The sequence below is a fragment of the Microbacterium sp. P26 genome, from assembly GCF_023712585.1.
Taxonomy (GTDB): Bacteria; Actinomycetota; Actinomycetes; order Actinomycetales; family Microbacteriaceae; genus Microbacterium; species Microbacterium algihabitans_A.
In genome coordinates this window covers 1-225,112 of record NZ_JAMAXZ010000003.1, presented here as the reverse complement: position 1 = coordinate 225,112, position 225,112 = coordinate 1, and the positions used below count along the sequence as shown (strand labels likewise).

The 225,112-nt window shown below is 70.0% G+C and carries 220 protein-coding genes, 9 tRNA genes and 1 other RNA gene (1 of these 230 cut by a window edge); 79 read left to right on the top strand and 151 right to left on the bottom strand.

Going from position 1 to position 225,112, the window contains the following annotated elements:
- From M3667_RS07595 to M3667_RS07580, 4 genes are all read left to right on the top strand, one after another.
- Positions 1–1,021, top strand: the 3' portion of a protein-coding gene (locus M3667_RS07595; protein ID WP_251506976.1) for an App1 family protein. The gene continues 11 nt to the left of window position 1, outside the view; 1,021 of the gene's 1,032 nt are visible here — the last part of the coding sequence; its start codon lies beyond the left edge, outside the window; its stop codon occupies positions 1,019–1,021.
- Between the two features lie 851 nt (positions 1,022–1,872).
- Positions 1,873–2,583: an SOS response-associated peptidase gene (locus M3667_RS07590; protein WP_144833725.1), complete on the top strand. Its 711-nt coding sequence runs from the start codon at positions 1,873–1,875 to the stop codon at positions 2,581–2,583.
- Complete coding sequence (locus tag M3667_RS07585; RefSeq protein ID WP_251506974.1) at positions 2,580–3,488, top strand: 3-methyladenine DNA glycosylase; 909 nt, start codon at positions 2,580–2,582, stop codon at positions 3,486–3,488. Before M3667_RS07590 ends, M3667_RS07585 begins: the two co-directional genes overlap by 4 nt.
- A gap of 40 nt (positions 3,489–3,528) precedes the next feature.
- Positions 3,529–3,601 (top strand) — tRNA-Ala (locus tag M3667_RS07580).
- 799 nt (positions 3,602–4,400) lie between these two features.
- Here the strand turns inward: M3667_RS07580 and M3667_RS07575 are convergent.
- Positions 4,401–5,765, bottom strand: coding sequence for an MFS transporter (locus M3667_RS07575; RefSeq protein ID WP_251506970.1), 1,365 nt, complete (start codon positions 5,763–5,765; stop codon positions 4,401–4,403).
- Between the two features lie 187 nt (positions 5,766–5,952).
- On the opposite strand from M3667_RS07575, the gene M3667_RS07570 reads away from it, so the two are divergent.
- Genes M3667_RS07570 through M3667_RS07560 form a run of 3 tightly spaced genes read left to right on the top strand, consistent with a single transcriptional unit; the run spans position 5,953 to position 8,929 of the window.
- Complete coding sequence (locus tag M3667_RS07570; protein ID WP_251506967.1) at positions 5,953–6,609, top strand: response regulator transcription factor; 657 nt, start codon at positions 5,953–5,955, stop codon at positions 6,607–6,609.
- Positions 6,606–7,994, top strand: a complete 1,389-nt coding sequence (locus tag M3667_RS07565; protein ID WP_251506965.1) for a HAMP domain-containing sensor histidine kinase — start codon at positions 6,606–6,608, stop codon at positions 7,992–7,994. The genes M3667_RS07570 and M3667_RS07565 overlap by 4 nt, the downstream gene beginning before the upstream one ends.
- Positions 7,991–8,929, top strand: a complete 939-nt coding sequence (locus M3667_RS07560) for a TAXI family TRAP transporter solute-binding subunit (RefSeq protein ID WP_251506962.1) — start codon at positions 7,991–7,993, stop codon at positions 8,927–8,929. Before M3667_RS07565 ends, M3667_RS07560 begins: the two co-directional genes overlap by 4 nt.
- 62 nt (positions 8,930–8,991) lie before the next feature.
- Here the strand turns inward: M3667_RS07560 and rsfS are convergent, their stop codons facing one another.
- The 9 genes from rsfS to rplU form a co-directional block, all read right to left on the bottom strand.
- On the bottom strand, positions 8,992–9,372 hold the full coding sequence (rsfS, locus tag M3667_RS07555; protein ID WP_251506959.1) for a ribosome silencing factor: 381 nt from the start codon (positions 9,370–9,372) through the stop codon (positions 8,992–8,994).
- Positions 9,369–10,532: a hypothetical protein gene (locus tag M3667_RS07550; RefSeq protein WP_251506957.1), complete on the bottom strand. Its 1,164-nt coding sequence runs from the start codon at positions 10,530–10,532 to the stop codon at positions 9,369–9,371. The genes rsfS and M3667_RS07550 overlap by 4 nt, the downstream gene beginning before the upstream one ends.
- Positions 10,529–11,125 carry a nicotinate-nucleotide adenylyltransferase gene (nadD, locus tag M3667_RS07545; RefSeq protein WP_251506953.1) on the bottom strand — a complete coding sequence of 199 codons (597 nt, stop codon included), beginning with the start codon at positions 11,123–11,125 and terminating at the stop codon, positions 10,529–10,531. The genes M3667_RS07550 and nadD overlap by 4 nt, the downstream gene beginning before the upstream one ends.
- 10 nt (positions 11,126–11,135) lie before the next feature.
- Complete coding sequence (locus M3667_RS07540; RefSeq protein ID WP_251506950.1) at positions 11,136–11,363, bottom strand: hypothetical protein; 228 nt, start codon at positions 11,361–11,363, stop codon at positions 11,136–11,138.
- Positions 11,364–11,413: 50 nt separating this feature from the next.
- Complete coding sequence (locus M3667_RS07535) at positions 11,414–12,673, bottom strand: glutamate-5-semialdehyde dehydrogenase (RefSeq protein ID WP_251506946.1); 1,260 nt, start codon at positions 12,671–12,673, stop codon at positions 11,414–11,416.
- Positions 12,674–12,677: 4 nt separating this feature from the next.
- Positions 12,678–13,514, bottom strand: a complete 837-nt coding sequence (gene proB, locus M3667_RS07530) for a glutamate 5-kinase (protein ID WP_251506942.1) — start codon at positions 13,512–13,514, stop codon at positions 12,678–12,680.
- Positions 13,511–15,070: a GTPase ObgE gene (obgE, locus tag M3667_RS07525; RefSeq protein ID WP_230704704.1), complete on the bottom strand. Its 1,560-nt coding sequence runs from the start codon at positions 15,068–15,070 to the stop codon at positions 13,511–13,513. Before obgE ends, proB begins: the two co-directional genes overlap by 4 nt.
- Positions 15,071–15,169: 99 nt before the next feature.
- A complete protein-coding gene (rpmA, locus tag M3667_RS07520) occupies positions 15,170–15,430 on the bottom strand; it encodes a 50S ribosomal protein L27 (protein ID WP_055836932.1) in 261 nt (86 codons plus the stop codon).
- A gap of 18 nt (positions 15,431–15,448) precedes the next feature.
- On the bottom strand, positions 15,449–15,757 hold the full coding sequence (gene rplU / locus M3667_RS07515) for a 50S ribosomal protein L21 (RefSeq protein ID WP_138172328.1): 309 nt from the start codon (positions 15,755–15,757) through the stop codon (positions 15,449–15,451).
- 212 nt (positions 15,758–15,969) lie between these two features.
- Here rplU and M3667_RS07510 point away from each other — a divergent pair, with 212 nt between their 5' ends.
- On the top strand, positions 15,970–16,245 hold the full coding sequence (locus M3667_RS07510) for a DUF4031 domain-containing protein (protein WP_144833747.1): 276 nt from the start codon (positions 15,970–15,972) through the stop codon (positions 16,243–16,245).
- Between the two features lie 132 nt (positions 16,246–16,377).
- Here the strand turns inward: M3667_RS07510 and M3667_RS07505 are convergent, their stop codons facing one another.
- Complete coding sequence (locus M3667_RS07505; protein WP_251506939.1) at positions 16,378–19,059, bottom strand: Rne/Rng family ribonuclease; 2,682 nt, start codon at positions 19,057–19,059, stop codon at positions 16,378–16,380.
- A gap of 307 nt (positions 19,060–19,366) precedes the next feature.
- Between M3667_RS07505 and M3667_RS07500 the strand changes: the two genes are divergently transcribed.
- Positions 19,367–19,963: a vitamin K epoxide reductase family protein gene (locus M3667_RS07500; RefSeq protein WP_251506936.1), complete on the top strand. Its 597-nt coding sequence runs from the start codon at positions 19,367–19,369 to the stop codon at positions 19,961–19,963.
- A gap of 345 nt (positions 19,964–20,308) precedes the next feature.
- On the opposite strand, the gene ndk is transcribed toward M3667_RS07500, so the two are convergent.
- The 9 genes from ndk to M3667_RS07455 form a co-directional block, all read right to left on the bottom strand.
- Positions 20,309–20,725 carry a nucleoside-diphosphate kinase gene (gene ndk, locus M3667_RS07495; RefSeq protein ID WP_144785245.1) on the bottom strand — a complete coding sequence of 139 codons (417 nt, stop codon included), beginning with the start codon at positions 20,723–20,725 and terminating at the stop codon, positions 20,309–20,311.
- Between the two features lie 3 nt (positions 20,726–20,728).
- Positions 20,729–21,151 carry a DUF4233 domain-containing protein gene (locus M3667_RS07490; RefSeq protein WP_251506933.1) on the bottom strand — a complete coding sequence of 141 codons (423 nt, stop codon included), beginning with the start codon at positions 21,149–21,151 and terminating at the stop codon, positions 20,729–20,731.
- A complete protein-coding gene (locus tag M3667_RS07485) occupies positions 21,139–22,491 on the bottom strand; it encodes a folylpolyglutamate synthase/dihydrofolate synthase family protein (RefSeq protein WP_251506931.1) in 1,353 nt (450 codons plus the stop codon). Before M3667_RS07485 ends, M3667_RS07490 begins: the two co-directional genes overlap by 13 nt.
- Positions 22,488–25,886 (bottom strand): isoleucine--tRNA ligase, encoded by a 3,399-nt coding sequence (gene ileS / locus M3667_RS07480; RefSeq protein WP_251506929.1) that lies wholly within the window; start codon positions 25,884–25,886, stop codon positions 22,488–22,490. The genes M3667_RS07485 and ileS overlap by 4 nt, the downstream gene beginning before the upstream one ends.
- Before the next feature lie 291 nt (positions 25,887–26,177).
- On the bottom strand, positions 26,178–27,725 hold the full coding sequence (locus tag M3667_RS07475) for an ABC transporter ATP-binding protein (protein WP_251506927.1): 1,548 nt from the start codon (positions 27,723–27,725) through the stop codon (positions 26,178–26,180).
- On the bottom strand, positions 27,722–28,537 hold the full coding sequence (locus tag M3667_RS07470; RefSeq protein WP_251506924.1) for an ABC transporter permease: 816 nt from the start codon (positions 28,535–28,537) through the stop codon (positions 27,722–27,724). The genes M3667_RS07475 and M3667_RS07470 overlap by 4 nt, the downstream gene beginning before the upstream one ends.
- Positions 28,534–29,511 carry an ABC transporter permease gene (locus M3667_RS07465; RefSeq protein WP_251506922.1) on the bottom strand — a complete coding sequence of 326 codons (978 nt, stop codon included), beginning with the start codon at positions 29,509–29,511 and terminating at the stop codon, positions 28,534–28,536. The genes M3667_RS07470 and M3667_RS07465 overlap by 4 nt, the downstream gene beginning before the upstream one ends.
- 28 nt (positions 29,512–29,539) lie before the next feature.
- Complete coding sequence (locus tag M3667_RS07460) at positions 29,540–31,153, bottom strand: ABC transporter substrate-binding protein (RefSeq protein WP_251506920.1); 1,614 nt, start codon at positions 31,151–31,153, stop codon at positions 29,540–29,542.
- A 1,072-nt stretch (positions 31,154–32,225) separates the two neighbouring features.
- The gene (locus M3667_RS07455) at positions 32,226–33,191 is read right to left on the bottom strand and encodes an endonuclease domain-containing protein (protein WP_251506919.1); all 966 of its coding nucleotides are present in this window, start codon (positions 33,189–33,191) and stop codon (positions 32,226–32,228) included.
- Positions 33,192–33,850: 659 nt separating this feature from the next.
- Between M3667_RS07455 and valS the strand changes: the two genes are divergently transcribed.
- A complete protein-coding gene (valS, locus tag M3667_RS07450) occupies positions 33,851–36,418 on the top strand; it encodes a valine--tRNA ligase (RefSeq protein WP_251506917.1) in 2,568 nt (855 codons plus the stop codon).
- Positions 36,418–36,666, top strand: coding sequence for a hypothetical protein (locus M3667_RS07445; RefSeq protein ID WP_251506915.1), 249 nt, complete (start codon positions 36,418–36,420; stop codon positions 36,664–36,666). Before valS ends, M3667_RS07445 begins: the two co-directional genes overlap by 1 nt.
- A gap of 241 nt (positions 36,667–36,907) precedes the next feature.
- Here the strand turns inward: M3667_RS07445 and M3667_RS07440 are convergent, their stop codons facing one another.
- Entirely contained in the window at positions 36,908–37,120 is a 213-nt protein-coding gene (locus M3667_RS07440; RefSeq protein ID WP_251506913.1) for a hypothetical protein, read from the bottom strand.
- On the bottom strand, positions 37,117–37,713 hold the full coding sequence (locus M3667_RS07435) for a helix-turn-helix domain-containing protein (protein WP_251506911.1): 597 nt from the start codon (positions 37,711–37,713) through the stop codon (positions 37,117–37,119). The genes M3667_RS07440 and M3667_RS07435 overlap by 4 nt, the downstream gene beginning before the upstream one ends.
- Positions 37,714–37,793: 80 nt before the next feature.
- Between M3667_RS07435 and M3667_RS07430 the strand changes: the two genes are divergently transcribed.
- Positions 37,794–39,845 (top strand): M3 family metallopeptidase, encoded by a 2,052-nt coding sequence (locus M3667_RS07430; protein ID WP_251506908.1) that lies wholly within the window; start codon positions 37,794–37,796, stop codon positions 39,843–39,845.
- Positions 39,846–39,896: 51 nt separating this feature from the next.
- Here the strand turns inward: M3667_RS07430 and M3667_RS07425 are convergent, their stop codons facing one another.
- From M3667_RS07425 to M3667_RS07395, 7 genes are all read right to left on the bottom strand, one after another.
- Complete coding sequence (locus M3667_RS07425) at positions 39,897–40,406, bottom strand: GNAT family N-acetyltransferase (protein WP_251506906.1); 510 nt, start codon at positions 40,404–40,406, stop codon at positions 39,897–39,899.
- 298 nt (positions 40,407–40,704) lie between these two features.
- Positions 40,705–41,973, bottom strand: a complete 1,269-nt coding sequence (clpX, locus tag M3667_RS07420) for an ATP-dependent Clp protease ATP-binding subunit ClpX (protein ID WP_251506904.1) — start codon at positions 41,971–41,973, stop codon at positions 40,705–40,707.
- Between the two features lie 533 nt (positions 41,974–42,506).
- A complete protein-coding gene (locus M3667_RS07415; RefSeq protein ID WP_056231073.1) occupies positions 42,507–43,169 on the bottom strand; it encodes an ATP-dependent Clp protease proteolytic subunit in 663 nt (220 codons plus the stop codon).
- A gap of 23 nt (positions 43,170–43,192) precedes the next feature.
- Positions 43,193–43,780, bottom strand: coding sequence for an ATP-dependent Clp protease proteolytic subunit (locus M3667_RS07410; protein ID WP_174799692.1), 588 nt, complete (start codon positions 43,778–43,780; stop codon positions 43,193–43,195).
- Positions 43,781–43,857: 77 nt separating this feature from the next.
- Positions 43,858–44,346, bottom strand: a complete 489-nt coding sequence (locus tag M3667_RS07405; protein WP_251506903.1) for a tetratricopeptide repeat protein — start codon at positions 44,344–44,346, stop codon at positions 43,858–43,860.
- A 205-nt stretch (positions 44,347–44,551) separates the two neighbouring features.
- On the bottom strand, positions 44,552–46,063 hold the full coding sequence (gene tig, locus M3667_RS07400; RefSeq protein ID WP_251506901.1) for a trigger factor: 1,512 nt from the start codon (positions 46,061–46,063) through the stop codon (positions 44,552–44,554).
- Positions 46,064–46,135: 72 nt separating this feature from the next.
- A tRNA-Pro gene (locus M3667_RS07395) sits at positions 46,136–46,209 on the bottom strand.
- A gap of 194 nt (positions 46,210–46,403) precedes the next feature.
- Here M3667_RS07395 and M3667_RS07390 point away from each other — a divergent pair.
- A tRNA-Gly gene (locus M3667_RS07390) sits at positions 46,404–46,477 on the top strand.
- A 7-nt stretch (positions 46,478–46,484) separates the two neighbouring features.
- Here the strand turns inward: M3667_RS07390 and M3667_RS07385 are convergent.
- Both M3667_RS07385 and M3667_RS07380 read right to left on the bottom strand, forming a co-directional pair.
- Positions 46,485–46,853 carry a hypothetical protein gene (locus tag M3667_RS07385; RefSeq protein ID WP_251506899.1) on the bottom strand — a complete coding sequence of 123 codons (369 nt, stop codon included), beginning with the start codon at positions 46,851–46,853 and terminating at the stop codon, positions 46,485–46,487.
- 10 nt (positions 46,854–46,863) lie between these two features.
- Entirely contained in the window at positions 46,864–47,442 is a 579-nt protein-coding gene (locus M3667_RS07380; RefSeq protein WP_251506896.1) for a gamma carbonic anhydrase family protein, read from the bottom strand.
- 166 nt (positions 47,443–47,608) lie between these two features.
- Here M3667_RS07380 and M3667_RS07375 point away from each other — a divergent pair, with 166 nt between their 5' ends.
- The 5 genes from M3667_RS07375 to M3667_RS07355 all read left to right on the top strand — a co-directional run bounded on the left by M3667_RS07375 (position 47,609) and on the right by M3667_RS07355 (position 51,036).
- A complete protein-coding gene (locus M3667_RS07375) occupies positions 47,609–48,205 on the top strand; it encodes an alternate-type signal peptide domain-containing protein (RefSeq protein WP_251506893.1) in 597 nt (198 codons plus the stop codon).
- Positions 48,206–48,217: 12 nt separating this feature from the next.
- On the top strand, positions 48,218–48,730 hold the full coding sequence (locus M3667_RS07370; RefSeq protein ID WP_251506891.1) for a hypothetical protein: 513 nt from the start codon (positions 48,218–48,220) through the stop codon (positions 48,728–48,730).
- Positions 48,727–49,236: a hypothetical protein gene (locus M3667_RS07365; RefSeq protein ID WP_251506889.1), complete on the top strand. Its 510-nt coding sequence runs from the start codon at positions 48,727–48,729 to the stop codon at positions 49,234–49,236. Before M3667_RS07370 ends, M3667_RS07365 begins: the two co-directional genes overlap by 4 nt.
- Positions 49,233–50,441: a signal peptidase I gene (locus M3667_RS07360; RefSeq protein ID WP_251506887.1), complete on the top strand. Its 1,209-nt coding sequence runs from the start codon at positions 49,233–49,235 to the stop codon at positions 50,439–50,441. The genes M3667_RS07365 and M3667_RS07360 overlap by 4 nt, the downstream gene beginning before the upstream one ends.
- 109 nt (positions 50,442–50,550) lie before the next feature.
- Positions 50,551–51,036, top strand: a complete 486-nt coding sequence (locus tag M3667_RS07355; RefSeq protein ID WP_154096551.1) for a Dps family protein — start codon at positions 50,551–50,553, stop codon at positions 51,034–51,036.
- A gap of 166 nt (positions 51,037–51,202) precedes the next feature.
- On the opposite strand, the gene M3667_RS07350 is transcribed toward M3667_RS07355, so the two are convergent.
- From M3667_RS07350 to M3667_RS07330, 5 genes are all read right to left on the bottom strand, one after another.
- Positions 51,203–52,699, bottom strand: coding sequence for an amidohydrolase family protein (locus M3667_RS07350; protein ID WP_251506884.1), 1,497 nt, complete (start codon positions 52,697–52,699; stop codon positions 51,203–51,205).
- The gene (locus M3667_RS07345; RefSeq protein ID WP_251506883.1) at positions 52,696–53,328 is read right to left on the bottom strand and encodes an FMN-binding negative transcriptional regulator; all 633 of its coding nucleotides are present in this window, start codon (positions 53,326–53,328) and stop codon (positions 52,696–52,698) included. Before M3667_RS07345 ends, M3667_RS07350 begins: the two co-directional genes overlap by 4 nt.
- 102 nt (positions 53,329–53,430) lie before the next feature.
- Positions 53,431–54,423, bottom strand: coding sequence for an Fpg/Nei family DNA glycosylase (locus M3667_RS07340; protein WP_251506882.1), 993 nt, complete (start codon positions 54,421–54,423; stop codon positions 53,431–53,433).
- Entirely contained in the window at positions 54,423–54,965 is a 543-nt protein-coding gene (locus M3667_RS07335) for a ribose-5-phosphate isomerase (protein WP_144835029.1), read from the bottom strand. Before M3667_RS07335 ends, M3667_RS07340 begins: the two co-directional genes overlap by 1 nt.
- A gap of 89 nt (positions 54,966–55,054) precedes the next feature.
- Positions 55,055–56,242 (bottom strand): ferrochelatase, encoded by a 1,188-nt coding sequence (locus M3667_RS07330; protein WP_154096546.1) that lies wholly within the window; start codon positions 56,240–56,242, stop codon positions 55,055–55,057.
- A 147-nt stretch (positions 56,243–56,389) separates the two neighbouring features.
- Between M3667_RS07330 and pepN the strand changes: the two genes are divergently transcribed.
- The 5 genes from pepN to M3667_RS07305 all read left to right on the top strand — a co-directional run bounded on the left by pepN (position 56,390) and on the right by M3667_RS07305 (position 62,530).
- A complete protein-coding gene (pepN, locus tag M3667_RS07325) occupies positions 56,390–58,957 on the top strand; it encodes an aminopeptidase N (protein ID WP_251506881.1) in 2,568 nt (855 codons plus the stop codon).
- Between the two features lie 131 nt (positions 58,958–59,088).
- Positions 59,089–60,000, top strand: coding sequence for an ABC transporter ATP-binding protein (locus M3667_RS07320; RefSeq protein ID WP_251506880.1), 912 nt, complete (start codon positions 59,089–59,091; stop codon positions 59,998–60,000).
- The gene (locus M3667_RS07315; RefSeq protein WP_251506879.1) at positions 59,997–60,794 is read left to right on the top strand and encodes an ABC transporter permease subunit; all 798 of its coding nucleotides are present in this window, start codon (positions 59,997–59,999) and stop codon (positions 60,792–60,794) included. The genes M3667_RS07320 and M3667_RS07315 overlap by 4 nt, the downstream gene beginning before the upstream one ends.
- 63 nt (positions 60,795–60,857) lie before the next feature.
- On the top strand, positions 60,858–62,084 hold the full coding sequence (locus tag M3667_RS07310) for a mechanosensitive ion channel family protein (RefSeq protein ID WP_251506878.1): 1,227 nt from the start codon (positions 60,858–60,860) through the stop codon (positions 62,082–62,084).
- Entirely contained in the window at positions 62,081–62,530 is a 450-nt protein-coding gene (locus M3667_RS07305; protein WP_308196440.1) for a globin, read from the top strand. Before M3667_RS07310 ends, M3667_RS07305 begins: the two co-directional genes overlap by 4 nt.
- Here the strand turns inward: M3667_RS07305 and M3667_RS07300 are convergent, their stop codons facing one another.
- A complete protein-coding gene (locus M3667_RS07300) occupies positions 62,531–63,358 on the bottom strand; it encodes a DUF3106 domain-containing protein (RefSeq protein ID WP_251506877.1) in 828 nt (275 codons plus the stop codon).
- 191 nt (positions 63,359–63,549) lie between these two features.
- A complete protein-coding gene (locus M3667_RS07295; RefSeq protein WP_251506876.1) occupies positions 63,550–64,218 on the bottom strand; it encodes a hypothetical protein in 669 nt (222 codons plus the stop codon).
- Between the two features lie 54 nt (positions 64,219–64,272).
- On the opposite strand from M3667_RS07295, the gene M3667_RS07290 reads away from it, so the two are divergent.
- Positions 64,273–65,142 (top strand): acyl-CoA thioesterase II, encoded by an 870-nt coding sequence (locus M3667_RS07290; RefSeq protein ID WP_251506874.1) that lies wholly within the window; start codon positions 64,273–64,275, stop codon positions 65,140–65,142.
- 116 nt (positions 65,143–65,258) lie between these two features.
- Here M3667_RS07290 and M3667_RS07285 read toward each other — a convergent pair whose 3' ends face one another.
- The 4 genes from M3667_RS07285 to M3667_RS07270 all read right to left on the bottom strand — a co-directional run bounded on the left by M3667_RS07285 (position 65,259) and on the right by M3667_RS07270 (position 68,644).
- The gene (locus M3667_RS07285) at positions 65,259–65,795 is read right to left on the bottom strand and encodes a thioesterase family protein (protein ID WP_251506871.1); all 537 of its coding nucleotides are present in this window, start codon (positions 65,793–65,795) and stop codon (positions 65,259–65,261) included.
- Positions 65,788–67,467 (bottom strand): energy-dependent translational throttle protein EttA, encoded by a 1,680-nt coding sequence (gene ettA, locus M3667_RS07280; RefSeq protein WP_144835008.1) that lies wholly within the window; start codon positions 67,465–67,467, stop codon positions 65,788–65,790. The genes M3667_RS07285 and ettA overlap by 8 nt, the downstream gene beginning before the upstream one ends.
- Before the next feature lie 58 nt (positions 67,468–67,525).
- On the bottom strand, positions 67,526–68,032 hold the full coding sequence (locus tag M3667_RS07275; RefSeq protein WP_251506869.1) for a hypothetical protein: 507 nt from the start codon (positions 68,030–68,032) through the stop codon (positions 67,526–67,528).
- An 87-nt stretch (positions 68,033–68,119) separates the two neighbouring features.
- Positions 68,120–68,644 carry a single-stranded DNA-binding protein gene (locus M3667_RS07270; RefSeq protein WP_251506868.1) on the bottom strand — a complete coding sequence of 175 codons (525 nt, stop codon included), beginning with the start codon at positions 68,642–68,644 and terminating at the stop codon, positions 68,120–68,122.
- 205 nt (positions 68,645–68,849) lie between these two features.
- On the opposite strand from M3667_RS07270, the gene M3667_RS07265 reads away from it, so the two are divergent.
- The gene (locus M3667_RS07265; RefSeq protein ID WP_251506865.1) at positions 68,850–69,107 is read left to right on the top strand and encodes a hypothetical protein; all 258 of its coding nucleotides are present in this window, start codon (positions 68,850–68,852) and stop codon (positions 69,105–69,107) included.
- A 5-nt stretch (positions 69,108–69,112) separates the two neighbouring features.
- Here M3667_RS07265 and M3667_RS07260 read toward each other — a convergent pair whose 3' ends face one another.
- Positions 69,113–70,531, bottom strand: coding sequence for a PLP-dependent aminotransferase family protein (locus M3667_RS07260; RefSeq protein ID WP_251506863.1), 1,419 nt, complete (start codon positions 70,529–70,531; stop codon positions 69,113–69,115).
- A gap of 61 nt (positions 70,532–70,592) precedes the next feature.
- Here M3667_RS07260 and M3667_RS07255 point away from each other — a divergent pair, with 61 nt between their 5' ends.
- The gene (locus M3667_RS07255) at positions 70,593–71,201 is read left to right on the top strand and encodes a YitT family protein (protein ID WP_251506861.1); all 609 of its coding nucleotides are present in this window, start codon (positions 70,593–70,595) and stop codon (positions 71,199–71,201) included.
- 158 nt (positions 71,202–71,359) lie between these two features.
- Here the strand turns inward: M3667_RS07255 and M3667_RS07250 are convergent, their stop codons facing one another.
- Positions 71,360–71,569, bottom strand: a complete 210-nt coding sequence (locus tag M3667_RS07250) for a methyltransferase (protein ID WP_154096540.1) — start codon at positions 71,567–71,569, stop codon at positions 71,360–71,362.
- Positions 71,570–71,673: 104 nt separating this feature from the next.
- On the opposite strand from M3667_RS07250, the gene M3667_RS07245 reads away from it, so the two are divergent.
- Positions 71,674–71,746: transfer RNA gene (locus M3667_RS07245), tRNA-Arg, on the top strand.
- Between the two features lie 335 nt (positions 71,747–72,081).
- Here the strand turns inward: M3667_RS07245 and M3667_RS07240 are convergent.
- A complete protein-coding gene (locus M3667_RS07240; protein ID WP_251506860.1) occupies positions 72,082–72,393 on the bottom strand; it encodes a hypothetical protein in 312 nt (103 codons plus the stop codon).
- A 291-nt stretch (positions 72,394–72,684) separates the two neighbouring features.
- Here M3667_RS07240 and M3667_RS07235 point away from each other — a divergent pair, with 291 nt between their 5' ends.
- Positions 72,685–72,924, top strand: a complete 240-nt coding sequence (locus M3667_RS07235) for a hypothetical protein (protein WP_251506859.1) — start codon at positions 72,685–72,687, stop codon at positions 72,922–72,924.
- Here the strand turns inward: M3667_RS07235 and M3667_RS07230 are convergent.
- Positions 72,921–73,907 carry an IS481 family transposase gene (locus M3667_RS07230; protein ID WP_251506858.1) on the bottom strand — a complete coding sequence of 329 codons (987 nt, stop codon included), beginning with the start codon at positions 73,905–73,907 and terminating at the stop codon, positions 72,921–72,923. The genes M3667_RS07235 and M3667_RS07230 overlap by 4 nt on opposite strands.
- Before the next feature lie 67 nt (positions 73,908–73,974).
- Positions 73,975–74,703 carry an alpha/beta fold hydrolase gene (locus M3667_RS07225; protein WP_251506857.1) on the bottom strand — a complete coding sequence of 243 codons (729 nt, stop codon included), beginning with the start codon at positions 74,701–74,703 and terminating at the stop codon, positions 73,975–73,977.
- 73 nt (positions 74,704–74,776) lie between these two features.
- On the opposite strand from M3667_RS07225, the gene M3667_RS07220 reads away from it, so the two are divergent.
- From M3667_RS07220 to M3667_RS07195, 6 genes are all read left to right on the top strand, one after another.
- Positions 74,777–75,475, top strand: a complete 699-nt coding sequence (locus tag M3667_RS07220; protein ID WP_251506856.1) for a YafY family protein — start codon at positions 74,777–74,779, stop codon at positions 75,473–75,475.
- A gap of 125 nt (positions 75,476–75,600) precedes the next feature.
- Positions 75,601–76,227 (top strand): oligoribonuclease, encoded by a 627-nt coding sequence (gene orn / locus M3667_RS07215; RefSeq protein ID WP_251506855.1) that lies wholly within the window; start codon positions 75,601–75,603, stop codon positions 76,225–76,227.
- Between the two features lie 36 nt (positions 76,228–76,263).
- Positions 76,264–76,339: transfer RNA gene (locus M3667_RS07210), tRNA-His, on the top strand.
- A 171-nt stretch (positions 76,340–76,510) separates the two neighbouring features.
- Entirely contained in the window at positions 76,511–76,858 is a 348-nt protein-coding gene (locus tag M3667_RS07205) for a metallopeptidase family protein (protein WP_251507520.1), read from the top strand.
- Complete coding sequence (clpS, locus tag M3667_RS07200) at positions 76,858–77,157, top strand: ATP-dependent Clp protease adapter ClpS (RefSeq protein ID WP_251506854.1); 300 nt, start codon at positions 76,858–76,860, stop codon at positions 77,155–77,157. Before M3667_RS07205 ends, clpS begins: the two co-directional genes overlap by 1 nt.
- The gene (locus tag M3667_RS07195) at positions 77,154–77,636 is read left to right on the top strand and encodes a DUF2017 family protein (RefSeq protein WP_251506853.1); all 483 of its coding nucleotides are present in this window, start codon (positions 77,154–77,156) and stop codon (positions 77,634–77,636) included. The genes clpS and M3667_RS07195 overlap by 4 nt, the downstream gene beginning before the upstream one ends.
- A gap of 19 nt (positions 77,637–77,655) precedes the next feature.
- Here M3667_RS07195 and M3667_RS07190 read toward each other — a convergent pair whose 3' ends face one another.
- From M3667_RS07190 to gatC, 6 genes are all read right to left on the bottom strand, one after another.
- Positions 77,656–78,249, bottom strand: coding sequence for a hypothetical protein (locus tag M3667_RS07190; protein ID WP_251506851.1), 594 nt, complete (start codon positions 78,247–78,249; stop codon positions 77,656–77,658).
- Positions 78,224–78,544 carry a hypothetical protein gene (locus M3667_RS07185; RefSeq protein WP_076675934.1) on the bottom strand — a complete coding sequence of 107 codons (321 nt, stop codon included), beginning with the start codon at positions 78,542–78,544 and terminating at the stop codon, positions 78,224–78,226. Before M3667_RS07185 ends, M3667_RS07190 begins: the two co-directional genes overlap by 26 nt.
- Positions 78,545–78,607: 63 nt before the next feature.
- On the bottom strand, positions 78,608–79,864 hold the full coding sequence (locus M3667_RS07180) for a DNA polymerase IV (protein WP_251506849.1): 1,257 nt from the start codon (positions 79,862–79,864) through the stop codon (positions 78,608–78,610).
- A 203-nt stretch (positions 79,865–80,067) separates the two neighbouring features.
- Positions 80,068–81,585: an Asp-tRNA(Asn)/Glu-tRNA(Gln) amidotransferase subunit GatB gene (gatB, locus tag M3667_RS07175; protein WP_251506847.1), complete on the bottom strand. Its 1,518-nt coding sequence runs from the start codon at positions 81,583–81,585 to the stop codon at positions 80,068–80,070.
- Complete coding sequence (gene gatA / locus M3667_RS07170; protein WP_251506846.1) at positions 81,585–83,117, bottom strand: Asp-tRNA(Asn)/Glu-tRNA(Gln) amidotransferase subunit GatA; 1,533 nt, start codon at positions 83,115–83,117, stop codon at positions 81,585–81,587. Before gatA ends, gatB begins: the two co-directional genes overlap by 1 nt.
- Before the next feature lie 64 nt (positions 83,118–83,181).
- Positions 83,182–83,481, bottom strand: coding sequence for an Asp-tRNA(Asn)/Glu-tRNA(Gln) amidotransferase subunit GatC (gene gatC / locus M3667_RS07165; protein ID WP_058231460.1), 300 nt, complete (start codon positions 83,479–83,481; stop codon positions 83,182–83,184).
- A gap of 62 nt (positions 83,482–83,543) precedes the next feature.
- Between gatC and M3667_RS07160 the strand changes: the two genes are divergently transcribed.
- Both M3667_RS07160 and M3667_RS07155 read left to right on the top strand, forming a co-directional pair.
- Positions 83,544–85,223, top strand: a complete 1,680-nt coding sequence (locus M3667_RS07160) for a long-chain-fatty-acid--CoA ligase (RefSeq protein ID WP_251506844.1) — start codon at positions 83,544–83,546, stop codon at positions 85,221–85,223.
- Between the two features lie 131 nt (positions 85,224–85,354).
- The gene (locus M3667_RS07155; RefSeq protein WP_251506842.1) at positions 85,355–85,852 is read left to right on the top strand and encodes a hypothetical protein; all 498 of its coding nucleotides are present in this window, start codon (positions 85,355–85,357) and stop codon (positions 85,850–85,852) included.
- A gap of 224 nt (positions 85,853–86,076) precedes the next feature.
- Here M3667_RS07155 and ligA read toward each other — a convergent pair whose 3' ends face one another.
- The 3 genes from ligA to M3667_RS07140 all read right to left on the bottom strand — a co-directional run bounded on the left by ligA (position 86,077) and on the right by M3667_RS07140 (position 90,970).
- On the bottom strand, positions 86,077–88,584 hold the full coding sequence (gene ligA, locus M3667_RS07150; protein ID WP_251506840.1) for an NAD-dependent DNA ligase LigA: 2,508 nt from the start codon (positions 88,582–88,584) through the stop codon (positions 86,077–86,079).
- A gap of 70 nt (positions 88,585–88,654) precedes the next feature.
- Positions 88,655–89,752, bottom strand: a complete 1,098-nt coding sequence (mnmA, locus tag M3667_RS07145; RefSeq protein WP_251506838.1) for a tRNA 2-thiouridine(34) synthase MnmA — start codon at positions 89,750–89,752, stop codon at positions 88,655–88,657.
- A gap of 9 nt (positions 89,753–89,761) precedes the next feature.
- Positions 89,762–90,970, bottom strand: a complete 1,209-nt coding sequence (locus tag M3667_RS07140) for a cysteine desulfurase family protein (RefSeq protein ID WP_251506835.1) — start codon at positions 90,968–90,970, stop codon at positions 89,762–89,764.
- A 46-nt stretch (positions 90,971–91,016) separates the two neighbouring features.
- Here M3667_RS07140 and glgX point away from each other — a divergent pair, with 46 nt between their 5' ends.
- From glgX to glgB, 3 genes are all read left to right on the top strand, one after another.
- Complete coding sequence (gene glgX, locus M3667_RS07135; protein WP_251506832.1) at positions 91,017–93,107, top strand: glycogen debranching protein GlgX; 2,091 nt, start codon at positions 91,017–91,019, stop codon at positions 93,105–93,107.
- Positions 93,108–93,292: 185 nt separating this feature from the next.
- The gene (locus M3667_RS07130) at positions 93,293–95,260 is read left to right on the top strand and encodes a maltotransferase domain-containing protein (protein ID WP_251507519.1); all 1,968 of its coding nucleotides are present in this window, start codon (positions 93,293–93,295) and stop codon (positions 95,258–95,260) included.
- A complete protein-coding gene (gene glgB, locus M3667_RS07125; RefSeq protein WP_251506830.1) occupies positions 95,257–97,395 on the top strand; it encodes a 1,4-alpha-glucan branching protein GlgB in 2,139 nt (712 codons plus the stop codon). The genes M3667_RS07130 and glgB overlap by 4 nt, the downstream gene beginning before the upstream one ends.
- Positions 97,396–97,592: 197 nt before the next feature.
- Here glgB and M3667_RS07120 read toward each other — a convergent pair whose 3' ends face one another.
- The gene (locus M3667_RS07120) at positions 97,593–98,540 is read right to left on the bottom strand and encodes a tetratricopeptide repeat protein (protein ID WP_251506828.1); all 948 of its coding nucleotides are present in this window, start codon (positions 98,538–98,540) and stop codon (positions 97,593–97,595) included.
- Positions 98,537–100,315: a glycosyl transferase gene (locus M3667_RS07115; protein ID WP_251506825.1), complete on the bottom strand. Its 1,779-nt coding sequence runs from the start codon at positions 100,313–100,315 to the stop codon at positions 98,537–98,539. Before M3667_RS07115 ends, M3667_RS07120 begins: the two co-directional genes overlap by 4 nt.
- 171 nt (positions 100,316–100,486) lie before the next feature.
- On the opposite strand from M3667_RS07115, the gene M3667_RS07110 reads away from it, so the two are divergent.
- Entirely contained in the window at positions 100,487–101,560 is a 1,074-nt protein-coding gene (locus M3667_RS07110) for an AI-2E family transporter (protein ID WP_251506822.1), read from the top strand.
- A 9-nt stretch (positions 101,561–101,569) separates the two neighbouring features.
- Here M3667_RS07110 and M3667_RS07105 read toward each other — a convergent pair whose 3' ends face one another.
- From M3667_RS07105 to rpsB, 9 genes are all read right to left on the bottom strand, one after another.
- Entirely contained in the window at positions 101,570–102,292 is a 723-nt protein-coding gene (locus M3667_RS07105; protein ID WP_251506819.1) for an alpha/beta hydrolase, read from the bottom strand.
- Positions 102,292–102,579: a hypothetical protein gene (locus tag M3667_RS07100; protein WP_251506817.1), complete on the bottom strand. Its 288-nt coding sequence runs from the start codon at positions 102,577–102,579 to the stop codon at positions 102,292–102,294. Before M3667_RS07100 ends, M3667_RS07105 begins: the two co-directional genes overlap by 1 nt.
- 9 nt (positions 102,580–102,588) lie before the next feature.
- The gene (locus M3667_RS07095) at positions 102,589–103,311 is read right to left on the bottom strand and encodes a transglycosylase SLT domain-containing protein (RefSeq protein ID WP_308196439.1); all 723 of its coding nucleotides are present in this window, start codon (positions 103,309–103,311) and stop codon (positions 102,589–102,591) included.
- A gap of 49 nt (positions 103,312–103,360) precedes the next feature.
- Positions 103,361–103,936 (bottom strand): DivIVA domain-containing protein, encoded by a 576-nt coding sequence (locus M3667_RS07090; RefSeq protein WP_251506784.1) that lies wholly within the window; start codon positions 103,934–103,936, stop codon positions 103,361–103,363.
- Positions 103,933–104,982: a phosphatidate cytidylyltransferase gene (locus M3667_RS07085; protein WP_251506781.1), complete on the bottom strand. Its 1,050-nt coding sequence runs from the start codon at positions 104,980–104,982 to the stop codon at positions 103,933–103,935. The genes M3667_RS07090 and M3667_RS07085 overlap by 4 nt, the downstream gene beginning before the upstream one ends.
- Positions 104,983–104,987: 5 nt before the next feature.
- Positions 104,988–105,542 (bottom strand): ribosome recycling factor, encoded by a 555-nt coding sequence (frr, locus tag M3667_RS07080; protein WP_144834956.1) that lies wholly within the window; start codon positions 105,540–105,542, stop codon positions 104,988–104,990.
- 77 nt (positions 105,543–105,619) lie between these two features.
- Positions 105,620–106,336, bottom strand: coding sequence for a UMP kinase (pyrH, locus tag M3667_RS07075; RefSeq protein WP_186325582.1), 717 nt, complete (start codon positions 106,334–106,336; stop codon positions 105,620–105,622).
- 148 nt (positions 106,337–106,484) lie between these two features.
- Positions 106,485–107,312: a translation elongation factor Ts gene (gene tsf / locus M3667_RS07070; RefSeq protein WP_251506778.1), complete on the bottom strand. Its 828-nt coding sequence runs from the start codon at positions 107,310–107,312 to the stop codon at positions 106,485–106,487.
- Between the two features lie 153 nt (positions 107,313–107,465).
- Positions 107,466–108,362, bottom strand: coding sequence for a 30S ribosomal protein S2 (gene rpsB, locus M3667_RS07065; RefSeq protein WP_251506775.1), 897 nt, complete (start codon positions 108,360–108,362; stop codon positions 107,466–107,468).
- A gap of 314 nt (positions 108,363–108,676) precedes the next feature.
- On the opposite strand from rpsB, the gene M3667_RS07060 reads away from it, so the two are divergent.
- Entirely contained in the window at positions 108,677–109,174 is a 498-nt protein-coding gene (locus M3667_RS07060; protein ID WP_251506772.1) for a murein hydrolase activator EnvC, read from the top strand.
- A 22-nt stretch (positions 109,175–109,196) separates the two neighbouring features.
- Here the strand turns inward: M3667_RS07060 and M3667_RS07055 are convergent, their stop codons facing one another.
- From M3667_RS07055 to M3667_RS07010, 10 genes are all read right to left on the bottom strand, one after another.
- Complete coding sequence (locus M3667_RS07055) at positions 109,197–109,826, bottom strand: hypothetical protein (protein WP_251506769.1); 630 nt, start codon at positions 109,824–109,826, stop codon at positions 109,197–109,199.
- A 55-nt stretch (positions 109,827–109,881) separates the two neighbouring features.
- A complete protein-coding gene (locus M3667_RS07050) occupies positions 109,882–110,838 on the bottom strand; it encodes a tyrosine recombinase XerC (protein WP_251506766.1) in 957 nt (318 codons plus the stop codon).
- Positions 110,839–110,913: 75 nt separating this feature from the next.
- Positions 110,914–112,071, bottom strand: coding sequence for a DNA-processing protein DprA (gene dprA / locus M3667_RS07045; protein ID WP_251506762.1), 1,158 nt, complete (start codon positions 112,069–112,071; stop codon positions 110,914–110,916).
- Positions 112,068–113,591, bottom strand: a complete 1,524-nt coding sequence (locus M3667_RS07040) for a YifB family Mg chelatase-like AAA ATPase (protein WP_251506760.1) — start codon at positions 113,589–113,591, stop codon at positions 112,068–112,070. The genes dprA and M3667_RS07040 overlap by 4 nt, the downstream gene beginning before the upstream one ends.
- Complete coding sequence (locus M3667_RS07035; RefSeq protein WP_251506757.1) at positions 113,588–113,950, bottom strand: YraN family protein; 363 nt, start codon at positions 113,948–113,950, stop codon at positions 113,588–113,590. The genes M3667_RS07040 and M3667_RS07035 overlap by 4 nt, the downstream gene beginning before the upstream one ends.
- A 93-nt stretch (positions 113,951–114,043) precedes the next feature.
- Positions 114,044–114,367 (bottom strand): DUF2469 family protein, encoded by a 324-nt coding sequence (locus tag M3667_RS07030; protein WP_055836674.1) that lies wholly within the window; start codon positions 114,365–114,367, stop codon positions 114,044–114,046.
- Between the two features lie 89 nt (positions 114,368–114,456).
- Positions 114,457–115,110, bottom strand: coding sequence for a ribonuclease HII (locus M3667_RS07025; protein WP_251506754.1), 654 nt, complete (start codon positions 115,108–115,110; stop codon positions 114,457–114,459).
- Positions 115,107–115,856, bottom strand: coding sequence for a signal peptidase I (lepB, locus tag M3667_RS07020; protein WP_251506751.1), 750 nt, complete (start codon positions 115,854–115,856; stop codon positions 115,107–115,109). The genes M3667_RS07025 and lepB overlap by 4 nt, the downstream gene beginning before the upstream one ends.
- A gap of 142 nt (positions 115,857–115,998) precedes the next feature.
- A complete protein-coding gene (gene rplS, locus M3667_RS07015; RefSeq protein ID WP_144835051.1) occupies positions 115,999–116,346 on the bottom strand; it encodes a 50S ribosomal protein L19 in 348 nt (115 codons plus the stop codon).
- 161 nt (positions 116,347–116,507) lie between these two features.
- A complete protein-coding gene (locus M3667_RS07010) occupies positions 116,508–116,999 on the bottom strand; it encodes an MFS transporter permease (RefSeq protein WP_251506748.1) in 492 nt (163 codons plus the stop codon).
- 112 nt (positions 117,000–117,111) lie between these two features.
- Between M3667_RS07010 and map the strand changes: the two genes are divergently transcribed.
- Positions 117,112–117,894 (top strand): type I methionyl aminopeptidase, encoded by a 783-nt coding sequence (gene map / locus M3667_RS07005; RefSeq protein WP_251506744.1) that lies wholly within the window; start codon positions 117,112–117,114, stop codon positions 117,892–117,894.
- A gap of 166 nt (positions 117,895–118,060) precedes the next feature.
- On the opposite strand, the gene trmD is transcribed toward map, so the two are convergent.
- From trmD to rpsP, 4 genes are read right to left on the bottom strand one after another with little or no spacing between them, the layout of a single operon-like run.
- On the bottom strand, positions 118,061–118,750 hold the full coding sequence (trmD, locus tag M3667_RS07000) for a tRNA (guanosine(37)-N1)-methyltransferase TrmD (protein WP_251506740.1): 690 nt from the start codon (positions 118,748–118,750) through the stop codon (positions 118,061–118,063).
- 1 nt (position 118,751) lies between these two features.
- A complete protein-coding gene (gene rimM, locus M3667_RS06995) occupies positions 118,752–119,396 on the bottom strand; it encodes a ribosome maturation factor RimM (RefSeq protein WP_251506738.1) in 645 nt (214 codons plus the stop codon).
- Entirely contained in the window at positions 119,396–119,626 is a 231-nt protein-coding gene (locus tag M3667_RS06990; protein WP_144834927.1) for an RNA-binding protein, read from the bottom strand. The genes rimM and M3667_RS06990 overlap by 1 nt, the downstream gene beginning before the upstream one ends.
- A gap of 5 nt (positions 119,627–119,631) precedes the next feature.
- A complete protein-coding gene (rpsP, locus tag M3667_RS06985) occupies positions 119,632–120,045 on the bottom strand; it encodes a 30S ribosomal protein S16 (protein WP_251506735.1) in 414 nt (137 codons plus the stop codon).
- Positions 120,046–120,278: 233 nt separating this feature from the next.
- Between rpsP and M3667_RS06980 the strand changes: the two genes are divergently transcribed.
- Complete coding sequence (locus M3667_RS06980; protein ID WP_251506733.1) at positions 120,279–121,442, top strand: glutamate--cysteine ligase; 1,164 nt, start codon at positions 120,279–120,281, stop codon at positions 121,440–121,442.
- Between the two features lie 48 nt (positions 121,443–121,490).
- Positions 121,491–122,225: an SGNH/GDSL hydrolase family protein gene (locus tag M3667_RS06975; RefSeq protein ID WP_251506730.1), complete on the top strand. Its 735-nt coding sequence runs from the start codon at positions 121,491–121,493 to the stop codon at positions 122,223–122,225.
- 12 nt (positions 122,226–122,237) lie between these two features.
- Here the strand turns inward: M3667_RS06975 and ffh are convergent, their stop codons facing one another.
- A complete protein-coding gene (gene ffh, locus M3667_RS06970) occupies positions 122,238–123,782 on the bottom strand; it encodes a signal recognition particle protein (protein WP_251506728.1) in 1,545 nt (514 codons plus the stop codon).
- Between the two features lie 50 nt (positions 123,783–123,832).
- Complete coding sequence (locus M3667_RS06965; RefSeq protein ID WP_251506725.1) at positions 123,833–124,381, bottom strand: TetR/AcrR family transcriptional regulator; 549 nt, start codon at positions 124,379–124,381, stop codon at positions 123,833–123,835.
- A 25-nt stretch (positions 124,382–124,406) separates the two neighbouring features.
- Here M3667_RS06965 and lipB point away from each other — a divergent pair, with 25 nt between their 5' ends.
- From lipB to M3667_RS06945, 4 genes are all read left to right on the top strand, one after another.
- Positions 124,407–125,087 (top strand): lipoyl(octanoyl) transferase LipB, encoded by a 681-nt coding sequence (lipB, locus tag M3667_RS06960; protein WP_285837545.1) that lies wholly within the window; start codon positions 124,407–124,409, stop codon positions 125,085–125,087.
- Positions 125,084–126,118: a lipoyl synthase gene (lipA, locus tag M3667_RS06955; RefSeq protein ID WP_251506718.1), complete on the top strand. Its 1,035-nt coding sequence runs from the start codon at positions 125,084–125,086 to the stop codon at positions 126,116–126,118. Before lipB ends, lipA begins: the two co-directional genes overlap by 4 nt.
- A gap of 127 nt (positions 126,119–126,245) precedes the next feature.
- A complete protein-coding gene (locus tag M3667_RS06950) occupies positions 126,246–127,415 on the top strand; it encodes an inorganic phosphate transporter (protein WP_251506716.1) in 1,170 nt (389 codons plus the stop codon).
- Positions 127,412–127,708 carry a hypothetical protein gene (locus M3667_RS06945; RefSeq protein ID WP_251506714.1) on the top strand — a complete coding sequence of 99 codons (297 nt, stop codon included), beginning with the start codon at positions 127,412–127,414 and terminating at the stop codon, positions 127,706–127,708. The genes M3667_RS06950 and M3667_RS06945 overlap by 4 nt, the downstream gene beginning before the upstream one ends.
- A gap of 1 nt (position 127,709) precedes the next feature.
- Here M3667_RS06945 and M3667_RS06940 read toward each other — a convergent pair whose 3' ends face one another.
- The 4 genes from M3667_RS06940 to smc form a co-directional block, all read right to left on the bottom strand.
- Complete coding sequence (locus tag M3667_RS06940; RefSeq protein ID WP_251506711.1) at positions 127,710–128,138, bottom strand: MSMEG_6728 family protein; 429 nt, start codon at positions 128,136–128,138, stop codon at positions 127,710–127,712.
- Positions 128,139–128,142: 4 nt separating this feature from the next.
- Positions 128,143–128,643, bottom strand: a complete 501-nt coding sequence (locus tag M3667_RS06935) for a DUF2004 domain-containing protein (RefSeq protein ID WP_144834913.1) — start codon at positions 128,641–128,643, stop codon at positions 128,143–128,145.
- Positions 128,644–128,727: 84 nt separating this feature from the next.
- Complete coding sequence (gene ftsY / locus M3667_RS06930; protein ID WP_251506708.1) at positions 128,728–129,600, bottom strand: signal recognition particle-docking protein FtsY; 873 nt, start codon at positions 129,598–129,600, stop codon at positions 128,728–128,730.
- A gap of 4 nt (positions 129,601–129,604) precedes the next feature.
- Positions 129,605–133,111, bottom strand: a complete 3,507-nt coding sequence (smc, locus tag M3667_RS06925) for a chromosome segregation protein SMC (protein WP_251506706.1) — start codon at positions 133,109–133,111, stop codon at positions 129,605–129,607.
- Positions 133,112–133,546: 435 nt separating this feature from the next.
- Between smc and M3667_RS06920 the strand changes: the two genes are divergently transcribed.
- Entirely contained in the window at positions 133,547–133,834 is a 288-nt protein-coding gene (locus M3667_RS06920) for a hypothetical protein (RefSeq protein WP_251506703.1), read from the top strand.
- Between the two features lie 68 nt (positions 133,835–133,902).
- Complete coding sequence (locus tag M3667_RS06915; RefSeq protein WP_251506700.1) at positions 133,903–134,985, top strand: GNAT family N-acetyltransferase; 1,083 nt, start codon at positions 133,903–133,905, stop codon at positions 134,983–134,985.
- Positions 134,986–135,099: 114 nt separating this feature from the next.
- On the opposite strand, the gene M3667_RS06910 is transcribed toward M3667_RS06915, so the two are convergent.
- From M3667_RS06910 to M3667_RS06860, 11 genes are all read right to left on the bottom strand, one after another.
- The gene (locus M3667_RS06910; RefSeq protein WP_251506698.1) at positions 135,100–135,390 is read right to left on the bottom strand and encodes a WXG100 family type VII secretion target; all 291 of its coding nucleotides are present in this window, start codon (positions 135,388–135,390) and stop codon (positions 135,100–135,102) included.
- A gap of 10 nt (positions 135,391–135,400) precedes the next feature.
- Positions 135,401–135,805 carry a YbaB/EbfC family nucleoid-associated protein gene (locus M3667_RS06905; protein WP_251506695.1) on the bottom strand — a complete coding sequence of 135 codons (405 nt, stop codon included), beginning with the start codon at positions 135,803–135,805 and terminating at the stop codon, positions 135,401–135,403.
- Between the two features lie 14 nt (positions 135,806–135,819).
- Entirely contained in the window at positions 135,820–136,371 is a 552-nt protein-coding gene (locus tag M3667_RS06900; protein ID WP_251506692.1) for a hypothetical protein, read from the bottom strand.
- Positions 136,358–137,674 (bottom strand): hypothetical protein, encoded by a 1,317-nt coding sequence (locus tag M3667_RS06895; protein WP_251506691.1) that lies wholly within the window; start codon positions 137,672–137,674, stop codon positions 136,358–136,360. Before M3667_RS06895 ends, M3667_RS06900 begins: the two co-directional genes overlap by 14 nt.
- On the bottom strand, positions 137,674–137,982 hold the full coding sequence (locus M3667_RS06890; RefSeq protein WP_251506688.1) for a hypothetical protein: 309 nt from the start codon (positions 137,980–137,982) through the stop codon (positions 137,674–137,676). The genes M3667_RS06895 and M3667_RS06890 overlap by 1 nt, the downstream gene beginning before the upstream one ends.
- Before the next feature lie 63 nt (positions 137,983–138,045).
- Positions 138,046–138,936, bottom strand: a complete 891-nt coding sequence (mutM, locus tag M3667_RS06885) for a bifunctional DNA-formamidopyrimidine glycosylase/DNA-(apurinic or apyrimidinic site) lyase (protein WP_251506686.1) — start codon at positions 138,934–138,936, stop codon at positions 138,046–138,048.
- Complete coding sequence (gene rnc, locus M3667_RS06880; RefSeq protein ID WP_251506683.1) at positions 138,929–139,621, bottom strand: ribonuclease III; 693 nt, start codon at positions 139,619–139,621, stop codon at positions 138,929–138,931. The genes mutM and rnc overlap by 8 nt, the downstream gene beginning before the upstream one ends.
- Before the next feature lie 10 nt (positions 139,622–139,631).
- Complete coding sequence (gene rpmF / locus M3667_RS06875; protein ID WP_013586329.1) at positions 139,632–139,841, bottom strand: 50S ribosomal protein L32; 210 nt, start codon at positions 139,839–139,841, stop codon at positions 139,632–139,634.
- Positions 139,842–139,843: 2 nt separating this feature from the next.
- Positions 139,844–140,338 carry a DUF177 domain-containing protein gene (locus tag M3667_RS06870; RefSeq protein WP_251507517.1) on the bottom strand — a complete coding sequence of 165 codons (495 nt, stop codon included), beginning with the start codon at positions 140,336–140,338 and terminating at the stop codon, positions 139,844–139,846.
- A gap of 157 nt (positions 140,339–140,495) precedes the next feature.
- A complete protein-coding gene (coaD, locus tag M3667_RS06865) occupies positions 140,496–140,993 on the bottom strand; it encodes a pantetheine-phosphate adenylyltransferase (protein WP_251506681.1) in 498 nt (165 codons plus the stop codon).
- Between the two features lie 41 nt (positions 140,994–141,034).
- Positions 141,035–143,218, bottom strand: coding sequence for an ATP-dependent DNA helicase RecG (locus M3667_RS06860; RefSeq protein ID WP_251506678.1), 2,184 nt, complete (start codon positions 143,216–143,218; stop codon positions 141,035–141,037).
- Positions 143,219–143,295: 77 nt separating this feature from the next.
- On the opposite strand from M3667_RS06860, the gene rsmD reads away from it, so the two are divergent.
- Positions 143,296–143,856, top strand: coding sequence for a 16S rRNA (guanine(966)-N(2))-methyltransferase RsmD (gene rsmD / locus M3667_RS06855; protein WP_251506676.1), 561 nt, complete (start codon positions 143,296–143,298; stop codon positions 143,854–143,856).
- A gap of 1 nt (position 143,857) precedes the next feature.
- Here the strand turns inward: rsmD and thiL are convergent, their stop codons facing one another.
- Complete coding sequence (thiL, locus tag M3667_RS06850; RefSeq protein WP_251506674.1) at positions 143,858–144,853, bottom strand: thiamine-phosphate kinase; 996 nt, start codon at positions 144,851–144,853, stop codon at positions 143,858–143,860.
- Between the two features lie 25 nt (positions 144,854–144,878).
- On the opposite strand from thiL, the gene M3667_RS06845 reads away from it, so the two are divergent.
- A complete protein-coding gene (locus tag M3667_RS06845; RefSeq protein WP_251506672.1) occupies positions 144,879–145,382 on the top strand; it encodes a DUF3515 family protein in 504 nt (167 codons plus the stop codon).
- A gap of 6 nt (positions 145,383–145,388) precedes the next feature.
- On the opposite strand, the gene M3667_RS06840 is transcribed toward M3667_RS06845, so the two are convergent.
- The 6 genes from M3667_RS06840 to leuC form a co-directional block, all read right to left on the bottom strand.
- Positions 145,389–146,474: a D-alanine--D-alanine ligase family protein gene (locus M3667_RS06840; RefSeq protein ID WP_251506671.1), complete on the bottom strand. Its 1,086-nt coding sequence runs from the start codon at positions 146,472–146,474 to the stop codon at positions 145,389–145,391.
- Positions 146,374–147,516, bottom strand: a complete 1,143-nt coding sequence (locus tag M3667_RS06835; RefSeq protein ID WP_251506668.1) for an NAD(P)H-dependent glycerol-3-phosphate dehydrogenase — start codon at positions 147,514–147,516, stop codon at positions 146,374–146,376. Before M3667_RS06835 ends, M3667_RS06840 begins: the two co-directional genes overlap by 101 nt.
- Entirely contained in the window at positions 147,506–148,246 is a 741-nt protein-coding gene (locus M3667_RS06830) for a lysophospholipid acyltransferase family protein (protein WP_251506666.1), read from the bottom strand. The genes M3667_RS06835 and M3667_RS06830 overlap by 11 nt, the downstream gene beginning before the upstream one ends.
- A gap of 3 nt (positions 148,247–148,249) precedes the next feature.
- Entirely contained in the window at positions 148,250–149,623 is a 1,374-nt protein-coding gene (gene murA / locus M3667_RS06825) for a UDP-N-acetylglucosamine 1-carboxyvinyltransferase (RefSeq protein ID WP_251506664.1), read from the bottom strand.
- A 62-nt stretch (positions 149,624–149,685) separates the two neighbouring features.
- Positions 149,686–150,282 (bottom strand): 3-isopropylmalate dehydratase small subunit, encoded by a 597-nt coding sequence (leuD, locus tag M3667_RS06820; RefSeq protein ID WP_251506662.1) that lies wholly within the window; start codon positions 150,280–150,282, stop codon positions 149,686–149,688.
- 1 nt (position 150,283) lies between these two features.
- Positions 150,284–151,762, bottom strand: coding sequence for a 3-isopropylmalate dehydratase large subunit (gene leuC, locus M3667_RS06815; RefSeq protein WP_251506660.1), 1,479 nt, complete (start codon positions 151,760–151,762; stop codon positions 150,284–150,286).
- Between the two features lie 260 nt (positions 151,763–152,022).
- Here leuC and M3667_RS06810 point away from each other — a divergent pair, with 260 nt between their 5' ends.
- The gene (locus M3667_RS06810; protein ID WP_251506659.1) at positions 152,023–153,333 is read left to right on the top strand and encodes an O-acetylhomoserine aminocarboxypropyltransferase/cysteine synthase family protein; all 1,311 of its coding nucleotides are present in this window, start codon (positions 152,023–152,025) and stop codon (positions 153,331–153,333) included.
- Positions 153,330–154,643: an LLM class flavin-dependent oxidoreductase gene (locus tag M3667_RS06805; RefSeq protein WP_251506657.1), complete on the top strand. Its 1,314-nt coding sequence runs from the start codon at positions 153,330–153,332 to the stop codon at positions 154,641–154,643. The genes M3667_RS06810 and M3667_RS06805 overlap by 4 nt, the downstream gene beginning before the upstream one ends.
- A gap of 233 nt (positions 154,644–154,876) precedes the next feature.
- On the opposite strand, the gene M3667_RS06800 is transcribed toward M3667_RS06805, so the two are convergent.
- Positions 154,877–155,941 carry a TerC family protein gene (locus tag M3667_RS06800; RefSeq protein WP_251506655.1) on the bottom strand — a complete coding sequence of 355 codons (1,065 nt, stop codon included), beginning with the start codon at positions 155,939–155,941 and terminating at the stop codon, positions 154,877–154,879.
- A gap of 177 nt (positions 155,942–156,118) precedes the next feature.
- Here M3667_RS06800 and M3667_RS06795 point away from each other — a divergent pair, with 177 nt between their 5' ends.
- Both M3667_RS06795 and M3667_RS06790 read left to right on the top strand, forming a co-directional pair.
- Positions 156,119–156,673 carry an RNA polymerase sigma factor gene (locus M3667_RS06795; protein WP_251506653.1) on the top strand — a complete coding sequence of 185 codons (555 nt, stop codon included), beginning with the start codon at positions 156,119–156,121 and terminating at the stop codon, positions 156,671–156,673.
- Positions 156,670–157,761 (top strand): DUF4349 domain-containing protein, encoded by a 1,092-nt coding sequence (locus M3667_RS06790; RefSeq protein ID WP_251506651.1) that lies wholly within the window; start codon positions 156,670–156,672, stop codon positions 157,759–157,761. The genes M3667_RS06795 and M3667_RS06790 overlap by 4 nt, the downstream gene beginning before the upstream one ends.
- 117 nt (positions 157,762–157,878) lie before the next feature.
- Here the strand turns inward: M3667_RS06790 and M3667_RS06785 are convergent.
- A tRNA-Glu gene (locus M3667_RS06785) sits at positions 157,879–157,954 on the bottom strand.
- 186 nt (positions 157,955–158,140) lie between these two features.
- Here M3667_RS06785 and M3667_RS06780 point away from each other — a divergent pair.
- Positions 158,141–158,779 (top strand): MBL fold metallo-hydrolase, encoded by a 639-nt coding sequence (locus M3667_RS06780; protein ID WP_251506649.1) that lies wholly within the window; start codon positions 158,141–158,143, stop codon positions 158,777–158,779.
- An 80-nt stretch (positions 158,780–158,859) separates the two neighbouring features.
- Here M3667_RS06780 and M3667_RS06775 read toward each other — a convergent pair whose 3' ends face one another.
- The 7 genes from M3667_RS06775 to M3667_RS06745 form a co-directional block, all read right to left on the bottom strand.
- Positions 158,860–159,129 (bottom strand): HPr family phosphocarrier protein, encoded by a 270-nt coding sequence (locus M3667_RS06775; RefSeq protein WP_144834863.1) that lies wholly within the window; start codon positions 159,127–159,129, stop codon positions 158,860–158,862.
- 29 nt (positions 159,130–159,158) lie between these two features.
- Positions 159,159–161,207 (bottom strand): fructose-specific PTS transporter subunit EIIC, encoded by a 2,049-nt coding sequence (locus tag M3667_RS06770; protein ID WP_251506647.1) that lies wholly within the window; start codon positions 161,205–161,207, stop codon positions 159,159–159,161.
- Between the two features lie 17 nt (positions 161,208–161,224).
- The gene (pfkB, locus tag M3667_RS06765; protein ID WP_251506646.1) at positions 161,225–162,190 is read right to left on the bottom strand and encodes a 1-phosphofructokinase; all 966 of its coding nucleotides are present in this window, start codon (positions 162,188–162,190) and stop codon (positions 161,225–161,227) included.
- Positions 162,187–162,972, bottom strand: a complete 786-nt coding sequence (locus M3667_RS06760) for a DeoR/GlpR family DNA-binding transcription regulator (RefSeq protein WP_251506643.1) — start codon at positions 162,970–162,972, stop codon at positions 162,187–162,189. The genes pfkB and M3667_RS06760 overlap by 4 nt, the downstream gene beginning before the upstream one ends.
- 127 nt (positions 162,973–163,099) lie before the next feature.
- Positions 163,100–164,275 (bottom strand): ABC transporter substrate-binding protein, encoded by a 1,176-nt coding sequence (locus M3667_RS06755; protein WP_251506641.1) that lies wholly within the window; start codon positions 164,273–164,275, stop codon positions 163,100–163,102.
- 28 nt (positions 164,276–164,303) lie between these two features.
- Entirely contained in the window at positions 164,304–164,951 is a 648-nt protein-coding gene (locus tag M3667_RS06750; RefSeq protein ID WP_251506639.1) for a flavin reductase family protein, read from the bottom strand.
- Complete coding sequence (locus M3667_RS06745; protein ID WP_251506638.1) at positions 164,944–166,032, bottom strand: urea carboxylase-associated family protein; 1,089 nt, start codon at positions 166,030–166,032, stop codon at positions 164,944–164,946. Before M3667_RS06745 ends, M3667_RS06750 begins: the two co-directional genes overlap by 8 nt.
- Before the next feature lie 130 nt (positions 166,033–166,162).
- Between M3667_RS06745 and M3667_RS06740 the strand changes: the two genes are divergently transcribed.
- On the top strand, positions 166,163–166,864 hold the full coding sequence (locus M3667_RS06740) for a GntR family transcriptional regulator (RefSeq protein WP_251506637.1): 702 nt from the start codon (positions 166,163–166,165) through the stop codon (positions 166,862–166,864).
- Between the two features lie 13 nt (positions 166,865–166,877).
- Here the strand turns inward: M3667_RS06740 and M3667_RS06735 are convergent, their stop codons facing one another.
- From M3667_RS06735 to M3667_RS06715, 5 genes are all read right to left on the bottom strand, one after another.
- Complete coding sequence (locus M3667_RS06735) at positions 166,878–167,306, bottom strand: hypothetical protein (protein ID WP_251506636.1); 429 nt, start codon at positions 167,304–167,306, stop codon at positions 166,878–166,880.
- A complete protein-coding gene (locus M3667_RS06730) occupies positions 167,303–167,497 on the bottom strand; it encodes a hypothetical protein (RefSeq protein WP_251506635.1) in 195 nt (64 codons plus the stop codon). Before M3667_RS06730 ends, M3667_RS06735 begins: the two co-directional genes overlap by 4 nt.
- A gap of 133 nt (positions 167,498–167,630) precedes the next feature.
- Positions 167,631–167,702, bottom strand: a tRNA-Gln gene (locus M3667_RS06725).
- 240 nt (positions 167,703–167,942) lie between these two features.
- Positions 167,943–169,457 carry a glutamate--tRNA ligase gene (gene gltX / locus M3667_RS06720; protein ID WP_251506634.1) on the bottom strand — a complete coding sequence of 505 codons (1,515 nt, stop codon included), beginning with the start codon at positions 169,455–169,457 and terminating at the stop codon, positions 167,943–167,945.
- Positions 169,458–169,467: 10 nt separating this feature from the next.
- Positions 169,468–170,430: a LysR family transcriptional regulator gene (locus M3667_RS06715; protein WP_230704770.1), complete on the bottom strand. Its 963-nt coding sequence runs from the start codon at positions 170,428–170,430 to the stop codon at positions 169,468–169,470.
- Between the two features lie 80 nt (positions 170,431–170,510).
- Between M3667_RS06715 and M3667_RS06710 the strand changes: the two genes are divergently transcribed.
- The gene (locus M3667_RS06710) at positions 170,511–171,599 is read left to right on the top strand and encodes an aminotransferase class V-fold PLP-dependent enzyme (protein WP_251506633.1); all 1,089 of its coding nucleotides are present in this window, start codon (positions 170,511–170,513) and stop codon (positions 171,597–171,599) included.
- Positions 171,600–171,619: 20 nt separating this feature from the next.
- Here the strand turns inward: M3667_RS06710 and M3667_RS06705 are convergent, their stop codons facing one another.
- The 5 genes from M3667_RS06705 to M3667_RS06685 form a co-directional block, all read right to left on the bottom strand.
- The gene (locus M3667_RS06705; RefSeq protein ID WP_251506632.1) at positions 171,620–172,876 is read right to left on the bottom strand and encodes an MFS transporter; all 1,257 of its coding nucleotides are present in this window, start codon (positions 172,874–172,876) and stop codon (positions 171,620–171,622) included.
- The gene (locus tag M3667_RS06700; protein ID WP_251506631.1) at positions 172,869–173,636 is read right to left on the bottom strand and encodes a fumarylacetoacetate hydrolase family protein; all 768 of its coding nucleotides are present in this window, start codon (positions 173,634–173,636) and stop codon (positions 172,869–172,871) included. The genes M3667_RS06705 and M3667_RS06700 overlap by 8 nt, the downstream gene beginning before the upstream one ends.
- A 196-nt stretch (positions 173,637–173,832) precedes the next feature.
- A complete protein-coding gene (locus M3667_RS06695) occupies positions 173,833–174,939 on the bottom strand; it encodes a branched-chain amino acid aminotransferase (protein WP_251506630.1) in 1,107 nt (368 codons plus the stop codon).
- A gap of 54 nt (positions 174,940–174,993) precedes the next feature.
- A complete protein-coding gene (locus tag M3667_RS06690; protein WP_251506629.1) occupies positions 174,994–176,043 on the bottom strand; it encodes a 3-isopropylmalate dehydrogenase in 1,050 nt (349 codons plus the stop codon).
- Between the two features lie 24 nt (positions 176,044–176,067).
- Positions 176,068–177,606, bottom strand: a complete 1,539-nt coding sequence (locus M3667_RS06685; protein ID WP_251506628.1) for an MFS transporter — start codon at positions 177,604–177,606, stop codon at positions 176,068–176,070.
- Between the two features lie 81 nt (positions 177,607–177,687).
- On the opposite strand from M3667_RS06685, the gene M3667_RS06680 reads away from it, so the two are divergent.
- Positions 177,688–178,230 carry a TetR/AcrR family transcriptional regulator gene (locus tag M3667_RS06680; RefSeq protein ID WP_144834830.1) on the top strand — a complete coding sequence of 181 codons (543 nt, stop codon included), beginning with the start codon at positions 177,688–177,690 and terminating at the stop codon, positions 178,228–178,230.
- A 119-nt stretch (positions 178,231–178,349) separates the two neighbouring features.
- On the opposite strand, the gene serA is transcribed toward M3667_RS06680, so the two are convergent.
- The 9 genes from serA to otsA all read right to left on the bottom strand — a co-directional run bounded on the left by serA (position 178,350) and on the right by otsA (position 188,982).
- The gene (serA, locus tag M3667_RS06675; protein ID WP_251506627.1) at positions 178,350–179,954 is read right to left on the bottom strand and encodes a phosphoglycerate dehydrogenase; all 1,605 of its coding nucleotides are present in this window, start codon (positions 179,952–179,954) and stop codon (positions 178,350–178,352) included.
- Positions 179,955–180,316: 362 nt separating this feature from the next.
- On the bottom strand, positions 180,317–180,655 hold the full coding sequence (locus M3667_RS06670) for a bacitracin resistance protein (RefSeq protein ID WP_251506625.1): 339 nt from the start codon (positions 180,653–180,655) through the stop codon (positions 180,317–180,319).
- Positions 180,652–181,227, bottom strand: a complete 576-nt coding sequence (locus tag M3667_RS06665; protein WP_251506624.1) for a DNA polymerase III subunit gamma/tau — start codon at positions 181,225–181,227, stop codon at positions 180,652–180,654. Before M3667_RS06665 ends, M3667_RS06670 begins: the two co-directional genes overlap by 4 nt.
- Positions 181,228–181,370: 143 nt before the next feature.
- A complete protein-coding gene (ilvC, locus tag M3667_RS06660; RefSeq protein WP_144834822.1) occupies positions 181,371–182,396 on the bottom strand; it encodes a ketol-acid reductoisomerase in 1,026 nt (341 codons plus the stop codon).
- Between the two features lie 111 nt (positions 182,397–182,507).
- Positions 182,508–183,017, bottom strand: a complete 510-nt coding sequence (gene ilvN, locus M3667_RS06655; RefSeq protein ID WP_251506623.1) for an acetolactate synthase small subunit — start codon at positions 183,015–183,017, stop codon at positions 182,508–182,510.
- 1 nt (position 183,018) lies between these two features.
- Positions 183,019–184,827 (bottom strand): acetolactate synthase large subunit, encoded by a 1,809-nt coding sequence (locus tag M3667_RS06650; protein WP_251506620.1) that lies wholly within the window; start codon positions 184,825–184,827, stop codon positions 183,019–183,021.
- 46 nt (positions 184,828–184,873) lie between these two features.
- Positions 184,874–186,592 (bottom strand): dihydroxy-acid dehydratase, encoded by a 1,719-nt coding sequence (gene ilvD / locus M3667_RS06645; protein WP_056230630.1) that lies wholly within the window; start codon positions 186,590–186,592, stop codon positions 184,874–184,876.
- A gap of 73 nt (positions 186,593–186,665) precedes the next feature.
- The gene (gene otsB / locus M3667_RS06640; RefSeq protein ID WP_251506619.1) at positions 186,666–187,445 is read right to left on the bottom strand and encodes a trehalose-phosphatase; all 780 of its coding nucleotides are present in this window, start codon (positions 187,443–187,445) and stop codon (positions 186,666–186,668) included.
- A 49-nt stretch (positions 187,446–187,494) separates the two neighbouring features.
- On the bottom strand, positions 187,495–188,982 hold the full coding sequence (gene otsA / locus M3667_RS06635; RefSeq protein ID WP_251506612.1) for an alpha,alpha-trehalose-phosphate synthase (UDP-forming): 1,488 nt from the start codon (positions 188,980–188,982) through the stop codon (positions 187,495–187,497).
- Positions 188,983–189,136: 154 nt separating this feature from the next.
- Here otsA and M3667_RS06630 point away from each other — a divergent pair, with 154 nt between their 5' ends.
- Positions 189,137–189,391: a hypothetical protein gene (locus M3667_RS06630; protein WP_251506610.1), complete on the top strand. Its 255-nt coding sequence runs from the start codon at positions 189,137–189,139 to the stop codon at positions 189,389–189,391.
- A 70-nt stretch (positions 189,392–189,461) separates the two neighbouring features.
- Here the strand turns inward: M3667_RS06630 and M3667_RS06625 are convergent, their stop codons facing one another.
- The 3 genes from M3667_RS06625 to M3667_RS06615 all read right to left on the bottom strand — a co-directional run bounded on the left by M3667_RS06625 (position 189,462) and on the right by M3667_RS06615 (position 192,160).
- Complete coding sequence (locus M3667_RS06625; RefSeq protein WP_251506607.1) at positions 189,462–190,649, bottom strand: acetyl-CoA C-acetyltransferase; 1,188 nt, start codon at positions 190,647–190,649, stop codon at positions 189,462–189,464.
- The gene (locus M3667_RS06620; RefSeq protein ID WP_251506605.1) at positions 190,646–191,299 is read right to left on the bottom strand and encodes a CoA transferase subunit B; all 654 of its coding nucleotides are present in this window, start codon (positions 191,297–191,299) and stop codon (positions 190,646–190,648) included. The genes M3667_RS06625 and M3667_RS06620 overlap by 4 nt, the downstream gene beginning before the upstream one ends.
- Before the next feature lie 87 nt (positions 191,300–191,386).
- Complete coding sequence (locus M3667_RS06615) at positions 191,387–192,160, bottom strand: CoA transferase subunit A (RefSeq protein WP_251506604.1); 774 nt, start codon at positions 192,158–192,160, stop codon at positions 191,387–191,389.
- Between the two features lie 208 nt (positions 192,161–192,368).
- On the opposite strand from M3667_RS06615, the gene M3667_RS06610 reads away from it, so the two are divergent.
- The 3 genes from M3667_RS06610 to M3667_RS06600 all read left to right on the top strand — a co-directional run bounded on the left by M3667_RS06610 (position 192,369) and on the right by M3667_RS06600 (position 194,956).
- A complete protein-coding gene (locus M3667_RS06610) occupies positions 192,369–193,112 on the top strand; it encodes an IclR family transcriptional regulator (protein WP_251507516.1) in 744 nt (247 codons plus the stop codon).
- Positions 193,113–193,193: 81 nt separating this feature from the next.
- Complete coding sequence (locus M3667_RS06605) at positions 193,194–193,712, top strand: MarR family winged helix-turn-helix transcriptional regulator (protein ID WP_251506602.1); 519 nt, start codon at positions 193,194–193,196, stop codon at positions 193,710–193,712.
- Complete coding sequence (locus tag M3667_RS06600; protein ID WP_251506601.1) at positions 193,709–194,956, top strand: MFS transporter; 1,248 nt, start codon at positions 193,709–193,711, stop codon at positions 194,954–194,956. Before M3667_RS06605 ends, M3667_RS06600 begins: the two co-directional genes overlap by 4 nt.
- A gap of 5 nt (positions 194,957–194,961) precedes the next feature.
- On the opposite strand, the gene M3667_RS06595 is transcribed toward M3667_RS06600, so the two are convergent.
- The 3 genes from M3667_RS06595 to M3667_RS06585 form a co-directional block, all read right to left on the bottom strand.
- The gene (locus M3667_RS06595) at positions 194,962–195,852 is read right to left on the bottom strand and encodes an alpha/beta fold hydrolase (RefSeq protein WP_251506599.1); all 891 of its coding nucleotides are present in this window, start codon (positions 195,850–195,852) and stop codon (positions 194,962–194,964) included.
- Positions 195,853–195,904: 52 nt separating this feature from the next.
- A complete protein-coding gene (locus tag M3667_RS06590; protein WP_251506597.1) occupies positions 195,905–196,441 on the bottom strand; it encodes an NUDIX domain-containing protein in 537 nt (178 codons plus the stop codon).
- Positions 196,442–196,632: 191 nt separating this feature from the next.
- On the bottom strand, positions 196,633–198,540 hold the full coding sequence (locus M3667_RS06585) for a carboxypeptidase-like regulatory domain-containing protein (RefSeq protein ID WP_251506595.1): 1,908 nt from the start codon (positions 198,538–198,540) through the stop codon (positions 196,633–196,635).
- Positions 198,541–198,829: 289 nt separating this feature from the next.
- On the opposite strand from M3667_RS06585, the gene M3667_RS06580 reads away from it, so the two are divergent.
- Entirely contained in the window at positions 198,830–199,114 is a 285-nt protein-coding gene (locus M3667_RS06580) for an ATP-dependent DNA ligase (protein ID WP_251506593.1), read from the top strand.
- 246 nt (positions 199,115–199,360) lie between these two features.
- Here the strand turns inward: M3667_RS06580 and M3667_RS06575 are convergent.
- Positions 199,361–199,436, bottom strand: a tRNA-Lys gene (locus tag M3667_RS06575).
- Between the two features lie 178 nt (positions 199,437–199,614).
- Here M3667_RS06575 and M3667_RS06570 point away from each other — a divergent pair.
- Positions 199,615–200,382 (top strand): inositol monophosphatase family protein, encoded by a 768-nt coding sequence (locus tag M3667_RS06570; RefSeq protein ID WP_251507515.1) that lies wholly within the window; start codon positions 199,615–199,617, stop codon positions 200,380–200,382.
- Positions 200,379–200,969 (top strand): hypothetical protein, encoded by a 591-nt coding sequence (locus M3667_RS06565; protein ID WP_251506591.1) that lies wholly within the window; start codon positions 200,379–200,381, stop codon positions 200,967–200,969. Before M3667_RS06570 ends, M3667_RS06565 begins: the two co-directional genes overlap by 4 nt.
- Positions 200,970–201,033: 64 nt before the next feature.
- On the opposite strand, the gene M3667_RS06560 is transcribed toward M3667_RS06565, so the two are convergent.
- On the bottom strand, positions 201,034–201,300 hold the full coding sequence (locus tag M3667_RS06560; RefSeq protein WP_251506589.1) for a hypothetical protein: 267 nt from the start codon (positions 201,298–201,300) through the stop codon (positions 201,034–201,036).
- Between the two features lie 63 nt (positions 201,301–201,363).
- On the opposite strand from M3667_RS06560, the gene M3667_RS06555 reads away from it, so the two are divergent.
- Positions 201,364–201,903: a YaeQ family protein gene (locus M3667_RS06555; protein ID WP_251506586.1), complete on the top strand. Its 540-nt coding sequence runs from the start codon at positions 201,364–201,366 to the stop codon at positions 201,901–201,903.
- A gap of 76 nt (positions 201,904–201,979) precedes the next feature.
- Here the strand turns inward: M3667_RS06555 and ssrA are convergent.
- Positions 201,980–202,349: a transfer-messenger RNA gene (ssrA, locus tag M3667_RS06550) on the bottom strand.
- A gap of 241 nt (positions 202,350–202,590) precedes the next feature.
- Between ssrA and M3667_RS06545 the strand changes: the two genes are divergently transcribed.
- Positions 202,591–203,247, top strand: coding sequence for an SIMPL domain-containing protein (locus M3667_RS06545; protein WP_251506585.1), 657 nt, complete (start codon positions 202,591–202,593; stop codon positions 203,245–203,247).
- Positions 203,248–203,268: 21 nt separating this feature from the next.
- On the opposite strand, the gene smpB is transcribed toward M3667_RS06545, so the two are convergent.
- The 4 genes from smpB to prfB form a co-directional block, all read right to left on the bottom strand.
- Entirely contained in the window at positions 203,269–203,745 is a 477-nt protein-coding gene (gene smpB, locus M3667_RS06540) for an SsrA-binding protein SmpB (RefSeq protein WP_144834778.1), read from the bottom strand.
- A gap of 76 nt (positions 203,746–203,821) precedes the next feature.
- Complete coding sequence (ftsX, locus tag M3667_RS06535; RefSeq protein ID WP_154096439.1) at positions 203,822–204,739, bottom strand: permease-like cell division protein FtsX; 918 nt, start codon at positions 204,737–204,739, stop codon at positions 203,822–203,824.
- Positions 204,736–205,812 carry a cell division ATP-binding protein FtsE gene (ftsE, locus tag M3667_RS06530; protein ID WP_251506583.1) on the bottom strand — a complete coding sequence of 359 codons (1,077 nt, stop codon included), beginning with the start codon at positions 205,810–205,812 and terminating at the stop codon, positions 204,736–204,738. The genes ftsX and ftsE overlap by 4 nt, the downstream gene beginning before the upstream one ends.
- A gap of 128 nt (positions 205,813–205,940) precedes the next feature.
- Positions 205,941–207,053: a peptide chain release factor 2 gene (prfB, locus tag M3667_RS06525; protein ID WP_251506581.1), complete on the bottom strand. Its 1,113-nt coding sequence runs from the start codon at positions 207,051–207,053 to the stop codon at positions 205,941–205,943.
- 71 nt (positions 207,054–207,124) lie between these two features.
- Here prfB and M3667_RS06520 point away from each other — a divergent pair, with 71 nt between their 5' ends.
- Positions 207,125–208,363, top strand: a complete 1,239-nt coding sequence (locus M3667_RS06520; RefSeq protein WP_251507513.1) for an MFS transporter — start codon at positions 207,125–207,127, stop codon at positions 208,361–208,363.
- Between the two features lie 264 nt (positions 208,364–208,627).
- Entirely contained in the window at positions 208,628–210,433 is a 1,806-nt protein-coding gene (locus tag M3667_RS06515; RefSeq protein WP_251506578.1) for a M20/M25/M40 family metallo-hydrolase, read from the top strand.
- A gap of 61 nt (positions 210,434–210,494) precedes the next feature.
- Here M3667_RS06515 and M3667_RS06510 read toward each other — a convergent pair whose 3' ends face one another.
- Positions 210,495–211,514 carry an NADPH:quinone reductase gene (locus M3667_RS06510; RefSeq protein ID WP_251507512.1) on the bottom strand — a complete coding sequence of 340 codons (1,020 nt, stop codon included), beginning with the start codon at positions 211,512–211,514 and terminating at the stop codon, positions 210,495–210,497.
- 127 nt (positions 211,515–211,641) lie between these two features.
- On the opposite strand from M3667_RS06510, the gene M3667_RS06505 reads away from it, so the two are divergent.
- Together M3667_RS06505 and M3667_RS06500 are read left to right on the top strand one after the other, a co-directional pair.
- Positions 211,642–211,723: transfer RNA gene (locus M3667_RS06505), tRNA-Leu, on the top strand.
- 45 nt (positions 211,724–211,768) lie between these two features.
- Entirely contained in the window at positions 211,769–212,518 is a 750-nt protein-coding gene (locus tag M3667_RS06500; protein ID WP_144834768.1) for a DedA family protein, read from the top strand.
- On the opposite strand, the gene M3667_RS06495 is transcribed toward M3667_RS06500, so the two are convergent.
- Positions 212,515–213,372: a Ku protein gene (locus M3667_RS06495; RefSeq protein WP_251506576.1), complete on the bottom strand. Its 858-nt coding sequence runs from the start codon at positions 213,370–213,372 to the stop codon at positions 212,515–212,517. The two genes, M3667_RS06500 and M3667_RS06495, sit on opposite strands and share 4 nt — an antisense overlap.
- Before the next feature lie 324 nt (positions 213,373–213,696).
- Between M3667_RS06495 and M3667_RS06490 the strand changes: the two genes are divergently transcribed.
- Positions 213,697–216,192 (top strand): ATP-dependent DNA ligase, encoded by a 2,496-nt coding sequence (locus M3667_RS06490; protein WP_251506574.1) that lies wholly within the window; start codon positions 213,697–213,699, stop codon positions 216,190–216,192.
- A gap of 254 nt (positions 216,193–216,446) precedes the next feature.
- Positions 216,447–218,603 (top strand): hypothetical protein, encoded by a 2,157-nt coding sequence (locus M3667_RS06485; protein ID WP_251506572.1) that lies wholly within the window; start codon positions 216,447–216,449, stop codon positions 218,601–218,603.
- A 739-nt stretch (positions 218,604–219,342) separates the two neighbouring features.
- Here the strand turns inward: M3667_RS06485 and M3667_RS06480 are convergent.
- A complete protein-coding gene (locus M3667_RS06480) occupies positions 219,343–219,696 on the bottom strand; it encodes a hypothetical protein (RefSeq protein WP_251506570.1) in 354 nt (117 codons plus the stop codon).
- Here M3667_RS06480 and M3667_RS16995 point away from each other — a divergent pair.
- Both M3667_RS16995 and M3667_RS06470 read left to right on the top strand, forming a co-directional pair.
- A complete protein-coding gene (locus M3667_RS16995; RefSeq protein ID WP_308196448.1) occupies positions 219,577–219,876 on the top strand; it encodes a hypothetical protein in 300 nt (99 codons plus the stop codon). The two genes, M3667_RS06480 and M3667_RS16995, sit on opposite strands and share 120 nt — an antisense overlap.
- A 340-nt stretch (positions 219,877–220,216) precedes the next feature.
- A complete protein-coding gene (locus M3667_RS06470) occupies positions 220,217–221,494 on the top strand; it encodes a hypothetical protein (RefSeq protein ID WP_251506566.1) in 1,278 nt (425 codons plus the stop codon).
- A gap of 140 nt (positions 221,495–221,634) precedes the next feature.
- On the opposite strand, the gene M3667_RS06465 is transcribed toward M3667_RS06470, so the two are convergent.
- Both M3667_RS06465 and M3667_RS06460 read right to left on the bottom strand, forming a co-directional pair.
- Positions 221,635–222,336: a GNAT family N-acetyltransferase gene (locus M3667_RS06465; RefSeq protein ID WP_251506563.1), complete on the bottom strand. Its 702-nt coding sequence runs from the start codon at positions 222,334–222,336 to the stop codon at positions 221,635–221,637.
- Between the two features lie 83 nt (positions 222,337–222,419).
- Positions 222,420–223,337, bottom strand: a complete 918-nt coding sequence (locus M3667_RS06460; protein ID WP_251506560.1) for a cation diffusion facilitator family transporter — start codon at positions 223,335–223,337, stop codon at positions 222,420–222,422.
- 383 nt (positions 223,338–223,720) lie between these two features.
- Between M3667_RS06460 and M3667_RS06455 the strand changes: the two genes are divergently transcribed.
- Positions 223,721–224,026, top strand: coding sequence for a hypothetical protein (locus M3667_RS06455; RefSeq protein ID WP_251506558.1), 306 nt, complete (start codon positions 223,721–223,723; stop codon positions 224,024–224,026).
- 287 nt (positions 224,027–224,313) lie between these two features.
- Positions 224,314–225,112 (top strand): hypothetical protein (locus M3667_RS06450; RefSeq protein WP_251506556.1); only part of this gene is annotated, 799 nt, incomplete at its 3' end.

Here is a 225,112-nt window from a genome sequence, read left to right as displayed (position 1 = left end):
TCCTCGCGCCAAAGTGCTCTGGTTCGCCCGACTCGAGCGCCGGTTCCACCGGTGGCGCGAACGCCGCGCCCGCGCGCGGGGCCTGCGCCCCGGCGTCACCGGCTTCCCGGGGTACGGCACCGAGGAATGGGTGCGCGTTCTCGGCCGCGTGCTGATCGCCCCGCCGGCCCGCCGCACCTCGAGCGGCGACGTCGAGAGCCTGCGCGGATGGCGCAGCTTCGCCGCCGTTCCGGTCGGCTTCGCGCACGTGACCGTGACGATCGACGGCGTCGAGCACAACGTGCCCGCCGATCGCGGCGGGGTCATCGACGCCAAGCTCCCCGCGAAGCTCAAGCCCGGGTGGCAGAGCATCACGATGTCGGTCGAGGGCAGCGAGCCCACCGAGACGCGCGTGTTCATCGTCGGCTCCGACGTGCGCTTCGGCGTGGTCAGCGACATCGACGACACCGTCATGGTCACGCTGCTCCCCCGCCCGCTGCTCGCCGCGTGGAACTCCTTCGTGGTCGACGAGCACGCGCGCCAGCCCGTTCCCGGCATGGCCGTGCTGCTCGAGCGACTGACGCGGGAGCATCCCGGGACCCCGATCATCTACCTGTCGACCGGTGCGTGGAACGTCGCCCCGACCCTCACGCGCTTCATGCGCCGCCACCTTTTCCCGGCTGGGTCGTTCCTGCTGACCGACTGGGGCCCCACGCACGACCGGTGGTTCCGCAGCGGACGCGACCACAAGGAGCAGAACCTGCGCCGCCTGGCGTCGGAGTTCCCGCAGGTGAAGTGGCTGCTGGTGGGCGACGACGGTCAGCACGACGACGCCATCTACACCGGCTTCGCGATCGAGCACCCCGACAACGTCGCGGCCGTCGCGATCCGCAAGCTCCTGCCGGCCGAGGCCGTGCTGGCCGGTGGCCGCACCGTCGTCGACGATCACTCCGCGGCCGAGGTGCCGTGGGTGAGCGAGTCCGACGGCGCGGGCCTGCTGGACCGCCTGCAGAACACGGGCGTCATCTCGCGCGACGCGTGATCCCGGATGCTGCGGGCCCGGCGCCCTGCGTATCCTCAGCGATTCGCGCAATGTCGGTGGCATCCGGTGCCCTGCGACTGAGGATGTGCGAATCACTGAGGCTGCGCGACGCGTGATTCCGGATGCCGCGGCCGTTCGCGGATCTTCCGCGATTCGCGCAATGTCAGTGGCATCCGGTGCCCTGCGACTGAGGATGTGCGGATCACTGAGGCTGCGCGACGCGTGATTCCGGATGCCGCGACCCCGGCGCCCTGCGTATCCTCAGCGATCCGCGCGAAGTCGGTGGCATCCGGCGTCCTGCGACTGAGGATCTGCGGATCGCTGAGGCTGCGCGACGCCTGATCCCGGATGCCGCGACCCCGGCGCCCTGCGTATCTTCAGCGATTCGCGCAATGTCAGCGGCTTCCGGTGCCCAGCGACTGAGGTTGTGCGGATCGCTGAGGCTGCGTGACGTCTGATTCCGGATGCCGCGGGCCCGGCGCCCCGCGTATCTTCAGCGATTCGCGCGCAGTCGGTGGCATCCGGTGCCTTGCGACTGAGGTTGTGCAGATCACTGAGGCTGCGCGACGCGTGTGCGGATGCCGCGGGCCCGGCGCCCTACGTATCTTCAGCGATTCGCGCGAAGTCGGTGGCATCCGGCGTCTTGCGACTGAGGTTGTGCGGATCGCTGAGGCTGCGCGACGCCTGATCCCGGATGCCGCGACCCCGGCGCCCTGCGTATCTTCAGCGATCCGCGCGAAGTCGGTGGCATCCGGCGTCTTGCGACTGAGGATGTGCGGATCGCTGAGGCTGCGCGACCGCCCGACGTGCGCGCGCGGCCCGATGTCGGAGGTGGCGCGTACGGTGGAGGCATGTGCGGTCGATTCGTCGTAGCCAATGTGGCCAGCGAGCTCGTGGGGGTGCTCCGCGTAGACGTCGAGGCCGATGAGCTGCCCCAGCCCTCCTACAACATCGCCCCGACCTCCCAGGTCGGCATCGTGCTCGACTCGATCAAGAGCGAGCCCCCGGTGCGGCGCCTCGAGGTCGCGCGCTGGGGCCTCGTCCCCGGGTGGGCCAAAGACGTCAAGATCGGCGCGCGCGCGTTCAATGCGCGCAGCGAAGAGGTCGAAGACAAGCCCATGTTCCGCAACGCGCTGATCAAGCGACGGGCCATCATCCCGGCATCCGGGTACTACGAGTGGAAGACGACAGAGGCGGGCAAGACGCCGCACTACATCCACCCCGCCGACGGGTCGCCGATGTTCTTCGCCGGCCTGTACGAGTGGTGGAAAGACCCCGCGCGCGCCGACGACGACCCCGCCCGTTGGGTGCTCAGCTGCACGATCCTCACGCGTGACGCGATCGGGCGTCTGGGGTCGATCCACGACCGCATGCCGCTGTTCATGGACCCCGACTTCGCCGACTTCTGGCTCGACCCGACCACCGAGAACGTCGGCGACATCCTCGATGCCGCGATCGACGCCGCTCCCGACGTCGCCGAGACGCTCGACGACCACGTCGTGTCGGCAGCGGTCGGCAACGTGCGCAACGACTCCCCCGAGCTGATCGAGCCCGTGGAGTGACGCTGCTGCTCGAGGCTCCGACGCTGTCGCGCGCGGAGTGGACCACCGCCGCGGCCGCGCACGCCGAGCGCGCCGATCTGCTCACCGCCGAGCACCGCGCCCGCGCGAGCCGCGCCGAGAAGCACCCTGTCGAGGACTTCCTCTTCACGTACTACTCGTACAAGCCCGCGGTCCTGCGGCGGTGGCATCCGGGCGCCGACGTCGTGCTCGAGCAGGCTCCCGAGCGCGCCGAGTGGCGCTGGTACCGCGCCGAGGGCGCGGACGTGCGGGTGGATGCCGCGCGCTTCCGCGACGAGAAGGGGTCGATGTACCGCGGCATCGTCAACCTGCTAAGGGCCACACGTGAGCGCCCGGGCCAGTTCGGCTGCTTCGGCCTGCACGAATGGGCGATGGCCTATCGCGCCGACGAGGTGCGGCACGCGGTGCCCCTGCGGCTGGGGCGCGCGGGCACCGACGCCGTGGTGGAGGCGCACGATCTGCGCTGCACGCACTTCGACGCGTTCCGGTTCTTCACGCCCGAGGCCGTGCCGTTGAACCGATTGCCCTTGACGCGCGACGATCAACCGCAGCGCGAGCAGCCCGGGTGCCTGCACGCCGGCATGGACCTCTACAAGTGGGCGGTGAAGCTCGGGCCGCTGGTTCCCGGCGATGCGCTGCTCGATGCGTTCGAGCTGGCCCGCGACATCCGCACCCTCGATATGCAGGCCTCGCCCTACGACCTGACCGCCTGGGGCTACGAGCCGGTCGCGATCGAGACACCCGAGGGCAAGGCGCAGTACGTCTCCCGACAGCGGACCCTGAGCGAGCGAGGGCAGCACCTGCGCGGCCGCATCCTGACGGTCGTCACGGGGGTCGACGACACGCCCGGCGGCGCGGATTTCCTGCCGTCGCGAACTCTGTTGTAAGCTCATGGAGTTGCCTCAAACGGGGCGGAAAACAAAACACGGGCCTGTGGCGCAGCTGGTAGCGCACCTGCATGGCATGCAGGGGGTCAGGGGTTCGAGTCCCCTCAGGTCCACCCAGAGAGAGAAAGCCTCCGCTTCGGCGGGGGCTTTCTCGTTCCCCGGCACGGTGCGTTCCCGGTTGGCCGAGATCCGGCAGTCCTCCCCGACCGCACAACCTCGGCGATCCGCACAACCTCAGCCCGAGGGGGCCGGATGCCACCGATGTTGCGCGGATCGCTGAGGTTGCGCCGTGCGCGGGCGCCGCGGCATCCCTCCCCTTCCTCACAACCTCGGCAATCTGCACAACCTCAGCCCGAGGGGGCCGGATGCCACCGATGTTGCGCGGATCGCTGAGGTTGCGCCGTGCGCGGGCGCCGCGGCATCCCTCCCCTTCCTCACAACCTCGGCAATCTGCACAACCTCAGCCCGAGGGGGCCGGATGCCACCGACATTGCGCGGATCGCTGAGGTTGCGCCGTGCGCGGGCGCCGCGGCATCCCTCCCCTTCCTCACAACCTCGGCAATCTGCACAACCTCAGCCCGAAGGCGCCGGAGGCCACCGACCTTGCGCGAATCGCTGAGGTTGCGCCGCGCGCGGGTCATCGCGGCGAGGGGGCCGGATGCCACCGACCTTGCGCGAATCGCTGAGGTTGCGCCGTGCGCGGGGCACCGCGCATCTGTCTCCCCGGCCGCACAACTTCAGCGGTTCGCACAACCTCAGCCCGAAGGCGCGGGAGGCCACGGACATCGCGCGAATCGCTGAGGTTGCGCAGTGCGCGGGCACCGCGGCATCCCGCGACAACGGCCTCGCGCCGGGATCGCGCACAGCGAGGGGCGCCTCCCCTCGAAGGAGAAGGCGCCCCTCGGAGACGTGTCAGCGGGACGACACCGTCTCGCGCGACCTCGCTGCCTGCGTCTCGCGCATGAGCAGCTCGTCGTCGAGCCAGTTCGGCGCCTTGTTGCGCAGGGCGAAGATGTACACCAGCAGCGAGGCGGCGATGATCGCCGTGACGTAGACGATGAACAGCGGCACCTGCGAGGTGCTCTGCGCTCCGGCGTACAGCAGCGGGGCGGTGCCGCCGAAGAGCGAGTTGGCCAGCGCGTAGCCGAGGCCGACGCCCAGAGCCCGCACGTGGGTCGGGAACAGCTGCGCTTTCACGAGCGCGTTGATCGAGGTGTATCCGGTGAGGATGACGAAGCCGCCGAGCAGGATCGCGAACGCCGCGAACTCGTTCGTCTGCTGCGGCAGCATCGTGATGAGGAACCACGTGTAGATCACGCCGCCGACGCCGAAGAACACCAGCAGCGTCTTGCGCCCGACCTTGTCGGACAGCCATCCGCCGAGGGGCTGCATGAGCATGAGGGCCGTCAGCGCGATCAGGTTGATCACGGTTCCGGTGACGACGTCGCCACCCGAGAAGGCCGTCTTGACGATGTTGGGCCCGGTCACCGAGTAGGTGTAGAAGGCGACCGTGCCACCGGCGGTCACGGCGAAGCACAGCAGCAGCGGACGCCAGTTGTTGACGAACAGGTCGCGCATCGAGCCCGGCTGCTGCGTCCTGCCTGCCTTGGTGTCGGCGATGACGCTCTTCTCGAGCGACTCGTCCATGGTGCGTCGCATCCAGAAGACGGCCACGGCCGCGACGCCGCCGATCGCGAAGGCGATGCGCCAGCCCCACTCGGTGATGGCCTGATCGTCGAGGGTGAGCACCATCACGAGGAGCGTGGTCTGGGCGAGCACGTGACCGCCCACGAGGGTGACGTAGTGGAACGACGAGAGGAAGCCGCGGCGACCGGGCATCGCGGCCTCCGACATGTACGTCGCGCTCGTGCCGTACTCGCCGCCGGTGGCGAAGCCCTGCACGAGACGCGCGAAGACGAGGATGACGACGGCGCCGGCGCCGATCGCCTGAGCCGTCGGTGCGAGGGCGATCACGAGCGAGCAGAACGCCATCAGCGACACCGACACCGTCAGCGACAGGCGGCGGCCGTGGCGGTCGGCGAAGCGTCCGAAGAACCACGATCCGATCGGACGCATGAGGAAGGTGACGGCGAAGATCGCCCACACGTAGATGGTCGAGTTCTTGTCGTCGGCGCTGAAGAACTGCGACTCGAAGTAGACCGCGAACACGGAGTAGACGTAGACGTCGTACCACTCCACGAGGTTGCCCGCGGAGCCTTTGAGCGTGTTCGAGATCGACCGCCGCATGCTCGTGGGGATCGTTGTCGTCGTTGACATCGTGGTTCCGATCTGTCGAAGGGTTCTGGAACCCCGCGTCGCCGCCTCGCGATCCCGGCGGCGTCGCGGGGTGTCTTCGCCATCGTGGTCGACCGGAGACGCGGCATCCGGAATCCTTACATCCGCCTTACATTCCGCCCGGCCCGCCCGACCGCAGCCCGCGGGCGCGTCTGCCTACGATGGTGCGATGCACGTACTCGTGGCCGAGGACGACGGCTCCGTCGCCGCAGCGCTGGTCTCAGCGCTCACGCGCGCCGGTCACACGTGTACCCGCGTCGCCCGCGGCAGCGACGTGCTGCTGCGCCACCGCGACGCCCACGTCGTGCTGCTCGACCTCGGGCTCGAAGACATGGACGGCCTCGACGCGCTTCGTCAGCTGCGCGAGGTGACCGCGATCCCCGTGATCGTGGTGACGGCCCGCGGAGACGAGCGCTCGACGGTGCGGGCGCTGTCGCTCGGCGCCGACGACTACCTCGTCAAGCCGGTTCGCCTGCACGAGCTGCTCGCGCGGCTCATCGCCGTCACACGGCGCTACAGCCCTCCCGACGAGCCCACGCGCGTGCACGCCGGTCCCGTCGACATCGACGTGGACGCGCACCGCGTGCAGGTCGGCGGGCGCGAGGTGGCGCTGACGCCCAACGAGTTCGGCATCCTGCTCGCGCTCGCCCGTCGCGCAGGACAGGCGGTGAGCCGCCGGCTCATCCTCGACAAGGTCTGGGGCGATGCCTACGCGGCGTCGTCGCGCTCGTTCGACGTGCATCTGGGTCAGGTGCGGCAGAAGGTGCCCGAGGTCACGATCACGACCATCCGCGGCTTCGGCTATCGTCTCGAGGACGCCGGATGAGACTGCGCGTGCTCCTGCCGCTGCTGGTGTTCGGCCTCATCGCCGTGATCGCGGTGCTCATCCCGGTGGCGCAGTCCATCGCCGACTCGCGCACGCAGCAGGTGTCGCTGCAACGCAGCGCCGCGCTCGACCAGGTCGTGCAGCGGGCGCGCACGGCGCTCGTGCAGAACGAGAGCGCGTCGCTGCAGACCTACCTGGATCGCTTCCACGCGGTGTACGGCGAGTCGGTGATGGTGCTCGACGACCGGGGCGTGCCGGTCGCTGCGGCAGGGACGCTCGTGCCCGACGACCGCGTGTCGGGCATCGTCGGCGCCGCCGCGCGCGCGATCCCCCAGCTCGATCTGCCGCGGGTCACGCCGTGGGCGCCGTCGTCTGCCCTTGTGGCCGTGCCGGTGATCGCGGCGGGAGACCTGTCGACGGGCGTGGTCGTTCTCGAGGTCGACCTGACCGCCGCCAAGGCCGAGGTGACGTGGGCCTGGGCGATCGTCGGCGTGGTCGGTCTGCTGTTGCTGGCCGCTCTCATGGGCGCCTCGCTGTTGTGGACCCGGTGGATTCTGCGTCCCGTGCGCGCGCTGGATTCCGCCGTCGCCGCGCTCACCGCGCACCGCGACCCCACTCCCCTGCCGCCGATGGGTCCGCCCGAGCTGCGCCGGCTGAGCCGGGCGTTCGACGCCATGACGGCCGAGGTCGAGAGCAGCCTCGAACAGCAGCGCGGGTTCGTCGCCGACGCCTCGCACCAGCTGCGCACGCCGCTCGCCGCGATCCGCCTGCGCGTCGACGGTCTTCCGCGCGAGGGCGACGCCGCCGATGACCTCTCCGCAGTCGACGACGACCTCGACCGGCTCGAGCACACGGTCGAGCGCATGCTGACCCTCGCGAACGCCGAGCACCGCGCCTCGGCGCGCAGTCATGGTTTCGACGCCGCACGCGACGACGGCGTCGTGCGCGAGTGCACGGTGTCGGCCGCGGGTCTCGCCGACCGGCACAGCCGGCGTCTCACCGACGCGGGCCTGACCCTTCACGCGGACGACGACGCGCTCGTGACCGTCCCGTGCGGGCAGGCGGATCTCGAGGAGATGGTCGACGTGCTGCTCGACAACGCCGCGAAGTACGCCGGGGTCGGGGCCGAGGTGTGGGTGAGCTTCGTTCCGGATGCCGAGCGGGTCGCGCTCGTCGTGGAGGATTCGGGCACGCGCCTGACCGACGCCGACCTCGAGCGCATGGGCACGCGTTTCTGGAGGAGCACCGCGCAGCCCTCGCGCTCGGGTACCGGCCTGGGACTGGCGATCGTGGCGCAGCTCATGCGCGCCGCCGGCGGCCGGCTCGACCTCTCACGGGCCGCTGCGGGCGGTCTTGCGGCGCGTCTCGTCTGGGAGCACCGATGACGGCCCTGACGCGCCGTGAGGCGCTGGCGTGGGCTGTGCTCGCCGGGTCGACGGCCGTGCTCTCGGGATGCATTCCCGCCGCCGCTCCTCCCCTGATGCTGGGCTGCGGCGAAGCGGGCGGGAGCTACCTGCAGTTCGGCGAATTGCTGGCGGATGCCACGAGGTCCTCGACCCGCCTGCGCATCTCGCCGGTGCCCACCGAGGGCAGCGTCGACAACCTCGCTCTGCTCGCCGCGCGACGCGTCGACCTCGCCCTGTCGCTCGTGGATTCCGCGGCGGCCGCGGATTCCGCCGCCGACGTCGTGGCCATCGGGCGCGTCTACCAGAACTACCTGCAGTGCGTGGTGCGCACGGACGGCGGCATCCGGAACCTCGACGACCTCGCGGGGCGGACGGTGTCTCTCGGGGCCCCGGGATCGGGGGCGGCGGCCACTGCGCGCCGCGTGCTCGAGGTGTCGGGGCTGGCCGGTTCCGCGACACCGCCGCGCGTCGTCGAGCGCACGTTCCGCGAGGCGGTGGACGACCTCGCGGCCGGCACGATCGACGCGCTGTTCTGGTCGGGCGGTGTTCCCACCCCGCAGATCGCCGACCTCGCGACCCGCGTGCCGATCTCGGTGATCGACACCACACCTGCCCTCGACGGTCTCGCCCGCGCGTACCCCGAGGTGTACGCGGCGACGACGATTCCGGCGGGTGTGTACAACGCCCCGCGCGCGGTCCCCACGATCGGCGTCGCCAACCTGCTGCTCGCGCGCAGCGACCTCGCCGACGACCTCGTGCGCGCGCTCGTCGACGCGCTCATCGACGACGCCCCGGCGCTCGTGCCGGCCGATGCCCTCGGCATCCAATACCTGACGCCGGCGAGCCTGATCGACACCGCGCCCCTCGCCCTGCACCCGGCGGCGGAGCGGCGCTATCGCGAACGGTACGGCTGACCCCGGGCGCACGCCAGAACGCCCCCTGCCCGAGCGGGCAGAGGGCGTCGAAGACGCGCAGCTCAGTCGGCGGCGCCTGCCGGCGTGGGCAGCTCGATCGGAACGACCGGGCAGTCCTTCCAGAGGCGCTCGAGGCCGTAGTAGACGCGCTCCTCCTCGTGGAAGACGTGCACGACGAGGTCGCCGAAGTCGAGGAGCACCCAACGGGACTCCTGTCGGCCCTCGCGGCGCAGGCGCTTGTGGCCCGCCTCGAGGAGTTTCTCTTCGATCTCGTCGGCGATCGCGGCGACGTTGCGCTCGTTGCGACCGGTGATGAGAAGGAAGATGTCGACGAGGGGAAGGGGCTCCGACACGTCGAGCGCGACGATGTCGTCGCCGCCCTTCGCGTCGGCGGCGATGGCGGCGATCTGCGCCATCTCGCGGCCGTTGTCGGTGGCTGTCATCGGAAGACTCCTGTCGTGATGGCGAGGCCGAGGGCCACGACCACTCCCAGCGCGAGGATGCCCGTCGTGACGACGAGCACGAGGAGGAGCTTGCTCCCCTTCTCGGGCGCCGGGGGGCGAATGATCTCGCCGGGTTGCTTGACGGTGCTGATGGCCGCACTCGCGGCGATCGGCGTGGGCGACGAGGCGGGCGGAAGCTCGCCGTCGAGGAGCACGGCGTCGGCGTCATGGCCGTCGGTCGTGCCGGGGGCGTGCCCGACCGAGCCGAGGCCCGCGGGAAGGTCGAACGAACCGGTGATCATGATCTCGCCGGTGCCGGTCATCGGGCCGACCAGCGGCACGCCGGTCGGGGTTTGCGAGAGGATCAGCGCGTTGGGCGTTGAGACGGCGCCCGTGCCTCCTGGTCCGCGCGTGATCAACTGATCGAACGACGCGGGCAGGGTGACGTCGGGCGTGACGCCCTCGAGCAGGTCGGAACCCAGCGCCGGGTTGACGACGGAGGCGGCGCCCTGCGGCTCGGAGACGGCGGTCTCGTCGGTCTCGGGAGCGGAGGGGCGGAAGATCGCGGGGAGCACCGGCGCGTCGTCGGCGCGGGGAGCCGGGGCCGGAGGCGCGGGCTGCGACCGCTCGAGGTCGGAGCTGATGATCGGCACGGCGGCCGTGCGGATCTTCTCCTGCTCGCGCACCTGACGGCGGGTCAGACCCGAGACGCCGAACTCGGCGCTCTCGTCGGAGAAGGGCGAGCCGAAGGCCGGGGGGAACGCCGCAGCGGCCGGACGCTCGTCGAGGGCGGCCACGGCGGGCGCGGGCTCGTCGGCGGCGTCGGGCGAGGCATTGTCGGAGGCAGCCTCGACGGAGGGTGCTTCCTCGGACGGAGCTTCATCGGTCGAAGGCTCGTCGGACGGCGCCTCGTCGACGGGCGCCTCCTCCGCGGAAGCGGGCGCGGCCGGCTGGTCGCCCTCGGGCACGGCGTCGATGACCTCGTGCGGCGACGACGCCTCGTCGATGGGGGTCGTCGGGGCCGCGGGCTCGGCGGCCGCGGCATCCGGGGACTCGCCCTCGGACTGCGGGACGATGATGGGCGTCGCGCCGGTCTGGCGGAGCTCACGCAGCTGACGACGGGTCAGGGGCGGAGTCTCGGGGTTCTCGGACGTGCTCATGGCTTGCTCCGGTAGAGGTGGTGCTTCGCGATGTACTGCACGACGCCGTCGGGCACGAGGTACCACACGGGGTGTCCTCGGCGCACACGGGCGCGGCAGTCGGTGGACGAGATCGACAGCGCCGGGATCTCCAGCTGGCTCACATTCTGCGACGGGAGGCCCTCGGTGGTCAGGACGTGACCGGGGCGCGAGACGGCGACGAAGTGCGCGAGGTCCCACAGCTCCTGGTGGTTGCGCCAGCTCAGGATCTGGGCCACCGCGTCGGCGCCGGTGATGAAGAACAACTCGGCACCGGGCCGCTGGTCTTGCAGGTCGCGCAGCGTGTCGATCGTGTACGTCGGGCCCGCGCGGTCGATGTCGACGCGGCTCACGGTGAACTGCGGGTTGGACGCCGTCGCGATCACCGTCATGAGGTACCGGTGCTCGCTCTCGGTGACGTCGTCTTTCTGCCACGGGCGACCTGTGGGGACGAAGACGACTTCATCGAGATCGAACGACTGGGCGACCTCGCTGGCGGCGACCAGGTGACCGTGATGGATGGGATCGAACGTCCCACCCATGACCCCGATCCGAGGGGTGCGCGTCACCGACATACAGCGGGCCTCAGTGGCCGTGCGCCTCGGGGGTGGGCGTGCCGTGCTTCTTCGTGTACGCCTCGGCCTTGTGAGCGTGACGGTTCGACACGTTGCGGTACGACAGGGTGACCAGGCTCAGGCAGACGAAGATCACGAAGGCCAGGGCGCCGTACCAGAAGGTCGTGGCCTGCACGTTGCCGCCCTCGTGGTGTCCGGCCTGTTCGGCGACCTGGGCGAGAAGTGACACGAAAGTCATCAGTGCTCCGTTCGAAGTGTCTGCGCAGAGCGCATTGTCATTTTAGGCGGTCAGGCGCGGACCTGGCCGCCGCCGCGCCCGAGCCACTTGGTGCTCGTCAGTTCGGCGAGCCCCATGGGGCCGCGGGCATGGAGTTTCTGGGTCGAGATGCCGACCTCGGCACCGAAGCCGAACTCCCCGCCGTCGGTGAAACGCGTCGAGGCGTTCACCAGCACGACGGCCGAGTCGACCTCGGCGAGGAAGCGATCGGCGGCGCTCTGGTCGTCGGTGATGATCGATTCGGTGTGCTGGGTCGAGTAGCGGCGGATGTGGGCCAGGGCCTCGTCGAGGTCGTCGACGACGCGCACGGCGAGGTCGAGCGTTCCGTATTCGCGCGCCCAGTCGTCGTCGGTGGCCGGCACGACGCGCGAGTCGGTCGCGCGAGCGGCCTCGTCGCCGTGCACGGTGACACCGGCGTCGATCACGGATGCCAGCAGCTCGGGCAGCAGACGGTCGGCCGCGTCGCGGTGCACGAGCACCGTCTCGACGGCGTTGCACACGCTCGGGCGCTGCGTCTTGGCGTTCAGCACGATGTCGCGCGCCCAGTCGGCGCGCGCGGAGGCGTCGACGACGATGTGCACGACACCGGCTCCGGTCTCGATCACCGGCACCGTCGACTCGGTCACCACGGTCTCGATGAGACCCGCGCTCCCGCGGGGCACGAGCACGTCGACGAGCCCGCGGGCGTTCATCAGCGCGCGGGCGCCGTCGCGGCCGAAGTCGTCGACGCTCTGGATCGTCTCGGGGTCGACCCCCTGGGCGCTCAGCGCATCACGCATGACGCGCACGAGGGTGGCGTTGCTGCTCTGGGCTGCCGAGCCCCCGCGCAGCACCACGGCGTTGCCGGAGCGCAGGGCGAGGGAGGCGATGTCGACCGTGACGTTGGGACGCGCCTCGTAGATCGAGCCGACGACGCCGAACGGCACCGCGACCTTCTGCAACGCGAGGCCGTTGGGCAGGGTGCGGGTGTCGAGCACGCGTCCGACGGGGTCGGGCAGGTCGGCGACGTCGCGCACCGCCGCGGCGAGGGCGGCCACGCGCCCCGCGTCGAGGCGCAGGCGGTCGAGGAGGGCCTCGCCGATGGCATCCGCCCGCCCTCGCTCGAGGTCTTCGGCGTTCGCGGCGACGATCTCGTCGGTGGCCGCCTCGACGGCGTCGGCGACGGCGCGCAGCAACGCGGTCTTGCGCGCGGAGTCGAGCAGCCCGATCTCGCGCGCGGCGTCTTTGGCCAGACGCAGGCGCTCGTCGACGGAGGCGGCGATCACGGACATGCGCTCAGTGTACCGGCGCGCCCACAGCGCCCACCGGGCCCGTTGCCAGGGTCACCGGGTCGGGGTTCGGGGCGAACCAGGTGCCCACCTGATCGCCCGCGAGGGCCGAGGCGACGAGGTCGGCGCTGGTGACCAGCACTCCGACGCCGGCGGTGGAGGCCAGCTTGGCTGCGGAGGCCTTGGTGGCCGCTCCCCCGGTGCCCACGCCGTTGACGACGCCCGCACCGAACTCGAAGTCCGACAGGTCGTCGCCCCAGGCCACGTCGACGATCGGACGCGCGCCCGCTTCGCTCGGCGGACGCGTGAAGAGCGTCTCGATGTCGCTGAGCAGAACCAGGGCGTCGGCGCCGATCAGCTGGGCGACCAGCGCCGCGAGGCGGTCGTTGTCGCCGAAGCGGATCTCGTGCGTCGCGACGGTGTCGTTCTCGTTGACGATCGGCAGGATGCCGAGGCCCAGCAGGCGCTCCATCGCGCGGCGGGCGTTGGAGCGGTGGGTGGCGTTCTCGAGGTCGCCCGCGGTCAGCAGCACCTGCCCCGCGAGGAGCCCGAAGCGGTCGAGCGAGGTCTGATAGCGCCACATGAGCACGTTCTGCCCCACCGCCGCGGCGGCCTGCTGCGTAGCGAGGTCGTTCGGACGCCCTCCCAGATCGAGCAGCGGCAGAGCGGTCGCGATGGCACCCGACGACACGAGCACGACCTCGGTCCCCGCCGCATGCGCGCGGGAGAGGGCATCGACGATCGTGTCGATGCGGTGCGCACCGTCACCGCTGATCGACGACGAACCGACCTTCACCACGACGCGGGCGGCGCCGGGGATGTCGGCGCGCGTCGACGCGGTCACCGCTGGTCGTCCTCGGTACCGGATGCCGCTTCCTGCAGCTCCGCCGAGTCGCCGTCGGGCGTGATGCCCACGGCACGCGCCGCGCGGCGCTCGGCCTCGAGCTCGGCGCGGGCGTCGGCCTTGGCATCCATGCGCTCGTGGTACTGCTCGCGACGCTCCGACGAGGTGCGTCGCGGGTTCTGCACCAGACGCGGGTCGGTGCCGCGCGGAGCGGTCATCAGCTCGGCGGCCGAGGTGAGCGTGGGCTCCCAGTCGAAGACGATGCCGTCGCCGGGGCCGATGACGACGGTCGCACCCGCGACCGCGCCGGCGCGGAACAGTCCGTCTTCGACGCCGAGGCGCGCGAGACGATCGGCGAGGTAGCCGACGGCCTCTTCGTTCTGGAAGTCGGTCTGCTGCACCCACTTGACCGGCTTGTCGCCCAGGATCCGGTAGACGGGACCGTACGTGCCGCCCTCGACCTTGATCTCGAAGTCCTTCTGGGCGCCGCGCGGGCGGATGACGACGCGCTCGGCGGGGGCCTCGGCGATCGTGGCCAGGCGGTGCTGTTCGACGAGCTCGCCCAGGGCGAAGGTCAGTTCGCGCAGGCCCGAGCGGCTGACGGTCGAGATCTCGAACACGCGGAAGCCGCGGGCCTCGAGGTCGGGCCGCACGAAGTCGGCGAGCTCGTGCGCCTCGGGAACGTCGACCTTGTTGAGGGCGATGATCTGCGGGCGCTCGAGAAGGGGCACCTGCCCCTCGGGCACGGGGTAAGCGGCGAGCTCGGCGAGGATGATGTCGAGGTCGCTCAGCGGGTCGCGGCCGGGGTCGAGGGTGGCGCAGTCGAGCACGTGCACGAGGGCCGTGCAGCGCTCGACGTGGCGGAGGAACTCGAGCCCGAGGCCCTTGCCCTCGCTCGCGCCCTCGATGAGTCCGGGCACGTCGGCGATGGTGAAGCGCGCGTCGCCGGCCTGCACGACACCGAGGTTGGGGTGCAGCGTGGTGAACGGGTAGTCGGCGATCTTGGGCCGTGCAGCCGACACGGCAGCGATGAGGCTCGACTTGCCGGCCGAGGGGAACCCGACCAGGGCCACGTCGGCGACGGTCTTGAGCTCGAGGACGACGTCGCCCTCGTAGCCGGGGGTTCCGAGGAGCGCGAAACCGGGCGCTTTGCGCTTGGGCGAGGACAGGGCCGCGTTGCCGAGCCCTCCGAGTCCGCCCGGAGCGGCGACGAAGCGCATGCCGGGGGTGATCATGTCGACGAGCACGTTGCCGTCGACGTCCTTCACGACGGTGCCCAGTGGAACGGGCAGCTCCTGGTCTTCACCGAGCGCGCCCGAGCGGTGGTCGCCCATGCCGAACCCGCCGTTGCCCGCGGAGCGGTGCGGCGAGTGGTGGTACGACAGCAGCGTGGTCGTCTGCGGGTCGGCGACGAGCACGACGTCGCCGCCGCTGCCCCCGTTGCCCCCGTCGGGACCGGCCAGCGGCTTGAACTTCTCACGGCGCACCGAGACGCAGCCGTTGCCGCCCTTTCCTGCACGCAGGTGCAGGGTCACGCGGTCGACGAAGGTGACCATGGCGGGTCCTTCCGGGAAGGGTCGGGCGAAGCCGACGTGAAAAACGAGAAGAGGGGGCGGGCTGAGCCCACCCCCTCTGGAGCGCCGAAGCGCTGTGGATTACTCCGCTGCAGCGGTGACGATGTTGACGACCTTGCGGCCGCCCTTCGCGCCGAACTGGACCGCACCGGGGGCCAGAGCGAACAGCGTGTCGTCGCCACCACGGCCGACGTTGGCGCCGGGGTGGAAGTGCGTGCCGCGCTGGCGGACGATGATCTCGCCGGCGAGAACGACCTGGCCACCAAAACGCTTCACGCCGAGGCGCTGTGCGTTGGAGTCACGACCGTTACGGGTGGAGCTTGCGCCCTTTTTGTGTGCCATCTCTGCGTCTCCTGGCTCTTACTTGATGCCGGTGATCTTGACGCGCGTGAGGTCCTGACGGTGGCCCTGGCGCTTCTTGTAGCCGGTCTTGTTCTTGAACTTCTGGATCACGATCTTCGGACCGCGCTCCTCGCCGAGCACCTCGGCCGTGACCGAGACCTTCGCGAGCTTGTCGGCGTCGGTCGTGACCGCGTCGCCGTCGACGAACAGGACGGCGGGCAGCTGGATGCTCTCGCCGATCTTCGCCTTCTGGCGGTCGAGCACGACGATGGTGCCGACCTGGACCTTCTCCTGGCGGCCGCCGGCGCGCACAACTGCGTAAACCACTTCACACCTGTTTCGTTCGGGAGCCGCGGGGCTCCGGTTGTCTGATGACGTCGGGAGGGTCTGATGACCCAAGTCTCGGTGCGATCCGGCCGACGAAAGTCAGCGGGGTCTCGCTCGTACAAAGCGGACGCGACGCACCAAGGGTCGAGTTTAGCTCACCGGAGGGCATCCGGCAAAAGCACCCGCCCGCGTGTCGACCGTAGGATCGCGGGATGGCGATCCTCATCGACGACCCGCAGTGGCCCGCACACGGTCGACTGTGGGCGCACCTGGTCAGCGACAGCGATCTCGCCGAGCTGCACGCCTTCGCCTCCGCCGCCGGCATTCCCCGCCGCGCCTTCGACCTCGACCACTACGACGTTCCCGACGAGCGGCACGCCGACCTCGTCGCCGCGGGAGCCGAGCACGTGGGCGGTAAGGAGCTCGTGCGACGTCTGCGCGCCTCGGGGTTGCGGATCACGGCACGAGAGCGCCGTCCGGGCGCCTGACGGCCGGCTGTCGGCGTTCTGACGGCCCGCCCGGCCCCTCGGCATCCGCCCCCTCTCCTGCGCGTGAGGGGCCGCCTCCTCGCCTGAGCGTTGCTCGGCGACGGAAAGCGACCCCTCACGGGAGAAGCGGGCTCAGGCCTCGGTGGTCGGCTGCGCGTTGACCGGCGTACCCGTCAGCGCCGCCGTGGTCACGCGACGACGCGAGCGTCCCTGACCGGGGGCCTTGGGCTCGGGCAGCGCCTCGAGCACGGACTCCAGCAGGGCGTCCTTCTCGGTGCGGGGAGCCTTGGGCTCGCGCTTCTTGCGCGGACGCTTCTCGCGCGCCGGGGCCGGGGTCTCGGCGGCGGAGTCGCTCTTGGCCTCGAGCACGGCTTCGACGGATGCCACGACCGCCGCCTCGACCACGGCGGGGTCGTCGAGGGTGGGCTTGACCGTGGATGCCGCGATCTGCGCCAGCGCCGACTTCACGCCCTCGGTGATGGTGTGCGTGCCGCCGGCCGGGGCCGCCGCTGCACCGGTGTTCTGCGCCGGAGCGTTGCCCCCGCCGTTTCCGTTGTTGCCGTTCGAGGGACCGTTGCCGCCGCGGCCGCGACGGTTCGACGAACCGCCGTTCGCGTTGCCACCGCCGTTGGAGGACGAGCCCGCGGGACGGTGCTTGACCACGGGATCGTGGTGCACGACGACGCCACGACCGGCGCAGACCTCGCACGCCTCGCTGAAGGTCTCGAGAAGGCCGAGGCCGAGCTTCTTGCGGGTCATCTGCACGAGACCGAGCGAGGTGACCTCGGCGACCTGGTGCTTCGTACGGTCACGGCTCAGGCACTCGATGAGGCGGCGCAGCACGAGGTCGCGGTTCGACTCGAGCACCATGTCGATGAAGTCGACGACGATGATGCCGCCGATGTCGCGCAGGCGCAGCTGGCGAACGATCTCTTCGGCCGCTTCGAGGTTGTTCTTGGTGACGGTCTCTTCGAGGTTTCCACCCGAGCCGACGAACTTGCCGGTGTTGACGTCGACGACGGTCATGGCCTCGGTGCGGTCGATCACCAGCGAGCCGCCCGAGGGCAGCCAGACCTTGCGGTCGAGGGCCTTCTCGATCTGCTCGGTCACGCGGAACGCGTCGAACGGGTCCTGCTCGCCCTCGTACTTCTCGACCCGCTCGAGCAGGTCGGGGGCGACGCCCTGCAGGTACGACGAGATCGTCTGCAGCGCCTCGTCGCCCTGGATGAGCATGCGCGTGAAGTCCTCGTTGAAGACGTCGCGGACGATCTTGACCAGCAGGTCGGGCTCGGAGTGCAACAGGGCGGGGGCCTGGATGGTCTTGATCTGGCTCGAGACGTGCTCCCACTGCGCGGTGAGGCGCTGGACGTCGAGAGTCAGCTGCTCCTCGGTGGCGCCCTCGGCGGCGGTGCGCACGATCACGCCCGACGACTCGGGGAGCACCTCCTTGAGGATCTTCTTCAGGCGTGCGCGCTCAGTGTCGGGGAGCTTGCGCGAGATGCCGTTCATCGTGCCGTTGGGCACGTAGACCAGGTAGCGGCCGGGCAGCGAGATCTGGCTCGTCAGGCGGGCACCCTTGTGGCCGACGGGGTCCTTGGTGACCTGCACGAGCACACGGTCGCCCGACTTGAGGGCGAGCTCGATGCGACGCGGCTGGTTGTTGGTCTCGACGCCGTCCCAGTCGACCTCGCCGGAGTACAGCACGGCGTTGCGGCCGCGACCGATGTCGACGAACGCGGCCTCCATGCTCGGCAGCACGTTCTGCACGCGCCCGAGGTACACGTTGCCGATGAGCGAGGCGTCCTGGTTGCGCGCGACGTAGTGCTCGACGAGCACGTTGTCTTCGAGCACGGCGATCTGGATGCGACCGGCCTTCGAGCGCACGACCATGACGCGGTCGACGGCCTCGCGGCGGGCGAGGAACTCGGCCTCGGTCACGACGGGGCGACGGCGACCGGCCTCGCGACCGTCGCGGCGACGCTGCTTCTTGGCTTCGAGGCGCGTGGAGCCCTTGATGCGCTGCGGTTCGGTGATGACCTCGACCGCGCGCTGGCGCACGGGGGGCGCCGGAGCCTCTACGACCTCGTCGGAGCCGGTGCCCACTCCCCCGCGGCGGCGGTTGCGGCGACGCGCGTTGGCGGAGCCGCGCTCGGCGGGGGCGTCGTCGTCGCGGTCGTCGCGGTCCCACGGGTCGTCGCGCACGGGAAGCGGCGGCAGCTCGGGGGCGTAGAAGTGCAGGGCCGTCGAGACGGCCGAGACGAAGTTCTCGGGGAGCAGACCGAGCGAGACGGCGGTCGGGCGCGCGGGCTTCTCGGGCTCGGCGGGGGCCGTGGGCTCGGGGGCGGATGCCGGCGCCTCGGCCGTCGCGTCAGCCTCGGGTGCGGCGGGCTCGGTGGTGGCAGCCGGAGTCGCCTCGTCGGCCGCAGCCTCGGCGGGGGCTTCGACCGGAGCGTCGGCGGAGGACGCCTCGGCGGCCGCTTCCTCGGCGGGCGACTCGTCGACCGGAGCCTCGGCGGGCGACTCGTCGACCGGAGCCTCGGCGGGCGACTCGTCGACCGGAGCCTCGGCGGGCGCCTCGTTGGAGGGAGCTTCGGATGCCGCGTCGGGCGCACTCGCGTCACCCTCGGACGCCGCGGCGGCCTCGTCGAGCACCGCGGGGGCCTCGGTGTCGGTCGACGCCGCGTCTTCGGCATCCTGAACCGCGGCCTCTTCTTCGTCGACCGCAGGGGCCGCGAGATCGGGGGCGGTCACGTCGGACGCGGACGTGGCAGGCGTGTCGTCGGTGGGGTTCTGATCGTCGGTCACATCAGCCATGCGGAGGTACTCCCTGGCGGGCGACACCGCGCGTCGCCCGACGAAATCTCATGCGGCGCCGCACCCGGCGGGGCCGCGAACTCACTCGGTCTGCAGCCGGCCTGCGGCTCGTGCTGCGAAGGGCGGTCATCGCCCGAAGTCTTCTGGGTGATGTTCCTGCGGCGCGGCCGCGGTCACATCAGCCTTCATTATCGCACGAACCGCCGCGTTCGCCCACGAGAAGCGTTCCGCCGGTCTCGCGGGCGCGTCGCGACGGCCAGGCGCGTTCAAAGCAACTGCATAGCGGGGCGGTGCGAGAATCGCCCCCATGAGCGAAACCGTCACCCCTCGTCGTCCGGTCGTCGTTGCGATCTGGCTGGTCTTCGCGGGCGTCGTCGGGTGGTGGGCGGCCTTCTCGCTCACGATGGAACGCTTCGCCCAACTGCAGAACCCCGGCACCGCGGCATCCTGCGACTTCAGCGTGCTCGTGCAGTGCTCGGCGAACCTGCAGTCGGCCCAGGGCAGCGTGTTCGGCTTCCCCAACCCGATCATCGGTCTGGGCGCGTGGATCGCTCCGATCGTGGTCGGCATGGCGCTGCTGGCCGGCGCCCGCTTCGCCCGGTGGTTCTGGGTGCTGTTCTGGCTGGGCTTCGTCTTCGCGATCAGCTTCGTCATCTGGCTGATCTCGCAGAGCCTGTTCGTGCTGGCGACCCTGTGCCCGTGGTGCATGGTGACGTGGTCGGTGGTGATCCCGTCGTTCTTCGTGGTCACCCTGCACGTGCTGCGCGAGGGTGTGATCCCGCACGAGCGCGTGCGCGAGGTCGCCGACCGCCTCATGGCGTGGGTGCCGCTTATGACGATCGTGGCGTTCGCCGTCGTCGCGGTGATCGCGCAGCTGCGGCTGAACGTTCTCGCCCAGCTCTGACCCCGCGGGATCGAGGAGCGGTTCCGGATGCCGCTGAGGTTGTGCGGATCGCTGAGGCTGTGCGGATAGGCGACTGAGGGGCGCGGCCTTGCGCCTGCATATCCTCTGCGATCTGCATAATCTCAGCCCGGAAGTCCCGGATGCCGCTGACGTTGTGCGGATCGCTGCGCGGGTGAGGCCGACGCAAGGCCCGGGGGCTTCGACAGGCTCAGCTGCCTCTGTCGTGAGTCCGTCGCAGGGCCCGGGGGCTTCGACAGGCTCAGCCACCTCGCGCGGCTCAGCCACCTCCCCCGAACGACGAAGGCCGCCACCCTTGCGGGGCGGCGGCCCTCACGGCATCCGGGATCAGGAGAACCAGATCGCGAGCTCGCGCTCGGCGGACTCGACGCTGTCGGATCCGTGGACGAGGTTCTGCTGCACTTTGAGGCCCCAGTCGCGGCCGAAGTCGCCGCGGATCGTGCCGGGGGCGGCGGTGGTGGGATCGGTCGTGCCCGCGAGCGAGCGGAAACCCTCGATGACGCGGTTGCCGGCGAGGCGGATCGCGACGGAGGGTCCCGACATCATGAACTCGAGCAGCGGCTCGTAGAACGGCTTGCCCTCGTGCTCGGCGTAGTGCTGGGCGAGGGTCTCGCGGTCGGGCTCGACGAGGCGGATGTCGACGAGCGCGTAGCCCTTCGCCTCGATGCGGGCCAGGATCGCACCGGTCAGGCCGCGGGCGACGCCGTCGGGCTTGACCAGGACGAGGGTCTCTTCGGTAGCCATGGGTCATTCTCCGTTCGAGAGGTCGGGGTCAGCGGCAAGCCGGGCGTTGCGTCGGTCGAGCGCCGCTCCCTTGATCGTCGCATACGCCCACATGCCTCCGAAAATGACGGCGACCACAGCGAGGGCCGGAACCAGGAAACCGGCGAGCAGCAGCACGATCTGAAGACCCCACCCGGCGAAGAGCGCCCAGCGGTGACGCAGCAGGCCCGACACGGCGACCATCGCGATCGCCATGACGACGCCGCCGACGATCCCCCACCACGGCTCGATGCCCGCGGGGAGCACCTTGAGGCCGTAGACGACGAGACCGCCGAGGAAGACGATGATCGATTCGAAGCCGAGCACGACGGAGCCGAGCGACTCCTGCGCGCCGCGCTGGCGCCGCGGGCGAGGGGCGCGGGGCTCGCGCGGGCTCACGCCTGCCACCCCGACTTCCAGTCCTCGAGCTCCGACAGACGCAGGGCTTCTCCGGCGAGCACGACGGATCCGGCGATGACGACGGCCCGGCGGTCGGACTCCGCGGCCCACGCCCGGGCCGCGTCGGCGGCGTCTTCGAGGGTCGGGTGCACGGTGACCGGGAGGTCGGCGGCCTCGGCCACGTCGGCGATCACGTCGGGGTCGGTCGCGCGGTCGCTATCCGGCGCCGTGGCGAACACGCGCGCGACGGCGGGAACGAGGGCCGACATGATGCCGACCGCGTCCTTTCCGTCGAGGATGCCGACCACGGCGCCCCACTCGTCGATGTCGAACGCCTCGTCGAGGGCTGCGACCAGAGCGCGGGCGCCGTGCGGGTTGTGCGCGGCGTCGACCAGCACGGTGGGCGCGGTGCCGACGAGCTGCAGGCGACCGGGCGAGGTGGCGTTGCCGATGCCGTCGGCCACCACGTCGGCGGCGAGGGGCTGGGTGCCTCCCCCGATGAGCGACTCGACTGCGGCGACGGCGAGGGCCGCGTTGGCGCCCTGGTGCGCGCCGTACATCGGCAGGTAGACCTCGCGGTACGCCCCGGCGACGCCACGGATGTCGAGCTGCTGCCCGCCGACCGCGAGGGTCTGGCCCTCGAGGGCGAAGCCGTCTCCGGCCACCGCGACCGTCGCGCCCTCCTTCTCGGCGCGAGCGCGGATCGCGCGCAGGGCCTCGTCGGGCTGCTCGGCCGAGACGACAGCGGCACCCGGCTTGATGATGCCGGCCTTCACCGTCGCGATCTCGGCGATGGTCGAACCGAGACGGTCGACGTGGTCGATGTCGATCGGGGTGAACACCGCGACGTCGCCGTCGGCGGTGTTGGTGGAGTCCCACTCCCCGCCCATACCGACCTCGAGCACGAGCACGTCGATCGGCGCGTCGGCCGCGACGACGAACGCGAGCACCGTGAGCAGCTCGAAGAACGTCAGCGGCGCGTCTCCGGCGGCTTCGAGCTCGCCGTCGACCATGCCGACGAACGGCTGGATCTCATCCCACGCGTCGGCGATCGCGGCGTCGGCCACGGGCTCTCCGTCGACGAGGATCCGCTCGGTGAAGCGCTCGAGGTGCGGGCTGGTGAACAGGCCCGTACGAAGCCCCATCGCGCGCAGCAGGCTCTCGATCATGCGGCTGGTCGAGGTCTTGCCGTTCGTGCCCGTCACGTGAATGACGCGGTACGTCCGCTGCGGGTCAGCCAGCAGCTCGAGCACGCGGCGCGTGCGCTCGACGCGCGGCTGCACCCACTGCTCGCCCTGGCGTTCGAGCAGCGCCGCGTAGACGGCATCCGCCCTGGTGCGATCGGTCATGCGGGGGCTCCGATCCGCGCGACGGCCACCGTGACGGGGCCGACGTTCGCGTAGGTCTTGGCGGCGATCACCGTCTCGTACTCGGCGGGCGCCAGCTCGCCCCGCTCGATCAGGCGACCCTCGGGACCGGCGAGCACGACGGCTTCGGCGAGGGTCTCGGATGCCACGCCCGCGACGTCGAACGCCTGGGCCACGGCCTGCGCGTCGGCGTCTTCGACGAAGGTGAGCGAGAGGAAGATCCGGTCGCTCACGTCGAAGCCGGCGGCCTTGCGGGTGTCCTGGATGCCGCGGATCATGTCGCGCGCCAGGCCCTCGGCCTCGAGCTCGGGGGTGGTGACGGTGTCGAGCAGCACGAAACCGCCGCGCGCGAGCACGGCCAGCGCCTCGCCCTCGGGGCGACCCGCGGTCTCGACGACCAGGTCGTACTCGGTGGGCTCGAGGGCGATGCCGCCCGCGACGACCCGTCCGTCGACCTCGCTCCAGTCGCCCTCTCGGGCGGCCTTGATCGCCTGCTGCACCTGCTTGCCCAGGCGGGGCCCGGCGGCACGCGCGTTGACCGACAGGCGGTGCGTGATGCCGTACTCGCCGGCGGTTCCGTCTTGCAGGGCGACCTGCTCGACGCTCTTCACGTTGAGCTCCTCGCGGAGGATGTCATCGAACTGGGCCAGGCCCGCGGCATCCGGAGTCACCACCGTCAGACGCGGCAGCGGCAGGCGCACGCGCTTGCCCTCGCGCTTGCGCAGCGCGTTGGCGACGCTCGAGACCTCGCGGACGGTGTCCATCGCGGTGCGGATGTCTGCCGCCGCGGGGAACGCCGAGGCGTCGGGCCAGTCGGTCAGGTGGACGCTGCGCCCACCCGTCAGGCCCTGCCACACGCGCTCGGTGACCAGCGGCAGCAGGGGGGCGGCGACGCGGGTCAGCGTCTCGAGCACGGTGTAGAGCGTGTCGAAGGCCTCGCGGCTACGCGGGTCGTCAGTCACGCCCACCCAGAAGCGGTCGCGCGAGCGACGGATGTACCAGTTGGTGAGCACCTCGGCGAAGTCGCGCAGGCGCTCGGCGGCCGTCGTGGAGTCGAGCCCCTCGAGGTCGGCCGCGACGTTCGTCACCAGGTCGCCGGTGAGCGCCAGGATGTAGCGGTCGAGCACGTCGGTGGAGTCGGTGCGCCACTCGGCGTCGTACCCGCCGGCGCCCGACGCGTTCGCATACGTCGCGAAGAAGTACCACGCGTTCCACAACGGCAGCAGGAACTCGCGCACGCCCGAACGGATGCCCTCCTCGGTCACGACCAGGTTGCCTCCGCGCAGCACGCTCGACGACATGAGGAACCACCGCATGGCATCCGAGCCGTCGCGATCGAACACCTCGCGCACGTCGGGGTAGTTGCGCAGCGACTTCGACATCTTCTGTCCGTCGTTGCCCAGCACGATGCCGTGGCACGACACCCCGGTGAAGGCCGGGCGGTCGAAGAGGGCGGTCGAGAGCACGTGCATCACGTAGAACCAGCCGCGCGTCTGCCCGATGTACTCGACGATGAAGTCGGCGGGAGCGTGCTCGTCGAACCACTCGTGGTTCTCGAACGGGTAGTGCACCTGCGCGAACGGCATCGAGCCCGAGTCGAACCACACGTCGAGCACGTCCTCGATGCGGCGCATGGTCGACGTCCCCGTCGGGTCGTCGGGGTTCGGGCGCGTGAGGTCGTCGATGTAGGGGCGGTGCAGGTCGACCTCGCCGTCGGCGTTCACCGGCAGGCGGCCGAAGTCGGCCTCCATGTCGGCGAGCGAGCCGTACACGTCGACGCGCGGGTAGTTCGGGTCGTCGCTCTTCCACACCGGGATCGGCGAGCCCCAGTAGCGGTTGCGGCTGATCGACCAGTCGCGCGCGCCCTCGAGCCACTTGCCGAACTGGCCCTCCTTGACGTTCTCGGGCACCCAGGTGATCTGCTGGTTGTTGGCCAGCAGGTCGTCTTTGATGTCGGTCACGCGCACGAACCAGCTCGACACGGCCTTGTAGATCAGGGGGTTCCGGCAGCGCCAGCAGTGCGGGTACGAGTGCTCGTAGGAGGCTTCGCGCAGCAGTCGACCGTCCTGCTTGAGCAGGCGGATGAGGGGGCGGTTGGCCTCCATCCACAGCTCGCCGGCGACGTCGGCGACGGCGGGGAGGAAGCGGCCGCTGTCGTCGAGCGAGATGATCGTCGGCAGGCCCGCGGCATCCGCCAACCGCTTGTCGTCTTCACCGTAGGCCGGAGCCTGGTGCACGATGCCCGTGCCGTCGCTGACGGTGACGTAGTCGTCGACGAGGATCTTCCAGGCGTCCTGCGTGCCCCACACCGAGGCGTCGGCGTAGTAGTCGAAGAGGCGGTCGTACGACACGCCCTCCAGCTCGGAACCCAGGATCGTGGACTGCACGGCCTCGCGGGCGGCATCCGCGCTCTCGTACCCGAGGTCTTTGGCATATCCCGGGAGCAGGTCTTCGGCCAGCAGGTAGCGGTGGGCGACGGCCTCGAACGCCTCGTCGGGTGTGCCGTCGGGAGCGCGGTGCACGTCGGCGGCGCCGTTCGGCCCGCCCTCGATCACGGCGTAGCGGATGCCGGGACCCACGGCCAGCGCGAGGTTCGTCGGGAGCGTCCACGGCGTCGTCGTCCACGCCAGCGCGCGCACGCCCGTGAGCCCCAGCGCCTCGGCCTTGGCCCCGACGAGCGGGAAGGTCACGGTGACCGACGGGTCCTGACGCATCTTGTAGACGTCGTCGTCCATGCGCAGCTCGTGCGTCGACAGGGGCGTCTCGTCGCGCCAGCAGTACGGCAGCACGCGGTAGCCCTCGTAGGCGAGGCCCTTGTCGTGGAGCGTCTTGAACGCCCACAGCACGCTCTCCATGTAGGTCGTGTCGAGCGTCTTGTAACCGCGCTCGAAGTCGACCCAGCGGGCCTGACGCGTGACGTAGTCCTGCCAGTCGCGCGTGTACTCGAGCACCGACTCGCGGGCCTTGGCGTTGAAGGTCGCCACGCCCATCGCCTCGATCTCGTCCTTCTCGGTGATCCCGAGCTGCTTCATCGCCTCAAGTTCGGCGGGAAGACCGTGCGTGTCCCATCCGAAGACGCGGTCGACCTTCTTACCGCGCATCGTCTGGAAGCGCGGGAAGACGTCCTTCGCGTACCCCGTGAGCAGGTGGCCGTAGTGCGGCAGGCCGTTGGCGAAGGGCGGACCGTCGTAGAAGACCCACTCCTCGGCGCCCTCGCGGTTGGCGATCGACGCGCGGAAGGTGTCGTCTTTCGCCCAGAAGTCGAGCGTGTCGTTCTCGATCGACGGGAAGCGGGGGCTCGGAACGACGGATGCCGTGGCGGCGACGCTCTGCGCGTCAGCGGCCGGGCCGAAGGATGAGGGGCGTGGGTAGGTCATGTCTCTCCGCAGGTTGGGATCCACCTGCGGGGACGATCCGTGCGGACCGCGGTACCACCCCGCGTTGCGCCGCCCCCGTTCGGGATCGGCGCCACTCTCACTGCGGCTGTGACGGGCCTGCCCCGCGCGGTTCTACTGATCCGGTTTCCGAGCGAGTCGAAGGGCCGGACGTTCTTCCGCGTGCTCCCCGGTGATGGCCGGATCGGTGCGTGTGGCTCCAGTCTACGCGAGCCGGGCGCGGTGCGCTGCGGCGCGTGCGCGGCCGTCGAGCGGCCGGACGCGACCGCGGGCTCACGCCCCAGCTGAGCCCAGACCAGCCGCGGCCAGCAGTTCCCGACTGAACGGATGCCGCGGGGCGGCGAAGACGCACGACACGGTGCCCGAGTCGACGACGCGTCCGTCCTTCATCACGATCACGTCATCGGCGATGCCGGCGACCACGTCGAGGTCGTGCGTGACGAACACCATCGCGAGGTCGCGCTCGGCCTGCAGGGCGCGGAGGCGGTCGAGGATCCGTGCGCGCACCGACGCGTCGAGAGCCGACACGGGCTCGTCGAGCACGAGAAGATCCGGCGTCACCGCGAGGGCGCGGGCGATCGCGACGCGCTGGCGCTGTCCGCCCGAGAGCTGCGCGGGCCGCCGCCGGACGAACGCGGGCGAGAGGCCCACCTCCGCGAGCAGCGCGGCGACGGCGGCGCGACGCGCCGAGCGCGCGACTCCCCCGGCGGCCACGGCCTCGGTGAGCGTGCGGCCCACCGTCCAGCGGGGGTCGAGGGCGCCCCACGGGTTCTGCTGCACGAGCTGCACGCGGGTGCGCGCGGCGCCGCGGGCAACCCGCGACGACCAGGGGCGTCCCGCGAAGGTCATGTTCCCGGCATCCGGATCCGCCACCCCGACGATCAGCCGCGCGAGGGTCGTCTTACCCGAGCCCGACTCTCCCACGACCGCGAGCGTGCGACCGCGGCGCACCTCGACCGACACGTCGTCGACCGCCGCTCGGTCACCGAAGCGCTTGGTCAGGGAGTCGGCGGTGAAGATGGGGGCGTCGGTGCGCGGTGCCCGGCCGAGCGGCTCGTGCGACACCGCCTCGACCAGCGCGCGCGTGTGCGGATCACGCGGAGAGGCGAGCAGCTCGGCGGTCGGCCCGGTCTCGACGACGCGTCCCTCGTGCATCACGACGACGCGATCCGCGACGCGGGCGACCGCCCCGAGGTCGTGACTGATGAAGACCACGGCCACGCCATCGTCGGCGATGCGGCGCAACAGGTCGAGCACGCGCGCCTGCACGGTGGCATCCAACGCCGTCGTCGGCTCGTCGGCGACCAGTACGGCGGGGTTCGCGGCGAGCGCGGAGGCGATCAGCGCCCGCTGCCGCAGACCGCCCGACAACTCGTGGGGGTACTGCCGTGCCCGCGTCTCGGCCTCGGGCAGCGACACGCGCTCGAGGCTCTCGCGCACGCGCGCGGCCAAGGCCGTTCCCCGCACGTCGGGCTCGTGGATGCGCACGGGCTCCGCCACCTCGGCGCCGACGCGACGCAGGGGGTCGAGCGAGACGAGGGCATCCTGCGACACGAGGGCGATACGGTCGCCGCGCAGCCCGCGCCACTGCCGCTCACCGAACGAGCGCGCGTCGACGCCGTCGATATCGAGCTCGTCCGTGCGCGCCGTGAGGCCCGCGGGCAGGAGGCCGAGCAGGGCACGGGCGCTCACCGACTTGCCGGTGCCCGACTCCCCCACGACCGCCACGCATTCGCCCGGGGCGACGTCGAGGTCGAGTCCGCGCACGATCGCACCGGCCGGTCCGTCGATGCGCAGGCCGCGCACCCGCAACCCGCTCATGCGTCGCGCTCCTCGGCTCGAGCGCGAAGGATGCGGCCGATCACGCTGACGCTCACGACCGTCGCGGTGATCGCGAGGCCGGGGAACACGGCAACCCACGGCGCCTGCAGCAGCAGGTTGCGTCCGGCGGAGAGCATGAGGCCCCATTCGGCGGTGGGCTCCGTCGGGCCGAGGCCGAGGAAGCTCAGCCCGGCGGCGGCGAGGATCGAGGTGCCGATACCGATCGTGGCCAGCACGCTCACCGCGCCCAGCACGCCGGGGAGCACGTGCCGCACGTGCACGACGGCGGCCGGCACTCCGATGATCCGCGCGGCCTCGACGTGCTCGGCGGCGGCGAGGGTACGCGTCTGCGCCCGCGCCAGGCGGATGTACACGGGCACCGCGGCGATCGTCACGGCGACCGCGACGTTCACCGGGCCGGGACCGAGCACTGCGACGACCAGCAGGGCGACGAGGAACTCCGGGAACGCGAGCAGCACGTCGACGACGCGCATGGCCGCGGCATCCGCCCATCGCGGCGCGACGGCCGAGAGCGAACCGGCGACCACCCCGACGACCAGGGCGAGGCCGGTGGCGAGCAGGCCGATGCCGACCGACCGTCCGGCTCCGTAGACGACCCGTGAGTACATGTCGCGTCCGCTCTGGTCGGTGCCGAACCAGTGCGCCGCGCTCGGCGGCTGCAGGGTTGCGCGCACGTCGGTCAGCAGCGGGTCGTGGGTCGCGAGCAGGCCCGGGGCGACGGCGGCCAGGGCGATGAGGGCGAGCACGGCGCCGGCGATCCACAGCGCGGCGGCCTGACCGCGGCGCTTCACGAGGGCACCGCCGCTCGCGCGGCCACCGCCGGCGCTGCGGTGCGCAGGCGCGGGTCGATCAGGGGCACGACGAGGTCGACGACGGTGTTCACGACGACGAAGACGAGGGCGCTCAGCAGAATCACGCCCGTGATCACCGGCAGGTCGCGGTCGGTGATCGCCGTCAGCGTCACGCGGCCGATGCCGGGCCGGGCGAACACGGTCTCGACCAGCACCGCTCCGCCGAGCAACGACCCGACGAGGTAGGCCGCGAGCGTCACGCCCCCGACGCTCGCGTGGCGGAGCGTGTGGTGCACGCTCTCACGCAGGGGCGTCGCCCCGCGGGCACGCACGGTGGTGAGGAACGGCTCGCGCTCGGCCGCTTCGACCCCGTCGCGCAGCACCTGCGACAGCAGGGCCGCGACCGGCAGGGCTAGGGTCACCGCGGGCAGCACGATCGCGGCGGCATCCCGCGCCCCCGACACCGGGAACCACCCCAGCTGGAACGAGAAGACGCTCAGCAGCAGCAGTCCCGTCCAGAACACCGGTGACGACAGCACGACGAGTTCGATCCCGGATGCCACGGCCCGACCGGTCCGCCCGCGCACGAGCAGCGAGGAGGCAAGGGCCAGCACGACGGCGATCACCAGCGCGAGCGCGGAGAGCTGCAGGGTCGGGGCGAGCTGACGCCCGATGACCTCGACGACCGGCTGGCGCAGCTGGTACGACTCGCCGAGGTCGCCGCGCACGAGCCGGCCGAGGAAGGTCGCGTACTGCTCGAGCACGGGCCGGTCGAGACCCAGGTCGCTGCGGATGCCCGCCTTGACCGCCTCGCTCACCTGCGCCTGCGGTCCGAGCAGCACGTCGACCGGGTCACCCGGGATGATCCGGAACGCCACGAACGCCAGCGTCGCCGCTCCCCAGAGCACCAGGACGACGGATGCCACGATCCCACCGAGGCGCCTCAGCAGGGCGCGTGAGCGAGAGCGGGGCATCCGAACAGTGTGTCTGAAACCCGGCGGCTCAGCCGACCGATGCGGTCGCGAAGAGCGGACGACCGTACAGGTCGAACGTCAGGCCCGAGACATTCGGGGTCACGGCGCTGATCAGGGCCGGGCTGTACAGCGGCACGATGGCGGCCTGCTCGGCGTTCCACTCCTGCACCTGGGCGTAGATCGCAGTGCGGGCGGCCGGGTCGGTCGTCGAGGCACCCTGCTCGAGCAGCGCGTCGAGCGCGGGGTCACTCACCTGCGAGGCGTTCTGGAACCCGTCGGTGGCGAGGTGGCTGCGCAGCAGGTCGGCGTCGACGCCCGAGAAGCCCCAGTCGGTGACGTCGTAGGTCTTGGGTCCGTACTGCTCGTTGTAGGCACCCGGCTCGAGCACCTCGCGCTGCAGGTCGAAGCCGACGGCCTTCAGGTCGCTCTGCACGGCGTTGGCGAGTGCGGCGCGGTCGTCGGGAACCGGGGTCCACGCGATCCACCGGGCGGTGAGGCGCTGACCGTCTTTGGTCCGGATGCCGTCGGCATCCCGACCCGTCCATCCGGCCTCGTCGAGAAGGGCGTTGGCCTGAGCCTGGTCGAAGGGCCAGGAGTTCTCGAGACTCGCGTCGTAGCCGGGGGTCGTCGCGCCGAGGACGCTCCAGGCGCGGGGGTACTGGCCGAAGAAGATCTCGTTCACCGCGGTGTCGACGTCGATCGCGCGGGTGAAGGCCTGACGCACCTTCTGGTCGGCGAAGACGCCGTAGTTCTCGTTGAGGAACAACGAGTACGGCAGGCCCGGGTAGGCGATCGACTTCACGGTGTCGTCGGCGGGAACCTGCTGCACGAGGTTCGGCGGCAGGTTCGTCACCACGTCGGCCTGGCCGCTCGAGAGCGCGCCGACGCGCACCGACGCCTCGGGGAGGATGTCGACGCGCAGCGTCTTGAAGCTCGGCTTGCCGCCGCCGTCGGGACCCCACGTGTAGTCGTCGTTGCGGGTGTACACGATGTCCTGATCGGGCGTGTATTCGGTGAGCTCGAACGGGCCGGTGCCGACGGTCACGTCGGGGCCGCCGGCCTTCAGCTGGTCGGCCTTGGTCTCGAGCACCTTCGGCGAGTAGAAGCCGAGCAGAGCGGTGCTGGCCGCCTGCAGGAACGGCGCGTACGGCTGCGTGAACCGCACCCGCACGGTGTGCTCGTCGACGACGTCGGTGCCGGCGTACAGGTCGCCGCCGAGCATGCTGGCCGCCTGCGCCGAGGCGGTGTCGGGGTTCACGATGCGGTCGAAGTTCGCCTTGACCGCGGCCGCGTCGAAGGGCGTGCCGTCGTGGAAGTTCACGTCGGTGCGCAGACGGAAGAGGTAGCTCGCGCCGCCGTCCTCGACGTCCCACGACTCGGCGAGCCACGGCGAAAACGTGCCGTCGGTCTCTTGGAACACGAGCGAGTCGAGCACCGCGCGCTGCACCATCGCCGACACGTCGAGCTGGCTGGTCTGCGGGTCCATGTGCCCGGCCGAGAGGTTCGCTCCCTCGATCGCCCAGACGACCTCGCCGTCGCCCTGCGCGGCGGGGTCAGACCCGGCGCAGGCGGAGAGCGAGAGGGCGGAGACGGCCGCGACGGCGACCGCCGACAGCACGCGGCGCGAAAGCGAAGAAGGCATGGAGAAACCTCGGAATCTCTGGTGGGAAGGCTTTCAGCTTACCGGGGTTCCTGGACCGAGTGCGGAAAGTAGCCGGCCCGGCGCACGCCGGCAGCGAACGGGTGCGGGTCGGCCTCCTCGGTTCGGCACGGGGCCGCGGCACGCAACCTCAGTGATGTGCGCAATCTCAGTCGGCATCCGCCCGCCCGGACTGAGGATGCGCGAATCGCCGAGCTTGCGCGGCGACGCCTCGCCCCCAGGCGTCGCAACCTCAGAGATCTGCACAACCTCCGTCAGCATCCGCCCCTCCGGACTGAGTTTGCGCGAATCGCTGAGCTTGCGCGGCGACGCCTCGCGCCCAGGCCGTCACCATCGCGGCGACGCCTCGCCCGGCCGTCACCATCCGCCCCTCCGGACTGAGGTTGCGCGAATCGCTGAGCTTGCGCGGCGACCCCCGCCTGCCGCTCGCGACCTCAGCGATCTGCGCAATCTCCGGCGGCATCCGCCCCTCGGGACTGAGGTTGCGCGCATCGCGGAGCTTGCGCGGCGACGCCCCCGCCCGGCCGTCACCACCTCAGAGATCTGCACAACCTCTGTCGGCATCCGCCTCTCTGAACTGAGGTCGCGCGAATCACCGAGCTTGCGCGGCGACGCCTCGCGCCCAGGCCGTCACCATCGCGGCGACGCCTCGCCCGGCCGTCACCACCTCAAAGATCTGCATAACCTCCGTCAGCATCCGCCCCGCCGGACTGAGGTTGCGCGAATCGCCGAGCTTGCGCGGCGACGCCCCCGCCCGGCCGTCACCACCTCAGAGATCTGCACAACCTCTGTCGGCATCCGCCTCTCTGAACTGAGGTCGCGCGAATCACCGAGCTTGCGCGGCGACCCCCGCCTGCCGCTCGCAACCTCAGCGATCTGCACAACCTCCGGCGGCATCCGCCCCTCCGAACTGAGGTTGCGTGCATTGCGGAGCTTGCGCGGCGACGCCCTCGCCCGGCCGTCACCACCTCAGCGATCTGCGCAATCTCCGTCGGCATCCGCCCCTCTGGACTGAGGTTGCGCGAATCGCCGACCTTGCGCGGCGGTTGATCTCCTACGCCTTGTGCAGCCCCTGCGCCACGGCGTGCATGATCTGCTCCTGCACCTCGGGCCAGCGGTTCACGACCTGCTCGTATCCGACGCGGATGACGTGGTACCCGAGGAGCATCAGTTCGGCGTCGTGCCGAATGTCCTCTGTCCGCTGCGCCCCGACGTGGTGTCCCCCATCGACTTGGAGAACGAGTCGCTCTCCGATGAGGAAGTCGACGCGATGACCGGCGATCCAGATCTGCGTCCGGATCGGCAGGCCCAGCCACCGCAGCCGGACGATGACGAACGTCTCGAGCCCGGAATCAGCCCATGGCGACACCTCGTGTACGAGACGTCGTGCGGCACCGGTCCACGGCAGACGGCGCAGGTGCGCCAGCTCGATCACCTTCTTGTTCAGCGCCGAGTCCCAGATCGCACGAGCCGCCTCGTACGGCTGACACGCGGCGACCGTCAGCAGGACGTTCTCGATGTGATCTTCGAGCAGATCCGGATGCCGAGGGACGATCGCCCGATGCCAGTGCACGACAGCGGCAGGCCCGTCGATCCGTCCGCGGCCGGGATACGCGACGTGGGGCTTGTCCGGACGTTCGGCGACCCACAGCCCACGCCTGTCGGCGGCTGTGACGCAGGACAGCACGACCCCCGTCCGCGCCGCGGAGACCAGATGTGCATCCGCAGTCGGAACGGCGATCCAATCCCGTCTGACTCGCAGGACCAGCCCCTGTTGGAGCGCCTGAGCGATGCGGTGGCGGCTGTGCCCCTCTCGGACCAGGCGCGTCGGGCGAACAACGCCTCCGAGTTCAGCGGTTCGCGTCGCGACAGCACGGGCAGAGGTGTCATCCATGCGCGCCATCGTCGCCCGCCTGCACCAGCGAAAACGCAGGGCGGCGGCCCCTGTGGATGAGATGCGCGCTGGGGAGAACTGCTGTCGCGCCGTCGCTGGAGACGGAGCAAACTCGGCGATCTGCACAAGTTCAGTCGGCATCCGCCCCCGGGGGCCGAGGTTGCGCGAATCCCTGACGCTGAGCGGGCGCGGCTTGCGCGCCCGCCCGAACAACCTCAGTGATCCGCACAAGCTCACACGGCATCCGCCCCTCCGGGCTGAGGATGCGCGAATGACGGAGCCTGCGCCGCCGCCCACCCGCGGCCCAACTCCACCTCAGCGATCCGCACAAATTCAGCCCGCATTCGCCCCTCCGGGCTGAGGATGCGCGAATTGCGGAGCCTGCGCCGCCGCCCACCCGCGGACCAACACCACCTCAGCGATCCGCACAAGCTCACACGGCATCCGCCCCTCCCTGCTAAAGATGCGCGAATGACGGAGCCTGCGCCGCCGCCACCCGCGGCCCAACACAACCTCAGTGATCTGCACAAGCTCACACGGCATCCGCCCCTCCGGGCTGAGGATGCGCGAATGACGGAGCCTGCGCCGCCGCCCACCCACGGCCCAACACCACCTCAGCGATCCGCACAAGCTCAGCCGGCATCCGCCCCTCCGGGCTGAATCTGCGCGAATCACTGAGTCTGCGCGCCTCGACGCGCGCTAGCGCGAGACCCCCGGTATCGTGGACGCAGAACCCATCAGGCACGCTCACACAGTGCCGCCCATATCGCTCGAGGAGTACCCCTATGGCCACCATTCCCGACAAGCCCGCCCTGGAAGGCCTCGAGCAGAAATGGGACGCCGCCTGGCGTGAACGCGGCACTTACGTGTTCGACCGCCTGCGTGCTGCCGAGCTCGGCCGCCAGGGCGTGTACTCCGTCGACACCCCGCCGCCGACGGCATCCGGAAGCCTCCACATCGGCCACGTGTTCTCGTTCACGCACACCGACGTGAAGGTGCGCTTCGAGCGCATGCGCGGCAAGACGGTGTTCTACCCCATGGGCTGGGACGACAACGGCCTGCCGACCGAGCGCCGCGTGCAGAACTACTACGGCGTGCGCTGCGACCCCTCGCTCCCCTACGACGCCGACTTCACCCCGCCGTTCGCGGGCGGCGACAACAAGAGCAGCAAGGCCGCCGACCAGGTGCCCATCAGCCGCCGCAACTTCATCGAGCTGTGCGAGCAGCTGACGATCGAAGACGAGAAGCAGTTCGAAGAGCTCTTCCGCGAGCTGGGTCTCAGCGTCGACTGGACGCAGACCTACCGCACGATCTCCGACGACTCGATTCGCACGAGCCAGCTGGCGTTCCTGCGCAACATCGAGCGCGGCGAGGCGTACCAGTCGATGGCGCCGACGCTGTGGGACGTGGACTTCCGCTCCGCGATCGCCCAGGCCGAGCTCGAAGACCGCGACCAGCCCGCCGCGTACCACCGCGTGGGCTTCGCCAAGACCGACGGCTCGGGTGACGTGTTCATCGAGACGACTCGCCCCGAGCTGCTACCGGCCTGCGTCGCACTGGTGGCCAACCCCGACGACGAGCGGTACCAGCCGCTGTTCGGCACGACCGTGCGCACGCCCCTGTTCGACGTCGAGGTGCCGGTGCTCGCGCACCCCCTCGCGCAGAAGGACAAGGGATCGGGCATCGCCATGATCTGCACCTTCGGCGACGTGACCGACATCATCTGGTGGCGCGAGCTCGACCTGCCGAACCGCACCATCATCGGCAAGGACGGCCGCATCGTGGCCGAGGCCCCCGATGTGATCGTGACGGATGCCGCGAAGGCGGCCTACGGCGAGCTCGCGGGCAAGACCGTGTTCAGCGCGAAGAAGCGCATCGTCGAGCTCCTGCAGGAGTCCGGCGCCATGGAGGGGGCTCCCAAGCCGTTCACCCACCCCGTGAAGTTCTTCGAGAAGGGCGACCGCCCGCTCGAGATCGTGTCGACGCGCCAGTGGTACATCCGCAACGGCGCGCGCGACGCCGAGCTGCGCGAGCGCCTCATCTCGCTCGGTCGCGAGATGTCGTGGCATCCCGACTTCATGCGCGTGCGCTTCGAAAACTGGACCAGCGGCCTCACCGGCGACTGGCTCGTGTCGCGTCAGCGGTTCTTCGGCGTGCCGATCCCGGTCTGGTACGGACTCGACGACAGCGGTGAGCGCGACTACTCGCGCGTGCTGACGCCCGACCTCGCGTCGCTGCCGGTCGACCCGACGGTGGACGTGCCCCCGGGCTACACCGAAGACCAGCGGGGCGTTCCCGGCGGGTTCGATGCCGAGCGCGACATCCTCGACACGTGGGCGACCTCGTCGCTCACCCCGCAACTGGCCGGCGGCTGGCAGCGCGACGAAGAGCTGTGGAACCTCGTCGCCCCGTTCGACCTGCGCCCGCAGGGACAGGACATCATCCGCACGTGGCTCTTCTCGACCATGCTGCGCAGCGCCCTCGAAGACGACCGCAGTCCGTGGACGGATGCCGCGATCTCGGGCTTCATCGTCGACCCCGACCGCAAGAAGATGTCGAAGTCGAAGGGCAACGTCGTCACGCCCGCCGACATCCTCAAGCAGCACGGATCCGACGCCGTGCGCTATTGGTCGGCGTCGAGCCGCCTGGGCACCGACGCGGCGTTCGACCCGCAGAACCCGACGCAGGTGAAGATCGGTCGCCGCCTCGCCATCAAGCTGCTCAACGCGGCGAAGTTCGTGCTGTCGTTCCCCGTGCCCGAGGGCGCCGAGGTGACGCACGCGCTCGACGCGTCGATGCTCGCGACCCTCGATGCCGTGGTGCGCGACGCCACCGCCGCCTTCGAGGCGTACGACCACGCGCGGGCGCTCGAGATCACGGAGTCGTTCTTCTGGACGTTCTGCGACGACTACCTCGAGCTCGTGAAGGAGCGCGCGTACGACCAGACCGACGTGGGCCAGGCCTCGGCCGCCCTGGCGCTGCGCACGGCCCTGTCGACGCTGGTCCGTCTGTTCGCGCCTGTGCTGTCGTTCGCGTCCGAAGAGGTGTGGTCGTGGTTCGAAGAGGGCTCGGTGCACACGGCGGCCTGGCCCGAGCCGCTCGGCATCGAGGGCGACCCGGCCGTGCTCACCGCCGTGAGCGCCGCGCTCATCGGCATCCGTCGCGCCAAGACCGAGGCCAAGGCCTCGCAGAAGACGCAGGTGACCTCGCTCACCGTGTCGGGGCCGGAGGTCGAGGCCCTGCGTCTCGCCGAGGGCGACCTGCGCGCCGTGGGCCGCATCGAGACGATCTCGTTCGCCGAGGCCGACACCACCACCGTGACCGACATCGTGTTCGCACCCCAGGAGGCCTGATGCAACTCGGAACCCGCTGGACCGCCCGCGAACAGCCGCCCAAGGCTGTTCCCGAGGTCCTTCACTCCCAGATCGCCGCCGTCGAGGCCGCGCTGAACCCCGACGGGCTCAGCGCGCCCGCTCCGAAGTGGACGCTGACCTTCCTCGAGGGACGCCCCGTGGCCGAGCTCGACACCGGGGTCATCGTGAGCCAAGATGCCACGGGCGAGGTCGTCGTGCGCTACGACGACGACGCCGAGTTCGCTTGAGTTTCATCGCTCGCGATTGTTGAGCCCGTCGACGCTTTCGCGCGTCGGCGGGCTCGCTTCATTGCGGGGCGAGAGGTGGCTGAGCCTGTCGAAGCCACCGGGCGTTCGCGGGTTGCTCGGCACGGTGGCTGAGCCTGTCGAAGCCACCGGGCACACGCGGGTCCCGGGCCCTTCGACAGGCTCAGGGACCTGGGTTGCACGCGCGCTCCGATCCCTCCGACACGCTCAGGGACCTCCGGCGTCACCGCGGCAGCAGGTACCGCACGGCATCCGCCGACATCGCCTGCGACGCGGCGCGACCGGCCCGCCGTGCCGGCTCCGTCTCAACTTCCCACGCGCGACGGCGCATCCGCTCCTCGGCGACACGGGCCATCACCCGCGACAGCGCGAGCAGCGCGGCCTCGAGTCGGGTGGGACGCACCGGCAGGACGATGGTGCGGGTGACGGCGGTCATGCGGAGCCCCTCTCGGTCGGCAGCGGAAAGACGTCGTTGCGGATCGTCACGGGGCGGACGCCCTCGCCCTCCTGGTTGCGGTAGCGCTGGACGGTCTCGTCGATCAGCGCGCCGATGCGCTGCACGAGATCCCGCGACTGCTCGGCGGTCAGGCGCGCGGTCGCGGTCGAGATCACCGACGCGTCGCGCCAATCCTCGTCCTCGTCCCACCCGTGGGTGGCGAAGTGCATGAGCTGCTGGTGGCGCAGCGTCAGCGTCTCGGAGTGCACGGCCTCCATCACGGCGCGTCCCGACGGCGTGTGCTCGAGCTCGGGGTTGGTGAGCGTGACGCTGCCGGCCGGGCGCTCCCACCAGCGTTCGCGGGCGGTTCCCCGATCGGCGACCTCGCGGATGAGGTCGTGACGGGCGAGCGCCCGCAGGTGGTAGCTCGTCGCTCCGGTCGACTCCCCCGTCAGCTCCGCGAGGCTGCTCGCGGTCTGCGGGCCGTACTGGCTGAGGATGTCGTAGAGCCGCACGCGCAGCGGATGCGCCAGGGCGCGGAGCGCTCCGGCATCCAGAACACGCTCTTCGCGGGGCTTCGACTGCTCGACCATGAGTGCAAAGGTACCTTTGCACGTGTTTCTTTGCAACATTTTCTCTGCATCCCATTGAAGACTGCGCCTAGGCTGGATGAATGACGGATGCCGTGAACAATCCCCTCCTCGCGCCGCCCTCGCTCCCCTACGACCTGCCGCCCTACGGCAGCATCGACGTCGAGCACTACCTCCCCGCATTCCGCGCCGGTTTCGCCGCGCAGCGGGCGGAGGTCGACGCGATCACCGCGCAGAGTGACGAGCCCACGTTCGAGAACACCTTCGTCGCGCTGGAGCGCAGCGGGCAGGTGCTCGACCGGGTCGCGCGCACCTTCTACACCGTGGCATCCGCAGACGGCACCCTCGCGATCCAGGCCGTCGAAGAGGAGCTCGCTCCCCTCATGTCGGCGCACCGCGATGCGATCCAGCTCGACGCCGACCTGTTCGCGCGGATCGCCGCCGTGCACGCGCAGCTCGACGACCTCGACCTCGACGCCGAGAGCCGCTACCTCGTCGAGCGGTACCACCGCGAGATGTCGCTGGCCGGCGCCGGTCTCGACGACGCGCAGAAGCAGAAGCTGACGGAGCTGAACCAGCGACTGTCGGTGCTGACGACGACGTTCGAGAAGAACCTGCTCGCCGACACCAACGACCTTGCGGTGGTGTTCGACACCGCGGAAGAACTCGACGGCCTGAGCGAGGGCGAACTCTCGGCCGCGGCGCAGGCGGCCACGAGCCGCGGACTCGACGGTCGCTACGTCGTGAACCTCACGCTGTACACGGGCCACCCCCTGCTCGCCTCGCTCACGAACCGCGAGAGCCGCCGCCGCCTGCTCGAGGCCTCGCGCTCGCGCGCCACCCGCGGCAACGACAACGACAACCGCGCGGTCCTTCGCGAGATCGTGCGCCTGCGCGCCGAGCGCGCCGCGGTGCTCGGCTACCCCTCGCACGCCGCCGCGGTCCTCGCCGATCAGACGGCGGGTTCTCCGGATGCCGCGCGCGACCTGCTGCGCCGACTCGCCACCCCCGCTGCCGCCAACGCCCGCTCCGAGCAGGAGGCGCTGCAGAAGATCGCCGATGCCGACGGCATCCGGATCGAAGCCCACGACTGGGCGTTCTACACCGAGAAGGTCCGCGCTGAGCGGTACGACCTCGACCGCGCCGCGCTGCGTCCGTGGTTCGAGGCCGAGCGCGTGCTGCGCGACGGCGTGTTCTTCGCGGCCGAGAAGCTCTACGGCATCCGCATGACCGAACGTCACGACCTGCAGGGGTACCACCCCGACGTGCGCGTGTTCGAGGTGCACAACGCCGACGGCAGCGAGCTCGGCCTGTTCCTGCTCGACCTGTACACGCGCGACAGCAAGCGCGGCGGCGCGTGGATGAACTCGATCGTGACGCAGTCGGCCCTGCGCGGCACGGCCCCGGTCGTGGTCAACAACCTCAACGTGAACAAGCCCGCGCCCGGAACCCCGACGCTGCTCACGCTGGACGAGGTCACCACCCTCTTCCACGAGTTCGGTCACGCCTTGCACGGCCTCTTCGCCACCGTGACCTACCCGCATTTCGGCGGAACGGCCGTGTACCGCGACTTCGTCGAGTTCCCCAGCCAGGTGAACGAGATGTGGATCCTCTGGCCCGAGGTCCTCACGAACTACGCCCGTCACATCGACACCGACGAGCCCCTGCCCGCCGACGTCGTCGAGCGCCTGCACGCCTCCGAGGCGTTCAACCAGGGCTTCGCAACCAGCGAGTACCTCGCCGCATCGTGGATCGATCAGGCATGGCACGGCCTCTCGGTCGATGAGGCGTCGGCCGACATCGACGTCGCGGCCTTCGAGGCGCGCGCCCTCGCCGACATCGGTCTCGACAACCCGGCCGTTCCGACCCGCTACGCCTCGACGTACTTCGCCCACGTGTTCTCGGGCGGCTACAGCGCCGGGTACTACTCCTACATCTGGAGCGAGGTGCTCGACGCCGACACCGTGGAGTGGTTCCGCGCGAACGGCGGCCTCACACGCGAGAACGGCGACCGCTTCCGCCAGAGGCTCCTGGGGGTCGGTGGTTCCGGCGATCCTCTTGCCGCGTACCGCGATTTCCGGGGTCGGGATGCCGAGATCCAGCCGCTCCTCGAACGCCGCGGTCTCGCCGGCTGAGGTCGGCCGATCGTCGGGCCCGGTCGCGTCGTGCGTCCGGGCCCGACGTCGTCAAACCGCGTACTTGAAGCCGACGTGCGAGTCGACGAAGCCGAGGCGCGTGTAGAACCGGTGGGCGTCCACGCGCGCGGCGTCGGAGGTCAGCTGCACGAGGGTCGCGGCGGTCGCCGCGGCGGCGACGTGCATCACCCACTGCATGACGGCGGTGCCGATGCCCGACGATCGCTCGGTCGACGACACGCGCACGGCCTCGACGAGCAGACGGGTGGCACCGCGCCGGGCCATGCCGGGGATCACGGTGAGCTGCAGGGTGCCGACCAGACGGCCGGCCGCATCGTCGACCACCAGGAGGTCGTTCAGCGGGGCGTCCAACACCCTCCGCAGCGCTGCGGCGTAGGCCCCCTCATCGGAGTCGTCGCCCCGATCACCGCGGGCCGCACTGATCGGGTCGTCCGAGAGCAGCGCCATCAACCCGGGCAGGTCGCCGGGAACAGCGCGGCGCACCCGCACGGCCCCGGTTCGGCTCGAGAGGGTCACGGGGAGGGAGAGATCCGACAGCATCCCTCCATCCTGCCCGCCTCAGAACATCGTGCCGGCCGATGGCCCGGGCACCTGCTGCCCGGTGCCCTGCCGAAATCCGTCAGCGCCAGCCGAGCAAGCGAGCCGCGTGCCGACAACGCCTTCGACCCCCGATCGTCGCCGACGTCGAACCGCTCGGCGCGCAAAGCCTCGACGAGCGTCGCCAGCGCGGCATCCGGACGATCACGCACGATCAACCGGGCCCCGCGGGTCAGACCCCCGACGGTGAGGGGGCTCACCCGCAGCTGCTCGCCGCGCCCGTGGACCACGGGGAACGCGGTCAGGCGCTGCGGCGCTTCTGCGCCAGCACGATCGTCGGCTGCGCCCCGTCTTCGACGGCCGCGCGGGTGATGACGACCTTGGCGATGTCGTCGGCCGAAGGCACGTCGAACATGATCGGGCCAAGCACGTCTTCGAGGATCGCGCGGAGGCCACGGGCGCCGGTCTTGCGCTTGACGGCGAGATCAGCGATCGCGCGCAGGGCATCATCGTCGAACTCGAGCTGAACCCCGTCGAGCTCGAACATGCGCTGGTACTGCTTGATCAGCGCGTTGCGGGGCGTCGTCAGGATCTCCGTGAGCGCGTCCTGGTCGAGGGGCGAGACGGATGCCACGACCGGCAGGCGACCGATGAACTCCGGGATCAGACCGAACTTGTGCAGGTCTTCGGGCAGCGCCTCGCTGAAGAGGTCGGGCGCGTCTTCCTTGCGCTGGAGGGGAGCTCCGAAGCCGACGCCGTGCTTGCCGACGCGGGCCGAGATGATCTCCTCGAGACCCGCGAACGCGCCCGCCACGATGAACAGCACGTTCGTCGTGTCGATCTGGATGAACTCCTGGTGCGGGTGCTTGCGGCCGCCCTGCGGCGGAACCGAGGCGACCGTGCCCTCGAGGATCTTCAGCAGCGCCTGCTGCACGCCCTCGCCCGACACGTCGCGCGTGATCGAGGGGTTCTCGGCCTTGCGGGCGATCTTGTCGACCTCGTCGATGTAGATGATGCCGGTCTCGGCACGCTTGACGTCGAAGTCGGCGGCCTGCAGCAGCTTGAGCAGGATGTTCTCGACGTCTTCACCGACGTAGCCGGCCTCGGTGAGGGCCGTGGCGTCGGCGACGGCGAACGGCACGTTGAGGCGCTTCGCGAGCGTCTGGGCGAGGTAGGTCTTGCCGCAACCGGTGGGCCCGAGCAGCAGGATGTTGCTCTTGGCGATGTCGATCTCTTCGGCGCGCTGCTCCGCGGGCTGAAGGGTGTCGTGCGAGCGCACGCGCTTGTAGTGGTTGTAGACGGCGACGGCCAGAGCACGCTTGGCGGGCTCCTGCCCGACGACGTACTCCTCGAGGAACGAGAAGATCTCGCGCGGCTTCGGCAGGTCGAACTCGGCGACCTCGCCGGCCGACGACTCGGCCATGCGCTCTTCGATGATCTCGTTGCAGAGCTCGACGCACTCGTCGCAGATGTAGACGCCCGGACCGGCGATCAGCTGCTGCACCTGCTTCTGGCTCTTGCCGCAGAAGGAACACTTGAACAGGTCGGCGCTCTCACCGATACGTGCCATCGCGGATCCTCCCGTCACCCGGCCTGCGCCGGTGTGTTACCCGAGCCTAACCCGAGCCCGGGCGAACCGAGGGCATTCGCGCGCGCGGCGGCGTCATGATCGCCGAGGGCGGACTCCCGGCATCCGTTCGCCCGCCGGATCACCACGAACGTCGACCCGCCGCGCTCGTTGCCCCGCCATGGTGGCGCGCGGCGACGCCGAGACTGCATCTCGCTGACATCTCCGCTGCAGCCTGACGCCGGTTCGTCAGCGAGATGCAGTCTCGCGATGTGTGGGGACCGCCGCACGCGCCGCACCGCAAGAGCGCGCACAACGCAGCACTGGCCCCGCGCAGCACTGGCCCCGCCCAGCACTGCCCCGCGCAGCGCTGACGCCGCGCAGCACTGGCCCCGCGCAGCACTGGCCTGCGCGGCACCGAGCCCCGCGCAGCACTGGCCTGCGCGGCACCGAGCCCCGCGCACCGCAAAGCCCGCGCACGACGAAGCCCCGCAGACCGAAACGGGTCTGCGGGGCTTGGTCGTGTCGCGAGTGCGTCAGGCGGTGAGGGCCGCCGGGGTGCGCTTGCGGGTCGTGAGCACCTGGTCGACGATGCCGTACTCCATCGCCTCGGCGGCAGAGAGGATCTTGTCGCGGTCGATGTCCTTGTTGACCTTGGCGACGTCCTGACCGGTGTGGCGCGCCATCGTCTCTTCGAGCCAGGTGCGCATGCGGAGGATCTCCTGCGCCTGGATCTCGATGTCGGACGCCTGTCCGTGACCGGCCTCGCCCATCGCGGGCTGGTGGATCAGGATGCGGGCGTTCGGCAGGGCGAGACGCTTGCCGGGAGCGCCGGCGGCCAGCAGCACGGAGGCAGCCGAGGCCGCCTGGCCGAGCACGACCGTCTGGATCTGCGGTGAGACGTACTGCATCGTGTCGTAGATCGCCGTCATGGCCGTGAACGAGCCACCGGGCGAGTTGATGTACATGATGATGTCGCGGTCGGGGTCCTGTGACTCGAGAACGAGCAGCTGGGCCATGACGTCGTCGGCCGACGCGTCGTCGACCTGCACGCCGAGGAAGATCACGCGGTCTTCGAACAGCTTGTTGTAGGGGTCTTGACGCTTGTAGCCGTAGGCCGTGCGCTCCTCGAACTGAGGAAGGACGTAGCGGCTGGACGGCATGTGAGACGCTGCGCCGCCGAAGGTGGGGATGTTCATGTGGGTGTCCTTTTCCTCTCGCCTCAGACCGCTGCGGTTCCGCCGCCACCGGTGACGTCGGTGGCGTGCTCGCGCATGTGGTCGACGAAGCCGTACTCGAGGGCTTCCTGAGCGGTGAACCAGCGGTCGCGGTCACCGTCGGCGTTGATCTGCTCGACGCTCTTGCCGGTCTGGGCCGCGGTGATCTCGGCCAGACGACGCTTCATGTCGAGGATGAGCTGCGCCTGCGTCTGGATGTCGCTCGAGGTTCCGCCGAAGCCACCGTGCGGCTGGTGCAGCAGCACGCGGGCGTTGGGCGTGATGTAGCGCTTGCCCTTGGTGCCGCTGGTCAGCAGCAGCTGGCCCATCGACGCCGCCATGCCGATGCCGACGGTGACGATGTCGTTCGGCACGAACTGCATCGTGTCGTAGATCGCCATGCCGGCCGTGATCGAGCCACCGGGCGAGTTGATGTAGAGGTAGATGTCCTTCTGCGGGTCTTCTGCGGCAAGCAGCAGGATCTTGGCGCAGATCTCGTTGGCGTTGTCGTCGCGCACCTCGGAACCGAGCCAGATGATGCGGTCCTTGAGCAGTCTGTCGAAGACGCTCGTTGCCATAAGGGGTTCGGGCATGTGTGCTCCTCTTCCGTGATCTGCAATGAATCTACCGGGGGCCTCCGACCCCGGATGCCGTGTTCGCCGCGGGCGGATCAGTGCGGTGTTCCGGCGATTTCTCGCGCGTATCCGGTCACCGACCGGGTATAGCGGGGCAGGTGCGGTGCGAGGGCCTGAAGGGCGACGGATGCCGCCCGCTCGGGCTCGCCGCTCGACACCAGCGCCAGGGCGTAAAAGGCGGCGGCCGCGTCGTGCAGCGGACCGCGGGGTTCGCGCTCGTATTCGGCCTGCAGCATCGCGAGCGACTCCTCGGTCTTACCGAGGTTGCGGATCGTGCTCGCCAGCTGGATCGTGGCGCGCGTGCGGCGCTCGTCGTCGAGGCCGATCTCGAGCGCGCGGCGGTACAGCACCTCGGCCTCGCCCTCGACTCCGGCCGAGTCACGCGCTCCGGCGCGCTCGAACAGCGCGACGGCGTCATCGGCCGGCCGCTCGGCGGCGAGCTCGTCGATGCGTACGATCACGTCTTCGGGGCTGAGCGCGTCATCGGCCCAGACGGCATCCACTCTGTTCTGCCAGTCGTCCATGTGTCGCATCTCTCTTCATCAGGCCTGTCGAGTGTCCACGACGCGCCGCTGACCGTCGGGACGTGCGGCGTGTTTTGGACACTGGGCAGGGGTTGGTGTCCCGGGTGCCGGGCGTCCAGGACACGCCGCGCGATCGACGCGCTGGACGGCATCCGGGAACGAAGAAGGGGGCGGATGCCGTGGCATCCACCCCCTCCGTCATGGCTTACTCGCTGTCAGCGGCGTCGGCCTTCTTCTTCGCCGGGGCGCGCTTCTTGGCGGGAGCCTTCGCGGGGGCTTCCTCAGCGGCGGCCTCGTCGGCGGGAGCCTCGTCGGCAGCTGCCTTCTTCTTCGCGGGGGCGCGCTTCTTGGCGGGAGCCTTCGCGGGGGCCTCCTCGGCCGCATCCTCGTCGGCGGGAGCCTCGTCGGCGGCGTCGTCACCCTCGGCGGGCTCTTCGCCCTCGACGGCCACGAAACCGGTCAGGTCGACGGGCTTGCCGTCGGTGTCGACGACGGTGACCTTGCCGAGCGCGATGGCGAGGGCCTTGTTGCGGGCGACCTCACCGACGAGCGCGGGCAGCTGGTTGCCCTGCTGCAGCGCGTTGACGAAGTCCTGCGGCGCCATGTTGTACTGCGCAGCCGACTGGATGAGGTACTGGGTCAGCTCGTCCTGTGACACCTGCACGTTGGCGTCTTCGGCGATCTTGTCGAGCACCATCTGCGTGCGGAACTGCTTCTCGCTCGCCTCGGTGACCTCGGCGCGGTGCACGTCGTCTTCGAGGCGGTTCTCGCCCTCGAGGTGGGTGTGCACCTCGTCTTCGATGAGCTGCGGCGGCACGGGGATCTCGACGGCCTCGAGGAGGGCGTCGATGAACTTGTCGCGCGCGGCGGAACCCTGCGTGAAGACGGCCTGCTGCGACACCCGCTCGCTGAGCGACTCGCGCAGCTCGGCGATCGTGTCGAACTCCGACGCCATCTGGGCGAAGTCGTCGTCGGCGTCGGGCAGCTCGCGCTCCTTGACGGCGGTGATCTTGACGGCGACCTCGGCCTCTTCGCCCGCGTGCTCGCCACCGACGAGCTTCGAGCGGAAGGTGGTCTCTTCGTCGGCGGTGAGCGACTCGATTGCCTCGTCGATGCCCTCGAGCAGCTCGCCCGAGCCGATCTCGTACGACACGCCCTCGGCGCGGTCGATCTCGTTGCCGTCGATCGTGGCGACCAGGTCGAGCTCGACGAAGTCACCCGTCTTGGCGGGGCGGTCGACCGTCACGAGCGTGCCGAAGCGCGCGCGCAGGCGGTCGAGCTCGGCGTCGATCCCGGCCTCGTCGGCCTCGGCTGCGTCGACGGTCACCGTGATGGTGTCGTAGGCCGGCAGGTCGAACTCGGGACGCACGTCGACCTCGACGTCGACGATCAGGTCGCCGGAAAAGTCCTTGAGCTCGGGGAGCTCGACGATCTCGGCGTTCGGGCGACCGATGACACGGAGGTCATTGGCCTCGACGGCCTCGCGGTAGAACCCGTCGAGCCCCTCGTTGACGGCGTGCTCGATGACGGCGCCGCGGCCCATGCGCTGGTCGATGATCGGCGCGGGGACCTTGCCCTTGCGGAAGCCGGGGATCTGCACGTCGCGCGCGATGTGCTCGTAGGCATGCGCGATGCTCGGCTTGAGCTCGTCGGGCGAGACCGTGATGTGCAGCTTGACCCGGGTGGGGCTGAGCTTCTCGACGGTGCTGTTGACCATGCGGTTCGTTCTCCTCGTGTGGCCCGCGCGCACGCGGGGGCCGGTTGGGCCTGTGGTCTGTGGGGCCGTTCGTCGGGGCGACAGGATTTGAACCTGCGGCCTCCCGCTCCCAAAGCGGGCGCTCTACCAAGCTGAGCTACGCCCCGGGGCGGCGCGCGGCACGCGCCGACGAAACGACCGCTGAAAGTCTAGTCGATAGCCCTGGCTGCGCCCATTTGACCGGCCCCCTTGCGCGACACGACCGACGGATGCCGACTCCCCGGCGTTCGCGAGGGGCCTCAGCGTGTCGTAGAGTAGGTGTCGTCCGACTTCCCGGTTCGTCAGGGAACCGCGGAAATCCGGGGCTGTAGCTTAGTGGTAAAGCCTCTGTCTTCCAAACAGATGATGCGAGTTCGATTCTCGTCAGCCCCTCCACCTCTTCTCAGGCGCCACCGCTTTCGAGCTCGCGCGTGAACGACTCCGGCAGCACGACGTTCTCGCCCGCTCCCGCGAAGAAGCCCGCGACCTGCTCCGGCCGATAACCGGCGATGCCGCAGCCCACCTCCGTCACGAGGAAGCGGAGCTCGTCGTGCTCCGCCGCGAAGGCGACGAAGCGTCGCGCCTGCTGCTCGAAGACGTCGAGCCCCGACATGGTGTCGATCCCGTACGACTGCCCCTGCAGGCCTTCACTCTGACCCCAGATCGCGCCGAAGCGGTCCATCGCGAAGCGCGCCGCTCCCCCGCCGTGCGCGCCCGAGGCGTTCGAGCCGAAGACGAAGACCTCGTTCGGGGCGAGAGAGGTGATGTGCATGCGCGCGAGGTTACGCGCCCGAGGTCTCGCCGTCGCCCGGGGTTGCGGCATCCGGGATCTGCGTCGCGGAACGGTGACGCTCGACGTGCGTGAGATAGGTCTGCGCATTGCGGAGGATCTTGGCGCGCTCGTCGGGAGTGAGCGCACGCCGCACCTTCGCGGGGACGCCGGCGACCAGCGAGCCCTCAGGCACGACGGTGCCCTCGAGCACGACCGCTCCCCCGGCGATGAGGCATCCGGGGCCGATCTCGGCGCCCGACAGCACGACGCTGCCCATGCCGATGAGCGAGCCGTCGCCGATCGTGCACCCGTGCACGACGGCGTTGTGGCCGATCGAGACGTCGGCGCCGATCGTCACCGGGCGGCCGGCGTCCACGTGCACGGACACGTTGTCCTGCAGGTTGCTGCGCTCCCCGATCGTGATGGCGGCGCTGTCGCCGCGGAGCACGGCGTTGTACCAAACGCTCGCGCCTGCGGCGAGGTGCACCTCGCCCACCACACGGGCTCCGGATGCCGCGAACGCGCTCTCATCGATGACCGGGACGGCGCCGGGGAGGGCGAGGACGGAGGCGAGCGGATCGATCGGCATGCGCCGAGGCTAGCCCGCCGACTGCCTACTGAGGGGCTACGCACCGCGGGAGCGGACTACGCAGGCGCGGTGCCGCGGGTACCGCATTGACGCGGATCGGTAGCGGGAGACTCACACCGAACTCTTAGCTTCGGTGGCACAAGCCGCACCCGACACAGGAGTCGTCATGTCGCAGATCACCGAACCCACCCCCGTCGCCGCCGCCGAGCGCCCCGTGCGTCGCCACCGCAAGGCCAAAGCGATCCTCGCCATCGCCGCCGGCACTGCGCTGCTGCTCGGCGGCGGTGGCACGTACGCCTATTGGTCGACCGTGCAGGCGCTCACCGCCACGCCGATCAACTCCGGAAACCTCGACCTCGGTCTCGGAGCGGGCACCTGGTCGCTGAAGGGCGTCCTGGGAGCCGTAACGCCCGTGAGCAACCTCGCCAACGTCCGCATCGTCCCCGGTGACGTGCTGACCCTCACCCAGCCGCTCACCGTGACCCTGACGGGCGACACGCTGGTGGCCGACCTGCAGGCCAAGGTCGGCGCGACCCTGAGCGGCAGCACCCTGGGGCAGAACCTCACCGTCGCGCTGACCATGCCGACGAATTACGGCACCTCGACCGGGAACAACACCTTCCGTCTCACGCAGGCGAACTCCGGCACGACGACCGCGACCGTGACCATCACGTTCAAGCCGGCCACGTCGGGTCAGACGGCGGTCGCCACGAGCGTCAACCTCAACGACATCTCGTTCGCGCTCACGCAGGCCTCCAGCTGAGCGGCGCCCGCCATGTCGAAGCGCGACGAGGGCGTCACGCGACGGCTGCGCTGGGCGGGGCTGCTCGCGGCGGTCCTGGTTCTGGGAACCGGGACCGCCGCGGCACAGGCGTATTGGCAGGCGCAGAAGCCGTTGTCGGGCACCGTGGCATCCGGAGCCTTCGCGATCTCCGCGGTGTGGCAGGGAGCATGGTCGAGTGCCGTTCCCCTCTTTCCGGGTGAAACGCGTGACTCACCCGTCTTGACGGTGACCGAGACGGGGGCCGCCGGCACCACTCTGCGCTGGCGCCTGGCTCCGACCGTGTCCGCTTCGTCGAGCGTGACGACCGAGCTGTACGTGGGAGGGTGCGGAAGCTCCACCATCATCGCCGCCGGCGCGTCCTATGCTCCGCCCGGCGGATTCGCGCCGGGACAATCGGTCGACCTGTGCTTGCGCGTCACCCTGAAAGCGGACGCGCCCTCGAGCATCCAAGGCACCGCCTTGACCCCATCCGTCTCGGTGAAGGCCATTCAGGTGACGCAATGATCGCGCGGAATCATCTGCACCGTCGCCTCGGGATCGGGGTGGCTGCGGCGGTGCTCGTCCTCGCCGCGCCCGCTGTCGGACCCGCGTCGGCGGCGTGGGAGGCGGAGGCGACGGCTGCGGCGCCGGCGCTCACGGCAGGTGCTCTGACGGCGCCCGTCATCGGCTGCGCCACTGGAGGCACGGTCCTCGCACCCACCGCCACCCTGTCGTGGAACACGGTGGCCCGCGCGACGGGGTACCGCCTCACTCTCACTTATCCACCGACCGGGGCCACGAGGGTCCTCGTCGACAGACAGACGGCGACCTCGCTGAGGATCGACACCGGTCTGCTCGAGAGCGTCCTCGGCGGGCTGCTGACGACCTTTCTCGGCTCGACGCCCTCCGTCGTCACCGTTCAAGCCCTCACCGACGGCGCGTGGGTGTCGGTGCCGAGCAACGGTGCCCCGATCGCCGTGACCGGGCTGCTCCAGATCGGATTGCTCGGCGGTGTGAAGTGTCAGCCGTGAACCTCCGACGCGACCACCGCACCACCCCGCCCGACGCTCCGTCGCACCGCGGCTGGGCCCGCGCCCGCGCGATCGTCGGTACCGTCGTGCTCGCCGTGGTGTCGCTCTTCGCGCTGCTCACGGTGGTGCTGCCCCTGACCCTCGGCGCGCAGACGTACACCGTGCTGACCGGGAGCATGCAGCCCGGCATGCCTCCTGGGACCCTCATCGCGGTGCGCCCGGTTTCCATCGACGCGGTGCGGGTCGGCGACGTGGTGACCTACCAGATCCGCTCCGGCGATCCCGCGGTGGTGACCCATCGGGTCGTCGGCACGACCAGCAGCATGGGAGGCGAACGCCTGCTGATCACGCGCGGCGACGCCAACGACACCGACGATCCCCCGGTGCAGTCGGAGCAGCTGCGGGGCACGGTCGTGCTCGCCATGCCTTACCTGGGATACCCGGGTGCCATTTTCGGCGGACAGGAACGCGGGGCGGTCGTCGCCGCCGTCGGTGTCGCGGTGGTGGGCTACGGCCTGGTGCTACTCGCCTTCGACACTGTCCGTGCGCGTCGCAGCAAGGCTGCCGGTCCGGCTGCCGGCGCGTTGATCGCAGTCCTCGTCTGCGCGCCGATCTTCTCCCCCAGCCCCGCCTCGGCGGTGGAGGGGACGGATGCCGCGGCGCCCGACCGACTGCTCGTGAGCGTGGACGGAGAGCGTTTTGTGCGCGACGGCTCGGTCGAGCTGTTCGGCGGGGTCGGCGAGCTCGTTCCCGGCCAGACGGCGGACGCGACGCTCTGGGTGCGCAACGCCGGCGCCGATCCGGCCCGAGCCGCGTTGCGCGTCGACGCCGCTCCGGCCTCCGCCACCGTGCCCGATGCGGCGCTGGCATCTGCGCTCCAGCTCGTGGTCGCCGCCTCGCCCGTGCCCGACGGGGCGGAGTGGGTCAGTGACATCATCCCGGCCGGACAGACGGTGCGCCTCGAGGTGGGGCTGAGGATGGACGCCGCGGCGGGCAACGCCTCGCGCTCCGCCTCAGCCACCGTGTTCCCCGTGGTCACCCTCACGCAGGCCGTCACCAGCCCCGAGCCACCGATCGCCCGTCCGCCGTCGGGGGTGCTGCCGTGGACGGGCGTCGGCGCGCCGCTCACGTTCCTCATCTGCGTCGCCGCCCTCGCGATCGTCATCGGAGTGGCGGTGCGGTCACGACGTCCCCAGAGAAGGTAAGGATTGCCTCTTCACCAGGTATTTAGCCGAGCCTTCTCTTGCTTGCGGAATGCTCCCGTGTGAGTAGCGTTGCACTCACAGACTTCGTTCACTGCGACAAGGAGCAGACATGAGCACCGTTCAGACCCCCGCCGCCACCACCGTCGACCCGACCATGGCCTCCGGCACCGCCCAGTTCCTCTCCCCCGTCGTCATCGGCCTCGAGGCCCTCGTCGTCAACGGCAAGCAGGCCCACTGGCACGTGCGCGGCTCGAACTTCATCGGCGTGCACGAGCTGCTCGACACCGTCGTGGCGCACGCGCAGGACTGGGCCGACCTGGCCGCCGAGCGCATCGTCGCCCTGGGTCTTCCCATCGACTCGCGCCTGTCGACCGTCGCCGCCAAGGCGAAGGCCACCGAGGTGCCCGCCGGCTTCGCGCAGTCCGACGTCGTCATCCGCGCCGTGATCGCCGACATCGACGCCGTGCTGGTCGACATCGAGGCCGCCATCGAGGGCCTCGACGAGATCGACATGTCGAGCCAGGACGTCGCCATCGAGATCAAGCGCGGTCTCGACAAGGACCGCTGGTTCCTCTTCGCGCACCTCGCCGCGTAAGACGGCTTTTCGGAGGGGGTGGTGCTTTTCGGCACCGCCCCCTCCGTCGTTGCGCCCCCGCGTGAGCGGTCACTTCGTGTCGCCTCGCGTCGCGCCGGGCGACAGAAGGTGACCCCTCACGCGCGTATGCGCGCGCGGCGCCAGCCCGCGGGTCCGGCGCCGCGCGTCAGACGCCGTGCGTCACGCGGCCGGCGACGAGAGTCGCTCGCACGGGCATCGCCCGCAGTCCGCGCTCGTCGGCCGTTCGCGGGTCGGCGCCCACGATGACCAGGTCGGCCAGTGCCCCGGGTGAAATCTCCGCGGGGGCGGTGGATCCGCCCGCGGTCGACGCCGCGATGGCCGTGTCGATGTCGACCCGTTGGTGCGGCTGCCAGGCCTCACGTCCGTCGCGGGTGCGGAAGACGGCGGATGCCATGGCCGCCCAGGGATCCAGCGGTGCGACCGGCGCGTCGGAGCCGAAGCGCAGATTCGCCCCGCTGTCGGCCAGGGCGCGCAGCGGGTAGGGCTGGGCGGATTGCTCGGCCCAGATGGCATCCGTCATATCCCGATCATCGAGCGCGTGCTCGGGCTGCACGCTCGCGGCGACCCCCAGACGGGCGAAGCGCGGGATGTCGGCGTGCGCCACGAGCTGCGCGTGCTCGATCGTGCCCACCGCTCCGGTGCGGGCGTAGGCGTCGAGGGCGTGGGCGTTCGCGAGGTCGCCGATCGCGTGGATCGCGCACTCGAGACCCGCCGCGGTCGCGCGCGTCATGAGGTCGACCAGCTGCTCGGGCGGCACCGTGAGCAGGCCGTGGTTGCCGACCTCGCCCGGGTAGTGGTGGGCGCACGCGGCGGTGCGCGTGCCGAGCGAGCCATCGGTGATCGCTTTGAACGGGCCCACGCGCACGAGGTCGTTCGTGGCTCCGCGCACGGGATCTCCGGTGCGCAGCCCCTCGGCGATCGCGCGGTCGAGATCCTGCGGGTAGGTGCCGTACGACACGCGCACCGTGTCGAATCCGCGGGCAACGCGGCGCTGCCACGGTTCGTCGTTCCACGTCATGTCGAGGTCGACGAGGCCGACGATCCCCCGGGCGGCCGCGGCGCGTGCCATGCGCTCGACGGCCCGGTCGGCGGCATCCGGGGCTCCGGCGTTCACGCGGCGCGAGATCTCGAACGCGGCCTCTTCGACGACGACTCCGGATGCCGCGGGCTCGAAGCCCTCGCGACGGAAGGCCGCGCTGTTCATCCACACGCTGTGCACGTCGGCGTTGATGAGGTAGGTCGGCACCTCACCCGTGACCCCGTCGAGCATCTCGAGGGAGGGTGCGTCGGGCCACAGCCCGTCGCGGAACCCCGCGCCGATCCGGCGGCCCTCGTCGTCGGTGGGGGCGAGCGCCATGATCGCGGCCGCCTCGCGGGCGGTCGACACCTCGCCGAGGGGCACGCGGTCGGCGACGAGAGCCCACTGCAGCGCGTGCACGTGGTGATCCCACAGCCCGGGCAGCAACCAGCCGCCCTCGCCGTCGAGCACCACGCCGGTGGGGCGCAGGTTGCCCGTCGGCGCAATGTCGACGATGTGTCCGCCAGCGAGCACGAGGTCGACGGGCTCGGTCGTCGGGAGGAACTCCCGGCCGGGTCCTGCCACGCGGACGGCGCGGACGAACGCGACCTGCTCGCCGATCACGGGCGCACCCGGGCGTCGGCGGCGCGGCGCATCTCGGCGACGAGCGGTGCCCGTTCGGGGCCTTCTTCGGCGAGGCCCGCGATGATCGTCTCGACCACCTCGGGCGTTCTGTTCTGACTCAGCTTGCGCTTCGCCGTCACGCGCGTCGGGGTGAGGCGGAACCCGACGGTTCCGCGCTCGAGACGCTCGACGAATGCAGCGTCGTTGGGCAGGCGGTACAGACCCCGGGCGTCGTCGCCGTCGCCTTCGAAGCGGTCGACGAGCCGTTCGAGCACGCGGAGGTTCTCGTCGGGCGAGAGCAGTTCCGGGATGCCGGAGAGGTGCGCCGACACGAAGTTCCAGGTGGGCACGGCGGGCACGTCACCGTACCAGCGAGGCGTGATGTAGCCGTGCGGGCCCTGCACGACGACGAGCAGCTCCCGCTCGCCGAGGCCGAGGATCGCATCGTCGGGCTTACCGACATGTCCGACGATCGTGAGGTCGTCGCGGGTCTCGTCGAGCATGACCGCGTAGTGCGAGGCGACGAGGCCGTCGTCGGTCTGGCTGACGAGGGTCACCCACGGGTTGAGGTCGATCAGACGGCGGATCTCTCCGACGTCGGTCATCGCGAAGCTCGGGTTCTGACGCACCGGATCAGCCTAGAACGCAGCGACCGGCCGCTCGCGCACCCAGGTCCCTGAGCTTGTCGAAGGGACCGCAACCCACGCCGCGCCCGGTGGCAATCCCCGAGCTCACGCCTGGCACTTCGGGCACCAATAGAGCTTGCGCCCGGCGGCCTCCTCCATCACGATCGCCGTTCCGCACACGCGGCAGGGCAGCCCCTCGCGGTGGTAGACCCAGTGCCGGTCGGCGCGGCGCGCCATCGCGCGGCGGTAGGCGGCGGGATCGAGCCCGTCCATCGTCATCATCTGACCGGTCTCGACGCCGATCGGCAGCAGTGTCGCCCAGTCGCGCCAGATGCCGCGCACGACCTCCTCGGGCACGTCGCGCCCCGGGGTGTGCGGGTTCTGTCGCGCGCGGAACAGCAGCTCAGCGCGGTACACGTTGCCGATCCCGCTCACGACGGCCTGGTCCATCAGCAGCAGACCGATCGGCGTGGGCTTCTTGCGCACCGTCGCGGTGAAGCGCTCCTCGCCCTCAGTGAGGTCGTCGACGAGCGGGTCGGGCCCGAGCTTCGCGATGGTCGCCTGCACCTCGTCGGGTGTCTGCAGTACGCACGCGGTGGGCCCGCGCAGGTCGGCGCAGGTGGTGTCGGTGAGCAGACGCAGGCGCACCTGCCCGACCACCGGCGGAGGCCACTCGTTCTGCTCCTCGAGCCCCGTCGTCTGCTCCGACATGCGCACGCGGGCGCGCCGCGGGGCGCCGATCGAGGTCAGGGAGTTCTCGCCCGCGGCATCCAGGATCGGCTCGTCATCGAGCACGGTGCCGCGCTGGTTCGTCTGCCCCATGCGGCCATTGGCCGAGGCGATGGTCGCATCGACGACCACGTCGCCCGAGAAGTCCCACGCGCCGTACATGCCGAGGTGCACCCGCAACCAGACGTCGCCGTCGAAACGGAGGAACATCTGCTTCGCCACGGCACGCACCTCGACCGCCTCGCGGCCGTCGATGACCGACGCGCCTTCGGCGAAGCGCCCCTGGGGGCTGGATGCCGCGACCGTGCGCCCAACGATGTTGCGGTCGAACTGCCGCGCGATGCGGTGGACGGAATGCCCTTCGGGCATCAGCCTGCCTCGGGGTCGAACGAGTCGCTGGCGTCGGTCATCGTGTTCGGCTTCTCGCCGGCGCGCGGGTCGGGCAGCAGCACCCCGTCCTGCTCGAACGCCGCCAGCTGGCCGATGCGACGGGCGTGACGCTCCTCGCCTGAGAAGGGGGTCGCGATGAAGCGGTCGATGAACGACGCGGCCTCGTCGAACGTGTGCTGACGCGCACCGATCGAGATGACGTTGGCGTCGTTGTGCTCGCGGGCGAGCTCGGCCGTGGAGATGTTCCACACGAGCGCAGCGCGCACGCCGAGCACCTTGTTCGCGGCGATCTGCTCGCCGTTGCCCGATCCGCCGAACACCACGCCCAGGGCGTCGACGCCCGCCGCCTGGTCGCGCACGACCGCCTGGGCCGCGCGGATGCAGAAGGCCGGGTAGTCGTCGAGGGCGTCGTACTCGATCGGCCCGTGGTCGACGACCTCGTGCCCCTGCGAGGCGAGGTGGTGCTGGATCTGGGTGGAGAACTCGAGACCGGCGTGATCGGTGCCGATGTGGATGCGCATGGGCCAATCCTATTGAGAGCCGCGGACAGCGAGGGCGGACATGACGACGCCGCCCGCCCCTCGGAAGGGACGGGCGGCGTCGAGCGTGGTCAGGGGCGGATGCCCGCGGCCACGGGCTTGAACCCGGCGCGGATGTTCTCGCAGCAGCCGGGGCGGCACACGTCGTACCAGGGACCGAGGTCGGTGACGTGCGGGCGCTCAGCCTTCGGGGTGCCCTTGAGGCGCTCCTCGACGAGGTCGATCAGACCCGAGACGTACGCGGGGTCGACACCGGGGGTCGGGGTGCGCACGGCCTTGATGCCGGCCTCTTCCGCGGCCTCCATGGCCTCGGTATCGAGGTCCCAGAGCACCTCCATGTGGTCGCTGACGAAACCGAGGGGCACGATCGCGACGGCTTCCACGCCGCGGCCGGGCAGCTCGGCGATGACGTCGTTGACGTCGGGCTCGAGCCACGGCTGGGTGGGCGGGCCCGAACGCGACTGGTAGACGAGCTCCCATTCGACGGTGGCCACGGCATCCGCCACCTCGGCCATGACGACCTCGGCGACGGCCTTGTGCTGCGCCTCGTACGCACCGCCCTCGCCGAACCCACCATCACGGGGGCCCGAGCGCTCGGCATCCGCCATCGGGATCGAGTGCGTGGAGAAGAGCACGCGGATGTTATCGGGCGCGATGCCCTCGGCGACGAAGCCGGACACGGCGTCTTTCACTCCGCGGACGAACGTGTCGACGAAGCCGGGGTGGTCGAAGAACTGGCGCACCTTGTCGATGGTCACGGTCTCGCCGAGGCCCGTCGACTCGAGCACGCGGGCGTAGTCCTCGCGGTACTGGCGGCAGCTCGAGAACGAGCTGTAGGCGCTCGTGGCGATGGCCAGCAGAGTGGTGTGCCCGGACCCGGCGGCCTCGGTGACGGCCTCTTCGAGGTAGGGGCCCCAGTTGCGGTTGCCCCAGTAGACCGGGAGACCCAGTCCGCGCCGCTCGATCTCGGCTTCGAGCGCCGCCTTCAGCGCGCGGTTCTGCGCGTTGATCGGGCTGATGCCGTCGAAGTGGCGGTAGTGGTGGGCGACCTCTTCGAGGCGCTCATCGGGGATGCCGCGTCCGCGGGTGACGTTGCGCAGGAAGGGGATGACGTCGTCTTGGCCCTCGGGCCCGCCGAAGCCGGCGAGGAGGATGCCGTCGTACGCCACGGGCGTCTCGACCCACTTGGGTCCGGATGCCGCGGCGGGAGACGCATAGAGGACGGTCTCGGGGGTGGTGTCCGTGTCGGTCGTGCTCACGATCACATCCTCGCACCTGCATGAAGAGCCCGGACGCGAGGTATCTCGCTACTAGGCTTATACGGTTGTCGTCGGCGCCAACAGCGTCGACGGTCGTGACGCCCATGGCGTCGTCCGCAATCCACCCAGATCCCCGGGAGAACGCCAGTGCCAGGAGAGAACCTGACCCGCATCGAAGCGCAGGAGCGCCGCGCGATCGTCGACACGCACGAGTACCACGTGCAGCTCGACCTCACGCGTGGCGACGAGATCTTCTCCTCGCGCACCGTCGTGACCTTCGCCGCCACCGAGGGCGCGTCGACCTTCATCGACCTGATCGCCCGTACCGTGCACTCGGTGACGCTGAACGGCCGCTCGCTCGAGCCGTCCGAGGTGTTTGCCGACTCGCGCATCGCGCTCGAGGGCCTCGCCGCCGAGAACGAGCTGATCGTCCAGGCCGACTGCGAGTACACCAACACCGGCGAGGGCCTGCACCGCTTCGTCGACCCCGTCGACGGCGAGGTGTACCTCTACTCGCAGTTCGAGGTGCCCGACTCGCGCCGCATGTACACGGTGTTCGAGCAGCCCGACCTCAAGGCCGCGTTCACCTTCTCGGTGACCGCGCCCGCGCGCTGGAAGATCGTCTCCAACTCCCCCACCCCCGAGCCGCTCGCCGTCTCCGACGACACCGCCCGCTGGGACTTCCCCGCCACCCCGCGCATCTCGTCGTACATCACCGCTCTCGTCGCCGGTCCCTACGAGGCCACCTACAGCGAGCTCACGAGCGCCGACGGCCGCGTCATCCCCCTCGGCGTGTTCGCCCGCAAGAGCCTGTGGCAGTACCTCGACGCCGACTACGTCTTCGACAAGACCCGTCAGGGCTTCGCGTACTTCGAGGAGAAGTTCGGCTTCCCCTACCCGTTCGCCAAGTACGACCAGCTCTTCGTGCCGGAGTTCAACGCCGGCGCCATGGAGAACGCGGGGGCCGTCACCTTCACCGAGACCTACGTCTTCCGCAGCAAGGTGACGGATGCCGTGAAGGAACGTCGCGTCGTGACGATCCTGCACGAGCTCGCGCACATGTGGTTCGGCGACCTGGTCACCATGAAGTGGTGGAACGACCTCTGGCTGAACGAGTCGTTCGCCGAGTGGGCGTCCACGATCGCCACCGCCGAGGCCACCGAGTGGGAGGCCGCCTGGACGACCTTCAACGCGATGGAGAAGACCTGGGCGTATCGCCAGGACCAGCTCCCCTCGACCCACCCGGTCGTCGCCGAGATCAACGACCTCGAAGACGTGCAGGTGAACTTCGACGGCATCACCTACGCCAAGGGCGGGTCGGTGCTCAAGCAGCTCGCCGCCTGGGTGGGCATCGAGCAGTTCTTCGCGGGCGTCGCGGCGTACTTCCAGAAGCACCAGTGGTCGAACACCGAGGTGGGCGACCTGCTCACCGAGCTCGAGACCACGAGCGGTCGCGACCTGGGCGACTGGGCCAAGAAGTGGCTCGAGACCGCGGGCGTCAACACCCTCACCCCGCTCATCGAAGAGTCCGGCGACCCTTCGACAGGCTCAGGAACCGTCATCACGAGGTTCGCGATCGTGCAGACCGCGCCCAGCGACTACCCGACGATCCGTCCGCACCGCCTCGGCGTCGGCTTCTACTCGCTGAACGATGCGGGAGCCCTCGAGCGCGTGCACCGCGTCGAGCTCGACGTCGACGGCGATCGCACCGAGGTCGCCGAGCTCCGCGGCATCCGTCGTCCCGACCTCGTGCTGCTCAACGACGACGACCTCGCCTACGCGAAGATCCGTCTCGACGAGCGCTCGCTGGCCACCGCCATCGCGCACCTGAAGGACATCTCCGACCCGCTCGCGCGTTCGCTGGTGTGGGGTGCGGCGTGGGACCAGACGCGGGATGCCGAGGCCTCGGCCACCGACTACCTCGACCTGGTGCTGCAGAACATCGGTTCCGAGACCGAGTCGACCACGGTGCGCACGACGCTGGGCCAGCTGCAGCTCGCCGCGAACTCGTACGTGGCCCCCGCGACCCGCGACGCCGCGCGCGAGCGCGTCGCCGACGGCCTGTGGGAGCTCGCGCAGAAGGCCGAGGCCGGCAGCGACAGCCAGCTGCAGTTCGTCACCGCGTTCGCGTCGGCGGCCTCCACCCCGGCCCACGCCGAGACGGTCAAGGCCCTGCGCGACGGGTCGACCTCGCTCGACGGCCTCGAGATCGACACCGACCTGTCGTGGCAGCTGCTGGTCTCGCTCGCTTCGGCGGGCGTGGTCACCGCCGCCGACATCGACGAGGCGCGCGCAGCGGACAACACCGCCAAGGGCGGGGAGTTCGCGGCCATGGCCAAGGCGTCGCTGCCCTCGCACGAGGCGAAGCGGGAGGCCTGGTCGTCGCTGATCGACAGCGCCGACGCGCCGAACACGATCGTGCGATCGACGGCCGCCGGGTTCACCAACCCCACCACCGTCGGTGTGCTGGCCGACTTCGTCGAGCCGTACTTCGCGATGCTGCTGCCCATCTGGGAGTCGCGCAGCTACCAGATCGCGCAGTACCTGATCGTGGGCCTGTACCCCGCCGCCCTGGCGAACAAGGCGCTGCGCGACGCGACGCGTCAGTGGCTGTCGCAGAACGCCGACGCCGCCCCCGCGCTGCGTCGCCTCGTCGGCGAGAACCTCGCCGGTGTCGAGCGTGCGCTGGCCGTGCAGGAGCGCGACGCGCAGTAATGCGCCACGCCTGATCGGATGCCCCCTCCCCTCGGGAGGGGGCATCCGTCGTCTGCGGGTCATCCTCTCGTCGCGCACGATCATCCCCACGGCGGACGCGGCGACGGGGTGGTCGTTCCTAACGTGGAACCATGATCGTTGCAGACAACCTCACCAAGCGTTACGGCGACAAGACCGCCGTCGACGGCGTCTCGTTCACGGTGCCTCCGGGGCGGGTCACCGGCTTCCTCGGTCCGAACGGCGCGGGCAAGTCGACGACGATGCGCATGATCGTCGGCCTCGACCGCCCCACGTCGGGACGCGTCACGGTCGCGGGCCAGGACTACCGCAGCCTGCGCTCCCCGCTGACCGAAGTCGGTGTCCTCCTCGACGCCAAGGCGATCCACACGGGCCGCTCGGCCCGCAACCACCTGCGCGCCATGGCCGCCACGCACGGCATCGGCCGTGAGCGGGTCGACGAGGTCATCGAGCTCACGGGCATCGCCTCGGTCGCCGGCAAGCGTGCGGGCGGCTTCTCGCTCGGCATGGGCCAGCGCCTCGGCATCGCGGCCGCCCTGCTCGGCGACCCGCACACGCTGATCCTCGACGAGCCCGTCAACGGCCTCGACCCCGAGGGCGTGCGTTGGGTACGGCAGTTCGTGCGGCACCTCGCCTCCGAGGGTCGCACCGTGCTGCTGTCGAGCCACCTCATGAGCGAGATGTCGCAGACCGCCGACCACGTCATCGTGCTGGGGCGCGGGCGCGTGCTCGCCGACGCCCCGCTGCAGGAGCTCGTGCGCACCTGGACCACCACCACGCTGCTCGTGCGCTCGCCCCGCCTCGACGACCTCGTGGCGGCGTTGAAGATGCCGGATGCCACGATCTCGGCGATCGAGCCGGGCGCGGCCCAGATCACCGGCATCACCCCGCAGACGGTCGGCGACATCGCCGCCGCCCACGGCATCCCCCTGCACGAACTCACGCCCCGCGTCGGCTCGCTCGAAGACGCCTACCTCGCCCTCACCGACGACTCCGTCGAGTACAAGACCAAGGAGCTGGCATGACCGCCCTCGCCTCCGCGCCGGTTCACCGCGCGGCATCCGCCCATCGCTTGAGCTTCGCACACCTGCTGCGCAGCGAAGCGATCAAGATCCTCACCCTCCGCTCGACGTGGTGGTCACTCGGAGTCACCGCGGCGCTGTCCGTCGGCATGTCCTTGCTGATCGCCGTGGCGACCAGCGGCATGGGCGGCGGCATGGCGCCGACGAACGTGATCCTCGCCCCCACGCAGTTCACCATGCTGGTCGCCGGGATCCTCGGCGCGATCGTGGTGACCGGCGAGTACTCGACCGGCATGATCCGCTCGACCCTGACCGCCGAGCCGCGCCGCGGGGCCGTGCTGCTGGCCAGGGCCTGCGTCGTCGCGCTCACCATGGCGGTCACCACCGTCGTCATCTACGCCGTCGCGATCGTCGTGACCACACCGATCACGAGCACGGCCATCGACTGGGCCGCGCCTGCCGACTCGATCGTTCCGCTCGCGCTGGGTGTCGTCTCGATGGCGTCCTTCAGCCTGCTGGGTGTCGGGTTCGGATTCCTCATCCGCAGCGGCGCCGGCGCGATCGCGGCGACCGTGGGCGTGCTGTTCGTGCTGCCGATCATGCTGAGCCTGTTCTCGATCGCGGGTCCCGACTGGATGTGGGTACTCGAGTCGGCGAAGTACCTGCCCGTCAACGCGGCGGCCGAGCTGACCTCCCCCGGGACCGAGAACCTGCTCGAACCGGCCCTCACGATGGCCGGCTGGGTCGTCGGCCCGCTGCTGCTCGGCTGGGTGGCGCTGCGCTCGCGCGACGCGTGACACCCTCGACGGATGCCTCGGCGCTCAGGTGGCGCCGAGGCATCCGTCGTTAGTCTTGATCCGATGTTCGTACTCGCCGAAAACCTCGAACCGTCCCCGTCGCCCACGATCACCTCCCCCGGTGACCTGACCAATCTCGACACCTGGGCCTGGATCGGCGATCAGCTGCTGGGCTTCGGCGGAGTGCTGTTGCGGATCCTCGGGATCATCATCGGGATCGCCGTCGCCGCGTGGATCCTGCGCGTGATCATCCGCCGCGTGGTCGACCGCATCGTCAACGGGGCGAAGAGCAAGGCCCGTGTCGACGACACGCAGGCCCTCGACCGCTCGCCCCTCAGCGCCGTGCGGTTGGTGCAACGCACGCGCACGCTCGGCACGATCCTGCAGAACATCGTCAACGTCATCCTCGTGATCGTCGCGCTCGTCTGGATCGCCGGCATCGTCGCCCCGAACGCCCTCGCCTCGCTCACGCTGCTCACCGCGGCGATCGGTGCGGGCCTCGGCTTCGGCGCCCAGAACATCGTCAAAGACGTGCTGAACGGCATCTTCATCGTCGCCGAAGACCAGATCGGCATCGGCGACGTCGTCGACCTGGGACTCGCGACCGGCATCGTCGAGTTCGTCAGCGTGCGCATCACGCACGTCCGCGACGTCAACGGCACGCTCTGGTACGTGCGCAACGGCGAGATCACGCGCATCGGCAACATGTCGCAGGGCTGGTCACGGGTCATCATCGACCTCGCCGTTCCGGTGGATGCCGACATCGACGACGTCGAGAAGGCAATGCTGTCGGCCGCCAAGACGATGGCCAAAGAGACGAAGTGGCGCTCGCGCATCATCGAGCAGCCCGAGATCTGGGGCCTGGAGTCGATAAGCGGCGACGCCCTCGTCATCCGCCTCGTCATGAAGACCCGCTCGAGCGCGAAGGACGACGTGGCCCGTGAGCTGCGGGCGCGGCTGAAGCGGGCGATCGACGCGATGGGCATCGCGCTCCCCCAGCTGAACTCGATCGTGCTCACCGGGGCCGAGGGCGCGCAGAGCGTGCGCGGCGCCCATCCGCCGAAGACGAAGGAGACCCCGGTCTCACCCGCCGCCAGCCGACCGGTGTGGCGCCCGCGCCGCAACAAGCACGACGCCGCCGACGACCAGGCGGAGCAGCCGACGGAGCCCAAGAAGACGAAGTCGCCGGTGCACGACGCCGCCCCCACGACCACCGTCGATCTCCCCGGGGTCGACACGCCCAAGCCGACGCCCCCGGCGACGCGGGCCGATGAGGAGGGCACCTCGTGACCGAGCCCGTCAGCTTCTACGACCAGGTCGGTGGGATGGACACCTTCCGCCGACTCGTCGACGCGTTCTACCGCGGCGTCGCCTCCGACGAGGTGCTGAAGCCCATGTACCCCGAGGAAGACCTCGGCCCCGCGGCCGAACGGCTCACGCTCTTCCTCGCGCAGTACTGGGGCGGCCCGACGACCTACGGCGAGACGCGCGGACACCCGCGTCTGCGCATGCGCCACATGCCGTTCCACGTCGATCCCGACGCCCGCGACCGCTGGCTCCGGCACATGCGCGTCGCCGTCGACGAGATCGCTCTGCCGCCGGCGTTCGAGGCACCCCTGTGGGACTACCTCGAGCGCGCCGCCTACGCGATGGTCAACACGTTCGAGCCGCGGGGTAGCGGCCCGCAGCAGGACGGACGCCCCGATACGGGGCTGCCCGTCCGCGCGAGCGACTGATCACCGACCGAGGAAGTCTCCGAAGCCGGGGATGTCAAGGTTCGACAGGCTTTCGCCGAACCCGCTGATCTGATCGCCCGCTCCCGATACGGCATCCTGGGCCCCTCCGGCCCATTCGCCGATGCCCGTTCCCTCGGCGAGCGAGGTCAGATCGATTCCGGATGCCATGGCCTCCAGGTCGACGCCCTCCGCGAGCCCCGCGAAGTCGACCCCCGACTGCATCGCCTGGGCGAGCAGGGGTGCGGCAACGGCGCTGACGATCGCGCCTCCCGCGACCGCGGCGAGCAGGCCGCCCGCGCCGACGACACCGGCGCCGATCAGACCCCCCTTCCCGGCTTTCGCGAGGAGGGACGACATGCGCCCCGGCCGCGCCGCCTCGGCCCGAGCCGCGGTGCGCGCGAGGTCGTCGGGCGCGTCGGACCGGGGCCGCTCGTGGGGTGAGAGCTCGGCATCCATCCGCTCCCGCACGTGCGCGCGCTGCGCCGGGGTGAGCCGGGCGAAGGCTTCGCGGTGCATCTGCTCGACGCGGTCGGGGTCGGCCGTGCGCAGCAGGTAGTCGTAGCGTGCGATGGCGGCGCGGTCGTCGGGTGAGAGAGCGGTTCCGGATGCCGTGCGGCGGCCCGCCGCGGGCGGGGCGTACCGATCCGCGGTGTCGGCGGTCGGGGCGCCGGGAGTCCGCGTGCGCGCGTCGCCGGTCACGGCGTCGGCGGCCGAGCGCACCATGTCGCGCCAATCGCGGCTTCCGGAGGCGGAGGGGCCGCTCTTCGCGGCCGAGGCCTTGCCTGCGGCTTTCGAGGCGAGGTCGAACAGACGGGAGAACGAGACCACGGGGATACCTCTCGACGGGCGGCATGCTGCCGCGACGTCAAGGTCTCCTCCGCCCTTTCGGACCGACCTACCCGGAATCCAACCGTGGACTCGTGATGACGGATACGCCGTGTCGGGAGTACTCCCCTTGCTGCTATCCACCGTAAGGCGGCCACCTTTGCGCTTCCTGGACGAACGCCCGGGAGCGCGGGTCAGCTGCCGGTGGCGCGCACCGCGGTCAGCCCCGAGCGCACCGGGCCGCGCACGAGCACGTGCCCGCGGGCGAGGCTGACGCGCGTCCACGCGCCGCTGCGGCGCACGGGCGCCTCTTCGCCGCCGGCGATGAACCCCAGCGCGAAGGCCGCGAACGCCACCCCCAGCGGCAGCCCGGCCAGTGCCTCGTCGGCCTGCCCCCACACCTGCGCGCGGATCACCCGCACCACGTCCTCACCCGCGTCGGCGGGGAGTGCGTCGGCGACGGCGGCGACCCCGTACTGGGCTCGCGTCGCGAGCACGGCGGCGTCGATGGCATCCGTCTGCTCCCACCCGCCCTGGGGCGGCGAGATGCCCGCCCACGCCGGCGACGTCGCCGTGTCGGGCAGCATGACGGCGTTCGCGTCGTCGGGGGCGGGCAGCAACGCCGATGCGTCAACGACGACATCGCACTCGAGCTCGGGATCGATGGCCGAGACGCGCAACCCGAGAACGGTGGGCGTACTGTCCATCAGTCCGCGAGGGGCGAGCGGCGCAGCGGTCGTCACGAGCACACCGCCGCGTGCCCGCAGACGCACCGTTCCGTCACCGAGACGGATCGTGCGACTGGCGAAGGTGAGCAGGTCGGCTGCCGCCTGCGGGTCGGGGAACAACAGGCGGGCGGACACCCGCTCTAAACTAGCAAGTGGTGCGCACCTCGCCGCGCCGGAACGGGAGTCAGCGTGACCGACGCCATCGATCCCGTGGCGTCTCTGCTCGCGGTGCTCGACCTCCGCGACGCCGGCGCCCGGACCACCGAAGACATCTTCACGGGCGTGTCGCAGGCCATGCCCACGGGCCGCGTGTACGGCGGGCAGGTGCTCGCCCAGACGATCGTGGCGGCCTCTCGCACCCTGCCGACCGAGCGCACGGTGCACTCGATGCACGGATACTTCCTGCGGCCCGGCGACCCCGCCGACGGCATCACCTTCTCGGTCGACCGCATCCACGACGGGCGTTCGTTCTCGACGCGTCGCACCCAGGCGTTCCAGGCCGGCGTGCCGATCTTCTCGATGATCGCGTCGTTCCAAGACGAAGACCCCGGCCTCGAGCATTTCGAGCCGATGCCCGAGGGCGTCCCGCAGCCCGAGGACACCGCGCCGGTCGACGCCGAGAGCCTGCACCCGATCAGCCGCCGCATCCTCTCGGCGAGCCCGGTCGACGTGCGTCACGTCGGCTCGTCCGTGTACGCGACGGTCGAGGGACTGCACGTTCCCCGACAGGCCGTGTGGATGAAGCTGCGTCGCACCGTCGGCGACGACCCGGCCGTGCATCGCGCGGCCCTCGCCTACCTCAGCGACCTGACCATCCAAGAGACCATCCTGCGCGCGCACGGCGTCGCGTGGAGTGCTCCAGGTCTGCGCGTCGCGAGCCTCGACCACGCGATGTGGTGGCATCGTCCGGCCCGCGTCGACGACTGGCTGCTCTACGTGCAGGAGTCCCCCAACGCCCGCGGCGGCCGCGGCCTGTCGACCGGGCGCATCTACACGCGCGAGGGCGTCCTCGTCGCGAGCGTCGCCCAAGAGGTCATGGTGCGCGTCCCGCGCGAGTGACCGAGCTTCCGGATGCCGCGGACTCACGGCATCCGGGATCTTTCACCGATCGCGGCGTCGACGTCGACGCTCCGATTCGCGTGAGTCAGCGTCTCGCGGGGCTGTGCCGCTCGCCGTCAGCCCTTGCTGGAGCGCCGGCGGTACTCGATCGGGTCGCCCACGTAGGGTCCCCAGGCCGAGCGCTCGGTCTCGCTCCACCGGATCGGACGACCGCTGGCGGTGTCGACGAGCACCACGACGGCGGTCGCACGTGCATAGAGCACGGGGGCTGCGTCGCCGGCGGGGCTGTAGACCTCGAAACAGATGTCTGCGCTCGAGCCGCCCATCGCACCGATCCACATGCGCACGTCGAGGGGACGCTGGCTGTACGGGACCGGGCGGAGATACTCGATCTCCTGCCGGGCGACGAGCGTCGCGCGTTCTCCGCCGCTCTCGAGCACGCTCATGTCGAACACGGCCGTGGGGAGCGCTTCGCCCTCGCCGTCGCCGCGCCAGAAGGCGCGGAGGCGCGCCTCTTCGAGCAGCTTGAGCATCGACGTGTTGTTGACGTGTCCGAGCGCGTCGAGGTCGCCCCACCGGAGGTGGATCGGAACGTGCAGCCGCGAGGGCCCGGCCGGAGCCGGACCCTCGCTGGGGGTGCTCGCGTCAGTCACGCGTGAGCTTGCGGTAGGTGGACCGCGACGGGTTGGCGGCGTCGGCGCCGAGACGCTCGACCTTGTTCGCCTCGTAGGCCTCGAAGTTGCCCTCGAACCAGTGCCACTGGTCGGGGTGCTCCTCGGTGCCCTCGTAGGCGAGGATGTGCGTCGCGATGCGGTCGAGGAACCACCGGTCGTGCGTGATGACCACGGCGCAACCGGGGAACTCGAGCAGCGCGTTCTCGAGCGAGCTCAGCGTTTCGACGTCGAGGTCGTTGGTGGGCTCGTCGAGCAGAAGGAGGTTGCCGCCCTCTTTCAGCGTCATCGCGAGGTTCAGACGGTTGCGCTCACCACCGGAGAGCACGCCCGCCTTCTTCTGCTGGTCGGGTCCCTTGAAACCGAACTTCGAGACGTAGGCGCGCGAAGGGATCTCGGTCTTGCCGACGGTGATGATGTCGAGTCCGTCGGACACGACCTCCCACAGCGTCTTCTCGGGGTCGATGTTGGCGCGCGACTGGTCGACGTAGCTGATCTTGACGGTCTCGCCGATCTTCAGCGATCCGCCGTCGAGGGGCTCGAGGCCGACGATCGTCTTGAACAGCGTCGTCTTACCGACACCGTTGGGGCCGATCACACCGACGATGCCGTTCGGCGGCAGGTTAAAGCTCAGGTTGCTGATGAGCGAGCGGTCGCCGAATCGCTTCTCGAGCTTCTTGGCGTCGATCACGATTCCGCCGAGACGCGGGCCCGCGGGGATCTGGATCTCGTCGAAGTCCAACTTGCGCGTGCGCTCGGCCTCGGCAGCCATCTCCTCGTAACGGGCGAGGCGAGCCTTCGACTTGACCTGTCGACCCTTGGCGTTGGAGCGCACCCACTCGAGTTCTTCCTTGAGGCGCTTGGCGAGCTTGGCGTCCTTCTTGCCCTGGACTTCGAGCCGCTGGCCCTTCTTCTCGAGGTAGGTCGAGTAGTTGCCCTCGTAGGGGTACAGGTGGCCGCGGTCGACCTCGGCGATCCACTCCGCGACGTTGTCGAGGAAGTACCGGTCGTGGGTGATCGCGATGACCGCACCCTTGTAAGCCTGCAGGTGCTGCTCGAGCCAGAGCACGCTCTCGGCGTCGAGGTGGTTGGTGGGCTCGTCGAGGAGCAGCAGGTCGGGCTTCTGCAGCAGCAGCTTCGCGAGCGCGACGCGGCGGCGCTCACCACCCGACAGCGGTACGACCGAGGCGTCGCCCGGGGGCGTGCGCAGGGCGGCCATGGCCTGCTCGAGCTGGGAGTCGAGGTCCCAGCCGTCGGCGGCGTCGATCTCTTCCTGCAGCGTGCCCATCTCGGCGAGCAGCGCATCGAAGTCGGCGTCGGGGTCGGCCATGAGGGCGGAGATCTCGTTGAAGCGATCGAGCTTGGGCTTGATCGCCACGCCGTCCTGGATGTTCTCGAGCACGGTCTTGCTGTCGTCGAGCTCGGGCTCCTGCATGAGGATGCCGACCGTGAAGCCGGGGCTCAGACGGGCCTCGCCGTTGGAGGGGGTGTCGAGACCGGCCATGATCTTGAGGATCGTGGACTTACCGGCACCGTTCGGGCCGACCATGCCGATCTTGGCACCGGGCAGGAACGACATCGTGACGTCGTCGAGGATCAGCTTGTCGCCCACAGCCTTGCGGGCGCGGACCATGGAGTAGATGTATTCGGCCATATCCGTTCCAGTCTAGGGGCGGTGACGCCGCGCACCGACGAGGGCGGGGCGGCCCCGCTCACCAGTTGATGGCGCGCGTCTGTCCGATCAGGCATCCACCCGACGACAGGGCGGGGAGCACCGAGGTGACGGGGTTTCCGATCGACGGACCGACCTGGCCGACCAGGCACTCGTCGCCCAGGCGCACCGAGAAGGTGATGCTCTCGGCGGGGTTGCCCACCGTCGTCGCATCGGCGGTGACCTGCATCGCCGACTTGTCGAAGCCGGCACTCACCAGAGCGTCGATGTAGGCACGGCCCGAGACCTGGTCGGGACCCGACCAGACCGATTGCACGGTCTGCGTGAACAGTGGCAGCTCGGCGGCGGCAGCGCTCGCGGAGGTCGATGCTGCGGTCGACGGAGCCGACGGCGAGGCATCCGCGTCCGTCGGTGCATCGCTGGCGACCGACGGCGCGGCGTTCGGCGTGGTCACCTCTTGCGGCGCGGGCGACGCCGTGCAGCCGGCGAGGCCCAGCGCGGCAGCGAGGGCGAGGACGGCGACGGGACGTGCGAGAAGGCGAGCCACGCGGTCGAGTCTACGGATTACCCCGAGGGAACCCGTCCGTGCGGAAACTCGTCGCGCCCGCTGTCGTGCCCGTCGCCGCCGCCGCGCTCAGAACGGGCTCGCTTCGCCCTCCGCACCCACCAGCGCGGGCTGCCTCGACTCGTCGGCATCGGGCGACGCGGTCTCCGTCTCCGCGCCCGGAATCGCCCAGCCGTCGGCATCGGTGACGGGGGTCGACGCCTCCGCCTGCACCGACGTCGCTACCGCGGTCTGCGGGCGCGGGGTTCGCGTGAACTGAGAGGTGCCCCACCGCAGGTCGTGTCCGATGGCGTCGACGACGACATCGGCGCTCACCCCCCGTTTGGTCTCGTTCTCCCATTCGCGCACTCGAAGCCGGCCGGTCAGGATCACCCGCTGCCCCTTGCGCAGCGAGGCGAGGGCATGCGCCCCCAGGTCGCCGAACACCGAGACGTTGTAGAAGTTGGTGTGTCCGTCGACCCACTCCCCGCGTTCCCGATCCAGCTTGCGCTCGCCCACCGCCAAGCGGAAGGCGGCGATCGGTTCGCCTCCGCGTGTCGCCCGCTGGTCCAACTCGCCCGTGATGTTGCCCACCAGGGTGATGTGATCGCTCATGCGTGTGTCCTCTCGTCGTGGTGTGCGCTCCGGCACCCGTGTGCCCGACGGGTGCCGGAGCCACGGCAAGACTGACGGGAGCGACGAGGGCGCCGCTGAGCGAAAAGGGCGATCTGTGGATAACCCGCCCGATCCGGCCCGCGGGGAGAAGCGTCTATCGACCGCGCGACGAGCGATGTCGGAGGTCCGGTCTACCGTGACGGCCATGAGCACCGCACTCTGGAACGACCTCGCCCCGGCACCGCGTCCGGTCGGGTGGGGCGCGGCGACGCACGTCGCCGCAGGCCTGTGGCGCATCGCCGACCCACGGGGCATCGTCGTGGGCCACATCCGCGCGATCGCCGCCGAAGGCGGCTGGCGGTACGCGGCCGAGCGCTTCCACACGGCATCGGGTGGCTTCCGCAGACTCGGCGAGTTCTGGTCGTCCAGCGAGGCCGTCGAGTGCCTGCGCTACGCGCGATGACCGCGTCAGACGACGGTGGCGAAGTCCTCGCGCGGCGCGACAGTGCGTCCGCCGCGCACGTCGTCCCACGCCTCGCGCAGAATGTGCGCCGCCTGCTCGAGAGCGGCGGGCGCCGCGGTGAACGGTACGCGCAGGTGTCGATCGTGCCCGCCCTCCACCGCGAACCGCGATCCCGCCGACAGAGCGAGTCCACGCGCCCGCGCGTTCATGACCAACGGCGTGCTCAATGGGTCGCCGAGGCCCACCCACAGCGAGACTCCGCCCGCGACATCGGGCACCTGCCACTCCGGCAGCAGGGTCCGCAACTCCGCCACGAGAGTGTCGCGTCCCGCACGAAGCAGGTCTCCGCGCTGGCGGGCGATCTCGTCGAGCCGGGGCACGATGCGCGCCGCGATCGCCTGTTCGATCTCAGGAGTCCCGAGGTCGTGCACGGGTCTGCCGCTGGCCAAGCGGCGCACGATCTCGGGCGCCGCGCGCACCCACCCCACGCGCAGGCCTCCCCACACCGTCTTTCCGAGGGATCCCACGCGCACGATCCGATCATCGTCACCGAACGGCGCGGATCCCGAGCCGCGATCAATGTCGAGCTGGGCGGTGGTCTCATCGAGCACGAGCACGGTGCCCGCCGATCGCGCCCCCGCGAGGAAGGCGTTGGACTCCGACGCGGTCATCGTCCGCCCCGTCGGGTTCTGGAAGTCGGGCATGAGGTAGGCGAGGGTGGGCAGCGCGCGAGCGAAGCTCTGCTCGGCGCGCTCGAGGTCCCACCCCGACGACGGATCCACGGGCACACCGATCAGGCGCGCACCGACTCGGCGGAAGGCGTCCGCCGCGTGCGGGTAGGTCGGCGTCTCGAGCATGACCCGGTCGGCGCGGCCCACGAGAACAGACGCGATGAGGTGGATCGCGCTCTGGGCCCCCGTCGTCACGAGGATCTGGTCGGGGGACGTCGCGAGCCCTCGACCGGCGTAGTGGTCGGCGATCGCCTGACGCAGACCGAGATCGCCCACGACGTCGTATCCGATGCGTGCGACCAGGGCCGGGGCATCCTGCATGACCTCCTGCACGACGGCCGGAAGCCCGGGCCACGCGGCCGGGCTCGCCTGCTGAAGATCGATGGCGACGTCGTCGGTGTCGTGGCGACCGGGGTCTGTGCGCCGGAGGGGCAGCGTCACACTCCCGCTCCCCCGCAGGCTCTCGATGTGTCCGGTGTCGCGCAAGCTTCGATAGGCGGCCGCGACCGTCGTGCGGCTGAGGTGCAGGGCGGCCGCGAGCTCGCGCTCGGCGGGCAGCGCCGTCGAGGGGGCGAGTCTGTTGTCGAGGCAGAGCAGGCGGATGCCGTCCGCCAGCGCCTCATAGGCAGGACCATTCCCGCGCCATCCGCCGAGTGCAGACGCCAGGGTGCGAGCCGAGATGCGCGAGTCCATGCGGCCAGATTATCGGAATTGGCATTGAGCGATACGTCCAATCGCATGATTGGATCAAAACATGGCATCCCGCATCACCCGTCTCTTCATCGGCCTGGTTCTCTACGGCGTCGGCTGCGCGTTTACCATCGCGGCCGGCCTCGGCGTCGACCCGTGGACCGTGTTCGCCGAGGGGGTCTCGCGAGTGACCGGGATTGGCATCGGATGGGTGACCAACATCATCGGTCTGTGCGTGCTTATGCTGTGGATCCCGCTCCGCCAGAAGCCCGGAGTCGGCACGGTGGCCAACATCCTGCTCGTGGGCACGAGCATCCAGCTCGCCCTGGGGGTCCTCCCCCACCCCGACATCCTGTGGCTGCAGGTGCTCATGCTCGTGGCCGGTGTCGTGATCGTGGCCTTCGCCTCCGGCCTGTACATCGGAGCCCACTTCGGCCCCGGCCCGCGAGACGGCCTGATGACCGGCATGCACGCGCGCTTCGGCTGGCCGATCTGGGCATGCCGGCTCTCGGTCGAGGGCTCCGTCCTCGTACTCGGGTGGCTGCTCGGCGGCACAGTCGGCATCGGCACCGTCATCTTCGCGCTCGGGATCGGTCCCCTCGTCCACATCGCCATGCCCCTGCTCGCGGCCCCGAAGCCCGCGGCGCGGCAGGCTCGCGCCGCCCGGGTCTGATGCCCACGGACGGCGGGTCAGCCTCGTACGTATTGCTGCACGAACCACCCCACGCGTCGGCGGGTGTACCCCGCTGGCCCGGCGAGGAAGCGCCCGGCTGATCGCCGACGCGAGAACGCCCCGCCCGGCGACGACGGCACGGACGGGGCGCCCGTCTTTCAGTGCTCCCGGAACTCCGGCCGGTCGCTGCCAGGCTTGAGGTGCGAGTGAAGGGCGCTCTTGGCGATCTCCATCGTGGGATAGACGCCCAGCCGCTCGTCCTTGCCCGCCATGTGGACGCTGAAGCCCTCGGCATCCCGTTGGATCTTTCCGACGACGCCCGCCGGGCCGTAGGCCACCCAGAGGCGCTTGGTCACGGTGTCTGACATGAGTGCTCCTTTGCTCTCGTTGCCGGGAGAGTACGCCCGCCGCGGCGGTGTCCGCCAGGGGCTGGCGCACGCGCGGGAGCGCCGGGCGATATCCTGGTCGCCGACCCCCAGTAGCTCAGTGGATAGAGCAGCGGCCTTCTAATCCGCCGGTCACACGTTCGAATCGTGTCTGGGGGACCTTGTTTCTTCCGCGTGATTCCGGCGCTGGGCGCAAGCTAGGCGACCGCGCGAGGCGTCGTCGATGTCACGAAAGCTCGCGGCTCTGCCAGCGACAGGGGCACGAAGCCCCCCTCCCCCCCCATCGGAGCCTCAGCGTACGGCGGCGTTCCTCAGTGTCCTCGTCCGGTATTTCTCGTTCCGCCACTGCGCGTCGAGCGAGAAAGAGCACTGCGCCGGCCGCGACACTGCTGCAGAGAGCAGGCGGTCACCAGCCCGCGCCTGCGGAACCGATCGTCCCAGCCCCAAAGCGGGGTCACGCCGGCGATGATGAGCAGCGACGATTTGTCCGTGGGTCAAGACTGGCTCCCGGATGCATCCTCGGCGGTGTCGCGCTCTCCTCTCGGCGCGGTCGCCTCGACGACGTTCGCGGAATTGCTGGACCGACTCAGATGGCGAATTTGCTGCAGCGTCCAGGCGAACGACACGGCCTCGAAGACCAGCAAGATGCCGACGGCGACAATGATCGGCGTCACCTCTCCGGCGACGACCACGCGGAGGACCAGGAGTACCGCCATGAGAACCGCAGTTGAGCCATGGAACACGGCAGACCAGATCAGTGCCCGTCTTGGCCGCCTCGGTTCGCTCGGCTGCGTGATGTCGCGCATGCTCGCAGACTAAGCCCGAGGGGCATTTCGACGGGAGCCAACCGCGCACCACCCGCATGACGGCAGGCTATTCCGCGCGGCCCCGAGTCGGGGAGACGGGGTGAGCGCAGTCTGGGGGTGTGTGTACCAGGACCTGCCCGTGGACCGGAGCCCGCGGGGTCGAGGATCGGCCGCCCGTGGCGACCGTGCCGGCCCCTCGCACCCTCAGCGGACGGAGCGCGTCGCTGAGCCCGACGTCACGCGCCGTACGGGTAGGGTTCCGGATGCCAACTCGTCGCCCCGGGAGACGTCATGAGCGATGAAGCGAGTCTCGGTCGGCGAGCCCGTGATCGTCTCCGCGCCCGGGCCGATCTGTGGGCCCGGATCAGGCCTCTCCTCATCTGCTGCGGGCTCGCGGCCTGGGTCGGCGGAATCACCCTCGGCTACTTCTCCGACGGCCCGTGGCGGGTGGCGAGCTTCGTCATCCACCTCATCGGGCTCGCGGTTTTCTTCGGGGCCTTCATGGGCAGCGCGCCGGTCATCCCTCCCTAGATGTACTGATCGGGGACGTTGATCAATCGAGACATGGGCGGTTGGTTCCCGCATGCTGCGTGCGGGCGATGCTGGTTGTAGTGGTGGAGCCACCCGGATAGCGCCTTCCGGCGTTCTTGCTCGCTGCGGTAGCAGCGGGCATAGGCCCATCCTTCGGCCATCGTGCGGTGGAACCTTTCCACCTTGCCGTTCGTTTGCGGCCGATACGGGCGTGTTCGTTTCGGGACGATCGAGAGTGCCCCGCACGTATCGCGCCATAGGCCGGACCGGTACGCGCCGCCGTTGTCTGACAGCACCCGCTCGATGATGACTCCGCGGTTGGCGAACCACGTCGCGGCGCGCTGCATTACGTCAACGGCAGTCACGGCTGTTTCATCGTCTCTGATCTCCGTGTACGCCACTCGGGAGTGGTCATCGATAACGGTGTGCACGAAGGCGTACCCGAGCTTTGGACCGCCGTACCGATTGCGCGGCTTGTCCGGGGTGGCGGCACGGTTCTTCTCGCCTTGCTGGCGGCCGACGTAGCGCCAGCCCCCGCCGTCGGGGATGTTGCCGATCTTCTTCACGTCTACGTGCACCAGCGATCCTGGGTGAGGGTGCTCGTACCTGCGGATCGGCTCTCCGGTGGCCCGGTCGACATGCGACAGGCGGTTCAAGCGAACCGAGCTGAGTATGCGATGAACCGTTGACGGGGCAATACCCAAACGGGCGGATAGCTGAACAGGGCCTTCGCGGAGGCGTAGACGTAGGGCGATGCAGCGGCGACTGGTCTTCGTGTCTGTCTTGTTCGGCGAGTGGTGCGGCCGCGAGGATCGGTCTTGCATCGATTGCCCCGCCTGGTATCTACCGGCCCACCTCTTTACCGTGGGCCAGGAGACCTGGAATCGTGCTGCGACTTCACTGATCGACCAGCCTTCATCAACGACGAGGCGGGCAACTTTCAGGCGGTGGCGCGGTGTGAGAGCAGCATTTGGATGTGTCATAAGTTCACTCCAAGACGGGAAGGGGCCAGCCGAAACGGCTGGCCCCTTCGGGTTGCGAGTGCAGTGTTCAGCGGGTCTGCGACGCTGCGCGAATGATCTCGGCGAGGTCGCGTGGCCTGCTCCACATGGGCCAGTGCCCTGTGGGGAGGTTCACGACATCGACGCGCTCGAGGTTCGCGATCTCAGCGAACATGGGGTGGCCCGCCTGGACCAGACCCATCAATTGCTCCCCCGAGATCGAGCAGCACACCAGCGTCGTCGGGACGCGGTGGCGGGCATCGTTCGTGAGCTCAACGGATTGACGCAGCACCGGAGCGGGCTCAGGAACGGCCTTCGTCCGGAAACGCTCGAGTGTTTCAGTGCTCAGGCCTTCGAGGCTCGCCTGCTGCCCGAGGTCGTCGAACGACGGCAGGGGCGAGTCTTCAAGCTCGGTCGGGAAATCAGGGGCGAATGCGGTGCCATCGGCCACGGGTCCGGATTCGACCCACACCACCCGGGCGACCAACTCGGGGTACCGGTCGAGGAAGAGGCTAACGGGCGCGTTGGCCCCGCTGTGCGCGACGAGGACCACGCGCTGGTCGCCCTGCTCGGCAACCAAACCCCGGATCGCTGCCGCCTGGTCGTCGACGGTCTTCACAGTGCGGTTCGCGTCATCTCCGTCGAGACCCGGCAACGTCACTGCGATTGCGCGCGTGTGATCGGTCTCGAGGTGCTCAACGACCTCGTCCCAAGCCCATGCTCCCAGCCAGTGTCCGGGGATGAGAACGACAGGTCGGCTGTGATTTGTTGTTGTCATGAGGCCAGCCTCACAGCCACGGCAGACAACAGTGTGTCACTATTTATGGCATGAATCTGTTGAGGTTCGAATTGTGAAGCGAACCGAACGGCTGCACGCTCTGTCCGAGATGCTGCGTCGCAGCGGCGCGCGGGGCATCTCGGCGGGTCGGCTGGCGCGAGAGTTCGAAGTGTCGGTCCGCACCGTCAAGCGGGATCTCGACGCGTTGGAAAACAGTGGGGTGCCGATCTGGTCCCGCCCTGGCCCAGGCGGTGGGTACGGGGTCGCTGAACGCGCATCGCTGCCTCCCGTCAGCCTGTCCCCCGCGCAGGCCGTGGCTCTCATGGTGGCGGTCTCCGCCGCCTCCGATGCGCCCTACGCCGATCTGGCGGGGGCCGGCGTCCGAAAGATCATAGACGTACTCGACCCCAAGACTCGGGCGCAAGCCGACGAGCTCGCCCACCGGATCTGGGTCAACTCGCTCCCTTCTTCCTCACGCTCCATCCGGTCAGCGATAGAGGTGGCGATGGCCGAGCAGAGAGTGCTCCGCATTCGCTACACGTCACGGGAGGGCGCCACGACAGCTCGTGACGTCGAGCCTGTGCTGTTCGCTTCTACGGGCGGCCTGTGGTACCTGGTCGGATGGTGCCTCCTACGCGATGCGATGCGATGGTTCGCCGTGTCGCGCATCGAGCGTGCCGTCGTCACCATGACGGACTGCAGTGGCCACACCATTCAGGAAGTCGGCGAGCCCCCGGCGAACGCCAGGCCCGTCCACGGCCGCGAAGAGTGACTGCCTCGATCAACCTCTCCGGTCAGTACACCTAGAGGAGGATTCCCCCCTCTAGGGGTGGGGAACCCCCGGACCGCATTGCGGGCACCAGATCCGATGTCGTACCCCGTCAGTAGGATGTGGGGATGGTAAACGCCTCCGAGAACGACCGGCTCGTCTGGATCGACTGCGAGATGACGGGCCTCGACCTCGCCGTCGACGAACTGGTCGAGATCGCCGTCGTCATCACCGACTTCGAGCTGAACGTGCTCGACCCCGGGTTCCAGATCGTCATCAAGCCCGACGCCTCGGCCCTCGCCAACATGGGTGAGTTCGTCACCGAGATGCACCGCTCGTCTGGCCTGCTCGACGAGATCCCGCACGGCGTGAGCCTGGCAGATGCCGAGTTCCAGGTGCTCGAGTACATCCAGCGCTTCGCTCCGATCGAGGGCAAGGCGCCGCTGGCCGGCAACACGATCGGCACCGACCGCATGTTCCTCGCGAAGTACATGCCGCGCGTCGACCGCTGGCTGCACTACCGCAACGTCGACGTCTCGAGCATCAAAGAGTTGTCGCGTCGCTGGTACCCGCGCGCCTACTTCCAGGCTCCGAAGAAGAACGGCGGGCACCGCGCCCTGGCCGACATCCTCGAATCGATCCGCGAGCTCGCCTACTACCGCGCCGCGGTCTTCGTGCCGCAGCCGGGCCCCACGAGCGACGAAGCGAAGGCCGTCTCGGCCTCGGCCGTGTCGTCGTTCGCACTGGACGTATGACATAATCGTTCAGTTGTCTGCTGCGGCAGACACATGGTGGCTATAGCTCAGTTGGTAGAGCACCGCGTTGTGGTCGCGGGGGCCGCGGGTTCAAGTCCCGTTAGCCACCCCAACCCCACGAAGGCCCGGAGAGCACCGCTCCCGGGCCTTCGTCGTTCCCGCCGAGAGCAAGCCCCGCGGCCTAGAATCGAACACGGATGGCGGCCCTCGATCGGCATCCACTTGACGGCCCGAGACCCCCGGGAGGCCCGCCGTGCACGACGACGTCGACGCGCCCGCGACGCTGCAGCTCGACTCCGAGGCTTTCGAAGCCCTGGTCGTCGACGAGCTCGACCGGCTCCCCGACGACATGGTCGACGGCCTCGACAACGTCGTGTTCGTCGTCGAGGACCGCCCGGAGGACGGGTCGCTCGATCTGCTCGGGCTGTACGACGGATGGGCCCTGACCGAACGCGACCGTTACGGAGTCGGCGAGCTCCCCGACCGGATCATCCTCTACCGCGAACCGCACCTCGCGGTGTGCGACGACGAGACCGCGCTGCGCGACGAGATCCACACGACCCTCGTGCACGAGATCGCTCACTTCTACGGCATCGACGACGACCGACTGCACGAATTGGGGTGGGCGTGATGGCCCCGATCGCGACGCCCGATCTCGACATCGAGCGCGATCAGCAGACGACCCCGGAGCCGCCGTCGTCGTGGCAGACCGTCGTCTGGAACGACCCGGTAAACCTCATGAGCTACGTCAGCCACGTCTTCCGCACCTACTTCGGGTTCGACACTCCCACCGCCCACCGCCTCATGCTCGCTGTGCACCACGACGGTCATGCCGTCGTCGCACGCGGTCCGCGCGAGGTCATGGAGGCGCACGTGCAGGCCATGCACGACTTCGGCCTCTGGGCCACCGTCAGGAAGGACCCCTCGTGAGCGAGCGGATCGTCGTGCTCGAGATCAGTGGTCTCGAAGCCCTCCATCTCGCCGGGATCGTGGGCCAGTTCCGCGACCTGCTGGCCGACTCGCAGGCTGACGACGACCCCGCCGTCGCGCGGCTACTCCCCGACGCCTACCCCGACGACGAGGCCGCGAGTCGCGAGTTCCGCCGGCTGACGGGGGGCGACCTGCTCGAGAGGCGGGCTCAGGATGCCGCGGCGCTCCTGCAGACGCTCGGCCTCGACGGCGGCGACCGCTCAGCCGAAGACGATCCCGACGCGACGATCACCATCGCGCTCGGCGAAACCGAGGCCCTCGCCTGGATGCGGACGCTGTCGGCGCTGCGACTCGTGCTGGCCACGCGTCTCGGCATCCGGACCGAAGACGACCATCACCCCGACGACCCCCGCTTCGGGGTGTACGACTGGATCGGCTACCGCCTCGACGGGCTGATGACGGCGCTCGACCGGCGCTGAGGCGCTCCCTGACGGATCGTCAGGGCAGGCGCACCCGGAGCCCGGCGCGGGCCGCGGGGTCGTGCGCGGCGATGTGCGCGTCTTCTTGCGCGGCCCATCGGTCCCAATGCGGGCGGTAGGTCTCGCCGTCACGCGCGAGTGCTCGCCTGCGCCGGGAATCGGTCGGGGCCTCGACCCACACGGTGAGGTCCGCCAACCGGGCGACCTCGGGAGTCAGGAGACCCGACCCCTCGACGACGAGCGGAAGGGAGGGGTCGATCGCGTACGCCTCCGCACGCTCGTCGAGCTCCCAATCCCATCGCTCCCACACGCCGAGCAGTCCGCGGGCGTGCGGGAGCAGGATCGTCTCGCGCGCGTAGTCAGTGCCCGCGGCGAGGCCGTCCCACCCGGGATAAACGTCGTCGAGGGCGACCATCTGCACCCGCCCGCGCCCCGGCCACGCGGCCACGAGGCGACGGGCGAGCGAACTCTTGCCGGCTCCGCTTCGACCGTCGATGACGACGACCGGATTCGACGCGCCGATCTCGACGACGCGCGACGACACCGCGGCCACGGCCGCCGTGAGAGCGTCGTCGAGGGGGTCCGCGTTACTTCTTGAGGGCGCGGATGACACGGCTGAGAGCGCGACCGGCCACCCACACGAACGGGATGCCGACGGCGAGCAGCGACACGAGGTTCGGGTCGAACCGCAGGTCGTCGCCGCGACGGATGTAGGCACCGAGCGGGAGCGTGTATCCGCCGCCACCGCCGCCGCCGTTGCCCTGCTCGTCGGAGCCGCCGCCGTACCCGGCCCAGGTGAGGGCGACGGGAACGATGCGGACGCCGTCGACGTCCTGCTGCTCGCCGTAGGCGGAGGTGACGCCGAAGCTGGTGGCCTGCTTGCCGAGTTCCAAAGCGATGTTGGGCATGGCTCCACCGTAGCGGCCCGGCCTCGGAGCGCCGAGGGGCGTTGCGCGAGCGGGGTCCCCGTGTCAGTGGTCGTACGAGGGGCGCGGGTTGGTGGGGAGGGCTCCCCCGCCGCGCGACGGCCCGAGCAGCGAACCGCGGGTGACGGCGCCCCGGCCGAAGCGCGTCGTGGCGTCGTCGAGGGCCCCCTCGACGCGGCGCCACTCGGCGTCGTCGTCCCAGAGGGTGGCGGCCATCGCCGCCGGCTTGAGCTTCTCTCCGCGCACACCGACCAGGCGCACGGACTGGCGTCGGTCGATCCCGTCGAACAACTCGATGGCGGCGTCGCCGATGCGCTGGCCGACCGAGGTGGGTTCGGGCAGCGTGCGTGAGCGGCTCAGCGTGGTGAAGTCGGAGAAGCGCACCTTGATCGAGATCGTCGACGCCTCGTACTGCTGCGTCCGCAGGCGCGCTCCCACGCGATCGGCGAGCCGACGGAGTTCGACGTGCAGCGTGCGGGTGTCGGAGATGTCGGTGTGGAACGTCTCTTCGTGGCCGATGCTCTTCTCGGAGCGCCCCGTGTGCACCTCGCGGGCGTCGATGCCGCGCGAGAGGTGCCAGATGCGCTCGCCCATCGCGGGGCCGAGAACCCGGTCGAGCGCGGGACGCGGGGTGTCGAGGATGTCGGAGATGAGCCGGATGCCGCGGGACTCCAGCGCCTCGGCGGCCTTGGGCCCGACCCCCCACAGCGCGCGCACCGATCGCGGGCGCAGGAACGCCTCGGTGTCGGCCTCGGCCACCACGAGCAGCCCATCGGGTTTGGAGATCGTGGAGGCCATCTTGGCGACGTGCTTGGTCGCCGCGACTCCGATGCTGCACGTCAGGCCCGTCTCTGCCTTCACCCGGGCCCGCAGGTCGCGAGCGATCGTTCCCGGGCTCCCCCACAGCCGCCGCGCACCCCGGACGTCGAGGAAGGCCTCGTCGATCGAGAGAGGTTCGACCAGCGGGGTGACGTCGTGGAAGATCGCCATGACCTGCCGCGACATCTCGGTGTAGCGGTGGTACGGCGGGTTGACGACGATGGCGGTGGGACACATGCGCAGCGCGATCGCCACCGGCATCGCCGACTTCACGCCGTAGCGGCGGGCCTCGTACGACGCGCTCGAGACGACGCCGCGGCCCTCGGACCCGCCGATGATGAGCGGCTTGCCGGCGAGCGACGGATCGTCGAGCACCGCGACCGAGGCGAAGAACGCGTCCATGTCGACGTGCAGGATGCCCGTGCCCGTGTCGTCGGCGTCGGGGCGCGAGACGATGCGCCCCGTTCCGTCACCTCGTCCCATGGCATCCATTCTCCCCCGGACCTCCGACATCGGCCCCGCGGCGCCCGCGCAGGCTCAGCGGTCCGCACGGTCTCAGCCCGCATCGCGCAGAATCCGCTGAGCGTGCGCGAATCACCGAGGTTGCGACGCGCCTCGGATTCACAACGACGGATGCCACGGCCGCAACCCCTCGCGGGGCGCGGTGCCGTGGCATCCGGTGTCGATTACAGAGCGGCGGCGCGCTCCAGCACGAGTTCGCGCACGCGCGCGGCGTCGGCCTGGCCCTTCATGGCCTTCATGACGGCGCCGATGACGGCACCGGCGGCCTGCACCTTGCCATCGCGGATCTTGGCGAGCACGTCGGGCTGGGCGACGAGGGCCTCATCGATCGCGGCGATGAGCGCCCCGTCGTCCGAGACCACGGCGAGACCCCGGGCGTCGACGACCTCTTGCGGGGTGCCTTCTCCGGCGATGACACCCTCGAGCACCTGGCGCGCGAGCTTGTCGGTGAGGGTGCCGGCGTCGATCAGCTTCTGCAGAGCCGCGACGTTCTCGGGAGAGACGAGGTCGGCCGCGTCGCGCTCCTGCGCGTTCGCGACGCGGGTGATCTCACCCGTCCACCACTTGCGAGCCGAGGCGGGAGCGGCTCCCGCGGCGATCGTGTCGGCCACCGCATCGAGCAGGCCGCCGTTGGCGACGTCCTGGAACTCGAGGTCGGTGAATCCCCACTCGCCCTTCAGGCGGCGACGGCGCGCAGCGGGCGGCTCGGGGAGCGCGGCGCGCAGCTCTTCGATCAGCTCGGGTGCGGGCACGACCGGCAGCAGGTCGGGCTCGGGGAAGTAGCGGTAGTCGTCGGCATCCGACTTCGGACGCCCGGGAGAGGTGCGACCGGTGTCCTCGTGCCAGTGACGCGTCTCTTGCGTGATCGTCCCGCCCTTGGCGAGGATCGCGGCCTGACGCTGGATCTCGTAGCGCACCGCGCGCTCGACCGAACGCATGGAGTTCACGTTCTTGGTCTCGGTGCGCGTGCCGAGCTTCTCCTGGCCACGAGGGCGCAGCGAGACGTTCGCGTCGCAGCGGAGGTTTCCGCGCTCGAGCTTGGCCTCCGAGATGCCGAGGCCGCGCACGATGTCGCGGATGGTCGCGACGTAGGCTTTCGCCAGCGCGGGGGCGGAGTGCTCCGCGCCGAAGATCGGCTTCGTGACGATCTCGACGAGCGGCACGCCTGCGCGGTTGTAGTCGACCAGCGAGTACTCCGCGCCCTGGATGCGACCGGTCGCCCCACCCATGTGGGTGAGCTTGCCGGCGTCTTCTTCCATGTGCGCGCGCTCGATCGGCACGGTCACGATGGTGCCGTCTTCGAGTTCGACCTCGACCGAGCCCTCGAAGGCGATCGGCTCGTCGTACTGCGAGATCTGGTAGTTCTTGCCGAGGTCGGGGTAGAAGTAGTTCTTCCGCGCGAAGCGGCTCGACGGTGCGATCGAGCACCCGAGGGCGAGGCCCAGGCTGATCGACGAGCGGATCGCCTCGGCGTTCACCACGGGAAGGGCGCCGGGAAGACCCATGTCGACGGGCGCGACGAGGGTGTTCGGCTCGGCGCCGTGGTGGGCGTCGTTGGCCGGGTTGGGCGCGGCCGAGAACATCTTGGTCGCGGTGTTGAGCTCGACGTGCACCTCGAAACCGAGGACGGGCTCGAACATCTCGAGCGCCTCGTCGAAGTCCATGAGTGCGTCTTTCGCCATCAGAGCGTTCCTTCCGGTCCCTGAGCCTGTCGAAGGGAGGGGGCCTTGTCGAGCAGCGGGCCGCCCCACTGGTCGAGGAGCAGCGCTTCGAGGGCTGCGCCGACACGGTAGAGGCGGGCGTCCTCGCGGGCGGGGGCGAGGAATTGGATGCCGACGGGCAGGCCGTCTTCTTCGGCGAGACCGCTCGGCACCGAGATGCCGGGTACGCCCGCGAGGTTCGCGGGGATCGTGGTCACGTCGTTGAGGTACATCTGCAGCGGATCGTCGATCTTCTCGCCGAGGCGGAAGGCCGTGGTCGGGGCCGACGGCGTCGCGATGACGTCGACCTGCGAGAACGCGGCGTCGAAGTCGTGCTGGATCAGCGTGCGGACCTTCTGCGCGCTGCCGTAGTAGGCGTCGTAGTACCCGGCCGACAGGGCGTAGGTGCCGAGGATGATGCGGCGCTTGACCTCGGGACCGAAGCCCGCGTCGCGCGTCGCCGCCATCACGTTCTCGACCGTGGCGGTACCCTGCGGGTTCACACGCATGCCGAAGCGCACCGAGTCGAATTTCGCGAGGTTGCTCGAGGCCTCGGCGGGAAGGATCAGGTAGTACGCGGCGACGCCGTACTCGAAGTGCGGGGCGCTGATCTCGATGATCTCGGCGCCCTGCGCCTCCATGGCCGCCAGCGACGCGCGGAACGAGTCCGACACGCCCTTCTGGAAGCCGCGATCGTCGAGCTCGCGGATGACGCCGACCTTGAGTCCCTTGAGGACCTCGCCGGTCGCACCCTCGCGTGCGGCGGTGGCGAACGAGGGCCACGCGTCGGACAGCGAGGTCGAGTCGTTCGCGTCGTGACCGCCGATGACGTCGTGGAGAAGACCCGCGTCGAGCACGGTGCGCGTGACCGGGCCGACCTGATCGAGGCTGGATGCCAAGGCGATCGCGCCGTACCGGCTCACTCCGCCGTACGTGGGCTTGACGCCGACCGTGCCGGTGACGTGCGCGGGCTGGCGGATCGAGCCGCCCGTGTCGGAGCCGAGGGCGAGCGGCGCCTCGAATGCGGCGACGGCCGCGGCCGATCCACCGCCGGATCCGCCCGGGATGCGGTCGAGGTCCCACGGGTTGCGGGTGGGGCCGTAGGCGGAGAACTCGGTGGAGGAGCCCATCGCGAACTCGTCCATGTTGGTCTTGCCCAGCGGCACGAGGCCCGCGTCGCGCGAGCGCGCGACGACCGTGGCGTCGTAGGGCGACATGTAGCCCTCGAGGATCTTCGACCCGCTGGTGGAGGGCATGTCGGTGGTGACGAGGACGTCTTTGACCGCAAGGGGAACGCCGGCGAGCTCGTGCAGCTTCTCCCCCGCCGCGCGGCGGCGGTCGATGTCGGCCGCGACCTCGAGGGCGTGGTCGCTCACGTGCAGGAACGCGTGCACGTCGCCGTCCACGGCGGCGATGCGGTCGAGGTGGGCCTGCGTGGCCTCGACGCTCGAGACCTCTTTGCGCGAGAGCGCGGACGCCAGGTCGGCAGCGGTCAAACGGGTGAGGTCAGTCATCGTCCCTGCTCCTTCGTCGCGTCGGAGGTGCGGCCTCCGTGAGAGCCGGTGGGCATGGCGGACATCACTGCTCTTCTCCCAGGATCGCGGTCACGCGGAATCGGCCGTCGGCCTGGTCGGGGGCGTTCTGCAGCACCTGCTCGCGCGTCAGCTGCTGCTGCACGACGTCGGGGCGGAAGACGTTCTCGAGCGGGATCGGGTGGCTCGTCGCGACGACGTCGGGCGTGGCCACCTCGGACACCTTCGCGATGTTGTCGACGATGGCATCCAGCTGGCCGGTGAGGCTCTGGACCTCCTCGTCGCTCAACTGGATCCGGGCGAGCACACCGAGATGGCGCACGAGATCAGGAGTGATTTCAGACACCCCACGAGTCTAGTTCGCGCGAGCTCCGGTCCCCGCCGAGGACCCACCCGTAGGCTGACCGGGTGACGAGCTTCGATCCCCCGCGGCCCTGGACCTCGAGTTATGCACCGGGAGTCCCCGAAGACCTGGAACCCCAGAGCGGATCGCTCGTCGACATCGTCGACGCGTCGGTGCGCGACTACCCCGACGCCCCCGCCCTGCAGTTCTTCGGCCGTGAGACGACGTATGCCGAGATGGCGGACGACATCGTGCGCGTTGCGGCCGCGCTGAAGGAACGCGGCGTGAAGGCGGGCGACCCGGTGGCCATCGTGCTGCCCAACTGCCCCCAGCACATCGTGGCGTTCTATGCGGTGCTGCGCCTGGGCGCCGTGGTCGTCGAGCACAACCCGCTTTACACCCCGAGGGAGCTGCGCAAGCAGTTCGAGGACCACGGCGCGAAGCACGCGATCGTGTGGAGCAAGGTCGTCGCGACCGTGCAGGAATTCCCCGCCGATCTGCGCGTCGACACTCTCGTCTCGGTCGACGTGACCACGGCCATGCCGCTGCGCACGCGTCTCGCCCTGCGCCTGCCGGTGGCGAAGGCCCGCGAGGCGCGCGCAGCGCTGACCGTGAAGACGAAGAACGCCGTCGAGTGGTCCGACCTGGTGCGGCATGCTCCCCTACCCGAGAGCCACCCCCGCCCGGCATCCGAAGATCTCGCGATCATCCAGTACACCAGCGGCACCACCGGCACCCCCAAGGGCGCCATGCTCACCCACGCGAACCTGCTCGCCAACGCCGCCCAGGCCCGTGCATGGGTGCCCTCGATCGTGCGCGGCGAAGGCTGCGTCGTCTACGCCGTGCTGCCGATGTTCCACGCCTATGGGTTGACCCTGTGCTTGACGTTCGCGATGTCGATGGGCGCGCGCCTGGTGCTCTTCCCCAAGTTCGATCCCGACCTCGTGCTCGCTGTCACGAAGAAGCACCCCGCGACCTTCCTCCCCCTCGTCCCGCCGATCGCCGAGCGGTTGCTCACCGCGGCGACCGAGAAGGGCGTCTCACTCGCGGGCACCGAGGTCGCCATCTCGGGTGCGATGGCCCTGCCGCACGATCTCGTCGTGCCCTTCGAGGAGGCCACCGGCGGCTACCTGGTCGAGGGCTACGGCCTGAGCGAGTGCTCCCCTGTGCTCATGGCCAATCCCGTCGCCGACAACCGTGTCGCGGGAACCGTGGGCCTGCCCTTGCCGGGGACCGAGTGCCGCGTGGTCGACCCCGACGATCCCACGACCGACGTGGAACGCGGCGAACTGGTGGTTCGCGGGCCGCAGGTGTTCTCGGGGTACTACGGCAAGCCCGAAGAGACCGCGTCGGTGTTCGTCGACGGCTGGTTCCGCACCGGAGACATCGTCACGATCGACGACGCCGGTTTCGTGCGGATCGTCGACCGCATCAAGGAGCTGATCATCACGGGTGGCTTCAACGTGGCGCCGACCGAGGTCGAGAACGTTCTGCGCCAGCATCCCTCGGTCGCCGAGGTGGCCGTGGTCGGACTGCCGAACGAGCACTCGGGCGAAGAGGTCGTGGCCGCGGTCGTGCCGACGACGCCGGGCGAGTTCGACGCCGAGGCCGTGCGGGCGTTCGCGCGCGGCATCCTGACGCCCTATAAGGTGCCGAAGCGTCTCGTCGTGGTCGATGAACTGCCGCGCTCGCTGATCGGAAAGGTCCTGCGCCGGCAGGTGCGCGACCAGCTGCTCAGCGACTGAGAACGCGCCCTGCACCGAATCCATCGCTCGGCGCAAGGGGCAGGGGGCGATTGGCAGCGCGTCGAGGGATATCACTACGGTGGGGCCATTCCGGACTGACTCGCGCCCGGAAGTGACCTTGGGGGATTCACATGATCAAAACGCGTACGTCTTTCGCGCTCGTCGCCGCATCGGCGTTGCTGCTGCTGACCGGGTGCTCGGGCGGCGGCGACTCGAGCGCGAATGAGGCCGACACGAACGACACCGCCGGAACGAGCGAGGCCAGCTCGTCGGCGCAGGCGTCGAGCGCTCCTGCTCCCGCCGGTGACCAGTCGAAGGCCGACGCCTGCCAGATCGTGCAGGAGCAGTTCCAGGCCGTCAGCCAGGCCGGAAGCTCGATCGACACGTCCGACCCGCAGGCCACGCTGACGCAGTTTCGCGAGCTGGCGACGCAGGTCGACACCGAGTTCGGCGGCATCACGAACGAAGAGGTCGCTCCGGCCGCCCAGAAGGCGAGCGGCGCGCTCAACGAGTACGCCACGTTCCTCGAGGGCCTCATCGCCGATCCCAACACGGCGAGCGGCCTCAGCGACCAGGTGACCGCTCTGCAGGAGAGCTTCACCGACGCGGCGACGGTGTGCGCCGGCTGACCAGCTGACGACACGAGGGCGGGGCAGGAGAGCGATTTCCTGCCCCGCCCTCGTTCTCTGTTCCGGGCTGCGCGTCGCCGCCCCGGGCCGGTTAGTGAGTGGTCCCGGCTCCGGCGGTCGTCACGACGCGTCGGTCGTCGCGACGCGTGGGTCGTCGCGGCGCGTGGGTCGTCGCGGACCCGGCGGTCGTCACGACGCGTCGGTCGTCGCGGACCCGGCGGTCGTCACGACGCGTCGGTCGTCGCGGCCCCGTTGGTCTCCGCTGCGTCGTGGGTCTCCGCTGCGTCGTGGGTCTCCGCTGCGTCGTGGGTCTCTGCGTCGTCCACCGCTGCAGCGTCGGGTTCTGGAGCAGCACCGTCGAGCGCCGCCGGCCCCTGCTCGACCAGGATGCGGAACTGCGCGGCGTCGAGGATGCGCAGACCCAGCTCCTCGGCCTTCGCCAGCTTCGAGCCGGCACCCGGACCCGCCGCGACGAAGTCGGTCTTCTTCGACACGCTCGAGGCCGCCTTGCCGCCGGCGGAGATAATCGCCTCCTGTGCTCCCTCACGGGTGTAGCCGTCGAGGGATCCGGTTGCCACCACGGTGAGTCCGGCGAGGACTCCCCCGGCCGCTGCCGCTGCCCCGGGCCCGGGGTGGCCGGGAATGGAGAACCGTACGCCCGCCGCAGTCCACCGCTCGACGATGTCGCGGTGCCAATCGACCTCGAACCAGTCGATGACCGCGTCGGCGATGATGCCGCCCACGCCCTCGACCGCGGCCAGCTCTTCGCGCGAGGCCGCCCGGATCGCGTCGAGTGAGCCGAACCACTGCGCGAGCGCCCGCGCGGCGACCGGACCGACGTGGCGGATGTTCAACGAGACGAGCAGGCGCCACAGGTCTTTGGTCTTTGCCTTCTCAAGCTCGGCGACGAGCTTGACCGCCTGCTCGGACGGCAGCACTTCGCGGTGATCTTTCCGGATGCCGCGTCGACGCCGCTCCGCGGGATCGAGGTCTTCCGTGCCCGGAGGGTAGGTCGCCGCCCCGAGCTTCTGGAACGGAGCACGCCGTACGGGTTCGCCCGAGTCGGGGTCGACCTTGCGTTCGCCGGTCTCGGAGTCGCGCACCACGACCTCGATGGGCACGAGCTCGTCGACGGTGAGGTCGAACAACCCCGCCTCGGTGTCGAGCGGAGGGCGCTCGGGTATCTCGGGATGCGTGAGCGCTGCCGCCGTCACCTCGCCGAGGGCTTCGATGTCGAGGGCGCCGCGCGACCCGATGTGCTCGACCCGACCGCGCACCTGCGCGGGGCACGACCGCGCGTTGGGGCAACGCAGGTCGATGTCGCCCTCTTTGGCCGGTCGCAGCGGCGTGCCGCACTCGGGGCAGTCGGTGGGCATGACGAAGGCGCGTTCGGTGCCGTCGCGCAGCTCGACGACGGGCCCGAGCACCTCGGGGATGACATCACCCGCCTTGCGGAGCACGACGGTGTCACCGATCAGCACGCCCTTGACCTTCACGACGTCTTGGTTGTGCAGGGTCGCCTGGCGCACGACGCTGCCGGCCACGCGCGCGGGCTCCATCACGGCGAAGGGCGTGGCGCGGCCCGTGCGTCCGACCGAGACGACGATGTCGAGCAGCTTCGTGTTGACCTGCTCGGGCGGGTACTTGTACGCGATCGCCCACCGCGGGGCGCGACTGGTGGCGCCGAGTTCGTCGTGTAGGGCGAGTTCGTCGATCTTGACCACGACGCCGTCGATCTCGTGCTCGACGTCGTGGCGGTGATCGCCGTGGTGGGCGACGAACGACAGCACGCCGTCGATGGAGTCTTCGACGCGGAAGTACGGCGAGGTGGGCAGCCCCCACGACGCCAGCAACGCATAGATCTCGCTCTGCGCGGCGACGGGAGGGTCGGGCCAGGCACCGATGCCGTGGACGTAGAGCGCGAGCGAGTCGATGCGCGCGAGCCCCGCCTCGAGCTCGAGTCCGGATTTCTTCTCGATCTGCTGACGCAGGCCGCCGCTGGCCGCATTGCGCGGATTCGCGAAGGCGGGGAACCGCCGCGCGGCGGCGATCTCGGCCTTCTCCTCGTCGAATACCCGACCGCCGCGGCGGCCCGACGCGCGTTCGCGGGCCTCGGCGACCGCTCGCTCGCGGAATTCGCCCTGCAGACGATTGAGGTTCTCGAACTTCGCGACCGGGATGAAGACCTCGCCGCGCACCTCGACCAGAGCGGGGTGGCCCTCTCCGGTCAGCTCGCGCGGGATGCCCGCGACCCGCAGCGCGTTGTCGGTCACGATCTCGCCGACCCGGCCGTCGCCGCGGGTGGCGGCCGAGGTCAGCACCCCGTTCTCGTAGCGCAGGTTGATGGCCAACCCGTCGATCTTCAGCTCGCTGAGCCAGTGCACGGGTCGACCCGCGGAGGCCTCGGCCTTGACCGCCCAGTCGCGCAGTTCATCGGGCGAGAAGACGTTGTCGAGGCTGAGCATGCGCTCGGCGTGCTCGATCGTCGCGAGGTCGGTCGCCTCGGCGGCACCCACCGACTGGGTCGGGCTGTCTTGCCCCTGCAGTTCGGGATACAGCCGCTCGATCGCCTCGAGACGGTGCATCCACCCGTCGTAAGTGGCGTCGTCGACCAGCTCGGCGTCGCGCCCGTAATAGGCGTCGCGCGCGCCCAGGATGCGCTGCGACAGATCGCCCGCCTCGGCGCGTGCCTGGTCGAGGGTCAGGTCGGGAAGCTGATCGTGCTCGGTCACGTCTCCAGCTTAGGGAGGGGGTACGACATCGCCCCGGGCCTTGCCGGCGACGGTGCGGAGAGAAGCCGCCTCAGACCTCGACCGGCACCGCCGACACCGTGCGGTCGATCGTGAACTGACCGATCACGCGCGTCCCGTCGTAGAGCACGGCTGTCTGTCCGGGCGCGACGCCGTCGAACGGCGTTGCGGGACGCACCGTCAGCAGACCGTCGGACATCGATGCGAACGCCGGCACCGGGTCGGCGTGGGCGCGGATCTGCACGTCGCACGCGAAGGAGTCGGCATCCGGAGCCCGACCTGCCCAGGTGAAGCGCTCCCCCGCGATCTCGGAGCACGCGAGCGCCTCTTTCGGCCCGACCACGACGGTGTTGTTGATGGGGCGCACCTCGAGCACGAAGCGCGGCTTGCCGTCGGCGGCGGGCACCCCGAGCTGCAGGCCGCGGCGCTGGCCCACGGTGAAGGCGTGCGCTCCCTCGTGCGTGCCCACCACGGCTCCGGTGCGGTCGAGGATCTCGCCGCGCTCCGCACCCACCTTGTCGGCGAGCCAGCCGCGCGTGTCGCCGTCGGGGATGAAGCAGATGTCGTGGCTGTCGGGCTTCTGCGCGACCGAGAGTCCGCGCTCCTCCGCCTCGGCGCGCACGAGCGCCTTCGAGGGGGTCGAGCCGAGCGGGAAGTACGTGTGCGCGAGCTGCTCGGCGGTGAGCACTCCCAGCACGTACGACTGGTCTTTGGCGTTGTCGGAGGCCCGGTGCAGCTCGCGCCCCTCGGGCGTGTCGACGAGCGTGGCGTAGTGGCCCGTGCACACCGCGTCGAAGCCGAGCTCGACCGCGCGCTCGAGGAGGGCGGCGAACTTGATCTTCTCGTTGCAGCGCATGCAGGGGTTGGGCGTGCGCCCGGCACGGTACTCCGACACGAAGTCGTCGATCACGTCGTCGCGGAAGCGCTCCGAGAAGTCCCACACGTAGAACGGCATGCCGAGCTTGTCGGCGGCGCGGCGGGCGTCCATCGCGTCTTCGATCGTGCAGCAGCCGCGGCTGCCGGCCCGGAGCGTGCCCCCGGCGCGCGAGAGCGCCAGATGCACGCCGACCACGTCGTGACCCGCCTCGACCGCGCGGGCCGCAGCCACCGCGGAGTCGACTCCACCGCTCATCGCCGCAAGAACTCGCATGCAGCCAGTCTACGAAGCCCGGTCTGGACGAGCGCCGGACGGGGCTCCGGATGCCATGCCGGATGCCACAGCCCGGGCGTACACCTCGGGCAGGCGGGCGAGAAGAGCGTCGACGTCTTCGGCGGTGGAGGTGCGCCCGAGGGTGAAACGCAGCACCGACCGCGCCGCGCGCTCGTCGAGACCGAGGGCGAGCACGACGTGCGACGGCTCGGCGACCCCGGCCTGGCACGCCGACCCGGTGGAGACGGCGAAGCCGTGCATGTCGAGGAGGAACAGCAACGTCTCGCCCGCGGCATCCGGGAACAGCACGTGCGCGTTGCCGGGCAGACGATCCGTCGGGTCGCCGAGCAGCCGTGCGGCCGGGACCCCCGCGCGGATCCCGGCGATCAGACGATCGCGCAGCCCGCGCAGACGCTCGGACTCGGCCTCGCGCTCGATCTCGGCGACGGTCGCCGCCGCAGCGAAGGCGGCCGCCCCCGCGACGTCCTGGGTTCCCGCGCGCAGGCTCCGCTGCTGGCCGCCGCCGTGCACGAGCGGGGTGAGGCGCGCATGTCGCGACACCACGGCCGCTCCGACGCCCACGGGTCCGCCGACCTTGTGGGCCGACACCGACATGGTCACGAGTCCGGATGCCGCCGACCCGGCGCCGCGCCACGCCGCGAAGTCCACGGGGATCTGGCCGAGGGCCGACACCGCGTCGAGGTGCAGCGGGACTCCCGCCGCGGCGGCCGCCGAGGCCAGGCCCGCGGCATCCTGGATCGTCCCGACCTCGTTGTTGGCCACGAGCGCCGTCGCGAGCGCGGCACCCGGGAGAGCCGCGGCGAAGACCTCGGGCACGATGCGGCCGCCCTCATCGAGCGCGACGGGGCGTACCGTCGCCCCCTCGGCCGACGCGAGCCACTGGACCACGTCGAGGGTCGCGTGGTGCTCTCCGTCGGGCAGCACCACCGCGTCTGCGCCCTCGGCGCGCGACCACCACAAACCCTTCAGCGCGAGGTTCGCGGCCTCGGTGCCGCCCGAGGTGAACACGACCTCGATCGGCTGGCAGCCGAGCACCGCGGCGAGGCTCTCGCGGGCGTCCTCGAGCAGGCGGCGGGCCTGCTGTCCCGCGCCGTGGATCGACGACGGATTGCCGAGCACCTCGTGCGCCGCGAGCCACGCATCGCGCGCCTCGGGCCGCAGCGGGGTCGTCGCCGCGTGATCGAGGTATACCCGCATTCACGCCCTCCCGGTTTCGCCTGCCGCGGTGACTAGCCTATGACGCATGGTCCGACCCGAGACTGCCCTGCCCGTCCGCGCCTCCGCCCGCCCCGGGCTGCTGAGCCCGACCCTCGACGACCTGGGCGTGCGCCTGGGTCCCGACGGCGGCACGCTCCGCGTCTGGTCGGGAGCGGCGGATGCCATGCAGCTGCTGATCTTCGACGAGGTCGACCTCGACTGGGCGACCGAGACCATCCCCATGACCCCCGTCGGCGGAGGCGTCTTCGAGGCGTCCTCCTCCCTCCTGCGCCCCGGGGCGCGGTACGCCATCCGCGTGGGCGGTCCGCACGGGCCCGGGCACACCTTCAACCCGCAGTCCCTGCTCGTCGAGCCCTACTCGCGCGGTCTGGTCTCGGGCAGCTACGGCGACTGGCGCTCGGTGGTCGTCGACGGTTCGTTCGACTGGGGCTCGTCGCAGAAGCCGCGGATCCCCCTCGACCGCACGGTGATCTACGAAGGGCATGTGAAGGGCCTGACCAAGCGGCATCCGTTCATCCCCCCGGCCCTGCACGGCACCTACGCGGGCCTCGCGCACCCCGCGATGATCGACCACCTGCTCTCGCTCGGCGTGACCAGCGTCGAGCTGCTGCCGGTGCACGCGTTCGCGACCGAGCCGCGCCTGCTGCAGCTGGGACTCGCCAATTACTGGGGCTACAACTCCCTCAACTTCTTCACCCCGCACGCGCCGTACGCGACCGCCGCGAGCCGCGCCGAGGGACCCGAGGCGGTCCTGCGCGAGTTCAAGGGCATGGTGAAGCTCCTGCACGAGGCCGGGCTCGAGGTGCTGCTCGACGTCGTCTACAACCACACCTCCGAAGAGGGCATCGGCGGCCCCCGCACGAGCCTGCGCGGCATCGACAACCGCGCCTACTACCGCCAGACCGACGAAGGCGTCTACATCGACGAGACCGGATGCGGCAACGCGGTGAACACGTCGACGGATGCCGCTGCGCGCCTCGTTCTGGACTCGTTGCGGTACTGGAGCGACGAGGTGCAGGTCGACGGGTTCCGTTTCGACCTCGCCGTCACGCTGGGGCGCGACGCCCGCCACTCGTTCGATCCGGCGCATCCGCTTCTGACCGCGATCCGGGAGGATCCGTCGCTGACGGGCGCGAAGCTCATCGCCGAGCCGTGGGACGTCGGCATGGGCGGCTGGCAGACGGGAAACTTCGGCGAGGGCTGGCTGGAGTGGAACGACCGCTACCGCGACCGCGTGCGCAACTTCTGGCTCAGCGACATCGACTACGCCCGCCGCGCCGACACCGCCCCCGTCGGCGTGGGCGGCTTCGCCACGCGCCTGGCGGGGTCGTCGAACACCTTCAGCGAGGAACGCGGGCCCCTGGCGAGCGTGAACTTCGTCACCGCGCACGACGGGTTCACCCTGCGCGACCTCGTCTCGTACGACGTCAAGCACAACCTCGGCAACGGCGAGCAGAACCGCGACGGCGCCGACACCAACCGCTCGTTCAACCACGGAGCCGAGGGGAGCACGAGCGACGAGCGCGTGCTCGCCACCCGCCGCAAGGCCATGCGCAATCTGATGGGCACGCTGCTGCTGTCGGCGGGCGTGCCGATGATCACGGCGGGCGATGAGATGGGTCGCACGCAGCGCGGCAACAACAACGCCTACTGCCACGACTCCGCCCTCACGTGGCTGTCGTGGGACCTGGCCCCGTGGCAGGAGCACCTGTTCGCGCACACGCGGCGCCTGCTGAGCCTGCGCCGCGACAACCCGGCGTTGCGCCCCCAGCGGTTCGCGCGGCTCGGCGAGGTGATCCCCTCGGCGTCGGTGATGGAGTGGTTCGACGAGCGGGGCGAGACGATGTCGAGCGAGCGCTGGAACGACCCGGCGCACCGCACTCTGCAGTACCTCGCCACCTCGACGCCCGAAGACGAGTCGCCCAACCGGGTGCTGCTCGTCGTGCACGGCACCGAGGCCGACACCGTGATCACGCTCCCCGACATCGAGGGCGCGGTGTACGTCCCGCTGTGGTCGAGCGCCGACGAGACGCCGGTCGAGACCGCCGAGCGCCATGCCCCCGGCGACACGGTTCCCGTGCCGGGGGCGTCGATGCTGCTGTTCCGCGTCGACTGAACCGGGCCCGCTGTCAAGGCCGGAGCAAACCGTGCGGCGATGTCGGCGGCCCGCGATAGGTTCGGACCGTGGCCACCACGACGATGCCTTCGCCCGAGCTGCCCTGGCGCAGCGCCGCCTCGATCCCGGTGCGTCCGGTCAAGCCGACGCCGACCACGCGCAGCGTGGTCACACCGCGCATCCCGATGGCGCTGCCGCACCCCAGCGTTCCCGGAGGGCGTTTCCGGCCCTCCGCCTACGTCGGCGAGGCGGTGCCCTTCACCGTCACCGCCTTCCGTGAGGGTCACGACCGCATCGGCGTGCAGGTGCGGCTGTTCTCGCCCTCCGGCGACGAGTCGCTGCACCGGCTGAGCCCGCTCAACGACGGGTTCGACCGGTGGTCGACCCTCGTCGCGCCCCTCGAACAGGGCGTCTGGCGCTTCCGCTTCGAGTCGTTCGCCGACGACTTCGCCACGTGGGAGCACGCCGCCGATCTCAAGATCGCCGCGGGTGTCGACTCCGCGCTCATGCGCGAGATGGGCGCCCAGCTCTTCGATCGCGCGCGCGGCGAGAAGAAGCGACCCGGCAGCGACAAAGACCTGCTGTACGACGCGGCGCGCTCGCTGCGCGACCCCGACGTGCACGACGACACCGCGCTGCAGATCGTGCGCGACCCCGCCATCGCCGCGCTGTTCGACGCCCGCCCGATGATGGGCCTCGTCTCGGTCGGCAAAGACGCCGAGCTCCTCGTCGAGCGCGAGCGCGCCGGAGTCGGCGCCTGGTACGAATTTTTCCCCCGCTCCGAAGGGGCACGCCGCGCCGACGACGGCAGCGTCATCAGCGGCACGTTCCGCACCGCCGCCGAACGACTACCCGGCGTGGCCGGCATGGGCTTCGACGTGCTGTACCTGCCCCCGATCCACCCGATCGGTCAGACCAACCGCAAGGGCCCCAACAACACCCTCGTCACCGAGCCCGGAGACCCCGGCTCGCCGTGGGCCATCGGCGGCGCAGCGGGCGGACACGACACGGTCCACCCCGATCTCGGCACGCTCGACGACTTCCGCGCGTTCGTCGACGTGGCGCGCGAGAACGGCATCGAGGTCGCGCTCGACCTCGCGCTGCAGGCCTCGCCCGACCACCCGTGGGTCGCCGAGCACCCGGAGTGGTTCACGACCCTTCCCGACGGGTCGATCGCGTTCGCCGAGAACCCGCCGAAGAAGTACCAGGACATCTACCCGATCAACTTCGACAACGATCCCGAGGGCATCCGCGCCGAGGTCCTGCGCGTCGTGCGGCACTGGATCGCGCAGGGCGTCACGATCTTTCGCGTCGACAACCCGCACACCAAGCCCCTGCAATTCTGGGAATGGCTCATCGCCACCGTCAGCGCCGAAGAGCCCGGTGCGGTCTTCCTCGCCGAGGCTTTCACGCGCCCCGCTCCCCTGCAGGGTCTCGCGATGGCCGGGTTCCAGCAGAGCTACACCTACTTCGCGTGGCGCAACACGAAGGAAGAACTCGAGGAATTCCTCGGCGGACTCGCCCACGACACCGCCGACTTCCTCCGTCCGAACCTGTTCGTCAACACGCCCGACATCCTCACCGAGTACCTGCAGTTCGGCGGGCGCCCCGGCTACAAGATCCGCGCTGCGATCGCCGCGACGGCCGCACCCACCTACGGTGTGTACGCGGGCTACGAGCTGTTCGAGAACGTCGCCCGGCCGGGGTCGGAAGAGAACATCGACAACGAGAAGTACGAGTACAAGTTCCGCGACTGGGAGGCGGCTGAAGCCGCGGGTGACTCGCTCGCCCCCTACCTGCGCATGCTCAACGCCGCTCGACGCGCGCACCCGGCACTGCGTCAGCTGCGCAACCTCGACATCCACTGGAGCGACGACGAGGCGATCCTCGTGTACTCCAAGCACCTCGATGCCGCCCTCTCCCCCACGGGTGAGACCGACACGATCATCGTCGTGGCCAACGTCGACCCGCACTCCGCGCGCGAGACGACGGTGCACCTCGACACCACCGTGTTCGGAATCGAGCCCGGAACGTCGTACGACGTCGAAGACCTCGTTACCGGCCAGGTCTGGACCTGGGCCGACCACAACTTCGTGCGCCTCGACGCCTTCGCCGAGCCCGTGCACATCCTGCACGTCAAGGAGAACCGATGAGCACCCTTCCCCCCGAGATCCTCGATGCCGTGGCCCACGGCGCGCACCACGACCCGCACAGCGTGCTGGGCGTGCACGAGAGCAGCGACGGGTGGGTCATCCGGTCCCGCCGCCCGCTGGCGCACGACGTCGACGCGGTCCTCGCCGACGGCTCGACCGTGCCGCTCGCGCACGTGCGCGGCGGCGTCTGGGAGGCCACAGTCGACGCCCACCCCGGCGCCTACACGGTGCGCGCGTCGTACGACGGCAGCGAGCACGTCGCCGACGACGGCTACCGCCACGCCCCCTCGATCGGCGAACTCGACCTGCACCTGATCACCGAGGGGCGCCACGAAGAGCTGTGGCGCGTGCTCGGCGCCCACCCGCGCGAGCTCGACGGCTCGAGCGGCACCGCGTTCACCGTCTGGGCGCCCGACGCTCGGGCACTCCGCGTGATCGGCGACTTCAACGGCTGGGACGGCACCGGCCACGCGATGCGCTCGATGGGCGGCAGCGGCGTCTGGGAGCTGTTCGTCCCGGGTGTCGGCGTCGGTACCCGCTACAAGTTCGAGATCCTCACGCGCGGCGGACAGTGGATCGAGAAGGCCGACCCGATGGCGCGGCTGGCGGAGGTCCCTCCCGCCACGGCATCCGTCGTGACCGATTCGACGTACGCCTGGGCGGACGACGAATGGATCGACGAGCGCTCGCGCACCGCGCCGATCGATCGACCCATGTCGATCTACGAGCTGCACCTCGGGTCGTGGAAGCAGGGCCTGTCGTACCGCGACGCCGCCGACGAGATCATCGACTACGTCGGCGCGCAGGGGTTCACCCACGTCGAGTTCCTGCCGTTGTCAGAGCACCCCTTCGGTGGCTCGTGGGGGTACCAGGTGTCGGGTTACTACGCGCCGACGAGCCGCTTCGGCGATCCCGACGACCTCCGCTACCTGATCGACCGGCTACACCAGGCCGGCATCGGCGTGATCATGGACTGGGTCCCCGGCCATTTCCCCAAGGACGACTTCGCGCTCGCCCGCTTCGACGGCGAGGCCCTGTACGAGCACCCGGACCCCCGTCGCGGCGAGCACAAGGACTGGGGCACGCTCATCTTCGACTACGGCCGCAATGAGGTGCGCAACTTCCTCGTCGCGAACGCGCTGTACTGGTTCGAGGAGTTCCACGTCGACGGTCTGCGCGTGGATGCCGTGGCCTCCATGCTCTACCTCGATTACTCCCGCAACGACGGAGAGTGGGCGCCCAACCAGTTCGGCGGCCGCGAGAACCTCGAGGCGATCCGCTTCCTGCAGGAAGTCAACGCGACCTCCTACAAGCGCTACCCCGGCATCGCGCTGATCGCCGAGGAGTCGACCAGCTTCCCCGGCGTCACCGCCCCCACCTCCGCCGCGGGCCTCGGCTTCGGCTTCAAGTGGAACATGGGCTGGATGAACGACTCGCTGCAGTACATCGGGCGCGATCCGATGTACCGCTCGCACCATGAGGGGGAGCTGTCGTTCTCGTTCGTGTACTCGTTCAGCGAGAACTTCGTCCTGCCGATCAGCCACGACGAGGTCGTGCACGGCAAGGGCAGCCTCTTCGGGCGCATGCCGGGCGACCACTGGCAGAAGCTCGCGAACATGCGCGCGTTCCTGGCGTACATGTGGGGCCACCCCGGCAAGCAGCTGCTGTTCATGGGCCAGGAGTTCGGCCAGATGTCCGAGTGGTCGGAGTCGCGCAGCATCGACTGGTGGATGCTCGACCAGCCCTCGCACGCGCAGCTGCACGACTTCGTCGCCGAGCTCAACCGCGTGTACAAGGATCAGGCTCCTCTGTGGTCGCGCGACCACGACGGAGCAGCGTTCTCCCGCTTGGGCGCACCCGCGTGGAACCCGAACGTGCTGGCATTCGCCCGCCGCGACCACCACGGCAACACGGTCGCGGTCGTGTGCAACTTCTCGGGAGTGCCGCTCGGCGACTTCCCGCTCGACCTGCCCGAGGCCGGAACGTGGACCGAGGTACTCAACAGTGACGCGGAGGCCTTCGGCGGTTCGGGCCAGGGCAATCTCGGTGCCGTCGTCACCGACGCGAGGGGCAGCGCGACGCTGACCATCCCGCCGCTGGGTGTGCTCTGGTTGCACCACCGCGCCGGCAGCTGAGTCCGCACGAAGCGAAGGCCTCGACCCATTCTCGCGGGTCGGGGCTTGCGTACCCTGCCCGGTGCTGCCCGGGCTCCCGGATCCGGCACTTTCTCCTCGCGTTCATGCACGCCGGAAGCGTTCATGTCCGCGCGGGGGCAGCCGCCGAAGCAAACGGCCCCGCCCTCTCGGAGGAGGAACGGGGCCGTTGTCTTGCGTCAGAACAGCAGCGAGGCCAGACGGGCACGAGCCCGGATGACGCGCGCGTCGTCGTCGCCGACGAGACCGAACAGCTCGAGCAGGCGCTCGCGCACCGGAGCGCGGTCATCAGCCGGCAGCGCCTGGAAGAGGTCGAGCAGTCGACCGAACGCGTCGTCGACATGACCGCCGACCACGTCGAGGTCGGCCACGAGGAACTGCGCATCGAGACCGGTCGGCTCGGCGGCCGCGGCGTCGCGCGTGGCCTGCAGGTCAGCGCCCTGCACCCGATCGAGCAGGCGCACCTGGCCGAGGCCTGCGCGAGCGTCGGCGTCGCGCGGGTTCTCGGCGAGGGCCTTCTCGTACGCGGTGATCGCGCGGGCGTAGTCGCCCTCCTCGATCGCGGCGAAGGCCTCGGCGTGCAGCGGGGGCAGCGGCGGCTCCTCGGGCGCGACGTCGTCGGTGACGCCGTCTACCGGCACCGTTCCGGTGACGCCGTGCTGCGCGGCCAGCTGCAGCAACTGGGCGAACACGTCGCGCACCTGCTGCTCGGGCACCGCCCCGGTGAACAGCGGAACGGGCTGCCCGGCGACGAGGGCCAGCACCATCGGGATCGACTGCGCGCGGAAGCCCTGCGCCAGCTGCGGGTTGGCGTCGACGTCGACCTTGGCGAGCACCAGGCGGCCGCCGAGTTCGATGACGACCTTCTCGAGCACGGGGCTCAGCTGCTTGCACGGACCGCACCACTCGGCCCAGAGGTCGATGACGACCGGCACCGTGCGCGAGAGCTCGAGCACCTCTCCGAACGACGCGTCGGTGACGTCGAACACGAGCGGGCTCGCTCCGCCCGCGGGGGCCGGGGCGGCCGGGGCGCCGGCGGCGGGTGCGGCGGGAGGCTGCGGGCGGTTGCGCAACGACGAGAGGTCGACGGCACCGCGCATGACGGAGCCGGGGGCGGGAGTGCTCACGGGGACACCTTCGCTTCGAGGAGGCTGGAACGGTAGCCGAGCAGGCGGATCTGCTCGTCGGAGCCCTGGCTGGGCACGTAGAAGAACACCTGGTCGGAGTAGGTCGTGGTGAAGCCGGTCGCCGACTGGTCGACGCCGGTCAGTGCCTTGACCGCGGGGTTGTTGTCGAGCTTGATCACGGCGTCGGCATTGGTGGGCTTGGCCGTGTCGCTCTCGTACACGTTGACGGCGACGATCGCGCCGGTGTCGAGCGTGGCGAGGGCGATCGGCGTCGCCGGACCCGCGGAGGCCGAGAAGCTGATCTGCGCGGTGCCGGCACCGGTCTGGTTGAGCTCGTCGGTGCGCTGCGTCTTGTTCGCCTGGATCGCGCTGAGCAGCAGGTCGTTGGCGGTGTCGAAGGTGGCGTACGACGCACTCTTGTCACCGTTGTTGATGATGTCGGCGTAGGCCGCGGCGACCTTGTCCGGAGCGAGCACGAGGAACGACGAGTCCGGCGGCACCTGGGTCGCACCGACGTAGGGGGCGGCGAGCTCGGGGAGGTTGGTCGAGGCCTCCAGGTTGCCGACGTACGACGCCTTGTATTCGTCCCAGGGCGAGTCCTGCGTCAGCATCATGATCGTCGTGGTGGGCGTCGCGGCATCCGCCGACTCCACCACCGTCATCACCGTGCGGGGCCAAGCGGCGGTGGTCTGCGGCAACACGATCTGGACGGGCTCTGCCGGGATCGCCGGAAGGGCGGGACGATCGCTCAGCGCGGCACGCAGCGTGTAGTTGGTCTGACGCTCGGCGAGAGCGGGGCCGGCCAGGCGCTGGCTCGCCGCGTTCGCGTCGAGGGCGGCGTCGGCTTCGGCCACCGTGCTCGACACGCGCGAGACGATGCGCTGAGCCTGCGCCTCGGTCACGGCCGGCGGGAACTGCCCCTCGGGAACGATCACGGTGGGCGTCGGACTCGGTGTCTCCGTCGCGGCCAGCTGGGGCCAGGCGTCGGCCGAGCACCCGGCCATCAGCGCCACCGAGACCCCGAGTGCGGGCACCGCGATCAGGGCACGGCGGGCGCCGCCGCGGCGCGATCGGCTGACCACGCCCTTGGCCTCGGCATCCGCGTCGACGGTCGAGATGGGCTCGGTGACCGGCAGGGGCAGACCCTTGCGGCGCGGGCGACGACGACGACGGACGTGCAGAATGCCGAGCACGTACAGCACGACGCCGATGAACAGCACGACGCCACCGCCGACGATCAGGGGGCCGGCCCACGGGGTCGAGTTGTCGATGGGCCAGGTCACGCTGATGTTCGAGGGGGCGGGAGCGGTGCCGTCGGATGCCACGAGCACGCTCATGTCGGAGGGCAGCTGCAGCGTCGTCGAAAGCGACCCGGTCTGCTCGTACTCGTCGAGCCACAGGTCGGAGTCGACGGGACTGCGTCCGGCGGCGGCGTCGGACGCCGGGGTCACGGTCGGCTCGACCGTCGCGGTCTGCACCGTGCCCTCACCGTCGACGGTCACCGCGGTGTACGGCACGTCGGCCAGCCACGCCTTCATGTCGGCGGTGCGGCCGTAGGAGGCGAAAACCTCGCCGTCGCCCTCGACACGAAGGGTCTGCGCGCCGGGGACGCTCGTCAGAACCGAACCGTCGATCAGCGTGTAGGCCTCGCTCCCATCGGTCTGCACGTTCGCCGATGCCTCGGACGGACCCTGGAAAACCGTGCGCTGGGCGATGCCCGCACCGATCATGGCGGCGGCGATGACGAACGCCACCACGGCCCAGACGAATCTCACGCTTCACACCATCCCCACCGGTGGCTCGGACGCCACCGAAGAATCGACGTTTCAGACTATCCGAGGGCGTCTGAAAGTTCTCGGCGAGGCCCGTCGTACGCTCCGCAGGCTCCGTGCTCAGTATCCTGACCACACGGGCACGACCGCCCGACTGAGGCGGGAGTCGTTCCCATGAAGATCCACAACCCGTTCCGGGTCGCGTTGCTCGCAACGCTCGGTGTCGGCGTCGGCCTGCTCGTGATCGGCAGCGTGCAGAGCCTGTCGACGATCCTGCTCTACGTCGGCACGGCGTTGTTCCTCTCGCTCGGCCTCGATCCCGTGGTGTCGTTCCTCGAGCGCCGTGGGCTCCCCCGCTGGGCGGCCGTCCTGGTGACCATCCTCGCCGTGCTGGGCGTCTTCGTCGGCATCGTGTTCATGATCGTGCCGATCATCGTTGGACAGATCGCCCAGCTCGTCGGACAGATCGAGCAGCTGCTGCAGCCCGGCGCGTGGAACGAGATCGTCTTCAACGTGCAGACCTGGTTCTCGCAGACGCTCCCCTGGCTCAAAATCGACGACGTCTGGGCGAGTGTGCAGCGGTGGTTCTCGACGCTCGACGTCGGGTCGATCTCGACGCTGGTCGGCAACAGCCTGCTCACGGGCGCCGGCGCGGTCGCGGCGGGCCTGGGCGGCGCCTTCATCATCCTGATCCTGACGATCTACTTCACGGCATCCACACCGTCGCTGAAGTCGGCCGTGTACCAGCTCGTGCCCGCCTCCAAGCGCGCGCGCTTCATCGAGCTGGCCGAGAAGATCACCGACTCGGTCGGCTACTACGTCATGGGCCAGGTCAGCCTCGGCGTGATCAACGGTGTGCTCAGCGCGATCTTCCTGTCGATCATCGGCGCGCCGTTCCCCGCGGTGCTGGCCGTGGTGGCGTTCTTCTTCTCGCTCATTCCGCTGGTGGGAACCCTGACCGGCTCGACGATCATCGTGCTGACGTGCCTGCTGCCGGGCCCCGGCTCGCCGACCACGGCGCTCATCGCGCTGATCTACTACCTCGTCTACATGCAGATCGAGGCCTACGTGATCTCGCCGCGCATCATGAACCGCGCGGTGTCGGTGCCCGGTTCGGTCGTCGTCATCGCCGCCCTCGCCGGTGGCGCGCTGCTCAACCTGCTCGGCGCGCTCATCGCGATCCCGGTCGCCGCGAGCGTCCTCATCATCTACCGCGAGGTCATCATCCCGCGGCAGAACGAACGCTGAGCCGCCGACTCAGTCGGCGAGGGGGCCGTCCCACTCGACCGGCAACGGCAGAGCGTCGGGGTTCACCGCGGCGACGATCTCGGTGAGGACGCGTCGCGTCTGGGTCTCACCGACCCACAGGTGCTTGGCGCCCTCGACGGCGATGAGCGTGGCATCCGGAACCGACGCGAAGCGCTCACGGGCCTCGTCGGGCCGCAGGTAGTCGTCGAACTCCGGAACGAGCACGACCATGCGCCGCGCGTCTCCCGCCCATGCCGCCACCTCGTCGGCCGTGGCGCGGTGCAGGGGTGGCGAGAGCAGAATGACGCCCTCGATGTCGTGATCGCGGCCGTACTTCAGCGCGAGCTCGGTGCCGAACGACCAGCCGACCAGCCAGGGTCGCGGGAGGCCGCGCTCACGCGCGAAATCGACGGCAGCGGCGACGTCGAAGCACTCGGCCGCGCCTCCGTCGAACGAGCCCTCGCTCGTCCCGCGCGGCGAGGTGGTGCCGCGGGTGTTGAACCGCAGGACCGCCAGATCGGCCAGGGCCGGCAGCCGGCCCGCCGCCTTGCGCAGGATGTGCGAGTCCATGAAGCCGCCGGCGGTGGGGAGCGGATGCAGGGTCACCAGCGTCGCGACCGGGTCGCGGTCCGCGGGAAGGGCGAGTTCGCCGACGAGGGTCAGCTCGTCGACCGTGCGCAGTTCGATCTCCTCGCGCCGAGCGGGAAGAAGGACGGGTCCGCGAATCTCCATCAGGCGATCCTCCAACAGTGCGTGTGCCAATGTCTGCGTGCCGCGAGGTCGGCGGCGTCGCCGAGCACGCCATCGGCGCGCCAGATGACGACGTGGGCGGTCCCGACGGCAACCGTTCGCCCGCATCCCGGGCAGAGGTATTCCTTCTGCGCCTGCGGGGCCGAGATCGGCTGCACGGTCCACTCGACGCCGCGCTTGACCTCGGTGCGCTTCCAGCCGGCGATGAGGCGATCGAGCGACTCATCGCCGCGGCCCGGATCGGGACGCCGCTTACGGGAGCGGGGCATCGGCGCCGCTCACCACCAGTGGTTGCTGGTCCAGAAGGCGTACGCTTTCGCCCAGCTGCCGTAGCGGCCCACGGCGTAGCCCGTGCCCCAGCGGAGGTTGTCGACCGGGTCGTACCCGTTGCCGGGCACCTTGCTGCAGGGCAGGGCCTGCACGAGACCACAGGCACCCGACGAGCGGTTGGTCGCGTTGGGGTTCCAGCCGCTCTCGCGGCTCACGATGTAGTCGACGTAGCCCATGTCGGCCTCGGAGATGCCGGCCGCGGCCATCCAGTCGGCGGGAGCGCCGCCGCCGCTGTACTTCACCTGACCACCCCCGCCCGAGGACGAGCCCGAACCGGAGCCCGACTTCTTCGAGCCCGACGGCGTCGGCGTGGGGGTCGGCGTCGGCTTCGGCTTCACGTACACGTTGTAGCTGGAGCGCTCGAGCGACGGAGCCTGCTTCTCGCCCGTGGTCGACACCGACTGCACGTCGTCGAGACCCTGGGCGTACAGCGTGACCGTCTTGGGGCCCTCGGCCTGGGCAGGCTGCAGAGCGGCGCCCATCGGGCCGACGTAGGCCGCGGCGAACAGCACCGCGGCGCAGGCGCCGAACACACCGACGACGCCGCGACGACGCGACCACCGCGGGGCGGTGCGGCGCGGGAGGGCCGGGGGCACCACGTCGCCGGCCGAGCCGCCCCGACGGGCGACGCGGCGGGACGATGCACGCGAGAGTTCCGAACCAGAAGTCACAGTGACGCCGATTCTACCGACGCATCGCGACGGCTGCCATCCGCGCGGCTCATCCGACGGCGAGCATGACTTCGACGACGGCGTCGAGCACGGCGTCGACCTGGGTCTCGCGGTATCCCCCGCGCTGCAGACGGAAGGCGACGGCGCGCACCTGCTCGGCCGTCACGGGATCACCCGCGGCGAGATAGCGTGCCACGCGATCGGCGACGACGTCGACCTCGTCGACGCGGTACCCGAAATGCATCCAGCCGACGCGCTCGAAGCGTTCGCCGCGCGGGCGCTGCAACCTGTCGAGCACCACCTGCGCCGTGTCGCGGGTCTCGGCGACCCAGGCGCGCGCACCCAAGCGCGACAGCGCGTGCTCGCGCTCGCGCGCGGCGAAGGCGTCTTCGACCCGCCCGAGGGCCGCATCGACCGCGTGCACGGCGTACCCGCCCTTCACGAGCGGGAAGGCGACGGCACGGATCTCGGAGGAGCGGAGAGTCCCGGTCTCGTCCTGCTCGAAGGCCTCGCGGGCCTTGGCGAGGAAGGCGTCGACGGCGCGCTTCTCGTAGCCCTGCGCCCGCCCGGTCACGGTGGGGAACGGCGTCGCGGCCGCACGGTCGTGGATCGGGGTCTCGCTCATGACACTCCCAACGGGGCGAGCAGGTAGTACAGCGCCAGCGCGGCCGTGGCCGACGGCAGGATCGAGTCGAGGCGGTCGAGCACCCCGCCGTGGCCGGGCAGCCACGAGCTCATGTCCTTGATGCCGAGGTCGCGCTTGACCATCGACTCCCCGAGGTCGCCCACGGTCGCTGTGGCGAGCACGACGGCGCCGAAGATCAACCCGGCCCACCACGGCACCTGCAGCATGAACACCGCGAGCAGAGCACCGGCGATCAGGGCGGCGGCGCACGCGCCGGCGAAGCCTTCCCAGGTCTTCTTCGGGCTGATGCGAGGGGCCATCGGATGCCGTCCGCCCCGGCCGAACGTCAGGCCCGAGACGTAGGCGCCGGTGTCGGCGGCCACTGCGAGGATGAGGAACGCCAGCACCCACCACTCACCGCGCGGCTGCGCGAGCAGGATCGTCGCGAGCGAGGTGAGGAAGGGCACGTACAGCTGCACGAATGAGGCGACGAGCACGTCGCCGATGACCTCGATGTGCGCGCGCCCGTCGTCGGCGAACATCTGGGCGGTGAGACGCCAGACGATGACGACCGCGATGGCCACCAGCAGGGCGATCCAGTGCACCCACGGCCCGAGGAAGAACCCGCTGAGCAGCAGCAGGAAGCCCATCGCGAGCTGCGGGGCGACGTCGACCTTGCGGCCGGCGACCTGCAGGGCGCGCGAGAACTCCAGCACGCCCAGCACCATCGCGGTGGCGGCGAACAGCACGAACAGCCACTTCACGAAGATCAGCGAGGCGACGACGATCGCGCCGATCGCGACACCGATGAGCGTCGCGACGATGAGGTCGCGGCCGGTGCGCTGCTTCAGGCGCTCGTTGGCCTGGTCGAACTCCGCACGGGCGTGGGCGATGTTGCGCTCCGCGTCCGTGCGCATCGCACGCAGCTGCGCTTCGATGGCGGTGGCGTTCTCACCCGTGACCGGCGCACGCCGAGCCGACTCGGCACGACGGGTCCCGCGCTTGTCGAGGGGTCCGGTGTCGCCAATCTCAGGGGCGTCGGGCATGGGGGTCAGACCTCGAGAAGCTCGGCCTCTTTGCGCTTGAGAGCCTCGTCGATCTGATCGACGTGGGTGCGCGTGACGGTGTCGAGCTCCTTCTCGGCGCGGACGAGTTCGTCTTCGCCGACGTCGCTCTTGAGGGCGTCGAGGTCGTCCTTCGCCTTGCGGCGGAGGTTGCGCACCTGCACCTTGGCGTCTTCGCCCTTGCCGCGCACGATCTTGACGTACTCCTTGCGGCGGTCCTGGGTGAGCTCGGGCATGGTGACGCGCACGATGGTGCCGTCGTTCGTGGGGTTCACCCCGAGGTTCGGCATGTCGCGGATGGCCTGTTCTATGGCCTTCAACGCGGACTTGTCGTAGGGGTTGATGACGAGGGTGCGAGCCTCGGGGTTGTTCAGCGACGCGAGCTGCGCCAGCGGGGTCGGCGACCCGTAGTAGTCGACCAGGACCTTCTGGAACATCTGGGGGTTCGCGCGTCCGGTGCGGACGGTCGCGAAGTCCTCCTTGGCGGCCTCGACGGCGCGATCCATGCGCGCTCCGGCTTCGGCGAGGACATCGGCGATCACGGTGACTCCATTCGTTGGAACTGGCTTCTCAGTCTAGTCGCGCGCGAGCCCGGCTCCCCGGGCCCGCGCGCGGCGCGTCACGCGGTGACGAGGGTGCCCATCGTCTCGCCGAGCAGCGCCTGGGTGACGTTACCGGCCGGCTCCATGCCGAACACCCGCATGTCCATTCCGTTGTCCATGCAGAGGCTGAACGCGGTCGAGTCGACGACCTTGAGGCCCTTCTGCAGGGCGTCGCCGTAGGTCACGTGGTCGAGCTTGGTGGCCGAGGGGTCGGTCCGCGGGTCGGCGGTGTAGACGCCGTCAACACCGTTCTTCGCCACGAGCACCTCGGTCGCGCCGATCTCGAGCGCACGCTGGGCCGCCACGGTGTCGGTGGAGAAGTAGGGCAGGCCCGCACCGGCGCCGAAGATGACGACGCGGCCCTTCTCGAGGTGGCGCATCGCGCGGCGCGGAATGTAGGGCTCGGCGACCTGGGTCATCGAGATGGCCGACTGCACGCGCGTGGCGGCTCCGGCCTGCTCGAGGAAGTCCTGCAGGGCGAGGGCGTTCATGACCGTGCCCAGCATGCCCATGTAGTCGGCGCGCCCGCGGTCCATGCCGCGCTGGCTGAGCTCGGCGCCGCGGAAGAAGTTGCCCCCGCCCACGACGATCGCGATCTCGACGCGGTCCGTCGCCTCGGCGATCTCTCGGGCGATCTGGCTGACGACGTCGGGGTTCACGCCCAACTGGCCTCCGCCGAACGCCTCCCCCGACAGCTTCAGCAGTACTCGGCGGCGCTTGGTGGCTGCATCCATCACGTGATGTGTCCTCTCGTCTTGAACAAACTATCCCCCTGCCCGTCGCGACCGATACGGCGGGTCACCGTCGGAGCGCAGGCAGGGAAAAGGCCCGGGATGCCGTGGCATCCCGGGCCTTTCGACGGGCCGTGAGCCTGTCTCGGGGTTACGCGCCGACCTTGAAGCGCGCGAAGTCGGTCAGCGTGAGACCGGCGTCGGACGCGACCTTGGCGACGGACAGCTTGTTGTCCTTCGCGTAGTCCTGGTCGAGCAGGGCGACCTGCTTGAAGAACGCGTTGACGCGGCCTTCGACGATCTTGGGCAGGGCGGCCTCGGGCTTGCCCTCGTTGCGGGAGATCTCGGTGACGATCTCGCGCTCCTTGTCGACGTCGGCCTCGGGCACGGCGTCGCGAGTGAGGTACGAGGGGTTGGCGAACGAGATGTGCTGCGCGATCGAGCGAGCGGTCTCGGCGTCGTCACCCGTGTAGGCGAGCACCACGCCGACCTGCGGGGGCAGGTCCTTGCTGGTCTTGTGCAGGTAGACCTCGAACTTGTCGCCCGAGATGGTGCGCACGCGACGGAGCTCGACCTTCTCGCCGATGATCGCGGCCTCGTCCGAGATGAGCTGCTCGACGGTCTTGCCGTCGACGTCGGCGGCCAGGGCGGCCTCGACGGAGTCGGCACCGACGGCGGCGGCCGCGTCGGCGACCTTGTCGGCCAGAGCGATGAAGCGCTCGTTCTTGGCGACGAAGTCGGTCTCGCAGGCGAGCTCGAGCAGGGTGACCGAGCCGTTGTTCTCGCGCGCGGCGACGAGGCCCTCGCTGGTCGAACGGTCGGCACGCTTGGCGTTGCCCTTGGCACCCTTGAGGCGCAGGATCTCGACGGCCTTCTCGACGTCGCCGTCAGCCTCTTCGAGCGCCTTCTTGGTGTCGACCATGCCCGTGCCGAGCTGCTCGCGCAGCGCCTTGATGTCGGCGATCGTGAAGTTTGCCATGGTGTGGCGTCTCCTTGTCGTTTGCGTTCTGTATGTGAGCCCGGCGGGGCCGTGTCGCCGCCCTCCGAAGAGGGGGCTGTCACGACCCCGCCGGATCGTAGCCTGTGCGGGTGGCGCACCGTTCACGCGGAGGCGAACGGAGTGCCTCGCGGCTTACTTGCTGTCGGTGGCCTCGGCGTCGGCGGCCGGAGCCTCGACGGCCTCGGTCGACTCGGCGGCGGGAGCCTCGTCGGTCGCCTCAGCCGCAGGAGCCTCGTCGGTCGACTCGGCGGGAGCCTCGGTCGACTCGGCGGGGGTCTCGAGCAGCTCGCGCTCCCACTCGGCGAGGGGCTCAGCGGCCTCTTCTTCGCCGGCGGGCTGGTGACGCTGGATGAGGCCCTCGGCGGCGGCGTCGGCGATGATGCGCGTGAGCAGGCTCACCGAGCGGATCGCGTCGTCGTTGCCGGGGATCGGGTACTGGAACTCGTCGGGGTCGGCGTTCGTGTCGAGGATGCCGATGACGGGGATGCCGAGCTTCTTGGCCTCGTCGACCGCGAGGTGCTCGCGCTTGGCGTCGACGACCCAGATGGCCGAGGGGGTCTTCTGCAGGTTGCGGATACCACCGAGCGACTTGTGCAGCTTGTCGAGCTCGCGCTTCTTGAGCAGGAGCTCCTTCTTGGTGAAGCCGCTCTCAGCCGGGTTCTCGTAGTCGAGTTCCTCGAGCTCCTTCATGCGGGCGAGGCGCTTCGACACCGTCTGGAAGTTGGTGAGGAGGCCACCGAGCCAGCGCTGGTTGACGTAGGGCTGGCCCACGCGGGTCGCCTGCTCGGCGAGGACTTCCTGCGCCTGCTTCTTGGTACCGACGAAGAGGATGGTGCCGCCGTGCGCGACGGTCTCCTTGACGAACTCGTACGCCTTGTCGATGTACCCGAGCGACTGCTGCAGGTCGATGATGTGGATGCCGCTGCGCTCGGTGAGGATGAAGCGCTTGACCTTCGGGTTCCACCGGCGGGTCTGGTGTCCGAAGTGAACGCCGCTGTCGAGCAGCTGGCGGATGGTGACGACGGCCATGGTCGTACTCCTGTTTCTGGGCGCTTTCACGCCGTGGTTGTGGTTGTTCGCGTCAGACGGTCCGTCTGACGAGCCTGGTGCCCGGCGCACACCCGCCGACCGCCGGAGCGGGGGACCATGGGGTGTGGATGCCGCGCGATGCGCTGCCCGTGAGGGCGACGCGATGCGCTGTGGGCACGCGGAGTCATCCCGACATGCGAGATGCACCGCCCAGCATACAGGACACCTCCTCCCCACCGTGCCTTCCGCCGCGCGCGTGCACCGAGGTGGCGATCGAGCCCGCTCGGCCCCGCCGAGACGGTGAGACTGCCGGAATGTCTCCCGTTCGGCTCCGTCTCGTCCGCGCTCTGGTCGTGCTCGCCGCGACCATCTTGGTCTGCGGGGCGGCCGGTCCGGGGGATCCCCTCGCGACGAAGGGATGGGTCTGGCCGACCGACCCGGTACAGGTCGTCCGCCCGTTCGAGGCGCCCGCGCACCCGTACGGGCCGGGTCATCGTGGCCTCGACCTGACGGCGTCGGGAAGCGTGCGCTCCCCCGCCGACGGACGGATCGCGTTCGAAGGCGAGGTCGCCGGGCGCGCGGTGGTCACGATCGACCACGGCGACGGGCTGGTGACGACGCTCGAACCGGTCACGACGGAACTCGCGGTGGGCGATGCCGTCGCGCGGGGCGCCCCCGTGGGGGTCGTCTCGACGGGCGGGCACGCGGGCTCCGGCGAGGTGCACTTCGGCGTGCGCCTCGACGGCGTCTACGTCAATCCGCTGCGCCTGCTCGGAGGAGTCCCGCGTGCGGTCCTTCTCCCCTGCTGTTGACCGGGGCGAGGGGCGGATGCCGTCACCCGACCTGGTTGCCGCGCCCTTCGACCGTGGTGGAGCCGACTCCGCCGTCTGCGCGGACGACGTTGTCCTGACCGCGCACCGTGACCGATGAGATCGTCCCGCCCGACTGCACGGTCGTCCGGTCGCCGCTGAGGTCGGCACTGCCGATCGCTCCGGCGGAGGTGACGGAGCCGTCGTTCCCCTGCACCACGAGCGAGTCGATCGACGCGACGGTCACGCGCGCGCGATCGCCCGAGATACGCAGGGTCTGCACCGTGGCGCCGGACGCGTCGACGGTGAGCGCCGAGCCCGAGACGTCGAGCTCGGCGCAGGTGCCGACGATCCGCACGGTCTGTTCGGCGCCCGACACGCTCTGCGAGCCGCCGTCACCGCACGAGAGGGCACCGGGGTCGTCGCTGGGCGCCGAGGGAGCGGTCGTGGGGACAGGCGCGACGCTCGTCGACGGTGCCGGCGAGAGGGTGACGACCGAGGGCGAGGGCACCGAGACGGTCGGAGCGGGGGCGGATGCCGACATGCCGGGCGGGAGGCGCGTCTCGACGGGCTGCGGGACCGGCGCGCACGCCGCGAGAACGGCCGCCAACGCGAGGGCACCTGTCAGCAGGGCGGGTGTTCGGGCTCTTCGCACTCCCCCACGCTAGGACGCGGTCGTGCGTGGCGCCACCGCGGCGCGCGGAGCCGGGTCAGGCGCGGGGGTGCGCGAGCCGGTAGGCCTCGCGCAACCGTTCGGCCGAGACGTGGGTGTAGATCTGGGTCGTCCCGAGGCTCGCGTGTCCCAGGATCTCCTGCACCGAGCGCAGGTCCGCGCCGCCGTCGAGCAGGTGGGTGGCCGCGGAGTGCCGGAGGGCGTGCGGGCCCAGCACCTCGGCTCCGACGCTCGGGGCGACGGTGGCCGAGACGAGCGCGTGCACCGCGCGCGGGCCGAGACGGCCGCCCTTCGCACCGAGGAACACGGCGCGCGGCGCTCGCTCGACGACACGGCCGCGAGAGACGGCCGACTCGGAGGCATCGGCTCCCGCAGCCGAGGCACGCGCCAGGAGCACGGGTCGCCCGCGTACGAGATAGGCCTGCAGAGCCTCTCCGGCGGGCAGGCCGAAGGGGACGACCCGCTCTTTGTCGCCCTTACCGCGCACGCGCAGGGTGCGACGCTCGTGGTCCACGTCGTCGAGGTCGAGTCCGCAGATCTCCGACACGCGGGCGCCGGAGCCGTAGAGCACCTCGAGCACGGCATGGTCGCGCAGAGCGAGGGGGTCGCCGTCCGCGGCGCGCACGCGGGCCGCCTCGAGAACGCCGTCCAGCGCCTCCGCCGTCGCCACGGTCGGCAGGGTGCGCCCCCGCTTGGGCGTCACCAGACGCTGCGACGGGTCGAGCGCGATGATCTCCTCCTCCATCGCCCACGAGAACAGGCCGCGCACGCTCGAGGTGCGTCGCGCAGACGTCGCCTTCGACTGCCCCGCCTTGGTGGCCCGCCACTGCCACTCCCGCAGATCATCGACGCTCACCGCTTCGATCGCCACGTCGCCGACCACGGCGACGAGATCGGTCAGATCCGAGCGGTAGGCGCGGACCGTCGCGGGCGACAGGCGCCGCACCTCGGCGAGGTGGGTCAGATACCCCTCGACGGCTTCGGACAGACGCATGGCTTCAGCCTGCCCGTGCACGCGAAACCCGCCTGCACGCCACGCGCAGAGCGGGAAAGCACGGCACGCCCCTGCTCATCCCCTCTGCCCGGCGCTCGTCGCGCGCCACAGACCGGCATCGTCGCGGGTGACGCGGCCCTCGAGCTCGGCGAACCCCAGCAGCACCCCCGCCTCCTCGGGGGCCAGACCACTGCGCCGCGCCACTTCGGTGGTCGACCGGCGCGAGCGCGCCGACAGCGCGTCGAACAGGCGCGTGGTCTCGTGAGGGACGCGATCGTCGGTCCCCGTCGCGTCGCCGGACGGGCCCAGCATGTCCCAGACATCCGACGCGGAGGTGATGCAGACGCCGCCGTATTCGCGCAGCACGCGGTGGCATCCGGCCGAGGCGGCGCTGGTGACCGGACCGGGCACCGCCCCGAGCGGTCGACCGAGGCTCGCCGCGTGTGCCGCGGTGTTGAGCGAGCCACTGCGCCACCCCGCCTCGACGACCACCACCGCGTCGGCCATCGCGGCGATGAGTCTGTTGCGCGCCAGGAACCTCCACTTCGTCGGCGCCGCTCCACAGGGGGTTTCGCTCCACACCGCGCCCCGGGCGGCGATCTGCCCCAGCAGGGCCTCGTGTCCGCGGGGGTACGGCCGGTCGACACCTCCGGCCAGCACGGCGATCGTCGGTCCGCCAGCGGCCAGAGCGGCGCGATGGCACGCTCCGTCGATCCCGTACGCGGCTCCCGACACGACGGTGGCTCCCGCGGCGGCGAGATCCCCCGCGAGGTCGGCGGCGACCCCCTCACCATAGGCAGTGGCCGCGCGCGCTCCGACGAGGGCGATGGTCGGAGCGGCGGTCGTCTCGTGTCCGCCCCGGCGCCAGAGCGCGAGCGGGGCATGGTCGTCGAGGTCGTCGAGCCGCGCCGGCCACGCGGGATCGCCGGGAACGATGAACCTCGCCTCCGCACGTCGGGCCGATGCGAGGGCCGCCTCGATCGCCGCGGGCTGCAGGCGCGGCATCCATCGCGCACGTGCCGGGGCCAGCTCGGGCGCCTCGTCGCTCGTCGCGATGCGCAGCGCCTCGCGCGCGCCGTAGGCGCGGATGAGCGCACCGGCCACCCCGTCTCCGGGCTCGACCAGCACGTTCCACACGACGCGGGCGTAGACGTCGAGCCGATCGCCGTGGTCGCCGGGGCGCACCGCCGCCAGATCCGCGGCGGCGCGGGGCGAGGGATCGAGGGCGGTCACGTGCGGGCTCCCTGCCGAAGGAACAGCGCTCGGCCGACGTCGTCGGCGCGCAGGTCGTCGTGCCCGGCGAGGTCGGCCACCGTCCACGCGACCCTGACCAGACGGTCGTAGCCGCGCAGGGTGAGGGCGCCGCGGCGCAGGGCCGTGTCGAGCGGACGCAGCACATCGGCCGCGGGCGCTGCGGGTCCGCGGAGCCAGGTGCCGGGCACGTCGGCGTTGCGCCGCCACGGGGTCTGCGCCCACCGATGCGCCGCGCGGGCGCGGGCGGATGCCACGACCTCGCGCGCCTGGGCGGTGCTGGTGGGCTGCACGTCGCTCGCCTGGCGAGCCGACGACACCCGCTGCAGGCGGAGATCGATGTCGATGCGGTCGAGGAGCGGGCCCGACAGCCGACGGGTGTACCGGCGGATCGCCTGCGGCGCGCACTCGCAGGATCCGCCCGCGACCCCGTACTGGCCGCACGGACACGGGTTCGTCGCGATCACGAGCTGAAACCGGGCCGGATAGGTAGCGGACACCCCTGACCGGTGCACCTGGATGACACCGCTCTCGAGCGGTTGCCGGAGGGCATCGAGCACGGCGGCGGGGAACTCGCCTCCTTCGTCGAGGAACAGCACGCCTTCGCTCGCGCGCGCGATGGCGCCCGGACGCACGATGCCCGAACCGCCTCCGATGAGTGCGGCAGCGGTCGCTCCGTGGTGCGGGCTCTCGAAGGGAGGCGTCCGCGAGAGCCGCGTCACCGTCTCGCCCGCGAGCGATCGCACCGAGGCGACCGCCAGCGCCGCCTCGTCGTCGAGCGGGGGCAGGATGCCGGGCAGGCGCCGGGCGAGCATCGTTTTGCCCGCTCCGGGCGGTCCGCTCATGAGGATGTGGTGGCCGCCCGCCGCCGCCACGACGAGCGCATCGACCGCCTCGGACTGTCCGACCACGTCGGCGAGCTCGAGCGGCGCGTCGTCGGCGGCCGCGGCGGGGGGAGCATCGACCGGGGCGAGATCGGGCGCGTCGCACGATCCGCCGTGCCAGCGCACCACCTCCGCGAGGCACACCGCGGCGAAGACCTCGATGCCCTCGACCAGCCGCGCCTCGGCAGCGTTGGCGATGGGCACGACGACCCGCCGCACTCCCCCGCGGTGCGCGGCGACCACCGCCGGCAGCACGCCGGGTACGGGACGCAGCCGACCGTCGAGACCGAGTTCGCCGAGATGCACCGTCTGCGCGACGTGATCGGCGTCCATCCGCACGCTCGTGGCGAGGGCGGCCACGGCGATCGCCACGTCGAACCCCGAGCCGCGCTTGGGCAGGCTCGCCGGCGAGAGGTTCACCGTGACACGGCGCTTGGGAAGGTCGAGGCCGCGGTTGGCGCAGGCGTTGCGCACGCGTCTGCCGGCTTCGCCGAGAGCCTTGTCGGCCAGCCCGATGATGGCGAACTCCGGCATCTGCGGCGACACGTCGGCCTCGACCTCGACGAGGTCACCCCGCAGGCCCGAGAGGGCGACGGCCCAGGTGCGCGCGACGGTCACAGCGCGTCTTCGAGGTGCTCGAGGCGTGCCGTCGCGGGGTCTTCGCCGACGAGTCCGATCGCGTCGATGCGCAGGCCGCGCCCGCGGGCCTCGTCGGGGTGAGCGGCGAGCCACGCCATGGCCAGTCGCCATAACCGCTCGGCTTTGCGGCGGTCGATCGCCTCGAACGGGTGACCGAACGCCTCGCTGCGGCGCGTCTTCACCTCGATCACCACGAGGGTGTCGTCGCGCTCCGCGACGATGTCGATCTCTCCCTGCGGGCACCGCCAGTTGCGGTCGATGATGCGGTAGCCGTCGTCGCTCAGGAAGGCGACGGCGCGCTCTTCTCCGGCTCGGCCGAGGTCGTCTTTCGCTGCCATGCCCGAGAGCGTGGCATCCGGATCATCCCCCGCGTGGGGCGTACGGCGCCTTCTGTGGACAAGCTCTGCAGAAGACCCGCTGGGGAGAAGGCGTCAGTTGTCGAGCGAGAGCTCGTCGGGCAGCTGGAAGTCGTGTCGCGACAGCTCTTCGACGTTGACGTCTTTGAACGTCAGCACCCGAACCGACTTGACGAAGCGGTCGGCGCGATAGATGTCCCACACCCAGACGTCGGTCATCGAGATCTCGAAGTAGAAGTCGTGCTCGGTGTCGCGACGCACGACGTTGACGTCGTTGGCGAGGTAGAACCGACGCTCGGTCTCGATCACGTAGGTGAATTGGCGCACGACATCGCGGTACTCGCGGTACAGGGCCAGTTCGAGTTCGCGGTCGTAATCCTCGAAGACGTCGTCATCCATGGTGACTCCATCCTAGGCGCGCGGCGCCACCGCGGCCGCACGGCGCCGGCGCCCCGGGCGCGTCCGGCCGGCGCGGGCGCGGCGCCTGGTCAGAACAGGGTCGGCGCGGCCGCGATCGCCCACGAGTGACGGTGGTGCACGCTCATGCCGTGAGCGGCGATCGCGTCGCGGTGGTCGAGGCTGGCGTAGCCCTTGTTGCGCGCCCAGCCGTAGGCGGGCAGGTCGTCGTGCAGGCCTGTCATGAGCGTGTCGCGGGCGACCTTGGCGATGACGGATGCCGCGGCCGCGCTCGCGCAATCGCGGTCGGCCTTCACGATGGGCGTCACGCGCAGCCCGGACTCCCCCGCCGGCGTGATGTAGTCGTGGTTGCCGTCGAGGATGACGAGCGCGTCTTCGGGGACGACCCCGTGCGCACGCAGATCGGCGATCGCGCGCACCGCAGCGAGGCCCAGGGCACGGATGATGCCGATCTCGTCGACCTCGACCGAGCTCGCCCACCCCACGGCGCTGTGCTGCACGAAGGCCGCCGCACGCGCCGCGACCTCGGGGCGCCGCGCCTCGGGCACGAGCTTCGAGTCGCGCAGACCCGCCGGCACGCGCTTGCGCGAGCGCGCGGGATCGATCACGGCCGCCCCCACGGCCACCGGGCCGGCCAGGGCACCGCGCCCGACCTCGTCGCACGCGATGATCAGCGCGTGCTCTTTCAGCAGGCGCCGCTCGAGGGTGAGGGTGGGTTCGATCACTGCGCTCCCGGTGCGGGAACCCCCGCGAAGACCTCGTGGTGGAAGTCGATCAGCCCGAACCTGTCGAACGGCCACGTGATGAGGAACGCGCGTCCGACGACGTTGTCGACGGGCACGAAGCCGCGACCGGGCTGGTCCTGGTTGAAGCGGGAGTCGCGCGAACTGTTGCGGTTGTCGCCCAGCACCCACAGCGAACCGTCGGGCACGGTCACGTCGTACGGGACAGGCGAGGGGGCGGTCGCCCCGGGCGCGAGACGGACATACGGCTCATCGATCGGAACGCCGTTGACCTCGGTCTGGCCGAGGGCGTTGCAACACACCACGTGGTCGCCGGCGACGCCGATCACGCGCTTGATGAGGTGGTCGTCGCTGTCGGGAGCAGACAGGCCGAATAGCGAGAGGACCCAGTCGACGCCCTCGACGAACGGCGATCGCGCCGGCGCCGGGGTCTGATCGAGCCAGCCGCCCGGGTCGCGGAACACGACGACGTCGCCGCGCGAATACTCCCCGAAGCGGGGGGTCAGCTCGTCGACGAGGATGCGGTCCTTGATCATCAAGGTGTTCTCCATCGATGCCGACGGGATGTAGAACGAGCGCACGACGAAGGTCTTCACCAGGAACGACACCAGCAGGGCGATCACGACAATCACCAGCAGGTCGCGGAAGAACGCCCCCCATCCACGGCGCCGAGGTGCGGCGGAACGGGATGCCACGGCATCCGAGGTCGAGGCGGTCTGGTCGCTCATGTGATCCTTCACCGGGTCCACCGCCCGTCGGGGAACCGCACAGACCAGGGTCGCATATCCGAGCCGCCGCCCGTGACCGGCTCACCCGCGAAAACGCCGAACGCCCCGTGGGCGGACCCACGGGGCGTTCGAGAGAGCGGACTCAGCGGTCGCGCTTCTCCTTGATCTTGGCCTTCTTGCCGCGCAGGCTGCGCAGGTAGTACAGCTTGGCGCGACGCACGTCACCGCGCGTGACGACCTCGATGTGGTCGATCACGGGGCTGTGGACCGGGAAGGTGCGCTCGACGCCGACCTGGAAGCTGACCTTGCGGACGCAGAAGGTCTCGCGCACGCCGTCGCCCGAGCGGCCGATGACGACGCCCTGGAACACCTGGATACGCGAGCGGGTGCCTTCGGTGATGTTGACGTGCACCTTGACGGTGTCGCCGGGGGCGAAGACGGGGATGTCGGAGCGCAGCGAAGCCGCGTCGACGGAGTCGAGGATCTGCATGATCATCACTTCCTGCGACCGCCACAGGTCGATCGCACGATTAAAGGGGAAAAGGTGAGGCGTACCCGAGGCCGCGGGATGCGGCGGACTCCCCTGAGGCAGAGTCTGTCAGGGCACAATCGTCTATTCTGCCACGCCGCGACCACCCGGCCAAACCGGGCTCAGTCGGGCCGCCGCGTCTCCGACACGACGATGACCTCGCCGTCGACCGGCGTGGCCGGGCGCTCGCGCACGGGCGGGATGTAGGCGGTGCCGTCGCTGGCATGCATGACGGTCACCACCCCTCGCGCCTCGTTCCACAGCTGGGCGAGCGACGACCAGAACAGCAGCAGGGCCCCGAGCACCGAGAGCACGAGCAGCGGGAAGAACACGCGCGAGTCGAAGAGACCGAGCGCCACGATCGCGACGTGCCACACGCCGATGCCGGCCGCATCACGCCACGACACGGCGCGCGATTCGCGCACGGAGGCCCGCGCCCGCACGACCAGCGTCAGGATCAGCTGCGACACGAAGACCGCGGGGGCCGCCATGAACAGCCACAGCAGAGCCCAGCCGCTCCCGCCGGAGAACACGATCCACCCGACGAACAGCCACAGCGGCAGCACGAAGGCCGCGGGGAACAGCCAGCGGAAGAAGACTCGGCGCAGCACCATGCACCGATGCTATGGCCGATCCATGTGCGGTGGCTTTGAGACGCCCATGGCTCGGGCGCGGGGAGGCGCACGTGCATCGGAGAGAATGGAGGTACGACGGAAGGAACACCCCATGATCGAACTGCGCACCCCGGCTGAGATCGACGCGATGCGTCCGGCCGGGAGATTCGTCGCCGAAGTGCTGGCGACCCTGCGCGACGAGGCGAAGGTCGGCACCAACCTGCTGCAGCTCGACCGTCGCGCGCACGACATGATCCGCGCCGCGGGAGCCGAGTCGTGCTACATCGACTACCACCCCTCGTTCGGGGCCAGCCCCTTCGGCAAGGTGCTGTGCACCTCGATCAACGACGCGGTGCTGCACGGCCTCCCCCACGACTACGTACTGCGCGACGGCGACCTCGTCTCTCTCGACTTCGCCGTGTCGGTCGACGGCTGGGTCGCCGACTCGGCGGTCTCGTTCGTGGTGGGCACCGCCCGCGACGAGGACCTCGCGCTCATCGACACCACGCAGCGCGCGCTGGCCGCCGCGATCGAGGCAGCGACGGTGGGCCACAAGATCGGCGACATCTCCGCCGCGATCGCCGCCGTGGCGCACGCCGAGGGCCTCAGCATCAACACCGACTTCGGCGGTCACGGCGTCGGGCGCACGATGCACGGCGACCCGCACGTCGCCAACGACGGCAAGGCCGGGCGCGGCTACCCGCTGCGCGACGGCCTCGTGCTGGCGCTGGAGCCGTGGTTCCTGCAGACGACCGACGAGCTGGTCACCGACCCCGACGGGTGGACGCTGCGCAGCGTCGACGGCTCGCGCGGCGCGCACTCCGAGCACACCGTCGCGATCACGACCGCGGGCCCGATCGTGCTGACCGATCGCTCGTTCCTCGGCGTCGACTGACGACGGTTTCCGGATGCCGCGGCCTCGGGGTCGCGGCATCCGTCACGTCCGGCCCTGCCGGTGTCGTCAGCCGAATGCGGTGAGGCGGCACCCGCGGCGACAGCTCGAGCGCTGCCGGACGACCGGATGCCTCGGCATCCGGAGTCGCACGCGAAGGCGGTGACGCTCAGTCGGCGAGAAGGTCGGGCCGACGCTCGCGCGTGCGCTCGATCTGCTGCTCGCGGCGCCACGAGGCCACGGCGCCGTGGTTGCCGCTCAGCAGCACCGGCGGCACCTCGCGCTCGCGCCACACCGCGGGCTTGGTGAACGACGGGTACTCGAGGAGGCCGTCTTCGTGCGACTCCTCGACGAGGCTCTCGGGATTGCCGACCACGCCGGGCACGAGACGCCCGATGGCCTCGATCATCGCCATCACGGCGACTTCGCCGCCGTTGAGCACGTAGTCGCCGAGGCTGATCAGGCGCACCTCGCCGAGCTCGGACGCGTAGTCGAACACGCGCTCGTCGATGCCCTCGTAGCGTCCGCATCCGAAGACAAGGTGCGGGGCCTGCGACAGCTCGCGAGCCGTCGCCTGGGTGAAGCGCTCCCCGGCGGGCGAGGGGAAGACGATGACCGGTCGCGGGTCGGCGCCGCCGGCGATGTCGTCGAGCGCGAGGCCCCACGGCTCCGGCTTCATGACCATGCCCGCTCCGCCGCCGTACGGGGTGTCGTCGACGGTGCGATGACGATCGTGCGTGAAGTCGCGCAGATCGTGCACGCGTACGTCGAGCAGTCCGCTCTGCCGGGCCTTGCCCAACAGCGACACCTCGAGAGCGTCGAAGATCGTCGGGAAGATCGAGACGACGTCGATGCGCACGTCAGTCCTCGCGGGAGTCGGGGTTCTCGTCGGCCTCGACCGCGGCATCCGCCGGCTCCGGCTCGTCGTCGGCGTCGGCCGGGAGGTCTTCGAAAAGACCGGTCGGCGGGGTGATGACGACGCGGCCGCCGGCGATGTCGACCTCGGGGACGATCGCGCTCACGAAGGGCACGAGCACCTCGCGCTCGTCACCGGAGGGCTTGACGATCAGCAGGTCTTGAGCGGGGAAATGGTCGACCCGCACGACACGGCCGATCACCGCGCCCTCGCGCACCACGTCGAGACCGACGAGCTGGTGGTCGTACCAGGCGTCGTCTTCGGTGGAGGCGGCCTCGGTGTCCTGGTCGATCCAGAGGATCGCCTTGACCAGTTCTTCGGCGGCGTTGCGGTCGTCGACCCCCTGGAAGAAGACCACGGGGTGGGAGTTCATCCAGCGGAACTCGCGGACCGTCAGCTCGCGGCCGTGCCACGGCGAGGACTCCGGAACCTGCAGGGTGAACGTGCTCCCAGGGGTGAAACGCCCGTCGGGATCGTCGGTGTACAGCTCGATCTTGAAGGCGCCCTTGAGGCCGTGGGCCTTGACGAGGCGTCCGACGCGGAGCTGGGTCTTAGCGGGCTGCGCGCCCGCGGTGTCGCCGGTCGACATCAGTCGTCGGCGACGTCGACGCGCACGCGACGACCGTCGGCCAGAGCGGCGACGACCGTGCGCAGTGCTTTGGCGGTGCGACCGCCGCGCCCGATCACGCGACCCCGGTCATCGGGGTGCACGCGAACCTCCAGCACGTCGCCACGCGGGGACGAGCTGGAGCGGATGGTCACGGCGTCGGGGTGATCGACGATCCCCTTGACGACGTGTTCGAGCGCGGCGGACAGCACGGGAATTACTCGGCCGAGGTCTCGGCGGCGGCGTCAGCAGGCGCCTCCGCGGGAGCGTCGGCCTTCTTCTCGGCCTTGGGCTTGACGACCGACTTCTTCGAGGCGTCGGCCTCGAACGCGGCCTTGGGCTCGCGGACCTTGACGGTCGAGACGGCGTCCTTGTCGCCCTTGAACTTGCCCCAGTCGCCCGTGAGCTTGAGGATGGCGGCGACCTGCTCGGTGGGCTGGGCGCCGACCGACAGCCAGTACTGCGCGCGCTCCGAGTCGACCTCGATGAACGAGGGCTCCTCGGTCGGGTGGTACTTGCCGATCTCCTCGATGACACGACCATCGCGCTTGGTGCGCGAGTCGGCGACGACGATGCGGTAGTAGGGCGCGCGGATCTTTCCGAGGCGCTTGAGACGGATCTTGACAGCCACGATGACTCCTGATGATGAAGAACGAACGAACCGGTCGCCTGGAGAGTGGGGTGCACACCCGGCGGAAGCTCAAAAGGGTGGACCGATACTGGATAGAGGGTCGAGTAGCGGGTCCAGCCCTCTATTCTGCCAGATCCCCGGGCCGCCGCGTGACAGGCGACGCGAAACGACACGCGCCGTCGCGCAGGGTAGCGGAGCAGCCCACCCCGCGGGCCCCGTGTCAGACTGACCGCATGAGGCTGCCGTTCGCTGCATCGACGCGTTCGTCCGTGGGGCTGGAGTGGGAGCTCATGCTCGCCGACCGCGGCACGGGCGACCTCGCACCCCGGGCCCCCGAGATCCTCGAAGAGCTCGAAGAGCGCACGGCCCTCGAGCGCTTCACCGTCACCGGAGAGCTGCTCACCAACACCGTCGAGGTCACCAGCGGCGTCGGACACACCGTCGCCGAGGCCGTCGACGACATCGCCGATGCCATCGGCGCGCTGCGCGAAGAGACCGAGCCGCGCGGCGTCGAGCTGCTCTGCGCCGGCAGTCACCCGTTCGCGCAGTGGTACGACCAGCAGGTCACCGACAAGACGCGCTACCACACGCTCATCGAGCGCACCCAGTGGTGGGGGCGCAACATGATGATCTGGGGCATTCACGTGCACATCGGCGTCGACGACGTCGAGAAGGTCGTGCCGATCGTCAACGCGCTCACCGTCTTCCTCCCCCACCTGCAGGCCCTGTCGGCGTCGAGCCCGTTCTGGGCGGGCGAACGCACCGGGTACGCCTCGAACCGCGCGCTGGTGTTCCAACAGCTCCCGACCGCGGGGCTCCCCTGGCAGCTCGAGACCTGGGGCGACTTCGAGGACTACCTCGACGACATGGTCCGCACCGGAGTGATGGCGGATGCCAGCGAGGTGCGGTGGGACATCCGTCCGGCGCCCAGGTGGGGCACCGTCGAGATCCGCGCGTGCGACGGCATGTCGACCCTGCCGGAGCTGGCCGCGGTCGCCGCCCTCGCGCAGACGCTCGTGGAGCACTTCTCGCGCTTGATCGACGAAGGCAAGCCGTTGCCGGGGATCCCGGCCTGGTACGCCCGCGAGAACAAGTGGCGCGCGGCGCGCTACGGTCTCGACGCGCGCGTGATCGTCGACCGCGAAGGTACGCAGCGTCCGGTGGTGGAGCATCTCCGCGAGACCATGGAGGAGCTGGCCGACGTGGCCCTCGAACTGCACTGCGCGAAGGAGTTCGCGAGCCTCGAGACCATCCTCGCCACAGGCGGTAGCTCGGCGCGCCAGATCGCGGTGGCCGAAGCCGCCGACGGCGATCTGCGCGAGGTGGTGCAGCACCTCATCCGCGAGTTCCGCGGCGGTCCCACGCTGCGCGAACACCTCGCGGCCTTGCGTGTCTGAGAGGCGACTCCGCGCTGGTTCATAGGCGCGCGCTCCTAGGATCGCCCCATGGTCTCCGTGCGCCCCCGGTCGACGCCGTCGCTGGTCGTCGTCGCGGCGGGCCTCATCCTGGCCCTCAGCGCGTGCGCGCCCGAGCCCACGGCATCCGCCCCCTCTCCGACCTTCGCGGCCCCCGCGCTGAAGTCGTCGGAGGGCCCGACGCCCGCTCCCGGAACGACCGCACCGCCCCTGCGCGTCGTCACGATCGGCGACTCGCTGATGTCGGGCTACAACCTCGCCCCCGAAGAGGCTTGGCCGGTGCTGCTCGGCGATCGGGCGCACCTCGCGCTCACCAACCTCGCCTGCCCGGGCATGGGCTTCGTCGTGCAGGGCGGGTGCGGAACGACCTACGCCGGCTTCGTGCCCGCGGTGGCGGCGTTGCAGCCCCAACTGGTCGTCGTGGAGTCCTCGAGCAACGACTTCTGGGAGGACGGCGACGAGATCCGCAGCGACACCTCCGACACCGTGTCGCAGATCCACGACGCCGCGCCCGATGCGCGCATCGTGGGACTCAGCACCATCTGGAACGACGATCCCGACGTGCCGGACGACACCGCCGTCACCTCCGATGCCCTCCGCGACGCCGTCGACGAGGTCGGGGGAACGTTCATCGACGTCGGTCAGCCTCTCGTGGGCCACCCCGAGTGGATGCAGGACGACGACGTGCACCCGACCGCCCGCGGTCAGCGGGCGATCGAGCAGACGGTCATGTCGGCGTTGCAGGACGCCGACGTACTGCCGTAGAAGAGCCGGGGCTCAGCCGCGGCCGAGCATCTTCTGCAGCTCGGCGAGGTCAGCCTCGCTCGGCGCCTTCTGCCCGCCCAGGCCGAAGCCCGAGCCGGTGGCGGGGGCGGATGCCGCGATGCCGGCGTTCTCGGCGGCGCGCTTGGCCGGGTTGCCCGAACGCGAGCCCTTGGCCTTCTGCTGCTTGCCGCGCTTGGACGAGGCACCGGGCTTGCCGCCGACGGGGCCCATGCCGGGGATGTTGGGCACACCGCCGCGCGCGACGGTCTTCATCATCTTGGCGGCCTGGTCGAAGCGCTGCACGAGCTGGTTGACGTCGGTGACGGTCATGCCCGAACCGCGCGCGATGCGCAGGCGGCGGGAACCGTTGAGGATCTTGGGGTTGCGACGCTCGACGAGGGTCATCGAGCGGATGATCGCCTCGGTGCGGTCAATCTCGCGCTCGTCGAAGTCCTCGAGCTGTTGCTTCATGTTTCCCATGCCCGGGAGCATCCCGAGCATCTTCTTCATGGAGCCCATCTTCTTCATCTGCTGCATCTGCTCGAGGAAGTCCTCGAGAGTGAAGGTCTCGGTCGCGAGCTTCTCGGCGACCTTCATCGCCTCGGCCTCGTCGAAGGCCGACTGCGCCTGCTCGATCAGGGTGAGGATGTCACCGAGGTCGAGGATGCGGGATGCCATGCGGTCGGGGTGGAACGGCTCGACGTCGTCGAGGCCCTCGCCGGTCGAGGCGAAGATGATGGGGCGGCCGGTGACCGAGGCGACCGAGAGGGCGGCACCACCGCGAGCGTCACCGTCGAGCTTCGACAGCACGACACCGGTGAAGTCGACGCCGTCCTGGAACGCCTTGGCGGTGTTGACCGCGTCTTGACCGATCATCGCGTCGATGACGAAGAGCACCTCGTCGGGCTCGGTGGCCTTTCGGATGTCGGACGCCTGCTTCATCAGCTCGGCGTCGACGCCCAGGCGACCGGCGGTGTCGATGATGACGATGTCGTGCTGCTGACGCGTGGCGTAGGCGACACCGTCGCGGGCGACCTTGACGGGGTCGCCGACGCCGTTGCCGGGCTCGGGCGCGTAGATCGCCGCTCCGGCGCGCTCGGCGACGACCTGGAGCTGATTGACGGCGTTCGGGCGCTGGAGGTCGCACGCGACCAGGAGCGGGGTGTGGCCGTCTTTCTCGAGCATCTTGGCGAGCTTGCCCGCGAAAGTGGTCTTACCGGATCCCTGGAGGCCGGCGAGCATGATGACCGTCGGCGGGTTCTTGGCGAACTGCAGGCGACGCTGCTGACCGCCCAGGATGCCGATGAGCTCGTCGTTGACGATCTGCACGACCTGCTGCGCGGGGTTGAGCGCGCGGTTGACCTCGTCGCCCAGGGCGCGCTCGCGCACCGCGGCGGTGAACTCCTTGACCACGGGCAGCGCGACGTCGGCGTCGAGGAGAGCACGGCGGATCTCGCGCACCGTCCCGTCGACGTCGGCGGGCGTGAGCTGGCCCTTCTTCCGGAGATTGCGGAAGGTCTCTGTGAGCCGGTCGGAGAGGGTGCCGAAAGTCGCCATGATGAGACGAGTTTACGCGGGCCGGGCCGCAGCCGTCGCCCGCCTCGCGCTCATACCGCGGAGAGCGCCTCGGCGAGGGTGTCGGCGAGGGACCGACCGCCCGCGGTGCGGTCGGCCCAGGCCCACACCGCCGCGAGCACGGCGGCCGAGAGCGCACCGGCGCGCACCTGGGCGGCGAGCGGGGTCGCCCCGTCGTGCGCGAGGCGCGAGGCGACCTCGCGCTGCAGTCGGAACTGCCGCACGGCGCGATCACGGTCGAGCTCGGCGGCGATGCCCATCGCGTCGGCGTTCGTGATCGCGAGGGCGAGCGCGTCGGGGGCGAGCCCCCGGCCGATCGCCGACAGGGCGTCGGCGACGGGCGTCCCTTCGCGCAGCAGCGCGATCCCGGCATCCGCCTGCTCGTCGAAACCCGACCACAACACGTCGCTCTTGGCCGAGAAGTAGTTGAAGAAGCTCGAGCGGCTCACCCCGGCCCGGCGCGTGATGTCGGACACGCTCGTGGCGTCGTAGCCCTGCTCGAGGAACAACTCGCACGCGGCCTCCGACAGCACCTCGCGCGAGGAGGCGCGAGGGCGCCCGCTGCGAGGTTCGGTGGTCACGCCAGCCAGCCTAGGCGTCGGGCCGATGTGTATTGTTAGACGCAATCCAACAAGGCGGGAGTCGTCGATGATCGACATCCAGCGGGCGGGCCTCGCCCCGCACTACGTGCCCTATCTCGACGGCTGGGCGCACCAACGCCGCGTGCACGCCGACGTCGTCGCGCGCGAGCGTCCCGACACCCTTCTGCTGCTCGAGCACGAGGCCGTGTACACCGCCGGCAAGCGCACCGAAGCGCACGAGCGCCCAGACGACGGCACCCCCGTGGTCGACGTCGATCGCGGCGGCAAGATCACCTGGCACGGTCCGGGCCAGCTCGTGGGCTACCCGATCGTGCGCCTGCCCGAACCGATCGACGTCGTCGCCCACGTGCGCCGATTGGAAGGCCTGCTGATCGAGGCCCTCTCCGCTCACGGCGTCGACGGTTTCCGCGTCGACGGGCGCAGCGGCGTCTGGGTCCGACGTCCCCTCGGCGTCGACAAGGTCGCGGCGATCGGAGTCCGCGTCGAAAGAGGAGTCACCATGCACGGCTTCGCCGTCAACTGCGACAACACCCTCGCGGGTTTCCGACACATCGTGCCGTGCGGGATCTCGGATGCCGGAGTGACGACGGTCAGCGAGATCGTCGGTGCCGACGTCTCCCCCGCCGACCTCGTCGACGCGATCGAACGCGTGTTCCGCGCCGAGTACGCGGCGGTGGCCGCATGAGCGCCTGCGGAACCGGTGGCGCCGGCGCTGCGGCATCCACCGCCCCCAACGGACGCAAGCTGTTGCGCCTCGAGGTGCGCAACGCCGAGACGCCCATCGAGCGCAAGCCCGAGTGGATCAAGACCAAGGCGAAGATGGGCCCGGAGTACACCGCCCTGCAGAAGCTCGTGAAGAGCGAGGATCTGCACACGGTGTGCCAGGAGGCCGGCTGCCCCAACATCTTCGAGTGCTGGGAGGACCGCGAGGCGACCTTCCTCATCGGCGGCTCGCAGTGCACGCGCCGCTGCGACTTCTGCCAGATCGACACCGGCAAGCCCGCCGACTACGACCGCGACGAGCCCCGCCGCGTCGCCGAGAGCGTCACCCGGATGCAGCTGCGCTACGCCACCGTGACCGGCGTCGCCCGCGACGACCTGCCCGACGAGGGGGCGTGGCTACACGCCGAGACGGTGCGCCGCATCCACGCCGACAACCCGGGCACCGGGGTCGAAATCCTCGCAACCGACTTCTCGGGAAACCCGGCGCACCTCGAAGAGGTCTTCTCGTCGCGGCCCGAGGTCTTCGCGCACAACGTCGAGACCGTGCCCCGCATCTTCAAGCGCATCCGTCCCGCCTTCCGCTACGAGCGCTCCCTCGGAGTGCTGACCGCGGCGCGCGAGGCCGGGCTCATCACCAAGTCGAACCTCATCCTCGGAATGGGCGAGGAGCCCGAGGAAGTCGTCCAGGCGCTGGAAGACCTGCACGCCGCGGGCACCGACATCATCACGATCACGCAGTACCTGCGCCCCACCCCGCGGCACCTCCCCGTGCAGCGCTGGGTGAAGCCGGCCGAGTTCGTGGAGTTCAAGGAGGAGGCCGAGCGCATCGGCTTCCTCGGCGTGCTCGCCGGTCCCTTGGTGCGTTCGTCGTACCGCGCCGGGCGCCTCTGGGCGCAGTCGATGGTGTCGAAGGGCCGCGAGATCCCGCCGCACCTCGCGCACCTGGCGAAGGACATCGCCGCCGCGGACGCGGGGTTCGCGCAAGCGGTGTGAGCGTGCAACGCGCAGGGTAGACCTCTGCGCTGCCCTGGGATAGAGAACACTTCGTTCACCGCCGAGGTCTACCGTGACGCCGGGCCAACCGACCCGCTCCCGGTATCACCCCTCGATCGGAGTTGCGGTGGATCTCACCGTCCTCGTCCCCGTCCTTCTCGTCGTCGCCCTGTCGATCTTCTTCGACTTCACCAACGGCTTCCATGACACCGCCAACGCCATGGCGACGTCGGTGGCCACGGGTGCACTCACACCCAAAGTCGCGGTGCTCATCTCCGCGGTCCTCAACCTCGTCGGCGCCTTCCTCTCCACAGCGGTGGCCAAGACCGTGTCGGAGGGGATCCTCGCCCAGAACGACCAGGGACTCCCCCAGATCACCGTGCCGATGATCTTCGCCGGGCTCATGGGCGCGGTGGTGTGGAACCTGCTCACCTGGTGGCTGGGGCTCCCCTCCAGCTCGACCCACGCCCTGTTCGGCGGTCTCATCGGCGCCGCGATCATCGGCGTCGGCTTCCAGGCCGTGGAATGGGGAGGGGTGCTGTCGAAGATCGTGCTCCCCGCGCTCCTCTCGCCCTTCATCGCGGGAATCGTCGCGCTCGCCGCGACCTACCTCGTCTACCGCATCACCAAGATGGCGACGGTGGCGGGGTCGTCGACCGCGTTCCGGCACGGTCAAACCGTCTCGGCCTCGCTCGTCTCGCTCGCACACGGCACCAACGACGCGCAGAAGACGATGGGCGTGATCACGCTGACTCTGATCGTCGCCGGTTTCCAGGAGGCGGGCACCGGCCCGCAGCTGTGGGTGATCCTGTCAGCGGGCCTTGCGATCGCCCTCGGCACCTACCTGGGAGGCTGGCGCATCATGCGCACCGTCGGCAAGCGCATCACCGAGGTGACGCCGCCCCAGGGCTTCGCCGCCGAGACGAGCGCCGCCTCGACGATCCTCATCTCGTCGACCCTCGGCTTCCCGCTCTCGACCACGCAGGTCACCTCGGGTGCAGTGATCGGCTCGGGACTCGGCAAGCGCCTCGCGTCGGTGCACTGGAACGTCGTCTCCCGCATCGCCTTCGCCTGGGTCGTCACGCTGCCCGCCGCCGCCGTCGTCGGCGGAGGCGCCGCCTGGGCGGCTTCGACCGGCCTCGCCGGTCTCGTGATGGTGTTGGTGGGCGGTCTCGCCGTCTGTGTGGGCCTGTTCGTGCTCGCCCGCCGGCGTCCGGTGTCGGCCGAGAACGTCAACGATGAAGCGGTGGATGCCGATCGCATCGGCCAGCGCCAGACCGAAGGAGAACGCGCATGAGCTGGCTCGGCACCGAGGCAGGGTCGGTCCTGCTGGTCTTCGTGATGGGGCTGGCCGCCACCCTCATCATCGTGGGGCTGTACGCCCTCGGCATCCGCTTCTTCGCCTTCGGCGCCCCCGACGTTCGGGTGCCGGATGGAGACGACCCCGAAGGACCGAACGCGGTGGTCGCCCCGCGCGAGACACCGCGACCGCTGCCCGCCACCATGGCCGGTCTCGTCTGTTTCGCCGGCGTCGCCGCCGCGGTGGTCTACGGGATCTACCTGGTGATCCCGCTCTTCCACGGGAAGTGAGTCAGACCGGCCAGACGTAGGGCAGGTCGTCGGGCACGTCGCCGAAGCGAGGGACGTAGAACTCCGGGTCCTTGCGGACGAGATTCGAGCGGTGCGCGAGGTGGAACGCCTCGTCGCCCACCCACGGGGGCAGATCGAGTTCGTGCTGAGCCAGGCCGTCGACCTCGGGCGCGAACACGCGGATCTTGTCGCGCACGGTGTCAGCGCGCCCCTGCGCGATCCACTCGTCCGTCATGACGAGGCCGTACGAGACGAGCGCCGGCAGGTGGCCGTCCCACATCTTCGCGGCGGGGTGGTGGCTCCAACCGTGGTCGGGCACCGTCAACGCGCGTAACAGCTGGAACGTCTCGACGCGCTGCTTGCCCAGACGCTTGAGATCGAGAGCGGCAGCGGATGCCGCGAACGAGGGGTACGGCAGAAAGGTCTGCACGCCGTCAGTCGGCGCTGGTGACCGACTGCACCCGCCCGTCGGAGGCGAGGTTCACCAGCAGCACGTCGTCGGTGGCGTCGGGGTCGAGCGCGTACTCGAGGACCGCGAAGGGGTCGGCCCCGCCGTGCTCGTCGGCGAGGATCGTCATGCTCATCAGCTGCAGGGCCTTGATGACGTCGATGTGGGTGTCGCCCGTGACGTCGGTGAGGAGGTCTTCGATCTCTTCGCCGAACGTCGCCTGCTGCTGCAGGATGTACTCCGTCACCTCGCTGGTGCGGTCGTCGAGTTCGTTGACCATCGCGTTGCGCGCGGCGAGGTCGATCGCCTCGAGGGACGAGACCATGGATGCCGCGACGTCGAGCGCCTCGACCGAGACGTCGTCCTGGTCGGGAGCGGTCAGGTCGACCGTGACGCTCTGATCGCCGAACTCGACGTTCTCACTCCAGAAGATCGACCCGTCGGGGCCCGACTCGAGGAGTCCGAAGAAGTCGTGCTCGATGGCCATGAGTCCATGTAAGCAGTCCGCCCGCTCTTCGGGAAGACGACCCGCCCGCACCCGCGCATGCGATAGGGCGCGGCGACTCCGCCGTCAGTCGACGAGCGACGAGGCGAACACGTGCGGGGTGAAACCCGTGAGGTCGTTGATGCCTTCGCCCTGGCCCAGGAGCTTGACGGGGATGCCGGTGAGCTCCTGGACCGCGAGCACGAACCCGCCCTTGGCCGACCCGTCGAGCTTCGTGAGCACGAGACCGGTGACGCCGGCGCTGTCGAGGAAGGCCTGGGCCTGCATGAGGCCGTTCTGACCGGTCGTCGCGTCGAGCACGAGAAGCACCTCGCTGATGGGGGCCTGCTTCTCGATGACGCGCTTGATCTTGCCGAGCTCGTCCATGAGGCCGCCCTTGGTGTGCAGGCGACCGGCGGTGTCGACGAGCACGATCTCGGTGCCGGTCTCTTTGGCGTGGGCCACGGTCTGGAAGGCGACCGATGCCGGATCCTGGCCCTCGTGCTGCGGCCGGACGATGGTCGCTCCCCCGCGCTCGGCCCACGTGGCGAGCTGGTCGACGGCCGCCGCGCGGAAGGTATCGGCGGCGCCGACGACGACGGTGCGGCCGTAGCGCTGCAGGAACTTGGCGAACTTGCCGATGGTGGTGGTCTTGCCCACGCCGTTGACACCGACCACGAGCACGACGGCGGGACGCTCGGTGAGGCGCAGCGTCGTGTCGAACTTGGCGAAGTGCTCTTCGAGCGTCTCTTTCAGCATGCGCTGCAGGTCGCGCGGATCCGTGGTGCGGAAACGCTCGACCTTCTCGCGCAGCTCGTCGACGAGCCGCTCGGTGACGTCGGGGCCGAAATCGGCGGTCAGCAGGGCCGTCTCGAGGTCCTCCCACGTCGTCTCGTCGATGGTGGGTTTGACGAACAGCCCGCGCAGCGCGCGGCCCAACGACCAGGAGTTCTCAGCCATTGCTTCAGCTTACGGGGGCGGGTCGGGCGGCACGGTCGCCCACGCGCTGGCCCACCACGGCCGAAACGCCGTCCTGTCGCATCGACACCCCGTAGAGCGCGTCGGCGATCTCCATCGTGCGCTTCTGATGGGTGATGACGATGAGCTGGCTGCTCGCGCGGAGCTTCTCGAAAACACCCAGCAGGCGCCCGAGATTGGCGTCGTCGAGCGCCGCCTCGACTTCGTCGAGGATGTAGAAGGGGCTCGGGCGCGCCGTGAAGATCGAGGTCAGGAAGGCCACCGCCGCCAGCGAGCGCTCGCCGCCCGAGAGCAGCGACAGCCGCTCGATCTTCTTGCCCACCGGTCGCACCGACACCTCGATGCCGGTCGTCAGCGGATTCTCGGGGTCGGTGAGGGCGATGCTGCCGGTTCCGCCCGGGAACAGGATCGGGAAGATCTCGGTGAACGCCGCGCGGGTGTCCTCGAACGCCGCGACGAAGATCGTCTGCATGCGTTCATCGAGCTCGGCGATGATCGTCTGCAGGTCCGCGCGGGTCTGCTGCAGGTCGGCGAGCTGCTCGGTGAGGAAGGCGTGGCGCTGCTCGAGGGCGGCGAACTCCTCCAGTGCCAGCGGGTTGACCCGCCCCAGCTGCGACAGCTTGCGCTCGGCATCCTGCAGTCGACGTTTCTGCGCCGCCCGCTCGAAGGGAACGCCTTCGCCCCCCGTCTCGGGGGGGATGACCTGGTCGGGACCGTATTCCGAAACGAGAATGTGCTCGTCGAGCGCGAGCTCGGACTGCGCGCGCTCGAGCAGGCTCGTCACGTGGAGCTTCTTCTCGTGCATCTGCAGCTCGAGGCCGTGCACGCTCTCGGTCAGTCGCGCGAGTCGCTCGCGCACCACTGTCTCGTCAGCCCGCGCGCGGGTCAGCTCAGCGGTGACGGCCGTGCGGGCGGCCTCCGCCGCAGCGAGCTCGACGCGCGCCTGACTCACCGACCGGTCGATCGCGTCGAGCAGCGCCGGCAGGTGACCGGCAACCTCGGCGGCGACCTCGCGCTGAGCGCGGCGGATGACCGCCCGGCGAGCGGCCTCCTCGGCCGCCGACCGCTCCCGCTCCCGCTGCTGCTCGAGCTGCACGATGCGCGCCTCCCCGGCCCGCACGCGTTCCTTGAGCGTCTCGATGTCGAGGCGCGCCCGCATCTCGACCTCGCGAGCCGTGTCGACGGCGGCGGCCATCCCCTCGCGCGCCGACGCATCGAGCAGGGGGCGCGGCGCCTCGAGCGCCCGGGCGAGGGCCTCGTCGGCTCGGCGGGCGGCGTCCTCGGCCTCGGCGACCGCCGTCTCGGTCTGCGCCAGTCCCGCGGCCAGTCGTTCGCACTCCGCGACGGCGGCTTCGTGACGTACCGTCACGCGGTTGACCTTCTCGGCGTGGGCCGCCAGTGCCGCGTCGTGCTCGCGCAGGTGGGCGAGCGCGTCCTTCGTCTTCTGGCGTGCCTCGGTCAGCACGCGCTGCTCGTCGGCGAGGGCCTCTCGCAGCGAGTCGGCCACGACGACGATCTCTGCCAGACGCTCAGCGGCGGCATCGCGCTCGGCGGCGAGTTCCAGTCGCGATCGGCCCGCACCCGAGCCCGCGCGCACGGTGTGCGCGGTGAGCAGCTCCCCTGCCCGGGTGACCAGCGTCACGCCGGGCTCGAGAGACGACTGCGCCGCGCGCGCTGCCTCGAGGTCGTCGACGATCACCACGCGCGAGAGGATTCCGCGCACGCCCGACGACGCGGTGACGACGTCGACGGCCGGCGTCCCCTCGGCGACTCGTGCGGGCTGTGCCCCCGCGGCATCCGCGATCGCGATGTCCACGACGCCCAGATCCGCCTCGCTCGCGGTCTGCGCCGCCGTGAAGGCCGCCGCAGCGTCGTCGACGAGCAAGCCCTCGGCCAGGCCACCGAGCGCCGCGGCGATCGCCGCCTCGTAGCCGGCGGTGACCTTGACGTCATCTCCGACGAGACCCCGGATGCCGCGGCCTCCGGCGGCGATGAGGTCTGCGGCGGCGTTGCGCACATCGAGGGCGCGGCCGAGAGCCGTCGTCTGCGCCTCGAGGGCATCGCGTTCGCGTTCGGCGGCGTGCAGACGCTCGCGCAGCCCGGCCACGCGCGTCTCGACGTCGTTCGCCTCGCGCTGCGCGCGCTCGTAGGCCGCAGCGTGTTCGGCGCTGGCCGCCTCGGGGGCGACGTCGGGATCGAGCCCCGCGCGCGCCTCCTCGGCTTCGGCACGACGCACCAGTGCGGCGTCCAGCGCCCGCTGCTGTCGATCGACGCCTGCGCGCACCGCGGTGAGGGCCGAGTTCGCGGCATCTGCCGCACCGCGCAGGCTCGTCAGGCGCATGTCGTGCTCCGACACGAGGGCGCTCTGGGCGGCGATGTCGACGTCGAGCGCATCGAGCTCGGCGCGCGATCGCGCGACTCCGCGGGCGGCCTGCGACGCGGCATCCTGAGCATCGCCCAGGCCCGCGGCGATGTCGTCGATCTCGGCCCGGACGTCGTCGATCATCGACTGCGTGACGGTGGGCGCGAACCCTCCCCCGCCGTCGCCGTCGTCGGCGAGCAGGGCGAGACGCTGACCGGCGAGCGTGTAGAGCCCGCGCACGCGCTCCTGCACCTGCTCGAGGGCGAAGGCCACGCTGCGCGCACGGTCGACGGCCTCGGAACGCTGGTCGTTCTCGAGGCGTTCGACCCGCCCGCGAAGCCCTTCGGCCTGCTCCTGCAGGCCGAGTCGCTCGGTGTGCCGCTCGCTCTCCGCCCGCGCGGCGTCGGCGAGCTGGGTGCGCAACAGCACGAGCTCGTCGGCGTACAGTCGCGCCTTCGCGTCGCGGACGACGGCGGCGATGGTCGCCGCCTCGCGCGCGATCTCGGCCTGTTTGCCGAGCGGTTTCAGCTGACGCCGCAGTTCTCCGGCGAGGTCGCTGAGACGGGTGAGGTTCGTCTCCATCGCCTCGAGCTTGCGCACGGTCTTCTCTTTGCGGCGGCGATGCTTCAGGATGCCGGCGGCCTCTTCGATGAACCCCCGTCGATCCTCGGCCGTCGCCTGCAGCACCGTGTCGAGCCGCCCCTGCCCGATGATGACGTGCATCTCGCGGCCGAGGCCGGAATCGCTGAGCAGCTCCTGCACGTCGAGAAGACGGCACGTCTGACCGTTGATCGCGTACTCGCTCGCTCCGGTGCGGAAGAGCGTGCGGCTGATGGTGACTTCGCTGTAGTCGATCGGCAGAGCGCCGTCGGCATTGTCGATCGTGAGCTGCACCTCGGCGCGGCCGAGGGGGCCGCGGGTCGAGGTACCGGCGAAGATGACGTCTTCCATCTTGCCGCCGCGCAGGGTCTTGGCCCCCTGCTCGCCCATCACCCACGCCAGCGCGTCGACCACGTTGGACTTGCCCGATCCGTTGGGACCGACGATGCACGTCACCCCCGGTTCGAGGGCGAAGGTCGTCGACTGAGCGAACGATTTGAAGCCGCGGAGGGTCAGGCTCTTCAGATGCACGTCACCCTCCCTCGATCGACCCGGCGTCTCACGCTAGCCGAAAGGCGCGGAATTCCGCGGCGCCGAGCCGATCACAGGCGTGCGACGCGCCCGGGGACCAGCCATTTCTGGACGAGTGCTTGACATCGGCTGAATGCCTTCGCTAGCGTCGGCAGTCGCAACCGACGTCGAGAGGAGGTCCTCCCATGATTCGCACCAACACCGGCTTCACCGCCACCGGCTTCATCGCCGTTCCCGTGCTCTCCGCACCCGTCACCGGAGTGACCACCGCCGTCGGCATGCCCTCTCGTCTGGGTTGACCCGTCGCGTCGAGACGCCCTGCGTCTCCGCCTCCCGTGAGCCGTCCTCCGACGCCGCTCCCGCCGGATCCCCGTGATCCCGCCCGCGCTTCGCGCGCCTTTTCACTCGCACTCCTCTTCTTCACGGAGCCTCCGCATGAACGCCTTGTTCGCGCGCGCGCCGCAGCACACGACGGCCGCGCCCCCCACCACTCCCACCCCGTCCACGATCACCTTCGACACCACGGCCTACCGGCCGCTGGGCCTGTTCGACCGGCTCTCGTTGCGTCTCGGCCTCTGGCTGCTGACGCGGCACGCCGACCGTGCACGGGCCCTCGACCATCGGGCCGTCGAAGCCCTGCGGGCGCGCGACGCCGCCGCCGAGCGCGATCGCCGCGAACGCGCGTGGCAGAGCGCCGCTGCGTTCAGCCGCCCGCCGTTCTGATCCCGGTGGGGTCGACCACTCGGTCGACCCCACCCCTCCGTCTCCTCCTGCGACATGGAAGTCACGACATGACCACCCTCACGGCCGGCCTCGAGCTCCGCCCCCTGCACGTCCCCACCTCGATCGATGCACCGGATGCCGCGGACTTCCGCGACATGGTGCGCCTGCGCAACCTCATCTACGCCGAGATCTCCGGCCACGACGACGGGTCGATGCCCGCCGACGAGCTGTTGCCGATGTACCAGCCCAAGCCCGACGTGAAGCGCTACGCGTGGATCGTCGTCTTCCACGGGGAGGTCGTCGGCCGCGTCGGCCTCGAGTTCCCGCAGGAGGAGGGCGCCCGCACCGGCTTCTGGCACATCGACCTCCGGCGCTCCGCGTGGGGCCACGGCATCGGCCGCACCGCCCTCGCCCTCATCGAGAGCGTCGCCCGCGAGGAGGGACGCACGGTCCTGCAGTCGTGGGCCGAGCACCCCGCCGCCGAGGGACCGCAGGTCGCGGCGCCGACGGGATTCGGCGCGATCCCCGAAGATCACGCGGCCCGCTTCTTCCTGGCATGCGGCAACACCCTCGAGCAGATCGTGCGGGTGAGCGCCCTCGACCTCGAGGGCTCGCGGCCCCACCTCGAGAATCTCCTCGCTGCGGCTGAGGGAGCTGCGGCCGGGTACCGCGTGGTGCAGTGGACGCTGCCCACGCCCGACGAGTTCGTCGATGCGTTCGCGTGGATGAAGTCGCGCATGGTCACCGACGCCCCCTCGGCCGGACTCGAGTTCGACGAGGAGGTGTGGGATGCCGCGCGCCTGCGCCGCTACGAGCGCGATTACCTCGACGCCGGTCGGCACCTTCTCGTCACCGCGGCGCAGCACGTCGACACCGGTGAGCTCGCCGCCTTCAACGAGCTCGTCATCGGAAAAGACCGCGCGGCCGCCACGCACCAGGAGGACACCCTGGTCGTCGCGAGCCATCGCGGCCACCGCCTCGGCATGCTCGTGAAGTGCGCGGGCCTGCTCGCCTGGCACGAGGTCGCGCCCGACTCGCCTCGCGTGATCACCTACAACGCCGAGGAGAACCGGCCGATGCTCTCGATCAACGAGGAGATCGGCTTCCGCCCCCTCTCGTACGAGGGCGTGTGGAAGAAGGTCCTGGACTGATGGATGGGGGCGTCGGCTTTACTGCCGGTGCCCCGGTCCGCGCGGTCGCCGTCACCTCTCAGCCGGGGGTGGTCCCACGCAGACCGCACCCGCGGGGCGGGTGACCGGAGACGTTCAGAACCCGATGACCGCGCGCGCGCCGTCGACGTCGGCGGTCGCGAGGTCGTCCGCGTACTGCACGGCGCGCGCGCCGGCCGACCTCAGCGACGCCGCGGTCTGTCGGAGCGAGACATCGGTCTGCGCGTGCCGACCGACGAAAGCGGTCTGCGCCTCTCCTGCCCATTCGCCCTGCAGCGTGCGCGAAGCGGAGGCGAGGGCGTCCAGGTCTGCGGAGAGGGCGGCCGCCGAGCTCGACAGCGCTCGCCCCATCGCGGCGATCGCATCCGTGTCCGCTTTCACATGCATGCTCGGCCTCTCATGACGAGTGCGGACGGGAGGGCGGGTAACCCGTGTCGGCGTCGCGACGCAGGCTCGCAGCGATGTCGGACTCGGCGCCGAACAACTCGGCCCCGCGATCGGCGAGACGGCTCATCGCGGCGTGCTGGGCGTCGGCGATGGTTTCGGTCGTCAATCGACCGAGGGCGTCGAGGTCGAGGCGTGCGGCCTCGGCGGCGAACGAGACGTCCTGCACGCGTCCCCCGACGCCGGCGCGCACGGTGACCTCGCCGCGCGGGCTCCGCGCCTCGGCGGTGATCTCGTGCACGTCGTCGGCCAACGCGTGAGCGCGCGCTGTGTTGTCGTGCGCGCGGGCCCGGATCTCGCTCAATCGACGACGCGCGTCCTCGAATCCGGCATCCATGCCGATGAAAGGGTCGGTCATCTCGTCTCCTCGTCTCAGCCCGCAGCGGTCAGGTCGGTCGGAGCGGCCGGCACCGCCCCGGGCCAGTCCCCCAGGCGTTCACGCGCCGGCGAACCGTCGCGCACGCTGATGGCGGCGACCGTGAAGCCGTTCGATCCCGGCACGGGTTCGCGCGGCTCGATCCAGCCCGCTTCGGCGGCAGCGGCGGCCGCGTCGAAGTCTCCGCCGGGGGCGTCCGTCACGCTGATCGAGATCTGCGCGTTCGGCATGTACCCCTCGCGCACCGACCAGGCCGACTCGGTCAGGAAGTCGATCAGAGCCGGGCCGTCGGCGATGCGGTAACCGGGCGCGACGGTCACCGCGATGTCGTAGCCGGTGTTGCCCTTGACGTTCGGGGCGCCACCGCCGGTGATGTCGACCGCGAGGCCGGGGATCTCCGACACGGCGGTTCGCATCTCGCTCAGCGTCTGTCCCCCCGATGGGGCATCGTGCGGGACGTCGTCGCGCCGCGCCTGCGTGCAGGCGGTGAGCGAGGCGATTCCGCCGACGACGAGCAGCGCCGCGATCCATCGTTCAAGACGGGCCATAGTTGATCATGTCCTCGAGTCGGTACTGCATGTCGGCCCAGATGCTGACATCGGAGATGCCGGCATAGGCCCCGTTCGTGTCGCCCCCGAAGCCCAGGCCGCTGAGGATGGTCTCGTCGTACGCCCCGGTCACCTCGAACACCGCTCGTCCGTCCACGTTGCGCAGCCGGAACGCCACTTCACCCGGGTACTCGGGATGGCCGGGCTGGGCAGCGATCACGAACCCGTCGTCGGTGATCTGCTGCACCTGGATGTCGCCGGCCGTGACCCCGGGGATGCCCATTCCGAAGAGCGACGTCTTGATGGTCTGTCCTTCCCCGGTCAGCTGCATGTTGAGCTGCGAATTGTCGCCCTCACGTGAGGGGAGGAAGACGTGACCGAACTGATCCCGGAGCATCTGGTTCAATTCCGCGGTGGTCATATCCGTCGTGCCCAGGTCGTACTCGTGCTGGTACCCCAGGGGGTAGTCCTGCCGGAAGCGCTGGTCGGAGCCGGGATAGGGCTCCGGCCCGGGGTTGTCGATGTCGCCGAAGGTCCCGTCGTTCGGGGCGAGCCCGGGAAGTCCCCCGACACCGGGGATGCTCCCCGGAGGGAACGTTTCGAGCAGCTGACCGATCAGGTTCTCGAGGTTCTGATGAAACGGCACAATCGCGCGGTAGAGGTCGGTGAGCAGACGAACCAGCTCGCGCAGGGCCTGCAGCACGCGGTCGATGTTGGCCACGACCTCGTCGATGACGACGGCGCAGTTGTCGGCGAAGTCGCTGATCGCCTGGGCCTTCTCGTCGAGTTCCCACGGCCAGCTGCCGAAGAGTACGTCGCCGATGACGCCCGCGGCTGACGACAGCAGCTCGAATCCACTGCACACGAGCGAGCGCATGATCTCGACGGCGCGGACGCAGAGCTGCAGCGCTTGGCTGACGACCTTCGACCAGTCGGCGATCGAGTGGGTCCCCGCCGCGAAGAGAGCCAGTGACCCCTCGACCACCGTCGCCGTCAGGCCCTGGACATGACCTTGGATCTGCCGGAGAGCGTCGGAGTAGAGCTGGGACACCTGTTGCACGTCGCCCGCGTAGACCTCCCAGGTGTGGGACGCGTGGTACAGCCCGGCGGGGTCTCCGGTGACCTCCTCGAGCAGGTCCTCGAGCGGAGCGACGAAACGCGCGATGACGGATGCGAATCCCGAGAGTCCGCTGCCGCAGTCGTCGCCGCCCGCGCCGGGGGCGGGCAACTGGCTCTGCCAGCCGGCCGCGGCCAGGACGGACGCGGCGCTGTCCGCCTCGGGCGCCACGGCGACGGCGGACATCAGAGGTCGCTCTCGAGCCGCTGCGCGTCGGCCTGCGCGGCATCCTCCACGTGCTGGAATCCCGACAAGGCCGTGGCGATGCCCTGCGACGTCCGCTGTGCGCGCGCGCCGACGATGGCCGATGCCCCCTCGACGACACCGCCCAGCGCGTTGAATCCCGGAGGGATGAAGGCCGCGAGCGGGCCGAAGGCGAGACCGGGGACGGCGGAACCCAGCGTGCCGCCGGCGGCGCTCAGTGCGTCAGCCGCCTGGGCGAGTGTCTGACGCGCACGTTCGTACGCGTCGCTGTCGACTTCGATCTGTCCCATGCGTTCTCGTCCCCTGAGTCCGTCGGCGTCTGTGCCCTCGAGCGATCCGCCCGAGCGTAACATTCAGCGCCGCTTCTGGCAGTGCGGGCAGAAGTGACTCGAGCGGTTCATGAACGACACCCGCACGATCGGCCGCCCGCATCGCGGACACGGTTGCCCCGTGCGCCCATAGGCGTTCAGGGAGTGCGCGAAGTAACCCGCCTGGCCGTTGACGTTGACGTACTGGGCGTCGAAACTCGTGCCGCCCTCGGCAAGGGCCTTCTCGAGCACCGCCTGCACCTCGCCGAGCAGTCGATTGACCGCCCGGGTCGACAGATCGCGCGCCGAGGTCTCGGGGTGGATGCGCGCCGCCCACAGCGACTCGTCGGCGTAGATGTTGCCGATGCCGCTGGCCGCCGTCTGATCCAGCAGCACGCGTTTGATGCCGGATGCCGTGCGCGCGAGCCGCGCGCGGAAGCGCGTCGCGCTGAATGCGGGGTCGAGAGGGTCTCGTCCGATGTGCGCGACCTGCGTGGGAACCCGCGCGAGCGCGGATCCCCGACCACCCGCCGCACCGTCGGGGGTGTCGACGAGACGGTCGATCGCGAGGGAGCCGAAGGTGCGCTGATCGGCGAAGACGGCCGAGAGGGCGCCATGCTCCGGGTGTTCGAGCTCGATGCGGATGCGCTCGTGCCGTTCCTCGGGGGACCCGGGCAGGCGCAGCAGCATCTGTCCGCTCATACCGAGGTGGGTGACGATCGCCTCGTCGTCGCCGACCGGCATCCACAAGAACTTGCCGCGCCGCACGGCCGATGCGATGCGCCGGCCGGTCAGCTCCGCCTCGAAGTGCGCCGCTCCCCCGGTGTGCCGGGTCAGGGCGCGCTCGTCGCGCACGTCGACCGACGAGATGAGGGCGCCCGTGACGGCGGGCTCGAGACCCGCGCGTACGACCTCGACCTCGGGGAGCTCAGGCACGCGCGTCGAGCTCGCGCCACGCCGTGAGGGCGGCGGCCATCTCGGCCTGCTTCTTGCTCGACCCCTCGCCGGTCGTCGAGACGTCGCCCACCGTCACGGTGGCCGTGAAGCGGCGGTCGTGGTCGGGACCCGTCGCCTCGACGCCGTACAGAGGCGCAGACAGACCGAGCCGCGCGGCGATCTCCTGGAGGCTCGTCTTCGGGTCCATCGCGGCGCCGTAGCGCTCGGGGTCGGCCATGAGCGGTTCGACCAGACGCAGGACCATGGCGGACGCGGCATCCGGACCCGCCGAGAGGAAGGTCGCGCCGATCAGCGCTTCCATGGTGTCGGCGAGAATCGAATCCTTGTCGCGGCCCCCGGTGAGGACTTCGCCGCGGCCGAGCCGGATGTGCGCCCCGAGGTCGATCGTCCGCGCGATCTCGGCGAGGGCGACCGTCGACACGACGCTCGCGCGCCTCTTGGCGAGGCTTCCTTCATCGAGATCCGGATGCCGGGTGAACAGGCGCACCGTGACGGCTTGGCCCAGCACGGAGTCGCCGAGGAATTCGAGCCGCTCGTTGTGCGGGACGCCGCCGTTCTCGTAGGCGAACGAGCGATGCGTCAGAGCGAGTGAAAGAAGCTCGGGGTCGATGTCGACCCCGAGCTTCTCGGTGAGCGCTGCGCGCTCGACGTTGTTACGCGTCACGAATCGCCGATCAGACGTCGGCGACCTTGCGGCCCTTGTACTCGAGGAAGAGCTCGGTGCCCTGCGAGTCGGTGACGACCTTCGCCTGGTGGGGGCGGCTGTAGACGACCTTGCCGTTCTCGATGGTCTTGACCAGCGCGGGGGCTTCAGCCTTCCACTGCGCACGACGCGAGCGGGTGTTGGAGCGGGAGACCTTCCGCTTCGGGGGGTTACCTGCCATGACTAGCTCTTCTCTGTCTTGGGGGCGGCGCGGAGCGCATCGCCGTCGTCTGGGGTGTACTGCTGGAGCGCTGCCCACCGGGGATCGGCAGGCGTCTGCTCCGTGTTGCCGGGGCTTTCCGTCAGCCTCTCGCCCGTGTTCGGGTCGAGCCCGGGGCAGTCCGGCTGACACACCGGCTGGAACGGAAGCGACAGGACAATGGCATCCCGGACCAGATTTTCAAGATCCACGTGGTCGTCTTGAACGTCGTAGTCGCTCGCTTCATCCCCAGGATACGCGAAAAGTTCTTGGAACTCGACTTCGACAGGCTCGGTGATGTCGATCAGGCAGCGTCCGCACACGCCCATGGCCGTGGTGTCGACGGTGCCCGAGACGAGGATGCCCTCGTGCACCGACTCGAGACGCACGTCGAGCTCGAGCGTTTCGCCCTCCGGGATGGAGAGCAGCCCCTCGCCCCACTTCTCGGGGGTGGCGAGGTCGAGGCTGTGCTCGCGCATCTCGCCCGGGTGGCGCTCGATGTCGCGCACGGGGAGCTGGAAGGGTCCGGGTCGGTGGGTTCTCACGGTCGTCAATGCTACCGGCGGGCGCCTGAACGGGGGCCGGGCGGCACGCGGGGGCGAACGCCGGGCGGATCGCTCGGCCTGCAGCGGCGTCTCAGATGCCGCGGGCGCCGGTGTCGAGGAAGCGGGCGACGGCCGGCGGCACGTAGGGCGACACGTCTCCGCCGAGTCCTGCGACCTGGCGCACGAGCGAGCTCGAGACGAGGGCGTGTGCGGGATCGGGCAGCAGGAACACCGTCTCGACATGCGCGAGGTCGCGGTTGACGATCGCCATGGGCGTCTCGTAGGCCACGTCGACCTGCGAGCGGATGCCCTTGACCAGCACCTTCGCCCCGACATCGGTGGCGTAGTCGACGAGCAGGCCCATGCTCCACGCGGCGACGATCACGTCGCCCTCGACGCCCGCCTCCGAGATCGACTGCTCGAGCAGCTGCTGACGCTGGGCGATGGGCAGCATCGCCTCTTTGCCGGGGTTGTGCACCACGAGCACGTGCAACTGGTCGAACAGACCGGCGGCACGACGGATGACGTCGAGGTGACCGAGCGTGGGCGGGTCGAACGAGCCGGGCACGACGGCGATCCGGGGATCCATGTCGCCAGCCTACCGATCGCCCCGGCCGAGGCGGCGGGCGCTCAGGACTTCGCCAGCGCGGCGCGCTCCTCGACCCCGACTCGGCGTTCGAGGGCGGCGGCGAGGGCCGGATGCCGCTGCAGAGCCGGGTCGTCGGCGAGAAGCTTCTCGCCCTCGGCGCGGGCCTCGACGATGAGCTCGGAGTCGGTGATGACCCGCAGCAGCTTGAGCGAGGAGCGTGCCCCCGACTGCGCACCACCGAGCACATCGCCCTCTCCGCGTAGTTCGAGGTCGACCTCGGCCAGCGCGAAGCCGTCGAGGGTCGCGGCGACGGCCTCGACACGCGAGCGCGCCGAAGTTCCGGGCGCGGCCTCGGTCACGAGCAGGCACAGCCCCGGCAGGCCCCCTCGACCGACGCGACCACGTAGCTGGTGCAGCTGCGACACGCCGAAGCGGTCGGCCTCGAGGATCACCATCGTGGAGGCGTTGGGCACGTCGACGCCGACCTCGATGACGGTCGTGGCGATGAGCACGTCGATGTCGCCGCGGGCGAAGGCCTGCATGACGGCGTCCTTCTCGTCGGCCGACATCTTGCCGTGCAGGATCTGCGTGTGGATGCCGCGGAAGGCGGGCAACTGCGACAGCAGGGCCTCGACCTGCACGACCCCCCAGCGCGTGCGCGCTCCCTCGGCGGCGGTCGGAGCGGGTGCATCGGGCGCGTCGGCGGGTTCGTCGCTCTTCCCGTCGGCCACCTGATCGGCGTCGATCGCGGGGCAGACCACGAAGGCCTGTCGGCCGAGCGCGACCTCTTCGGTCACGCGATCCCACACCCGGGCGAACCAGCCGGGCTTCTCGGCGAGAGGGGCGACGAACGACTGGATGCCCGCGCGACCGGCCGGCATGGTGCGGATGGTCGAGACGTCGAGGTCGCCGAACACCGTCATGGCCACCGTGCGCGGAATGGGCGTCGCGGTCAGCACGAGGGTGTGCGGGGAGTCGCCCTTGGAGCGCAGGGCCTCGCGCTGATCGACACCGAAGCGGTGCTGTTCGTCGACCACCACGAACCCGAGGTCGGCGAAGGTCGTGGTGGCGCTCAGCAAGGCGTGGGTCCCGACGACGATGCGCGCCTGGCCCGACGCGACGCGCAACGCCGCCTTGCGGCGCTCGGCCGCGGGCATCTGCCCCGTCAGCAGTGTCGGCATGAGCTCGGGCGCGAGCTCGGGACCCAGCATCCGCGCGATCGACCGCAGGTGCTGACCCGCCAGCACCTCGGTGGGCGCGATGAGCGCGGACTGCCCGCCCGACTCGGCGACCTGCAGCATCGCCCGCAGCGCCACCAGCGTCTTTCCCGAGCCGACCTCGCCCTGCACGAGACGGTTCATCGGCCATTCGGCCACGAGGTCGGCCTGCAGTTGCGCCCCGACGGTCTGCTGGTCGGGGGTCAGCTCGAACGGGAGGATCGCATCGAACCGCTCGAGGAGCCCGCCGGGGCTCGCCGGCCTTTTGGTCGCCGACAGCGCGCGCACGAACTGCCGCTGCTGCAGAAGCGCGGTCTGCAGCACGAAGGCCTCCTGCATGCGTAGCGTCTGCACCGCGGGAGGGATGTCGTCATCGTGCTGCGGGCGGTGGATGCTCTCGAGCGCCGCACGCGCGGGGAGCAGCCCGCGCCGGGCGCGGAGGCTCTCGGGGAGCGGCTCGTCGATGTCGTCGAGCCCGTCGAGCACGAGCGAGATGGTCTTCTGCACGAGGGTGCTGGGCACCGAGCTCGTCGCCGGATAGATCGGGATCGGCCGCTTCGCCGTGACTTCTGCCTCGGCGCGGGCTTCGGCGAGGTCGTCGAACAGCTCGTAGTCGGGGTTGGTCAGCTGCGTCTGGCGGCGGTACTCGCCGACCTTGCCCGAGAAGATGCCCCGTCGGCCCGGCGTGAGGTCTTTCAGCCGCCACGGCTGGTTGAAGAACGTCAGCGACATGCGCCCGTCGCCGTCGCTGATGACGACCTCGAGCAGCGAGCCGCGCCGGTTCTGCATGCGGCGCTCGCTCGCGCTGACGACCTCGGCCACGATCGTGACGGGTTCGCCCAGCGGCAGCGACGCGATGGGCGTGAGTTCGCCGCGCCGCGCGTACCGCCGCGGATAGTGCTCCAGCAGCTCGCCCACGGTCTTCACGCCGAACGCCTTGTCGAACGCCGTCGCCGTCTTGCCGCCGATGGCGCCGTCGAGGCGCGACGCGAGCGAGAATCCGGGCATGCTCCCGAGTCTAGGCAGGGCCTCCGACACCGACGGCCCTCCCGGCGGCGACGGCGCCCGGACCCTAGGCTGAGACGGTGACGCGCATCATCTCCGGCCGCGCCGGCGGCACCGTTCTCGACGTCCCCCCGAAGGGCACGCGACCCACCAGCGACCGCGTGCGCGAGTCGCTGTTCGGCGCGCTCGAGGCGGCCGGTCTGCTCGACGACGCGCGCGTACTCGACCTGTACGCCGGATCCGGGGCCCTGGGGCTCGAGAGCCTCAGCCGCGGCGCGGCGTCCGCTGACCTCGTCGAACTGTCGGCCCCCGCCGCGGCGCTCATCCGCAAGAACGCCGACCGCCTGCGCACCGCGGGCGTGAACGCCCCCGCGCGCGTGCACCGCGCGAACGTCACGACCTGGCTCACGGCATCCGTCGCCGAATTCGACCTGGTGTTCCTCGACCCGCCCTACGACGTCGGCGACGACGAGCTCACGCGCGCCCTGGTCGCCCTCGCTCCGCGGTTGAGTCCGGATGCCACGGTGATCGTCGAACGCGCGAAGCGCTCCCCCGCGCCCGACTGGGCCGCCGCCGGCCTCGAAGCCGATCGCGACCGTGCCTACGGCGACACGACGATGTGGTGGGGGCGCCCCGCCTGACTCAGCCGCGCCCGGCGTCCCAGTCGCGGTACGGGTCCCAGCCGCCGCGACCCGTCCAGGCGCGTCCATCGACCGTGACCGCCTCCGCACCGCGCGGTTCGACCGTGCCGACGCGGCGACCGAGAGGGACGGCCTCGGCGGGGAAGGTCACGAGGAAGCCGTGGTCCTCTCCCCCGTCGAGCGCGAGGCCCGGGTCGTCTCCCAGCGTGGCGCTGTCGAACGCGATCGTGACGTCGGAGGCATCGGCCAGGCGCGTGGCGTCGAGGACGAGCCCGTCGGAGACGTCCATCATGGCCGTGGCTCCGGATGCCGCGGCCTCCAGCGCTTCGGCGATGGGTGGGCGCGGCCGGAGCTGGCGCGACAGAGCGCGGGCCTCGGCCGAGTCGAGCAGCGCCGGATCGACCGGGACCGGGGCTCCCTCGGCATCCGTGAACCGTCGGAACAGCACCTCGAGCCCGCGCGCGGCCTCGCCCAGCTCGCCGATCACGTAGACGCCGTCACCGGCACGCGCGCCCGAGCGGCGCACCGGTTCGCGGCCGTCGAGGCTGCCGAGCGCCGTCACCGCGATCGTGAGGGTGTCCGACACGGTGAGGTCGCCGCCCTCGACCGCGCAGCCGGGAGCAAGCTCCGCGCAGGCGGCGGCGAGGCCGTCGGCGAAACCGCGCACGAACGACACGGGGGTGGCATCCGGCATCGCGAGGGCCACGAGCAGGGCGATCGGTCGGGCCCCCATCGCGGCGACGTCGGAGAGATTCACCGCCGCCGCCTTGAATCCGAGGTCGAAAGGCTGCGACCACGCCAGGCGGAAATCGGGTCCGTGCACGAGCGTGTCGGTGGTCGCGACCACCCGCCCGTCGGGCACCGCCAGCACCGCGGCGTCGTCGCCCGGCCCCACCGGCGCGGTCGAGGGCGGGAGGCGGTCGAGGATGCCGCGCAGGATCTGCCCCTCGGACAGCTCCCCCACAGTCGTTTCGCGGGTGGTCTCGGCGTCGGTCACCTCCCCACGCTATTAGCCTGGAGGGGTGCCCCGCTCCTCCCGCTCCCTCGCGCTCGTCGCCGCCCTCGTCCTGCTCCCGGGACTCGCGGCGTGCAGCACGACGGTCGCGATGGAACCGGCGAAGCAGGCGAACGACCCCGCCTGCGCCGCCGTCATCTCACGCCTGCCCGACCAGATCTCGGGCCAGCAGCGCCGGTGGACCGACGCGCAGTCGACCGGCGCGTGGGGCGACCCCGCCGCGATCCTCATGACGTGCGGCCTCGAGACCCCCGGCCCGTCCACCCTCCCGTGCCGCCCGTTCGACGGCGTCGACTGGCTCGTCGACGAATCGCAGGCCGACCAGAACCGCTACACGCTGACGACCTTCGGGCGCAGTCCCGCGATCCAGGTCTACCTCGACTACGAAGAGGCGAGCAGCGCCGACGTGGCCCAGGCCCTCGGCCCGCTGATCAGCCAGTACCTGCCGTCGACGGGTGCCGTGTGCACCTCGGCATCCGACACGACCCCGACGCCGACGCCGACCCCCTGAGCCCGGTCAGACCTTCGCGAGGGCGGCGTCGAGCAGGTCGCTGATGAGGTCGGGGTACGACAGGCCCGAGGCGATCCAGCAGGTCGGGAACATCGAGATTGGCGTGAACCCCGGCATGGTGTTGACCTCGTTCACGTAGAACTCGGTGCCGGTGTAGAAGAAGTCGACGCGGGCGAGACCCTGACCGCCGATCGCCTCGAACGCCTGAGCGGCGATGCGCTGCATCTCGGCGAGCTCGCCGTCGCGCAAGTCGGCCGGGCACACGAGCTCGACGCCGGCGGCCCCGAGGTACTTCGCCTCGAAGTCGTAGAACTCCCGACCGGTCACGACGATCTCGCCGGCGACGCTGACCCGCACCGGTCCGCCGTCGCGCCCGGGGAGCACGCCGCACTCCACCTCGCGACCGACGATCGCCTTCTCCACGAGCACCAGGCCGTCCTCGGCGAAGGCGGTGTCGAGCGCGGCGTCGAGGTCGTCCCACCGGGACACCTTCGTGACGCCGACGCTCGATCCGGCCTCGTTCGGCTTGACGAACACGGGCAGGTCGAGCGCGCGGATGCGGCGCTCCCACAGAGCGCGGTCGCGGGCGAGGTCGGCGCGGGTCACCGCGACCCACGGCACCACGGGCACGTTCGCCGCGCGCAGCACCTGCTTGGTCACGTGCTTGTTCATGCCGATCGCCGACATGAGCACTCCCCCGCCGGCGTACGGGATGCCGAGCAGCTCGAGCAGCCCCTGCACGGTGCCGTCCTCACCGAAGCGGCCGTGCAGGATCGGCAGCACGACGTCGACGTCTCCGAGGGAGCGGGTGCCCTCGGCATCCGTCACCGTCCATTCGCGTGAGAGCGTTGAATCGGGCAGGCGCACGCGCGTGCCGTTGTCGCGCACCTCGGGCAGCGCGTCGGGGATCAGCGCGAACTTGTCGGGATCGTCGTCTTCGAGTACGAAGGCGCCGTCACGCGTGATGCCGACCGGGATGACCCGGAAGCGGTCACGGTCGATCGCCCGCAGCACCCCGCCCGCCGTGGCGGAACTGATCGAATGCTCGCTGGAGCGCCCGCCGAAGAGCACCACCACCACCGGTTTGGTCATTCTGCGTCCTCTCGCCCTGCGGCTGGTCGTCGTCTGTCGTCAGGTGCGGTGCGATGTCGCGCGGGTCCATGGTCCCGTCGAGCACCATCTTGACCTGCTGCACGATGGGCATGTCAACGCCGACCTGCTTCGCGAGCTGCAGGACGGGGGCGACGGATGCCAAGCCCTCCGCGGTCTGCTGCATCTGGGCCACGACCTCTTTGTAGCCGTAGCCCTGGCCGAGCAGGCGCCCGGCGGTGTTGTTGCGACTGAGCGGCGACTGGCACGTCGCGATGAGGTCGCCGAGGCCCGCGAGGCCCTGCAGCGTCTCGGGCTGGGCGCCCTGCGCGACGGCGAAGTCGGTCATCTCGACCAGACCGCGCGTGATGATCGAGGCCTTGGTGTTCTCGCCGTAGCCGACGCCGTCGACGATGCCGATCGCGACGGCGATGAGGTTCTTCAGCACGCCGCCGAACTCGGTGCCGATCACGTCGGTGTTCACGAACGAGCGGAAGTACCTGTTGCGCGCGCGGCGAGCCACGGCCTCGGCGGTCTCGGGGCTCAGCGAGCTGATGACCGCGGCGGTCGGCTGTTCGCGCGCGATCTCGAGGGCGAGGTTGGGACCGGATGCCACGGCGATGCGCGCCGGGTCGCACCCGAGCACCTGCTCGATGACCTGGCTCATGCGCAGACCGGTCGACTTCTCGACGCCCTTCATGAGCGAGACGAGCGGCACGTCCGTGTGCGCGACGAGCGGACGGATGGCCGCGAGGTTCTCGCGCAGCGACTGGCTCGGCACCGACAGGAAGATCTGCTCGGCGCCGTTCAGCGCCTCGGCGAGATCGGTCGTGGCGGTCATGGTCCGCGGCAGGTTGATGCCCGAGAGGTAGCGACTGTTGCGCTTGGACTCGGTGATCTCGGCGGCCAGTTCGGGGCGGCGCGCCCACATGACGACGGAGGCCCCGCCGTCGGCGAGGATCTTGCCGAACGTCGTGCCCCAGCTGCCCGCGCCGACGACGGCGACCTTGGGACCGGTGGTGGGCACGACCGCCTTACGCGTCAAGGCGGCCCGTCTCGTTCTGCCCGTGCTGCGACGGGTTCCAGCGCTCGGTCGGAGCGGAAAGGCCCCGGATGCCGGCGAGCATCTCGGTGATGCGGTTCATCATCGCGTCGGTGGCCTTGGCGAGCGTGGCGGGCTGGGTCGCGGTCGCGGTGTACTCGCTGAGGTCCATCGCGGGTCCGATCTCGACGATCACGTGCGAGCGACGCGGGAACTTGAGCTTGCCGTAGCGCGGGAGGATCTGCTGCACGCCCCACTGCGCCATCGGGATGAGCGGCAGGTCGGCGGCGAGGGCGAGGCGCACGGCGCCGGTCTTGCCGCGCATGGGCCACAGCTCGGGATCGCGCGTGAGGGTTCCCTCGGCGTACACGATGACGCCGCGGCCGTCGCTCGCGATCTGCTGCGCGGCCTTCATCGACTGGTTCGCGCTCGTCGAGGTGCGCGGCACGGGCACCATTCCGGTGGCCTTCAAGGCGGCCCCGAGAACGGGGACCTTGAACAGGCTCTCTTTCGCCATGAACCGCGGTGCGCGCCCGAGACGCCACACCGCGACCGCCACGATGATCGGATCGAACTCCGAGTTGTGGTTCGGAGCGATGACGTACGCGCCCTCGCGCGGGAGGTTCTCGGCCCCGCGGATCTCGATGCGGGCGAACAGGCCCGTGATGGGCACGATGATCGCCGCGAGCGGCCAGAAGGCGCTCGGCTTCGTCTTCTCGGGCGAGGCGGCCACTGGTCAGCCCACGACGTCGAAGTCGGCGTCGAGAGCGGTCAGCTTCTCGAGGAACTTCTCGTAACCACGGCGGATGATGCCGATGTTGCGCACCGTCGACTCGCCCTCGGCGGCCAGGGCCGCGATGACGTAGCTGTAGCCGCCGCGCAGGTCGGGCACCTCGACGTCGGCGCCGTGCAGGGGCGTCGGGCCGTTGATGACGGCGGCCTGCTCGAGCGAACGACGCGGGACGCGGCGGTCGGGGCTCGAGATGCCCTTCGGGTGCACGGTGATGTCGGCGCCCATCTTGTTGAGGGCCTCGGTGAAGCCGAGACGGTTCTCGTACACCGTCTCGTGCACCGTCGAGGTGCCGGGCGCCTGCGTGAGGGCGACGATGAGCGGCTGCTGCCAGTCGGTCATGAAGCCGGGGTGCACGTCGGTCTCGACCATGACGGGCTTGAGGGCGTCGCCGCGGCGGAAGAGGATGCCGTCTTCGCGCACGTCGAACCATCCGCCGGCCTTGCGGAAGACGTTGAGGAAGGTCAGCATGTCCTGCTGGCGCGCGCCCTTCGCGAAGATCTCGCCGTCGGTCGCGAGCGCGGCACAGGCCCATGACGCGGCCTCGTTGCGGTCGAAGATCGCGCGGTGGTCGTAGCCGACGAGCTTGTCGACGCCCTCGATGAAGATGACGCGGTTGGGCTCGTACGAGATGATCGCGCCCATCTTCTGCAGCACGGCGATGAGGTCCATGATCTCGGGCTCGATCGCGGCGTTGCGGAGCTCCGTCACGCCCTTCGCGCGGACGGCCGTGAGCAGCACCTGCTCGGTCGCACCGACGCTCGGGTACGGCAGCTCGATCGAGGCGCCGTGCAGGCCGTTGGGCGCCGTGATGCGGATGCCCTCGTAGCTCTTGTCGACGACGGCGCCGAAGGCGCGCAGGGCGTCCATGTGGAAGTTGATCGGTCGGTCGCCGATACGGCATCCGCCGAGGTCGGGAATGAGCGCCTCACCCAGGAGGTGCAGCAGCGGGCCGCAGAAGAGGATCGGGATGCGCGACGCCCCCGCGTGGGCGTCGATCTCTTCGAAGTGCGCGGCGACGGCGCCCGAGGGGTCGAGGTGGAGCGTGCCCTCCTCGTCACCCTCGGTCACCGTGACGCCGTGCACCTCGAGGAGCGAGCGGACGACCTTGACGTCGCTGATCATCGGCACGTCGCGCAGCGTGCTCGTGGTCTCGCCCAGGAGCGCGGCCACCATGGCCTTCGTCACCAGGTTCTTCGCGCCCTTGACCTCGACGGTTCCGCGCAGGGGCCGGCCGCCGCGGATCGCGAGGGTCTCGGCCGCCTCCCAGTCCGGCTGTCCGGGGTTCTGGTCTCCGGAATCGGTGACGAGTGTGCTCATGGGGGGTGGACCTCACTTCGTGGACGAGGGGCGGCAGATCGACCCGATCGGGTCGATCGGGCTCAGCGGACCGGAAGGGTCTGCGGCCGCCATGCCTCGCGGCGCGCCTCGAACTGCGTGATCTTGTCTTCGTCACGCAGCGTGAGCCCGATGTCGTCGAGCCCTTCGAGAAGCCGCCACCTAGTGTAATCGTCGATCTCGAAGGAGACCGTGAGGTCGCCGACCGTGGCGGTCTTCGCCTGTAGGTCGACGCTCATCTCGATGCCGGGGTTCGCCTCGAGGACGGCCCAGATCTGCTCGACCTCGTCTTCGGTGATCACGCCCGTGACCAAGCCCTGCTTGCCCGAGTTGCCGCGGAAGATGTCGGCGAACTTCGGGCTGAGCACGACGCGGAACCCGTAGTCGCGCAGCGCCCACACCGCGTGCTCGCGGCTCGATCCGGTCCCGAAGTCGGGGCCGGCGACGAGGACGGATGCCGAGCGGTAGGCGTCCTGATTGAGCACGAACCCGGGGTCTTGGCGCCAGTTCGAGAACAGGGCGTCTTCGAAGCCGGTCTTGGTGACGCGCTTGAGGAACACGGCGGGGATGATCTGGTCGGTGTCGACGGCCGACCGCTTCAACGGGGCCGCGATTCCGGTGTGCGTGGTGAACTTCTCCATGTCAGGCCTCCGCCCCGGTCGAAACGGTCTCCGCAGACCCGGTCCCTGAGCCTGTCGAAGGGCCGAGATCCGCCGGGCTCGACAGGGTGCCGCGCACGGCGGTGGCCGCGGCGACGAGCGGCGACACGAGGTGCGTGCGCCCACCCTTGCCCTGGCGCCCTTCGAAGTTGCGGTTCGAGGTCGACGCGCAGCGCTCCCCCGGGGCCAACTGGTCGGGGTTCATACCCAGGCACATCGAACACCCGGCGAAACGCCACTCGGCGCCGAAGTCGGTGAAGATCTTGTCGAGGCCCTCGGCCTCGGCTTCGAGGCGCACGCGTGCCGAACCCGGCACGACCATGACGCGGACGTTCTCGGCCTTGGTACGACCCTCGATGACCGAGGCGAAGGCGCGGAGGTCTTCGATGCGGCTGTTCGTGCAGGAGCCCATGAACACGGCATCCACCGGGATGTCCTTCATCGGGGTGCCGGCCCGCAGGTCCATGTACTCGAGCGCCCGCTCAGCGGCGGCGCGCTCGTTGGGGTCGGCGATGTCGGCCGGGGTGGGAACGACGTCGCTCAGCGAGACGCCCTGACCGGGGTTCGTGCCCCAGGTGACGAAGGGTTCGAGCTCGGCGGCGTCGAGGAACACCTCGGCGTCGTAGACCGCGCCCTCATCGCTCGGCAGCGTGCGCCAGTAGGCGACCGCGTCGTCCCAGTCCTGCCCCTGCGGCGCGTGCGGCTTGTCCTTGACATAGGCGAAGGTCGTGTCGTCGGGAGCGATCATGCCCGCGCGGGCGCCGGCCTCGATCGACATGTTGCACATCGTCATGCGCCCCTCCATCGAGAGGGAGCGGATCGCGCTGCCGCGGAACTCGAGCACGTAGCCCTGACCGCCGTTGGCGCCGATCTTGGCGATGATCGCGAGGATGATGTCTTTCGCGGTGACGCCGGGCTTCAGCTCGCCCTCGACGGTGATCGCCATCGTCTTGAAGGGCTTCAGCGGCAGCGTCTGCGTGGCGAGCACGTGCTCGACCTCGCTCGTGCCGATACCGAACGCCATCGCGCCGAACGCGCCGTGGGTGGAGGTGTGCGAGTCGCCGCACACGACCGTGATGCCCGGCATGGTGAGGCCGAGCTGCGGGCCGACCACGTGGACGATGCCCTGCTCCTTGTCGCCCAGCGAGTGGATGCGCACGCCGAACTCCTCAGCGTTGCGGCGCAGCGTGTCGATCTGCGTGCGGCTCGTGAGGTCGGCGATCGGCTTGTCGATGTCGAGCGTCGGGGTGTTGTGGTCTTCGGTCGCGATCGTCAGATCGAGCCGGCGCACGGGGCGACCCTCGGCGCGCAGACCGTCGAAGGCCTGGGGGCTCGTGACCTCGTGCACGAGGTGCAGGTCGATGTAGATGAGGTCGGGCTGACCGTTCTCACCTTTGACGACGAGGTGGTCGTCCCAGACCTTCTCGGCCAGGGTGCGAGGGTTCTCGGGAATCGTGCTCATGTCTTGCGTTTCTCCTCGGAAGGGGGTGTGAGGCCCGCGACGAACTCCGCGACGAGAGAGGCCTAGGACAAGGTCTCGTCGCGGCCGCTAAGGAGGAGGCGAGCGATCCGCACGTCGTCACGATACCACCGGCGTCCGACACCCCTGCCGTCACGAAGAGGCACCGGATGCCAGGGCGGCGGTGTCACAGAGCGACGCACGTTTCGTCTCCCGGCGCCCGCGCGTGCGAATCTGGGCCGACCCGAAGGAAGGAGAGCGCCATGGCCGCAGGCGCCGACACCGGTTTCTCCACTCGCCAGGTCCACGCAGGATCGGCGACCGCGCAGGCGAGCCCCCGCGCGACCCCGATCTACCTCACGGCGGGCTTCACGTTCAGCGACCTCGACGAGTCGGCCGCGCACTTCGGCGAGGGCACGGGGTTCGGGTACAGCCGCACCGGCAACCCCACCGTGCACGCCGTCGAGGAGCGTCTCGCCTCGCTCGAAGGCGGCGACCAGGCCGTGCTCGTCTCGAGCGGCCAAGCGGCGGTCACCGTCGCGCTCCTCGCCCTCGCGGGTGCGGGCGACCACGTCGTCGTGTCGGAGCACATCTACGAGGGCACCCGCGGCCTGCTGCTCGACAACCTCGCGCGCCTGGGGGTCGAGACGACCTTCGTCGACACCGACGACCTCGACGCCTGGCGCGCCGCGATCACGCCCCGCACGCGGGCCCTCTTCGCCGAGACGCTCTCGAACGCCCGCAACGACGTGCTCGACGTGGCCGCGGTGGCCGCGATCGGCGCCGAGCACGGCATCCCGCTCGTCGTCGACAGCACGTTCACCACTCCCTACCTGCTCCGTCCGATCGAGCACGGGGCCGCCGTCGTCGTTCACTCGGCGAGCAAGTTCCTGGCGGGTCAGGGTGCCGTGCTCGGCGGGGTCATCGTCGACGACGGCCGGTTCGACGCCGCGGCATCCGGTCACCGTTTTCCCCACCTCGTGCAGACCGACCGCCTGGGCGGGGCGAGCTACGCCGAGAAGTACGGCGCCCGCGCGCGCGGGCAGTACATCCGCGAGAGCGTGGCCCCGCGGTTCGGCCCGTCGCCCTCGCCGCTGAACGCCTTCCTCATCGGCCAGGGGATCGAGACGCTCAGCCTGCGCGTCGAACGGCAGTCGCAGAACGCCCTCGCCGTCGCCCGCTGGCTCGAACAGCGCCCCGAGGTCGAGCGCGTCGACTACATCGGTCTCGCATCGCACCCCCATCACGACCTCGGTGAGCGCTATCTCACGCGCGGCTTCGGCTCGGTCTTCACCGTCACCCTGCGCGGCGGGCTCGAGGCTGCGCGACACGTCGTGCAGTCGGTCGAGGTCATCACGCACATGACCCACCTCGGCGACGTGCGCTCGCTCGTGCTGCACCCCCAGAGCACCTCGCACGCCGCCCGCACCGTCGCCGAGCGCGAGCGCGCAGGGGTCTTCCCCGGCACGATCCGCCTGTCGATCGGCATCGAGGACATCGACGATCTGCTCGCCGACCTCGACCAGGCGCTCGTCGGCGTCCCCGTCCTCGAGCGCGAGACGGTCGTGCTGTGAGCCGGCTGCAGCACTTCGGCTGGTTCCTCGCGCGCGGATTCGGTCCGCACGGGTGGGGCCACCCGTACCTGCGCTGGAACCACCGCTGGACCGAGCCCGGCCTCTACCAGGACTCCGCCCGCACGCTCGAGCAGGCCGGTTTCGACCTGCTGATCATCGAAGACGCGCCCTCGCTCGGCAGCGCCGACACGATCGACCTGCGCGTGCGTCACGCCTTCGGCGGGCCCAAGCACGACCCGCTGCTGCTCGCGCCGTATCTGTTCGCCGCGACGCGCCACCTGGGCGTGGTGCCGACGGTCAACCCGGCGGCCTATCTGCCGTACACCGCCGCCCGGCAGTTCGCGACGCTCCAGCACCTCAGCGGCCACCGTCTCGGCCTGAACGTCGTGACCGACACCGGCAGCGCGCGCCACTTCTCCGCCGCGCCGCAGCTCGGGCACGACGCGGCCTACGACCGCGCCGAAGAGTGGCTCGACGGCATCCGGAAGCTCTGGAACAGCTGGGGCGAGGGCGCTCTGGTCGCCGCCGAGGAGACGGGTGTCTACGCCGACGGCACGAAGCTCGAGGCGGTGCAGCACCGGGGCGAGCACTTCGGCTTCGACGGGCCGCTCAACGCCGTCCCCTTCACCGACGGCGCGCCGGCGATCGTCTCTCCCGGCGGATCGGGCCGCGGCCTGTCGTTCGCGGGGCACAACTCCGACGTGCAGCTCGCGCTCGCGCCGCTCGACGAGCAGAGCATCCGCGCGTATCGCGGTCGCATCCACGCGGCCGCCGAAGCCGCGGGCCGCACCGCGGCCGACATCAAGATCCTCTTCGCAATCCAGCCCGTGCTCGTCTCGTCACCGGAGGAAGCCGACCGTCTGGTCGCGGCATCCGCCGATCCGACCGAAGAGGCGCTGGTCGCCATCGCGCGTAAGCAGTCGAGCGATCTCGAGACCGATCTCACCGGACTCGACCTCGACAAGCCGCTCGACCGCTCGATCTTCGGCGAGCACGTATCGGAGGGCAGCATCCGCCGCCTCGTCGGAAAGCACGACGACGACGCTCCCCTGCGCACGATCCTCGCCGCGCACGCGCGCCTGGGCCGGTTGAACGACGGCTCCGGCTTCGTGGGGACGGCCGACGAGTTCGCCGACCGCATCGAGGAGCTCGGCGACTGGGGCAACGACGGCGTGCTGCTGTGGGGCGACCTGCACCCGGTCACCGTGCATCGTGTGCTCGACGACCTCGTGCCGATCCTGCGTCGGCGCGGAATCCTCCGCGAGGAGTACGTCGACGGCGGCCTGCAGGCCAACCTGCGCGCGTTCTAGCGGGGCGGATGCCGTGACCTGAGGCGACTGCGCCTGCCGAGAAGGTGGCTGAGCCTGTCGAAGCCACATGGGTCGCGCAGGCCCCCCACCAAGGTGGCTGAGCCTGTCGAAGCCACTGCAACCCGCATGTCCCGGACCCTTCGACAGGCTCAGGGTCCTCGACGACCCGCCCTCACCGTGGGACCCGGAACCCTTCGACAGACACAAGGGTCCTCGACGACCAGACCTCGGCGTCAGTCGCGCTCGGGCTGCTCCACGGTCGCGGGCGTTCCCTTCTCGTCGGCGACCTCCGCCGCCGCCTCGTGACGGTCGTTCGCCGACGTCTCTTTGCGCGACGACGCCAGGCTCGCGAGGGTCGCGACCGCCATCGACAGCACGATCACTGCGAGCGAGACCCACGTCGAGATCTCGGGCGCCCACTCGATGGGCTCGCCGCCGTTGAGGAACGAGAGCTCGTTGACGTGCATCGCGTGCAGGATCAGCTTCACGCCGATGAAGGCGAGGATGAACGCGATGCCGTAGTGGAGGTACTTCAGGCGGTCGAGCAGATCGCCGAGCAGGAAGTACAGCTGGCGCAGACCCATCAACGCGAACAGGTTCGCGGTGAAGACGATGAACGGGCTCTGCGTGATGCCGAAGATCGCGGGGATCGAGTCGATCGCGAACAGCAGATCGGTCACACCGATCGCGACGAACACGATGATCATGGGCGTGAAGACCTTCTTGCCCTTGATGCGCGTGATGACCTTCTTGCCGTCGTACTCGTCGCTCATGGGCAGCACGCGACGCAGCGTCCGCACGATGAGGTTCTCTTTCTGCGAGTCGTCGTCGTGGTCGTCGCCGGGGAACGCCTGGCGAATCGCGGTGTAGATGAGGAAGGCGCCGAAGAGGTAGAAGATCGGGCTGAAGTTCTCGATGATCGTCGCGCCGACCAGGATGAACGCCCCGCGCAGAATGAGCGCGATGATGATGCCCACCATCAGCACCTCCTGCTGGTAGCGCCGCGGAACCGAGAACTGGCCCATGATCAGCACGAAGACGAACAGGTTGTCGATCGACAGGCTGTACTCGGTGAGCCAGCCCGCGACGAACTGACCCGCGACCTCTCCCCCGGCGACGATCCACAGCACCCCGGCGAAGATCAGCGCGAGGGTGACATAGAAGACGACCCACAGCGTCGACTCCTTCGGTGCCGGGATGTGCGGGCGTTTGAGGATGATGAGCAGGTCGGCGATGAGGATGACGACCAGCACCACCAGCGTGATCGTCTGGAAGAGCGGGTCGAGCTGCAGCTCCATCGCGGGGCCTTTCGTCGGGGGAAACGCTCGAGTTTATCCGGTGCTCCCCGTCGGCCACCGCCTTATGCAACTAGTGCTCATAACGTGCGTACATCCGTGAGACGATCCGCTCGGACCGGACACTTCTGTAGTGAGAGAGTGCTCGCAGAGCCTCGCCCGATCGGGAAGTGGATGCCGATGACCGACGACGTGATCGACGACAGGGCGCTCGTCGCGCGCGCCGCGGCCGGTTCCGAGGCGGCGTTTCGCACGCTGTACCGCGCGTACGTGCGGCCCGTGTACTGGGTCGCGTTCGGTCTGCTCGGCGAGACGGCGGATGCCGAGGACGTCGCGCAGGAGACCTTCGTCGTCGCGTGGCGGAAGATCCCGTCGCTGCGTCTCGAGGGCGCGTCGCTCCTGCCGTGGCTCGTGACGGTGTGCCGACTGCAGGCGCAGAACAAGCTGCGCGCCCGACGCCGCCACGGTTCGCACGCGGCGCTCGACGACGAGATCCCCTCGGCCGTCGACGTCGAGGCGCAGGTCGTGCAGGCGCAGACGGTCGCCGCGATCCTCGCCGCCGTGGAACGTCTCAGCGAGCTGGATCGCGAGATCTTCCGCCTGTGCGCCGCCGAGGGCTACGGCTACGAGGCGGCCGCCGCGTCGCTCGGCGTCTCGCACGGCACGGTGCGCAATCGCCTCTCCCGCATCCGTTCCCGGGTGCGCGCCACCGCGATGGAGACGGAGACCCCATGACCACCCCGACCCTTCCCCCTCTCTCCCACGACCGCGTGGAGGCCATCGAAGCCGCCGTGTTCGGTCGCATCGCCGACGAGCGCGACCGGCGGCGTCGGCGACGCCGCGGCGTCTGGACCGGTGTCGCCGCGGCCGCGGCCGTCGTGGTGGTGGCCGCGATCGTCGGGCCCTCGCTCGGCGTCACGGAGGGCACCGGCGCCTCGAGCACCGCGATCGAGGCCGGAAGCGCCCCGGAGTCCGGATCGCGCGATCAGTCCGCGGGCGGTTCGGTCGCCGACACCGCGCCGGTCGCCCCGGGTCCGGATGCCGGCACCTCCGGTTCGGCGGGTGCGAGCTCGACGGAACAGGGGTCCGCGGCATCCGGAACCGCCACGGCCGGACGCGACATCGTCGCCACCGGATCGAGCACCGTCGAGGTCGACGACGTCGCCACGGCGATCGCCGCCATCAGTGCGACGGCGACCGGAGTCGGAGGTTACGTCGAGTCGTCGCAGGTCGGCGGCGGGCAAGTGGTCATGCCGATCGACGGCGCCGCGTCGAGCGCGACGCCCACCTCCTCGGGCTGGATCACGGTGCGCGTTCCCGCCGACACCCTGACGCAGGTGATGGACGGCCTCGGCTCCGTCGGCGACGTCATGGCCACGAGCGTGACGCGCTCCGACGTGACCGAGCAGAGCGTCGACCTGCGCGCCCGCGTCGCAGCCGGCGAGGCCTCGGTCGCCCGTCTCACGGAGCTGCTCGCGCAGGCCGCGTCGGTCTCCGACCTCGTTACCGCGGAGTCGGCACTCGCCGATCGGCAGGCGCAGCTCGACAGCGACCGCCAGGTGCTGCAGAGCATCGAGTCGCGGGTCGCCCTGTCGTCGCTCAGCGTTCAGCTGAACGCGCGCACGGCCACGGTCACCGCGGATCCCGCGGGCTTCGGCGACGGCCTGGTCGCCGGGTGGAACGGCCTCGTCGCGACGCTCAACGGGCTCGTGATCGGCCTTGGATTCCTCCTGCCCTGGATCGTCCTCGCCGGTGTGGCGTGGGCGGTCGTGTGGGGCGTGCGGCGCGTGATCCGGCGTCGCCGCGCGTCGCGCGAGGGCTGAGCGGCGCGCGGAGCCTCCGGGCGGTGGGGCCCAACCCGCGCACGCAGCTCCTCGTCCTGCCGCCGTCGCCACAACGAAAAAGAGCTCCGACCATTCGGTCGAAGCTCTTTTTCGTGTTGGTGACCCCAGCGGGATTCGAACCCGCGTTACCGCCGTGAGAGGGCGGCGTACTAGGCCGCTATACGATGGGGCCGCGTCGTCAACCATTCAAGTATGCATGACGGTTGACGCCCACGCAAAATCGAGGCCGCGGCATCGACTTCTCGGGCGTGTCCGGCCACCGTACCGCGCGAGCACGCGCGACGGAAGAGGCATTAGACGCTGTTCACCCGATGCGCCAGCGCTTGCCGTGCCCCGCCGCCGGGAGTTGACTCGCCTCATGCGTCTCACCAAGCACGAACACGCCGCACTCGTCGTCTCCGAAGCCGGACACAGCCTGGTCATCGATCCGGGCAGCTTCACCTCGCCGCTCGACGACCTGGACGGGCTCGTCGGCATCGTCATCACGCACGAGCACGCCGACCACTGGACCCCCGAGCACCTCACCCGTCTGCAGAAGGCACACCCCGGCGTGCCCGTCTACGGCCCGGAGGGCGTGCGTGAGGCCGCCGCCGGCTTCGACGTGTCGGTGGTGAATCCCGGCGACACGCTGGATCTGGGTCCGTTCCACCTGGAGTTCTTCGGCGGGAAGCACGAGGTCATCCACTCGTCGATCCCCGTGGTCGACAACGTCGGCGTCCTCGTCAACGAGTCCCTCTACTACCCCGGCGACTCGTACGCCGTCCCCAAGCACAAGAAGATCGCACTGCTCGCGGCGCCCGTCGGAGCCCCGTGGCTGAAGGTCGGCGACGCCATCGACTACGTCCTCGACGTCAAGCCCGAGCGGGTGTTCGCCACGCACGACATGACCCTGTCGGTCGCCGGCAAGCAGATGGGCGACGCACGCCTCACCTGGGCCGTCGAGCAGCACGGCGGTTCGTTCGTCGACCTCAAGCCGGGCGACTCGACGGAGATCTGACGGGCCCGTCTCGATACACGAGAACACCGGATGCCGCGAGCCCTGGGGCCCGCGGCATCCGGTGTTCTGATGCGAGGTGCTTACTGCGCGTCGAGGTCGGTCTCGAGCAGGGCGACGAGCTCGTCGAGCGCCTGCTCGGCACCCTCGCCCTCGGCCTTGAGCGTCACGACCGTGCCGTGACCGGCGCCGAGACCCATGAGCGACAGGATGCTGCCGGCGTTGAGGTCGGCACCGCCGTCGGCCGAGATGGTGACGGGCACCTTCTTCTCCTGCACGGCCTGCACGAAGAGCTTCGCGGGGCGGGCGTGGAGTCCGGAGCTGCTGGCGATGGTGGCCTGACGTTCTGCCATGGTGAATCCTTCCGATTCGACGGGGGTGTTTACGCGGCGACCGTGGCCACGGGAGCGGCCTCGGTGACGGCGGCGTCCTGCGTGCTGCGGCCGATGCCCTTGAGGGCGACGACGATCAGCGCAGTCACGACGGTACCCGCCACGATTGCGAGGGCGAAACCCCAGAAGGGGTTGATCGCGAAGAAGACGAAGACGCCTCCGTGAGGTGCGAACGACTGCACGCCGATCAGCATGCTCAGACCACCCGTGATCGCACCGCCGACCATCGACGCGGGGATCACGCGCAGCGGGTCGGCCGCAGCGAACGGAATCGCGCCCTCGGAGATGAACGAGGCGCCGAGCAGCCACGCGGCTGCGCCGTTCTCGCGCTCGACGGGGGTGAACTTGCCCCGGGCGAGGACCGTCGAGGCCAGCGCCATGGCGAGCGGCGGCACCATGCCCGCGGCCATGACCGCGGCCATGATGAGGTACGGCGCGGTGTTGGTCTGGGTGGCTGCGGCGAGGCCGGTGGTCGCGAAGACGTAGGCGACCTTGTTGACCGGCCCACCGAGGTCGAAGCACATCATCAGGCCGAGGATCACGCCCAGCAGGATGGCGCCGGCACCGCTTGCGGCAAGCGAGGTGAGGCCGTCGGTCAGCGCCGCCATGAGGGCGGCGATCGGACGACCGAGGAAGAGGATCATCAGACCCGACGCGAAGATCGACCCGAGGAACGGCACGATCACGACGGGCATCAGGCCGCGCAGCCAGCGCGGGGCGTTGAAGCGTCCGAGCCACCAGGCGATGAAACCGGCCAGCAGACCGCCGATGATGCCGCCGATGAAGCCGGCGTTCATGAGCACGGCCACGGCACCGGCGACGAAGCCGGGCGCGATGCCCGGGCGGTCGGCGATCGCGTAGGCGATGAATCCGGCGAGCACGGCGACGATGAAGCCCATCGAGGTAGAGCCGATCATGAACGCGACCGACCCGAGGTACTGGCCGAGGCCGCCCGCGGGGAGTTCCCACAGCGAGTTCTGGATGACCACGTTGGCGGCGTCCTGCGTGACCTGGTAGCCACCCAGCAGGAAGCCGAGGGCGATCAGCAGACCGCCACCGGCGACGAACGGGATCATGTAGCTGACACCGGTCAGCAGCCAGCGCTGGATGCGGCGACCCACCGACTGCTGCGCGACGGGCGTCTCGGAGGCGGATGCCGCTGCGCCCGCGCCCGGCACGCGCGCGGCGTTCGGGTTCTCGCTGGCGGCGAGGGCGTCGGCGATGAGCTGCTTCGGCTGCTCGATGCCGCGCTTGACGCCCGCGCGCACGACCGGCTTGCCGGCGAAGCGCTGCGGCTCGCGCACGTCGACGTCGACCGCGAAGATCACGGCGTCGGCGTCGTCGATCACGCTCTGAGGGAGCGCCTTGTAACCGCTCGAACCCTGCGGCTCGACGATCAGCTCGACGCCGTCCGTCTCGGCGCCGGCGGCGGTAAGCGCGTCGGCGGCCATGAAGGTGTGGGCGATGCCCGTGGCGCACGCGGTGACCGCGACGATCTTCTTCGTCTTCGTGGCGGTGGTTCCCCGCGACTCGGCGCGGGTCGCGGCGGGTGCAGCGGCGGGCGTGGCGGCCGCGGCGGTCGCGGCGGCCGGGGTGATGGCATCCGTGATGATCTTCACAGCGTCGGTGGACGTCTGCGCCGCGCGCAGGCCCGACATGAAGTCGTTGTTCATGAGGCTGCGGGCGAGCTGCGACAGAACCGAGAGGTGCGCCTCGTCGGCACCGGCGGGTGCGGCGATGAGGAACACGATGTCGGCCGGGCCGTCGGGGGCACCGAAGTCGACGCCGGGCGTCAGGCGGGCGAAGGCGAGCGTGGGCTCGGTCACCGAAGCGCTGCGCGCGTGCGGGATGCCGATGCCGCCGGGCAGGCCCGTCTCGTCTTTCTGTTCGCGCGCCCAGGCGTCGTCGAAGAGCTCTTGCGCGCTCGTCGCGCGGCCCTGCGCGACGACGCGCTCGGCCAGGGCACGGATCACCGACTGCTTGTCGGCGCCCAGGGGCGCGTCGAGGCTGACGAGCTCCGGAGTGATGATGTCGGACATGGTCGTGACCTCCGTGGTCAGGATGTTGCGGTGGGGGTGGAGAAAACGGAAACGGCGATCGGGCCCGCGGGCAGATCGGCCGGGGTCGGGGGCTGCGTGCCCGGCAGGGTCGCAGCGGCGGCGCCGTAGGCGATGCTGCGGGCGAGGCGGTCGGAGGCGGAGGCCCCCTCGAGGTCGGCGAGCAGATAGCCGGCGAGCGAGCTGTCGCCCGCGCCGACCGTGCTCGCGACCTGGATCGTGGGGGCGTGTCCGCGCCAGGCTCCCTCGGCCGTGAAGAGCAGCGCTCCGTCGGCTCCGAGGGTGACGAGGGCGGATGCCACGCGCTCGGGCACGAGCTGGTGCGCGCGACGGGTGGCTTCGGTGATCACGTCGACGTCGCCCGCGGCGTCTTCGCCGACCAGTTCGGCGAGCTCTTCGTGGTTGGGCTTGATGAGGTCGGGCCGCGCGGTGGCGACGACCTCGGCGAGGGCGGCGCCGGACGCGTCGACGGCGATGCGGGGGGCGCCTGCTCCCCAGCGTTCGCGGACGGCCCTGACGAGGTCGGCGTAGAACGAGGCCGGGACGCCCGGAGGAAGAGACCCCGCGAGCACGAGCCACGTCGCGCCCTCGGCCGCGGCCACGACACCGTCGGTCAGCGCCTGCGCCTCGGCCGGCGAGAGCTCGGCGCCCGGCAGGTTCAGCTTGGTGGTCTCGCCCGCCGGGTCGGTGATGGTGAGGTTGGCCCGGGCGCGACCGGCGACGTCGACGAGGTCGAGGGCGATGCCGGTGTCTTCGAGCAGCACCCGGTAGGGGTCGTGCGCGCCCACGGGAACGACGGCACGGGCGGGAGCTCCGGCGGCGGCGACGACGCGCGCGACGTTGACGCCCTTGCCGCCGGCGTCTTCGCGCGACGACAGCGCGCGCTGCACCTCACCGGGCGCGAGGGCGTCGGAGAGCACCACGGCGCGGTCGGCCGAGGGGTTGGCGGTCAGTGTGACGATCATGCGATGCGCACCTCGATGTCGGCGTCGGCGAGGGCCTCGGCGAGCGGAGCGGGCGGGGCCGCGTCGGTGACGAGCACGTCGAGCTCATCGAGGCGCGCGAAGCGCACGAGCAGCTCTTCGCCGAACTTGGCGGCGTCGGCCACGAGCACGATGCGTCGCGCCGACTGGATGATGGCGGCCTTGACCGCGGCCTCTTCGGGATCGGGCGTGCTGAGGCCGAACCCGGCGCTCAGTCCGTTGGTCCCCACGAACGCGATGTCGGGGCGCAGTTCGCCGATCGCGCGAACGGTATGCGCGCCGACGGCGGCGCCGGTGACGCCGCGAACGCGCCCGCCGATGGTGGTGAGCGACAGGCGCTCCTCCCCGGCGAGCAGGTGAGCGGCCTCGAGCGAGTGCGTGACGACCTCGACGTCGTCGATTCCCGCACCCAGCGCCTCGGGCAGCAGGCCGGCGACGGCAGCGGGGGTGGTTCCGGCGTCGATGAAGATCGAGCCGCGGAAGTCGGGGGTGAGCAGCGAGGCGGCGGCGGCCGCGATCGCGCGCTTGGCGTCGCGGTGGCGCTCGCGACGCTCGGTCAGGGGCGACTCGGCGGTGCTTCCCCGGCCGATGTCGACCGCTCCGCCGTGAACGCGGCGCAGGGTTCCAAGACCTTCGAGGCGGTCGAGGTCACGACGCACGGTCTCGGTCGTGACGTCGAAGCGACGGGCGAGGTCGACGACGCTGACGCGTCCGACGTCGCGCAGTTCGCGCTCGATGAGCTGCTGGCGCTCCATTGCGTACACGGGGTTCTCCTTCGAGGATTCCCACACGATACAACACAAAACAACACAGAGCAACAGAAAGGCGAATCCGTAGACTACGGCGGGGCCGCGGCGTCATCCGCCCCGGCCCCGCCGTTCTTCGCGCTGGTCAGGGCAGCGAGATCCCGGCATCCAGGAACTGATTCGTGGCCAGATCTTCGGGAGTCAGACCCTGCTTCACCTCGACGCCCTTGTCGGCGAGGATCGGCGAGACGATCTGCTGCACCTTCGCCACCCGGTCCGCGTCGAACGACCCGAAGACACCGTCGGCGCCGTTCGCGACCAGGCCCAGCTCCCGCTGCTGCGTCGTCGAGTTCTCGGCCTCGGCCGCCGGGTACACCCACCCGTTGTCGTAGGCCTCGACCGCGCGCACGAGCAGGTCGTTGGCCGCGGCGGAATCGGCGAAGTAGTCCACGCTCGCCTGCTGCACGACGGGCACGAGCTTCTCGAGGCAGTCCTTCTTCGCCGTCACGTCCTCGGCCCGCACCGACAACGCCACCGCGTAGATCGGGTACCCGGTGTCGGCGACCAGCTGGTACGACAGGGGCCGACCCCACTCGGCGATCGCGTTCTCATAGACCCACGGCTCGACGGTCGCGAAACCCTGCTGCGCATCCTTCCCGTCGGCCGCGACGAAGCCGGCGGGCGTACCGTCGTACGAGCCGTCGAGCTGGTCGGCGCGGAGCTGTCCCGACCCGACCAGGTAGTCCATGTACGTCGTTCCGTCGAAGTAGCGGACGGTCGCCGCGGTGCGGCCGATGTCGGCGATCGTGCGCGCGTCGGGGTAGGTCTGCGGATCCCACATGATCGCCCACGGCGCCTTCTCGAACGTCGACATGACGGCCGTCGTCAGCAGTGCATCCGACGCGGAGATCGCGTCGTCGGTGTTGACCCACCCGAGCAGGATGTCGGGGTCGGTGTACATCTGCGAGGGCACACCCTGGAACCCGATCGCGGGGCCGCCCGCGCGGATCTCGACGTCGACACCGGTCCACTCGCCCTTCGACATCAGCGGACCCGACACGCTCTTGCGCGCGGCGTCGATCGTCGCGTCCGCTCCGAGCAGGGCGAAGAGCCCGCCTTGTTCGGCCTGCGGGTTCCAGTCGGTCTGGATGACGACCGTCGAGGGGCAGACGCTCGAGAGGTCGACGGAGCCGATCTCGGCGCCAGACGACGGCGGGGCGGCGGGGCCGGCCGCGCTTCCCGCGCCCGCACAGGCGCTGAGGGCGAAGGCGGCGACGGCGAGGGTGGCGATGGCGGCGGGGCCGCGGCGATACGGGGACATGGGTGCTCCTTGCGGGTTGGGGTGGTGCTCAGAGAGTGTCGAGGGAGGTGGATGCCGGCTGGCCGACGAGGGTGAATCGGTCGATCGTCGTGGTGTAGAAGCTCGCGCCGAACCGTCCGATCGGGGCGTAGTCGGCGAGGCGTACGCGCATGAGCTCGCGGTCGATGAGCCCCGACCGCGTCCGCAACCGTCGGATGCGGCCGAAGAAGATCTCGCGGCTGGGGATCTCGAGCCGCTGCCACAGCTCGCACTCCAGGGCGACGGGGGCGGCGGCGATGACCGGCGGGCGCACCATCTCTGCGGCCACCGTGTCGACGCCGACGAGGGCGAGTTCGTCGACGTGGGACGGATGCCGGGTGCTCGTGGCATCCATCTGCTCGGCGAGCGGGCGGTCGACCAGGTGCACGACGAACTCCCCCGTCGCGTCGATGTTGGCCGCCGTGTCCTTGCGACCACCGTCGGCGGGGCGGTCGATGCTCACCATCAGCAGGGGCGGGTCCTCCCCCACCATCGCGAACATCGAGAAGGGCGCGGCGTTGACCACCCCGTCGGCGTCGACCGTCGTGATCCATGCGATGGGGCGCGGGACGATGAGACCGGCGAGCAGCTTGTAGCGCTCATAGGGCGGCAGGGTGTCGAAGTCGTCGACCTCGTGCGGGGCCGTGGGTTCAGGCATGGCTGGCCACCCACCAGCTGATCAGCAGGTCGCGCAGAGCCGCCTCGTCGTCGTCGCCGTACAGGTCGCGGCGAGCGTGCGCCTCGAGGAGCGCTACCCCGGCCGCATCGAGCGACACTTCGACGCGCTCGGTGGTGACGGGCGTGCGCGCGAACGCCGGCGAGTACTCGGGGTCGCGCCGCAGCGATCGCTCGGTGCGGATGAGGGGCTGCGCGAACGCGGCGGGCGTGCGCTGGGAGCGGTGCGCGCGCAGGCCGGGGACCGCGGCGAGGTCGGCCTCCGCGGCATCCATCACCGTGACGTCCAGAGGACGCAGCGCGTAGTTGCTCGTGCGGAAGATGTCGTTGCCGCAGACGTTCGGCACGGCCAGCACGTCCATGAGGGCGATCAGCTCGACGAACGCGTCGGCCGGGGTGTGCTGGTGCACGACCTCACAGGTGCCGTCGGGGTTCACCCGCGTCGCCATGAACAGGTTGAACGAGTCGTGCACGTCGTCGGGGGTCAGCCCGTACTCGCGCTGCGCCTCAGCCTGCATGTCAGCGCAGTTCGTGTGTTCGTCGAAGCCGAACATCGACTCGTACATCGCGGCGCTGCACCGCGGGAACAGGGTGTCGTTGAGCCCGGCGTCGTCGGTGAGCAGATACATCATCGCCCGCTCGCGCGGCGGGGCCGACCACAGGAATGATCCCTGGTCCGGATGGATGCCGTGCAGGGTGCGCGTGCGGCCGACGTGCATCGCCTCGCGGTAGTCGTGCAGGTTGAAGACGTTCAGGTCGGCGCACTGGTCGCCCGACACCTGCGACACGCGCAGGATCTGGCCCGCGCGCACCTCGAAGGCCCTACCCGTGCCGGGCTCGAGGCGATGCTTCTCGCGCACGACGCGCTGAGTCGACGGGGTGAAGGCGAGGTCGTCGCGCCACGTCCACTCCGTGGGCTGGACGCCCGGGAGGGGCCGGCGACGGATTCCGGATGCCGTTTCGGTGAGAGCCGTGCGTGCGAGGTCGTCGAGGTCGAGTGCTTCGCCGGCGGAGAGGGAGCGGTCGAAGAGTTCGCGCTGCTGCGCGGTGAGGGTGACGTACACGTGGCGTCCTTTCTGTATACAGACGCATTCCTATCTCGTATACAGGCCGCACGGGTTTCACCCACGAGTCGAACAGGTTTCGGCCTCTAGGAACCGGGAAGGAGAGACGCCTTCCGTATACAGTCGAGCCATGCCACGATCGACGCCCGCAGACGACCCTCGCCCGTCTGAGCGCGCGGAACGCGCCTACGAAGCTCTGCGCGCCGCGATCATCGAGGGAGCGCTCACGCCCGGAACGAAGCTCGGCGAAGAAGCCCTCGCCGCGCACTACGGCGTGAGCCGAACACTCGTGCGCACGGTCCTGCAACGCCTCGTCGGAGACGGCGTGGTCGACTCTCCTCCGGGTCGTTCGGCCGCCGTCGCCCGACCGACCATCGACGAGGCGCGCGACGCATTCACCGTGAGGGCTGCCCTCGAGCGCGAGGGCGTGCGCCTGGTCGCCGAACGCCGCGACCCCGCCGCCCTCGCACGGCTGCGCGCCCACGTGCGGGCGGAGCGCGAGGCCTGGGAGGCCCGGCGCCCGACCGTGTCGGCGCGGCTCGGCGGCGAGTTCCATCTGCTCATCGCACGTGAGAGCGAGAATGCCCTGCTCGTGCGCTACATGTCGGAGGTCGTGTCGCGCACGGCCCTGATCCTGTCGATCTACGGACGCGACATCGATCAGGAGGTCTCGATCGCCGAGCACGAGCAGCTGCTCGAGATGCTGGAAGCGGGCGACGTCGACGCCGCGTGCGCTCTGGTCGAGCATCACCTCGCCGATGTGCAGCGCAAGAGCCTCGGGCGAGAGGCGGACTCCGGCGAGGAGCTGCTCGCGGTGCTCTCGCGCTACTGAGCCCGCCCCCGCGCTACGGCGCGACGACCGAGATGCGGAACGACTCCGTCTTCCCGTCGGGTCCGGTGAGGATCGCGGCCGTGGTCCCGAGGGCGCGGGCGATGAAGCCGGGACGGAAGACCGCTCCTTCCGAGGGACCTCCCCCCGAGAACTCGGCGATCGAGACGTCGTCGGTGGTCCCCGTCCACTCCGCCTCCGTTCCGTCGGGCACGGCCAGCACGAGGGAGGTCGCGATGACGACGGAGACGTCCGTGCCGTCGAGATCGCCGGGAGTGACCACCGAGGGGGCCAGGGCCTGATCAGCGGATGCCGCGGGGCTCGGCACCACGGCGGTCGGGGTCACGGCATCCGGAGTCTCCTGCGTGCACCCCGTGAGAAGGGCCACGACGGCCGCGGACGCCAGGAGCAGGCTCGCGCGCGTGGCGGTGCGGCGGCGGATCACGACGGATCGCCGTCGAGCGGGATCTCGATCGAGGTCACGGGAGCGTCGACCAGGCCCAGCAGGCCGCCGGGCGACGCCTCGGGCTGCTCGTCGTCGGGCAGCATCTCGGCTCGCGTCTTCGGGCGAGCGGGCTCGCCGGGCAGGCCGGCCCACTCGCCGGGTTCTTCCGGTCGCTGTACGAACAGTCCCATGGCGACATTGTGCCCCTGTCGTCACCGAGGAACGTGACCGACCGGCGGCGTCATAGCGGGTTCACGGCTGAGCGCCGTCAGCGGGTACGCGAAAGGCCCGGGATCTGTGCGATCACCGGGCCTTTTCGTGAAGCTGGGGTACCTGGACTCGAACCAAGAACAACGGAACCAGAAACCGCCGTGTTGCCAATTACACCATACCCCAATGGCTTCGAGCCGTAACTCGTGCCGAGGATCAAGCTTACGTGACGCGGAGCGATGCGCCAAACCGGGGCCCCGCCCCGCGCGTCCCGGGCGCGTCCTGCGCAGACCGTCGCGCGGGCGCCGATGTGGGAGATGCGACTCGAGAATCATCGAATCGCGGCGCATCGTCCGCGTTCCGCTCCCCCGCGCCGAAAACGCGCGATCCCCGCGACGGGAGAGTCGCGGGGATCGTCGGGGCGTCTCAGCCCAGGTGCGTCACGAGGGCGCCGAGGCGGCGGAGCGTCTCGGTCTTGCCGAGCAGTTCCATCGACTCGAACAGCGGCGGCGAGATGCGACGGCCGGTCAGGGCGACGCGCGGCGGGCCGTAGGCGACGCGGGGCTTCAGGCCGAGCTCCTCCACGAGGGCCTTCGACAGGGCCTCCTGCACCGCGGCGGCGGTGAACTCGCCCTCGGGCACGAGCTCGAGAGCGCCGACGGATGCCACGAGCACCTCACCCGCGTTGGCGGGGAGCCCCTTCATCGCGTCGTCGGCGTAGTCGACCTCCGACACGAAGAGGAAGCCGAGCATGCCGGGGACCTCGCCCAGCAGCTGCACGCGCTCCTGCACGAGCGGCGCCGCCTGAGCGATGATCGCGCAGTGCTCCTCGCTGGGCTGCTCCGCGATGAAACCCGCCCCCGCGAGATAGGGCACGATGCGGGCGGCGAAGTCATCGGCATCCAGCATGCGGATGTGATCGCCGTTGATGGCCTCGGCCTTCTTCTGGTCGAAGCGCGCCGGGTTGGGGTTGACGTCGGCGATGTCGAAGGCGGCGATCATCTCGTCGAGCGAGAACACGTCGCGGTCGCTGGCGAGCGACCAGCCGAGCAGCGAGAGGTAGTTGAGCAGACCCTCGTGGATGAAGCCCTTCTCGCGCTGCAGGAAGAGGTCGGCCTGCGGGTCGCGCTTGGAGAGCTTCTTGTTGCCGGTCTCTCCCAGCACGAGCGGCATGTGGCCGAAGCGCGGCACGAAGTCGGTGACGCCGGCGTCGAGCAGCGCGCGGTACAGCGCGAGCTGACGAGCCGTGGAGGGCATGAGGTCTTCGCCGCGGATGACGTGGGTGATGCCCATGAGCGCGTCGTCGACGGGGTTCACGAAGGTGTAGAGCGGGACGCCGCCGGCACGCACGATCACGAAGTCGGGGAACGACCCGGCCGGGAAGGTCACCTCGCCGCGGATGAGGTCGACGAAGGTGAGGTCTTCATCGGGCACGCGCACGCGCCACGCGGGCTCGCGACCCTCGGCACGGAACGCGGCCTTCTGCTCGTCGGTGAGGTCGCGGTCGAAGTTGTCGTAGCCGAGCTGCTTCGCACGGCCGTTCGCCTCGTTGCGCGCGTCGATCTCTTCGGCGGTCGAGTAGCTCTCGTACACCGCACCCGCGGCGATGAGCTTGTCGAGAACCTCGCGGTAGATCTCGTGGCGCTGCGACTGGCGGTACGGGGCGTGCGGGCCTCCGACCTCGACACCCTCGTCCCAGTCGATGTTCATCCACCGCAGCGCCTCGAGCAGCTGCTGGTAGCTCTCCTCGCTGTCGCGCGCGGCATCGGTGTCTTCGATGCGGAAGACGAGCTTGCCGCCGTTGTGCCGGGCGTAGGCCCAGTTGAATAAGACGGTGCGGATGAGACCGACGTGCGGCAACCCCGTGGGTGAGGGGCAGAAGCGGACGCGAACGTCGGCGCCGGTGGCGGTCGTGGTGCGGGGATCGGGCGTGGCAGACATCCCCTCGATCCTACCGGCGGGCGGTACCCATGCCCGTGGAGTCGAGATGGCGGGCCAGCACCTCGCCGACGACCTCGAGCGCCGCCCCCACCGCGGGCACGTGCTCGGCGCCGCGAGCGGTGACGACGTGGAGCGTTCGGGCCTCCGCACTCGGCAGGCGCGGTGCCGCGATGCCCGAGAGCATCGGCAGCGAGACGACGGCCATGCGCGGAAGGATCGCCATGCCCACCCCCTGCGCCACGAGGTTCTCGACCGCGATGAAGTTGTCGGTCTCGAACGCGATGTCGGGCGTGAATCCGGCACGACCGCACGCCTCGAGCAGGTGCCCGCGGCACTGGGGACACCCGGCGATCCACCGCTCCCCCGCCAGCTGCGACAGATCGATCGGGTCGTGTGCGGCCGCCGGGTGACCCGTGGGGACGACCACGACCGTGTCGTCGTCGCCGATGACTCGGGAGGAGAGACCGGATGCCGCGGACTCGAGGTGTTCGCGTCGATCCCCGGGGTAGCTGTAGGTGAGGGCGATGTCGGCACGGTCTTCGCGCACGGCGGCGATCGCCTCGGGCGGCTCCGCCTCGACGAAGCTGATCGACACACCCGGGCGACGCGCGGTGACCGCCGCGATCACGCGGGGCACGACGATCGAGGACGCGGAAGGGAACGCGGCGATGCGCACGCGCCCCGCGCGCAGTCCTCGCAGCTCGGCGAGGTCGCCGGCGGCGGCGTCGAGAGCGGTGGTGACCGTGGCCGCGTGCCGAGCCAGCACCTGCCCGGCCTCGGTGAGACGCACGCCCCGGCCCACGCGCTCGACGATGGGCAGACCGGCGCGGCGCTCGAGGCGGCGCAGCTGCTGGCTGACGGCGGGCTGGCTGTAGCCGAGGGCGCGCGCGGCGGCCGTGATCGAGCCGGTATCGGCGATCGCCTTGACGACCCTCAGTCCGTGGGCGTCGAGCGGGTCGTCGATGTCGGCCATGCGGATACATAAGCAGACCGCATGGTTCCCATGCAACACCTGCTCTAGTGCAATGTCAGACGCGACGGGATCCTGGATCCATGAGCAGCCTCGCCTCGCACTTCGCCGGCGGCCGCGACTACCTCGCGGCCTGCACCCTCGGTCTGCCGACGCGCGCCACGGCCTCCGCCGTTCGCGCCGACCTCGAGTCCGCGGCATCCGGTCGCCCCGACGTCATCAGCGCCTCGCTCGCCGTCGAAGACGCCCGGGCCGCGTACGCCCGCCTGGTCTGCACCCCCGTGCGAGACGTCGCGATCGGTTCGCAGACCTCGGTGCTGGTCTCGCTCCTCGCCGCGTCGGTGCCCGACGGCGCCGAGGTGCTCTGCGCCGAGGGCGACTTCGCCTCGCTCGTCGCGCCCTTCGCCCACGCGGGCCGCGGAGTGCGTCTTCGCACGGCTCCCCTCGACCGACTGGCCGACGCCGTCTCGCCCGACACCTGGCTCGTGGCGTTCTCGCTCGTGCAGTCGGCGACGGGCGAGGTCGCGGACGCCGTGGGCATCGCCGCCGCTGCCGCCCGTGCCGGTGCGCGCACCCTGTGCGACCTCACGCAGGCCGCCGGCTGGCTCCCCGTCGACGCGACGATGTTCCAAGCGACCGTCTGCCACGCCTACAAGTGGTTGTGCTGCCCGCGCGGAGTGGCGTTCCTCACCCTCTCCCCCGCGTTCGCGAGCGAGATCCGCCCCGTGCAGGCCGGCTGGTACTCCGGCGACGACCCCTGGTCATCGTGCTATGGAACGGGCGGAACGCTGGCCTCCGACGCCCGCCGCTTCGACGTCTCGCCCGCGTGGCAGGCGTTCGTGGGCGCGGCGCCCGCGCTGGCGCTGTTCGCCGACGCCGACATCACCGCCGCGTACGTCCACACGACGGGTCTCGCCGCGCGGTTCCGTGACGGCTTGGGGCTCGCGCAGCCCGAGCGCCCGTCGGCGATCGTGACATGGCCGGATGCGACCGGCGAGGCGCTCGCGCAACTGACGGCGCACGGCATCACGGCGTCGGGTCGCGCGGGCCGCGCCCGCGTGGCGTTCCACGTCTTCAACGACGAGCTCGACGTCGACCGTGCCCTGCACGCCCTCGGTGTGCGTGGGGCCTCAGACCTCTCGGCCTTCGACGGCCTGGTCTACGCGATCTGAGCCGCGCGTTTCGCGGCGACTCACGCGGAGGGTGAGGACCGCCGGGCTCCGACGACCACAGCACCGACGCACACGAGCGCGACGGGCACGAACGCCCACAACGCGAGCCCGCCGTATCCGACGAGGCCGAGAATGACTCCTGCGAGCACCGAGCCGCCCGCCGCGCAGGCCGTCATGAGGGTGTCGCTGCGGCCCTGACGCCGAGGGCGCAGGGCGAGCGGCGTCGCCTCGGTCAGCAGCGCGGAGCCTGCAACGGTCGCCGCGCTCCACCCCAGCCCGAGCAGCACGAGGGCGACGAGCACGCCCGCCTGACTCTCGGAGAAGGCCGATGCGACGGCGAGGGAGGAGGCCAGCAGCACCTGTCCCAGCACGATCACGGGGATGCGTCCCCACCGGTCGGCGAGCACGCCGAACACCGGGGACAGACCGTACATGCCGAACACATGCAGGGCGATGGTGACGCCGACAGCGAGGGTCACGGCATCCGGAGCGACGATGTGCGAGAGGTGCACCGGAGTCATCGCCATGACCGAGGCCATCGTCACGTGCGAGGCAGCCACCGCGAGCATCGCGAAGCGCGCGGTGCGCGGGCGGTCGACCTCGGGGGCGGGTGCGAGAGCGGATGCCGTGCGCTCGCGGTCGAGGCGCTGGGCGAGTAGCAGCGGGTCGGGGCGCAGGACGAGCACGTACAGCGCGAACGCGCAGACCTGCGCGGCGAACGAGAACAGGTACGCCCCGGTGAGCGGCGGCATGCCGATGCTCGCGCCGATGAGCTCGCCGGGCGCGAGCAGAAGCGGCCCGACCACCCCGCCCACGGTGGTCGCCCACACCACCGTCGCCAGGTCGCGCCCGCGGCGCGTGGTGGTCGACAGGTCGGTCGCGGCGAACCGCGACTGCAGGGTCGCGGCGTTGCCCGCGCCGATGAGGGCGATGCCGACGAGGAGCAGCGGGAAGATCCGCAGAGCTGCCGCGGCGATCACCACGGTGATGCCGATGAGAGCGGCGATGTTGCCCGTCGTCAGCGCCACGCGGCGTCCGCGACGGCCCGCCAGCCGCGCGAGCGGGATCGCGGTCAGCGCCGCTCCGAGGGTGACGGATGCCGTGGCGAAGCCCGAGAGCGCCTCTTGCCGCGACAGGTCGGCGGCGAGCAACGCCCCGAGCGACAGCGTCGCACCGAAGGCGACCCCCGTGAGCACCTGCCCCGCCGCGAGCACCCGCACCGTGCGGCGCTGGGCGGCGGCGAGGTCGATGCCCGCGGGTGCGGCGGTCTCAGGCATCGCGCGCGGTGTTGCGCAGCACTCCGATGCCGTCGATCTCGACCTCGACGACGTCGCCGGCGTCGAACGAGCCGATGCCCGCCGGCGTTCCGGTGAGGATCAGGTCGCCCGGGAGCAGGGTGAACACGGCGCTGGCGTAGGCGATGAGCGCGGGGATGTCGTGGATCATGTCGGACACGGGACCCTGCTGACGCATCTCGCCGTTGACGCGCGTCGTGATGGACGCGGTCTTCAGATCGAGGTCGGTCTCGATCACCGGGCCGACGGGGCAGAACGTGTCGAAGCCCTTCGCGCGCGACCACTGGCCGTCGGTGGCCTGCAGGTCGCGCGCGGTGACGTCGTTGGCGACGGTGTAACCGAAGATGTACTCGCCCGCGCGCTCGGCGGGGACGTTCTTGGCGATGCGGCCGATGACGACGGCCAGCTCGCCCTCGTAGTCGGTGCGCGAGCTGAGCTTCGTCGGCCGCACGATCTGGTCGTTCGGGCCGATGACCGAGGTGTTGGGCTTGAGGAACATCAGCGGCTCGGCGGGAGCCTCTCCGCCCATCTCGGCGGCGTGGTCGTGGTAGTTCTTGCCGATGCAGACGACCTTCGAGCGCGGGATGACCGGCGCGAGCAGGGCGACCTCGGACAGGGGGATGCGCTCCCCCGTGGTGCCGAAGCCGGCGAACATGGGGTCGCCTTCGAGCACGACGAGGTGGTCGTCGTCGACGATGCCGTAGCGGAGGGCGTCCTGGTGGCTGAAACGAGCGATCTTCACGGTGCCAGCCTATCCGCGGCCTCCGACACCGGTGAGGGTCCGGCCCTTCGACAGGCTCAAGGACCCCCATCGACAGGCTCAGGGACCCCGCCTCCCCTCGACCCCACGGCGGGAGGGGGGCTGAGCCTGTCGAGCCCCCGAACACACGACGGAGGGGCCCCCGGCATCCGGGAACCCCTCCGTGAGACGACGCGGGTCAGGCGTCGAGGCGGTACAGCCAGCCGTGCTTGTCTTCGGCGCGGCCGTACTGGATGTTCGTGAGCTCTTCGCGCAGTTCGAGCGCGAGGGTGCCCGTGGGCTGCTCATCGATGAAGTCGCGGCCCTTGAGCACGCCGATCGGGGTCACGACCGCAGCGGTGCCGCACGCGAACACCTCGACGATGTCTCCGGATGCCACGCCCTGGCGCCACTCGTCGAGCGAGACGTTGCGTCCTTCGACGTGGTGGCCACGGTCGCGGGCGAGCTGCAGGAGCGAGTCGCGCGTGATGCCCTCGAGGATCGAGTCGGACTGCGGGGTGACGATCGTGCCGTCTTTGTAGACGAACACGACGTTCATGCCGCCGAGCTCTTCGACGTTGCGGTCCTGGTCGAGGAACACGACCTGGTCGCACTCGTTCTCGTACGCCTCGGACTGCGGCAGCAGGCTCGCGGCGTAGTTGCCGCCGGTCTTGGCCGCACCCGTACCGCCCTTGCCGGCGCGCGAGTAGTCCTCGCTGAGCCAGATCGACACCGGCTGCACGCCGCCCTTGAAGTAGGCGCCGGCGGGGCTGGCGATCAGGTAGTAGGCGACCTTGTGCGCGGGGCGGACGCCCAGGAACGCCTCTTTCGCGAACATGAACGGGCGCAGGTACAGGCTCTGGTCGTCACCCGACGGCACCCACGCACCGTCGACGGCGATGAGCTCGCGCAGCGACTGCAAGAAGTACGGCACGGGCAGCTCGGGAAGCGCCAGGCGACGGGCCGAGCGCTGCAGGCGGCGGCCGTTCTGGTCGGGGCGGAAGGTGTGGACCGAGCCGTCGGCGTGACGGTAGGCCTTGATGCCCTCGAAGATCTCCTGGCCGTAGTGCAGCACGGCGGCCGCCGGGTCGAGCGAGATGGGGCCGTAGGGCGAGACGCGCGGGCGGTGCCAGCCGCCGCGCACCGACCAGCAGATGTCGACCATGTGGTCGGTGAAGCTCTGCCCGAAGCCGGGGTTGGCGAGGATCGCGTCGCGGTCGGTCGTGCTCTTGGCCGCGAGGTTGCGCGTGACGGAGAACTCGAGCGGGTCGAGTCCGGTGTCGGGATCGGTGTCGATGGTGGTCATTCGTTTTCCAAAGCTTCTCGAGTGCCGGAGGCGATGCTCGCCGATCGGTCCAGGTTACGCCTGGACGCGTTCGGCGATGGCGTCGCCGATCTGAGCGGTGGTGCGGACCCCGTCGCGGCTCGCGATGTCGTCTTCGACCGCGCGGGTGACGCGGGCGGATTCGTCGGTCAGCCCGAGGTGGTCGAGCAGGAGGGCGACGGAGAGGATCGCGGCCGTGGGGTCGGCCTTCTGGGTTCCCGCGATGTCGGGCGCCGATCCGTGCACGGGCTCGAACATCGAGGGGAAAGCGCCGTCGGGGTTGATGTTGCCCGATGCGGCGAGGCCGATGCCTCCGGTGACGGCGCCGGCCAGGTCGGTGAGGATGTCGCCGAAGAGGTTGTCGGTGACGATCACGTCGAAGCGGCTCGGGTTCGTGACCAGGAAGATGGTTGCCGCGTCGACGTGCAGGTAGTCTACGTCGACCCCGGGGAACTCCCCCGCCACGGCATCGACGATGCGCTTCCACATGCCGCCCGCGTGGACGAGCACGTTCGTCTTGTGCACGAGCGTCAGCTTGCGGCGGCGGCGCTCCGCGAGGGCGAAGGCGTAGCGCACGACGCGCTCGACGCCGTAGGCGGTGTTGACCGATGTCTCGTTGGCGACCTCGTGCGCGGTGCCGCGGCGGATCGAACCGCCGTTGCCGACGTACGGGCCTTCGGTGCCTTCGCGCACCACGACGAAGTCGATGTCGCCGGGCTCTGCCAGCGGACCCGCAGCCCCGGGGTACAGCTTCGAGGGACGCAGGTTGACGTAGTGATCGAGTTCGAAGCGGAGCTTGAGCAGGAGGCCGCGCTCGATGTTCGCGTCTTTCAGGCGCGGGTCGCCGGGCACTCCGCCGACGGCGCCCAGCAGGATCGCGTCGTGGCCGGCAATCGCCGAGAGGTCGTCGTCGGTCAGGGTGTCGCCGGTCTCGAGGTAGCGACCGGCACCGAGCGAGAAGGGCGTCTTCTCGAACGTGACGCCGGAGGCGGCGGTGACCGCATCGAGTACCTTGACGGCCTCTGCGACGACCTCGGGACCGATTCCGTCACCGGGGATGACGGCCAGTTTCACGACACGCGACATCGCTCTCCTCAGAGCTCGGGCACGTCACTGCTTCGACGTGCTGCGGGATCCTCCCAGGGTAGTGGCAGCGATCACGCCGGCCACGACGATGAGTCCGGCACCGATGAGGGCGGTGACGACGACACCGGAGTCGAAGGCGTGCGCAGCGGCGGTGCGGAGGGCCTCGGCCAGCGTCGGATCGTCGAGCGTGTTCGACACCGCCACGGCGCCCGCGAGGGTCTCGCGCGCGGCCTGGGCCGCGGCATCCGGCAGCCCCGCGGGGAGCACCAGCTGCGCCCGGTAGAACGCGGCCAGGATGCCGCCGAGCACCGCCGTCCCGAGCACGGCACCCACCTCGTAGGCGGTCTCGGACACGGCGCTCGCGGCGCCGGCCTTCGCCGACGGCGCGCTCGAGAGGATCAGCTCGTTCGACACCGTCTCGGCCGCGCCGATGCCGATGCCGAGCAGGCCGAACGCCACGATCAGCAGGACGAGGTCGGCGGTCGAGAACGCCACCATCACGTAGGCGACGACCGAGAACGCCAGCGCCGTGGGCACGACGACCCGCGGAGCGAAGCGCTTGGCGACGGGGACGACGGCGAGACCGGCGACGATCATGAGCACGAGCCCGGGCAGCAGCGCGAGACCGGCGACCATCGGCGACAGGCCGACCACCAACTGCAGGTGCTGCGCGACGAAGTACAGGAACCCCACGAGCCCGACCACGCTCAACAGGTTGACCAGGATCGCACCCGAGAAGGTGCCGCGCCGGAACAGCGACATGTCGAGCATCGGGGAGGTGAGGGCGCGCTGACGGCGGACGAACAGCCAGCCGAACACGATGCCGACGACGAACAGCACCGGAGCCAGCGACATCGGACCATCGACGGCGAGCTTCTTGATGCCGTAGACGATCGGGACCATCGTCGCGAGCGAGAGCACCACACTGGTCGGGTCGAAGCGACCCGGCGCGGGGTCGCGGCTCTCGGGCACGAAGAACGGCGCGAGGATCAGCAACGGCACGAGCACCGGCACGGCCATGAGGAAGACCGAGCCCCACGAGAAGTGCTCGAGCAGGAATCCGCCGACGATCGGGCCGAGGGCCGCACCGGCGGAGAAGCCCGAGGCCCACACCGCGATCGCGAACCGGCGCTGATCGCGGTCGCGGAAGATGCTGCGCAGGAGCGACAGCGTCGACGGCATGAGCATCGCCCCGAATACGCCCATGAGGGCGCGACCGGTGATGAGCAGAGCCGCGGTGGGCGCGAAGGCGGACAGCGCCGACACCACGGCGAACCCGGTGGCGCCGATGAGCAGCATGCGGCGGCGCCCGAAGCGGTCGCCCAGGACACCCATCGTGACGAGGAGACCGGCGAGCACGAGCGGGTAGACGTCGATGATCCACAGCTGCTCGATGCTCGAGGGCTGCAGCGCCACCGAGATCTCGGGCAGAGCGAAGCTGAGCACCGTGTTGTCGACGGAGACGAGCAGCACGGGCAGCATGAGCACGGCCAGCGCGAACCATCCGCGCCAGCCGGCGCGGGTCACGGTGATCTCATGGGTGGGCAACGACGAGGTGAGCATGTCTTCGAGTTCCGTTTCTAAACCGTCTAGCCGGTATAGTATCAGAGGAGAACAGACGCCCGCCAGTACGATCGAGGAACCATGAGTCGTCCCCCTCTCGCCCGCGACGCCGTCCTCGACGCGTTCACCCGCATCCTCGTCGACGAGGGCGAACGGGCGGCGACGATGGACGCCACGGCCCGCGCCGCCGGCGTGTCGAAGGGCGGACTGCTCTATCACTTCGGTTCCAAGAGCGCCCTCGAAGAGGCCCTCGTCGCCCGCCTCGAGCAGCTCGCTCGCGACGACGTCGCCGAGATCGAGAACTCCGACGAGGGCGTGGTCGCCGCGCACCTGAGGTCGTCGCAGAACACCGGCTCGCCGCTCGACGTCACGATCCTCGCGGTCTCGCGCCTCGCGCAGAACGGCAGCGACGCGGCATCCGCGTGCCTGCGCCGCGTGCGTGAGCTGTGGGAAGAGAGCCTCCGCGCGCACACCCGCGACGAGACCGCACTCCAGATGGTGCTGCTGGTCAGCGACGGCCTGTACTTCAACGCGGTGCTCGACCTCAACGCCGTGCCGGGCCCGACCATCGAGGGTGCGGATCTCGACAAGCTCATCGACGCCGTCGTCGCCGCCACCACCTGAGACAGCCGCGGGCCACAACCGCAATCCCGGCTCGTCCGGCCGCGCAGCGCCAGGGCCCGCCCGGCGAACGACGAAGGGGGCCGCTCTCGCGACCCCCTCCCCCGGTACAGCTCAGGGCATCAGCTCTCGACGATGTCGATCTGGCGGAACAGATCCGCGCCGACGGCCTCGCGCATCGCGACGAGGATCTCTTCGGGCACGGGCGAGTCGACCGTGAGCACCGAGAGGGCACGGCCGGTGGCATCCGGAGCCGCCACCTGCAGACCCGCGATGTTGATGCCGGCTTCACCCAGCTTCTGGCCGTAGATCGCCACGATGCCGGGGCGGTCGGCGTACCGCATGACGACGTGGTGCTGCTCGATGGGCACCTCGATCTCGTAGCCGTTGATCGAGACGACCTTGGGCACCATGCGCGTGCCGGCGAGCGTGCCCGCGACCTCGAGGGTCGAGCCGTCGGCCAGCGTGCCGCGCAGGATCGTGATGTTGCGGTACAGCGGGCTCTCGGCCTCGACGACCAGGCGGGCCTCGACGCCGCGCTGCTCGGCGAAGAGCGGGGCGTTGACGTACGAGACGCTCTCGCTGACGATGCGGCTGAAATAGCCCTTTAGCGCGGCGAGGCGGTAGACGCTGACGTCGTACTGCGCGAGCTCGCCGCGCACCTCGATCTCGAGGCTGGTCAGGGCGCTGTCGGCGAGGCCGCTGAAGAACTGACCGAGCATCTCGACCAGCGCGATACCGGGGCGCACGAACGGGTCGATCGCACCGCCGGCGACGTTCACGGCATCCGGAACGAGATCGCCCTCGAGGGCGAGCTTGACGCTGCGCGCGACCGAGACGCCCGCCTTCTCCTGCGCCTCTTCAGTGCTGGCGCCGAGGTGCGGGGTGACGACGACGTTCGGCAGGTCGAGCAGCTTGCGGGCGGGGCCGCCTTCGGCGGGAGGCTCGGTCGAGAACACGTCGAGGCCGGCGCCGGCGATCTCACCGGTGGTGAGGGCGTCGAAGAGCGCCTCTTCGTCGATCAGGCCACCGCGGGCGACGTTGATGACGTAGGCGGTCTTCTTCATGCGGCGCAGCTGCTCGGCGCCGATCATGCCGGTCGTCTCGGGCGTCTTCGGCATGTGGATCGTGACGAAGTCGCTCTGCTCGAGCAGTTCGTCGAGCGACACCAGCTGCACGCCGAGCTGCTGCGCGCGGGCGGCGGTGACGTAGGGGTCGTACGCGATCACGCGCATGTCGAAGCCCTGCAGGCGCGCGGCGATGAGGGCGCCGATGCGGCCGAGGCCGATGATGCCGATCGTCTTCTCGAACAGCTCGGTTCCGGTGAACGAGCTGCGCTTCCACAGGCCCTGGGCGAGCGAGGCGTGCGCGGCGGGGATGCGGCGCGCGAGGCTCAGCACGTGACCGACGGTGAGCTCGGCCGCCGAGATGATGTTGGAGGTCGGGGCGTTGACGACCATGACGCCGGCCGAGGTGGCCGACTTGATGTCGACGTTGTCGAGGCCGACACCGGCGCGGGCGACGACCTTGAGCGACGGCGCCGCGGCGAGGGCCTCGGCGTCGATCTGGGTGGCCGAGCGCACGAGCACCGCGTGGGCGTCGGCGAGGGCCGACAGCAGCGCGGGGCGATCGGTCCCGTCGACGTTGCGCACGTCGAAGTCGGGGCCGAGCGCGTCGATCGTGGCGGGAGAGAGTTCTTCGGCGATGAGCACGACGGGCTTCGTCACGGATACGTCCTTCGAAACGGTGCTGGGGACTGACGCGCACCGTCGCACACCGCCGGCGCGAACCGGGCGCGCGACCCGTGCGGGCCGTCTGTCAGCCTAGCGCGGAGCCGTGTGGCGCCCCGACCGTGTGACGCCCCGCGACGGCGCTCAGGCGCACACGGCAACTCGTCCGAGCAATGCGGAGCCGGGCAGACCTCGCGCCGACACCCGCCGGGCGTGCGAACACCGCGAGACTGCATCTCGCTGACGAACCCGCGTCAGCCTGACGCACGGATGTCAGCGAGATGCAGTCTCGCGGTCGCAGGGGTGCCAGACCGACCCGGCCGAGAAGAACGCGATCCCGGATGCCGGGACCCCGGCGTTCAGCCGCCGTAGAGGCCGTACGAGGTGGTGCCGTACCCGACGATCGCGAGCCAGAACGCGGCCGACAGCGTCAGGCCCGCGAGCAGCACGATCGCAAGCTCTCCGGCCTTGCGACGTTGCCCGATCGCGAACGAGACGCCGAAGGCGGCGAGGGGGAAGACGATCGGGAGGATGTAGACGAACCACCCGAGACCGTTGAGTCCGAGCGGACCGTTCACCTGCTGGATCAGCAGCGCGACCGAGCTCCACACCACGTAGGCGTAGAACAGGCCGAAGAAGCCGGCGATCGTGACGAGCAGCCACGTCGGAAGGACACGGGTGCGGGCGACGGTGCTCACAAGAAGGCTCCCAACGACAGGAACGGCCACGGGATGAGCAGGACGATCCCGAGCAGCAGCAGCAGGAACCGCTGCCAGGTGCGCCAGCTGCGCGTGAGCACGAGGACCGTGACGAACCACACGAGAGGGGCGAGACCGGCGCCGATGGTCAGCGCGACGATCGTGACCTGGGGAACAGGGAGTCCGAGGTCGACGAGGCGGAACCCGGCGAGCAGCCAGCCCACGGCGAACAGGATGAAGGCCATCGCGATCATCCCGATGCCCACGAGACCGACGTTGCCGAGGGGAGCCGACGGCCCCGCGTGCGCCTCTTCTGCGTCGGGTGCGGGATCGACGAGCGTTTCCGGATGCCGAGCGGCCGGCGTGGACTCCGAGGCTGCCGGTTGCAGCGGCTCGGGCTGCAGCGGCTCGGGCTCGAGCGGCTCGGGCTGCAGCGCCTCAGGCGCTGAGGCTCCGGACGCTGCAGGACGGGCTGCGCTCCCCCGGCCGGGCACGTGCTTCTCGCCGACGTCGAGCGTCGGGTCGTCGTCACCGCCCCACGAGAGGGCGTCGTCATCGCGCGGAGTGCTCACGCGACCACGCTAGCGCGGCTCCCCCGCCGCTTCGTCGCGCCCCGCCGGTCGCGGGAGGGCACGGCATCCGGAACCCCGAGACGCCGCGGAAACGCCGAATGCCCCGGGGCCAGAGGCACCCGGGGCATTCGAGACGACGAGACTCAGCGCGCTGCGGAGCCCTCGACGTAGTCGGTGTCCTGCTGCTTCCACGCGAAGAGGCCGCGCAACTCCTTGCCGGTCGCCTCGATGGGGTGACCCTGCTCCTTCTCGCGGAGCTCGAGGAACTCGGGGGCGCCCTTGTCCTGGTCGGCGATGAAGCGCTCGGCGAAGGCACCCGACTGGATGTCGCTGAGGACGGCCTTCATGCTGGCCTTGACGTCGGACGAGATGACGCGGGGGCCCGAGACGTAGTCGCCGTACTCGGCCGTGTCGGAGATCGACCAGCGCTGCTTGGCGATGCCGCCCTCCCACATGAGGTCGACGATGAGCTTGAGCTCGTGCAGCACCTCGAAGTACGCGATCTGCGGCTGGTAGCCCGCCTCGACGAGGGTCTCGAAGCCGGCCTGCACGAGGTGGCTCATGCCACCGCAGAGCACGGCCTGCTCGCCGAACAGGTCGGTCTCGGTCTCTTCGGTGAAGGTCGTCTTGATGACGCCGGCGCGGGTGCCGCCGATGGCCTTCGCGTACGAGAGGGCGGTGTCCCAGGCCGAGCCCGAGGCGTCGCTCTCGACGGCGATGATGTCGGGGATGCCGCGGCCCGCGACGTACTCGCGACGCACGGTGTGACCGGGGGCCTTGGGGGCGACGAGGATCACGTCGACACCCTCGGGGGCGTCGATGTAGCCGAAGCGGATGTTGAAGCCGTGCGCGAAGGCGAGCGTCTTGCCCTCGGTGAGCTTGTCTTTGATCGAGTCGGCGAAGATCGAGCGCTGGTGCTGGTCGGGCGCCAGGATCATGATGAGGTCGGCCCACTCCGCGGCGTCGGCGACGTTCTTGACCTCGAAGCCGTCTTCCTGCGCCTTGGCGGCCGACTTGGAGCCGTCCTTGAGCGCGATGACGACCTGAACGCCCGAGTCGCGCAGGTTCTGCGCGTGGGCGTGACCCTGCGAGCCGTAGCCGACGATCGCGACCTTCTTGCCCTGGATGATCGAGAGGTCGGCGTCGTCGTCGTAGAAGATCTCTGCCATGAGGATGTTTCTCCTTGTGTGAGGTCCCCGAGCTTGTCGAAGGGACCGGGGGTTTGGGATGTGAAGTTCTCGGGGTGTCGGGCCCTTCGACAGGCTCAGGGACCGACGGGTTCAGCTGCGCAGGACGCGCTCGGTGATGCTCTTGCCGCCGCGACCGACGGCGAGCAGGCCCGACTGCGCGAGCTCCTTCACGCCGAACGGCTCGATCGCCTTCAAGAAGGCGGCGACCTTGCCCGAGTCGCCGGTGATCTCGATCACGATGGCGTCGGGGGCGTAGTCGACGACCGACGCGCGGAAGAGGTTGACGACCTCGAGCACGTTGGAGCGGCTCGCGTTGTCGGCGCGCACCTTCACGAGCACGTGCTCGCGCTGCACGGAGCTGGCGGCGTCGAGCTCGACGATCTTGATGACGTTGATGAGCTTGTTCAGCTGCTTGGTCACCTGCTCGAGCGGCAGACCCTCGACGTCGACGACCACCGTGATGCGCGACAGACCCGGCACCTCGGTGACGCCCACGGCGAGCGATTCGATGTTGAAGCCGCGACGGGCGAACAGGCCCGCGACGCGGGTCAGCAGACCCGGCTTGTCCTCGACGAGGAGGCTCAGAACGTGACGAGACATCTCAGTCCTCCTGCTCGTTGAAGGCGGGCGAGTGGTCGCGCGCGTACTGGACGTAGCTGTTGCTGACGCCCTGCGGCACCATCGGCCACACCATCGCGTCGGCGCTCACGACGAAGTCGATCACGACCGGGCGGTCGTTCGTGTCGAGGGCGAGCTGGATCGCCGCGTCGATCTCGTCTTCCTTCTCGACGCGGATCGCCAGGCATCCGTAGGCCTCGGCGAGCTTCACGAAGTCGGGGATGCGACGCGTGCCGTGTCCGGTGTTCAGGTCGGTGTTGGAGTGGCGGCCGTCGAAGAACAGCGTCTGCCACTGGCGCACCATGCCCAGCGAGGAGTTGTTGATGATCGCGACCTTGATCGGGATGTCGTTGATGACGCAGGTCGCGAGCTCCTGGTTGGTCATCTGGAAGCAGCCGTCGCCGTCGATCGCCCAGACGGCGCGCTCGGGCTGTGCCACCTTGGCGCCCATGGCCGCCGGAACGGCGTAGCCCATGGTGCCGGCACCGCCGGAGTTGAGCCACGCGTTCGGGCGCTCGTACTTGATGAACTGCGCCGCCCACATCTGGTGCTGGCCCACACCCGAGGCGTAGACGCCCTCGGGACCGGTCATCTCGCCGATGCGCTGGATGACGTACTGCGGCGAGAGCAGCCCGTCGGTGGTCGGCGTGTAGCCGAGCGGGAACTCCTCGCGGAGGCCGTTCAGGTAGGTCCACCACTCCGTGTAGTCGTGCGGGTTCTCGGCGTCGGCGGCGCGGAAGGCGGCGTCGAGGTCGACGAGCACCTCCTTGAGGTCGCCCACGATCGGCACGTCGGCCGTGCGGATCTTCGAGATCTCGGCGGGGTCGATGTCGACGTGCACCACCTGCGCGTTCGGGGCGAACAGCGCCGCCTTGCCGGTCACGCGGTCGTCGAAGCGGGCGCCGAGCGAGACGATCAGGTCGCTCTCCTGCAGGGCGAGGACCGCGGGCACGGTGCCGTGCATGCCGGGCATGCCGAGGTGCTGCTCGTGCGAGTCGGGGAACGCACCGCGGGCCATCAGCGTCGTGACCACCGGGGCACCGGTCGCCTCGGCCAGCACCTTCAGCTCGGCCGCGGCGTTGGCGCGGATCGTGCCGCCACCCACGTACAGCACGGGCTTCTTCGCGGTGGCCAGCAGCTGGGCCGCGGCCTGAATCTGCTTGCCGTGCGCCTTGGTGACGGGCCGGTAGCCGGGCAACTCGATCTTGGGCGGCCAGACGAACGGCGCTTCGGCCTGCTGAGCGTCTTTGGTGATGTCGACGAGCACGGGGCCGGGGCGCCCGGTCGAGGCGATCTCGAAGGCCGCGGCGATCGCGCCGGGGATCTCGTCGGCCGACTTCACCAGGAACGAGTGCTTGGTGATCGGCATGGTGATGCCGACGATGTCGGCCTCCTGGAAGGCGTCCGTTCCCATGAGGGTCGAGAACACCTGGCCGGTGATGCAGACCAGCGGCACCGAGTCCATGTAGGCGTCGGCGATCGCGGTGACGAGGTTGGTCGCGCCGGGGCCCGACGTCGCGATGGCGACGCCGACCTTGCCCGAGGCGGCGGCGTAGCCCTCGGCCGCGTGACCGGCGCCCTGCTCGTGACGCACGAGGATGTGGCGCACGTGCTCGTCGTCCATGAGCGGGTCGTAGACGGGCATGATCGCTCCGCCCGGCAGACCGAACACGTCGGTGACGCCGAGCAGGTCGAGCGAGCGGACGACCGCCTGCGCACCCGTCATCACGGGCGCGGCGGCGGCGCGGGCGGGCGGCCGGGGAATGGCTGCCGTGGAGGAATCGATGGACATGGGAGTACCTCGAGAACCGGGAGAAAGGTGAGAAGGGGGACGGCCGTCAGCCCGTGACAGCGCCCTCGGCGGCGGAGTGCACGAGCTTGGAGTACTTGGCCAGAACGCCACGGGTATAGCGCGGGGGAAGCGGTTCCCAGCCTTCGCGGCGGGAACTCAGCTCGGCGTCATCGACGATCAAGTCGAGAGTGCGAGCGGCGATATCGACCCGTATCAGATCACCATCGCGCACGAAGGCGATGGGACCTGCGTCCACCGCTTCGGGAGCTATGTGGCCGATGCACAGGCCGGTTGTGCCGCCTGAGAATCGTCCGTCCGTCAACAGTAGTACATCTTTTCCGAGGCCCGCGCCCTTGATGGCCGCGGTGATCGCGAGCATCTCGCGCATGCCGGGACCACCCTTGGGGCCCTCGTAGCGGATGACCACGACGTCGCCGGCGGCGATCTCGCCCGCCTCGAGGGCGTCCATCGCCCCGCGCTCGCGCTCGAACACGCGGGCCGGACCCTCGAAGACGTTTCCGTCGAAGCCGGCCGACTTAACGACGGCACCCTCGGGGGCCATCGAGCCGTGCAGGATCGTGATGCCGCCGGTGGCGTGGATCGGGTCGTTGAACGAGTGGATGACCTTGCCGTCGACCGGGTCGGGGTTCAGGTCGGCGAGGTTCTCGGCGAGGGTCTTGCCCGTGACGGTGAGCGCGTCGCCGTGCAGCAGGCCCTCGTCGAGCATGGCCTTCATGATCACCGGGATGCCGCCGTGGCGGTCGACGTCGTTCATCACGTACTGGCCGAAAGGCTTCATGTCGGCCACGTGGGGCGTCCGGTCGCCGATGCGGTTGAAGTCGTGGAGGTTCAGCTCAACCTCGGCCTCGTTCGCGATGGCGAGCAGGTGCAGCACGACGTTGGTCGAGCCGCCGAGCGCCATGGCGAGGGCGATGGCGTTCTCGAACGCCTCTTTGGTGAGGATGTCGCGCGTGGTGATGCCCTGACGCAGCAGATTGACCACGGCCTCGCCCGAGCGGTGCGCGAAGTAGTCGCGGCGACGGTCGGCCGAGGGCGGGGCGGCGGAGCCGGGGAGGCTGAGGCCGAGGGCCTCGGCGACGGATGCCATGGTGTTGGCGGTGTACATGCCACCGCAGGCGCCCTCCCCGGGGGCGATCGCGCACTCGATGCGCTTGAGGTCGGCCTCGCTCATCTTGCCGGCGAGGCACGCGCCCACGGCCTCGAACGAGTCGATGATCGTGACGTCTTTCTCGGTGCCGTCGCTGAGCTTGACCCAGCCCGGGGCGATGGAGCCGGCGTACAGGAAGACGCTCGAGAGGTCGAGGCGCGCGGATGCCATGAGCATGCCGGGGATCGACTTGTCGCAGCCGGCGAGCAGCACGGAGCCGTCGAGGCGCTCGGCCATCATCACGGTCTCGACGCTGTCGGCGATGACCTCGCGCGACACGAGCGAGAAGTGCATGCCCTCGTGGCCCATCGAGATGCCGTCGGAGACGGAGATGGTGCCGAACTGCAGCGGGTAGCCGCCGCCGGCGTGCACGCCCTCTTTCGCGCCCTGCGCGAGGCGGTCGAGGCTGAGGTTGCAGGGGGTGATCTCGTTCCAGCTCGACGCGATGCCGATCTGGGGCTTGTCCCAGTCCTCGTCACCCATGCCGACGGCGCGGAGCATTCCGCGCGACGTGGTGGCTTCGATGCCATCGGTGACGACGCGACTGCGGGGCTTGATGTCGAATTCGCCGGTGTTCGGATTCTGCGGTGCGGGCATTCTCGAAGTCTATTGCGCGGGTACGACACCCGATGCGCCGCAGACCCGTGAACGCTCGATCAATCGGCGCGCGCTAAGAGATGTGGGCGCTCCGTAGCCGTGACACGTTCTCGAGCACCTCGACGAACGCGTCGATGTCGGGCACCCGCAGCGTCGCGGCGGTCTCTCCCCCGCCGATGCGCACGCCGAGGTCGCCCGGGCCGAGCGAGCCGAGGGCGTCTTCGTCGGTGACGTCGTCGCCCGCGAAGAGCACCGAGGTCGCGGCGACGCGGTCGCGCAGGTGCGCGACGGCGGAGTCCTTGCCCTCGTGGCGGAACGAGAACTCGAGGATGTCGTGCCCGGTGCGACGCCGCCACGACGGCGCCTCGGCCGCGAGCAGCTCGTCGGCCCTCTGCTGCGCGGCGGTCGAGGCCGCGGCATCCGCCGTGCGGGTGTGGATGCCGAGACCGAACTGCTTCGGCTCCACGCGCACCCCCGCCAGGTCGGCGACGGCGTCACGGATCTCGGCGGTCAGCCTGTCGCGCAGGGCGAGCTCGTCGGCGTCGTCGGTCGACTCCCCCGCGCCTGTGCCGGGCTCCCACGACTCCGCGCCGTGCGAGCCCATGAGCCACCAGGGCGACGAGTCGTCGTGCTCGGCGATCTCGCGCAGGTCGGCGAGCGTGCGGCCCGACACCAGCGCGACGGTGGTGCGCGGCAGGGCGGCCAGAGCATCGAGCGCCGCGCGCGCTCCCGGAGTCATCCGCGCCGACATCGGCTCGTCGACCAGCGGCGAAAGGGTGCCGTCGAAGTCGAGCGCGATCAGCAGGGTGTCGGTCGTGGCGACGGCCTCGATCGTGGCGTCGGCGGCGGTCACGCGGCATCCACCCCCCTGCTCGTGTTCGGGGCGTTCACGAGTGCGGCGGTCATCCGGCGTCCGTCTCGTCGATGGGCTCGCGCTCGGGCGTCGAGCCGTCGTCGTCGCGGGTGATCTCTTCGGCGGCGGCGCGCGACGACTTCTCGTGGAACACCGAGAGCGCCTCGAGGAAGTCCTGCGACCAGTCCTCGACGTCGTGGTCACGCACGCGCTTGCGCAGCGCCCGCATGCGACGCCCCTGCTCGGCGGCGGGCATGTCGATCGCCCGCATGATCTGGTCTTTCAGACCGTCGATGTCGTGCGGGTTGATGAGCAGCGCGCTGCCCATCTCGTCGGCGGCGCCGGCGAACTCGCTCAGCACGAGAACGCCGCGGTTGTCGATGCGGCTGGCCACGTACTCCTTCGCCACGAGGTTCATGCCGTCGCGCAGGGCGGTGACCAGCATGACGTCGGCGGCGAGGAAGAGGGCGACCATCTCCTCGCGCGGATACGACTGGTGCAGGTAGCGAATCGCGGTGTGCGTGGTCGTGTCGTAATCGCCGTTGATGCGACCGACGGTCATCTCGATCTCGTCGCGCAACTGCACGTACGCTTCGACGCGTTCGCGGCTGGGGCTGGCGACCTGCACGAGGGTCGCGTCCTCGACGCTCGCGCGTCCGTCCTCGAGCAGTTCGCCCCAGGCCTTCAGGCGGTGGCGGATGCCCTTGGTGTAGTCGAGGCGGTCGACACCGAGCAGGATCTTGCGCGGGTTTCCGAGTCCCTCGCGGATCTCCTTGGCGCGCTGCTGGATCTCGGGCTTCTGCGCGAGCTCGATGTACGACTCGGCGTCGATCGAGATCGGGAACGCCTTCGCCAGGGCGACGCGGGTGCCGCCCTCGGCATCCGGAACGAGGATGCCGCTGGCCTTGGTCTCGTAGCGCAGCTGGCGGCGCACCGCGCGGGCGAAGTTGCCGGCATCCGCCACCCGTTGGAAACCGATGACGTCGGCGCCGAGCAGTCCCTCGAGCACCTGCTTGCGCCACGGGAGCTGCGCGTACAGCCCGTAGGCGGGGAACGGGATGTGGTGGAAGTAGCCGATCGTGAGGTCGGGGCGCATCTCGCGGAGCATCTTCGGCACCAGCTGCAGCTGGTAGTCCTGCACCCACACGATTCCGCTGTCGGCGGTCACGTCGGCGGCGGCCTGGGCGAAGCGCTGGTTGACCTTGACGTAGGCGTCCCACCAGGCGCGCTTGTACGTGGGCTCGGCGATCACGTCGTGGTACAGCGGCCAGATCGTGTCGTTCGAGAAGCCCTCATAGTACAGCTGCACATCGGAGGCCGACAGGGTCACCGGAACGAGATGGGTGCCGTCGAAGTCGAAGGGCTCGACGGTGACGTCGGCCTGCCCGGCCCACCCCACCCACGCGCCCTCGGCGCTGCGCATGACGGGTTCGAGAGCGGTGACGAGACCGCCCGGTGAGCGTCTCCACCCCTCGCCGTCGGGGGTGCGATCGACGGGCAGGCGGTTGGCGACGACGACGAAATCGGCCTGGGTCACAGGTCCTCCTCGGGGGATCGTTCTCAGGCTAACAGCGGGCCCGATCCGCGCACGGGGGTGGACGGGATGCGATAGGTGCGTTCTCGAACGCGGGCGTGCGGCACTCCGCTGTCAAGGTGCGGCGCCGGATCACGCCTGTCGATAGGTTGGGCGCATGCGGCAGTACATCTTCGGAACCGGTCTTCTCAGCGCCATCACCGGCGGCGTCACGCTCTTGCGCGGCCTCAAGAACGACGAGCCGTTCACGTGGCGCACCGCGCTGGCGTGGCTGAGCTGGGGAATCACCCTCGCCCTCGCCGTCGGCGCCGTGGTCGACACCCGTCGCGCACGCCGCGGCCGGGTCATCGCGGGCGACTCCCCCGTCCAGAAGAAGCAGAGCAAGCTGCTGAAGAAGCGCCTCGCGCGCTGAGCGTTCCCCACCTTCTGTTTCCGGATGCCGCGGCCTCGAGGTCGCGGCATCCGTTCGTTTCGGGCCGGCCCTAGCGGGTGAGGATCAACGCGTCGCCCTGACCGCCGCCGCCGCACAGCGCCACCGCGGCCGTGCCGCCGCCGCGACGCACCAGCTCGTGCACCGCGTGGACGACGAGCCGGTTGCCCGACGCGCCGATGGGGTGACCGATCGCGATGCCGCCACCGTGCGGGTTGACGACCTCGTCGGAGACGCCGAGCTCGGCCTGCGACCGCGCGACCACGGCCCCGAAGGCCTCGTTGATCTCGATGAGGTCGAGACCGGATGCTGCGATGCCCTGCTTCTCGAGCGCCTTCGCGATCGCGCGGGCGGGCTGGGCGTGCAGGGAGTTGTCGGGGCCGGCGACCTGACCCGACGCACCGACCACGGCGAGGACGTCCCAGCCGCGCTCGTCGGCGATCGCGCGGGTGGTGACGACCACCGCCGAGGCGCCGTCGGAGATCTGCGAGGCGTTGCCCGCGGTGATCGAGCCGCCCTCGGCGAAGGCGGGACGCAGCTTCGCGAGCGTCTCGACCGTCGTGTCGGCGCGGATGCCCTCATCGGCGGTGACGACGACCGGGTCGCCCTTCCGCTGCGGGATCGACACCGGCACGATCTCCGCGTCGAAGATCCCCTCCGTCTGCGCGGCTGCGGCGCGCTGGTGGGAGCGGGCGGCCACGGCGTCCTGGTCTTCGCGCGTGACCTCGTACCGGGCGTTCGCGCGCTCGGTCGAGGCGCCCATGCTCTCGCGGTCGTAGGCGTCGGTGAGGCCGTCGTACGCCATGTGGTCGAGCACCTCGACGGAACCGTAGGAGTAGCCGTCGCGCGAGTTCATCAGCAGGTGCGGGGCGCGGGTCATCGACTCCATGCCCGCGGCGACGACGACCGTCGCATCGCCGAGGCGCAGCATGCGCGCGGCGTCGATGATCGCGGTGAGGCCCGACAGGCACACCTTGTTGATGGTGGCGCTGTGCACGTCCCACCCGATGTCCGCTTCGATCGCGGCCTGGCGCGCGGCGTTCTGCCCTGCTCCGGCCTGAAGAACCTGCCCCACGAGCACGGCGTCGACGGCATCGGCCGCAATACCGCCGCGCTCGAGCGCCCCGCGAATGGCGGCAGCGCCCAGCTGCACGGCGGTGAGCGGGGCGAGCTGCCCCTTCAGGCGGCCCTGCGGGGTGCGGGCGGCGGCGACGATGACGACGTCGTTCTGTGCGCTCATGCGTGCTGCTCCTCAGCGAGTCGGACGGTCAAGGCGGGCTCGGTGGCGGCCCGCACCTCATCGACGCTCACCCCGGGGGCGAGCTCGACGAGCACAAGGCCATCCTCCGTCACATCGATCACGGCGAGGTCGGTGATGATGCGGTCGACGACGCCGCGGCCGGTGAGCGGCAGCGAACACTCGTCGACGATCTTCGGCGAGCCGTGTCGGGCGACGTGCTCCATCAGCACGATCACGCGGGCGGCGCCGTGGACGAGGTCCATCGCCCCGCCGGGGCCCTTCACCATCTTTCCGGGGATCATCCAGTTGGCCAGGTCTCCGGATGCCGACACCTGCATCGCCCCGAGGATGGCGGCGTCGATCTTGCCGCCGCGGATCATCCCGAAGCTCAGGGCCGAGTCGAAGAACGCCGACCCCGGGAGAGTGGTCACGGTCTCTTTACCGGCGTTGATGAGGTCGGCATCCACCGCGTCTTCGGTCGGGTAGGGACCGACGCCGAGGATGCCGTTCTCGGACTGCAGCACGACCGTCACCCCGTCGGGCACGTAGTTCGGGACCAGGGTGGGCAGGCCGATGCCGAGGTTGACGTAGGCGCCGTCGGCGAGCTCGCGAGCGGCGCGGGCCGCCATCTCGGTGCGGGACAGGGGCATGTCAGTTCTCCTCCGTAACGGTCAGGGTCGGTGCGGGCAGAAGTCCCTGAGCCTGTCGAAGGGACCGGGGGCCGCAGCTGTTCACCATCACTGGTCTCCCTCCCGAACAGTGCGCTTCTCGATGCGCTTCGGAATGTCGGGCCCGACCTCGACGATCCTGTGCACGTACACGCCGGGAAGGTGCACGGCATCCGGGTCGAGCTCTCCGGGTTCGACGAGGTGCTCGACCTGCACGATGCAGGTGCGTCCGGCCATGGCGGCGAGGGGGTTGAAGGCCCGCGCGGCCTTGCGGAAGACGAGGTTGCCGTGACGGTCGCCCTTGTAGGCATGCACGAGCGAGAAGTCGGTGGTGATGGCTTCTTCGAGCACGAACTCGCGTTGCTCGCCGTCCACGTCGAAGGTGCGCACGTCTTTCACCGGGGATGCCACGGCGATGCCGCCGGCGCCGTCGTAGCGACGCGGCAGGCCGCCCTCGGCGACCTGGGTGCCCACACCGGTCTGCGTGTAGAAGGCCGCGATGCCCGAGCCGCCGGCCCGCAGCTTCTCGGCGAGGGTTCCCTGCGGGGTGAGCTCGAGTTCGAGTTCGCCGGAAAGGAACTGCCGCTCGAACTCCTTGTTCTCTCCGACGTACGACGAGGTCATCTTGCGGATGCGACCGGCCCCGAGCAGAATGCCGAGCCCCCAGTCGTCGACGCCACAGTTGTTCGAGACGACCGAGAGGTCGCGGGTCCCCTGGGCGAGCAGCGCCTCGATCAAGGCGATGGGGTTGCCCGAGAGGCCGAACCCGCCGACGGCGAGAGACGCCCCGTCGGGAATGTCGGCGACGGCCTCGGCGGCTGAGGCGACGGTCTTGTCGATCACGCGAACTCCTTCGTAGCGGCGTCCCTCCACCTTGGGATGCCGCCGGATGCGGCCGCGAGCCGCTTCTTGTCATGTGGATGCCGCGGGGCGTAGCGTCCACATCGTGGACACTCCGAAACTTAGCGTCGACGTCGCCGCGGCAGGCGCCCCCCACGCCGCGCCCGGATCTGCGCGGAAGACGGGGACCGCCGTTCCCGGAGCCCAGGCCATCGCGCGCGCGGCGCACCTGCTGCGCCTGGTGACGGCGGCGGGTGGCACCGGCGCCTCGGTCGGTGACCTCGCCCAGGACGCCGACCTGACTCGCCCGACCGCGCATCGCCTGCTCAGCGCCCTGCGCGCCGAGGGTCTCGTCGACCGCGACGATGGGACCGGGCACTGGCTCCCGGGGCCCGAGCTGTACCTGATGGGCAGCGTCGCGGCATCCCGATTCGACATCACGGCGACCGCGCGCGACATCGTGCGCTCGCTCGCCGTGCGCACTGAGGAGAGCGCATTCCTCTCGGTGCGGCGCGGCGACGAGACCGTCTGCCTCGTGCGCGAGGACGGCAGCTTCCCCATCCGCTCGTTCGTGCTCTCGGAGGGCGTGAGGTTCCCCCTCGGCGTCGCGTCGGCGGGGCTGGCGATCCTCGCGTTCCTCCCGCCCCAGGATGTGGACGCCTACCTCGAGCGCCACCCGGAGCTCGCCGAGCGCTGGGGCGCCTCTCACTCCCCCGCGCGACTGCGCACGCGCATCGCCGACACGCAGGCCCGGGGCTACGCGGTGAACCCCGGCCTGATCGTCGAGGGCAGCTGGGGCGTGGGCGCCGCCGTCTTCACGCGCACCGGCGACCCGCAGTGGGCGCTGAGCCTGACGGGGGTCGAGTTCCGCTTCGGCGGTGAGCGACTCGCCGAACTCGGGCGGATCCTTCTGGCGCACGCGCACCAGCTGTCGACGCGGATCGCCGCGCGGTAGTCGCAGCGCGCCAGACCACCGTCGCACGCGGCATCCCCGATTTAGATACCAACGGTATATAACAGGGATATACTTTTGGGTATGACCCGTGACGACGACCTCCAGCGCCTGCTGCTCGCGGTGCACGCGCTCACGCGTGTGGCCGCTCTCGACACGAATTCCGACGCGCCGGCGGCGCAGTGGCGCACGCTGACCTTGCTCCGCGACCACGGCCCGCAGCGCCTGGGCGACCTCGCGACGCTGAGCCGTGTCACGCAGCCGGGCATGACCCGGCTGATCCGGCAGATGGATGCCGCGGGGCTCGTCTCGCGCCGCAGTCACCCGGCCGACTCCCGCGTCAGCGTGGTGGCAGCGACTGAGGACGGTCTCGACGCCCTCGAGCGGTGGTACGAGCTCTTCCGCTCCGCTCTCGCGCCGCACGTGGCCGACCTGTCTGACGCGGAGTGGGAGGCCGTGCGCATCTCGGCCTCGGCCCTGTCGCGGCAGGTCGGGATGGTGCCCGTCGGGTCGAACGATTTCACCGAGAACCCGAACGACGGTGCGCTCGCCTCGCGCGGCGCCGCACGTCGTTCCGAAGAAGAAAGGGAGGTGGTCCGGTGAGTGCCGGTACCGCAGCTAACCCGGCCGAGAAGGCCCCCAGCGTCTGGAAACAGCCCGCACAAGTCTGGGCGGTCGCCTTCGCGTCGGTCGTGGCGTTCATGGGCATCGGGCTCGTCGACCCGATCCTCCCCGCGATCGCCGATTCGCTGCAGGCGAGCCCGGTGCAGACCGAACTGCTCTTCACGAGCTACCTCGTCGTGACCGGCCTCGCGATGCTCATCACCAGCTGGATCTCGAGCCGCATCGGCGCGAAGGCCACTCTGCTGGTCGGCCTCGGGCTGATCGTCGTGTTCGCGCTGTTCTGCGCGCTGAGCGGCAGCGTCGACGCCGTCATCGGCTTCCGCGCCGGGTGGGGTCTGGGCAACGCCCTGTTCATCTCGACGGCTCTGGCAACCATCGTCGGTGCGGCCTCGGGCGGCACATCGTCGGCCATCATCCTGTACGAGGCGGCTCTGGGTCTCGGCATCGCCGTGGGTCCGCTGCTGGGCGGCGTGCTCGGTGAGGTCAGCTGGCGCGGGCCGTTCTTCGGCGTCGTCGTGCTCATGGCGATCGCGTTCATCGCGGTGGCGGTTCTGCTCCGCGGACCGAAGCCCGCGCGTACGCCCCTTCCCTTCAGCGCCCCGTTCCGCGCGCTGGGTCGCCCGGCGCTGGCAATCCTCGCCGCGACCGCTCTGTTCTACAACATCGGCTTCTTCACCCTGCTCGCGTTCTCGCCGTTCCCCCTCGGCTTCGGGGCGATGGGCATCGGCCTGACGTTCTTCGGCTGGGGTGTGGGCCTGGCGATCACGAGCGTGTGGGTCGCGCCCCTGCTGCTGCGTCGGCTGCGGCTGACCACCGTGCTGCTGATCGCCCTTCCCCTGCTCGCGATCGACCTCGTGGTCGCCGCCTTGACGGTGGCCTCGGCCACGGCTCTCGTCGTGTGCATCATTGTGGGCGGTCTCGTGCTGGGTGTGGTCAACACCGCCCTCACCGAGGCCGTCATGGAGGCCACCGACCTGCCGCGCTCGGTCGCGTCGTCGGCGTACTCGGCCGTGCGATTCCTCGGTGGAGCCGTCGCTCCGCCGCTCGCCGCGTGGCTGTGGCACGCCTACGGCGCCGACGTGCCGTACTTCATGGCCGCCGCCTCGGTGTTCATCGCCGCCGCCTGCATCCTGTTCGGCCGCCGCCTGCTGGCCCACGTCGACGGCTCGCACCCCGACGCCGCAGACGAGGGTGCCGCCGTGCTGGTCGGAGACGCCGCGTAACGACATCACTCCCCCGCGAGGACTTCTCGCACCACGGCCTGCGCGCCGGGTGCCGACATGACGATCGAGTAGTGATCGACATCCGGCACCCGGCGCGTCGCCGTCAGAAGGGGGAACCGGGCGCGGATGCCATCGAGGTCGGGATACAGCGGCGGCACCTCGGCGAGCAGTCCCCGCTCGGCCGCGACTAGTCGGGTCGGGCGGCGCAAGCGTTCGAGAGCCACGGCGATCGCCTCGCCGGCGTTCTGATCGAGGGAGTCGCCTTCGACCGTGGCGAACGTCGTCGCCGGGCGCAGCGCGGGGGGCTGCCCGACCAGGTCGTAGGCGAAGTAGGCGTCGAGCAGGGGATCTTCCCGGCCGACGAACGCCGGATGCGCCCGCCAGAAGTCTCGGTACGCGCCCTCGCTGTCGAACCGCAGGTCGAGCCGAGCGGCGGTCGGGCCGAGCACGTGACGCACCGCCTCTCGCGGCTCCATGCCGGGCGGCAGGTTCAGAGGCAGACCGCCGTCCACGAGGACGATCCGCTCTACCCGCTCGGGGTGACGGTCGCCGAGCACGGCGGACACGAACGCCCCCATCGAGTGCCCAACGACGACCGCCCTCTCGACGTCGAGGGCGTCGAGCACCGCGGCCAGGTCGTCGGCGTGCTGCGCCAACCCCGTCCGTCTCGCCGAGGCCGTGCTGCGGCCCCGCCCGCGCAGATCGGGGGCGATCAACCGTGCCGAGCTCTGTTGTGCGACCCATGCCCACGCCAGGTGCGACGCGGTGACGCCGTGCACGAGCAGCCACGGGGTGCCCTCGGCATCCGGATGCCATTCGCCGACGCGCAGGGCCCCCTCTTCGACCGCGAGGTCATGCGTGACGTACGTGACGGGCGAGGCATTCTCGATCGGCATGGCGACATGGTGGCACGGGGGTCCGACATCGGGCTCCGTCCGTGCGCTCGGCTCAACGAGCGGCGCGTTTCCCCATGTCCGCTACCCGCTCCTCGAGCGTCTCCCAGAGCTGTTCGAAGCGCGCGTTCCACGGCGTCGCGAACCCGCCGTCCTCCCACCGACGCCGCACGACGTCGAGAGTGACCCACTCCGACTCGAGGACTTCTTCCGGGTCCGGCACCGGCACGGGCTCCCCGTCGACGCGTGCGACCCACAGGTCGAAGAGCGCCCGCTCCTCGATCACACGCCCGACCAGCACGAGGTCGTCGCGGCCGACCCGCATCCCGGTCTCTTCGGCGAGCTCGCGGACCGCACCGGTCCGGCTCGTCTCACCGCGCAGGGCGCTCCCGGCCGGGAACTCCCACGCGAGCGGGTAATCCTTGCCCGCGGCCCGTCGACTCATCAGCACCCGGCCGGTCGACGACACCAGACAGACGGATGCCACGATGTGGAACGACCCGGCCGGCACCGGGCCGTCACCGCGCCGGTGAAGGGTGCCCGTGGGCGTGCCCTGAATGTCGGTCACGTCCCACATCTCGTCGTCGGCCATGCCGCTCCCCTCGTTCGGATCGCTCGCTGACGATCGTCCTCTTCATCATGCCGACCGCGCCATGCAAGCCGAAGGGATTGCGCTTCGTCCTCCGCTGACGCTCGACCCGACGCGGGAGGCGCCCCCGCTTGGCGTGAGAACCGCAACGGCGAGACCACGCCCGCACCGCCTCAGCGGCGCCCGCCGTTCCCTCAGGTACGCCGCTTTGCACGCCCTTGCGCGACGAAGTGGATCAGTGCGCCGAGCACCGCGAGGGTCACCCCGCCCCAGAGGCCGAACACCGTGCTCTGAGCGCCAGTCGACGCGAGCGAAGAGCCGGGTGAGCCCGCGTGGCCCGCGCCCCCGGTGCCGGGCGGCGATGCTGCGGGTCCCGGCGCGATCGCCGTGGGAGTCGGGTCGGATCCGGGATCGCCGCCCGCGCCCGGCCCCTGCGAGGGACCGCTCGTCGGAGTGCCGCCGGGGTCGGGCGTGGCCGTCGGCCCCGGCGTTGCGGTGGGTTCCGGCGTCGCTGTCGGGCTCGGCGTCACGGTCGGGCTCGGCGTCACGGTCGGGGCGGGCGTAGCGGTCGGCGTCACCGTCGGGCTCGGCGTAGCGGTCGGCGTCACCGTCGGGCTTGGCGTTGCGGTCGGGCTCGGCGTAGCGGTCGGCGTCACCGTCGGGCTCGGCGTAGCGGTGGGCGTCGGCGTAGCGGTCGGCGTCGGCGTAGCAGTGGGCGTCGGCGTAGCGGTCGGCGTCGGCGTAGCGGTCGGCGTCGGCGTAGCGGTCGGCGTCGGCGTAGCGGTCGGCGTCGGCGAAGCGGTCGGCGTCGGCGTAGCGGTCGGCGTCGGCGTAGCGGTCGGCGTCGGCGACGGACTCGGCGCGACGACCGAGATGGGGTCGACCGTCGCGGCGGCGCAACCCACGGTCACGGAGCGTGACGGCGGCGTGACCTCGGCTCCGTCTGCCGCGTCGACGGTGATCTCGTACTCACCCGGAACCGTGTTCGCGAAGGCGTACGTCCCATTCGCACCCGTCGTGGTCTGCGCGGCGACGCCGTCTCCGGTGAGACGAACGGTGCGGCCCGCGACGAGGTCGCTCGGGCCGGTCACCGTGCCCGAGACGTCGAACGACGCGGTGGCGGTGAGATCCGCTGACCCGGGCACGGTGACGTCGCCTTCGGCGGTCGAGACGACGACACCCGGCGGGACGGTCGCCGATGCCGCGCGCAGCACGTAGTCGTCGCGCGTCACCAAGGGATCGAATGCGAAAGTTCCGGTCGACGCCACCACTGTCGTGGCCACGATGTCGCCGTCCACGACGAGCTCGACCGCTCCCGGGAGCGCGCCGTCGCAGTTGGCGAGGATCGTGCCCTCCACGCGGTCGGCGAGAGTGGCGAACCACACCTGGAGCGCCGGGATCCCCCTCTTCCAGGCAGACGTCACCGTCAGCGATGACAGTTCTGCCGTGGGCATGAGCCAGAGAGCCTCGCCGGTGGTGTTGCAGCGGTCGGCGTCGGTCGGGCAGGCGAGATCGGCAACGGTCACGGTCGTTCCGTCGTCGCTGACGGTGGGGATCACGTTGCCGGATGCCGGCAGGCCCGAGCAGGTCGAGGGGCGCGGCGACGCATCGCAGTAGTTGTAGGCGTCCTGCAGCCCCAGCTCCGCGACGGTGGCGGCACGCGCTCCGACGGTTCCGCTGATGGTGACGGTCTCGGCGTCGATGTCGCCGAGATTGATCCCCCAGGTGCCGGAGGGCGCCGGCTCGTCGAAGACGAACGTGGTCGTCGATGGAGATGCTGCGTTGTTCGCGGCCGGGGCGACGGAGATGTACGGACGCCCCTGGCTCTGGCCGAACTCGTCGGCGAAGGGCGTACCTGTCGGGAGCCACGACGAAGTGCCGCCCGATACGTCGAGCGTTCGAGAGTCGGAGACGAACGACGTCGCCGGGAACCCGGTGGGCAGATCGACCGACCCGGAGAAGGCGTTGGACGAGCCGGTGACGTTCCATGAGGCGTAACCGTCACCCGGCGCCGCGACCGCGACCGAGGTCGTCCCGAGCGCCAAGACCAGTCCCGCGACCCCGGCGAAACTCAGAATTCGCCCTGACGTGCTCCGCTTCATGAGGCCCCCACCTGATCGACGTCCTTCGACTCTCGCACACGACGAGCGCGAAATCATCTGCTGACCACCGATGGCAGGGCGCCGTTCCTTGGCTCCAGCGTCCGCGGCGATTAATAGTCAACGCTGTTGACTATTAGAATCTTTAGCAGCAGGATGCCGCGGTTGAAGCCCGCGCACCGGACACGGCCGCACACTGTGCGGCGCGGGCCAACGCGTGCGGCAGAGCGCCCACCCCCATGGCTTGACGTCCCTGCCGCACCGAACCCACTCGAACACCTGAGGAACCCCGTTGGGCCGATTGATCTACCAGGAGCGTCACGTCCTCGACATCGAGGACCGTCTGCTCTCGCACTTGCGTGTCGTCATCATGAACAAGCTGCGCCGACAGGAGCCGTTCATGCTCATGGCCCCGCACCCCGAGCAAGGCACCCTCAGCCTGTGGCTGCATCCGGCAACGCCGCTCGTGATGCAGTTCTACGGCAGCCGCCCACCGAAGCTCGACGGTCAGCTCATCGAACAGATGATGCAAGACGCCAGCGGACCCAACGGGCTCGTTCTCGGCGCGACGACCTGACCGACTCTGCGGCCCCCTCGAGATGACACATGTCGAGGGGGCTGTCGTCTCCGATGAAGGTCGGGGCCACCGGCACACCAGGAGTCGTGCGTGGTGTCGCTTCGCGAGCAATCACGCGTGTCGCCGCCGACGCTATGGCCGCCTGATCCTTCGACGGCGAAAGGCAGCCGATTCGGCGGAAGGCAGCCGAGTTGCGGTGAACACGAAGAAGCCCCGGAACCGTGATGATTCCGGGGCTTCTTCGTGTGGTGCACCCCCTGGGACTTGAACCCAGAACCCACTGATTAAGAGTCAGTTGCTCTGCCGATTGAGCTAGAGGTGCGTATCTTTCGGCCGGAGTTTCGCTCCCCGCGCCGAGGAATGACGTTACCAGGCGTGACGCGAGCACACCAAATCGGCCCAGCATCGCCGGTTATCCTGGGGCCGTGTCCCGCTCTGATCAGCCCGCCGCGTCCTCCCCCGACAGCACGCCCACCGGTGCCTTCGCCGACGACCTCGCCCTGGCCCTCCGCCTCGCCGACGCCGCCGACGCGGTGGCGATGCAGCGCTTCGACGCGTCCGACCTGCGCATCGACACCAAGCCCGACCGCACGCACGTGACCGAGGCCGACCTCGCGACCGAGCGCGCGATCCGGCAGATCCTCGACGCCGAGCGCCCCGCCGACTCCGTGCTGGGTGAGGAGTACGGCACCTCGGGTGACACCGCGCGCCGCTGGGTGATCGATCCGATCGACGGCACGCACAACTACATGCGCGGAATCCCCGTCTGGGCGACCCTCATCGCCCTGACGGTCGACGGCGTGCCGCAGGTCGGCGTCGTCAGTCAGCCTGCCCTCGGCCGCCGTTGGTGGGCCGCCACCGGTCACGGCGCCTGGACCACGACCTCGACCGGCGAGACCCGCCGCATCCACGTCTCGGCGATCGACGACATCTCGGCCTCGAGCATCAGCTTCCAGAGCATCGAGCAATGGGACGACGTCGACCTTCTCCCCACCCTCGAGAAGCTCTCGCGTGCGGTGTGGCGCGATCGCGGGTACGGCGACGCCCTCCCCTACATGTGGCTCGCCGAGGGGCGTCTCGAGCTCGTCGCGGAGTTCGGCGTCAAGGAGTACGACATCGCCGCGATCGCCCCGATCGTCCGCGAGGCCGGCGGGAGCTTCAGCGCGTTCGACGGGTCCGACCGTCTCGACGCCGAGTCGTCGCTGGCGACCAACGGCGTGCTGCACGACGCGTTCCTCGACCTGCTGCACGAGGACGACGCCAGATGACCCGCCGTGCGCCGCAGGCCGCGGCGATCGCCGCCCTGGCCGTCGTCACCGCTCTCGCTCTGGCGGGGTGCTCGGCATCCGCCACCCCCGAAACCGCGCCCAGCGTCGCCGCCACCGCGAGCGGACCGCCGGTCGAGGGCACCGCCCCCACCGACTCGCCCGAACCCGAAGACGCCCCGAGCGTCGCGCCGACCTGCGAGAACATCATCCCGAAAGCCACCGCCGACGACTTCACGAGCCTGGGCTGGACGTCGCAGGAAGAGCCGTTCCGTGTCGGCGCCGAGGCGCTCGACGAGGGCATCCAGTGCAAATGGGGCGACCAGAACATCGCGTCCGACCGCGTGCAGATCTTCGGCTGGGCGCCGATCGACGACGCCACCGCCGCTCAGGCCGTCAGCGACCTCACCTCCGCGGGCTGGAAGGTCGAGAAGGACACCGACGGCACCTACGTCACCGAGAACCCCGACTGGCTCGGCGGGCGCGGCGTCGACGGCTACGGCCTCACCTACCTCTTCGGCGACGGCTTCGTGAAGTTCGCCGACACCCGCCAGAGCCTCCTGCTGGTCGACAGCCCGCGCGCGTCCTGAGCCACCGGCATCCGGAGAACAAGATCCCGGATGCCGCGACCTCACCTCGCGCGGAAGCTCGGCCTCACCGGTAGGGGTTCGCCGCCCCGGCGTCTCGCGCCGCCGAGAAGCCCTCATCCCATGCGTCGCCGCGCGCCTCGACGTCGCGCCACAGCGCATCGGCCTGCAGCACGCGCTGCGCGAAGGCGACCCACGCCGTCCACTGCGCCGTGATCTCGGGCGGCTCCGCGTCGGAGGCGTCGCGCGCCGTCGCCGTCCACGTCTCGGCATCCGGAGTCGGCAGCAGGTGGAACGGACCGACGTCGATGCGCAGCGCGCGAGGATCAGGCATCCCTCGACGCTAGACGCACCGCCCGGCGTCGCGCCACGATCCGCTCGCGTAGGCTCGAGCATCGTGGCTATCGGCTCGACCATTCACACCTTCACGGTGCAACTCTCCGACGTCGACCGCGGTGTCTACGACGAACTGCAGCTGCGCGTGGCTCGGCATCCGTCCGAGACCGCTCCCTACATGCTCACGCGCGTGCTCGCGTACTGCCTCGAGTACGAAGAGGGCATCGGCTTCAGCGAGGGCGTCGCCGCGACCGACGAGCCCGCCGTGATGGTGCGCGACCTGACCGGCGCTCTGGTGGCGTGGATCGAGGTCGGGGCTCCGGATGCCGCGCGCCTGCACACCGGCAGCATGAAGGCCGAGCGCGTCACGATCTACACGCACCGCGATCCCGAGAAGGTCGCCGCCCCGTGGGCGGGCAAGCGCATCCACCGCGCCGACGAGGTGCTGCTGCACAGCTTCGAGCCCGGGTTCGTCGAGAAGCTCGCGGATGCCATCGAGCGCCGCAACACCGCCACGCTGACCCGCACCGAGGGCCGCATCTACCTCGAGCTCAACGGCGTCTCGGGCGAGACCGACGTCTTCACGCGCACCGCCGGCTGAGCCCGCACGGAAACCAAGAAAGCCCCCACCCTCGCCGAAACGGGCGAAGATGGGGGCTTTCTCACGTGACGATGGTTCGTGGAGCTGGGGGGAATCGAACCCCCGTCCAACGCTGGGTCTCCGCGTTTTCTCCGGGCGCAGTCTGTGCAGACGTTCTGCTCGGCTCCGACCTTTGTCACAGACACCTAAGTCGACAAGCCCAGCCTGGGAAAAGTCCCGCGTGACGTCCAGACGCCGTCACACAGCAAGACCCCTAAATGACGCCAGATTCCGTGGCGGGGTCGCACACGGCCTGACGGACTATCGGGCTCGCTTACGCAGCGAGGGCGAAGTCAGTGCGCTTAGCATTGGCACTTATTGTTTTGCAGGGAGCGTTTACGAGATAACCCCACATCCTCGGCCCGCTTCTCGCGGGTTCGCAGGCGCTGTCGAAACCGATCAGCCCCGGGAACTCCGTGAAGGAGCGACCATCGTCACGCTGTTGAGTTACCACCTCGGGAGCCGAAGCGCCCGAGCGTCCCAGTCTATAACGGATCCCGCGGCCCCGTGATTCCCGTCGTCCCGCGTGCGAAGGGAAGGTGGCTGAGCCTGTCGAAGCCACCGCGACCCGCGGGTACCGGTCCCTTCGACAAGCTCAGGGACCTGGGACACACTCAGCGACCTGGGTCGGTCACGTATGCTCGCGCCATGACTGCCGTCGTCATCACCGTCCGAGGCGAGAGCGAAGCGCGCGTGCGCGCCGAAGAGGCCGCCGTCCGCGTCACCGTCACCACCGACGGCCCCGCCCGCGGGCCGGTCGTCGAACGGGCGCAGGAACGCGCTGCGATCGTGCAAGACGGCTTGGTCGCGCACCTGCGTTCGGGCGAGGTGTCGGAGTGGTCGAGCGCGCGCGTGTCGGTCTGGTCCGACCGCCCGTGGAACCACGACGGCGCGCAGCTCCCGCTCGTGCATCACGCCAGCGTGGAGCTGTCCGCGACGTTCATCGACGCGGGCGCCCTGTCGTGGTGGCTCGGCGATGTCGCCGAGTCCGACGACGTGCAGGTCACCGCTGTCGAGTGGCGCCTCTCCCCCACCACCCGCGCCCGTGTCGAACGCGAGGTCGCCGCGGCCGCGGTCGGCGTCGCCGTCGAGCGCGCGAGCGCGTATGCGGATGCCCTGGGCTTGGCATCCGTGTCTCCGGTCGAGGTGGCGGATGCCGGATTGCTGACGACCCGGCCTGAGGCTCAGCACCCGCTGGCGGCGCGCATGATGTCGGCCGACCACGCCGGCGGGCCCTCGTTCAGCCTGCAGCCGTCGGAGATCGTCGTGACCTCGGTCGTCGAGGGACGCTTCCGCGCCGAGTGACGGCGAGAGCCGCGATCGAGCTCAGTCGCCCAGGCGGTTCTTCGTGCGCATCGCGCGCTCGGCCTCGCGCTTGTCTTCGCGCTCGCGGATCGTCTGACGCTTCTCGAACTCGCGTTTGCCCTTGGCGACCGCGATCTCGACCTTGGCCTTGCCGTCGAGGAAGTACAGCCGCAGCGGCACCAGCGTGTATCCGCCGGCCGACACGGCGTGCGAGAGCTTCACGATCTCTTCCTTGTGGAGGAGGAGCTTGCGCGTGCGCTTGGCCGAGTGGTTGGTCCAGTGACCCTGCGAGTACTCCGGAATGTGCACGGCGTCGAGGAACGCCTGACCGCCGTCGATGTAGGCGTAGCCGTCGGTGAGGTTCGCCCGCCCCTGGCGCAGCGACTTCACCTCGGTGCCGGTCAATACGAGACCGGCTTCGTACGTCTTCTCGATGGCGTAGTCGTGACGCGCCTTCTTGTTCGACGCGATGAGCTTTTCACCTTGCTCACGAGGCATGGTGCCACCTCCTCATGATCAAGGGCACACAGAGCCCTACAGTCTATCGCACGGCAGACGCCGAGACGGCGGCGTGCTAGGCGCGCAGCCAGCGGCGGATCGCGAAGCTCGCGCTGAGCGCGGCGAGCAGAACACCGATCACCACGATCGCCGGGATCACGAACGCGACGTCGCCCAGGGTCACCCACGAGGTGATGAAGCTGATGCGGTCCCGCAGGTACTGGTTGACCCCGACGCCGACGATCGCCCACACCGCGACACTCGCGAGCGCCGAGCCGATGAGCGCGGCGAGCACACCCTCGACGATGAACGGCGTCTGGATGAAGCGGTTCGAGGCACCGACCAGGCGCATGATGCCGAGCTCCCGCCGTCGCGCGAACGCCGACAGGCGGATGGTCGTCGCGATCAGCAGCACCGCCGCGATGAGCATGAGACCGGCGATGCCGACGGCGACATAGGTCGCGACCGTCAACGCCTGGAACAGGGGCTCGAGGTACTGCATCTGGTCGGTCACCTCCTCGACGCCCGCTTGGCCGCTGAACGCCTCGGAGATCACGTCGGACTGACTCGAGTCGACGAGGTTGATGTTGAACGTCGCGTTGAACGAGTCGGCCGATACCACGCCGAGGATGCTGTCGGGCAGCTGGCTCTTGGCGCTGTCGAACACCTCCTCGCTGGTCGAGAAGGTGTAGTCGCGGATGAGGGGCGCGAGCGCCTCACCGTCGAGCGTCGCCTTGACAGCGTCGATCTGGTCTTGTGTGGCCGCCTGACCGGTGGTGCAGGTCGGCACGTCCGACACGGACGCGCACATGAACACCGCCACCTGGGCGCGGTCGGCCCAGTACGACTGCATCTTGCCGATCTGCATCTGCATGAGCATCGCGGCGCCGACGAAGGTCAGCGACACGAAGGTCACGAGGATGACCGAGATGACCATCGACGCGTTGCGCCGCAGGCCCGTGAAGGCCTCGGAGAGGATGAGACCGAACCTCATGACGTGGGTCCTACTTCGTCGTGGCGGTCTTTCGATCCTCCGAGTCCGAGCCGGTCGGCCAGACCGAGGGCGTCGACGTCGGGGCGGGTGACCGGAATGGAACGTGTGTTGGTGCCCGGCTCGCGCTCGGCGTTCTGCTGCGTGACGGCGGGGGCGGATGCCGCGGGCGCGGCCTCTTCGCGCGGTTCGGCGTTCTCGCGCGCCGCCGACGTCGGCGCCGCGGCGGGCTGAGCCTGCGCTGCGGCGGGCCGCTCGGCATCCGGAACGCGAAGCGGCTCGACCGGGCCCGTGAGCCCCGTCACCTCTCGTTGCACCTCGAGCACCGCGGTGAGGGCTGCGACGGCTGCCGCTCCGCGCTCGACCTCGGGCGCGAGGCGCGGCAGGCTCGACGTGTCGCCGTAGCCGCCGTGTCGCTCGTCGCGCACCATCTCTCCGCCGCGCAACTCGATCACGCGACGCTGCATCTGGTCGACGAAGCCGGCCTCGTGCGTGGCCATGACGACGGTCGTGCCGCCGGCGTTGATGCGCGCGAGCAGGCGCATGATGTCGATCGAGGTGCCGGGGTCGAGGTTTCCGGTCGGCTCGTCGGCCAGCAGCACCTGCGGACGGTTGACGAGCGCGCGGGCGATCGCGACGCGCTGCTGCTCACCGCCCGAGAGCTCGTGCGGCAGACGCTTCTCTTTGCCGTCCAGGCCGACGAGCGCCAGCACCTCGGGCACGGCCTGCTGGATGAATCCGCGCGAGGCGCCGGTCACCTGCAGCGTGAAGGCGACGTTCTGGTGCACCGTCTTGTTCGGCAGCAGCCGGAAGTCCTGGAAGACCGAACCGATGTGGCGCCGGAAGTACGGCACCTTGCGGTTCGACAGGCGGCGCAGGTCGCGACCGAGCACGACGACGCGCCCCTCGCTGGGGGTCTCGGCGCGCAGGATGAGCTGCAGGCACGACGACTTGCCCGAGCCCGAGGCTCCGACGAGGAACACGAATTCCCCGCGCTGCACCTCGAAGTCGACGGCGTTGAGGGCGGGCTTCGCGGTGCCGCGATACCGCTTGGTGACGTTCTCGAACCGGATCATGGCTCGATGAGCCTAAGCGCGGGCTTCGAGCAGGCCGTCAGGACGCGCCGTGTCGTGAAACCGAGAGAGCCCTATGGATGCCGAGGTGATCGGCATCCGCAGGGCTCAGGCTCGGGCGGAACGACGGCTCAGTCGTCGTCGTCCTTGCGCTTGCGCCAACGGATGCCGGCCGCGATCAGACCGTCGAGGTCGCCGTCGAACACGACCGCCGGGTTGCCGACTTCGTACCCGGTGCGAAGGTCTTTCACCAGCTGCTGGCCGTAGAGGAAGTACGAGCGCATCTGATCGCCCCAGCTCGCGGTGATCGTGCCGGCGAGCTCCTTCTTCTTGGCCGCTTCTTCTTCGCGCTTGAGCAACAGCAGGCGGGTCTGCAGCACGCGCATGGCGGCCGCGCGGTTCTGGATCTGCGACTTCTCGTTCTGCATCGAGACGACCAGGCCCGTCGGAAGGTGCGTGATGCGCACGGCGGAGTCGGTCGTGTTGACCGACTGGCCACCGGGGCCCGACGAGCGGAACACGTCGACGCGGATGTCACCCTCGGGCACCTCGACCTCGACGGCTTCTTCCATCACGGGGATGACCTCGACGGCCGCGAAGCTCGTCTGGCGCTTGTCGGCGCCGCCGAAGGGGCTGATGCGCGCGAGGCGGTGCGTGCCGGCCTCGACCGACAGCGTGCCGTAGGCGTAGGGCACGTCGACCTCGAAGGTGGCCGACTTGATGCCGGCGCCTTCGGCGTAGGAGGTGTCCATGACCTTGACGGGGTACTTGTGACGCTCGGCCCAGCGCAGGTACATGCGCAGCAGCATCTCGGCGAAGTCGGTGGCGTCGTCGCCGCCCGCGCCGGAGCGGATCGTGACGACCGCGGAGCGCTGGTCGTACTCGCCGTCGAGGAGGGTCTGCACCTCGAGCTGGCCGATCACGTCTTTCAGCGACGCGAGCTCGCGGCGCGCTTCGTCGGCCGACTCGTCGTCTTCCATCTCGATGGCGAGTTCGACGAGCACCTCGAGGTCGTCGAGGCGCTGCTCGATCTCCGAGACGCGCTTGAGCTCGGCCTGCTTGTGGCTCAGGCTGCTGGTGACTTTCTGGGCCTTGTCGACGTCGTCCCAGAGGTCGGGGGCACCGGCCTCTTCGCTGAGGCGATCGATGTCGGCTTTGAGTGCGTCGACGTCGACCACGGCCTGGATATCGGCGAAGGTCGAGCGCAGCGCCTGGATGTCGGCGGTCAAATCGAGTTCGAGCATTTGACATCAAGCCTATCGTGGAGACAGTGACAGCCGACTCTCCCCGGAATGTGCTGGTGCGCTTCGCACCGATGATCTACGGCCCCACCCTGCTGTTCGCGCTCGGCGAGGGCGCGGTGATCCCCCTGATCCCGGTGATCGCGAACCGCCTCGGCGCCGACGTCGCTCTCGCCGCCCTCGTGGCCGCGGCGCTGGTCGTCGGCCAGCTCTGCGGCAACATCCCCGCCGGGTGGGCGGTCGCCCGCTTCGGCGAGCGCATCACGATGGGCGTGGCCGGCATCGTCGTGCTGGCGGGACTGACCGGCATCGTGTTCGCGCAGTCGCTGGCGTTCTTCACCGCAGCGGTGTTCCTCATCGGTTTCTGCGCGGCGTCGTTCGCGCTCGCGCGTCATTCGTTCATGACCACGCGCGTCCCGCTGACCTTCCGGGCCCGCGCGCTGTCGCTGCTGGGCGGCACGTTCCGTCTCGGCATGTTCGTCGGCCCGTTCATCTCGGCGGGCCTTCTCGCGATCTTCGGCGACGAGACGGCATCCATCGTCTTCTTCGCCGTGTGCCAGGTCGCCACGATCCTGCTGGTGTTCTTCGGACCCGATCCCGAGAAGGCCGTGCCGGTGGGCGCGGGCTCCCCCACCCGCCGCAGCACCGGCGACTCCCGCGATGCCGAAGACACCGGCGAACCCGTCACCGGCGCGATCCCGACCGTCGAGCGCGAGGGGGTGTTCCGCACGATGTGGCGCTTCCGCGGCGTGCTCGCGCGGTTGGGCCTCGCGGCGGCGTCGTTGTCGGCCGTGCGCTCGGCCCGCCAGGTGGTGCTGCCGCTGTGGGGCGTGTCGCTCGGACTCGACGCCGGCACGATCGCCGTGGTCGTCGGCGTCTCGGGCGCGATCGACTTCGCCCTGTTCTACGCCAGCGGCCAGGTGATGGACCGCTTCGGACGCCTGTGGGCGGCTCTGCCCGCGATGGTGCTGATGGGCGCGGGCTTCCTGGCGCTGTCGTTCACGCACGAGCTGGGCTCGGCGGCCATGTGGTACGCCATGTTCGCGGCCGTGCTGGGGGTCGGCAACGGCTTGTCGAGCGGCATTCTGCTCACCCTCGGCGCCGACATCGCGCCGCCCACCGAGCCCGCCGCGTTCCTCGGCTCGTGGCGTACGTTGACGGATGCCGGCGGCGCCATCGCCCCGCTGATCGTGTCGGCCCTGACGGCCGCGGTCTCGCTGTCGGTGGGTGTGGGTGCGATGGGTGTCATCGCCGTCCTGGGCGCGGCGGGCTTCATCCGCTGGGTGCCGCGGTACGTCCCCCGCTCCCGCTGATGCTGTCCCCCTCCCCCTCGCGTGAGGGGTCACTTTCTGTCGCTTCCGGAGCCCTCCAAGCGACAGAAAGCGACCCCTCACGCGCGCCGCGACGGCCCTCCGCAGAGCCCCGCCCGTGTTACGTCGCCGTAAACATTCCGGCGACTCTTGCCGGATCTGTCGATTCCCTATGAGAATCATCGGACGTTCGCTTCCCTCTTGAAGCAGCGTGTCATTCCCCCTGGATGATGCGGGCGTCGACGCCCGCAGAGAGGTGCCTTCGTCGTGCCCCGATACACCCTGCATTCCCCTCCCTCCCGCGCCCGTCGCGCCTCCGCGGTGCTCGCCGCGGGTGCCCTCGTCGGCGGCGCCCTGCTGTCGGCACCGGCTGCGTTCGCCGCAGCCGCGCCGGGCGACTCCCCCGAAGACCTCGGCCTCACCGGCGCCGACGTCATGACCCACCTGACCGAGCTGGCGCGCATCAGCGAGTCGTTCTCCGACGACGGCTACCGCGTCTGGAACGGCCCCGGCTACGAGGCCGCCGCGCAGTACGCCGAGAAGGTGCTCGAAGACACCGGCGCCTTCACGGTCTCGCGGCAGGTGTTCGAGGTCGACACCCCCGAGTTCGGTGAAGCATCGCTCACCGTCGACGGCACCACCTACGAGAGCTCGCACTTCGACAACAGCGAGGGCATCGACGCCCCATACACGGGCGCCCTCGCCCTTCCCCTCTCCGCAGACGGCGGCCGCCTCGGGTGCGAGCCGACCGACTTCGCTGACATCGCGGCCGGGGCGATCGTGCTCGTGCAGCGCGGTGTCTGCTCGTTCGAGCAGAAGATCGACAACGCCACCGCCGCTGACGCCGGGGCCGTCTTCATCTACAACAACGAGCGTCCGCCCGAGGAGGAGGCCTCTCCCGACGACCAGCTGACCAACGTCACCTCGGGAGCACGCAACCCCGAGGACTCCCCCGCCGCCACCCTCCCGCAGTCCAGCGGCGACACCCTCGCCGCGCTGATCGAGGCGGCTCCGGCCGATGCCCCGGTCGAGGGCACCGCGGTGATCGAGAAGCAGTTCCTCGTCACGCAGACCTTCAACGTCATCGCCGACTCCATCGCGGGCGACCCCGACGACACCGTCGTCATCGGCGCGCACCTCGACGGTGTGGCCGAGGGACCGGGCGTGAACGACAACGCCTCGGGCTCGGCCGCCGTGCTGGCGCTGGCCGAGAAGATCGCGGCATCCGACGTCCCCAACGACAAGCGGATCCGCCTCGCCCTGTGGAGCGCCGAAGAGGTCGGTCTGCTGGGTTCGACCGCCTACGTCGTCGACCTGGTCGAGAACGACCCGGCCGAGTGGGAGCGCATCTCGGCGTACCTCAACTACGACATGATCGGCTCCGAGAACTTCACGGTCGGCGTGTACGACGCGAACCGGTCGACCTACCCCGCCGAGGGCGTCACGATCCCCGAGGGGTCGGCGGAGATCGAGCAGGTGTACACCGACTACTTCGACGCGATCGAGCAGCCGTGGATCGACACCGAGTACTCCGGTCGCAGCGACTACCAGGCGTTCATCGACAACGGCGTGCCCGCCGGTGGCCTGTTCTCGGGTGCCGACGACATCAAGACCGCCGAGCAGGTGGAGCAGTTCGGCGGCACCGCGGGTGTCTTCATGGACCGCAACTACCACGCGGTCAACGACACCCTGGCGAACGTGAACACCGACGCGATCGACATCTTCGCCCCCGCGATCGGTCACGCGACGGCTGCCCTCGCGTGGGCCGCCGTCGAGGAGCCGCCGGTGGAGCCGTCGCCCGAGCCCACCCCCGGTGAGCCGTCGCCCGAGCCCACCACCGAGCCGACGAGCGAGCCGTCGCCGGTTCCGTCCGAGGAGCCGGCCGCGGTTCCGAGCCCGTCGCCCTCGGTCACGACCGGTCCCGGCGCGAACGGACCCGACCGCGGTGATCTGGCCGCTACGGGATCCGACGTCGAAGGATCCCCGCTCCCCGCGATCGGCCTCGGCATGCTGGCGATCGGCGTGATCGTCGCCGCTGGCACCGCGATCGTGCGTCGACGCGCGCACGAGTGACACGGTAAGAACGAAGCAGCGCCGGGGTCTTCGCGGACCCCGGCGCTGTCGTCGTTTCGGCTTATTCGCCCACGCGAATGAGCACCTTGCCGGTCGCTCCCCGCTCGACGGCATCGTGCGCGGCCGCCGTGTCGGCGAGATCGAAGAACGTCAAAGGAAGCCCCGCGTCCTCGCCCACCGGCAGGGCACCATCGGCGACCGCGGCCGCGACGTCTTCAGCAGCGGCGAGAAGCGCCCGCTCCCCCACCGTGTAGAGCAGCAGGCCCTGCCAGCGCACGTTCTTCGCGAAGCTCACGCGCACGGGGGCGGTGAAGTCGTCCCCACCGTTGTCGGCGTAGTAACCGACGGTGCCGTGGTTCGCGATCACCTCGACGTCGAGGGCGGCGTTGTCGGCGATCGCGACCTCGACGATGTGCTCGACGCCGTTCGGGGCGAGTTCGCGGATGCCATCGGCCAGCGAATCGCTCGGGTACTGCAGCACGTGGTGGGCGCCAGCCGAACGCGCGAGGGCTTCCTTCTCGTCGCTGCTGACCGTGGCGATGACCGTCGCGCCGGCCCAGACCGCGAGCTGGATGGCGGCGTGACCCACCGCTCCCGCGCCGCCCTGCACGAGCACCGTGCGTCCGGCGAGGGCGCCGGGGGCCAGGCGCGAGGGTCCGTCTTCGTGCACGGTGAGCGCGCGGTGCGCCGTCATCGCGGGCACGCCGAGGCTCGCGCCGAGCTCGAACGAGGCGTCGTCGGCCAGGGGCACGGCGCGCGCGGCGGGCAGGATCGTGTACTCGGCCGCCGTGCCGAACGGACGCTGGTGCGCCGCGAGGTAGATCCACACCCGCTGGCCGACCGAGAGCTCGGTGACGCCGTCGCCGACGGCATCCACCACTCCCGAACCATCCTGGTTGGGCGTCACCTCGTCGAACGGCAGGGGGCGGCCGGTCGTCGCGCGCGCCTTCCAGTCGGTCGGGTTCACGCCCGAGACGACGACGCGCACGCGCACCTCGCCGGGTCCGGGTTCGGGCAGGGGCTTCTCAGCCAGCGAGAGGACGGAGGAGTCACCGGGCTGGGAGTACGTGATCGCCTTCATGGAGGAGTGAACGGATGCCATGGCGTCCAGCATTCCCCCGCGGCGTGTCGCGCCGGGTGTACGGCCGTGGGCTTGACGGCTCCTTCACATCGTGAGAGCGCCCCGCCTGTTTAGAATGAGCACACTCGCGGGAGTGGTGAAATCGGTAGACACGCAGGATTTAGGTTCCTGTGCCTTCGGGCGTGGGGGTTCAAGTCCCCCCTTCCGCACTTTTCGCCCTTTCCGCACTGCCTTCTCGACCCGACGGGACCGATGTGATCCACACCACCAGCGCGCTGCTCCCGTGGCTCGACCCTGCTGCGATCATCACCAACTCGCAGCCCTGGGCTCTGCTCGTGGTGTGCTTCATCATCTTCGCCGAGACGGGCCTGCTGATCGGGTTCCTGCTTCCCGGCGACACGCTGCTCATCATGGCGGGGCTGCTGTCGCACTCCACCCCGGCCGCCCCCAACGGCGTCTTCGGCCTCAACGCGTGGTGGGTCGCCCTCGCAATCGGTGTCGCCGCCTTCATCGGCGGTGAGGTCGGCTATTTCATCGGCCACAAGGCCGGTCCCTCGATCTTCGAGCGCAAAGAGTCGGGCATCTTCAGCAAGAAGAACGTCGAGCGCACGAACGCGTTCTTCGAGCGCTTCGGCGGTCTCACCGTGATCCTCGCGCGCTTCGTGCCGGTCGTCCGCACCTTCGCCCCCATCGCCGCGGGCGTGGGCCACATGCCGTGGAAGAAGTACTCGCTCTACAACCTCATCGGCGCGATCCTCTGGGGCATCGGCCTCACGATGCTCGGGTACGCGGTCGGGTACATCCCGTTCATCCGCGACATCGTCACCGAGTACATCGACGTGATCCTGCTCGCCGCGGTCGCCGGCACCGCGATCTTCATCGCGATCCACTACTTCCGCGAGCGCGCCGCCGCCAAGCGCGAGGGTGCCGTCTCGCACGCTGAGGCCGAGTCGCTGACGCTCGACCCGAAGACGCTCGAAGACGGAGATCAGCCCGCGCGCTAAGACGCCTTCGACGTCTTCTTCTTCGCGGGGGCCTTCTTCTTCGGCGCGTCCTCGGTCTTCTCGCCGCGCGCGGCCCGGCTGCGCTCGACGCTCGCGCGCAGAGCCTCCATCAGGTCGATGACCTCGCCGCCGTCCTCTTCCTCCTGCTTGCCGAAGGTCGCGTCGGTGTCGAGGGCGTCGCCCTGCTCGAGCTTCGCGTCGATGAGAGTGCGCAGCTCGGCCTGGTACTCGTCGGTGAACTCCTCGGCGTCGAAGTCCTTCGAGAAGCTGTCGACGAGCGAGGCCGACATCTCGAGCTCCTTCGCCGAGATCCGCACGCTCTCATCGAGTGCCGGGAACGCCGCCTCGCGCACCTCGTCGGCCCACAGCAGCGTCTGCAGCACGAGCACGTCGCCGCGCACGCGCAGGGCCGCGAGCCGTGTCTTCTGCCGCAGCGAGAAGCGCACGATCGCGGTGCGGTCGGTCTGCTCGAGCGTCTTGCGCAGCAGCACGTAGGCCTTGGGTGACGACGAGTCGGGCTCGAGGTAATACGCCTTGTCGAGGGTCAGCAGGTCGACCTGATCGCTGGGCACGAACTCGACGACCTCGATCTCGCGGCTGCGCTCGCTCGGCAGCGACGAGAGGTCGTCTTTGGTGAGCACGACCGTCTGCTCGCCGTCGTCGTAGGCCTTGTCGATGTCCTGGTAGGGAACGACCTCACCGTCGATCTCGCAGATGCGCTGGTAGCGGATGCGCCCGCCGTCTTTGTTGTGCACCTGGTGCAGAGAGACGTCGTGGTCTTCGGTCGCGGAGTACACCTTGACGGGCACGTTGACGAGGCCGAACGTCAGGGCGCCTTTCCAGATCGATCGCATGCCCCCAGTGAACACCGAAAAGGTTCCGGATGCCGAGCCCCTTGCGCCCCGCCAGGTGGCTGAGCCTGTCGAAGCCACCGGACCCCCGCGAACCCTCAACCGAGGTGGCTGAGCCTGTCGAAGCCACCGGACCCCCGCGAACCCCCAACCGAGGTGGCTGAGCCTGTCGAAGCCACCGGACCCCCGCGAACCCCCAACCGAGGTGGCTGAGCCTGTCGAAGCCACCGGACCTCCGCGAACCCCCGGACCCTTCGACAAGCTCAGGGACCTCTCCACCCGCAACCCCCTCGGCACCCGCCGCCCCCACCGCTCTACGCTGGGGCGATGACGGAGCAGACGGTGCGCATCGGCGGTCGCCGCCTGCGCCTGTCGAATCTCGACAAGGTGCTGTACCCCGAGACGGGCACCACCAAGGGCGAGGTGATCGACTACTACTCGCGCATCGCGCCGCTGCTGCTCCCCCACGTCGCCGACCGTCCGCTGACGCGTAAGCGCTGGCCCGATGGAGTCGGGACGGATGCCGACCCGGGTGAGCCCTTCTTCGCGAAGGCCCTCGAGCCCGGGGCTCCGGCGTGGGTGCGGCGCTTCCCGATCGATCACTCGAGCGGCGCCAAGGACTACCCGCTCGTCGACGACCTGCCCACGCTCGTCTATCTCGCGCAGGTCGCGAGCCTCGAGCTGCACGTGCCGCAGTGGCGCTTCTCCTCCGACGGCGAACGCCAGAATCCCGACCGACTCGTGCTCGATCTCGACCCGGGCCCGGGCGTCGGCCTCGCCGAGTGCGCCGAGGTCGCCCGGTGGGCCCGTGCGATCCTGCAGGACATCGGTCTCGAGTCGCTCCCCGTCACCAGCGGCAGCAAGGGCATCCACCTGTACGCGCGGCTCGACGGACGCCAGTCGAGCGATGCCGCGAGCTCGGTCGCGAAGGAGCTCGCCCGCGCGATCGAGGCCGACCACCCCGACCTCGTCGTGAGCCAGATGGCCAAGGCCGCGCGCCCGGGCAAGGTCTTCATCGACTGGAGTCAGAACAACGGCTCGAAGACCACCATCGCGCCCTACTCCCTGCGCGGGCGCCCGCGTCCCTACGTCGCCGCCCCGCGCACATGGGATGAGCTCGCCGACCCCGACCTGCGGCACCTGCTGTTCAGCGAGGTGCTCGAGCGTCCCGACGATCCGCTGGCTCCGGTCGACGACGCGCACGGTCCTCTGCGCGCGTACATCTCGAAGCGCACGGCCGGGAAGACCCCCGAGCCGGTACCCGAGGCCCCTCATGGCGAGCCGGATCCCGAGGGTCTCCCCCGCTTCGTCATCCAGGAGCATCACGCCAGCCGCCTGCACTGGGATCTCCGCCTCGAACGCGACGGCGTGCTCGTCAGTTGGGCGGTGCCCAAGGGCGTGCCCCCGACGACCGCGAAGAACAGCCTTGCCGTAATGACCGAGGACCACCCGCTGCAGTACCTCGACTTCGCCGGAGAGATCCCCCGCGGCGAGTACGGCGCGGGCATCATGACGGTCTGGGACACCGGCACCTACGAGCTCGAGAAGTGGCGCGACGACGAGGTGATCGCCACCCTCGAGGGCCGTGACGACGGTCCCCTCGGGCGCGTGCGCCTCGCGCTTATTCGCACCGAGGGACAGGGCGAGAAGTCGCAGTGGCTGCTGCATCGCATGAAGACGGATGCCGAGGGTAAGCCGCAGAGCGACGGAGCCCCGGTCGTGGCGCTCGACCACGGATCCCCCGCCCCCGAGCCCGCCCGCACCAAGGCTGGGTCGAGAGCCGACGCCCCGTCAAGCGCGGAAGCCCCGTCGACCGCTACGCCCCCGTCGACCACCGACGCCCCCACCGTCGCCGACCTCCAGCCGATGCTCGCCACCGCCGCCACCGCGGGCATCGCCCGCGCCGCGGCCGAGCGCTGGGGCGGTTCCCCCTGGGTGGAGATGAAGTGGGACGGCATCCGGGGTCTCTGCATCTGGGACGGACACCGCCTACGCCTGCGTTCCCGTAACGGCAACGATCTGACCGCGGCGTATCCCGAGCTGACCGGCGTCGACCTGGGTCTCGGTACCGAGCCCGCGGTGCTCGACGGCGAGATCGTCGCGCTCGACGAGAAGGGGCGTCCGAGCTTCCCTCTGCTGCAGAAGCGCATGAACCTCGCCAAGCCGCGCGAAATCGAGCACGAAGCCGCGCGCACGCCCGTGCACCTCTACCTGTTCGACGTGCTGGCGGTGAACGGACGTGATGTGGCATCCCGCCCCCTCTCCGAGCGCCGCGAGCTGCTCGAGCTCCTGACCGCGGAGACCGGGGCGTCCGTCGTCGTGCCGCCCGTATTCGACGACGTCGATGCCGCCATCGCCACCAGCGGCCGTTTCGGCCTCGAGGGCGTCGTCGTCAAAGATCCCGGGTCGGCGTATCGACGCGGGGTGCGCTCGGAGCAGTGGCTCAAGGTGAAGCACTCCCGCACGCAGGAGGTCGTGATCGGCGGCATCCGCCCCGGCAAGGGCAATCGCTCGGGCACGATCGGCTCCCTGCTCGTGGGCGTGCACACCGCTGACGGTCTGCAGTACGCCGGCCGGGTAGGTTCGGGCTTCGGCGAGCAGACTCTCGCGAAGCTCTCCGCGCTGCTCGAGCCCCTGCGCACCGACGCCGATCCATTCGAGGGTGTTCCGGATGCCGATGCCCGCGACGCCCGGTGGGTGCGGCCCGAGGTTGTCGGCGAGGTGGAGTTCGCGGAGTTCACCCCCGGCGGGATCCTGCGGCAAGCGCGGTGGCGCGGCCTGCGGCCGGAAAAGGACCCGGCCGAGGTCGTGCGCGAAGCGTAAGGATTGACAAGCGGAGCACCGGACTGACCTCGAAGTTGGCGCTCGGCGAGACGAGGGTCTCGTCTGCTCAGCAACGACTGATTCGAGGGTGAGTATGAACCGGGGGATGAGTTGCGGCCGCCGGCGTGTCTTGAAAACACTTCTCAACAGGAATTTCCACGATTCGGCATGGGCGGTGTTGATTCGGCGTGAAGCGGCACGGGCAGTATGTCGAGGCCTGTATCCGTACCGCTCTCCCATCTAAGGAGCCTTCCGTGTCAACCAAGTCGCATGACGCAATGCCACCCCTCAACACCTCCGATCAGGCGGAAGAAGGCGTCGCCCGCCGGACTGTACTCGTCGGCGCTGCCTGGGCTGTACCTGCAATCGCGGTGACAACGACCACGCCCGCATTCGCTTCCTCAACGGACGTCACCCTCGCGTTCTCGCGCTCGTCATACCGCGGCGCGACTTGCTCGACAATCACCGGTGCTCGAGTCACGGCTTCCGAACGAGGCTCGGCAAGGGCTGGGGTGTCCGTCACGGCCTCTTTGTCGAACGGTTATGTTTTTGCGGACGGCGGCACTTCGTCGACAGCAGTCACAGGATCCGACGGATCGGTGACGCTACCCGACATCACGGTTCCCGCCGCCGGTGGAACCGCGGCCCTGTCAGCGACGGCGTCGGGAGCCGCATCCACCTCCGCCTCGCTCGGGAGCGTCCCGCCCTCCGCTGCGGTCTACATTTCCAACGGGACGAAGAGCTCGGCGACACATGTTCCCTCAGGATCTACGCCTGTGGGCGCGTCCCTATATCTCTCTCCGGACGGGCAGCTTGTCGACGCCGCGGACGGTGGCCGCGTCATCTCGTCGGACGTTGCGAGTTATGGACAGGTGCTCGCGGCGTTCGGATCGTGGTCCATTCCCGTCACCAAGATTGATGGCACGGGCGTCTGGATTTTCAATGGCGCCGAGCAGGTAACGAAAAATGTCCCTTCGGGGTGCAAGCCGGTAAGTGGGTCCTCATTCCTCACATCTGACGCTCGCCTGGTGCGAGGAGACCAAGGCGTGAATCTCATCACTGACGTGAAAGCGTACGGTCTCGTGTTCTGGGACGGTTCGGATTACTACCAGCCCTTCCAGAAGACGGACGACTCGTTCGTGTACCTCCTCAATTCGACCGAGACGTCTGCCTCAGGCGTCCCCTCAGGTTCAGTCCCCGTCGTCGCGCGCTTTTTCCTCGCCCCTGACGGCCGCCTCGTAGACGGCGGGGACGGCTCTGTTCTTGCGACGGAGGTCGAAGCATGCGGCATGGTTTCGCGCGAAAACTCGTCGTGGCTTCTGACGGCGCGTCAGCGGAATGGGTGCTGCATCCTCATTCGGCCAGGCTCGGTGACAGTTGCTGCGGGTGTCCCGGTAGGTTCGGCCCCCGTGGGCGCCGGTGTGTTCCGGGCCCTCGACGGACGCCTCATCGATGGCACGGGTGCCGGCGCGATCATTGCAAGCGGCATCGGCCAAGTCGGCGCATTCGCAGCCATGCCGGATTCGTGGCGTATCCCCCTCGGCGTTCCGACCACCACGGCGAAGGTAGTGAAGGAAAATACGACCCTGGCGACTAGCGGCGTTCCGTCGGACGCGACCCCCGTGGGCGGCTCTCTTTTTCTCGCACCCAATGGTGACCTCCTCGACGGCAGCAATAATGGGAAGGTCATCGCGTCGTCTGTCGCCGCGTTCGGCGAGTTTGCCGCACAACGCAACGCGTGGTCTCTTCCAATCCGCCTTCAGGATGGAACCTGCCGCTGGATTTACAACGGGGAAGACCACAGCCCGAGCAACATCCCCGCGGGTTCTCTTCCCACGGCCGGCGGTTCTTTTCTCACGTCCGACGGGCGTCAGTTGCGCGCGGACGGCTACACGGAGATATCAAACGTCAAGCAGTTCGGCGGTGCGTACTACGACGGTTCCCAATACTTCATGCCCTTCCTGCAGTCCGATGGCACATTCGCCTACATCGAGAACAGCGTTCAACACACCGCCGTCGGAGTTCCTTCAGGATCAATCCCCGCCACCTATCGCCTGTACTTGAGCAACGACGGTCGTCTCATCGATGGTGCGGACGGGACTGTGATCGCTTCCGACATCGCAACATGCGGGCACATCGCCACGCGCAATGGCGGATGGATCCTGCCTGCCAAGAAGCTCGACGCAACTTTCGCGACGATCACGACCAGCGGCGCAACCGTCGTTTCGGGCGTTCCCTCCGATAGCACTCCCGTCGCTGCGGGCATCTTCAGGGCACCGGACGGCCGGCTCATCGATAGCGCGAATGGTGGCAGCGTCATCTCGGCGGACGCCGCCCTCGTAGGAACGTACTTCGAGATGTACGACACAACCTGGAGTCTGGCGTACACGGCCCCGTCGCCGGGTTGCTAATCTCGGCGGCTCGCGGTCTTCCCGGTGCTGTCCCGCCGGTCGGGATCGCGCGCACGGACGGCCTCGGCGAATCTCCGAAAGAACACACCGCCAACCGTTGAAGGTGGGGCGGCTCTCCACAGAGTCCGCCCCACCGGACGGTTCGGCCTGGGGCATCGGCGCGCCCGTGAACCGAGGCGCGCGAGGCAACGGTTGAGCGGGGCGAGCCAGATGACGAGCGGACCGGCGTGAGGCAACTGGTCCTGTCGCAGCCGCCGGAACAGAAGGGCACTCGCGCATTCTTCTCCTCGGACGAAGCCGAGGGGCGTGCGAAGAAGCGGGCGGCTTCCGCCCTGAGTAATCCGGAATTCCGGTGTGGCCACTCAGGTTGGCCCGGAGCGTTCTGTCCGTCGACCCGCATTCATCGACCAGTCACAGCACCATCTGGCGACCACTACACCAGTCGTCGCGCCTGCAGAGATAGTACGCACGAGGTCCACCCGGGGGCCGATGCGTGCCGGGCCGCGGGGGCCGCTCGCCGCTCCGGGGAGCCTCAAGTAAACCGCAGCGAAACCCTGCCCGGCGGCGCTTCCCGCTCGAGACGCCAGATGCCGGTACTGCGCAACTGACGGCATCCGCCAAATACCGAGTGAGGCTGCTTCGCTGAAGGAGTGTCGATCCTGCTGGCTCCTGCGATGGGTCGATCGGGCCAGCGCGGCTACGAGCAGCCCTGGGTGAGATGACGGGTGAACACCAATGGTCACACCCTCGCAGACCGATAAGCGAGTCGCTGATCAACTGGCTTTTCATTCATCACCACCCCTTGAGCGGACACTGATCCGCGTGTTCTGAACGGGCCATAGGGCGTAGTCGGCTGACACTTGCGCCTCCGAAGGGACCCCACGGTGACGAACAGCACGACCGACAACTTCTCCCCCGAGCCCGTTGACCGCGCCCCGTCGTCGTCGGTCTCGCGCAGATCCGTCCTCTCGTCATCGGCGCTCGCCGTCCCGGCCATCCTCCTGACAACCTCGTCCCCGGCCTTCGCCGCCTCCGGCATCTCCCTCGCCTTCGACCGTTCGTCATACCTCGGTGTGGACTGCTCGACGATCACGGGCGCCACCGTCACCGCCTGCGACAACGGGGCGGCCGCCGAGGGCGTCGCCATGTGCGACCCGAGCTGGTCGGCGAAGTCGAGTTCGCGGAGTTCACCCCCGGCGGAATCCTGCGCCAGGCCCGCTGGCGCGGCCTCCGGCCGGACAAGTCCCCGTCTGAGGTCGTGCGGGAAACCTGACGCACCCCAGGTGGCTGAGCCTGTCGAAGCCACCGGCACTCAGTGGGGCCCGGTCCCTTCGACAAGCTCAGGGACCTCCGAACCGAGGTGGATGAGCCTGTCGAAGCCCCCAGACCCCCACGCGCGCTCGCGAGACGCGGGGTGAATTCCGAAAGCCGGCCCCTCCCCCGCGCCTCATCGAATTTGCCGATCATCAGGCAATCGCTCGATTTCACCTTCACTCCCGTCAGGCCACGTCCCCGTCCGAGCGACATGATGCAAGGGCATGTCTACGTGTTCTCCCACCGCACCGCGAAACTCTCGGGAGCGGATCCCGGCTCGCCCGAAAGGACCCACCCCCATGTCGACCCGTCCCCCTCGCTCTGAACACATCTCCACCCCTGCACATGAGCCCGTCCGCCTCTCCCGTCGCACGCTGCTGGCCGCGTCGGCGTGGTCGGTCCCCGCTATTGCGCTGACCACCTCCTCGCCGGCCCTCGCCGCGTCGGGGCTCACCCTCTCCTTCGACAGGACGTCGTACAGCGGCACCGGGTGCTCGACGATCGACGGCGTGACGGTATCTGCCACCGACAGCGCCACACCCGTCGGAGGGATCGTCGTCACCGTCATGCTCAGCGACGGCTACACCTTCGCAGGCGGAGGCACCAGCGCAACGGGCACCACCGGCTCCAACGGGGTCTTCGCACTGCCCGACATCGCCGTTCCCCGCGACGGCGGCGTCTCTTCGATCACCGCGTCGGCCTCGGCGGCGCATTCTGCGACAGCCTCACTTGTCGGTTCGTCAGGACTCTTCCGCTACGTCGAGGCCGGATCGGTTGTGACAGCTCAGGGTGTACCGAGCGGCTCGCGCCCGATCGCGCACTCCGTCTTCTTCTCCCCCGACGGGCGGTTGATCGACGGATCGACCGGGGCAACCCTTTCATCGAACGTCGACACCGTGGGCCAGATGATCTACGCGGCGGGAACGTGGCGCATGCCGATCCAAAAGACGGACGGCACCTACGTCTACCTCGAAAACGGGACGGAGCTCTCAACCACCGGCGTTCTCAAAGGGACACCGCTTGGCTATTCCATCTTCACGTCCGACTTTCCCACCGATGGCGCGTCCGGGAGGATCCTGACCCAGAACGTGCGGCAGTCGGGCGAAGTCATCTCGAACGGCGTCGGTGTGGTTTTCCCCGTGCGCAATTCCGACGGCGCCACCAAGTGGGTGACTCTGCAGAAGGCGACAAACGGCGGATCCAATTTCACACCGGTCGCCGGTCGCATCTTCTTCACGACCTTCTCGTCGTTGATCGATGGCAGGGCCGACACCACCCTGGCGAATGGCGTCAAGTCATATGGCAGCGCGTACAGCGACGGAACGCATTACCGGCTGCCCCTCGAGAAGACCGACGGCTCATTCGCGTACCTGCAGGACGACTCCGAGATCGCGGCCGTCGGCGTGCCGGCCGGGTCGACTCCCGCGTCATCGTCGTTCTTCCTGACCAGCGACAACCGTCTCATCGATGGCGCGTCAGGGGGCGTTCTTGCAACTGGCATTGACCAGCTCGGCAAGAGCGCGTTCAACGGCTCGACGTCTCGAACGCCGTTCACTCTGTCCCTCAGCAGTTGCTGAGGTGACTGAGCCCGTCGAAGCCACCCGACCCGCCGACATGGCTGAGCCTGTCGAAGCCACCGAACCCGCGCGGTACCGCCCCGCCGACAGGCTCAGCAACCTCCGCACAGCCGACGGACCGTGGTTTGCCGCCCAATCCCTCAGTCGTCGATGACGGTCCACTCGCCGAAGCGGCGGAATCCGGATGCCAGGGCCAAAGCGACCGACGGCGCATTGTCGAGCTGGCACCGGTATTGCGGCTCGTAGCCCTGCTCGAGCGCCTCAGCGGCCATGGCGAGCACCGTCGCCCGGGCGAGACCACGACCCCGGTACTCGGGCAGTGTGATGACGCCCAGGTCGGCGAGACGCGTGCCCTGCCACGGGTACATGCTCGCGGCCGCGGCGAGGCGCCCCTCCACGAAGGTGCCGAACACCAGCCAGTGATCCAGTTCGACGAAGGCCTCGTCGAGCTCGTTCTCGGGCGCGGCGGCCGCGAGAACGGTGAAGGCGTCGGCGTCATCACCGGTGAGGCGGCGCGTATTGCCGTCTGCCGTTTCGGCCAGCACCGCTGCCTGCTCTTCGACCGGCAGGTAGAACAGGTGGTCGGGGTCGTTCAAGGAGATCCCGGCGGCTGAGATCCGCTCCGTCGCCTCGTCCGCCACGATGAGCTCGCCATGCGAATGGCCGAGGTGAGCGGCTCGAGCCGGCGACAGGGAAACGACGGTCGGGCCGTCTTCGACCTGCAGCACCGACACCGACCGATTCTCGGGAAGGTCGGCGTCGACGACGACGACTCCGTCCCCTTCATCGAGATCGGCGGCAGCGGCGGGCAACCAATGGTTCATGACGAGCGACGAGAACACGGGAACCTCCGGGGGTGTGGGTACCTGCCCGCAGGCTAGCGGAGATCGACTCGCCAGCCGAGAGCCATCTGACGCGACCAGGTCTACGCGTGACGCGAGTCGTGCTCCACATGCCCGGCCGGCTCCAACTGGAACGTCGAGTGCTCGACGTCGAAGTGATCCGCGAGGCACGTCTGCAGCGACGCGAGGATCGCGGCGGCGCGACCGTCGGTGAGGGCTGCGTCCTCCACGATGACGTGAGCGCTGAACACCGGCGCTCCGCGCGTGAGCTGCCACACGTGCACGTCGTGCACGTCGACCACGCCGTCCGCCTCGCGCAGGTGCTCGCGGATCTCCGCGACGTGCACCCCCACCGGCGCCGATTCGGTCAGCACGACGACGACCTCGCGAAGCAGTCCGATCGCACGCGGCACGATGAGCACCGCGATGAACAGCGAGGCGATGGCATCCGCCTTCGTAAATCCCGTCGTCACGATCACGACCGCCGCGACGATCACCGCGGCCGAGCCGATCAGATCGCCGAGCACCTCGAGGTAGGCGCCGCGCACGTTGATGCTGCGCTTCTGCGCCCGCGACAGCAGAAACATCGACACCGCGTTGGCGACGAGCCCGGCGATCGCAACGACGAGCATCAGTCCGCCCTGCACCTCAGCTTCGCTCGGCGAGAGCAGACGCTGCACCGCCTCGATGCCGACCCACGCGCACAGCAGGATCAGGATGATCCCGTTGGCGAGGGCACCGAGCACCTCGGCGCGCTGGTATCCGAAGGTGCGGCGGTCGTCAGCAGGTCGGGCGGCAATCGCCGTCGCGATCAGGGCGACGACGAGCGCCGCGGCGTCGGTGAACATGTGCGCCGCGTCGGCCAGCAGTGCCAGAGAGCCCGAAATGATCGCGCCGACGATCTGCACGACCATCACCACGGTGGTCAACCCGAGAGCGGTAGCGAGCAGGCGTCTATGACTGGCATCCCGGATGCCGCCGCCCGGCGCGTGATCGTGCATAGCTCCAGGCTAGGCGGGTGACCAGCTCGGAGGTGTTGGTTCGGGCAAGTCGGGAATGAGAACGGGTGTCGGTCTCGCTGGGAGGTGAGTTCCGAGGTGATTATCGCCGCGAAGCATCAGGCCGTGGCGTACGGAGAGGACCGGAATTCCGCACAAGTTGGCCTCCTCGCCCGGGGGTATTGGACTCGGCCTTCCGCACACCTCTACATGCGCATGCCACCGTTGTGCCAATCAACGGCGCACCATCCGCGAAGGGTTCGTTCTCTTGTCCACTCGTCTCCACCCCGCATATCGGCTTCACCTGCCGAGGTGCGCGGCGCGTCAACGACGTGCCTGTGGAGAACTCGCGCGGCGGCACTCGCAAACTCACTACATTCGCGGTCATGACTACACGGCCGAACTGTCCCACCTGGTGCACGATTCATCAGGACCCATGGTGGACGGGGGCCCACTACGGCGATCCCCTGGAGCTCGGCGCGGTGCTCGACATCGGCGGAGTCGCGCAGCCAGCGACACTCACGGCGGTACGCACCAAGACCTCCTCTGGCGAGTGGATCGAGGTTTCGACCGAGGAGCTCCGCCACCTCCACATCCGCATCGACCTTTCGGGCGCCCTCCGCCTGGCGGAAGCCCTCCACGCCGTGGCGGGGAGTATGGCGCAGTCGCACTGGGACCAGTGGCTGCAGTGACGCGAGCGCGCTCGTGAGCCACTCGAGCTCACGACACGTGCTGGCTCACCGCCGCGATCTAAGCGACCTAGGTGACCCCAGGGGTGATCTTCTAAGAACTCCGTCCAGGCCGTCACCCCGTCGATTCACCCTCTGATCAGGAAAGCACCACCTTCACCCGTCGGTGAGGGTGGTGCTTTCGCTGTGTACGGACGGTGAGCCGGTCAGAGTGCGGAGAAGTCCTGCTGCCACTCCCGACCTGTGACCCGCCCGTGGTCCCAACGGCACGTTGATCGAAAGGATCTTCCGTGAACGACCAGTCTCCTGACCTCGACCTCTCCACATTGGCCGACGCCACCCGCGGCCCCCTCTCGCGCCGAGCTGTCCTTGCCGGTACGGCGTTTGCAGTGCCGGCCATCGTTCTGACCGCATCGACCCCGGCGTTCGCCGCTTCCGGATTGACACTTGCCTTCAATCAGTCCTCGTACAGCGGCCAAGGGTGCTCGACGATAACCGGCGCGAAAGTATCGGTTGCGAGCGGAGGCACCCCCAGGGCCGGTGTGGACGTCACCGTTTCGCTCTCGAACGGCTACACATTTACAAGTGGCGGCACCAGCTCGACGGGCGTGAGCGGCTCTGATGGGTATGTCACTCTGCCCGGCATCAACGTCCCGGGCAAGGGTGGCTCCGGTACCGCGACGGCGACGTCGTCTGGAGCATCCGCAGTGTCCGCGGCTCTCTCGGGAACAACTTCTGAGTCGTTTGCTTGGATGCAGAACGTCGCCTCCAATCCGACCGTCGGCGTACCCTCCGGATCCACACTCGCCTGGGGCGCCGTCTTCCTCGCCCCCGACGGGCGCCTCCTCGACGGCCGCAACGGCAACCTCATCGTCTCCAACGTCGACAGCTTCGGCCAGAACGTCCCGGGCGCAAACGGCGACACCTTCGTGCCGCTGAAGATGCGAGACGGCTCCTTCCGCTGGATGCAGAACGTCGCCTCCAATCCGACCGTCGGCGTACCCTCCGGATCCACACTCGCCTGGGGCGCCGTCTTCCTCGCCCCCGACGGGCGCCTCCTCGACGGCCGCAACGGCAACCTCATCGTCT

Coding starts and splice junctions, on each gene's coding strand:
- M3667_RS07590 (WP_144833725.1), top strand. CDS start 1,873: ATGTGCGGTCGATTCGTCGTAGCCAATGTGGCCAGCGAGCTCGTGGGG.
- M3667_RS07575 (WP_251506970.1), bottom strand. CDS start 5,765: ATGTCAACGACGACAACGATCCCCACGAGCATGCGGCGGTCGATCTCG.
- M3667_RS07570 (WP_251506967.1), top strand. CDS start 5,953: ATGCACGTACTCGTGGCCGAGGACGACGGCTCCGTCGCCGCAGCGCTG.
- M3667_RS07565 (WP_251506965.1), top strand. CDS start 6,606: ATGAGACTGCGCGTGCTCCTGCCGCTGCTGGTGTTCGGCCTCATCGCC.
- M3667_RS07560 (WP_251506962.1), top strand. CDS start 7,991: ATGACGGCCCTGACGCGCCGTGAGGCGCTGGCGTGGGCTGTGCTCGCC.
- rsfS (WP_251506959.1), bottom strand. CDS start 9,372: ATGACAGCCACCGACAACGGCCGCGAGATGGCGCAGATCGCCGCCATC.
- M3667_RS07550 (WP_251506957.1), bottom strand. CDS start 10,532: ATGAGCACGTCCGAGAACCCCGAGACTCCGCCCCTGACCCGTCGTCAG.
- nadD (WP_251506953.1), bottom strand. CDS start 11,125: ATGTCGGTGACGCGCACCCCTCGGATCGGGGTCATGGGTGGGACGTTC.
- M3667_RS07540 (WP_251506950.1), bottom strand. CDS start 11,363: ATGACTTTCGTGTCACTTCTCGCCCAGGTCGCCGAACAGGCCGGACAC.
- M3667_RS07535 (WP_251506946.1), bottom strand. CDS start 12,673: ATGTCCGTGATCGCCGCCTCCGTCGACGAGCGCCTGCGTCTGGCCAAA.
- obgE (WP_230704704.1), bottom strand. CDS start 15,070: ATGGTCACCTTCGTCGACCGCGTGACCCTGCACCTGCGTGCAGGAAAG.
- rpmA (WP_055836932.1), bottom strand. CDS start 15,430: ATGGCACACAAAAAGGGCGCAAGCTCCACCCGTAACGGTCGTGACTCC.
- M3667_RS07510 (WP_144833747.1), top strand. CDS start 15,970: ATGGCGATCCTCATCGACGACCCGCAGTGGCCCGCACACGGTCGACTG.
- M3667_RS07505 (WP_251506939.1), bottom strand. CDS start 19,059: ATGGCTGATGTGACCGACGATCAGAACCCCACCGACGACACGCCTGCC.
- M3667_RS07500 (WP_251506936.1), top strand. CDS start 19,367: ATGAGCGAAACCGTCACCCCTCGTCGTCCGGTCGTCGTTGCGATCTGG.
- ndk (WP_144785245.1), bottom strand. CDS start 20,725: ATGGCTACCGAAGAGACCCTCGTCCTGGTCAAGCCCGACGGCGTCGCC.
- M3667_RS07485 (WP_251506931.1), bottom strand. CDS start 22,491: ATGACCGATCGCACCAGGGCGGATGCCGTCTACGCGGCGCTGCTCGAA.
- ileS (WP_251506929.1), bottom strand. CDS start 25,886: ATGACCTACCCACGCCCCTCATCCTTCGGCCCGGCCGCTGACGCGCAG.
- M3667_RS07475 (WP_251506927.1), bottom strand. CDS start 27,725: ATGAGCGGGTTGCGGGTGCGCGGCCTGCGCATCGACGGACCGGCCGGT.
- M3667_RS07465 (WP_251506922.1), bottom strand. CDS start 29,511: ATGCCCCGCTCTCGCTCACGCGCCCTGCTGAGGCGCCTCGGTGGGATC.
- M3667_RS07460 (WP_251506920.1), bottom strand. CDS start 31,153: ATGCCTTCTTCGCTTTCGCGCCGCGTGCTGTCGGCGGTCGCCGTCGCG.
- valS (WP_251506917.1), top strand. CDS start 33,851: ATGGCCACCATTCCCGACAAGCCCGCCCTGGAAGGCCTCGAGCAGAAA.
- M3667_RS07445 (WP_251506915.1), top strand. CDS start 36,418: ATGCAACTCGGAACCCGCTGGACCGCCCGCGAACAGCCGCCCAAGGCT.
- M3667_RS07440 (WP_251506913.1), bottom strand. CDS start 37,120: ATGACCGCCGTCACCCGCACCATCGTCCTGCCGGTGCGTCCCACCCGA.
- M3667_RS07435 (WP_251506911.1), bottom strand. CDS start 37,713: ATGGTCGAGCAGTCGAAGCCCCGCGAAGAGCGTGTTCTGGATGCCGGA.
- M3667_RS07430 (WP_251506908.1), top strand. CDS start 37,794: ATGACGGATGCCGTGAACAATCCCCTCCTCGCGCCGCCCTCGCTCCCC.
- M3667_RS07425 (WP_251506906.1), bottom strand. CDS start 40,406: ATGCTGTCGGATCTCTCCCTCCCCGTGACCCTCTCGAGCCGAACCGGG.
- clpX (WP_251506904.1), bottom strand. CDS start 41,973: ATGGCACGTATCGGTGAGAGCGCCGACCTGTTCAAGTGTTCCTTCTGC.
- M3667_RS07415 (WP_056231073.1), bottom strand. CDS start 43,169: ATGAACATCCCCACCTTCGGCGGCGCAGCGTCTCACATGCCGTCCAGC.
- M3667_RS07410 (WP_174799692.1), bottom strand. CDS start 43,780: ATGCCCGAACCCCTTATGGCAACGAGCGTCTTCGACAGACTGCTCAAG.
- M3667_RS07405 (WP_251506903.1), bottom strand. CDS start 44,346: ATGGACGACTGGCAGAACAGAGTGGATGCCGTCTGGGCCGATGACGCG.
- tig (WP_251506901.1), bottom strand. CDS start 46,063: ATGGTCAACAGCACCGTCGAGAAGCTCAGCCCCACCCGGGTCAAGCTG.
- M3667_RS07385 (WP_251506899.1), bottom strand. CDS start 46,853: ATGCACATCACCTCTCTCGCCCCGAACGAGGTCTTCGTCTTCGGCTCG.
- M3667_RS07380 (WP_251506896.1), bottom strand. CDS start 47,442: ATGCCGATCGATCCGCTCGCCTCCGTCCTCGCCCTCCCCGGCGCCGTC.
- M3667_RS07375 (WP_251506893.1), top strand. CDS start 47,609: ATGTCGCAGATCACCGAACCCACCCCCGTCGCCGCCGCCGAGCGCCCC.
- M3667_RS07370 (WP_251506891.1), top strand. CDS start 48,218: ATGTCGAAGCGCGACGAGGGCGTCACGCGACGGCTGCGCTGGGCGGGG.
- M3667_RS07365 (WP_251506889.1), top strand. CDS start 48,727: ATGATCGCGCGGAATCATCTGCACCGTCGCCTCGGGATCGGGGTGGCT.
- M3667_RS07355 (WP_154096551.1), top strand. CDS start 50,551: ATGAGCACCGTTCAGACCCCCGCCGCCACCACCGTCGACCCGACCATG.
- M3667_RS07340 (WP_251506882.1), bottom strand. CDS start 54,423: ATGCCCGAAGGGCATTCCGTCCACCGCATCGCGCGGCAGTTCGACCGC.
- M3667_RS07335 (WP_144835029.1), bottom strand. CDS start 54,965: ATGCGCATCCACATCGGCACCGATCACGCCGGTCTCGAGTTCTCCACC.
- M3667_RS07320 (WP_251506880.1), top strand. CDS start 59,089: ATGATCGTTGCAGACAACCTCACCAAGCGTTACGGCGACAAGACCGCC.
- M3667_RS07315 (WP_251506879.1), top strand. CDS start 59,997: ATGACCGCCCTCGCCTCCGCGCCGGTTCACCGCGCGGCATCCGCCCAT.
- M3667_RS07310 (WP_251506878.1), top strand. CDS start 60,858: ATGTTCGTACTCGCCGAAAACCTCGAACCGTCCCCGTCGCCCACGATC.
- ettA (WP_144835008.1), bottom strand. CDS start 67,467: ATGGCCGAATACATCTACTCCATGGTCCGCGCCCGCAAGGCTGTGGGC.
- M3667_RS07270 (WP_251506868.1), bottom strand. CDS start 68,644: ATGAGCGATCACATCACCCTGGTGGGCAACATCACGGGCGAGTTGGAC.
- M3667_RS07265 (WP_251506865.1), top strand. CDS start 68,850: ATGAGCACCGCACTCTGGAACGACCTCGCCCCGGCACCGCGTCCGGTC.
- M3667_RS07260 (WP_251506863.1), bottom strand. CDS start 70,531: ATGGACTCGCGCATCTCGGCTCGCACCCTGGCGTCTGCACTCGGCGGA.
- M3667_RS07255 (WP_251506861.1), top strand. CDS start 70,593: ATGGCATCCCGCATCACCCGTCTCTTCATCGGCCTGGTTCTCTACGGC.
- M3667_RS07250 (WP_154096540.1), bottom strand. CDS start 71,569: ATGTCAGACACCGTGACCAAGCGCCTCTGGGTGGCCTACGGCCCGGCG.
- M3667_RS07240 (WP_251506860.1), bottom strand. CDS start 72,393: ATGCGCGACATCACGCAGCCGAGCGAACCGAGGCGGCCAAGACGGGCA.
- M3667_RS07235 (WP_251506859.1), top strand. CDS start 72,685: ATGAGCGATGAAGCGAGTCTCGGTCGGCGAGCCCGTGATCGTCTCCGC.
- M3667_RS07230 (WP_251506858.1), bottom strand. CDS start 73,907: ATGACACATCCAAATGCTGCTCTCACACCGCGCCACCGCCTGAAAGTT.
- M3667_RS07225 (WP_251506857.1), bottom strand. CDS start 74,703: ATGACAACAACAAATCACAGCCGACCTGTCGTTCTCATCCCCGGACAC.
- orn (WP_251506855.1), top strand. CDS start 75,601: ATGGTAAACGCCTCCGAGAACGACCGGCTCGTCTGGATCGACTGCGAG.
- clpS (WP_251506854.1), top strand. CDS start 76,858: ATGGCCCCGATCGCGACGCCCGATCTCGACATCGAGCGCGATCAGCAG.
- M3667_RS07185 (WP_076675934.1), bottom strand. CDS start 78,544: ATGCCCAACATCGCTTTGGAACTCGGCAAGCAGGCCACCAGCTTCGGC.
- M3667_RS07180 (WP_251506849.1), bottom strand. CDS start 79,864: ATGGGACGAGGTGACGGAACGGGGCGCATCGTCTCGCGCCCCGACGCC.
- gatB (WP_251506847.1), bottom strand. CDS start 81,585: ATGGCGAAAGACGCACTCATGGACTTCGACGAGGCGCTCGAGATGTTC.
- gatA (WP_251506846.1), bottom strand. CDS start 83,117: ATGACTGACCTCACCCGTTTGACCGCTGCCGACCTGGCGTCCGCGCTC.
- M3667_RS07155 (WP_251506842.1), top strand. CDS start 85,355: ATGATCAAAACGCGTACGTCTTTCGCGCTCGTCGCCGCATCGGCGTTG.
- mnmA (WP_251506838.1), bottom strand. CDS start 89,752: ATGCGAGTTCTTGCGGCGATGAGCGGTGGAGTCGACTCCGCGGTGGCT.
- M3667_RS07140 (WP_251506835.1), bottom strand. CDS start 90,970: ATGCGGGTATACCTCGATCACGCGGCGACGACCCCGCTGCGGCCCGAG.
- glgX (WP_251506832.1), top strand. CDS start 91,017: ATGGTCCGACCCGAGACTGCCCTGCCCGTCCGCGCCTCCGCCCGCCCC.
- M3667_RS07130 (WP_251507519.1), top strand. CDS start 93,293: ATGGCGCTGCCGCACCCCAGCGTTCCCGGAGGGCGTTTCCGGCCCTCC.
- glgB (WP_251506830.1), top strand. CDS start 95,257: ATGAGCACCCTTCCCCCCGAGATCCTCGATGCCGTGGCCCACGGCGCG.
- M3667_RS07110 (WP_251506822.1), top strand. CDS start 100,487: ATGAAGATCCACAACCCGTTCCGGGTCGCGTTGCTCGCAACGCTCGGT.
- M3667_RS07105 (WP_251506819.1), bottom strand. CDS start 102,292: ATGGAGATTCGCGGACCCGTCCTTCTTCCCGCTCGGCGCGAGGAGATC.
- M3667_RS07100 (WP_251506817.1), bottom strand. CDS start 102,579: ATGCCCCGCTCCCGTAAGCGGCGTCCCGATCCGGGCCGCGGCGATGAG.
- M3667_RS07090 (WP_251506784.1), bottom strand. CDS start 103,936: ATGAGCGAGACCCCGATCCACGACCGTGCGGCCGCGACGCCGTTCCCC.
- M3667_RS07085 (WP_251506781.1), bottom strand. CDS start 104,982: ATGCCCGACGCCCCTGAGATTGGCGACACCGGACCCCTCGACAAGCGC.
- pyrH (WP_186325582.1), bottom strand. CDS start 106,336: ATGGATGCAGCCACCAAGCGCCGCCGAGTACTGCTGAAGCTGTCGGGG.
- tsf (WP_251506778.1), bottom strand. CDS start 107,312: ATGGCAAACTTCACGATCGCCGACATCAAGGCGCTGCGCGAGCAGCTC.
- rpsB (WP_251506775.1), bottom strand. CDS start 108,362: ATGGCCGTCGTCACCATCCGCCAGCTGCTCGACAGCGGCGTTCACTTC.
- M3667_RS07060 (WP_251506772.1), top strand. CDS start 108,677: ATGTCTCCCGTTCGGCTCCGTCTCGTCCGCGCTCTGGTCGTGCTCGCC.
- M3667_RS07050 (WP_251506766.1), bottom strand. CDS start 110,838: ATGCGTCTGTCCGAAGCCGTCGAGGGGTATCTGACCCACCTCGCCGAG.
- M3667_RS07035 (WP_251506757.1), bottom strand. CDS start 113,950: ATGGCAGCGAAAGACGACCTCGGCCGAGCCGGAGAAGAGCGCGCCGTC.
- M3667_RS07030 (WP_055836674.1), bottom strand. CDS start 114,367: ATGGATGACGACGTCTTCGAGGATTACGACCGCGAACTCGAACTGGCC.
- lepB (WP_251506751.1), bottom strand. CDS start 115,856: ATGAGCGACCAGACCGCCTCGACCTCGGATGCCGTGGCATCCCGTTCC.
- rplS (WP_144835051.1), bottom strand. CDS start 116,346: ATGCAGATCCTCGACTCCGTCGACGCGGCTTCGCTGCGCTCCGACATC.
- M3667_RS07010 (WP_251506748.1), bottom strand. CDS start 116,999: ATGGTGCTGCGCCGAGTCTTCTTCCGCTGGCTGTTCCCCGCGGCCTTC.
- map (WP_251506744.1), top strand. CDS start 117,112: ATGATCGAACTGCGCACCCCGGCTGAGATCGACGCGATGCGTCCGGCC.
- rimM (WP_251506738.1), bottom strand. CDS start 119,396: ATGTCGACCGGCGACACCGCGGGCGCGCAGCCCGCTAAGACCCAGCTC.
- M3667_RS06980 (WP_251506733.1), top strand. CDS start 120,279: ATGAGGCTGCCGTTCGCTGCATCGACGCGTTCGTCCGTGGGGCTGGAG.
- M3667_RS06975 (WP_251506730.1), top strand. CDS start 121,491: ATGGTCTCCGTGCGCCCCCGGTCGACGCCGTCGCTGGTCGTCGTCGCG.
- ffh (WP_251506728.1), bottom strand. CDS start 123,782: ATGGCGACTTTCGGCACCCTCTCCGACCGGCTCACAGAGACCTTCCGC.
- lipB (WP_285837545.1), top strand. CDS start 124,407: ATGTGTATTGTTAGACGCAATCCAACAAGGCGGGAGTCGTCGATGATC.
- lipA (WP_251506718.1), top strand. CDS start 125,084: ATGAGCGCCTGCGGAACCGGTGGCGCCGGCGCTGCGGCATCCACCGCC.
- M3667_RS06945 (WP_251506714.1), top strand. CDS start 127,412: ATGAGCTGGCTCGGCACCGAGGCAGGGTCGGTCCTGCTGGTCTTCGTG.
- M3667_RS06935 (WP_144834913.1), bottom strand. CDS start 128,643: ATGGCCATCGAGCACGACTTCTTCGGACTCCTCGAGTCGGGCCCCGAC.
- ftsY (WP_251506708.1), bottom strand. CDS start 129,600: ATGGCTGAGAACTCCTGGTCGTTGGGCCGCGCGCTGCGCGGGCTGTTC.
- M3667_RS06920 (WP_251506703.1), top strand. CDS start 133,547: ATGAACGCCTTGTTCGCGCGCGCGCCGCAGCACACGACGGCCGCGCCC.
- M3667_RS06915 (WP_251506700.1), top strand. CDS start 133,903: ATGACCACCCTCACGGCCGGCCTCGAGCTCCGCCCCCTGCACGTCCCC.
- M3667_RS06910 (WP_251506698.1), bottom strand. CDS start 135,390: ATGCATGTGAAAGCGGACACGGATGCGATCGCCGCGATGGGGCGAGCG.
- M3667_RS06905 (WP_251506695.1), bottom strand. CDS start 135,805: ATGACCGACCCTTTCATCGGCATGGATGCCGGATTCGAGGACGCGCGT.
- M3667_RS06900 (WP_251506692.1), bottom strand. CDS start 136,371: ATGGCCCGTCTTGAACGATGGATCGCGGCGCTGCTCGTCGTCGGCGGA.
- M3667_RS06895 (WP_251506691.1), bottom strand. CDS start 137,674: ATGTCCGCCGTCGCCGTGGCGCCCGAGGCGGACAGCGCCGCGTCCGTC.
- M3667_RS06890 (WP_251506688.1), bottom strand. CDS start 137,982: ATGGGACAGATCGAAGTCGACAGCGACGCGTACGAACGTGCGCGTCAG.
- rpmF (WP_013586329.1), bottom strand. CDS start 139,841: ATGGCAGGTAACCCCCCGAAGCGGAAGGTCTCCCGCTCCAACACCCGC.
- M3667_RS06870 (WP_251507517.1), bottom strand. CDS start 140,338: ATGCGCGAGCACAGCCTCGACCTCGCCACCCCCGAGAAGTGGGGCGAG.
- coaD (WP_251506681.1), bottom strand. CDS start 140,993: ATGGATCCCCGGATCGCCGTCGTGCCCGGCTCGTTCGACCCGCCCACG.
- M3667_RS06860 (WP_251506678.1), bottom strand. CDS start 143,218: ATGCCCGGATTCTCGCTCGCGTCGCGCCTCGACGGCGCCATCGGCGGC.
- M3667_RS06840 (WP_251506671.1), bottom strand. CDS start 146,474: ATGACCAAACCGGTGGTGGTGGTGCTCTTCGGCGGGCGCTCCAGCGAG.
- murA (WP_251506664.1), bottom strand. CDS start 149,623: ATGAGCACACTCGTCACCGATTCCGGAGACCAGAACCCCGGACAGCCG.
- leuD (WP_251506662.1), bottom strand. CDS start 150,282: ATGGAGAAGTTCACCACGCACACCGGAATCGCGGCCCCGTTGAAGCGG.
- leuC (WP_251506660.1), bottom strand. CDS start 151,762: ATGAGCACGATTCCCGAGAACCCTCGCACCCTGGCCGAGAAGGTCTGG.
- M3667_RS06810 (WP_251506659.1), top strand. CDS start 152,023: ATGGCCGCAGGCGCCGACACCGGTTTCTCCACTCGCCAGGTCCACGCA.
- M3667_RS06800 (WP_251506655.1), bottom strand. CDS start 155,941: ATGGAGCTGCAGCTCGACCCGCTCTTCCAGACGATCACGCTGGTGGTG.
- M3667_RS06795 (WP_251506653.1), top strand. CDS start 156,119: ATGACCGACGACGTGATCGACGACAGGGCGCTCGTCGCGCGCGCCGCG.
- M3667_RS06790 (WP_251506651.1), top strand. CDS start 156,670: ATGACCACCCCGACCCTTCCCCCTCTCTCCCACGACCGCGTGGAGGCC.
- M3667_RS06780 (WP_251506649.1), top strand. CDS start 158,141: ATGCGTCTCACCAAGCACGAACACGCCGCACTCGTCGTCTCCGAAGCC.
- M3667_RS06775 (WP_144834863.1), bottom strand. CDS start 159,129: ATGGCAGAACGTCAGGCCACCATCGCCAGCAGCTCCGGACTCCACGCC.
- M3667_RS06770 (WP_251506647.1), bottom strand. CDS start 161,207: ATGTCCGACATCATCACTCCGGAGCTCGTCAGCCTCGACGCGCCCCTG.
- pfkB (WP_251506646.1), bottom strand. CDS start 162,190: ATGATCGTCACACTGACCGCCAACCCCTCGGCCGACCGCGCCGTGGTG.
- M3667_RS06755 (WP_251506641.1), bottom strand. CDS start 164,275: ATGTCCCCGTATCGCCGCGGCCCCGCCGCCATCGCCACCCTCGCCGTC.
- M3667_RS06750 (WP_251506639.1), bottom strand. CDS start 164,951: ATGCCTGAACCCACGGCCCCGCACGAGGTCGACGACTTCGACACCCTG.
- M3667_RS06740 (WP_251506637.1), top strand. CDS start 166,163: ATGCCACGATCGACGCCCGCAGACGACCCTCGCCCGTCTGAGCGCGCG.
- M3667_RS06730 (WP_251506635.1), bottom strand. CDS start 167,497: ATGGGACTGTTCGTACAGCGACCGGAAGAACCCGGCGAGTGGGCCGGC.
- gltX (WP_251506634.1), bottom strand. CDS start 169,457: ATGTCTGCCACGCCCGATCCCCGCACCACGACCGCCACCGGCGCCGAC.
- M3667_RS06715 (WP_230704770.1), bottom strand. CDS start 170,430: ATGGCCGACATCGACGACCCGCTCGACGCCCACGGACTGAGGGTCGTC.
- M3667_RS06710 (WP_251506633.1), top strand. CDS start 170,511: ATGAGCAGCCTCGCCTCGCACTTCGCCGGCGGCCGCGACTACCTCGCG.
- M3667_RS06705 (WP_251506632.1), bottom strand. CDS start 172,876: ATGCCTGAGACCGCCGCACCCGCGGGCATCGACCTCGCCGCCGCCCAG.
- M3667_RS06695 (WP_251506630.1), bottom strand. CDS start 174,939: ATGACCACCATCGACACCGATCCCGACACCGGACTCGACCCGCTCGAG.
- M3667_RS06690 (WP_251506629.1), bottom strand. CDS start 176,043: ATGTCGCGTGTCGTGAAACTGGCCGTCATCCCCGGTGACGGAATCGGT.
- M3667_RS06685 (WP_251506628.1), bottom strand. CDS start 177,606: ATGCTCACCTCGTCGTTGCCCACCCATGAGATCACCGTGACCCGCGCC.
- M3667_RS06680 (WP_144834830.1), top strand. CDS start 177,688: ATGAGTCGTCCCCCTCTCGCCCGCGACGCCGTCCTCGACGCGTTCACC.
- ilvC (WP_144834822.1), bottom strand. CDS start 182,396: ATGGCAGAGATCTTCTACGACGACGACGCCGACCTCTCGATCATCCAG.
- ilvN (WP_251506623.1), bottom strand. CDS start 183,017: ATGTCTCGTCACGTTCTGAGCCTCCTCGTCGAGGACAAGCCGGGTCTG.
- M3667_RS06650 (WP_251506620.1), bottom strand. CDS start 184,827: ATGTCCATCGATTCCTCCACGGCAGCCATTCCCCGGCCGCCCGCCCGC.
- ilvD (WP_056230630.1), bottom strand. CDS start 186,592: ATGCCCGCACCGCAGAATCCGAACACCGGCGAATTCGACATCAAGCCC.
- M3667_RS06630 (WP_251506610.1), top strand. CDS start 189,137: ATGCGGCAGTACATCTTCGGAACCGGTCTTCTCAGCGCCATCACCGGC.
- M3667_RS06625 (WP_251506607.1), bottom strand. CDS start 190,649: ATGAGCGCACAGAACGACGTCGTCATCGTCGCCGCCGCCCGCACCCCG.
- M3667_RS06620 (WP_251506605.1), bottom strand. CDS start 191,299: ATGCCCCTGTCCCGCACCGAGATGGCGGCCCGCGCCGCTCGCGAGCTC.
- M3667_RS06605 (WP_251506602.1), top strand. CDS start 193,194: ATGACCCGTGACGACGACCTCCAGCGCCTGCTGCTCGCGGTGCACGCG.
- M3667_RS06595 (WP_251506599.1), bottom strand. CDS start 195,852: ATGCCGATCGAGAATGCCTCGCCCGTCACGTACGTCACGCATGACCTC.
- M3667_RS06590 (WP_251506597.1), bottom strand. CDS start 196,441: ATGGCCGACGACGAGATGTGGGACGTGACCGACATTCAGGGCACGCCC.
- M3667_RS06585 (WP_251506595.1), bottom strand. CDS start 198,540: ATGAAGCGGAGCACGTCAGGGCGAATTCTGAGTTTCGCCGGGGTCGCG.
- M3667_RS06565 (WP_251506591.1), top strand. CDS start 200,379: ATGACCCGCCGTGCGCCGCAGGCCGCGGCGATCGCCGCCCTGGCCGTC.
- M3667_RS06560 (WP_251506589.1), bottom strand. CDS start 201,300: ATGCCTGATCCTCGCGCGCTGCGCATCGACGTCGGTCCGTTCCACCTG.
- M3667_RS06545 (WP_251506585.1), top strand. CDS start 202,591: ATGACTGCCGTCGTCATCACCGTCCGAGGCGAGAGCGAAGCGCGCGTG.
- smpB (WP_144834778.1), bottom strand. CDS start 203,745: ATGCCTCGTGAGCAAGGTGAAAAGCTCATCGCGTCGAACAAGAAGGCG.
- ftsX (WP_154096439.1), bottom strand. CDS start 204,739: ATGAGGTTCGGTCTCATCCTCTCCGAGGCCTTCACGGGCCTGCGGCGC.
- ftsE (WP_251506583.1), bottom strand. CDS start 205,812: ATGATCCGGTTCGAGAACGTCACCAAGCGGTATCGCGGCACCGCGAAG.
- prfB (WP_251506581.1), bottom strand. CDS start 207,053: ATGCTCGAACTCGATTTGACCGCCGACATCCAGGCGCTGCGCTCGACC.
- M3667_RS06520 (WP_251507513.1), top strand. CDS start 207,125: ATGATCTACGGCCCCACCCTGCTGTTCGCGCTCGGCGAGGGCGCGGTG.
- M3667_RS06510 (WP_251507512.1), bottom strand. CDS start 211,514: ATGAAGGCGATCACGTACTCCCAGCCCGGTGACTCCTCCGTCCTCTCG.
- M3667_RS06495 (WP_251506576.1), bottom strand. CDS start 213,372: ATGCGATCGATCTGGAAAGGCGCCCTGACGTTCGGCCTCGTCAACGTG.
- M3667_RS06490 (WP_251506574.1), top strand. CDS start 213,697: ATGACGGAGCAGACGGTGCGCATCGGCGGTCGCCGCCTGCGCCTGTCG.
- M3667_RS06470 (WP_251506566.1), top strand. CDS start 220,217: ATGTCGACCCGTCCCCCTCGCTCTGAACACATCTCCACCCCTGCACAT.
- M3667_RS06460 (WP_251506560.1), bottom strand. CDS start 223,337: ATGCACGATCACGCGCCGGGCGGCGGCATCCGGGATGCCAGTCATAGA.
- M3667_RS06455 (WP_251506558.1), top strand. CDS start 223,721: ATGACTACACGGCCGAACTGTCCCACCTGGTGCACGATTCATCAGGAC.